Source organism: Paenibacillus sp. Z3-2 (genome assembly GCF_054161325.1).
In genome coordinates this window covers 5,246,522-5,477,207 of sequence record NZ_CP096397.1, presented here as the reverse complement: position 1 = coordinate 5,477,207, position 230,686 = coordinate 5,246,522, and the positions used below count along the sequence as shown (strand labels likewise).

Sequence of the window (230,686 nt, the reverse complement as noted above, 5' to 3'; positions counted from 1 at the left end):
GTGTTATCGCTACGTATCATTCACTTAAACAAGCCAAAAAGGTTACTCATGTAGGAGAAAGCGCATTATCTTTGCTTACACCCTATTATCTATTCTTGTTTATTGACATTGTCTTATTCCTAGTTTTAATTATCCAACCTAAGTATGGTTCAATCTGGAAGAAGCCTACTTTACGTATGAGTCACAAGGTGTTAACTTGTACGATCAGCGCATCATTCGCATTATGTTTATTCAATATCTGGCCGGTTCATGCTAGTATGAACGAAATCAATAAAGCGAAGAGTATGGGGATTCTTAACTATGAAGTCTATAAGGTTGTTGCCGATCGTTTAGAGAAGGAAGTACTTATAGCTCCTGGTGATATCTCGCAAGAGGCAATCAATGATACCAAAGGAACTTCTCCACTTAAAGATGAACCGAAGTTTCATGGAATCAATAAAGGCATGAATTTAATTCTCGTACAGATGGAATCCTTTCAAAATTTTTTGATTGACCTCAAAATGGATGGTCAAGAGATTACTCCTAATTTAAATCAGTTAATTAAGAACAATACGTATTTCCCTCATTTCTATTCTAATGCTGGACAGGGGACAACCTCGGATGCCGAGTTCGTCGTAAATACATCCTTTTACGTACCTAAGGATGAACCAGCAACTTCATCAAAATATATGGATAAACAACTGCCAAGTCTACCACATTTACTTAAGGAAAATGGATATTTTACAGCGACGTTCCATACCAATAGTGTGGATTTCTGGAATCGCAATAGATTGTATCGTGCAATTGGTTTTGAACGTTATTATGATCGAGCATTTTTCGGAGAAGATGATCCTATTGCTTTTGGCGCATCGGATGAAGTTTTGTACTCCAAAACATCTTCTGAAATGTCCATTTTGGATGACCGGAATCAACCTTTCTATGCAATGGTCATATCCATGAGTGCACATCATCCCTATCACTTGCCTGAAGAAAAGGTTGAAATGGAGCTGCCTGATCGTTTCAAGGATACATTGATCGGTGATTATATTCAGGCTCAACATTATGCAGATGTTGCGCTGGGTCAGTTTCTTGACGAAATGATAGAATCTGGACTATGGGATAACAGCTTGGTCGTTTTTTATGGAGATCACCAGGGGATTCCAATAACTGGACTTACAGGAGAAGAAAAAGAACTGATGAATCCCTTGTTAGGTCATGACTATGGGTACACAGATATGATGAACATCCCTTTCATTGTGCATTCGCCTTCAGGGCAACTTCCTCCTGTAATAAACACTACCGGTGGACAAATCGATATTCTGCCAACCGTAGCCAATCTGTTGGGAACTCCCTTGGGACATCAACTGGTTTTAGGTGAAGACCTGTTTAATCAAGAGAGTAATTTGATTCCGTTAAGACACTTTCTACCTGATGGTTCTTTTATAAATGATAAAATATTATATATGACAGGTAATAATTATGCCGACGGAGTACATTATGAATTAAGCAATAACAGCATCGTGGAAGGGGGATCTACTCCATCTCAATTCTCGACCGCCCAGTATTTACTAGACCTTTCCAATAGCTATTTATTACAGTTACCTGATATCTACAGTAATCAGGAGAATGAGAGTAAGAATGAAATGATTGAAGATTAATTATTTTGTCCTTAGGGATACAAGCAAAGGGAGACATCTTTAGTGGATGTCTCCCTTTGCTTGTTGTCTATAAGTGATGTTTCCCATCGTTTGTTCCTCAGATATGAACTAAGCCTTTTGTGTGGTTGATTAGATTGTATCAAATTTTAAATGGACATGAAATGGGATGTAATGAGATATTCAGCAATTGAAGTATATGCCCAAAGGTACAATGCTCTCTGCCCCAAGGTACATTACGCTAATTTCTAATTAAAGATAAAATGGGTACATACCATCTACTAAATTGTTTTAAAGGAGACGTTAAAAATTGATTATACATACAGATATAGGGAAGATAAATGTTTTAGATCAGGCGATTACAACAATTGTTTCAGTAATTGCAAGGTTAGAATCTGGAATTATACTGTTGTCAACAGGAGCCGTAGATAGCTTGATTAAACACGTGAGTGGGAAAAAAATGCATAAAGGAGTATCTGTTACATTCTCAAACTCAAAATTAATCATCGAGCTTAGAATTGTTGTACCTTACGGAGTGAAAATCCAATATGTCAGCCGTGAATTACAGTCCAGCATATTTGAAGCGGTGAATAATATGACGGGTATTTCTCCAGATCAAGTCCACATTCGTGTTGAGGGAATTAAACTGGCCGAAACGAGACAGTCATGATAACGCAGTTGGAATCTAGGGCGTGGCGTGTCTGTCCTAAAATCATGGTTATTTCGAGAACTACTCCGACAGCATGAGGAGCTGAATACAGTATAATGTTTAGTGATACGTTATTAGAACTTGTTACTCAGTATGGATATGTATTCTTTTTTCTAGCTTTTTCACTAGGTCCGTTTGGCATTCCTGTACCTAACGAAATTATTATTGTATCTGGATCGATATTAAGCCATACAGGTGTCGTCAATTATTGGGCAACTTACAGCTCCATTCTAACAGGCTTATTGACGGCAATCACATTTTCCTATACCATAGGAAGATTTTTTGGTCATAAATTCAAAAAAAGATGGTTAGACAATCGTTACTTCTTAAAAGCGGAATCTATGTTGAAGAGAAAGGGCGATTTAGCCATGTTCATTGGAATGTTCATTCCGGTGGTGCGCTATATCATGCCCTTACTGATAGGAATGAGCGAGATTCATTTCAAGAAATTTGCTATCTTTACGTATTCAAGTGCTGTGACCTGGACAATAACCTATTTTGCTTTAGGAATTTATTTTAAAGAACCTGTTTTATCAATGATGCAAATCTTGGGATATTGATATATGATAAAATTGTTATAATCCGAAAAGCTAGGCTTCCATTTAATTTCTGGAGTTAATGAGTGTATATGCTCTGCCGTATTCAATCAATTCTATGGCGGGGCTTTTGTTCAAAAAATCGTAAGTCCTTTCTTAATTAAAGAAAGACTTTGCTAACTTTAAAATGATAAAGAAGGAGATGATTTGTAATTAAAGAAACTTACATACAGATCCGAGAAAAATGCGCTCCATATGTTTGGGTTTAAACATCGAAACTATTTTCTTCGTCGATTGAAAGCACTTCTTCTGACCATTATGTTGGTCATTATTATCATATTTAGCTTGTTGGTATATAGCTATAGTAGTCTTATTTTGCATTTCGATTTACTTAAAGGCATTAATGAGATAACAAAGCTGTTGTTAGCTATTTTGAGATGGACTGTAGTTTTAATGTTTATATTTTTTACAATTAAAATTGTTTATATGGTTACTCCTAGATATCGAATTCCGGGAAAGTATACGAATTTTGGAGCGCTTTCTATAAACGCTTATCATTATCGGATCAAACAAGCAAGTTGATTATTGCAATATGAATGAAGTACACTATATTTGGAACAAATGAGCGTGGGATTTAACTGGAATAATTCATTATTTTAGTGATGATCAGAACTACATTCATAAAACATATACGGGAAGCGTCCATTGCTGGATACTTCCCGTAATGTGTTTTCTGCTTGCTGAACTGAACTTGTAGTCAGCAGTTTCTAATAAGTTTTATTGGTGTTCTCATAAACACCTGGGTCACTTGGTCCAGGATTCAATAACTTTTAAGCTGTTACCCTCCTCGGCAAAGTGTAAAAACTGCATTATGTCGCTAGCAGTTTTTTCCCCTGTCTTCGTGTCCTCATTGGTAATTCTATAGTGAATGGCTGCCCAGTCACCGCTGATAAGCATATTATCAAAACGAATACGCTTTACATCGGTCGATTCCGCATCTTTCTTCACGAAATCCTTATACTCCGGGAGAGTCATTGTCTTTGCATTTGTATGATATTGCAGGTCGCTGTCATAATACGTATCGGCCCAGTCACTCCAAGCATCAAAGCCCTGATTCCATTTATCAAAGTCGCTCAATATGGTGCTTTGAATTTTCTTAGCCTTATCGGTATTAATAGCCGTAGGATAAGTAACAGGATATTTGGTTTCGAGATCTGTGGTATCAGGGATCTTTGCATTGACGATTTCATCCAATGCAGCTTGCTGTGCCGCCTTCGCCTCATCGGTTTGGAAACTTGTCAACCCGTCAAAATCCATCCCCTTTGTACCAGCCCAGCCTTCAACAACCCGAGTTCCCAGCGGATCACCATAGTCCTTGAAATGGACGAACTCCATCACGCTTCCATCGGAAGATTGTTGGCTCCCTCTGGCAGTCGAAGAGATGTCATATCGAATAGCTGCCCAATCGTCATTAATGATCATATTGTTGAAGTTACCCATCTGAATATCGGTAGACTTCAGCTGCGCATTCATGGCAGCTTGATATTCTTTCAAAGTGAGTTTCACGCTGTGGACATTATAGAGGGAGTCCTCTGTATATAGAGTGTCGCCCCAGGCTTCCCAGGCTTCATAACCTCGATTCCAGTTCTCAAAGCCGTTTAGGAGTCTATTCTGTATATTCTTTTCCATCTCAGTCTCGATTGGTGTGGGGTTAATGATTGGGAAAGTAGCCGCAAGCTCTTCGGTATTATCGTAAGAGTCAGAAATACTGACCGTAGATTTGCCCGAATTCCAATTCTCCTCAACTTTGGAAGGGCTCGAATTTGTATTATTTGTACAACCCACAGCAACTGTCATAATGGCCAAAGCTGTCAGACTTGCCGTCAACATTCTTATCGTAGTATTCTTCATAATCATTCTCCTCTCAATAGTTGAATAAACATCATGCTTCGCTATACCCAAAACAAAATTAGTAGCTTATACATATACTACAACTGAAAAAAAATTGTAACATCGTTCAAAAAGGCAGATTTATTCTGCCCTTTCGGGCATTATGTATAACCTATCCCGAGCAAAGTAAATGAATTCAGGCATGAAAAATAAAATATGGTACTTAATACATAAGGAAAATTGATAAATTAAAAAATGAAGTATTCCATGAACGACGCGTCTTTAAACAAAGCGGTAGGTTTCGGAACAGACCCGAAAGGGAAGGAACATTCGCCCTTATGTACGATGTTGTACATTCGTAAAGAATATAGACTTGAAACATAAAGGAAAGGGAATCTATTGAGAGGGAGCATTCCAGTGATGAAACCAAAAATGATTGTAAACCCCGTTTCAGGGCAGCATACAGCATACAAAACGAAGGCCTCAGTTATAGAGTATATGAAAAAGAAATACGCTTTAAATGATAATGATATCTTCTACACAAGTAAGGAGAATAATGATTTAGGAACTTCATTTTTTGAAGATTGTGATTCACTGGTTATTGCAGGTGGTGACGGAACCCTGCATTACGCCATTAACACCATTAAAAATCTAGGTCTAGATTTACCTCTAGCTTACCTACCGACAGGTACAGTCAATGATTTTGGAAATGCTTTGAAATTACCACGATCATATGGAGGTTTCACTAGAATGCTCGAAAAAGGAATGACCAAGAAGATAGATATCGGATTGGCTGGAAATGAATATTTTCATTACGTTGTGGCTGGTGGTGCAATGAATTCAATCAGTTACACCACCAACCAAACCCTAAAAAAAGTTATAGGGGATAAGGCTTATTATTTGTCCGCTCTACCTAAACTTCCCAAAATATTATCGGGAACACATATTAAGATTGAATGTGAACATTTAGAACAAGAACATGATGCACTTCTTTACTTAGTTTCAAAATCAGCGATTATTGGCGGAATTGAGGGCATTATTCCGGATGCTAAGATGGATGACGGTCAACTTCATGTGCTTGTAATTCAAAAAAAATCATTGTTTAATACCTTTCAACTTCTTTTAGATATAAAAAATGGAACTCATCTTGACCGCTCAGATGTCTTGTATTTTAAGACAAAACGTTTAAGAATTACTCAATATGGTGATAACATAGCAAAAGTGGGGATTGACGGTGAGATGCACACTACTGGGCTAATGGACATTGAAGTTATCCCGCGCGGATTAACTATGATAGTCCCGTGCAGTTCGGATGTGGCGTAGATTGCTGTATCAACATTGAGAACCCGTTTGATTGGATTGTTTATATACTATTTAACTGTGACTGGGCAAGAAAATTTCTCTGGATCGGCTTATTATGTAAGAAGAATTGAAAGTATCTAACCGTTCCCATTATAATAACTGGAAACGGCTACTACTAAGGCTGGATGCTGGTTGACGATTCACTCAACCAATTCTCCAGTCTTTTTCTAATTAACACAACTTAAAATGAAATGTGCGCCAAAAATAATTCTTTACTGTTCGTTCTAGAAATGATATGCTACAGCAAGTTAGATCTAACTGCTTTTTTTTTACAAATTAAAGAATGATCGTTCTAGAAAACTGAAACTATACTAATCTAGAATTTGAGGGAGAGAATATGATGAAATACACGGTGATTACAGGAGCAAGTTCAGGTATTGGATATGAAACGGCATTGGCATTTGCAGCTCGTGGGGAAAACTTGATTTTGGTAGCTAGAAGATTGGATAAACTGGAAGAGCTTAAATCCATCATTCAGGGTATCGATCCTAAAGTAACTGTTGTCGTTCACACAAGTGACCTGTCTGTTACCGCAGAGGCGTACGCGCTGTATAACGATTTGAAAGAATATCAGATTGAGACTTGGATCAATAATGCGGGGCTTGGAGAAGGTTCGTTCATTGCTGAACAGAATTTGGATAAAGTGGAGACCATGCTACGTGTTAACATCGAATCTCTGACCATTCTCTCTACACTGTATGTGCGAGATTATGCAGATGTTGAAGACACACAGTTGATTAACGTCTCTTCCGCACTCGGATATGCCATTGCTGTAGGCAGTGTTGCTTATTCTGCATCAAAATACTACGTTAGTGCCTTCACAGAAGGTCTTGCCAAAGAACTGGAACTGAAAGGTGCAAAACTGAAGGCGAAAGTCCTGGCACCAGCGATCACGGAAACAGAGTTTGTACAAAAATCAATAGATGCTGAAGGATTTGATTACAAAGCAAATATGCCTAAGTACCACACGGCCAAAGAAATGGCTGGCTTTATGGTAGATCTCTATGATCATAACGACGTAGTCGTAGGGATTGTAGATCAGAACTATGATTTTCACTTAAGAGGCGCAATCTATCCGGTCATTTCAGAATTGAATTAATACATCTGTAAAATTATTAATGAAGGCCGGAAGAACTTTGGAAGATCTCAACGACTTCAACAAGGTGCGTCACTGAATGAAGCAGATCCGAAAACATTCTTTGGATTGGGAAGTAAGGGCTACACGGATTATCCTACGTTGGAAGAATTAAAGTCGCAAGAGGGGCTAAACTAGCACAAGCTGTAACGTGGCGTACAACTGAATTGTGCGCCATGTTCTCACATAAATTGAACTAATCATTTACACATTAACGGAGAGGACAGAAAGAACCTGAAAAAGCGAAGCGTTCGCCTTTATCAGCGGATTTTCCCTTTAGAAAGGGATCAAAAAAATAACAGCGATTGGAAGGTTGTTCTGTCATCGTAGTGTCAGTGTGAATAATCTTTAGTTCAACTTATATAGTCTATAAGCAAAGGAAGAGGATAAATGATGAGAGCAGCTCAAATACAGAAATACTCCAAAAAAATCCAAGTGGGAATTAATAATATTGAGACACCTCAGATTGATAGCCGTGAGGTCCTTGTTAAAGTGAAAGCTGCGGGTGTAAATCCGCTGGATATATTGAATATGAATGGCAGTGTTCGGATGATTGCCGACTATACGTTACCTTTAACGTTAGGGAATGAATTATCGGGTGTCATTGAAGCCGTTGGTAATGATGTTTTGAATTTTAAAGTTGGGGATTCGGTTTATACAAGGTTACCTCTGAATAAAATTGGTGCTTTTGCTGAATACGCCGCTGTGCATGAGGATGCTTTATCCATAATGCCTGAGAATCTGTCTTTTATCGAAGCTGCTGCAGTACCCCTTACTGCCCTGACCGCGTATCAAGCATTGCATGATGTACTCCAAGCTGAGCCGAATAAAAAGCTGTTTATTCCTGGCGGAACCGGGGGATTCGGTGCAATGGCCATCCCGATTGCCAAGTCCATGGGATTAACGGTTATCACAAGTGGCAGTGAGAGGGGCAGAGCACGTACTCTATCCATTGGAGCAGATCAATTCATTGATTATAAGACCGAGCAGTATGCTGACATTCTGTCCGATATGGATTATGTGATCGACACCTTGGGTGCGGATGAGATCAAAGCTGAACTGAGCATTTTGAAACCACATGGCAAATTAGTTTCTTTGAAGGCTGGACCCAATTATCGCTTTGCAGTGGACAGTCAATTCCCGTTGTGGAAAAGAGCACTGTTTGGTCTCGTAGGTGCGCGCTTGGATTCCATGGCACGTAAGACTCAAACTGAATATCGTTTTTTATTCGTTCACTCCAGTGGAGTTCAATTGCAAGAGATTACAGCTCTTGTAGAAAAAGAAGACATTAAGCCTTCGATCGATTCTACGTATACGTTTGATGACATTGAAAAGGCATTGATCAAAGTATCAACGGGTCACTCCCAGGGCAAAGTCATCGTTACCTTTTAATGACTCGTTAAGATCATGCTCATGCTATTCAATGTTCGTTTTCTGAACAGGAGGGAAGCCAATGGCGAGAAGCAAAGAGTTCGAAGAGTCTGTTGTACTGGATAAAGCGATGAGACTTTTTTGGGTACAAGGCTATGAGAATACATCCATGACGGATCTGGTTAATCATATGGGAATTCATCGTAAAAGCTTGTATGACACATTTGGCGATAAACACACCTTGTTTCTGAAGTCAGTAGATCTGTATGATCACAAAATCAGCTCCGCCCTTGCAGCAGGCGTAAAGCATTCCCAAACGGCAACGGAAGCACTTCAGTTTATATTTTTTTCTTTGATTCATGGAGAGGAGCATCCAGCATCAGGCTGCTTCATTGTTAATTCGACGGTAGAATTGGCGGCACGGGATGACGACATGAACAACCGATCGACGGAGATGTTTGCCAATGCAGAGAACCTCATCAAGGACATTATTGTGTGGGGACAGCAGGAAGGTGAATTCACAACGGAGTACAACGCCGAAGTATTGGCGGAATATCTGCATAATGTAGGCGTTGGGTTAGGGGTGATGGCCAAGACTTCGATGACCAAAGAAAAACTCTTACGTATAGCGACGCTATCGATGCACTTTATTTTAAGATGATCTATTTTTTTTACTATTATAGAACGTTCGTTCAAATATTGATGTTCCAGGTGAAACATATTTTATAGAAAAGAGAGGCAGGCAACAACATGAGAAAGACAGTTCTAATCACAGGGGTATCGGGTGGGATCGGTAAAGAGTTAGCAGATCGGTTTGCCAAAGGTGGGCATCATATTGTGCTGGTAGCACGAAGCGGGGGTAAAATACAGGATCTAGCTCAGGAGTATCAGAAAAAGTATGGCATTCAGGCGACGGTTATTGCCAAAGATGTAGCGGAACCTGGGGTACCACAGGAGATTTATCATGAGCTGAAGGAAAAGGGCATTGTTGTTGACTATCTTGTCAACAATGCGGGCTTCGGCCTGTTCGGGACATTTATGGAGACGGATCTGGAACAAGAAATTAATATGATTGACGTGAATATTAAGGCTTTAACGGTCATGACCAAGCTGTTCTTACCGGATATGATCCAACGTGGGCACGGCGGAGTGATGAATGTGGCTTCGTTGGTAGGCTTTTTCCCTGGACCAATGATGTCGGTATATTATGCGACGAAAGCGTATGTGCTATCGTTCACTGAAGCTTTGGAGAATGAAGTAAACGGTACTGGTGTTACGGTGACGGCACTGTGTCCAGGTCTGACATCTACCGGATTTGTTGATCGTTCGGGTATGGGTGTCTCGAAGATGCTGCAAGGCCCGATCATGGAAGCGGGACAGGTAGCGGAAGAAGGATATCAAGGCTTCTTGCGTGGCAAGACATTAATTATGCCAGGGGCTCGTAACCGCTTCATTGCATTTATCCCGCGCTTGTTACCGCGTAAGATGATGACTCGCATGATTAGATCCACACAGAACAAGACAGGACATTAAACATTTAAAAAGGAGATGCCGATATGATTTTTTATGATTCCCCTCAAGCAACCGTTACATGGAATAAGGAAGATAAGGTAGTTGTTTTGCAATGGAAGAGCTTTGCGCAAGGTGAACAATATCGTACACCACTAAATAAATTGTTGGAGTTAGGGTTGCACAAGAGTGGTATCCGAGATCACTCGAAGCAGGACTTAAGTATTCAGCACTGCTTGTTCCTCATAAAGCGATAGCTAAATCGAGTGCAAACCGAATGCTCTCAGGAATGGACATATCCAATCCATCTCAAGAATTCCATGACATAGATGAGGCATTTCATTGGCTGGCAACCGTAAAATGAGAAGGTAAAAACATGTTATGCATAAATCAATTCAGTTCGTTAGCGATACTAAAATCAGGTTTCTCCCAATTCTCTCGTATCACTGTGTCCTTCATCGTCCCTTTTACGACAAACATACACAAAAACAGGAGGGAAGCTGAGGGGCTCGAATTCCACAAGAACAGCAAACATAGAGCTCTTGGAATCAGTAAATACTCTGAGTACAATTTGGAGAAAAGCTTCATCACAGTAGTAACCACCCCTATAAAGTGCTCCTTACATCCGCTTTCGAAAGAAAAAGAAGTAAGTCGATGGAATAATTAAAATCCCAATAAATCTATATATCGTGGCGTAAGCCTCAAAGTCGATTCTGGCGATTACAAATCCGACAATTGAAATAAGTAAAAGTAAAAGTAAAAGTAAAAGTCCAAAGGTAATCTTATAACTCAGATGCAAAACCTCCATTTATATCAAAATTAGGTATATTATATCATGATAAACACCAGAGGACTTTTTTGTATCAGATTCAACTATACCTACTCATTCAATAAATAAATTCGAACGATATGATGCTGGCGTGCCAATATATAGTGTAAGGAGGAAGGGGATGGCTAATGAGTGAGCAGGATGAGTACATAGAACTCGTTACGTTAATACGTGCTGGGCGTGAAGAAGCATATGGAGAATTATATGAGAAAACAGTGACGAGGATATATCGAACTGTGCGTTTTCTCATCAAGGACAAATCTGACGCGGAGGATGTGGTACAGGAGATTTACATTCAGGCTTATCGGTCATTAGAGCGATATGATGCGGAGCGTGCTTTTCGTCCCTGGTTGATGGGGGTGACGATGCGACAGGTTCAGAGTTATCGACGCAAAAGGTTGATGCAGTTTCGGTTTAGCAAGCGGGTCGAGAAATCTGACGTAGGAATGGAATATGATTTTTCCACTGATCTGATCAACAAACTGGGGAATCATTCTCTGCTAGAACAGGTGCGCTGCTTACCGTACAAGCTGCGGCAGGTGGTCACACTTCATTATTTAAATGAATACACGCAAGAGGAGATTGCTGGCATATTGGAGATTCCGCTTGGAACCGTAAAATCGCGCATACATGCGGCGCTGGCGAAGTTGAGACAGAAAGAAAAGATGAATCCGAGGTTGCGGGGAAAGGTGGAGGATCTGCATGAAACTCGATGAACAGTTGCGAAAAGCTTATCAGGAAGAGACACAAGACTGGTCGATTTCTGCGAGAACAAAATATAAAATTATGGATGGTATTCGAAGTGATTCATACCGCAGAAAGAGTCGAAAAAAATGGCTGGTCACTGCGCTATTGGTTGCTGTTCTTATCATTCCCACCGGAGCCTATGCAGGGTACAGCTATCTTGCAGATGGAATATATGGTTCACAGGAAAATATCACAGCTATGGGGGGAACAGCTGAGGATTATATGAGGTTGGAAGCGAAGCTGCAGACGGCCAAGGCCCATTTCAGCGAAGACGAATTTGTTCAATACATGGACTTGTTAAAGCAAATGGGGCAAATGGCTTTGAAGTATGCCGATTCTCAGGGCAATATGCATCCAGAGCAGTGGAGTACAGTGGAGCAAGAACGGTACAGCCTTCTTGTAGCTGAGTTGGAACCGTTTTTTGAGAAGCTGGAAGCTGTGAGTGTAGGGTCCTCCAAAAAACTGATGGACGAGCAGCAATTTTGGACGGAACAGTTGGAACAGGCAGAAAAGACATTTACCAAGGAACAATATCGTGAGTTCAAGTCTGTCTATGAACAAATGAAAAAATACCAAGTTATGGTGATGGACAAGGATGGAAGTATCCATGAGGAACGCTTGTCAGCGGAACAGAAGGATGATTTAAGGCATCTAGAGAGACGCCTAATTCCCTATTTGAAACGGTTGGAGCTCAATGTGCGTTGAGTTGGGCGGAATTGTGAAAGAGGAGCAGAAGCGGAGAAGTGAATTCTTTCGCTTCTTTCTTTACGTTGTGATCCATTATTTCCTCCCCTGCACATTCAGTCGATACTGATGCGGTGTTGTACCTGTGGCAGTACGGAATACTTTGCAAAAGTAGGATGGGCTGGTCATACCGACACGGTGACCGATTTCGGGAACCGTAAGGGAGGAACGGGTGAGCAGTACGCACGCATGACGAATGCGGGTAGCTTGAGCATAAGCGACAATCGTGGTGCCGGTCGCTTTTTTGAATACATGAGACAGATGATAGGGAGATAGATGAAGTGTATCTGCGATATGCTCCAAACGGAAAGGCTGTGAATAATGCTGTTCGATCCACTGCATGGCAGCTTCGGCATGAGGATGAAGAATCCCTGAATTGAATGCGGTGCCCGCATGTGAAGGACGAGTTGCAACATCTTTCCATAAGTAGCGAAGTTGCGTAAGTGAATCGAGCACAAAGAGACAGGTGTCCTCCCCAGCTTCATGAGGTAGCAGATCTGGATAAGTCTTATCGAATTGTTCCATTCGTTGAATGAGTGGGGAAGTGGCAGCAAGTCGGATGGGCTGAATGGGGGATTGCTCTGCCAGCAGATCCTGTACGAAATGGTGAGTCGCAATAAAATGTGACCAGTGTGCCTTCAAAAGATCAAGTTCAACCATGAGTACATTTCGAATGAAAGGTTGTTGTCGGGATACTTGAATCTGGACGTGGTGCAATTGAAAAGGCCGAAAAATCATGAGCATACCGGGTTCAAGGGAGAACATCTGGCCTTCTGTTATCAACTGTCCGTATCCCTGATGTATGTACGTAATCTCCATCTGTGAATGAGCGTGGAACACCTCGCGAAACGTAGTGTTGGATATGCGACGACAGGCCAGATTAAATTGTTCTCCCAGGGTGATGGACATCATGAACCCCTCCCTTAACATGCGCAAGATAGTTTCATTTTATCACAAGATGAACGCATAAAAGCGCTTTATTATTGTGTATTGTGAAGGGACTAAGGGAGGTATGCAATGATGTTAAAAGTGGCGATTATCGGAGCAGGTGCAATTAGTGGAGCGCATATCTCAGCATATTTGGCATTTCCTGAGCGATGTCAGATTGTTGCTGTGGTCGATATGTACGTGGATAAAGCACAGAAGCGAATTAATGAATATGGACTGGAGGGAGCGCTGGCCGTTGCCGACTATAACGAATTATTAAGCGAGCATATTGATTTGGTATCTGTGTGTACGCCGCCGTATACGCATGCTCCAATTGCATGTGATTTCATGCATGCTGATGCACATGTACTGGTCGAAAAACCAATGGCATCTTCCTTGGAGGAAGCGGATCTGATGCTGAGAGCAGCGCAAGAAAGTGGAAAGCTGTTATCGGTAGTAGCTCAGAATCGGTTTACGACTCCAATGATGAAACTGAAAGGTGTGTTGGACAGCAAACGGATGGGCCCTATAGTACATGTGCAGGTTGATTCGTTCTGGTGGCGAGGTCACAATTATTATGACCTGTGGTGGCGTGGAACATGGGAAAAAGAAGGAGGGGGTTGTACTCTTAATCATGCGGTGCATCATATTGATGCCATGCTCTGGATGATGGGACCTCCAGTGGAATTACAGGCCATGATGGCAAATACGGCACATGACAATGCCGAAGTCGAGGATGTATCCATGGCGATGCTTCGCTTCCAGGAAGGGGCGCTTGGCATGATTACCAGTTCGGTGGTGCATCACGGAGAGGAGCAGCAGTTAATTTTTCAGGGCAAAGAGGCTCGGGTATCTTCACCTTGGAAAGTGGTTGCTTCTACAGCACGGAGTAACGGATTTCCGGAATCCAATCGGGAGTTGGAACAACAGATTCAGAAGCTCGCTGACGAATTGCCAGATGTTATTCATGTGGGCCATGCTGGGCAAGTTGAGAATGTGTTAAACGCGATTGAGACAGGATCCCCGTTACTGGTGGATGGGAAAAGTGGCCGCAATACGCTTGAACTGATTGTAGGCATTTACAAGTCGGCGTGTACAGGAGAAAAGGTTGTTTTTCCACTAGGGTCGGAAGACGCGTTTTACACAAGAGAAGGAATTATGCAACATGCCGTACACTTTTATGAAAAAAAGACGACGGTGGAGAACTTCGAGGATTCGAGTATTACACTCGGAAGCAAGTTGGATTCGTGATATTCGCATAAAAATCGCATAAAAAGATGCCAACTCACGTCTAGTGACTTTGGCATCTTTTTTCTTTTGAGTGATTAAGAATAACATTCCGCTCCAAAATATTCTATTTCGGAGTCAGTTAATCATCTATTAGAAACAATATTAAAGACATGAATAATATGACGTTTATACGTGTGTTTTGCATCTCCCGTTTGTAATCCCTATTTCGCCTTTAAATTAAGGAATGCTACAGCCACTTATCAGCCCAACGTTCCACGGCGCTTAGCGCTCTCCCCAGTTCCGTGCCTTTTCGTGACAACATATATTCAGTCCGAACTGGACGTTCCGTGACCACATGGCGAACCACAAGTCCTTCTTCCTCCAATTCCTTCATTCGCTCATTTAACACACGTTTGCTCAAGTCAGGGATATAAGCGTGAATCTCACTGAAGCGTTTGGGCTCCTCCATCAATGCATGGATAATGAGGGCTACCCATTTTCGGCCAATGATCTGATAAGATTGTTCCACTTTTGTGCATATTTGCTTGGCATTCTCATCATCGCTCATGATTGTACTCCTTTGATTTAGTATTGCTTGTATTATCATTAGTATACTTATTGTAACCTACTTGTCCACAGGCCATATGTGTAAAATGTCACATACCAATTGTTCTTAATGTTACCACATAAAGCGTTATCATCAAATAAAAACCCTATAAACACTGGAGTTCACAGGTTCGACACGATTGTTGACGAATTGTGACGACAGGTGTAATATGGGTAACGTTAATTCAAATGGTTACAATTTATAACCTAAACACAGGTTGTGGAGAGAAGGAATGTTCCATGGTTGAATTCAGGTGCGTTATATAAACGGAGGCAAGGCGGGGAACACACCCACTTATTCCGTCTTTTGTCATGCTTGGATTTGAACATTTTGTAACATCATATACTATACTGCACAGATCACAGGAGGCAATCCAATGGATGCAATGACATTTGTCCTGTTCGGGGCAACTGGCGATTTAGCCAAACGCAAGATTTACCCTGCATTATATAATTTGTACATGGATCAGAAAATGCCGAAATCCTTCTCCGTTATCGGTTTGGGACGACGTGAATTGTCGGATACGGAATTCCAGGCGAATGTTGAAAAGTCACTGAATGAATTTTCACGTCAGACGCCAGAAGAAGCATCTCAGGTTCGTGATTTCATTGGAGCTTTCCGTTATTGTTCTTTAAATAATACGAAGCTTGAAGATTACACCAAACTGTTGGAACTGGTTCAGGAGCGTGAACAAGAGCTTAACATTCCCGAAAATCGCATGTTCTACATGTCGGTGGCACCGGAATTCTTTGAGCCGATCGCATTGAACATTCAAGAGAGTGGCCTGGGTAACACCAAAGGCTGGAAGAAACTGATTATCGAAAAACCATTCGGACACGACCTGCAATCGGCTCGTGATTTGAACGAAAAACTGAGCAATACCTTTGCGGAAGAAGAAATCTATCGCATTGACCATTTCCTCGGTAAACCGATGGTTCAAAATATTGAGACACTCACTTACGCGAATCCGGTGATTCAAGCGTTGTGGTCTAGCCGTTATATCGCCAACGTACAGATTACGGCAAGCGAGACGGTAGGTGTTGAAGAACGTGCCGCATATTACGACCAAAGTGGGGCCCTTCGTGACATGTTCCAAAACCATATGCTTCAGTTGTTGATGATGATCGGTTTGCATCTGCCTAAACGTTGTACACCGGAAGAAATTCAATTCAAAAAGCAAAAAATTGCTGAAGCGCTTCGTCCTTTGACGAAAGAAAATATCGCCTCTGAAGTTGTTCGTGCGCAATATGCAGCAGGTGAGCTGCAAGGTACTTCGGTTGTTGGATATCTGGACGAGCCTGGCATTCCAGCTGGATCTCAGAACGAGACCTATGTTGCCGCAAGACTGTGGATCGATGATCCATTCTGGAGCGAGGTTCCATTTTATATCCGAACAGGTAAACGACTGGCTGAGAAATCCACCAGAATCGTTGTTGAATTCAAGGCACCACTGAAGACAGGTCATGAAGCCGAAAATACAACGGAACCGAACCTGCTCACAATAGAAATTGGTCCGGGAGAAAGCATCTCGCTTCAATTAAATGCGAAGAATCCATTGAACCATGGTGAAGTGGAGCCGATGCATATGACCTTCAACTCAGGTAAACGTAACATCCCTGAAGCTTATGAGAATCTGATCTTTGACGCAATGCGTGGCGATTCTACCTTCTTCGCTCACTGGAATGAAGTGGAGCTGGCATGGAAATGGGTGCAACCAATCCAGAAAGCATTCGAAGCGGGCAGCGTGCCACTGGATACGTACAGCGCAGGTTCGCACGGACCTGCGTCAGCAGATCGTCTGACAGCCGAAAACGGTTATCGTTGGTGGTAAGTGATATTTGCACAAATCCAAAGTACCTTCCAAGTCAGCAGGATATAGAACGTAATGCTTCTATTCGTCTATTGCTTGTACCCGAAAGCGAGTTTGGATTGAATGATGCAATTGCTGATATATAAAAACAGTATTAATTATGAAGCATACCGTTCCAATTTTGCGTAAGACCCTCCGGTTATGTTCGCCGGAAGGCCGTGAAAATTTTTAAATATAGATTAGCGGTTCAGTTTTGAAAAGGGTTGGCTTTGAACGCTGAGAATGTAGTGTATGGGACGAAATCGATTCTGAAGAAGTGTAGCGTTCGCCTTTATCCCCGGATTTTCTCCTATATAGGAGATTCAAAAAATCTGGGGATAACAGCGATCAAAAGAACGATTCGTGACCGGAACGGTTACTTCGCCAAACGTTAAGCACTTATTTTTAATTTTGAGCGCACATGAAATTTAAACATTGTTCATAACAGGAGGATTTTGAAATGAAACTTGGACTTATTGGATTAGGAAAAATGGGATTGAACCTGGGTAGAAACCTGATTGATCACAAACACGAAGTGGTTGCTTTTGACCTGAACGCTGAAGCGGTTAATGAAATGAAAGAATACGGCGCTGAAGGCGTATCTTCTTACGCAGAGATGGTCGCTTCGCTCGAATCCCCGCGTGTACTGTGGATCATGGTTCCTCACAACGTCGTTGACGCAGTACTGGCTGAAGTGAGCCCATTGTTGTCCAAAGGTGACATCATTATTGAAGCGGGTAACTCCCACTACAAAGAATCCATCCGTCGTTACGAAGAGATGAAACCTAAAGGCATTCACTACATGGATGCAGGTACATCTGGCGGTATGGAAGGCGCACGTAATGGAGCATGTTATATGATCGGTGGAGACCCGGAAGCTTGGGCAATTGTCGAACCGGCTTTCAAAGATACTTCCGTGGAAAACGGCTACCTGTATGCAGGTAAAGCGGGCAGCGGTCACTTCCTCAAGATGGTTCACAATGGTATCGAGTACGGTATGATGGCATCCATTGGTGAAGGTTTTGACGTATTGGAGAAAAGTGGATTTGACTTCGACTTCGAGCAAGTTGCGCGTGTATGGAACAATGGTTCCGTTATCCGCTCTTGGTTGATGGAGCTGACGGAACGTGCCTTCTCCAAAGATGCGAACCTTGATGAAATTAAAGGCGTAATGCATTCTTCCGGTGAAGGACGTTGGACGGTAGAAACGGCATTTGATCTTCAAACAGCTACACCGGTTATCGCTTTGTCCTTGCTGATGCGTTACCGTTCCCTGGAGACAGACACATTCACAGGTAAAGTGGTAGCAGCACTGCGTAATGAATTTGGCGGTCACGCTGTAGAGAAAAATTAATTTTATATATAACTGTTAACATATGATGAACATCGGGTAATGACTTATATCGTGTTTACAAATTCATCAAGTGGAGGGAACATATCATGAAATTTTTCTTGGATACAGGTAATGTGGAAGAAATCAAACGGATCGAGCGTCTAGGTCTGGTGGATGGAGTCACGACCAACCCGTCTTTGATTGCCAAAGAAGGTCGTGTATTTAAAGAAGTCATTCAGGAGATCTGTGGCATCGTTAAAGGCCCAGTCAGTGCTGAAGTTATCGGTCTCAAAGCCGAGGATATGTTGAAGGAAGCTTATGAAATTGCAGAATGGGCACCGAATGTAGTCATTAAATTACCGATGACCGAAGATGGGCTATATGCTTGTCATGAATTGTCGCAAAAAGGGATCAAAACCAATGTAACGCTGATCTTCTCCGCAGCACAGGGCCTGATGGCGGCGAAAGCCGGTGCGACATACATCAGTCCATTTGTTGGTCGTCTGGATGATATTGCGGTGGACGGTATGAAACTGATTCGTGATCTGCGTCTGATTCTGGATATGTATGATCTGCCTTCCGAGATTATTGCAGCAAGCATACGCAATATCAAACATGTCGAAGATGCAGCCCTTTCCGGTGCGCATATTGCCACCATTCCGGGTTCGCTTCTGCCAACACTTTGGAAACACCCACTGACGGACAGCGGTATTGAACGTTTCCTGAAAGACTGGGAATCTGTTCCGAAATAAAGTGGTAGACAACGCCAGATTCTTTGGGTGTCTAAACATAAAGCCTTTCGCATTGTGGAGTAATCTGCAAGCGGAAGGTTTTTTTATCTTTGTTTTCGTATGCTCCAATTAGTCAGTGGTGACTGCTTGTCTCTTTAATGTTGTTATTACTTTCTGTCCAGTGTCCACGTACTGTCCTTCTTTTTCGGGACAATGGTGCATAAGGTTAACATATAGCCTATAGCTCATCCCGCAGGGGAGGGACACTTCGATGATGAGAAGAAGATGGCGAAGCCGGAGACGTCGTAAGCCACCAAGCGGTAAACGCAAAATGTGGTTGATCATTTTATTGGTGACAGCGTTTTGTTTGATGCAGGGTTTTGCCTATGTGGATAAGAAAATGAAACCCCCTATCATGCATTTGGCCAAGATCAGAGTGAAGCAGATTGCAACCGAAGCGATCAACAAGGCGATTACAGCACAGGTGGCAGATGGCAAAACCAATGAAGGGCTGATTGACTGGAAGACGGATACCACCGGGAAAGTGTCCGGTTTCATGCTGAACTACAATGAGCATATGCGAATTACCGCAAGTACGATGAATATCGTGCAATCCACGCTTCAGAATGTACACATGTTAAAAGAAAAGATACCACTGGGGCAGGCGCTGGGCAGTCCGGTGTTGGCCTCATTTGGTCCGAGTATACCGGTTCGTATCGAGCCTCAGGGTGCTGTCAAAGTGGACCTGAACACCCGTCAGCAGAATGCAGGTATTAACATGATCTTAGTGGAAGTGTACATCCACATTATTGCTGAGGTTGCAGTAGTGGTTCCCTTCGATATGGAGCCTGAAACGGTCGATACGGAAATTCCGATCTCTTATCTTCTGGTTGTCGGCGATGTGCCAATGTATTATTACGATAATCAGGGCAAGCCGGTAGGGAGTAACGGTAGTCAGGCCCCAGCTATTGCATTGCCATCGGGGCATACGGGGGTATCAAGCGGTGGTGATGGAGTCACTACGAATCCCCCTAGCCAGAACCAGCAACAGGCGCCATCAGACAATGTACATGGGAACGAGCTTGAATTTGAGCCGGATCTGCCTGATATCAACGGAGGATTGCAACCTAATAAGGATGCGCAGCCATGATACACACAAATTTGAATTACAAAGCAAGGAAAGGGGCCTCTAATGAAGAGGTCCCTTTTTCGTATGCTTATCGTACGCTGAGCCGAAGAGAATCGACTTAATCCCGCCAATTTACAGGTCTGGGTCAAGACATGAGGTGTACACCAAATTGCTTCCACGTACTGAGCGTATCCTCGTCTCACTTGCTTTTCGTGTTCTTCTGTTTGCGTTCTTCCTGTTCCCAATGTTTCAGCTGTGGATAAGGATCGAACGACCATTCGTGCAGTCCGCTGTCCCGGTAGATCCCATAGTGAAGATGTGGAGGGAACTTTCCCTGTGTCCCAGGTTTACCGTAACCCGAACTGCCAACCCATCCTACGACTTGACCTGGCGTAACAATTTCACCAATGCGTGCATTTTTGTCAAAACCGGATAAATGGGCGTAGTAGTGATAATGGTTGTTTAAGTCGCGAATTCCGATGCGCCAGCCCCCAAACGGGTTCCAGCCTTTGATTTCCACGACACCGTAACAGGTACTGCGCACAGGTAGTCCATGCGGAGCGAAGATGTCGGTTCCTTCATGAATGCGATAGCCGCCCCAGCTTCGTTTCGTACCCCAGGTGCTGCGGTAGGAGTAGTTGGTTCCGAGCGGCACGGGAAAGGCATGACCAAATAGATTCAAGTTGTCAAAATGCTCATATAACTTCGCGAATTGCTGTATTCGTTGTACGGCTCGGGAGTTGTGATAATATTCCCACAAAGCAATATTGAAGTCCTCTTGTCTGTTTCCGTAACGCTGAATAACAGAAGCCATGCTGTACAGCACATCCTGATCATTGTTGGCATTTGCCAGGCCATCCCCGGAACCGTCACGTCCATATCCATTGAAAAAAAGAATGGAGTTCGGATGTTGATCCGTCTCATTGGGATTCAACCATCCTCTCCATGCTGGAGAGGTCATGAAGATGCCTGTGAGGCGCTCTTCATGCTTGCGATCCTTCGGGTGCGCACGAGTAATCGTTCGTTCATACTGATCAATTGCGGCCAGCCTGTACCAGGGAATCTGAGTCATCTGACCGATGCTCTCATATAAATGGCGACGTGCAGCGAAAATTTCTGCGGGCTTTAGCTCAGCTGCCTGTGGTTTGGGAGCGGCCCCGGCGGGTTCACTGTAAACGTCAACAGGCAAGAATGGGAGAAGCAGAGTACCTGCAAGTAATGTTTTGATCCAAAAGCGGTATGTGTGCCTGAAGGTCAAGCGTTGTTGCACTGGGAAGCAGCCCCTTTCCATTAGAATGATACAAGGTACCCGATGAACCAAGCTAAAGGTTAGCGTTCTTCAAAAGTTCTCATTTTATCCATGTGAGCTGTCGTTATGAATCGATTGAAACAAATTGTCCAGATCAGGCTTGAATGCACAAGATGTGACAAATGGGAGTTTTTCCAGAGCTTTCATGGTATAATATGTTCCGAGCAACAGCCTAACTTCAGTAGAAAGAAGGTTTATGCATTGGCAAAACGTGTTAAAGAACCGAAACCGGATTGGATTCGGATCAAATTGACAACCGGCGATAACTATCAGGAAATGAAAACGATGATGCGTTCCAAAACGCTGCATACGGTATGTGAGGAAGCACGGTGTCCGAATATTTATGAATGCTGGGCCAATCGAACGGCCACTTTTATGATTTTGGGCGACATTTGCACAAGGGCATGCCGTTTTTGCGCGGTGAATACAGGCTTGCCAACGGAGCTTGATTTGCAGGAACCAGAACGTGTGGCGGAAGCAGCAGAGCAGATGAATCTGCAACACTGCGTAATTACAAGTGTAGCCCGTGATGATTTGAAGGACGGGGGAGCTACGATTTTTGCAGAGACGGTAAAGGCCGTGCGGCGGCGTTTGCCATTGTGCAGCGTTGAAGTACTTATTCCAGACTTTCTGGGCGATCGGGAATCTTTGCAGATTGTAATGGATGCCAAACCAGACATTCTGAATCACAATATTGAGACAGTTGAGCGGTTGTCTGACAAAGTGCGTGCCAAGGCGAAGTATAAACGTTCACTAGAATTGCTTGCTCGTGCCAAAGAAATGCAACCTAACATCCCAACGAAATCAAGCATTATGCTTGGTGTAGGTGAGGAATATAATGAAATTTTATTAACGATGGATGATCTTCGTGCGGTGAACTGCGATATTATGACGATTGGTCAATATTTGCAACCATCGGAGAAACATCTGTATGTTGAAAAGTATTATCCGCCAGAGGAGTTCGCTGCATTGAAACAGGAAGGATTGAAACGTGGATTCAGCCATGTCGAATCCGGCCCGATGGTTCGCAGCTCCTATCATGCGCATGAACAGGTGAAATCTGCTAACAAACATGCTGAACAGGCGGCAACACACGCGTGATGGAGGATACCGGATTGGAAGAAGAGAAAATCACAGAACGGATTCAGGAACAACTTCAGGAACAAATCCAGGAGCCGGTTCAGGAGTCAGGTGTTGAATCGGTTGAAGAAAAACCCAAAGAACCGGTCATTGTACAGATCGGTGGCAAAAATTATGAAATCGTCCAGAACCATAAAGAGGGCTGGAATCCAGAAGTCTTCCGTGATCGTTACAGTGAAGTGCTGGAGCGTTATGATTATATTATCGGGGACTGGGGTTATAGCCAGTTACGGTTAAAAGGTTTTTACCGTGATAACCATCCCAAAGCTACGAAGGATTCCATGATCGCCAGTATGGTGGATTATATCAATGAATATTGTAACTTTGGCTGTGCGTACTTTGTGCTTCAGAAGAGCAAAGATCAACCCCAAGCCAAAGCAAAAAGCGGTTCCTGAGAAGGACCGCTTTTTTGGTGTGTATGTTAGTCCAGAAATGCTGTGCGGACCCGATTCCAGAATGGATAAGGACGGAAACGCGCGAAACTGACCTTGTGATTGGATACCTGACAGCGCACAGATATGAGATCCTCCACCATCACGTTCACATGATCAATCGTCATCAATAACCGCTGATCCTTGCGGGAGAAAATATCACAATGATGATGCTTGGGCAAAATAACCGGTGAACCGAGTGTCCGATAAACTCGGTTATTAATCGAAGCAATCTCCGCAATCTGAATGGCCTCAATGGTTGGATGCACCATGGCACCGCCAAGGGCTTTGTTGTATGCCGTACTGCCTGATGGCGTGGATACACAGATTCCATCCCCACGGAACATCTCAAAAGTCACATCGTTAATATCGACCTGGGCCACGACGGTACCGTCCACACCTTTTAACGTAAATTCATTAAGTGCAATGTAAGAAGAATTCCCCGACTTTTTACGAATCTCAAGCTCCAGGAGTGGATATTGTACAATACGTGGTTTGAGACGCTCCGGATCTCCTTTGCCACTCATCAATCTAACTAATTCACGTAATTCTTCCTTCTTCCAATCGGCGTAAAAGCCGAGATGGCCTGTATGAACCCCAACAAAAGCAATATCCGGAATGCGGTCGATGAAATTGTGAAATGCCTGCAACATCGTACCATCGCCCCCGATGGAGATGACGATCTCCGGCGATTCTGCATCCAGCTTGAACCCTTCTTCCTTCGCCAGCGCATGAAACTGCTGACTGAGATCAATCGATAATTGGTCTCCGCGGTCTTGAACATAGTATCTCAAGATGAAAGCTCCTTTGTGGTCATTATACTACCGATGATAATCAATTCCGCGGAAGAACACAACGTTTGGATGCATATTCAGTTAAATAGTGATGAATGGTAGGCTTATTTTTTGGCTTGTCGTCTAGGTTTGAGAATCGAACTTAAAATCGCTAAGAATAGCAACAACACGATGAGGCTTACAAAAACAATCATTCCGGACAAAAAGATCAGTCCCCAGTCCGGAGTATACGTCGATACTGATGGGATGAAACCGGAATCCATGAGAACAGGGGAAGAAGAACGCCCCATCATGGGTGTCCATAACAGCAGAACGAGCACAGGTGCGATTAGCGCATGAATCGCTCTGGCAAATAGAAAAGGACCGTATCTCATTGGTGTGTTACTGAGGACACTCATAATCTGCGCATGGACGGATAGTCCGCCCCAGGAGAGAACAAAGGCAGCTGCCGCTACTTTATATACGAGTGGAATAGAGGTACTGACACCTCCGGCTTCCTTGGCCCCCAGTGTTACTTCAAATAAACCCCCGACCAGGCTAGGAGATAAGGAAGGAGGTAAGCCGGTATGTCCCAGTAATTGCTCTGTTACCTTGTATAATCCGCCAAGCCAACCAGTCTGTACAAGCAACTCCATTATGACCGAGAAGAATACAACCAGCCCTCCTACGATAATAATAAGGCGAAGGGATGAGGAGACTGCCTGGCGCAACAGTTCACCAAATGCCCGTCCGTCAGCTTTTCTTGCTTCATGCATCGCATAGATGGCGCGGATCAGTCTGTTTTGATGCATCTCCTCCGATGAAGCTTTAGAAGAGATGTCTGGGTGTGAGCCTTTTGCTGTACCCCCGTGGAAACGCATGAGCACACCCACCAGAAAAGCAGCAGCATAATGGCTTGCAACCAATACTGGAGCGATGGCGACATTGTGAAAGAACCCAACGGATACAGCTCCGATCATGAAGATCGGATCGGATGATGTGGTGAAGGCAACGAGCCGTTCTCCTTCTTCCCGAGTAACCAATTTTTGTTCCCATAACTGGGCGGTCAGTTTAGCCCCTGTAGGATAACCAGATGCACAACTCACGGCAAATACAAAACCACCGCTTCCGGGAACACGGAACAATGGACGCATTAGTGGATTCAGCAACGTACCGAGAAAATGAACAATCCCGAATCCGAGCAGCAGCTCGGACAGCACTAAAAAAGGAAAAAGGGAGGGAAACAATACGTCCCACCAGATGGACAGTCCGCGTACACCTGCATGCCAGGTTTCCGCTGGGAACAAGACCATTAACACACAAAGGATCAGGAGAGCGAGTGTGATCAGGACATGGGTGAGTCGTTGTGGAGCAGCCATGAATTCTTCTCCTTTATTTTGGAATGGTCGGTGTGCAGCAGTCAGTGGCGCTTTTGCCATCAATATATGAAAAAAAGCGGACAAACAGTACAAAATTATATATAGAAAGCGCTTGCAAAAGTGGCTGTGTTTTTAAGTGATGTGTGCTAAAATGGGAAAAACGCCTGAACGTCACCTAATTGTCTCCAAGGTGGAATTCAATTCGGATGGAGTGATGATCATGAGTCTTGTCACCGGGATCCTGGTCTGTGCTTTTGTATATGTGATACGTGCCTCGCTGGTACGCTCTGAGGAAGAGGATTGGCGGAGTTATTAATGGATATCTAGTGCGCCAACCCATGCGGTTGGCGCTTTTTTTGTGTAATGTGCTGAAGAAGGTCCTATATACAGATAGCTGGTCATGCATTCTGATGATTTCATGTTATATAGGACTTTTTGGTTTTTTTTGATAGAATGGAGATAAAGGCTTTTGTAGCCTTAATATTGTTACTGTTTTCACAATGTTCACGGAACGTGTAATATATTGCAAAATTCGACATCAGAAAGGGGAATCAGACGAATGAATCCCAGTTTGAGTATTTATGACAATCTTGGCGGCGAGAAAGGTGTTCGCGCACTGGTCGAGGCTTTCTATCCGATCGTTCAGCAGAATGAGCAACTGGCTCCACTTTTTCCGGAAGATATTCAGCCGGTCATGGACAAACAGTATATGTTTTTGTCTCAGTTTTTCGGAGGACCAGGGCTGTTTTCCGAGGCTTTTGGACACCCGATGATGCGTGCCCGTCATATGCATTTTGAAGTGACGGTTGAGCGGGCTGAGGCTTGGCTTGCGTGTATGAATCAAGCCTTAACACAGATTGGTGTGGAGGAGCCCTTGCATTCGTTTATCCTGCAGCGTTTATCCGGGCCTGCACATCATTTTGTAAATACGCCATAGTTCCGAATACGAATATAAGCGTACGGGAGAGGAATGGGGAACCGAGTGGAATTAGAGCCGCTGTATAAGGTGAAAGTGACGTGTCATTATTGTGAAACCGAGTATGACACCTCACGGGTAAGACCGAGCTTGAAAAGGCCTTACCGGACAGATTCTGATTTTTGTGCATATTACAAGCTGGAGAATCCGGATTTTTATGTGGTTCGCATCTGTCCGCAATGCGGGTTTGCCTCCACAGAGAACGCAACGGAGCATTTGAATGATGCGCAACGCAAGGCTTTTAAGGAACAGATCGGTAATCGCTGGGTAAAACGTGATTATAGCGGAGCACGGACACTGGAACAGGCGCTGGCTACGTACAAGCTTGCTTTGCTGTGTGCACAGGTTATTCAGGAGAAGGACCGTGTCGTCGCTGGCCTTCTTCATCATATTGCCTGGCTGTATCGTTATATGGAGGATCATGCTCAGGAACATCGTTTTCTTGAATTTAGCCTTGAGGCTTATGTCAAGGTGTTCGAACGTGAAGGAACGGGTGGCAATGAAGCCAAACTGTTATATTTGCTCGGGGAATTGAACCGCAGGGTAGGACGGTTTAATGAAGCGGTGCAATGGTTCGGCAAGGTCATCCATGACAAGCGGATCACAGATGTGGCCATGATTCGTGCTTCAAGGGAACAGTGGGCCGTGCTGCGCGAACAGATGATTTCAGGTAAGCTGGAACTCCCTGAAGAGATGCTGGAAGCAGAGAAAGAGGCTACGAAACGTAGCCCCCTCTAGGGTTAATCTTGGATTAGTTACGGACAGGACGACTGGATAACAAATAGTCACTGTCGTTGTCGATTACGGTCATGCTGGCATTACAGCAGGGGAAGACCAGTAATTTCTTTTTGCCTTCGCGAATGAGCACAAGCTCTTTCGGTTTAAGGGGGAGCAGCACATTGCTTGCATGACAGTAAGGGCATTGCTGTACATAGATATCTCCCATGACAATATCGTAAGGCCAGCTGTTCTCAAACGGAATCATTCCTGTTCGCCTTCTGTTGCGGCAGGTTTGGATGCTTCTTGTTTGGCGAGTTCCGCAATCTTCTGCATCAGGATATGTTGGGGCATGTGCATCAAGTGTTCCAAAGGTACGCCTAAGGATTCTGCTAATTTGACGGCTGTATCAGCCGATACTTGTAAAGGTTTCATACGTTTACCTCCTGAAGGTTGCTATGAATACATGTTCAAAAAGTCTGGTTTTCAGTACCGAGAAGATGGAATGAAGCTAGAAATGGAGTAGCGGAGCGTAGGCAAACTACGTGAGCAACGGACATTTCGGCTGAATTTCATATTCGATGCTGATGATGCCGTTAGGCATGATTCGTAATCAAAAGTGGACTTTTTGAACAACCTCTGTAGCTATTTCTCTAGTATAGAGATACAGCATACAGAAAACCAGTTTTTAATTCAATCCTAACGATCCAATTTATAGAGAGAGGTGCCTGATTAAATGAAAACGCCATTACACCCCGTATGGGATCTGGAGTCCATTTTTAGTGGAGGTTCTTCCTCCGAATCATTCGCTGCATATCTGATCGAACTGGAAGAGGATGTACGTAAACTGCAACATTTGTTGAACGAAACACCTGCACCGACTTCATTAGAAGAGACGGCTGCATTTGATCCCATTTTGGAACTGCTGCAAAGCTGCTATGTCCGCATATCGGAAGGTTCTGCGTTTGTATCTTGTCTCTCATCACAAAACCAGAAGGACAAGAAAGCAACGCAGCTTCAGGGGGCAATCAGTTCCCTTAGTGCGATGTTGAACGGGAGTAAGTCGAAGTTCGATAATACACTTAGTCAGACATCGGATTCGGTGTGGGATGTGTGGATTGCTCGGGGAGATATCCAGCCGTTGGCATTTGCATTGAATGAGAGTCGCACGTTGGCTCGTGAGAAGCTGTCGCCGGAACTGGAAGGTCTTGCTCTGGATCTGGGTGTGGATGGTTACCATGGTTGGGGCAAATTCTATAACACGATTGTCAGCAAGGTAAACATTCCATTTGAGCAAGATGGGGAAACGGTGATGCTGTCCGCAGGACAGGCTGCCAACAAGCTGAGCGATAGTGATCGGAATGTACGCGAGACGGTATTCGCAAACTGGGAGCAGGCTTGGACCGATGTCGAAGATTTCTGCGCAGATACACTGAACCATCTCGCAGGATTCCGTCTGAAGTTATATGAGAAACGTGGCTGGGATGATATCCTCAAAGAACCTCTGGCCATCAACCGGATGTCACGTCAGACACTGGATACGATGTGGGATGTGATTAACGGGGCTAAACCTGCCCTTGTTCAGTATTTGGAGCGCAAGGCGGAACTGCTTGGGGTAGACAAGCTCAGCTGGAGCGATGTAGACGCTCCTGTAGGCCAATCGAGTGGCAAAATCAATTATGATGAGGCAGCGATCAATATTGTTGAACAGTTTGCCAAGTTCAGTCCTAGACTTTCCTCGTTTGCAGAGATGGCTTTTGAGAAACGCTGGATTGAAGCAGAAGACCGTCCTGGCAAACGCCCAGGAGGATTCTGTACGTCTCTGCCACTTAGCAAAGCAACCCGAATTTTCATGACCTTCTCGGGGACGCCATCCAATGTGTCGACTCTTGCGCATGAACTTGGTCATGGATATCATCAACACATTATGGAAGAGTTGCCTGCATTGAATCAGCGCTATGCGATGAATGTGGCTGAGACGGCTTCCACGTTCGCCGAACTGATTGTAGCAGATGCCCTGGTACAGGCGGCAACAGATGAGCAAGAGAAGCTGGCGTTGCTGGAAGACAAGATACAGCGTAGTGTGGCGTTCTTTATGAATATCCATGCCCGGTTCCTGTTTGAGAATCGTTTCTATGAGCAACGCAAAAAAGGCTTGGTGAATGCGGATGAGTTATCCAAAATAATGGTGGAGGCACAACAGGAGGCGTTCTGCGGTGCGCTTGCATCAGAGCATCCTCATTTCTGGGCATCCAAACTGCATTTCTATCTGACTGGTGTGCCATTCTATAATTTCCCATACACGTTCGGCTATATGTTCAGTGCGGGAATCTATGCAAGAGCACAGCAGGAAGGTACAGCATTTGCAGATAAATATGATGATTTATTACGTGATACAGGGCGTATGACGGTCGAAGAACTTGCTCAGAAACATCTGGGTACCGATCTGACGCAACCGGATTTCTGGCAAAATGCTGCGGACTTGGTTATTGCCGATATTGAGCAGTTTCTACAGATGACAGCAACCGATAAATAGGTTGAATATATATGAAATGGCTGCAATCCCGTGTTAACAGACACCGGATTGCAGCTTTTTTTGTTCGAGATCCCGATGTTCAGTTCTCGAATATTTTGTCGCAAATAAGTGAAAAAACTCGGTTTAAGGAAGTGGAATGGCAATTAATTGTGCAAATTATAGTTATAATTACCCAAGTTTATCATTCTTTGTTGAATGAGCATATTTATTGTCATATAATGAGTCGTAAGTCCTTGTTGTTTAGGACTATAAGCTTATAGGAGGAGTGTTATTATGAAAATCGAACAGCTTTCATTAGCAAGACAGTTAGATTTGGTATTCAAAGAGCTTGATCATGAATTATCAGGTTTAGATTCAGGAGTAGTTTTTGTGCAAATACGAAACAACGTAATTGGAAAATTTGGAATTCGACATAATCCGATAACCGGACGCGATGGGAAGATGGAAATCGAGGATGGAGGATTAAACGATACCCAAAGAACTTCTTTCCGAGCGATGGCTCTGGAAACGTTGAAATTCAAGCGTAATTGGACACATGGAGAAATAGCGTATGACTTCACGGTAAGACAAGGTATGATTTTGGTAGATGCAACGATGGAATCTAATTACAATATGGCCAGCCTTATGATTCGTTACCCTAGAACCAATACATACAACAAGGATTCAGGTATGGAGTCGACCTCATAATTCATTGCGCAAGAGAAAGCGGCACTTCCGAAGAAGGCCGCTTTTGCATTTTTACGCTACTTAAGCAAAAATTACGAGCTTACGAACGACCCGATAATTGCTGCTCAGCGATTTGCACCAGACGTTTAGTGATGTATCCACCCAGAGAACCTGTCTCACGGGAAGTATAGTTACCGTAGTAACCATCTTGTGGAATCGTCACACCCAGCTCTTGTGCAGCTTCCATTTTCAATTGTTGCAATGCTGCATTTGCTTGGGGAACGACCAGGTTGTTGGAGCGGCTACCGCTACCTTGGTTTTGACCTCCGTACATATGTGTCACCTCCTTATGGCTTGGTGATGTTAGTATGGTTAGAGAATACGGAAATATACATGATATGGCGTAAGGAAAAAAGTGGATGATTAATGGTAGATATGTCATATAAAAAAGCCGACCCAATGCGGGTCGGCAAGTTGTATAAGGGTATCAAAATATAGGTTCATATGCGCAAAAGCAACATAGAGGATGATAAGCTAAGCTCGCTTAGTCTGTAGGAGGTATAACCTCAATACGTGTAAATAGCTCAACAGGTTGTTCCGGTTCCAGGCGAATCAAGCCTGTCTCATCATCCGATAAAGCGAGATTGGGTGCATCCGGGAGCCAAGTATACGGTTCAATGCACAAGAATTGATCGGATTCGCCTTTGGTAAAGAGAACCCAGTGTTTGAAAAATGCTTCATCTGCTGAATATTTCAATGTATATCCATCTTGTCGGCGTAAGTAAGCCGTTGCTGGTTCACCTTCGGTAGCTTTCAACAAAGTATCCCAGTTACGTCCATGCAAGTTGATGCCTTCGTTCAGAGCAGACCATTCACCTAGAGATTCTATTTCACCTGTAGGGAGTTGTTCTTCATTCTGTCCGTATAGTCCGGAAACTGGCACTTGCAATGTCCAGTCGGCAGGTTTGCCGTCTAGCAAAAACCATGTATGATATCCCATTCCGAAAGGAGCAGGTGTTGAGCTCAGATTGGTAACTCGCAGACGCTGGCTAAATACAGCGTTTTGCAATCTGAACGTCATCTCAAGCTTCAGGGGAATCGGGAATTGAGCCATCCAGTGCTCTTCATTTTCAGTCAGTAATTCGGTCGTAATTGCACAGCCGTCTTCATCTTCCTCAATGTCACTGACACACCAGGATTGGGTACGGTGGAGACCGTGTATATGGTTGTCATTCGCCGTATTTTGATCGAACTGGTAACGAACACCTTCATATTCGAATTGTCCCCGATGAATGCGTCCAGGTGGAATCAGAAGAGGAACGCCAAAATGGTACGGCTTCTGCAGATAAAAGGCAAGATCGTCTTCATCCGGACGACGGACGACATCTCTGTCCTGCACTAAATCGCGAACAGAAATAATATTATTTCCAAGACGCGGCAGCAGGGTGATTTCCAATTCACGGCTATGTAGGATATACGTGTCGTAACCATTCCATTGGCCTTTGGTCACTTGTTTCATATCGATGCTCCTTTTCCCACTTGAAATCTTCTGCAAGCAGTTGTGATGACTATACTGCTGCAGGCGTGTCATTGTGTACATGCCAGCTATTTCCTGCTCTACTTCGAGTGAAGTAAACAATAGGATAAGCAATTCCATCATAACAGATTTTGGTGTGCGGGGTAAAAAAGTTCATCTCATTTTGACATTCGCGGCTGTGCGCATTAAGATGGAACTCTGAAAGCATTTAGTTAGAATTAAATGACATGAAATCGATGACAGGGATAAGTAGGCCAAGAGAACCCTCTTCAGAAAGCCGGTGGTTGATGTGAACCGGTGTGAACTCTTTACCGAATGGACCCTTGAGTGTGGATTTGAACAGGCGCAGCCAGCAACGGGCTTGCCCCACTAGAGTCTGCCGTATAATCCACGTTACGGAACAATGAAGGCAATTCTTCGGCTTGACTTGATTCAGGGTCAGGAGCAATGGAAGAAAAGCGAATAAGGGTGGCACCACGGTCTCACGTCCCTTGCGGATGTGGGGCCTTTTTGCGTTCGCAGAGAATGGCGGGAGCTTTTTATTTACAATCAGGGAGGCGTTATGTGCAATGAAAACAGTACTTTCAGGTATTCAACCGAGCGGCAAGCTCACATTGGGTAATTATATTGGTGCAATCAAAAATTTTGTAAAACTTCAGCATGACTATCAGTGTCATTTCATGGTGGTTGATCTTCATGCCATCACCGTGGCTCAGGAGCCAGCGGCATTGCGTGAACAGTCTGAAGCTGTAGCTGCGCTGTTTATTGCAGCAGGCATTGATCCGTCGAAATCCAACGTATTTCTGCAATCCCATTTACCGCAGCACGCGGAACTGGGCTGGTTGTTGACTACGCTGACCTCCATGGGTGAGCTTGAGCGTATGACTCAATTTAAGGATAAATCATCCGGTAAAGATTCCGTTGGTGCCGGACTTTTCGTTTATCCATCATTAATGGCAGCTGATATCTTGTTATACAATGCTGACCTTGTGCCAGTAGGCGAGGACCAGAAGCAGCATTTGGAGCTGACACGTGATCTGGCAGGACGTTTTAACCACCGTTATGGGGAGTACTTCACCATTCCAGATCCGTATATTCCACAGGTGGGTGCTCGGGTCATGTCACTTGATGATGCCTCTTCGAAAATGAGCAAAAGTAACCCTAACGCTGGCAGCTATATCGCTCTACTTGATCCACCAGATGTTATTCGCAAAAAAATCAGCCGTGCTACTACAGATTCTGGACGCGAAGTGGTATACGATCCGGCGAACAAACCCGAAGTTAGCAATCTAATGAGTATCTACGCTGAATGTGCCGGCATGACCCTTAAGGAAGTAGCAGAGCGTTATGAAGGCAAGATGTATGGTCCGTTCAAAAAGGAACTGGCTGAAGTAGTTGTATCTGTGATTGAACCGCTACAACAACGGTATAATGAGATTCGTGAGTCTGGAGAATTGGCCGAGGTCTTGGATACGTCAGCCCGCCGTGCAGAAGAAGTTGCTGCTCAAACGTTGGATGCAGTGAAAGAACGTATGGGGTTTGTACCTAAACGTAAACTGTAGTGCTGAACAAGAACTTCATATCTAACGGAATGAATAGTTAATATGAATAAAGAGGAGCCCTATTGAAGGACTCCTCTTTATTTTTTTGTACGTTCAGTGTTGAGAAATGATCTGCTCAAGAAGTAGGCTCTGAAGCAGTCGAGCGCACTTCCTGACGTTCTTTTTTGGCACGAATCACAAATCCCCAACCAATGTTGGCAATGGACAGCACAAACAGTAGTGCGGCTAACCAACCAGAGTAGGAGATTGTAACTGCTGTAACCGCTAACAAGATGATCGAAGAGAATGCGAACCATAAGGATAAGCCTTTGCTCATTGGGAAAAACCTCCACCTATAAATGTAGTAAAATTCCGTATAACCTGAAGCGTACGAGCCATAATAATCTTGCAAGCTTGCAATACATTACAGACACAGATTGAAAGGAGATTATAAATTATGGCTCAAGGATCTCGTTCTTCAAACAACTTGGTGGTACCTCAAGCGACTGCAGCACTGCAACAATTGAAAATGGAGGCTGCACAGGAACTGGGTGTAACTATTCCACAAGACGGTTACTATGGTAACTACACTTCCCGTGAAACAGGATCTCTGGGTGGATATATCACCAAACGTCTGGTACAAATCGCTGAGCAGTCTCTGGCTGGGTCTGGCAAATAATTTATCTTAACCAAACAGCAACAAAACAGGATAAACAGAAAGCCCGGGGCGGAAACGCTCCGGGCTTTCTCGCGTATCAGTTCCTATGTCTGATTGTGCCTTGCCATGCTCGCTTCGTCAAGGGCGTGCGGATAAAAGTTTTTTATCCATCTTCTCATCACTTAACCAGCCTACATACGTATCGATCGTTTCGAAATTCCGATCCATCACGACTACAGCGACAAATGGATATTGTTTCCGATGTCGATAACGTACATCTGCCCAGCGTACCTTGTAACCGGCAGGCAATTCTTCAACCTCAGCCACCGCATAGGAGGTGAAGTAGAGGAAGGCACTGACTTCCGGTGATTTGCGTGAAGCTTCAACGGCCGCATGAGTAGAAGACGAGGCGTGCAGGCTCCATGCCAGAGTAGAACCATCCATTTTACCAATCTCATAACTGCCATCTTTAACGCTTTTAACCACATGCCAGCGATTCCAGGATATCGTCGGAATGACGATGTATCTTGCTTGCTCCGGGCTGTTATCGAGACGCCTAACCTTTCTAACTGCTTGTTCACGAGCAATCGTCCGCCATACATAATATAAACCAGTCAAGCTATACAACGTAATGAAGAGTGGTGCAGGGGCGAACAGATCAAAGGCCCATAACAGGATAGCCACGACATGCGTGGTGAATAGAAATGGATCAAAAATATGAATGATATTCCAGGCAATCCAGCGTTCCGTAAAAGGCCGGGCAGCCTGGGTTCCATAGGTATTGAACAGATCAGTGAATACATGAAAGCCTACGGCTACAGCGGTCCAAGTGGCAACGTGGCCCATAGGTACACCAGGGAATATCAGTGCAATGACGCCGGTGATGAGCAGAACCCATAACAGGAGAAACGGCAGAGAGTGTGACAAGCCCCGATGATTCCGAATGTATAGCGAATTGCTTTTGAGACGTAACGCAGTATCGATGTCAGGGGCCTGGGAACCAGCGATCGTGCCAACCATTACTGCAGCTGCAAGCATGGGACTCGCCGCGACGACAGGATCGATATAAGCCAGACCGGCTAAACCAATCCCCATGACAAAATGTGTAGAGGTATCCATAAACGTCTCCTTTGTGTGGTGTATCGTTCTAAGGCATATTGCTTCTCTATCTAGGTGATACCCATATATAGTGTATAATATCCGCCTGTCAGGATGCAAAACACCCCAAATTTCAAAGAGATGACAATAAATGTATTATAACCAATAAATGTACGTGGTTTGTCAAACTATTTCGGTATTTCCTGTGATAAACTTTATATCGAATACAAAGGGGAATTTCGCCAGAGAATACACGATACAATTCGAATGATTTTTCAACGGTGAAATAATGTATGGGCATTGTTCCTTCAAACCGTTACAATAATATAGAATCTCATAAAAAGTAGGTTTCTTTGAATACATATGTCACAATGCATGGATTAAGCGTAACGAACGTGAGGACTTTTTGATTCACATATGTATGCGTATTCATTAGAGGAGATATAGAAGGGACGAGGAAGATGCTGAAAAAGTACAAATGGACATGGATGCTGCTGGGGCTCGCACTGATTATGGCTGTGTATCTGATGTGGGGCACCGTGTTTGCCGGTAAGGAAAAATTACCTGAGATCCGTGAAATCCAATCCTTTTCTATGGAAAATGTAGATGGGAGTACGGTATCGCTGGAGGATACTCAAGGGAAAGTCCGATTGTTCTACTTTTATTTCACCAGTTGTCCAGATGTCTGCCCTATTACGACGTTTACGTTATCCCAGGTGCAGGATCTGTTGAAAGAGGACGACACCTTCGGTAAAGATGTCTCGTTTGTATCCATTTCATTCGACCCGAAAGTCGATACAAGAGAGAAGATTAAGACTTTCGCGGACCGCTTCCATGCGGATTATTCGGGATGGTACTTCTTGAGAGGGGATATGGACAAAACAAAACAGTTCGCCAGGGATTCATTCCAGATCCTGATCGAAGGGGAGAATAAGGACGATTTTGCCCATATGAACATGATTGGGCTGGTGGATGAGAACAACCAGCTGCGCAAGGTATATAATGCCTTTAATACAGAGGACGTTGTGCCAGCTGTAATTGCCGAGGATATTCGCAATCTGATCAACGAATAATGATCTGATCATCATACTATAAAGGCTGCCTTCAGGTTGGATATCAACCCTAAGGCAGCATTTTTGTATTTCCATTTTAATAGAGAGGATGTTCAGGGTATTGGATGTATGTCTCTAACCCGGCCTTCTCCAGCTGGGCAATGATATACTCATCAGGCGTTCCTTCTACACCTGCATATCCTCGTCGTGTATACATCTGTACTGCATCTGGGAAAGCATCCCGAAGCACACCTCTAATTTTTTTGCCGGAACTATCATTATCCATAAATAAAAAAACTTCATCATATCCGACCTGTTTGCGCAGGGTCTCCAGCTTGAGTGAATTAAGCGTTCCAAACGTGCATAGAATGTTGATTTCGGGTCCAACCAAACGTTTTAATTTGCTTCGGTCATTCTTACCTTCCACAATGACATGAATAGGCATCTTATTCACCTCTTGTTCGAGAGCTTATGTCGACATTCCCCGGGAAATGTTGCAGCGAAAATCGACTGGATTATATAAAATGGACTGCTTTTCTTTACACGATGCTAAAAGGATAGAACAACCCCATCAAGTCACATTATTCGAAAGTATCTAAATCCTATTTCATGTTCATCATTAGGTAAGTAATAGCTAACAGTGGCCGTTCCGGTTACGGATCGTTCTTCCGATCGCTGTTGTCTCCAAATTTCCTGATTGATTTGTTATAGGTTGAAATATGGAGACAGCGTATGCTTTCGAAGCAGCTTTCTTACAGAAAGCTTTTAGGCGAACGCTACCGCTTCTTCAAAATCGATTCCGTCCCCTTCACTACTTTTGGCTAATCGTTCAACCTTACTGATGATCTTCAATAAGATAAAACCTTCGGTGATTGTGAAAGATAGATTTCCCAGTTAGCTTTATGAACGTGTAAAACGTCAGTCCGTTGTATATAGTTTAGCTGTAAATGGGGGAATGATGCAAAGCTTATGCAAATACAGGCCTAATTCAATATACTTTTAGGATCGGCGAGGGAGGCTTCACGTCTGGTTGTATAGTATGGAAGCAGCAGCATACCAATCATTAACAGAACAAAGGCGATGAAATAGGGCGATAAACCGACACGGAGTTGTCCGGCTGTGATGGGGCCGATGAAAGAACCAATGGAGGTGGCGATGGATTGCAGCGAGAAAATGCGCCCCAACTTGCTTCCTCCGCTTAGACGAATAAATAGGGTAGCCATAGCTGGAAAGATAATACCTTTGGACATCCCAAGTACAAACAATGCGGTAGACAACGGAATTTGCGGAATAGCTGCCATCACAAAAAAACATAAGGACATCAGGAGCACACCCGTAACCAGTCGCAGTTTCGGGGAATACCGATTGAGAAATAACATGCTGAGTGTGGAGAGGGCCCCGATACTGATTATGGAGAACAGTAGGCCGGTAGACATCATGGACGAATGTCCGCCTCCCCGCAGGGGTAATTCGAAGAAGAGAATCCCCTGAGCACAGGCGATAACCAGAGGCAAGGCAAAGTATCGCCAGGATACCGGCAGGAATGCACTTGTAGTATCTGCGGGTGCAACGTCAGGTTTCGCAGGTTCCGTTACTTTCTCATGCTGCTTGACAATACCGCGGGGCATGGTCAAGAATGCAATGACACCTGTGAGAATAAGCAGATAACCTAAGCCTGAGAATGTAGCGGAGAATCCCATAGAACCCACAATAATGGCACCAGCTGCTGGAGATACAACCGAAGCGAGCGTATGAACTACCCCGTGACCTGACATATACTTACCCTGTTTTACTGGATCGCTGGATAGCTGTGCTAGCAGGGCGAGACATGCTGGAGACAGGAAGGCCAGCACAAAACCGCTGATGGAACGCAGCGCCAGTAGTTGCCATGGGGTATGGACATGAGCTTGCAAAAGCAGGATAAATCCTGCCCCAAGCAGACTGAACACAATGTAGCGACGACTGCCGTGTTTATCAATTTGTGTTCCTGCAATCAGATTGCCAGGGAGATGCGTTAAGGAATAGATGCCCATCATCCAGCCAATGAAGGTAGGGGCGGCTCCAAGCGAGATGGCAAAAGGGGTCAGAATGGGATACTGAGCGTGCAAATCAAATACGGCAAGGAACAAAAATAGGTATAGCCAGATGGCTGTTTTCACATAAGCCCCTCCTTGTTAAGCGATGCATATTCACATTACAGGTTTTGAACGTGTTCCCCGTTCGCTAGCAGAACCTCATGGTACTACTTGTACGCCTGGCGGGACGAACTTAGACCGTTTATTTTTACGAGGGAGGGCTTAGCTGACAGCAGCTTCGGAAATCATGTATAATATTCGGGAAGTGTAACGAATGAATTCTAATACGGAAGGTGTAGTCATGAACATAGAAGTAATGAAAGAGTTTGTGATGCAGAACTGGCTGGTGATCGTGGTTGCGTTGATCATTTTGTTCTTTGTTCTGAATGTGGTCAAAACCGTATTGAAATGGGCGATTGCCATCATCATTATTGCGGCTCTACTGATATACAGCGGCATCTCCATTGATCAGCTCAAACAGACAGTGACAGACGTACAATCCAGTACGATGGACACATTGAAGAAAGAAGCGACCAGCATGATGCTCAAGGAAGCTTCCAAAGCAACATACGTCAAAGGACAGGATGGCGCATTTACCATCACAAGTCCCAATGTGGAGATTAAGGGCCGAACTCAATCGGATAAAGTCGATGTGACCTTCCGCGGAATTTCACTCGGCGAATGGAAACTCGACAATGAAACCATACGTACGTTTGTCGAACAGGCACAGGAGAACAAAACAGCACCAGCATCGTAGTAAAAGGGGGAATCAGTACGTGCTGCAGAATTGGCTGGACAGCCTGAAGGAGTTTAATGGCATCACCATTATGCTGCTGCTGATTGTGGCTGCTTCATTGTTTCAGGGATGGTCCAGAGGGGCTTCGCGTTCAGCAGGCAGACTCTTCGGGTTCCTGATGGATGGCATTATGGCCGTCATTGGTATTCTGTTGTCGATCGGTTTGACGATGTGGCTTGCGCCATATGTGCAGCAGTGGTTGTCTGCGTATGCTTCAGCCATGCCTAACCGCGAGTTGAACCGGTGGGAACAGATGTATTATACGTTGGTTACAGCGATTGCAGATTTTCCGCTGATGCGGTTCGCTGTATTATTTGTACTTAGCTACGGACTCATCCGATTGGTTCTTGGATTGCTGTCTTCATTTATGTTTAGAAGCAGGCAGGGGCTAGGCGAGGAAAGTGCTCCTAAAGGTATGTTTAGCAGGTTGACAGGTGCATTGATAGGCACGATTATAGGCTCTGTCCGCGGAATGATCGTCATTGCGGTGCTGTTCATGATTGTCAGTCTCTACCCTGGGAGCATGTTCAGCCGATATGTGGAGGCATCTCCCATCTATATGCAAGGGGCCAAATCGGTGATCGAACCGTTGTCTGGTACGTTCATCAAGGACAAGCTTCCCGTATTTACGCAGGCTGTGCAGAAGGAACTTGGCGGTATCTTGCAACGCAAATATGAAGTCATTGACCATAATATTCCGACAGACATTGAATCTGCGGCTCGTGAGGTTATCAAAGGCCAATCGACAGATGAAGCCAAAGCAAGAGCGCTATATGACTGGGTAGGTTCACGTATTCAGTATGACTATGGTAAAGTGGATGACTATGAGCAAAAGGGCATATGGCATGAACAGACTCCGCAGAATACATTTGATACACGCAAAGGCGTATGTATTGATTATGCCCGTCTCTATGCCGTGATGGCCCGTTCACAAGGACTTGAAGTCAAAGTCGTTACAGGACTTGGCTATAACGGCCAGGGAGGATACGGTCCACATGCGTGGAATGAAGTGTATTTGAGTGATTCCGAGAGCTGGGTTCCGCTTGATCCGACATGGGCGATCAGTGGAGATTGGTTTAATCCTCCGAATTTTGCCGACACCCATCTAAAGGATCAATCAGCTTGACAGTACAACGGACATGGGTCCTTCATATGACGACGTTGCCAGGTTATCATGCCGGGAAGAACCAGTTTGAGCGGTATGCATCAAGTCATGAAAGAGGTAGGATGGATGAAAAAGCATTCCAATGAGAAGGATGAACTTACAGACAAACGGCGATTTAGCTACCGAATGAACGTATTTTTCTTCGCTTCCTTTGTTATTTTTAGCGTTATTATTGTACGTTTGGCGTTTTTGCAATTCGTCGAAGGACCTGAGCTCAGTCAGGAAGAAGCAAGTAATATTACCAAGGATGTACCGCTTCCTCCTGTGAGAGGCACGATCTATGATTCCACAGGTGAGGTGAAGTTGGCTTACTCCAAGCCCATTCAATCTCTCTATCTTACGCTTTATAAAAACTATGGGGATGTTGATGGGAAACCGAGTCCTAACATAGGTGAAGTGCAGGATATTGCAACCCGGTTACATGATGTGTTTGAACAGTACAGGCTGAAAGATTCAGAGCCACTTACGGTGGAGAAAATTATTGAAGAGATGGATCTGAATTCCCGCAAATCGAATGGTTTTATGCCACGTCTGATCAAGAGTGATCTGTCCGAGGAAGAAGTCGCTTATTTCCTACAGCACAAGGACGAGTTCAAAGGTATTCAGATCGTAGAGGAGAGTGTACGATTCTACGATCCGGATACGGTAGCGGTTCAGACAATCGGTTATCTGAAGAAGTTCAGAAGTTCGAAGTCCTTGAACAAATACAAAGAGGTGGACGAGGCCAATAAAACGCAAACGGATCCGGGCCTTGTGTATACGGAAAATGAATTTGTAGGCTTTGATGGACTGGAACTGCAATATCAGGATGCTCTCCGCGGCAAAAGCGGATATACATCCGTTGATGTTGATTTGCGTAATTTGCCTGAAGGCGTAGCAGGTTCTACCCCGCCGGAGAAAGGGTATGACCTGATTTCCAGCATTAACAAGAACGTTCAGATGAAAACGGAACAGGCCATCCTGGACCAGTTGAGCTGGCTACACCGGAACCCGGTTTCCGGTCGATTGCATCCGAATGCCAAGACCGGGTTTGCGGTTGCGATGGAAGTGGATACCGGGAAAATCGTATCTGCTGCCAGTATGCCGGACTATGATACTAACGTATGGAGAACCGGTGGTATAAGCACGGAAGATTACGAAAAAATAAAATATATTTATCAGAATGGTACGATTAGAGGGTTCCCGCCAGATGATTCCAAGAAACGGGCGGAGTCCGTTGTATTGCTTGGTTCAACGATCAAACCGCTTAGTGTATTGATCGGTTTGAAGGAAGGTTTCTTCACTGCAAATACCGTATATTCAGATAGAGGCTCAACGACCTTTGGTGGAGACAATCGCAGGGTGCAGAACTCCTCAGGTCATGTGTACGGTGCGATGCGTCCGCGTGATGCGATTCGTCATTCCTCGAACGTGTTCATGATCGACGAGATCGGGAAGAAGCTGTACTCCAAGTATGGTGCAAAGGGTGTCGATGTGTGGGACGAATACATGGAGGAATTTGGGTTAGGTATCTCCACAGGTGTAGACCTGCCTAATGAATATCTTGGGCGCAAAGAATATGGTAAGGACAGCATCGAGAGTTCCTTGACCAAGCTGGTATATGCCTCCTTTGGACAGCAGGGAAAATATACAACGATGCAGCTTGCCCAGTATACAACGATGCTGGCGAACAAAGGTAAACGCATGGAGCCGCAATTGGTCAAAGAGTTCCGTGATTCTGAAGGCAATATCGTGCAAACAGTAAAACCGAAGGTACTCAGCACGGTGGAGTTTAACGATGCCTACTGGAATGAAGTACAACGAGGCATGGCAACCGAGGTATCCGCATTTAGCGGATTCCCTTACGATTTTGCCAGAAAGACAGGAACATCGACACAGGTAGTAGGCGGTAAACTGGTGGATAACGGGGTGTTTATCGCCTATGCACCACGTAATAATCCGAAGCTTGCTGTCGCTGTGGTTATCCCCGAAGGGGGCTTTGGATCGAGCAGTGCGGCTCCGATTGCACGTGCGATCTTCGATGCCTATGACGAGGAATTCGGTCTCGACGGTGTACCAAAAAAAGACAAGAATAAAGATTCAGAATCGGAATCAGGCACACAGTGATGTGAGGCATTGGTTACAGAGAGGACCCTTCGTGGGTCCTCTTTTTTGTTTCCAAGCGGAGAATGGATCGTGGGGTGAAGGAATTAATTACATTAATGTGTAACCAATTGAGCTATGTCACGTTTATATAAGGGAAGGGTGAACGCTTTCGGGAGAACGAGATAACGTTGATATGTCAGTGTTTACATTGGAATCGGTAGATTGGTTAATGTAACGGTTCTGTTTACGAAAATGTAACCAAAATTTGAAAGACGTGATAGCTAACCTTTGGTAGACTTGTATGAGATAGGATCAAAATTAAGAAATTGAACACGTACAGAACGGATTAAAGAATTTATTTTTATAGAGGAACGGGAGAGGCTTAAAAAGATGTTTAACCGATTAAAAAAGAAATCCATGACTGAGGAAGACACACCCGTTAACAAGCCTTCCACCGCAAGGTTGAATGTGTTTTTTTTCGCGGCATTTGTCATATTCAGTATCCTTATTTTCAGGTTGGCCTTTGTGCAATTTGTGGAAGGTCCTGAACTGACGTATATGGAAACGAGTCGTAATACCAAAGACATTCCGCTTGCACCTGTTCGTGGTCCCATCTATGATGCGACAGGGGAAGTCGCGCTCGCCTATTCCGAACCTGTACAGTCACTCTATGTACTGTTATATGAGGATTATCGGAATGATGAACGCAGGCAGGAAGCGGAGGAACTGGCTCATGATCTGGCCGCTGTGTTTAAGCAGTTTAATCCAGGGGACAAAGAGCAACCGGACGCGGAAGAGATCATTAAACGATTGGATCTGGATTACCAGAAAACGTTCGGGTATGTGCCGAGGCTTGTGAAGTCGGATCTATCGACCAAAGAAATTGCCTTTTTCATGGAGAAAAAGGCGGATTATCCAGGGGTTATGGTGCTGGAAGAAAACATAAGAAAATATGACCCGGATGGTGTAGCCGTTCAGGTTGTGGGTTACACAAGAGAGTTCAAACGGGCACCAGATTCCATTGTCAGATACAAAGCCATTCGTGAAGCTGCAAGTACCCAGCGTGATCCAGGGCTTGTCTATCATGAGGAAGAGAAGGTTGGCTTCGATGGGCTGGAGCTTCAATACCAGGAAGAACTCCGTGGACGAAGCGGTTATCAGTCCATTGATATTGACGCACGTAATCTGCCAGATGGAACGATGCTACAAACTCCACCGGAGAAAGGCTATAGTCTGGTCTCCACTATTAACAAGGAAATTCAGATGGCCGCACAAGAGGCGATAACGGACGAATTGCGCAGACTTCCGAAGGCGATTACCGGATACGCAGTAGCCATGGAAGTGGATACGGGAAATGTGGTGGCTATGGCGAGTATGCCGGATTATGATCCGAACGATTGGGATTATGACAAAATCAAATATGTGTTCCGGAATGGAACCACCGAGTCGTTCCCACCGAATGATGCCAAGCCTAGTCACGCAGAATCCGTAGTACTTCTTGGATCGGTAATCAAACCGCTAAGTGTGCTGATTGGATTGAAAGAGGGATTATTTACAGCAGGACAGACCTATCCCGATCAGGGATATGCGGTTTTGGGGAAAGACGGACGAAAAGTGAAGAACTCGCATTCTGCTTATAATGGTTCTATTAACGCGAGAAGGGCGATTGAGAAATCCTCCAATGCCTTCATGATTGATATGGTGGGGAAACGTTTGTTAAGTAAATATGGCTCAGAGAAAGGCATCGATGTCTGGCACAAACACATGCAGGAATTTGGCTTGGGTGTGTCCACTGGTGTAGATCTGCCTAATGAATTTCTGGGTAGGCTAGAATATACTAATAAAGACGAATCAGCTCTAACACGTTTGGCATTTGCCTCCTTTGGACAACAAGCCAAGTACACCACGATGCAACTCGCACAATACACGACGATGCTTGCCAATAAGGGTAAACGGATGGAACCGCATCTGGTGAAGGAAATCCGTGATGCGGATGGCAATGTAGTGAAGGAATTTAAACCTAAAGTACTCAATGAAGTTGATTTTGCGGATGCGCACTGGAATGAAGTTCATAAAGGAATGGTCACCAAAGTAAGTTCTTTTGACGGTTTCCCTTACGATTATGCTCGGAAAACAGGAACATCAGAACAGGGGACAGGGCCGAACAAGAAGGAGAACGGGGTGTTTATTGCCTTTGCACCACGGGACAATCCGAAGCTTGCTGTAGCTGTTGTTGTACCAGAAGGTGGATTCGGGTCAGTCAGTGCTTCGCCAATTGCACGGAAAATTTTCGATGCATATGATGAAGTATATGGTCTTGATGGAACGCCAAAAGGGAAGAAAGACGAAGGAAAAGACAACGAGTAATGTAAAAGAAACGCCGCAGGTGTAGCTCTTTTAACATCACATCTAACAGGTTAATGAAGTGAGCAACATATGAATCTGGACAGGCAGGGGAAATTATCCCTTGCCTTTTTTTTTGGCTTCGGATAAAATTTGCACAAGGGAAACATTATTAGTCTTGATTAAAACTTAATACCTTGTACAACAAAATTAGATGTGGACAATTATTTTAGGAGAGGGAAAGGGGACGATTGAATTGTTAATGGTGAAAATGAGGAGTATTCAGAGGGGATTCATTACACTTGCGGCTCTGGTGCTGGTTGTGGTGCTTACAGCATGTTCAAGCAATGCAGAGACAGGCAGTGGAGGAAAAGTACAGGTAACAGCGACAACGGGTATGATTGCGGATGTAGCACGTGAGGTAGGCGGGGCATATGTTGATGTTACCGGTCTGATGGGCCCAGGCGTTGACCCCCACCTGTACAAGGCATCCCAAGGTGATATTCGCAAGCTGGAGCAAGCGGAAGTCATTTTCTATAATGGACTGCATCTCGAAGGTAAAATGACAGACATTTTGGAGAAAATGTCCTCAAGCAAGCTGGTTACAGCCGTTACAGAGACCATTCCAGTCGAGGAATTGCACTCAGGCAAAGACACAGGCGGTACGGAATATGACCCACACGTCTGGTTTGACGTAAGTCACTGGATGCATGCGGCAGAATCTGTACGCGATACACTGGTGGAGGCTGACCCGGACCATGCTGAAGAATACAAGGCTCAGGCGGAGACGTATTTAGCGAAGCTCGATGCTTTGGATGCCGAGGTACGTGAGAAGATTCTGGAGATTCCGGAAGCAAGCCGGGTATTGGTTACAGCACATGATGCGTTTGGATATTTCGGTCAAGCCTATGGCATGAAAGTCATGGGGCTTCAGGGCATTAGTACAGCAGCTGAATATGGTGCAAAAGATGTTAGCGAACTGCGGGATTATCTCGTGGATAACCATATCAAAGCAGTATTTGTTGAATCGAGTGTGCCTGCAAAAGCGATGGAAGCCATCATTGCCGGAGCAGCTCAAAAAAGACATACGGTTAGCATTGGTGGAGAACTGTTCTCGGATGCCATGGGGGCTGAAGGAACGGAAGAAGGCACATACATCGGTATGATTCGCCACAATGTTGAGACGATTGTAGAAGCCCTGAAATAATGAATCACATGAAGAGAGGAGTTACAGGATTATGAATGATACAACTTTATCGGAACCAACTCCTACAAAACTGAACAACAGCCACTTGCAGGGAACGCAGCCAACATCGGCTCCTCTTAGTGTGAGGGATCTGGCTGTTGCGTATCATAAAAAACCAGTGCTTAGCAGCGTATCTTTTGATATCCCGGAAGGACAACTCATCGGAATTCTCGGACCTAATGGCGCAGGGAAATCCACCCTGATCAAAGCCGTTCTGGGACTGGTACCGAAGATGCATGGCGAGGTTCGGATATTCGGACAATCGTACCGGGAACAACGTCGTCGTATCGGATATGTGCCACAACGGGAATCGGTCGACTGGGATTTTCCAACGCATGCACTTGATGTAGTTATGATGGGAAGATATGGTCATCTAGGCTGGTTCCGTCGTCCGGGGAAAAAGGAGCGGGACCTGGCAGCACACTGCCTGGAGCAAGTCGGCATGGGCGATTACATGTACCGCCAGATCAGTCAGCTGTCCGGTGGACAACAGCAGCGTGTCTTTCTGGCGCGGGCACTCGTGCAAGACGCGGATCTGTATTTCATGGATGAGCCGTTTGCAGGTGTGGATGCCACCACGGAGAAAGCGATCATTTCGCTTTTGGAACAGTTGAAAAAACAAGGCAAGACAGTACTGGTCGTTCACCATGATCTGACGACAGTCGAGGAATATTTCGACCATGTGCTGCTGCTCAATGGACGACTGGTGGCAGGCGGACCGACAAGCGAAGTGTTTGTACCGGATACACTGCAAGAGACGTACGGAGGCCGGATTGCGATGATCGGAAGCCGGACGGAGAAAGGCCAGGTGTAGTGCATGTGGAACTGGATCATTGCCATCTTGTCCGACCCCAATACACGTTGGATATTGCTTGGCTGTCTGTTGCTGGGATTCAGTAGCGGAATTATTGGCACCTTCACCTTTCTTCGTAAGCAGAGCCTGATGGGGGACACCCTCGCTCATGCTGCTCTGCCCGGGATCTGTATTGCATTTATGTTGACGGAAACGAAGTCCGTAGGCTTATTCCTGTTCGGTGCTCTGGTGGCCGGTATTGTCGCAACCTTCGGAATCTCGTGGATTACACGCTACTCCCGGATCAAGCAGGATGCGGCGATGGGAATCGTGTTAACCGTATTTTTCGGGGTTGGCGTAGTGATGCTGACGCGCATCCAGCATGGGGCGAGCGGAAGCCAAAGCGGACTTGATAAATATTTGTTTGGACAGGCGGCGTCCATGGTCATGACGGATGTGTATGTCATGGGTGGCGTATGTCTCGTATTACTGATCGCCTGCCTTGCCTGGTTCAAGGAATTCAAACTGGTGAGTTTTGACCCGGGCTTTGCACGAGGCATGGGACTGCCAGTAGCCATGTTGGAGCAGCTCATTTTGCTCTTGACGGTGATTGCAGTAGTTGCCGGGATTCAGGCCGTTGGTGTCGTACTTGTTGCGGCCTTGCTGGTAACTCCGGCAGCAGCGGCACGTTGCTGGACGGACTCACTCGCACTGATGGTGTTGCTCGCAGGCATATTTGGTGCATTGAGCGGAGCAACAGGAACCATCTTCAGCACGCTCGTGCCTAACCTGCCGACAGGACCTGTAACGGTGCTTGCAGCTACGGTATTGTTTGCCGGATCAGCCTTGCTGGCTCCGCGTCGTGGACTTTTAGCTCGAAGGTTGCGAAGTATTCAGGCGAAGTCCGCCTATATGCGTGAAGAACGAGCCACACTCCAGACTCTCGCTGCACAGCGAAATCAGCAGGAACGGGGGGAGATGTAATGGCAACGTTTTGGATTATATTGACGGCTGTATTGGTTTCTTCTGCCTGCGCCATCCTCGGTTGTTTTCTGATTCTGAGGCGAATGGCTCTGGTCGGTGATGCGATCAGCCATGCGGTTCTCCCCGGTATTGCAATTGCTTTCCTGTGGAGCGGTTCCAGAGATTCGTTATGGATGCTACTCGGTGCCACCGTGTTTGGTCTACTGACGGTATTCTTCATACAGAGTTTGCAGGCGGGTGGTCTATCGTCTGATGCTTCCATCGGAATTGTGTTCACGGCACTCTTTGCAGTAGGTGTCATTCTCATTAGTCTAAACGCTCAGCACATTGATCTGGATCTGGACTGTGTCTTGTTCGGCGAGATTGCTTATGTTCAGTGGGATACGCTAACCCTTGGAGGTACGGATGTCGGGCCGAGAGCGGTCTGGATGCTAGGCATCACTTTGCTGGTTATCCTTGTCGTCATTGGACTGTTCTACAAACAGTTCAAGCTGTGTGCGTTCGATCCGGCGTTGGCTGCAGCCTGCGGCATTCCGGTGGTTTTGTTCCACTATCTGCTCATGGGACTCGTTTCCATGACATCCGTAGCTTCATTTGAAAGTGTTGGGTCGATCCTCGTTGTGGGTATGCTAATTGTACCTGCGGCGACGGCTTACCTGCTTACAGATCGTCTGGGTAAAATGATTCTGTATGCCGTCCTGATCGGGGCTTCTTCCTCGATTGGAGGTTATATCATGGCATACGCCCTGGATGCTTCCATCGCTGGCTGCATGGTGGCTGTTGCTGGAATTTTATTTGTTCTCGCACTGCTGCTGTCACCGAAACATGGCATTGTATTTCGTTATGCTCGTCGCAAATTTGCGGCACGTTAATTGGATTTTAAGTGAATTACACGAGGCCGTCTGCTTGCAGGCGGTTTTTTGGTAGGTCTATAATTTAATGACTAAAATTATGTGGAGGCGAAATAACAGGAGAATATACTTACTTTTTTTTGATAATTTTATCATTAACATTATGGGATATTTTACGTCTTAACTTATGAAGTGTTTTATTTTAATACTCTGATTGAAAGGAGGCCAAACTTTGAAGCAAGTATCCATCATCCTTATGATTTCTCTTATTCTGTTTGGGTGTTCCAATCCTTCAATGGACAATTCTAATGCTCCTGATCAAATGCAAAGAGATGGTAATCAAATGAGAGCGAGCAAACAAATTGGGGAATATGAGCTCCAATTGATCATTGAAGCAACAAAAGATCATACCTTCATTTTTCAACCAGGAATAAAGTATATAGGGATTGAAGCAGATAATGAAATTCTTCATTCCAAGCAAATCCTCGATGTAGATTTGCAAATGGGTGGCGAGACAATTCTTCCACCAAGGTCAATCACAAGTGAAGGGTTAACAACGAAATTAATGAAAGACCACTGGTATTCCGAAAAGTATGAGATCACACTAACATCAGAGCAAATTGAACAAATTAAAAATTCAGACGTGGATATTGTTCTAAATGCAGTATTTCAATCTGAACAGTCAAGCTTTGAAGACGAGAAAAAAATAATAATTAGTGCAGAAGAAGTTCTAATAAACTAAACACTTGTAGAAGGTAAGTAGGGGTCTCAAAAGAATCATTGCATTATTATTGCTGAGAACGTTGAGAAAGATATTCAAGCCCTTACCAATCCAAGTAATGTCATTTACAATACCTCGGGAATTAACCCTGGCAACCCTACTAGACTCACGGGAGTTCAAGCTATTTCCTCCAGTAAAATAGGTGAAACTGTCATTAAATCAGGAGCAACGACAGACACAACTACTGGAACATTACAGGGCAAAGATGTATATTTTACTAGTAGCACAGGTCCTGGCAGATATCTTTTTGAAACAAGCACAATTTCACAGCCGGGTGACAGTGGATCACCTGTATTTGCAGGATCCGGTTTTAAAGGAATTGTTCACGGAAGAATTTTAAGCAATGATAGCATGTTATATTCTCATGCAGAAAGAATTTTGAATGGATTGAATATGGACCTCTACGTTCCATAAATAATCGTTTTGAATAGACAAACATTTAAATCGAAAATCTAGAGTCGCTGATCAGCGACTCTAGATTTTTTTATATAGCGTTCAGGATTCACGAGGGGAAAGGCTTCAATCTCTGTAAGTGGAAATAAATTAAACAGTCAGTGTAAATAATCATTAGTTCAACTTATATAGTTGTATTCATTTTACAGGGCAATCTGATGTGTAGTGTGGAATATACATTTGTAACGAAGCGTCAGCCTTTAGATTCCGGGGTATTTTGTTGCAGGTCGACGATCTGTGGTAAAATGTCGTTAGCTGTGACGTCCGGAGCGTCCGTTTTGCGGATGCCGGGCGATCTTGTCGTGAGAGAATGTTTAAAATTAGATAAAGAGAATCTTTAAGTTGAACTGGAGATACATTGGGAAACGGAGAGGGCAGAAAGGACCTAGAGAAGGGAACTACAACTACTCGAAAGCTTGTCTGCCCGCGTAGTGCCTGAATGGATATCCATGAGTTCAACTTGGAGAGAGACAACCTAGGAGGAACTACTGTATGAGTGAACTGAAATACAAATTGCTAGCATTGGATATGGATGGAACATTACTTAACGATAATCATGAAATTACACAGGAGACCGCCAAGTGGATTCAAATTGCCATTCGTCGGGGTGTACATGTGTGCCTTTCCACGGGAAGAGCCGTATTCCACGCGATGCCTTATGCGGTTCAACTTGGACTGGAGACACCAATGGTTACCGTTAACGGGAGTGAGGTCTGGAAAGCTCCGCATGATCTGCACATGCGTCATCTGATGGACCCGGCATTAATTCGCAAAATGCAGGAAATTGGTGAGAAATATAACAGCTGGTACTGGGCATACTCGGTGGAAGAGCTGTTCAACCGTGATCGCTGGACGGACAATATTGAAGGTCTGGAATGGCTCAAATTCGGCTTCAATACCGAAGTGGACGAAGCTCGTCACCAGATTATGATGGAACTGCAACAAATGGGTGGTCTGCAGATGACGAATTCTTCACCTGTTAATATCGAGATCAACCCTGCTGGAATATCCAAAGCCAGTGGTGTAGCTGAGGTTTGCAAACTGCTGGGTATCGAGATGTCCGAAGTCGTTGCTGTCGGAGACAGTCTGAATGATCTGGCTGTCATTGAAGCCGTAGGTCTGGGTGTAGCGATGGGCAATGCGCAAGAGCAGGTGAAGGAAGCGGCTGATCTGATCGTAGCGAGTAATAATGAAGACGGCATCGTCGAAGTGATCCGTGAACATATTTTGAAGGGGGAGTAACTTTTGCTCGCAACCATTGCCTGGATTTTAATTGTGCTGCTGTTTGCAGTGGGGATGGCTGGAACGGTATATCCCATATTGCCTGGTGCTGTAGCGATTTTCTTCGCGTTTCTGGTCTACGGCTGGTTCTTCAGCTTTGATCCGTTCGGTGTGTGGTTCTGGATCATCCAGATTCTGATTGTTGTTGTGCTGTTCGTAGCGGATTATGTTGTCAGCGCATGGGGCGTGAAAAAGTTCGGTGGCTCCAAGCTTTCGACCACGCTCAGTACCATTGGTGTTATCATTGGCCCATTTGTCATTCCGGCATTCGGACTGGTGCTGGGACCATTTATCGGTGCTTTTATCGGGGAACTGATTGGAGGGTCTTCGCCTTCCAAAGCGTCAAAAGTTGGATTTGGTTCTGTGGTGGGGCTATTTACGAGCACCGTAATGAAAATTATTTTGCAGATCGTCATGATTGTTCTCTTTATTATCTGGGTGGTAAGATTCGCCTAAACGTTAGGGATTAGCTTCAACGGGATGCACGTCCGGTGTGGAGGAAAGAAGGGGAATTGGTTTGTCTAAGAAAGAAACATTCATTAAGGGTACGCTCATTCTGGCGGCAGCTGCGCTGATCGCGAGAGTGCTCGGATTGGTTCAACGGGTGCCGCTGGAGCATATCCTCGGGGATATCGGTAACGCATCGTTTACCATCTCCAATACGGTATATTTAATGTTGTTAACTGTAGCAACGGCGGGCATACCGAGTACGCTTAGCAAAATGGTGTCGGAACGCTATGCGCTCGGACGCGCGGGTGAAGCACAACAGATCTACCGTGCAGCCCTGATCTTTGCGGCTGTCGCCGGGGTAGTCATGTCTGCTTTATTGTGGTTCGCGGCGCCTTATTATGCTACGTATGTCTCCAAAGTACCGGAATCGGTCAGTGCCATTCGCGCCTTGGCCCCAGCCTTGTTACTTTTCCCAGCCATTGCGATGATGCGTGGATATTTCCAGGGGCGCGGCAACATGACAGCAGGCGGTATTTCACAGATTGTGGAACAGTTCGCCCGTGTAGGTACAGCCATTATCGTGGCATATGTCATGCTGCAATGGAATTATGATGATCAGACAATTGCCGCAGGTGCCTCATTTGGTGGGGTATTGGGAAGTGTTGGTGCCTTCGGTGTCATGCTGTACTTTACCTTGAAGCTGCGTCGTAGCGACCGTGCTGCGCAATTGAATTACGAGCGTGCTGAGCAACTGCCGATGCGCGGCATCTACAGTGATATCTTCAAATTGTCTATTCCAATTGTACTGTCCTCGCTTGCAGTTCCAGCCATTAACTTTATCGATTCATCCCTTGTGGTTCCACTGCTTAGTGGCCAGATCGGACTCGAAGAGGCGACAGGCGTACTTGCGATCCTCGGTGCCAAGGCCCAAAGTATTGCGGGTATTCCGCCAATTCTGGCTATCGCTTTAAGTCAATCGTTGGTGCCTGTCATTTCGGCAGCATTTGCCCGGAAGGATGAAGCCCATCTGAAGAATCAGGTTACACTTGCATTGCGCATTTCGATTCTGACAGGTATGCCGATTGTTATTGCACTTTGTGCGGCAGCGTATTCGGTTAATGGATTGCTGTTTACCAATCTGGATGGAACGCCGATTATTGCCTTGCTGACATTCGGTACCATTTTCCAGATTACGATGATGACTACGAACTCCATTTTACTCGGGGTAGGGAAACCGCGGATCACGATGATCAGTGTCGCAGCAGGTGTTGTGATCAAACTGATCGCAAGTCTGATTCTGGCGCCGATCTTTGGCATTTACGGCATCATTATTGCAACGGCCCTTTGTTTCTTGGTTATCACATACCTGAATCTGCGGGTCCTTCGCAAAATCGTTGATTTCTCCATCATGGGAGACCGCTGGAAAGGGTTTATCATTACAGTGGTGCTTGCAGCAGGTGTAGGATTTGCAGCGAACTGGATTGGAAATATGATCTTTGGACTCTTCCTGCCAGCACGCGTATCCTTCTTTCTTACCTGCCTTGTGGTTGGCGCGCTTGTTGTAGTGGTGTATCTGGTCCTCATGGTCGTGCTGCGTGTACTGCGCAAGGACGAGCTGGGCAGTTACCCCCGCATTCTACAAAAAATTCTCCGTCCACTCATGCGTCTCCAACGTGGAGTCGGGCAAAGAGGATAACCTTCACGAAAAATCTAGGCCTCATCATTCGGTCAAAATACCATACAAGCTCTGTCTGCTGTCGAAGCGGACAGGGATTTTTGTATATTTAACGGTCGTCAGCATTAATGTATGGTCGCTTTGGCATCATGAGCCAGTGCTGTCTTCAACATGCCATATCGGTGTTCATGACTCATCTCAAATAGCCATGGACGGCGCGGTGCCGTCAGATAACCGAGACAATCCCGAGTCTGAAGCCAGTCCTGTCGGGTGATCGGTTCATAAGGCGTGTCTCCCCATACGGCGAGCAGTTCCGGACTATACAATCGTTGCCCTTCGGGTAACCATTCTTCATGGAGCAGCTCCTGAGCGTAAAAAGTACGATCACCCGCCTTGTCTTCATGATGGGTAAAAAGGCCAGGCCAATACTCGGCTCGCGAACCTCGATGGGGAATTGAACGAGCGAATTCCAACACTTGTGTGTGTACTTGCTCTACCCCGAACAACAGGGCATATAGGCCTTTGCCAAACATAATTCGCTCATCCAGCTTGCCAAAATGTTCAATCACTCGCCCTGCGAGCCCTGCTTCCCGTCCAAGAGGGAAGACGATATGATTCAGACCGGCCAGATTATGCAGATGGAATGCGGGTTTGGAGAGTACTTCTTTTTGAAAATAAGGATGCTGCACCACCCGGCTTTCGATATAGTTCTGCTCATTAATAATTAATGCCACACTTAACAGTGAACTGCACCGTTCCAGCCAAAAGCGTTCCCAAAACGGCGTCATGAACGCCGATACGTGAAAGTGTGATAAGAGATGGAAACAGCTTCGTCCGATCCGGCGACTGTTCATATACAGCAGAAGCTGGGGATATGCATCCTGAAAAATGAGTGCATTGCACCGTTCTAACAGTCGATACATATGCCCACGATCGCTTGGATTCTGTAGATTATGCATCAAGTCACTCTGAAGATCGGTCATGTGATATCCGCCGTTGCGAGAAACCATATGAGCTAGCAGAGCCCAATGCAGTTCGGGATATTGCTCATAACATTCCAGATAGGCAGCCGTGCGAGTGATATTACTCCGATTATGCTCTTGGGTCAGTGTCTTAATCTCTTCCAGAATGATGCAATCTTCTTCGCATACGAGTGCACTTTGAACCTGATCAGTGCGTGCAAAAGACTTGCCGCTCGCAGGTAACAAACGCTCCACCTCAGCCTGTAGGGCAGCTGCCGTATCTGTATCCCATTCGATCTCACGCAATGGGTGGCGAAGCTGTGCTGAAGCTTGCCATGCCGCCTGTTTGCCACGCCAGATTTCCCGGGCAGCTCCCGGAATGGAACGGACTATCTGCAGGAAGGACCCGTTACGGTGTTCGCTGGAAGAATCGGTTCTGGTGGAAGTCATGATATGACATCCTTTCATGATGTTCTGGGTTTAATTTCACAGACCATGTGGTTTATTCTAAGTATGCGCTTATTATTTGACTTCCACTCCCCAATTTGCTTCACTTAGGGTAAGACAAGGTACAGAAAGGGAGATGAACCGAATGGAACAGATTACTTCCAAACCGGCTTTTGATGTAGCCATCCAATCCCCACGCCTGACGATTGCCGTATTCAAGGCAGACTGGTGTGGTGACTGCAAATACATCGATCCGTTTATGCCTGAAGTTGAAGAGAAATATGCACGTGAACTGACTTTGGTTGAGGTCGACGTGGATCAGGTTGGAACCGTTAGTGAAGAGCAGAATATTCTTGGCATTCCGAGCTTTGTGGCGTATGCCGATGGTCGGGAACTGGTGCGGTACGTGAACAAGCTACGCAAGTCGAGAGAAGAGATTGAGCAGTTCCTGGATCGCGCAGTTGAGGTGTACAACACGATCCATAAATAATATTATATAAGTTCGATAAATGAATATTTACACAGACACTCCGATGACAGAATAACCTTCCGATCGCTGTTATCTCCGGAGATTGTTCAAGTTGTAAAAGGGTAGACTAAAAAGAACGCCATTTCTCTTGAAATAGGGAAATGGCGTTTGTATGTCTACCGTTCATTGTTGGAAACGGTGAAGTACCTATTTATACATATCTTCCGATGACCTATCGGTCATTATTTCACCAGACGTTAACATTTTGTCACAAAGCGCGACGTCAATGAACATTTTATCCGGTATAATGAATTTAGTTGTGAAATAAGTGTCAAAGTACCGAAACAAGCGGAGAATATTCTTCGCCATCTTAAACCAACAGCGGGTGAGAAAAATTGAAGCACTTAACTTTGTTTAAATGGTTAACCGTATTAACCTGTCTTGTCATGTTTCTGGCCACATTTGGTGGAGGCATCGTAACCAAAACGGAATCGGGCCTTGGCTGCGGAACGGAATGGCCTTTATGTAACGGAAAACTCGTTCCCGCACATACTGTGGCTTCACTTATTGAATATTCCCACCGCGCTGTAAGCGCACTGGCTGGACTGTTGTCCATTGCCTCGTTTGTTGCTTTTCTGCGGTTCGGCAAGTCACGCCGTGACCTGCAATTGTTTTCTTTCTTAACCCTGATATTTGTTATTGTCCAAGGAATCATGGGGGCTTTTGCCGTCGTTTTCTCCCAATCTTCAGCAGTTATGGCACTTCATTTCGGCTTTGCGCTGATTGCCTTTGCCAGTTCGCTTATGATGGCATTGGGCATAAGGCAGGAAGCAAAAGATGGTGGATTGGAGCGTCTGAATAAATATCCTCGGGTCAGTAAAAAATTCAGAAATCTGGTCTGGTTCTCCACGATCTATACGTATCTCGTGGTATACACAGGCGCATTTGTGAGTCACACGGATTCTGCCGGTGGTTGTTCCGGATTTCCGCTCTGTAACGGGCAGATTATTCCTGAGCTTTCAGGCGGGGTAGCGGTTGCTTTTGCTCACCGTGCAGCAGCTGCGTCTTTAGTGATTGTTATTGCAATTCTGGGTCACTTCGCGTATCGTAATCATCCGGATAACAAGGAAATGCGTACTCTTGGCGTTGTATCTGTTGTTTTGATTCTGATGCAAGTGGTCATCGGTATTTTCATGATGGTGACGATGAGCCGTCCGGAAGTATACATGTTCGTAGCTCTTGCCCATATGCTGGACATCGCCATACTGTTCGGGATCTTAACGTATATGAGTTTCCTGGTGTACAAGCTGCATCGCCCGGTTAATCGTTTCTAGATCCATTTCTTGGTCTTTGGGCTCAATATTGAAAGTCCACCATCCAGTGATGTACATCATTGGACAGGTGGACTTTGTTTGATGTCAGGGGGATCAGGGCAACCTATGGCATGCAGCGTTTACATGTTTACTCGGAATGATTATGTTTATATGATGAACCTTTATGGATCAGCAGAGTGGAAAGAGGAGGTTATATATGCTGCGAACGTTGCTGGGAGAAAAGCCACGTGTAAACGAAGGTTTGCTGAAAGAAGCAATGGAGTCCATGGCGCATACACTTGAGCTGTTTCAGCGACAAATGCATGTGGACCATGATCCTACTCACGACTATCGGAAACTGTATGTGTGGACCCAGGGGCTTATCTCTTCCCTGGATGAACTGGAGCAAAGCTGCTTCGCTGCTGCTCATTTTCGACAAAAGGTCGTTGCAGGTTCGACGGACGATATGACGCTAGCCGAGAAAGCTGAGTATGCTCGGTATGTTTATTTTTACAAAGATGGCTTCATTCGCTGCTTTGCCATTCTGGATAAAGTCGGCACCGTATTGAATGAGATATTCCAGCTGAATACTTCAAATACAAAAGCGCATTTTTCTTATTTTACCGTGTTAAGACAGTTCGACTTTGCGAGGGAGCATCATGATCTTGCCCTGCGATTGATTCAGATCAAGGACTCTTATCGTGAGCCGATGAGCAAGCTGCGCAAACGACGTAATATGGAAATTCACTACATGAACTCCGAAATGCACGATGATCTGTGGCAGTTACATCAGACGTTGCAAGGTAAAGTGAAATTGGAGGATCTGAATCAACATGTGCAGGAAATGCGTCAGGGCGTGGATATGGTCTGTGAAACGTTAACAGCCTCTTATAGCTATATCAATAAAATATGGCTAAGAAATAATTGCCTTTGACAAATCGGAATACTTGGAATATACTGAGTTTCAATCGATGTTACACGGATATAACTGATATTTCAGAAGTTAGAAGTTACGTTCACATTATAATGCATAAACTACATGAACTTATAGAATCCTACAACATACAACAGCATATTTCTTATCGAGAGCGGCGGAGGGACAGGCCCGATGAAGCCCGGCAACCGATTTGTAACGACATGACACATGTGTCATTCGTTATAGATGTTAGGTGCTAATTCCTACAAAATGGTGCAAGACACGATTTTGGCAGATGAGAAGGTATATTCTTTCACGTAAAGAGCCCTCTTTGTATCTGCAAAGGGCTCTTTTTTTGTATGTATAGGGGAGTTTTCCTTTAGATCGGGTAAAGATACATGTAGGTGGTTGGAAAGGGGCAAGTGCGATTGATTGAATTAAAAGGTTTAACGAAAACGTACGGCAAAGGGGCAAAATCTACAACGGCACTATCCGAGCTGAATTTGAGCATCCAAAAGGGTGAAATCTACGGAGTGATCGGCCATTCTGGAGCGGGAAAAAGTACACTGATCCGTTGCATTAATTTGTTGGAGCGCCCTACGGAGGGTGAAGTATGGGTAGACGGGATCAACCTGACTGAACTGAACAAAACCGAATTGCAGCAACAGAGACGCAAGATCGGGATGATTTTTCAACACTTTAATCTGTTATCCTCGGCAACGGTGTATGATAATGTAGCTTTTCCGTTAAAGCTTGTGAATACGCCCAAGGAAGCAATTGATCGCAAAGTGAAGGAAATGCTCGCTCTGGTTGGTCTGGAGCACCATAGCAGCAAATATCCGGCTCAATTATCGGGTGGACAGAAACAGCGTGTAGGGATTGCAAGAGCACTCGCCAGTGATCCGAATGTACTCCTATGTGATGAGGCCACCTCGGCACTTGATCCGCAGACGACAAATTCGATTCTAAAGTTATTGCTCGACATTAATGAAAAGTACAACCTGACGATTGTGCTGATTACACATGAGATGCACGTCATCCAGAATATCTGTGACAAGGTGGCTGTCATTCATCAAGGCGGCATAGTGGAACAGGGACCTGTAACCGAAGTATTCCTGAAGCCGCAGCATGCCATTACGCGGGACTTTATGATGCGTGATCATGAAGTTGGACTTGCCCTTGAAGAGACTGCTTTGGCGAATGCAGGCTTGAAATTACAGGCAGGTGCTGCTTCCAAACTTGTGAAGATATCCTTTCTGGGTAACAAAACGTATGAAGCGATTTTGTCCAGAACGGTACGTAAAACGGGAGTGGATTTTGCGATCCTGCAGGGTACGATCTCTACGATCAAACAGGTTCCTTATGGGCAGCTGACCGTTCGGTTCGAAGGCGATACCCATGCGATTGACCGGACGATATCAGAATTAACCGCAGAGGGACTTGATGTGGAGGTGCTACGTTAACATGGATTTTTCTACAGTTCGCTGGGAAGAGGTTGGTAAAGCTTCCATTGAGACACTGCAAATTTTGGGTGTATCAGGCTTGTTTACCGTAATCTTTGGTTTACCACTCGGGGTGCTGCTGTTCATGACAGCCCGATCTGCTTCAACCAAATCACGGGTGGTATACATTATACTGTCCCTGATTGTTAATATTTTGCGATCGATCCCATTTATTATATTGATTGTCGCTCTTATTCCATTCACTCGTTCACTCGTCGGTACAGCTACAGGGGTGCTTGGTGTTATCCCACCTTTAGTTATTTCAGCAGCTCCTTACTTCGCTCGACTGGTAGAGACAACAATGCGTGAAGTGGATCGTGGTGTCATTGAAGCAGCACAGGCGATGGGTGCATCGACCGGACAGATTGTAAGACGGGTACTGTTGCCTGAGGCACTTCCTGGTCTGCTTGCTGGAATAACCATCACTATCGTTACGCTTGTCTCGTATACGGCGATGGCGGGTATGGTTGGTGGTGGAGGCCTGGGAACGCTGGCAATTAACTATGGGTATTATCGGTATCAAAATGAAATTATGATCATATCCGTAGTGTCGATGATTATTCTAGTGCAAATTCTCCAGATGGCTGGAGATCGCTTGGTTACATTTTTCACCAGGAAATAACACATAGATAACATGATGGATATGCATTCTTGCGGACGCCACATGAAAAAAATGATTAGAGAAGGGGTTTTACACATGAAAAAATGGTCTTTTGCTCTACTTAGTCTTATGCTGATTGCGGTTCTTGCCGCGTGCGGAAACAACAAGGACGCCGACAGCGGCGCAGACAATGAAGGAGGAGCTCCGCGTACAGTAGAATTGAAAGTGGGAGCTTCACCTACACCACACGCAGAGATTCTGGAAAGCATCAAGCCTGAGCTGGAAGCACAAGGTATTCGTTTACAAGTGGTTACGTTTAATGATTATGTTCAACCCAACCAGCAACTGGCTGACGAAAAGTTGGATGCAAACTTCTTCCAGCATCAGCCGTACCTGGACACCGAGAATAAAGAACGTGGTTTCAACCTCGTTACTGTAACTCCTGTTCATGTTGAACCTTTTGGTGGATACTCCAAAATGATTAAGTCTTTGGATGAATTGGCAGATGGCGCAAAAGTAGCAATTCCGAATGATCCATCCAATGGTGGACGTGCACTGTTGTTGCTTGCGAAGGAAGGCGTCATTACCCTGAAAGACAACACAAATATTACATCGACGATTCAGGATATTACAGCAAATCCAAAAAACTTGGATATTATCGAGCTGGATGCAGCCATGATGCCTCGTCAATTGGATGAAGCGGATCTGGTATTTATCAACGCTAACTATGCATTGGAAGCCAATCTTAACCCTGAAAAAGATGCTTTGCTTATTGAAGATCTGCAAGGTAACCCCTATGCAAACATCCTCGTTTCCCGTGAGGATAATAAAGATGCAGATGCAATCCAAAAACTGGCTGCTGCACTGCACTCCGAAGAAGTTAAAACATTTATCAAAGAACGTTACCAAGGTGCAGTTGAACCTGCAACTGAATAATATTACGGAATGTATGAAATGAAATATGTGAAGCTTGTGAGCAAAAGCCGTAAGTCTCTCTAGAAGAGACTTACGGCTTTTTATGTTTCATCATCTGTGATGACGTAGGAAATCAATAGGGATCTCGATTTGTAGTGTGAGAAATAATATCGATCTTCTGTTTTTCATGTTCATGTAGAGATCCTTTCAAGTTATATCATCGACAGTACCATAGGTGTTTGATTTCAATCAAGATATATTTGGGATTTCAGGTGGATACTTCCTAAGAGAGATGCGAGTTGTAGGGGGAGGATAAATCTTTTATACTGGATAAGTGACTGCTCTTTGAAGAGGGGGATGAACGTGAAGGGAAAGATTGCCCTCATAACGGGAAGTGCCAAAGGTCTTGGTAAAATGACGGCCCTCAGTCTGGCAGATCAGGGGTGTCATATTGCCCTTAACTATGTACACAGCAGAACAGAAGCTGAGGCTTTAAGGGCTCAGATTACAGCCAAGGGTGTGAGGTGCATTGCCATCCAGGCGGATATATCCAAGGTGGAAGATATTGCTTCATTGGTTGAAAAGGTGGAAGACAAGCTGGGCAGCATTGATATTCTGGTGAATAACGCGGGTCCATTTGTTCGTGAACGTCGATTATTTGCGGACTATTCCGAAGATGAGGTCCAGATGCTTGTACAGGGCAACCTGTTAGGACCCATGTTGCTGGATCAACGTGTGTTGCCGGAGATGAGACGCAAGCAGTGGGGTCGCATCATCCATTTTGGCTTCAGTCATGCTGGAGAAGCGAGATCCTGGCCTCATCGTGCAGTGTATGCGGCTGCCAAGGTAGGTCTGGTATCTTTTACGAAGACACTCGCGGTTGAAGAAGCCCCGTATGGAATTACGGTTAACATGGTATGTCCAGGTGACATTCGTGGGGCGAACAAAGAGAAAACGATTGATGAGATGGCAGGCATAACCGACGTAGAGACGCCAAGAGGGCGTCCTGGCAGTGGTGAAGATATTGCGCGAGTCATTACGTATCTGTGTCTGAATCATTCTGATTTTATAACAGGCAACATTATGGATGTATCTGGAGGACTCGATCCGATTCGTCCGACCATACAGCGCGAGGATGCTTAAGGTGAGTTGGAGGAATGTACGTCGAAACTGGTCAAGGTGACAGTGAAATGAAACTCTCTGCATCTGCACACAAAAAAAGAGCCCTCCGCTTCATGCGAAGCGAAAGGCTCTTGAGGTTTATTTCGTGAAGGATTGATTAGAATACTTGTACGACTTCTTGTACACCCTCAACTTCTTCGAGAAGGGCGCGTTCAATCCCGGCTTTTAAGGTAATGGTGGAGCTTGGGCAACTGCCGCAGGCACCGACCAGTTTCAGCTTAATGATGCCGTCCTCCACGTCGACCAGTTCCACGTCACCGCCATCGCGTTGCAGGAACGGACGAAGTTTGTCAAGCACATCAGATACCTCATCGTACATGGTGCTTTGTGCGTTTTCGCTCATTTTTTTCAACTCCTTTCCTTACTATATTATATTACAAATGGCCATAAATTAAAATGGTCAAACAAAGCAGGTGAACCTACATGAGACCGATTATTGAATTTTGTGCCAATAATATGCATTTTGGCACAGATGAAGTCATGGATCAACTGGAAGAAAATCCAGACTTTGATGTGATTGAATACGGCTGCCTCACCAACTGCGGCCAATGTTCTATGACTCCATTTGCACTGGTGAATGGCGAAGTTGTCATCACGGACAAAGTGGAAGATCTATATAACGCCATTTTGGCCAAAATTGCCGAAGCCGATGCCTGGGACGAGCTCGATCTCGACTAACCGAGATGGCGCTTGGACATCCAGAGCACACCACTTTTCAAAATCCGAGGTACACGTCCCATCATGGACGTTTTGCCCATCAGCCCAAACCCAGACTTCTTGCCGAGTGCACCGAGCGTGCCACGAAGCTTGAGTGGATGTGGATTGGGCTTTTCGCCTTTCCAGAGGGCATGCTGAATATGGGCGATCTGCTCACCCTGCACTTCGGCAGCTTGACCGCTAGGTGCATAAGGGACACTCGCACAGTCACCAACGACATATACATCGGTATATTCCGGGATTTGGTAGTATTCATTCAGGACGACACGACCTTGAGGGTCTTTGGTTACGTCCAGATCCTGTACCACTTTTACGGGCTGAATGCCTGCAGTCCACACGACAGCATCCGTTAGGATCTGTTCATCCCGGTTATATATGGCATTCGGTTCAACACGTGAAATAGCGATATGCCCGCGAGTCTCTACCTGATGTTCGTTGAACCATTCATGCACATACACGGACAGACGTTGCGGGAAGGCGGATAATACACGTTCACCACGATCCAGAATGCTGATGTTCAGATCCGGTCTGCTCTCACGAAGTTCGGCTGCCATCTCGACACCACTTAATCCGCCGCCAACGATGTGCACATTACCATAGGCTTTGATCTCATTAAGACGCAGGTAGGTCTCGCGTGTTTTGCTGAAGCTCTGAATGGTACAGCTATAATCTTCGGCACCTGGTGTGTTGTGGAAACGGTCCGTACAACCAAGTCCAATGACAAGCTTGTCGTAAACGAGCGGGTCTTGGCCTTCAAATTCAATCTGACGCTGTTCCAGGTCAATCGAAGTAACTTCTCCATAACGGTAAGTGACTTTATCGCTCACTGGAAATTGGATACGCAGGTCATAATCGGATACGGTTCCTGCTGCGAGTGCGTAATATTCTGTCTTTAATCCCTGAAAGGGGCTGCGGTCCACCAACACAATTTGTGTATCGGCTGGAATTTTACCTTCCAGAAGTTCCTTAATAATGGTGAGGCCGCCATAGCCGCCTCCAAGAATGACGAAATTTTTCATGACTCGGCTTCCTTTCTGCATCAGTCCCACTGAAATGGGGCTGTAACCTGTGGAGCAGCTATGCAATGACATAGCTGCTCCTTCTGTTGGGATTTGAATAATTGCAAAGTAGACATTGAAAATTGAAGATATCATTCAGCAGTTTGCATCACTCGGATTCAAACGTCTCCCTATCATGAAAGTAGCGTTCTGGAGTGATGCGGGTGCAATACTTAGATGTTGTTTTAAGATACTATTCGTACACTTGAATTTCATTGTAGAACGTATCACGTTCTACCGGAATGCGTCCTGCACCTTTAATGAGCCATATGAGCTCTTTGCGGGTGAGGCCTTCAGGTGTTAATGCACCTGCTGCATGACTAATCCGTTCGCGAACAATCGTGCCGTGTGCATCCGAAGCACCGAATCCGAGGGCAACTTGAGCCAGCTGTGGACCGATGTTGATGAAGTAGGCTTTGATATGATCAATGTTATCCAGCATCAAACGGCTGATCGCAATTGTTTTGAGATCCTCATACGCCGAGTTACGACGCATAATGCTCGCGTTTTTACTTTTTGGCTGCATGGAAAGCGGGATGAAGACCATGAATCCATTCGTCTCATCTTGCAATTCACGAATCTGCTCCATATGGTTAACGCGGTCCTCATAGGATTCGATCGATCCATACAACATCGTTGTATGTGTACGCATGCCCAGGTTATGAGCTGTACGGTGCACCTCAAGATAACGATCCACGTTCGCTTTGTCTACACGCATTTTTTTGCGATATTCATCCGAAAGAATCTCAGCGCCGCCGCCAGTCAGGGATTGCAGACCTGCTTTTTGCAGCTCCTGCAGAACTTCCTTAATACTGAGTCCACTGATTCGAGTGAAGAAGTCAATCTCGGCAGCCGTGTAGGCTTTCAGCGTAACATTCGGATATTTCTCGTTTAAAGCACGCAGGGAATCGACATAATACTGAAAAGGAACATGGTTGTTATGTCCGCCTACGATATGGAACTCACGTACACCTGGATGAATATGCTGTTCCACATAATCGATCATCTCCTGACCGGATAATGTGTATGAGCCATCTTCACCCTGGTCTTTGCGGAAATTACAAAAAGCGCAGTGAGCTTCGCATACGTTTGTAAAATAAAGACTCATGTTCTCGATGAAATATACTTTCTTACCATTCTTCCGCAAGTTGACCTCATTGGCCAGCTGGCCCAAAGTCAGCAGATCATCAGTTTCATACAGATATACGCCGTCTTCTACGCTCAGCCTTACGCCGTTCTGCACTTTCTCAACGATTTCAGCCATTCTTTTGTCTGTGAACGGTGTTACCAATGTAGACATATTGTTTCCTCCTGTTCTTAACCGGATTGGAGTTGTGTGTAGGATCTGCATACAGAACTACATAGCAAAGATGCGGTCATCTGCCGCTTCCTTATAAGGACTAAACTCTTATTTACCCGGTGCAGCGTGTGCTGCATATGAAAGCTAAATTTTTTCAAAAAAATGGAGTCGGTTGACTCATATATGCATTGGGGACTGCGTGGCAGTCTCGAAATGTGAAAAAAATTACAACTCCAATTATGACCATCGTCTGAATAAGTCATGACAAAATACCGACATTTCAGTGCGACCACCTATTCATTATAAACCTCGTATCCCGGGGGTTCAATACACTGGGAAGAAAAAGGAGTTCAAGGGGAGCGGGGAAAGAGGCAAACATGACTTGAGACCCTTGACGGGGTGGAGTATAATTTAAGAAGAGTTAATGAAAAGGAGAGTGACCTGGCATGATTAACATCAGCGAAACGGCTGCTGACAGATTGAAAGAGATGCTTGCACAGCAAGAGACACCTGGTATGTTCCTGCGTCTTGGCGTAGCACCGGGCGGTTGTACCGGATTTTCGTACGCCATGGGCTTTGACGATAAAGAGTCCGATGAGGACCTGTATATGGATATTCAGAACATGAAGGTTGTAGTCGAGAAGGAAAACCTGAAGTATCTGAATGGACTTGAAATTGATTTTGAAGAGTCCGGCATGACGGGTGGGTTCACCATTCATAACCCGAATGCAGTAGCGACCTGCGGCTGCGGATCATCCTTCCGTACGAAGGAAGATGCAGGGGTTCCGGATAAAGATTGCTAAGATTATAGAAATAAGAATAAATGAGGCGCAGTTTCGGCGGGTAAAACCGTTGAAGCTGCGCTTTTTTATGTGCTTCAAAGTCAGATGGTCTCGGACATTCAAGGTGTTACTACTTTCTGTTACTTGGCGTAATCATTTCAGTCCACATGTTTCTGTTGGTGGTGAATGTCCATAAGATGTTGTTTTCGAAAAGTTCCAGGCGAGATGCCGGTTGTCTTCTTGAATATTCGATTGAAGGAAGTAATGTTCTGGTATCCCACGCGGACACTAATTTCGTTAATCGTCCAGTTCGTCGTAGCCAGCAGTTCACATGCTTTGCGCATGCGGATTTTTTGCAGATGCTCGCTAAAATTGATGCCGGTTTTATCTTTGATATACACGGAGAGATATGTCGTCGACAGATTCAGTTTCTCGGACAGATACTCGAGTGAGATATCCTCCATGTAATGAGAGTTAATAATCTCGTAGAACACGACGATGGTAGGTTCCTCCAGTACTGGGAGTCCGCTATCCTGCATGATGGCAAGGGATGAGTTAATGATATGCTTAAAAACAGTCTCATAGTCTTCCTGCGAATGGCAATCCTGAAGCATACTTTTCCATTCGTGCAGAGATGTATCCGCTCTTTTGTATGACAGATGCTGATCCATAACTTCAATGATATGATTGGTTATGGCTAGAGCCAATTGCCTAAACTGAAGCACACTTGCCTCTTTTTTGACGAATTGGGCGAACGCCTGACGTATCCATTCCATGCAGGTGTCTTCTTCCAGCGAATGGAGTGCCTGATCGAACTCACGCCCCCGTTTTAACAGAGGTTGATCCAGATCGGGCAGGGGACGGGCCTCACTGATCAACTGCGTTTCCTCTAGCAGGCGGGCTTCGGAGGCAAGATCTCGTAATTGCTGGTAGGTTTCGCTGAATTTGGTCGGTTGATTCGTAGCCGGAAGGGTACAGATGGTCACGACGTAATAATGGCTTTCTTCATTCAGACTTGCTTTAAGTTGCTCCAGCAGAGTTTGAAGCTGGACGGTCGAAGCTCCTTTTAATATGGAGACGATCTCGTTTTTCTCCATTTGGAATGTATGATTGGCTTGAAACATCTCTTTGGTTTGCAAATGAATATAATCCAGCAAGTGACGTACTGCCCGCTCCCGGTCAAGGGGCATACTTCCAACTTCCGATATCCGGAAACGGATGTCGTAATACACAATCTGATAACTTCCTCCATCCGCCAGGAAATCATTCCATTCACTCAGGTCTGTATTAATATTCTTCAGTTGATTCATATAGGAGTAATTGGTTAGAATTGCGTTCTGACGGTTAAGCTTGTCCACAATCGTATCCTTTTCTTTCTTCAAATCCTCGATCCTGCTCTGAATCAGATCATATTCCCAGATACGACTATCTCTTGCTCTGACATCACCGGCTTCATAACGTGATGTACGGTCCAGCAGGGAGGATAACATATGCTTGACCGGTGTATGCAGGCGGCGGCTCAAATAAAGGGATACCAGCGTTGCTGCCAGAAGTGAGAATACAAAGATAAGAACCATATAACCGGTCAATCGCTGTAATTGATCCGCAATGCGAGTATCTGCCAAAGAGGTAATATAGGTGAGCCCATCCGCAGCCTCTGCCTTGAAATAATATCTTCCATTCTCTTTGAGTGCAGTTGCTCCATTCTGAAAAACAGGTGTTGCTTCTTCCTCTGCTGATAAGCCCGAGTGGTAAAGGATGTTGCTCTGATCATCCGTAATAGTCAAGGTATGTCCAGCTGTGGTGCCGAAAAAGGACTCCACTGCTTTCTCGATATCCACCATTGCTATGATCTGGTAAGCCGTGCCGGGTTTCTTGAACGTGTATGGCAGAAGCCGCCTGCTCTCGGGAGACCCTGCGTTCATATGAAAGGAGGTTGAAGGCGAGATCAGGAAAGTGTGAGGCTGATCCGCGAGTGTCTCCCAATGTTCCAATGGATAGGTATCGCTTTGATACGATGTGTTGAACATGTAATCCGAACTGCCGCTGCCTGATTTGCCAAACGCAAAGTGGTCCTTCGGAAAATGCACGATCACATCTTCCAGCAAAAACAAAGAATTGTACACATATCCCCGAATGTCCATCATCACATTTTTGGCCTTCAGATAGTCTGCCTGTTCCAATCCCACTCTTTGCAATTGCCGGTTGAAGGCGACCAGATCCTGATTGTTATACATATGGAACAGCATGATCTGAATTTGTTCCATATGATTGGAGAATCGTTCCGCTGTATTCTTCGTTTCATTGTGACTGTTTTGGACAATTTCCTCCTGCAGACTCGTTTTGAATACATAATAAATCAAAATATAGAATAGGCAGAACAATGAAATGATCGCCAAAAAGCTGACAAATAATTTAAAAAACAGGGTTCGTTTTTTGTTCAACATCCAATTCATAGGCCAACCCCTCATTTTATTCTTCTACAGAGAACAAGTTATTTGGCCCATTCTACGCGTGAACTATTAAGCCGCAGAAAGCAGAGTATGAACGTGGTGTAAAAAGGGGCTATACCTTTTTTGCGAAAATGGCTGTTTTTTCAGGAAAGATCACGAATGATGTAAATTTCATAAGGATCGGACAAGATCTCAAAAACGGTGTATACCCATTGCAGGTAGTAAGCTGTAACATTCAACTTGCAGCTGAGCCAATTGCAAATAGGCAGGCAGAAGGGGGAATTGCTGATTTTGGAACAGATGACATCCGTCAAGGAGCAGGCATACGGAATTCGGGGGAATGGAAGCAGAGCGAAGAAATCCCGATTACGTTCATTTCGTAGAAATTGGGATCTGTATCTGTTATTTTCGCCTGTCCTCATCTACTTCATTGTGTTTCATTATGTACCCATGTATGGCATGCAGATTGCCTTCAAGGACTTTATTGCCAATAAAGGCATAACCGGAAGCCCGTGGGTGGGATTTAAGCATTTTGAACGGTTTTTTGACAGCTTTTACTTTTGGCGAGTTATTAAAAACACGATGGGTATTGGTTTGTATGAATTAATGGTGGGTTTCCCTATTCCTATTCTTCTGGCATTGATGATCCACGAAGTCCGGTCTGGGAAATTCAGAAGATTTGTGCAGACGGTGACCTACATGCCTCATTTTTTATCTACCGTCGTTATGGTGGGTATGATCATGATGTTTTTGTCTCCTGTCAGTGGATTGATTAATTTGGCAATTACGGCTTTGGGTGGAGAAGCCATCTCGTTCATGACAGAACCGGGTTGGTTCAAGAGTATCTTTGTATGGTCAGGTGTCTGGCAGACAATGGGCTGGAGCTCGATCATCTATTTGGCGGCTCTTGCCGGAGTCGATCCACAGCTACATGATGCAGCCAAGGTGGATGGTGCGACCAGACTTCAACGAATCTGGCATGTGAACATCCCGGGGATTGCCCCGACCATGGTTGTGCTGTTAATTCTTAATGTGGGGTCCATTATGGGCGTGGGATTTGAGAAAGTATTCCTCCTGCAAAACGCGTTGAACATGGAAGCATCGGATGTGATCGCAACCAATGTATATCGTAGCGGAATTCTTGGGGCACAGTACAGCTATTCCGCAGCTGTCGGCCTGTTCAACTCGGTTATCAATTTTATATTGCTGCTGACCGTCAACCGGCTCGCCCGCAAAGTCAGCTCCAGCAGTTTATGGTAAGGAAGGTGAGGAGATGGCACAAAGTCGTGGTGACCGGGCAGTCGAATGGATAATCTATGCAGCTCTTGCGGTAGTCTCTGTAGTGGTGTTGTATCCCGTATTCTTTGTGGGTATTGCATCGATCAGTAATCCCGAAAACGTCATGCGCGGTGAGGTCTGGCTGTGGCCGAAGGAACTCTCGCTGATTGGTTATGAACGTCTGTTTGCGAATAGCGAGCTGATGAAAGGATATGGGAACACCTTGTTATACACGGTGGCCGGCACATTGCTCAACCTGGTGATGACCATTGCGGCAGCATATCCGTTATCCAGAGCCGATTTTAGCGGAAGAACTGTTTTTACGGTTTTGATTGTATTCACCATGTTTTTCAGTGGAGGCATGATTCCAACCTACTTGCTCATCAAGGACCTGGGTATGCTGGACACCTTTTGGGTCATGATTATTCCGTCGGCGTTATCCGTTTGGAATATGCTGATCATGAAGGCGTTTTTTCAGAACTCCATACCGAAGGAAATTCAGGAAGCGGCTTTTATGGATGGTTGTTCAAACATAAAGGTACTGATGCGGATTGTTCTGCCTCTTTCCGGGCCGGTATTGGCCGTCATGGTTCTATTTTACGCAGTGGGGCACTGGAACAGTTATTTTAACGCCCTAATCTATTTGTCAGACCGGGACAAGTATCCGTTGCAGTTGTTTTTACGTGAAATATTAGTTCAGGGTCAGATGCAGGAAATGGTCGATATCAGTGACGATTCCCTGGGTCGAAGCATGATGGATGCTGAAGCCATCAAATATGCTGCTGTAATTATTACTAACCTTCCTATGTTGATCCTGTATCCGTTTTTGCAGAAATACTTCATTAAAGGCGTCATGATTGGCGCAGTAAAAGGGTAAACCATAATCCATTTGATTATAAGGGAGTGCATGGAGATGTTTAAAAAGTGGGGCAACTTGACCTTATCCATCGTGATTACAGCGGGTTTAATGGCTGGATGCAGTTCAGGGGAGGCGCCTGCAGGGCAGAGTCAGGATAGTCAATCTAATCTGAATGCTACAGGCATGCCAGTAGTGAAGGAACCGATTGAACTGGACTTTTTCACAGGGAAGTCTACCACCAACGGAAGTAAATTCGAAGAAACACTAATCTGGAAAGCGTACAGTGAGATGTCGAACGTAAAGGTGAACTTCAATCTCGTTCCTTTTGAGACATTGACCGAGAAGCGGAACCTGGCTCTGGCAGGCGGGGATTACCCGGATGTGTTTTATTCTGCGCGTGTGACTTCGGATGAATTGACACGTTATGGTGCCCAGGGTGTGTTTCTTCCACTTAATGATCTGATTGATGACTATGCCCCGAATTTTAAAAGATTGATGGAGCAGTACCCGGATATTCGTAAAGGGTTGACGATGCCGGATGGCAACATCTATTCGATGCCGTCCTTCTATGATCCCGCTCTGTTATCCATGCTAATTGGTGCACCGCTGTGGATTAATGAAGATTGGTTGGAACAGCTGAACATGGAAGAACCGGATTCAACCGAGAGCTTCTATGAATATCTGAAAGCTGTCAAAACGACAGATCTTAACGGCAACGGCAAAAACGATGAAATTCCTTTTAGCGCTACAGGCATTACGGGCATTATTGATCATGTAAAAGGGGCATGGGGGCTTGGTAACCGTGGACTCGGACACAAGTTGGTTGATGTGGACCCCGGCACAGATGAGCTTCGCTTCACCAAAACATTGCCTCAGTACAAGGAAGTGCTCCAGTATGTGAACAAGCTACATCAGGAAGGATTGCTGGACCCCGAAATATTTACACTGGATGGCGGAGCACTGAATGCGAAAGGTCAGGCGGGAACGCTTGGTGCGACAACGGTGCCCAATCCGGAAACGGTCATGGGACAGAAAAATTTCATCGGTCTTGGTGCCCTGAAAGGTCCTGATGGGGAACAGCTGTATTCTCATGTAAAGGTACCTATGGTCCATGTAGGAGCGTTCGCGATTACGGACAAGAATGAGAACCCTGAAGCAACGATCCGCTGGATGGATCATTTCTATAGTGATGAAGGAGCCCTCCTCTACTTCATGGGGAAAGAAGGGGAGACTTATGAAAAGGATGCAGACGGAAATCTGCAGTACACGCAGGATATTACAGCGAATCCGGATGGTCTCACTCAAGACCAGGCATTGGCGAAATATTTCACCTGGCTCGGTGGAAGTTATCCGGGCTTAGTGAAGGAAGATTATTTCAAAGGCTCAGAGACACTCCCAAGCTCCCTTCAGGCAGCAGACAAAGCGAAGGACCAAGCCGTAGAGGACATCTGGTACAACTTTAACTTCACGCAGGATGAATCCGAATTTATGTCCTCAGTTGGAAAAGACATTCAGGATTACGTGACCGAGATGGAAGCAAAGTTTGTGAATGGCAGTGCAGGATTTGATCAGTGGGAAACGTATGTGAACACTCTGAATAAAATGGGGCTGGACGAGTATATGAAGGTATATCAGGCAGCCTATGACAGGTATAAGACAGAATAGCGATATGAATTGATGACTGGAACAAAGGCTTGATGAAGGAGGGATAAGCTGTGAGAGCTGCTGTACTCGGATGCGGAACGATGGGAGCCGTACATGCCAAAAGTTATGCCAAGTTGAAAAATGTTGAACTGGTTGGGGTTTGTGATGTGGAGAAGGATGAGGCTGACAGGCTGGCTGATGGTTACGGAACGACAGCGTACAGCCGTTTTGAGGATTTGTTGAGCGGGGGGCGCCCGGATGTGGTGAGCATCTGCCTCCCTACATCTTTGCACTGCACGTATACAGTCATGGCCGCTGAAGCGGGCGTGCATGTAATCTGTGAGAAACCGGTCAGTTCGACGGCCAAAGAAGCCGAAATGATGGATGTCGTCTGTCGTTCGAACAAGGTTCATTTGTTTATTGCACATGTGGGTCGCTTCTTCCCTGCCTATATCGATGTCGCCCGTCAGATCGCTGCCGGAGTTATAGGGAAGCCTGGTGTTGCCCATGCCAGTCGTATCGGACCCCATCCGGGGCTGATGAAGAACTGGTACAACGATGAGAGGCATAGCGGTGGTGTCATTATGGATCTGATGATCCATGACATCGATTATATGCGAAGTGTGCTTGGAGAGGTACGTTCCGTGTATGCCCAGCGACGAACCCTTCCTCATTTGGACTATGCTTGGGTAACCTTGAGATTCGAACAAGGAACTATCGCCAATCTGGAAGGGATGTGGGGATACCCGGGGCCGTTCCAGACAGCGATGGAATTCGCGGGAGATCGGGGAATCCTGCATGCAAATTCCGAGAAGGCCAAATCAGTGGTTATCCGTCAGGATGGAGGAGTAGGCCGTATGTCAACGACGGGAACGGACGACAGGACACACACACCTATCGTTTTAAGGAAAAGTCCTGAGTTTGAAACGGCCTATGAACGTGAACTGTCTCATTTCATTCAATGTATCCAATTCGGGGATCAGCCTAAGATCACGTTTCAGGATGCCTGTAATGCGTCCCGAATTGCCCGTGCTGCACTCCATTCTGCCTACAGCGGAGACTCTGTCAATATGAAAGGTTTTGAGGAGAAGGGGGGAGCATTCAGATGAAACGATTGCGTATTGGCATGATCAGCTTCGCTCATCCCCATGCGTTCAGTTATTTTCGGGAGCTCGCCGCGATAGAGAATGTAGAGGTCGTCGCCATCGCCGATGATAACATGGAGCGGGTTATGACTCTTCTTGATCAAGGCCATATCTCGTATTACGAAGATTACCGCATTATGCTGCAGCTTCCTGAGATTGATGCCGTAATTATATGTTCAGAGAATGTGAAGCATGCGAGCATGGTGATGGAAAGTGCCCGTGCGGGTAAGCATATTCTATGTGAAAAACCGCTTGGAGTTAGCGTGGATGAAATGAAAATCATGATCGAAATCTGCTCCAAATACAGGGTACAATTGATGACCGCATTTCCCTGCCGATATTTGCCTGCTGTATTGGAGACGAAAAGGGCGCTTGAGCGAGGAGACATTGGTCAAGTGGTTGCGGTTAAGGGGTACAATCGTGGTACAGCACCAGAGGGCTGGTTTCTGGATCCTTCCCAATCCGGGGGAGGAGCGATTCTGGATCATACAGTCCATGTAGCTGATCTGCTTCGATGGTTGTTTAACCTTGATCCGACCGCTGTATATGCAGAGCAAGGACATTTGTTTCATGATCTGGCGGTGGAAGATTCGGGCATGGTGCATATTGAATTGGATCAGGGAGTGATTGCGTTCATTGATACTAGCTGGTCGAGAAATCGGACATATCCCTTCTGGGGAGACGTAAAGCTAGATATCATCGGTACGGAAGGCGTCATACATATGGATGCTTTCGCACAGACAAATGAGGTATACAGCGATCTCGAGGAAAGAGCAAGGTGGAGCTATTGGGGTGAACGTATGAATTATTATATGATGCAAGATTTCGTGGACTCACTCCTGGCTGGAAGAAGTGTTTTAGTCTCGGGGGAAGATGGTTTACAGGCCACAGCAGTCGCTCTGGCAGCATATGAGTCGATTCAGGAGAAAGGCAGGGTGATACTCAGGAAAGTGGAGGAACATGAAACACTTTACGAACAATAATGTGTGTGGTAAACCCATAATTTAGACCCGAAGTGATGGGATTTGTCTGTAATAGATGATCTATCAGGGTCTTTTTTTGTTGTACTGAGGGGAATTCTATAATTTTGCAGAGAGGAATAGTTGACAAAACATGTTGTAACTACTATAGTTACAACATGAGTTTTTACTACAAAACAAATCAGAGGAGAGATCATGATGAACATTGCAATCATTGGTACAACAGGCAAAGCAGGAAGCGTGATTTTGAAAGAAGCGGCAGACAGAGGGCATGAAGTGACGGCGATTGTTCGTAATGCATCCAAATTGGAAGATAAAACTCTGAGTACGCTGGAGAAAGATGTATTCGATCTTACAGCTGAAGATCTTAAAGCGTTCGATGTAGTTGTAAATGCATTTGGTGCACCAGCGGGTAAAGAAAACCTGCATGTGGAAGTAGGACAAGCGTTGATCAACATCCTGAAGGATGCACCAAACACTCGTCTGATCGTCGTGGGTGGAGCAGGAAGCCTGTTCACGGACGAGTCCAAGACATTGCGTGTCTTTGAATCTCCAGGATTCCCTGATGCTTACAAAGCGACAGCAACGAATCAAGGCCAAAACTTGCAGGATCTGCAAGCATCCTCTGGTGTTCAATGGACGTTCCTGAGCCCAGCTGGATTCTTCAATCCGGAAGGCGTACGTACAGGCAAATACCAAGCGGGCAACGATGTTATCCTGGTTAATAGTCAAGGTAACAGCTACATCAGCTATGCTGACTATGCCATTGCTTTGGTTGATGAGATTGAAAATCCGCAACACAAAAACGAACGCTTTACTGTGGTTGGCGAAGCGAAGTAATTCATCTCGTATAACGTATAATGAACCTTACAAAACGGACGCTGATCACGACAGATCAGCGTCCGTTCTTTTTGGGTTAGGATAACGCAACGAACATAAGTTACCTGCGTCTAATAGCTTGTTGGGAAAATATGAGAGAGGTTGAATGATAAAGATGACAGTATCATTTTCACATAAGCCCGAAGAATACGAATGTCCATTTTGTTGTATTTGGGGTATCGAGCGACCTGATCAGGGAACAAAACAAAGGGATATCATTTATCAGAATGAAAAGGTGACGGCATTTATAGCGAGAAAATGGTGGGCTAACAATAAAGGACATGTTCTTGTTGTTCCTAACCAGCATTTCGAGAATATCTTTGAACTCCCTGCGGATTACGCTGCGGAGATTCACCGGGCGGCGCAGCTTACAGCATTTGCAATGAAAAGTACATATAAATGTGATGGGATTTCGACGAGGCAACATAATGAGCCTGCTGGCAATCAGGATGTGTGGCATTATCATCTCCATGTTTACCCTAGATATGTGAATGATCAACTTTATCTGTCACAGGGTTCTCCATCCGATCCAGATGAACGCTCTTTCTATGCTGATAAGTTGCGTTCTTGGATAAAGGAAAACATTTAAGGTCTAGGGGGCGAACAAGAAACGATAAATCTTGAGTGCATTGATCAATGGTTAACGGACAGAAAAGAGGTACCAATATGCTAGAAATGCAAACAAAGGATAACCGAAAGTTCACAAATCAACTCCCAAAATGGGCAATTGGTTTTCATACAGGTCTGATTTCATTTTTTTCTATCATCGGACTCGGGTTAATCGTCGTAGCGGTGTTAAGGATGATGAACAATGAAACTGGTGTCGCGATCACGATTTTTGGAATAGGCGTTTTGATTAGTTGGCTAGGTTGGTTTTGTTTTAAAAATCTTCAAAAATATCTTGATTATGTTTTCAAAATAGAATTAAGACAGACTGGATATTATACGTATTTTAAAGATAAAAGGAAAAATGAAGAAAGAGAAATTTTTTTAACTTATGAACGAATGGAGTATGTATTAATTGGGATGGATTATCAACTCATCCCTAGACAAAAGGTTCGAGCAGGCACGATAACTACTAAACTCGTTCCTTATAGGGCGGCAAAATTTATGTTCTATGGTAAGAATGCGGACGGACAACTCGAAGTTCTTTCTTTTACCCACTCGGACCTTGCGATAATTGATGCTTGGATTGACGTACTTCAGTCTAATAATGTGACGATACTCCATACTGACATGGCTTTAAAAGCAACACCTAACAATCCTGAAGGAATAAAAGCAGTGCCCAAGAATTCGTATGAGGGTTCACTTTTATTCACACCAGGATCTGAAGCCGAGGATATCGACAATATTTTTTATACCGATGAGCAGAAAAAGACTTTGGCACAAAAAACAAAAGCAAGACGAAAAAAGGGATTCTATTTGACTGTAACCTTAGCTTTGCTGCAAGTGATCATGATTTACTTCTATTTTCCTTCATGGGACATTGAAGAAGGTTTATTTAGTGAAGATTCGGATGAGATTTTTGCAGTACTGTTCACTGTTATGGCTGTATTCGCTATCTACATCTATAAGCACCAAGTTAGGTGGTATGATCCAATCAAAGATATGTTAATTCTCGGAATAGGAATCTGGGTAGGTACCATGATCTCACCTGCAACTCATCCTGACTTTCAATCAGCTGTAGGAGTGTACTCAACTATTATTTTCATGATCGTACTTGTTGTAGTTTATCTATTCAAATTATTTGGTTGGATCGGTAAGATAAAGAAAGAATGGAAGAATAATAGAGAGGAATCAGTCTATAAAAATATTGGAGATTAAATTAAATCCTTGTGACTAAAGATTATGGCAATGCTACGGACCTGATCATATGTCGGAGAGATTTAATGTCATTTATGTCCCGGGAGCCGCGTAAGCGGCTTTTTAGTTTATCAAAATCTCATTGATTGAAGATTACAGTTGAGAATAGCCAAGTTTATAACCTCTTATTAGAAGCAAACTAGAATTAATTGCTCTAATAGGAGGTTTTCCTATGATTTTAAGTGAACTTCGGCATCATTATGAGGCAGAAACGATGATAGATTGGGGGCAAAGCTACCTTTTTCATTGAGGGAAGTTCCATGACAACCCAAATTACAGCAAGATCTGAAAAGTAGGAGCAGGCCAAATTTGTTAAGTTATACTCGATAAGCCAAGCCATAATAAGGAAGGGGCTGTAACAAAAAGGTTTAAAACATATGGAGGTTTGGAGTCAAAAACGTGTGATGTTGAGAAAAGACTGGATCATTTTATATACCCTAGAAGTGGAGGAATCATTGTGAATATAGTGCACGATAAAAAGGTTAGTCAATCAATAATAACAGTACATGATCTCAACCGGTGGTCAGGATTTATGGCAATAATAGCAGGGATTCTATATATCGTTATTCAGTTTATCCACCCGACAGATCATATCTCTTCTGTAAATACAAACTCTTGGGTAGTGGTTGCATCCCTGACTATGGCTATGTCGTTCTTTAATCTGATCGGAATTACTGGATTCTATGTAAGCCAAGCGAAAGAAGCGGGGTGGCTTGGCTTGGTCGGTTTCCTTTTGTTCAATCTGTTCTGGTTAATCTCATTCATTTTTAGTTTCATCGAAGCATTCGTTTTGCCGTTGTTGACAAGTGATGCTGAAAAGTTTGTGGAAGGAATGGTTGGGCTCGTTGGAGGAACAGTTAGTGAGGTTAATCTCGGGATCTTCCCAATATTAGCCCCGCTCGCGGGAGTACTGTATATGCTAGGAGGTCTACTGCTAGGCATCGCTACAATACGTGCCAGAGTCTTGCCTCGCCTAGCAGCAATTCTGTTGGCCTTCGCTGCGGTAGTCACCATTACTGCTGCAATCATCCCCCATCCACTTGATCGGGGGTTGGCGATACCTATGGGAATTGCACTTATATGGATGGGGTATGTTATTTGGTCGAAACGTAAGTTAGCATCGAACTAGAGATACCTTCGGTCTGACCTATATGGATGTAATGAATAGTCCTCTGACGGTTTGGTTCCTTGGTACCATCAGATTTCCAGATCGTCAGGGAGTTTCTTGATTGGTGCGTAGATATGGTAAGTGGAGTCCAGGTTGTGGACGTCATTAAAAACTTGGATAAGTTCAATATCCGATTGATCAGCCTCTTGCTTGGAAATCTTTAAGAATCTGGCATAGTCTGATTTAAGCACTTCTCCAATATCAAGCAGGTCACCAAAATAGTTGAACCTCGCGCAAAAAATAGACGGTACATCAACCGTGAAATAAAAGGGTTTATCAATTTGAATGTCATGTGGGATTCCGAACAGAACTTTGAATCGGGTTGAATTTGGTTGACAGTTTGAATAAATGACAAAACAAGAACCGTGTATGCTTTCATCAATATGGTTCAACATCATTTTTGAATGGGAGTGAATCTTCTTCTTGTAATCATCAGTGGCTAGGTCTACTTCAAAGGCAATCCCGCTTATTCGGGTTTCTTTGAACTCTGTCAGTGTGAAATCCGTGACGATATCACCATTGATATTTTTAAATGGTCTTTTAACGACAGTAGGTATTTGAGTCGGAGAGATTTTTTGTAAGCCTGCTCTTAGTGAACTTGGAGCTACACCGTAATGTTGTTTGAATGCCCGGGTGAATGAGGCTTGCGTACCAAAGGCTAACTGATAAGCAATATTGGTTAGAGACAAGTTGTTGTCATAAATGAGTGATAGGGTGGCATTCAATCTTCTAGATAGGATGTACTGATTTAACGAACAGCCCATCATGGCTGAAAAGAGCCTATGAAAATAGTATTTAGACATATTGAAAGTAAGAGCAACGGATGACACAGTTAAAGGCTGTTCTAAATTCTCCTCGATATGAATTAATACTTGTTCTATTATCCTATGATGGTTCATACTAACTCCCTTCATCTCACTTTCTAATTTTAGTGCTGAAGCTCTTATTTGTCTAGAACTGGGTAAACTTTAGTCCAAAGAAAATGTCAGTTGAACGGGAGCATAGCAACTGGCCTGACCTATTAATCTCTTTACTTAAGCGTAGATAGAGGCGTATAATCCCTTGAGTATCAGAGCATTGAAGAGGGGAAATGGTTATGAACAATGGATTAATCAACGCGATCATTGCGTATATCATGTGGGGGGTTCTCCCGCTGTATTGGAAGTTTTTTGAAAATGTACCAGCAGGCGAGATTCTGTCCCATCGGGTTGTCTGGTCGTTCGTCTTCATGGGTATTCTCGTTGCCGTCCAGCGCCGTTGGGGTGACATGAAACGAATTGTGGCTGACCGTTCGCTCTTGTTATCGCTCACAGCTAGCGGACTTCTAATCGCTATTAATTGGCTGATCTTCATCTGGGCAGTTAACAACGGTCATGTCGTTGAGACAAGCTTGGGTTATTATTTGAACCCTTTGCTGAACGTGTTACTGGCAGTTGTCTTCCTTCATGAAAAGCCAAACCGTGGCCAATGGCTCGCGATTGCTATTGCTTGTGTCGCGGTGCTTATCATTGCTATCGACTACGGACGTTTCCCATGGGTAGCGATCTCGCTGGCCGTGTCATTTGGCTTGTACGGTCTAGCGAAGAAGAAGATTAAGCAAGACGCTTCTGTGGGCTTATTTTCGGAGACAGCTGTAGTTCTGCCCATCGCACTCGGCTACTGGATCTACTTGGCCATCGTGGGAAAAGCAACAGCATGGACGCTGCCTGCGCCTATGTTCTTCGAATTGCTTCTATCTGGCGTGGTGACGGCGCTGCCGCTGCTTTTCTTTGCACGGGCGGCTGCCCGGATGTCGTTGTCCACGCTTGGCTTCGTGCAATACATTGGGCCGACCATCATGCTGATCCTGAACGTGTTCGTGTTCAAGGAAACAGTCTCGCCAGTTCTGCTCGTTGGTTTCGCACTGATATGGACAGCGCTTATCGTATACGCAACCGCATCGATGCGTGCCACGAGACTGGCTAAAGTAAGCTGAACAGAGGTATCTTGGTATCGTTATAAATGCTCTGTCCGCCGATGAGGTGGACAGGGCCATTTTTACGTTTATGGGGAAAAGATAACTCAGCAAAATGAAGAAGGCATAAGATCAATAAAGTGGTAAAATACAGGAGTAGTCATCAAAAATAGGAATAAGAAAACGAGGAGGCAACAGATATATGATCGTTAGTACCCGTTACCGTAAACGTGATCCATTATTTGTGAATAATGCTGTAGTTCAGGTACTATTTCAGTTTGCTGTTTCAGCGATAATTGGGATCATATATGGATGTATGATGGTCAACGAGACGATAGGTAGATATATTAATGAACGATTACCGAGCACGGATGGTCCGGATCTTCATTTATATCTGCCCATTGTGGTGACAGTGTTCGTCTATTCATGCTTTATTCAGAAGAAACAACGGATTTTACTTGAAAAAATCTCATTTAGTTGTCTCCATATTTTTGTTGCCCTGCTAAGCTGTTTTTCTTCGGTTATCGTGTTATTGATGATCTAATCCGGATTCTGCCGTTTCTATACCTTCCGCCCCATCAACTGCATCAACCACACCGACAGCGAGTGTTGTTACGGCAGCAGCAGCCAGAAGGTGTTTGGCCCCAAGTTTGGCACGCTCCATATCATCTTCTTTCATACCCACGACAACATCTTTACCGCTGTTATACACATACTTGGCTGATATCGCTATACCTTTTGCAGTATTAGTCACGGCATCTCCAATATCGGCAAGGCCCGCGTCCAAGGCAGCATCATCTTTTCGGATCGCACCACTTGCCAGATCATATGTCCCGCTAGCCAGTTGTCCAACGGTTTTGCCAGTGTTAATCGTAGCTTTTTCTACGCCGTTCCCGATTTCTTTGATAAAGGGACTTCCCGCAATCTCACCGACAACCCTCACACTCCCGCCTAGTACTTTCCCGGTAACTTCTCCAGCCAATTGGCCCATCCCTTTTAAAAACCTCATCCATATTCCCCCGCTCTTGAAATAAGCTAACCCACGTTCTGCATGATTTTCTCTTTATTATATTCATATGTAAGCGAAAAAACCATTCTGCTTTCGGCCTAGCTCATAAGACGATCCGCCTTGGCACGGTCCCTTCAACACACTTCATCGCCAAAAGGCGCTACTCCCATCAGGAATAGCGCCTTATGCCCTTTATTACCCTAATAACTTGCCTACACACGGTTTTAGAAGTGTCTCATTGAGCAGCAACGTAGTGGAGGGGGCGGAATCGATTCTGAAGAAGCGAAGCGGTCGCCTTTGTATCCTAATTTCAACTTATGAAAGTTGTTCAAAAAATTAGGATACAACAGCGATCATAAGAACGATCCGACACCGGAACGGCCACCACTGCTCCCATCCACACTTCTACCCACCGTACCTAGTCAATAAATCCTTCCATGACTACCGTTGGCATCATATTCGATTGCCATGCACCTTTGCCATAGCCGCTGTTGTATCCTGGTGTAGCCTGAGGCTCCCAGTAGAATACGCCTTTGCCTTTGCCATTCGGCAGATTGCGGATTTGGTTTTTCATCGCCGCAACAAAACTTTTACCAGCCGCAGCCTGGTTATTGTCCATACCAATTTCGGAGATAATGATCTCTTTGCCATAACGGTTGATCATATCCTTGGCATTGTTTACTGTATTCGTCACAGCTGTGTTCCAGCCGGAAGCCGAAGGGTAGAGGGACATCGCAATCATGTCAAAGTTGGCTCCGTTACTGATCAGGCCTCCAATATTCCATACATAGAGGGCGTTATCATCTCCACCTGCCAGATGCACAATGGTTTTGGTGCCGCTGCTCAGGGATTTCACTGCATTATGGCCTGTGTTTACCAGCCACGCATAGTTTTTCATGTTGGTAGATGCTTTGCCATCTTCCCATAACATGCCGTTGCTTGTTTCATTCCCGATCTGTACCCAGTCCGGGGTAACGCCTTTGCTTTGCATTGTAGTCATGACATCACGTGTGTGATTCCACACCGCATCCATGAGCTGCTGGAACGTGTAGTTTTTCCAGGCAGCTGGTTTGGTCTGTTGACCAGGGTCTGCCCAGGAATCGCTGTAGTGCAGGGTGAGCATTACGCTCATGCCGGCATTCTTGGCACGTTGTGCGAGTGCAGCCGCACGATCCTTGTTCATGTAACCGTTCCCATAATCGTTCGTAGGATTAAGAAAGACCCGAATACGAACGGAATTGATTTGATAGTCATTTTTCAAAATATCAATGATGTCACGCTGTACCCCGTTTTTATCTTTCCATTTGTAGCCTTGAGCTTCCATTCCGGGAACCCAACTGATGTCGGCTCCTTTGGCGAAACTTGGTGCTGCGCTGGCATGCTGACCTGCGGGCAGCATGATGGAGGTGAATAACAAAACAAAAGCCAACATGATGGATATCCTGAAACCCCTTACATTTTTGAACATTACAAGATGCCTCCTCGGATTTAGGTTGAGTTGCATCCTAATTATAGCCATCCTGGTTTACTCTACTAAAGGGTCCATTTCCAATATTTTGGGTGTTTTCTCAACCTCTCTACAAAAAAGACAAAACAAAAAGCCGTCCGAAGACGGCTTTTCTACCCGGGGCGCTTTTTGAAACATTGATCCGTATCCCGCGCCTCCACCAGACTCATTTTATTTTGAGCTAGTGGATCGGGTAAGGGACACGTTCAACATGTGATTAGAAATGTTGACGCACCTCCTTTCCTTGTGGCAAGAGTATACAACACCTGGTTTCGGAAAGCTAGTCTTTTTTACGTATTTACGCAAAATTATTTTTCGGTCTGGAACATCGTTATATCTCGTGCATAGTGACTCTTCGTTCCGTCATTGTTTCGAATGCGTACGCTGTCTTCACTGATCCGTTCAACGATGCCACTACCCACCTCACAGTAGACGCCAGCCGGGTCTTCCTGCCAAGCGCTTACGATACATTGAGAGAGTGCAGCCGTGAAAAACTCTATATTTTTTTGTAACGTTCTAGGTTTGTTCGATTTCATTATATACTCCTTTAGACACTGTTATTTGGAAATGATAACAAGCAACCGGACCAAATCACACTGTACATCACTTTACTCTGTCTATTGCTCTTTGTAAAGGGATGGAAAAAGTTGCGTCCATGAGGTATCATTTACATAAATTTTACATAGCGTTTACACTGCGCTGACGCTTGATGTTGATTACGAATAGTACAATTATATGAGAACTTCTAACCAAGAATAGATATGCAACACATTCGGAGGCCATACATGCATAGAGACGTCAAAACAGGTAACTACGTTAATCGCGATTTGAGTTGGGTTGAATTTAATCGGCGCGTACTTCAAGAGGCCCAGGATCCAACGACGCCCCTGCTGGAACGCATGAGATTTCTCGGTATTGTCGCCAGTAATCTGGACGAGTTCGTCAGTGTAAGAGTGGCCGAGACGAAAGAGAAGATCAAGGCCGGATTTACACAAAAGGATTTTACAGGGTATACGCCTTCGGGATTGTACCGCAGATTGATCAAACGAATCGGGACCATGGTCGCCGAACAGTATAAAACGTATCGTGAACTTATTCGTATACTCGCCAAGAAAGGCATAAACATTCAGGAATATACCGATCTTAATGTGACACAGCAGCGCGCAATGGATCAGTACTTTCATGAGATTATTTTCCCGGTACTCACACCGATGGCGATAGACCAGAGTCGTCCGTTCCCACTGGTACACAACAAGTCTGTCTATCTGTCCGTGATGCTGCAGAAGGAAGGGGAGCAAGAGGGCGAACCATTTATGGCTATTGTTCAGGTACCTTCCAATCTGCCGCGTGTGGTTCAGGCTCCCATTCGGGCGAATAGCAAAAAGAAAACATTCATACTGATTGAAGACCTGATCAAACATCATATTCACACGCTCTTCAGCGGATATATCTCGCTTGCTGCACAGGAATTCCGGGTGACCCGCAATGCGGATCTGTTCATTAATGAAGAAGAAGCGGAAGATCTGCTTGAGGCGATTGAGAAAGAATTGCGACGCAGACGCCGAGGGGCTCCTGTACGACTGGAAGTCTGCAAGGACTTTCGTCCGGATGCCTTGCTCGAATTGCAGGATGAATTCGATATTCAAGACCCGGTGTACGAGATAGATGGACCACTTGATCTGAGTTTTCTGGCTGGATTCGTGGATAGTCTGGAGGGCTTCTCGCATCTGAAATACAGTCCGGTGAAACCCGTCTATCCACTGGAGTTCCTGCCCAGAGAAAGTCATTTCGAGCTGCTGCGCAGACGGGATGTATTGGTGCATCATCCGTATGAATCGTTTGAACCGGTCACCGATTTCATATTGGAGGCTTCGGAAGATCCAAGAGTGCTGGCCATCAAGATGACATTATATCGCGTCAATGGCGATTCACGCCTTATTCCGGCACTTGCACTGGCTGCTGAAAGTGGTAAGCAGGTCACGGTTGTGGTGGAACTGAAAGCCCGGTTCGATGAAGAGCGCAATATTGCGTGGGCCCGGAAGTTGGAGAAGGCCGGTTGTCACGTGGTATATGGACTGGTTGGACTGAAGACCCATGCCAAAATCATTCTTGTCGTCCGCAGGGAACAGCAAGGGTTGAGACGTTATGTTCATGTAGGAACAGGTAACTACAATGAGAGTACAGCCAAAGTGTATACGGACGTGGGACTGTTCACCTCCAATCCGATTATTGGAGAAGATGCATCCGAATTATTCAATGAAATTACCGGATATTCCGGTCCGAAGGCATTGCAGGCGTTCCACGTAGCTCCGGATGGTATGAAGGATGAACTGTTCGCATTGATTCGTCGTGAGACGGAGCATGCCCTTAAAGGCAAACCTTCCAGAATCATTGCCAAGATTAACTCCCTATCCCATCAGGATATAATTGATGAATTGTACGAGGCTTCTCAGGCTGGAGTGCAGATCGATCTGATCGTGCGCGGCGTATGCTGTCTGCGTCCAGGGGTGGAAGGACTCAGTGAGAACATTCGGGTCATTAGCATTGTGGATCGCTTCCTGGAGCATTCCCGGTTGTTTTATTTTGAAAATAGCGGCAACCCCGATGTATTCATCTCCAGTGCAGATTGGATGACACGTAACCTGAATCGAAGAATTGAACTGATGTGTCCCGTGTTCGATCCAGAGCTGAAGAAGATGCTGGTGGATATTCTTAATCTGTCCCTTATGGACAATGTCAAAGCCAGAGAACTTATGCCTGGTGGCAATTATGTATTTGTAGAAAATGAAAAGCCCCCGCTGAGAAGTCAGACGGAGGCCATGGGTATTATCCCTTGGAAGCCTGTTGAATGGAGTGCGTTAACGTAACGTCCCAGGCTTCCTTTAAATCCTTGACGGCCTCTTCCAGGCCTTCAAGTTCCAGTAACGGCTCGGCTGTACAGGTGAATTGCACCTGCAGCGAGTCGTTTTCTTTTGTTGCTTCGATCGAAGCGATGCTCTCGGATCGATTGATGGCTTCGGCTACGCGCAGTAGAGAGCCTATACGATGAGCATGCCGCTCATCCGAGTTTTTCAGAATGTCCCGGTGCTTATTCAGCAGCTGGGGCGTTCTTTTTTTGGGATGATAATCGGCTGCACTGGCACTGAGAATGGTCTCCCGGTGAGAGAGCCCATAGATGCTGGCATTCATGATCCAGTAGGCCGAGTGTTGAGTATATCGGAAATAGTTAATCTGCTTACCAGCCATATGCAGCATGGAGGACGCATACAGGATTCTGGCATCTGCTTGATCAGGCGCAGACCCTTGTAGTGCCGTATACAGGGTAATCGTATCCTGATGAATCCGTTGCAGACGTTTCTCTGGAATAGGCGGACCAAAATGGATAAAGTTACGGATACTGTCCTTCAGCGCGTCTGGAACGACCGGCTGACCTCCAGCCATGTAATCCCGCAACAACCCGTCCCGTAGACCCGCACCACTAACCACATAACGATCTCCCTGTATTAACCGGAAGACTGTTCGCAGGATCAATACGCCCGGCACAATGATATCTGCGCGGTCTTTGGCGAGCCCGGGTACCTTTTTGCGCTGTGCCGAGGTGAGATGTGGCAAGGAGCGCGCGATGTTCTCCATCGCTTCCTCACCGATCTCATAATGATGGGTGACAGGCAGAGAATACTGGATTCGCTTCTGTTCCACTTTGGCGAGTGTACGCATTGTGCCGCCAAGTCCGATGAGTGGCAGGCCAGGATGCTCACGAATCCAATCCTGTCCGCGGAGAGCTTGAATGACTTCGTTGCACAGTGCATTCGCATTCTCCTCGGTCCACTGATCTTCGCCCCCATAACGGGCATGTGAATTCACGGCACCAATGGGGAGGGATATGCTATGTAACCTTTTCCGATCCCGAAAGACCGTAATCTCCGTGCTACCGCCTCCAATATCGACGACGTAACCGTCTGCCAGATCAATGGATTGAGTAACTCCCAGGAAACCATAGTAGGCCTCACGATCTCCGGATACACATTCGATGATAAGCCCCGTCTCTGTCTCCAGCCACTCGATAATCTGCAGGACATTGCTTGCATTACGAATAGCTGCCGTAGCTGCTGCACGGATCAGTGTGGTCTGATACGCCTCACAGGTCGCTTTGAATTGACGCAAGATGGTGATGGCTTTATCCAGAGAATGGCGCAGGATGGTTCCATCCGGCTCAACAACGCTGCTCAGACGAGCGGCGAATTTGTCTTCATGAATGATGCGATAGGCTTCATCCTGATCCAGTTCATATATAACTAGACGAATGGAGTTCGAACCGATATCAATAATTCCTAAAGTTTCATTATGTGTCATAAGCATCTCCTTCTACAGAGGTTCAACTACCCGAAGTGAAGCAGGGAAGCAATGGCTTCCGGTGAACCCGGCGGTGTGGCAGAGAAGGGCGTAGTGAGCATAACAACAATGATAAAGACGATGAAACAGGCAAATATAAGACAACTCACGGCAAAGCCGCGATTTCGCTTTTGAATAAACAGTCGGATACCTGTAACAAAGAGAAGTACCGTGACGGCTACCAGAACGATCGACATTGCAAAATAGGCTACGCCATACAGTGATTTAAAAAATGCTTCCATTTCTTCTGAACGCTCCTTAGATCCTCATATTTAAGCCCTTCCAAGCCATTCCTTAGTAGCATACGACAGATTGACTTGTTTGAAAAGCAAACCGGGCGCTTGTTCCCGTTTCCGCCATGATCATGGGACAAGTTTCATGGAAAAGGGGCCCCTGCCGTGGACAGACATCCAAGAAAGCAAGGCTTCTGTTGAGTATGTATAAGGAAGGACTATTGTTTCAAGGAAGGAGATCAACCCATGTCGAGACAGCTTGCAAGCAAATGGCGGAAGACAGCGGCTCTGATGAAATACCCGGTAGCTGCTGTCCATATCCCACAGACCAAGGCATTTAACTCGGGGAATCTGCTGCATATGCTCAGTCGTTATGGAATGGTGTATATCAAACCGATTGTAGGTGGCGGAGGTTACGGTGTCATGCGGGTATCGGTGAGCGGTGGGGCTTATCGATACACGCATATGAAAACGACCCGTTCTTTCGCAAGTTTTAGCCAAATGTATCGCTCTCTGGTACGTGTGAAGGCAAGACGCAGGTACTTGATCCAGCAAGGCATTCATTTGGCAACGATTCAAGGGAGACCTGTCGATTACAGAGTCAAAGTCGTCAAGACCGAAAGAGGCTGGGTATTCCGTTCCCTGGTAGGACGACTCGCTCGCCCAGGACTTTGTGTGACGAATCTGAGCAAGGGAGGCACCATGCTATCGGGAAGGAGAGCACTTGGTTTGTCCCTGCCACATATATCCGGTCGGCACAAACGCCGGGAGATGCGCTCACTTACACTGACATGCACGTACATTATGGAGAGCCAGTTCCCGGGTGTAGGACAGCTTGGATTTGATTATGGACTGGATTATTCAGGCAAGATTTGGATTCTGGAAGTGAATACCAGACCTCAATAGAAAATCGATGAAAAACCTCAAGAAAATTCAAGAAAAACCGATAATATATAGAAGAAAACAGTTTGAAAAACGTTTGAAATTTTACATTGCCGGGTAATTTACTCGCAACAAGTCTTGAAACTATGAATTTATTCTAAAAAAAATACGCTGATAAACGTTCTGATGGTAGTACATCTTACCTGTGCATAAATATTGTCCACACTATACACGTTGATTACTCAACATTTTTACCATTTATCAACAAACTATGCACAGGATTTCCACATATCGTTGTGGATAACAAGAACGCTTGTTCTCTATATGAATCTCTGATATGATAGTTTTGAGGAAAAAAAAGGAAAGGTTGTGGCGGGAAATGGCTATGTTATCCGATGAGATGTTGTTGGATTCCTACCATAAAGCGATTGAGTTGAATCTCGAACGAGATTTCATCGCACTGCTGTTGGCAGAAATCCATAAGCGCAAACTGGGTACCGACGTATCTGCCATTCTTCACTAGAGATCCTCATTGCAGGCAATGTTACAGGTTTCCGGACAAGTCCCATAGTGAGACAGGCCATGGCGTGCTCGTCTGACAATGGTGACAGTACATCACATGATTGCAAACGTTTTCGGCTTCGTCTGCCGTGTCAGAGGAAGTTTGGAAGACGTAGGGGCTGTATGGTCCGGTGTAATCGTCCAATTTGCCGCATTCTAACAGTCCCTGAAGGCAGTGGGGGCAAGCCTGCTCCGGTACAACCAGACCGTTACACAGCGGGCATATATAAGACAAGGGTATCCCTCCTGATATGGATTCACTCAGGAGTAAGATACCCTTTTTTGTATCAATTATGTTATTTCATAAAAAAATTAGCGTTTCATGTTGCTGCTGTGTCCTGGGGACAACTTGGCATCCGGATCGAAGTATACTTTCGCATTGTTGACTGCTGTTGGAGCTTCACCGAATCCGACAGCGATCAGCTTCAGTTTACCTGGGTATGTTGTGATATCTCCGGCAGCGAATATTCCTGGAATAGACGTTTCCATGCGGGAATCAACGACGATGGAGTTGCTGTCAATTTCGATTCCCCATTCGGCAATAGGTCCGAGAGAAGAGACGAATCCAAAGTTAACAATCACGTCATCCACTTCGATTTCCTGTGTTTCTTTGGTTTTCACATGGGAGAGGGTTACTTTGGTAATCGTGTCATCTCCGTGAAGTTCCGTGATTTCGGTCGGTGTAACGACATTAACTTTGGAATTCATCAGGTTTTCGACACTATGCTCATGTGCACGGAACTTGTCCCGGCGATGGATCAGCGTTACTTGCTCAGCGATTGGCTCCAGCATGAGTGCCCAGTCTACAGCGGAGTCACCACCGCCACTGATCAGTACCTTTTTGCCAGCAAAGGCATTCAGATCACTGATGAAGTAGTGCAGGTTGCTCTTCTCGAACTTGGCAGCACCTTCAAGCTCAAGGCGACGTGGTTCGAATGCACCTACACCCGCTGTAATAATAACAGCTTTGGCATGATATTCATTCTCATCGGTCTTCACGACGAAGTGTTGTTCATCCTTTTTCTCAACCGATACAACCTTTTCTTCAAGGCGGATGTTCGGGTTAAAATGACTCATTTGCTCAACCAGGTTATTCACCAGTTCCTGAGCCGTTACTTTTGGGAATCCAGCTACATCATAGATGTATTTCTCCGGATACAGAGCGGCAAGCTGTCCGCCAAGCTGTGGCATACTTTCAACCAGGGTAACGGATGCCTGACGCATCCCACCGTAAAATGCGGCGAACAGACCCGCAGGGCCTCCACCGATAATAAGCAAATCAGTCATATCGTGACTGGAATTCTGTGCAGTCAAGAATCAACAACACCTTTCATATTTTAATAGGTAGTTAACAGGAAGAATGTGCAGGCTACATATCGTAACCGACGTTGGGGCTGAACTGTCTTTCCTATTATAAACGGTGTATTCAGGGTTGCAAAGTTAGCGGCGTCACTAAACTGAGAACAATTGATGAAGATCAGATGATAATAGGATGAAATTGGAAATGAAAGGTTATGAAAAATAACAAAAAAAACCTTGATATTTACCAGAAATAAAGATATCCTTGACCTGTACTATGTGTTTTTTTTGTCTAATTTAGAGTCAATATGTAATGTGAAGACAACTCCCGTATTTTGTGGAAACTTGTGGTTAATTTCACAACTTGAAACGATAACTTGCGTGCAAACGAATCAATTTCATAAACCCTTTAGCTACTTCAATCAAGTCTAGATATAGTTTCACAGAATCCATTTTTAGTGAGTTATGAAATTGATGCAAACGTTTAAATAAATTCGCGAAGTTAACATTTGTCGTCATAATGGGCAAGACCTCATCAATATTTGTAAGTATGTGCATTTTGCATCTCACCCAAGATCGGGATGATGCAAGTGAAACCGGAAGGGGTATAGACATGAGCAGTATTCCCAAAATCGTCATCCTCGGCGCGGGCTATGGCGGGATTCTGACAGCCCAGCGGCTGCAGAAGGAATTGAACTATAACGAGGCCGACGTCACATTGGTGAACCGGCATGATTATCATTATATTACTACACATCTACATATGCCGGCAGCTGGCACGGATACCATTGAGCATGCAAGAGTTCCCATTTCCAAGCTGATTGATGAGTTCAAGATTGACCTGGTTAAATCTTCCGTGAAGGAGATTCGTCTGCAGGATCGGAAGATTATTCTGGAGGACGGCACGTTATCGTATGATTATCTGATTATTGGACTAGGCGGGGAACCCGAGACTTTCGGTATTCCGGGTATGCTCGACCACGCCATGACAATCCGCAGCATTAACTCGGTTAGACTGATTCGGGAACACATCGAATATCAATTTGCGATGTACAAAAACGACAACAAACGAAATCGTATTCGGTTTGTCGTAGGTGGAGCCGGTTTTAGTGGTGTTGAATTCGTAGCTGAGCTTGCAGATCGCATTCCACAGCTGTGCAAGGAGTTCGACGTGAATCCGAAACATGTGCACATCTACAATGTAGAGGCAGCGCCTTCAGCTTTGCCTGGATTTGATCCGGAACTGGTAGAGCATGCGATGAACGTGCTGAAGAAGAAGGGCGTTACTTTCAAAATTGGTGTTCCAATCAAGCAATGTCTCCCGGACGGGGTTATTGTGGGTGAGGGAGAAAAACTCGATGCTGCTACAGTCGTATGGACCGGCGGTATTCGCGGCAACTCACTGCTTGAACAGGCAGGCCTTGAAGTGATGCGGGGGCGTGTGAAGGTTGATGAGTATCTACGTGCGCCTGGACATGAGCATGTTTATGTCATCGGTGACAATTCACTGGTCTTCAACCAGGAAGGGCGTCCATATCCGCCAACAGCACAGATTGCGATGCAGCAGGGCGTGAACTGTGCCAAGAACGTCGTGGCATCCATTCGCAAGAAACAGCCACAACCTTTTGTATTTACGAGCAAGGGTACGGTTGCTTCATTGGGTAAAGGTGAAGCCATTGCTGTTGTAGGTGGCAAGAAATACAAGGGCTGGAAAGCGGCTCAGTTGAAGAAGCTGGTTGATCTGCGTTATCTGTTCATCATTGGTGGGATTCCGTTAGTCCTGAAGAAAGGGCGGTTTTTTGGATGAGACATTGCAGTGTTCAGGTCCGGGGACTATTAACGCGTGAGGAACTGGATCGATACAACGCCCTGATGCAGGTCGGTGGTTATCTGGAGGAACAGGATCAGTATGATCTGGCCTACATTGTGCAGAAAGAAGTGGATATTCTCATTTTGCCCGCGATTGAGCGACTTAAAGAGAAGGGTCGTGACCGTGATCGGGCCACAGCAGAGTTTCTCGAATCGCTGAAAGCGGTTGATGAGGAGCAGGATTAGAGACTATATCAGTTGAACTAAAGATGTTTACACATACACTTCAATGACAGAATAACAACCTTCCAATTGCTGTTATTCCCAGATTTTTTGATTCCCTTTTGTTAAAGGGAAAATCCGGTGATAGCGTATGCTTTCGATGCAGCTTTCTTTCAGAAAGCTTTTAGGCGAACGCTTCGCTTTTTCAGGTGGTAGAATATTGATACATAATAAAGCACCACGGCTGTATCCTTTGCAGGAGATGTCGCGGTGCTTTATTGTGCTTTGCGCTATTTTTACAGCTTAAGCATGTCTTCCAGTGTTCCTTCGTTCAACAAACTTCCGACATAGAACGAACCGAATTCGCCATAACGGGCGCTAACTTCATCGAAACGCATCTCATAGACGAGTTTCTTGAACTGAAGTGCATCGTCCGCAAACAGTGTAACGCCCCATTCCCAATCGTCGAAACCGACAGAGCCAGTAATGATCTGTTTCACTTTACCTGCATAGCTACGGCCAATCATGCCGTGACTGCGCATCATGGTGCGACGCTCGTCCATGGACAGCATGTACCAGTTGTCATTCAGCTCACGTTTTTTGTTCATCGGATAGAAGCAGATGTATTGTCGTTGCGGCAGAACAGGCTTCAGACGGGCGATAATCTCCGGATTTTGCATCGGGTCTTCGCCTTCTTTGCTAAGGTAGTTGCTCAGTTCCACTACGCTGACGTAGGAATACGATTTGGTTGTGTATTGAGCAAACATTGTTTTGTTAAACGCGTTCTCAACAGCCTTCAGATCTTCCAGCGTTTCACGCAGGTGCATCATGACGAGGTCTGCTTTTTGACCTACAACCGTATACACGACTGTACTTCCTTTGGAAGAATCCTCGACTTCTTTCCATTCTTTCCAGAATTCCTGAAGCTCGTCCAGTGCTACAGCACGTTCTTCATCATCTGCTGCTTTCCAGGCGGCCCAGTTAATCGAGCGAAAATCATGCAGGGCGTACCAGCCCTCCAGTGTTGATGCGGCTTCGTTCATTGGTTATGTTCCTCCTGCAAGGTATATTTCCAAATCCCTATAAGGGACGGGTGAGTACTTTATCGTTTACATTGTATCCCAACATGAAGCAGAAGGGCAAATGAACAGAGCGTGAATATAGGGAAATTTGTCCAGAAAGTTCGTTGCTTCGTCACATTTTTTGCGGTACACTAACTACTATCCAGAAGTGAAACCCGAATGTGTGAAAGAAGAGGTGAACGTCGTCCGATGCAATTTATACCTGTGTTGGTATTAATGGTATTATTTTTCGTTATGATGTTTGGTATCGGTTTCATTCTGAACATGTTGATGAAGACCACCTGGTTTCCTTCCTATCTGTTCATCATTGTAATTTTGCCTATCGTCGTGTACTCTCTATGGGATCATTCGTCGTCTCTGATGTCACACCTGGGTTCTTTCCAGATTGTAGACTATATGACGGGGATCGCTGGGCTGGCTGGCGCGGTAATCAGTGGCTGGACGATCCAGAAGTTGCGTCTGGGTGGGTACAGAATGTTTTAGTTTGCTGGAAGAGGTAACACGTGCATGACTGTAATCGCGTGAAAGTCTTGTCTTTGTCGTAAACGCTTACGAGTACAAAGGGAAGGCTTTTTTGCTGTTCACTGATATAAGATGAATGATTGTACAGTTGTACTTCATATACATCTGGAGAACATTCTCTTCAGATCTTCACTTGTATTCTGCTGCTACAGCTTTTATAGTAATCTAGCGACTCTCGACATGTTTTTTTCGGAAGTTGCTTAATTCGGCGAAAACGTGAATGATGTCGACCTAGGACGAAACGGAGCGAGAACAGGCCATCTTTTTACCTGTTTTTGAGCATTTGAGGATCAGACATTTATGATAGAATAGATAAACATACTTTTGGGGAGAAGGAGATCAGGCTATGCGCATGAAGAATCTGCACCATTATACTGAACATCATCGCTACTGCGTATACAGGGAGTTTGGACTTAGCGCCCTGGATGACCGTATGCTTACAGGAGCATATCAGCCCATGGTAGGTGCTTTTGCGGTTGGCTTGTATCGGCTGTTGTTTCAGCATCTTCCCGGTGAACAGGTCGGTTATTCGCCACTTGAACAGCAACGGAGGCTGTTCATGACACTTGGGCTTGAGCCAAGTGAGAAAGGGCGTAAATATCTGGTAGAGCAGGCGTCCAAGCTTGAAGCGGTGGGGCTACTTCAGACTTCACGGTTATATATTCCGGAAAATGATGATTACATTTACGAGTATGAGCTGCAACCGCCGCTCTCTCCGGCAGAATTTTTCCGGACACAGCATTTGACACTGTTGCTTCGTGACAAGATAGGCAAATTCGCTGTCCTTTCCCTGCGTTCCGGTTTCTCGGCAGTGGAAAATGGGGACGCGCCTTATCCGGCAGCCAATAAAGAGAATATCTCCGTTCCCTTTTACGATATATTTGAATTGAATACCCATGTGATTGATTACGAATTGGAGCAAGCATTGTCGGAAGTATCAACTACGGCCCAGCGGACAGGCACGAATGATGCAGCAGAAGAAAACAGTTTGAACTACGCCGACATTATTTTGCGTTTTCCGCGGGAGTCCGTCAATCGCCGTCATGTAGAACAGCTGCGGTTCGATCACGAACAACTGGGCATTGTAAATTATGTAGTGAACAAGTTTAATCTCAGTGTGCAGGATGTATGCCGACTGCTGGACGAAGATGATATCTTCAGTCCGCAGGGCCAGCTGATTCTGGATGATCTCCAGCATAAGGCGAGCATGCAGTTCAGGCAGACGAAGAAGCGTCATGAGCAACAGACTGTACAGGCAGCCAAGGTCGTGGCTCTAAGACAGCATATGGAGGAGCCTGAACGGAAAGAGGACTCTGGTGAACCACCTGTTGAGCATGGGGTACAGATGGAATACTACGTCGAAGTGCCTCCGCAATTTATGACCAAGTGTGATATTCATCAATACAACATGATGCTGCGTAATGAGCCTTATACGCGTCTGTTGCAGACGTTCTTCCCAGGTGCAGTGCCGGACAATCTGATCGATATATTTGAGAAAATTGATCTGAGTTACAAGTTGCCTGGTGAAGTCATCAATGTATTGATTCATTATTTGATGGCGTTGCTTGTATCCGGCGGAGAACAGCGGATTAACCGTAACTTCGTTGAGGCCATCGCCTCCAACATGTTGCTTAAGCAGGTAAACTCATATGAGAAAGCTGTTCAATATATTCGCGACCAGGCCAAGGTCAAAGGCAAGCAGGCTGCTGGTGCAGCTGGAACCCGTACCCGTACATACGGCAAAGGAACCAAAGCCAAGCCCGAAATTCCGATTGTACAAGACATAAGCACCGATGGGGATGCCGTATCCGAGGAAGAGTTCGAAGAGATGATGCGATTCGCCCAGCAGATGCAGGCGAGTAAGCAAAAAGGAACTTCTTAAATATTGTAATAAAGCCAAAAAGGCGAGTCCCCTGATTAATGGAGACTCGCCTTTTTGCTATATAAGTTGAACTAAAGCAACGTAAGTTACGTTCAATCAACTCTTTTCATTATTCTGCAGGAGATTTATCTAATTTAAACCACTGCTGAAAATCTTTCTGAGTAATCTTTTTTACAGGCTTAACTTTTTTGTTTTCTGTATCGTATCTGAAAAGAATCCATTGATCTGAAGGATACTCACTAATGTAATCAATACTTTTTCCGTTCTTATGCCATAAAATTAAACCTGTGCTAATATAGTTGGTTGCCCGAGGGAGATCAACAAAACTATCTTTCTTAGTATCGTATATTGCCAAAGTGCTTTTCTCCGTATTTCCGTAAGAAAATGCAATGATATCTTCTTTTGGTGACCAATTATATGAGGCTATTGTTTCTACACCTTGCTTACCTGCTTTTTCAAGACGATCGTTTAAAATCGGGTGCTTTCCTGTTTTAAGGTTTACGAGAATGAGGTTGCTGCCGGCACTTTTTTCTGCTTGGATAGCAATCCATTCATTAGATGGAGATTCAACAACAGTTGGGGAGGAGGTTACGTGATGTTATTCCCTCCAGATCGTTTTGATAATCCAGAAAAAACTACCTAACTTAAGAGCATTGCTTCTCTCTGCATGCGGAAAATCAGACGACACTGATACGCTTTCCCACCAATCAACAATACACCAACAAACATAGAAAGACTTATTGAACCAGCAGAGAAAGAAAAAATTATCTTCAAGAGTTCCCAAATAAAGCTATACTCTCCTGCAAATTTTCCACAACCTCTATCGGCATGTCCCTGACCTTAATATCTCGACCTAGGAAAAGCAGCCAATTTGTTATTTCGGCCAACTCATCCGGATGATGAACATTGATGAAAGTTTTTAAAATAGCCGTAGTCTGAAAAGGGTTTGTGTATGAAATTGAGATTTTTAAGGGATGGTATTTTTTGAACTGGGCAATCGATTTTGGACCAAGTTCTAGGACAAGGTTGATGCCTTCTTCCTGCTTACTTAGTTGTTCTACAATCTTCTTCTTATTTATTCTTTTTTTCTTAGGGTATGGTTTGACATCTGTGAGATTGTCGACAGGAATAATCCGTCTCTGTTCCTCCTCGAGATCAAAGCCTTCAATATGCCAAGAGCTTTTTTCGCGGTAAAGGTGCAACAAATAGATGGGATAAGACTTTATTTTCCTCGATTCCTCGACGGAAACCATTAAATATCTGTCCATAAGAATGGTTTGGATCAATTGTTCTAACATAGGATGGGGCAGATCTGACAGATCAAGCAGGTCGGGATTGTGGGGGTTGGTTCCTTCGAACAACAGGGTTTGATTTAACAGAACGAGATCATCTTGCTGGCTTTCCGAGATAAGACCGAGTAATTTTTCCGCTAAAGATTGGCGACTCTTGAGATATGGGAGCTGTTGATTTTTTGTGGCCATGAAGGCAATAAATAGAGCTTTAATCTCATTATCGGTAAAGCGGACAGTCGGCAGGACAGAGTTGTTCATAACAAAATAACCCCCGTCCCTCCCGACCTCGGCGACAAGAGGCATCCCCATTGCTTCAATTTCTCTGATATCTCTAATGGCTGTTGAACGAGAGATGTTAAATTCTCGCATGATTTCAGAAATGGTAAATTGAGCGCGGTTATTGATGTACCGCATGATGATGTTAATCCGTTCAATTTTTTTCATTTGGCCCTCTAAACAGTATCATATTTTGACATGATTTATAGCTATTATAAACGTATCAAGTGAAATAACAAATCATTTGATCCATTTCAGAAAAAGGAGTGTTAATCATGGCAGTGTATACCCTTGAAAAAAAAGACAGCTTTATCGTTCTAGGTATTGGCACGGAGCTGAAGAGCGAGTACACGGATTATGCAGGTACGAACAAGGAGAAGCAAAACTTTTGGCAAACCGTGGCGCAGGATGGAAGGCTTGACGCTTTAAAGGCCGTCGCTGCGAATGACTACATTTTTGCCGTGAACGAAGCGATAAATCACAAGATGATGTATTATGCCGGCGTCATGACCGAAGCATCGGTACCAGAAGAACACCGAGTGATCCAATTCCCTGAAGGACAATACCTCGTCGTCAAAGGGGAAGGGAAGACGGCTGATGAGTTGAGTAATAGGCTGACAGGTATTGCCTTTGGTCAAGTCTTGCCAGCAGCCGACGATTTTGCTTATGTTGGCGGGCCCAATGCAACGGTTGAGATGGGGCAGCGAGACGGCCTAATATATGGGGAAATGTGGATTCCGGTTGTGGAGAAGTAAATGAAATCAGAGGAGGAACGAGGATGCCCCCTATCGGGTTTTAAAAATGTGTCCACAGTTGGTCTAGAACGGTCGTACCAGCCGGCGAGAGCCAGGAGACGCATGCGTATGTGAGCCGAATATTGAAAAAAGAACGTGGTATTGAGTTTGCGGCCAAACCATTGGAAACATCTCACTTTCAAGTGGATAATATTAGATGGGCCTACGTCTTTTATGAAGATGGTCTGGCGGTCAACGTCATGTATACATTGGATAACCCCAAAAAGCGGTTGCATACGTATCGACGCCTTCTCTTCATTGTGTTGGCTCCGTCCCATCGCTGTTAGGTTAATCCCCATGCCCGGAACGTTGTCAGCCCGTTGGGAGGACATGATGAACTAATCTACCAAGAGTACCTGCCTGCTATTAAGGTACCCTTTTCGCTGATAGACCCGTTAAGCTGAACCCTAATACAATGCTAACGGGAAACGATAGCTAAACAAAAAAGAAGGCAGCCGGTCATTGATCGGCTCCTTTTGGTCAACTAACGGGCAGGATAGTTTGTCAAAATACATCAAGATACATCAATATGATCTGTATATCATTTAAATGATGTGACAATAATGTCACACTGAAATGAATATTGTTATGTTAATCGATGGGAATATATAGTCATTCAACCTTATACTTGAACTTGTTAAGCGAGTTTATTTCTGTAAAGGGGATATCTTCTAATGACTGATGTAATAAAAGCAATAATACTTGGCATAGTAGAAGGGTTAACTGAATTCTTACCAGTATCGTCTACTGGACATCTTATTTTAGCAGGCCATTTACTTAACTTTGAGGGAGACGCGGCAATAACCTTTAAAATTGTTATACAGTTGGGTGCAGTGATGGCAGTTCTAATTCTTTACTGGAAAAGGTACATGGAGATGGGGTCAAACTTAACTAAAATGGATTTTTCAAAAAGTAAGGGTTTAAACGTAATACATATGATTTTGGCTATGTTACCAGCATTAATCGTATATCTTCTACTAAAGGACACTATAAAAAGCCAATTATTCGGCCCTACACCTGTCTTATTTGGTTTAGTTGCTGGTGGTTTACTAATGATCATCGCAGCACGGAGTAAGAGAACTACCAGCGTTGATACAATTGATATGATTAGTTACAAACAAGCCTTTGGAATTGGCTTATTCCAATGTCTGGCTTTGTGGCCGGGTTTTTCGAGATCGGGTTCGACGATTTCAGGTGGACTTTTGCTAGGTACTAGCCAAAAAGCTGCCGCAGATTTTACGTTCATTATTTCTGTACCTGTTATGTTTGGTGCTACCTTGTTGGACTTATACGATAGCCGCGATTTACTTCGTTTAGACGATTTGTATCTAATGTTAATTGGCTTTATGACTTCCTTCCTTGTGGCTATGATTGCGGTAGTAACGTTTATTAGACTGATCAAGCGACTTCGCTTGGAGTGGTTTGCTCTATACCGTTTTGTATTAGCAGCCCTTTTCTATTTAATCGTCATACTGTAACTGTATTCAATAATTTATAACTCTCATTTCAAACTAACGGGAAACGTTAGCTCACGGGCGGCCAAGGTGGGTTGTAACATTTTTTACAGATGATATCGAATCATTACACATGAGACTAACATCGGATGGAGTTACAACTAGACCAATTAGCAATGAAGGCATTTACGGCAAGTTTTTTGTTTTTGAAGATCTAGATGGAAACTTATTTGATGTATGGGAGCATAAAGATTGTGAGTTAATCTTTTAAGACAGCTGTCTAAGCTAACGGGAAACGTTAGCTCAATAAAACAAAGAAAGCAGCCGATCATTGTGATTGGCTACTTATATTCAACTAACGGGCAGGATAGTTCAAATACGTGGTACCATGTGGTGAGTAATTAATGGAGCCTTTTTTAAACACTTTTTTTCAGAAATGGAGGTACAAAATTGATGAGAAAAATATTATTCATCCTCTCATTAATTTCATTATTTTTAACTGTATCTTGTAGTCAGGATACAAGCATTAACATTAACGATGCAGTTGGTAACCGAGGCCTATTTTAGGAAAGTCGAGGGGATAGCTGCTACAGCATATTCTTTTGACGGTAATAAAGATGTTAACTTCAGACTTATGGTTGAAGGGAATCTTACAGAAGCGGAAGCAACTATATTATTCAAACGGCATTTTGGATGCTACTGCTAAGTTTTCAAATCATTCAGATGTTGGTTATTTTGATATCATGAATATGACCATGGTGTCATTTATGAAGGTACGAAGAGGATTGGTGAAGATTTAAAGGTACAATCGAAGTGAGATTTCTATTCCACTAGCACTCACACGCAAATCAAACGCTTGAAGCAGTCTGGGCTATATAATTTTTTCGAGGTTATCTTTGATTCGCAAAGCATTGGTTATCAAAAACCGAAGGAAGAATTTTTCAATTACGTCATAAGTCATATTTCAGAATTTAATAGAAAGGATGCGCTTGTCATTGGAGATTCATTAAATACGGATATCAAAGGTGGTCTTCAGTCGGGCATTGACACCTGTTGGGTCAACAGAACCGGACAAATAAGTCCGGCAGAAATTAAAAGCACATATACAATCTCAAACTTAATGGAGCTCACTTCCATCTGTTAGGCTGTAAAAACAAACGCTTGTGCCGCCTCATTTATCACTTTTTGGTGACTATATCACAAAAAAGTGGGTACTGTTTTTCTAGTAACTTTTCCCCCATACTATCGTTCATAGGAGGTTCATGAGGCAGACAGAGCATCCTATACCATATAAATCATTATAAAAGGAGTCTAATAGAATGGGGAAATTTGACGGGAAGGTAGCAGTTGTAACCGGAGGTACAAGCGGCATCGGTCTCGCGTCGGCACAACAGTTCGTAAAAGAAGGGGCTTACGTTTTTATCACAGGACGCAGACAACGTGAACTGGATGAAGCAGTAGAGCAGATCGGAAAGAATGTTACAGGTGTCCGAGGTGACATATCTAAATCGGAAGATCTAGATATATTATTCGAAACAGTTAAGCGAGAAAAGGGACACTTGGACATTCTCTTTGCAAATGCCGGACTAGGGTCATTCCTTCCATTAGGAGAAATTACAGAAGCACAATACTACAAGACTTTCGATGTCAACGTGAAAGGAACCATCTTTACAGTACAAAAGGCATTAGCTTTGTTTCCAAATAAAAGAGGTTCGATTATTCTAACGGGATCCACTGCTGGCTCGACGGGGATGCCAGCGTTTAGTATCTATGGTGCATCCAAGGCAGCGATCAGACAGCTCGTCCGCAGCTGGATTCTTGATATGAGAGGGACCGAAATTCGTATAAACATCCTTAGTCCGGGAACAATCGTAACACCGGCGTACGATGAGTTATTTGGCTCTGAACTAGATCATATCCTGGAACAGGCAAAAAATGATATTCCGCTCGGCAGAGTGGGGCAGGTTGAAGAGATCTCCAATGCTGTCATGTTCCTAGCCTCTAATGAAAGCAGCTATATGAACGGCGTTGAATTATTCGTAGATGGCGGAGTAGCTCAAGTTTAACCAAGACATAATAATGTTCAAACGACAAAGATTTTTAAATCAACTTAAATGCGATTGTATTATCCCCTCCCTGTAACGTTCAATTTTTCCTTCAGTGATCCTTGAAGGATCAAGCGATACATGAAGGGGATATTCTTAGGTAGGGAGATGGTGCATTGATATGAAAACATTTTTCTGTGAACTGGAAGTTACACTAGAGGTTATCGGAGGAAAGTGGAAGGGGCTTGTTCTGTACTATTTAATAAAAGGACCTAAACGGACGGGAGAGCTTAAGCGACTTGTTCATAATATATCGCAAAAGATGCTGATTCAAACTCTTCGGGAACTGGAAACAGACGGATTAATTCGCAGAAAGATGTACAATCAGGTACCACCTAAGGTGGAATATTCAACGACGGAACTGGGTCAATCACTTGAACCCATTTTGAGATCGCTTTGTGATTGGGGGGGGAATTACGCAGAGCAATCCTTCGCTCCGGGCGAGATTGAGATTTTGTATCTGGATTAACTGTCGGGGGACAAGAGCATAGTCCCATTTGTAGTCGCTATTTTAGCGGCTTTTTTGTTTTATCGGTACAAGTTCTTGTCCCGAACCAAAGACAAGAACATAATCCGATTACCGATTAGATAAGCTTCAAACTATATTTCACTGCACTAGTTCATTAAGCTGACGGGCAGGATGGTTGAATAAATACATGTTATAATCTGGATATTCAAATGTTAAAGACTGCTCATTTACATACTTGTTTGAACTTAAGATAATATTGAGCATCTATGCTTACGGGAGATACTGTTAAGGTATTTCTAACCATTGGTTCATCCTGAATAAGACAGACCGCTTTTATAAGAACCTTGGATATAATGGAGAATACAATAATGCATTTGTAAATCCCTAGGGAAAGGGAATGGAAGCAACGAAATGAAAGATAAAAAATATCCTGTTCAAGATTTTCGATTTATTTTAACCTTTCTAGTGGTTACGTTATGTTGTTTAGGTGTTGCGATGTATTTACGTATCAAATCAGATACGAATATGTATCAATTCTTAACCTGGAATATGTTCCTGGCATGGATACCATATATCATCTCATCATGCATTAGATACACATTCAATAAGAAATTAACGAAAAGGAGTCTGATCTGGATGGTGCCGATGAGTGCGGGTTGGCTATTTTTTTTGCCTAATACGGCATACCTTTTTACTGAAATCCTGCATTCATTCAGATATTTCAATGCTCAAGAAGAAACACAATTTTGGCTTAATATTGATTTTTGGTATAACCTCACTCTGACGTTTGCTGTAGCCATACTAGGCTTACTTCTCTCCACGTGCTCGATCATTCAAATACATGGTGCGTTAAACAAGTTATTCAGTAAATACATTAACATGATGGTTATAGGCTTTATTTTAATGTTGAGTAGTTTGGGCGTATACATTGGGAGATTTAATCGGTGGAATTCATGGGATGTATTGTCCAGGCCTTGGCAAATTGTTATGGATTTAATGCATGATCTTGTTGCAAGGAACAACATTGTTATTCAATTTGTGGCCATTGTATTTTTAATACAAATATTTGCATACGTTATTGTATCCTTGTTGATCTAAAGTAAATATTTATTGATATCTATTACATCCTTTGTTATTATTTGTCTGTTTGTTTGCAGTTGCTGGATTGATGTACTTATTAAGCTAACGAGTAAGATAGTTCCTGCTGGCGACAAGCGTGTGGTCTGAAAATTATAAGTTATTATACATATAAATAAAAAAGGAGCCTGTTTAAGGACTCCAGAAGTCTTGTACCGCGTTGGTTCTATTAAGAATAAACCCAGTCAGGAATTTCCGTTTTGGTGTAATTGTAGGAGACGACTTTCCAACCAGAGCTATACTTGCTTACGTTAACTTTGTATGAGCATATGAAAATGTACCTTCCGTACTCGTCTTTCTGTCCAGTGCTAACGGTTACTACTGCTTTATCAGTTCCAGAGTAAGAGATTGAAAGACCGTAGTATGAGTTGTCTTTATCTTCAAAATATTCCTTAGAGTCTTCGTGTTTGCTGAATAAAGGTTTCACCAATTTGAAGGCTTGGGCATTATCCAGTGTTCCAATATCGACAGTGATGTGTTCTGAACTAGCAACCAAATCAGTTGGATGCCAGACGATATGGTCTTGCTCAAAGAATGTTTCATTAAACTCTCGAAACTGGACGTACACTCGATTGTCAAACATTTTAACGTATTCCCCTAGCTTTACTTCCAACACTTTTCCATCTTTTTTAACAGTTGCAGCTTTAGTTTTCTGGTTCCAAGTTGTTACTGCGCCGATCTGATCACCCGCTGCTCTCAAAGGCATAAATACTCGACCATCAACCAATTTCCCATTGAGATGAACTGCCTCATCTGCATGAGCAGCTAATGGGTTAAGTAGTAAAGCAGTTGATAGGAGTCCGGCAATAATTTTGTTCTTCATGTTGATTCTTCCTTTCGAAAATCGGTATCTGTGATACCTACACTATCTTTAAATTCGATAATTATTATAGAGGTATTTGGTGAAGACAACAAGGGCACTTCTTTTCACCGTTCTGCGAGGCTGCCTGTGTTGGACCGGCAGCTTCATTACGCTAACGGGCAGGTTAGTTGAACAATGATATATTGAGAATGAAATTAATTACTCAAGTTAGGAGAAGCGCTTATTTTGAAAATAGCCCTCACAGTATGAGGAGGACGGAGTAAGGCCAGATTTCGTAATTCATATTGATACTGACAACCCCAGATATCAAATTGATCTGGAAGAATCACAACAGGGGGAGAACATCATGACAAAAAACGTAATTGAACAATATTGGAAGTTGTATGCTCAAAAAGAAAACCTGAATTTAGAAGTTCCTGCGGCTGGGATGTTTGGAGATGGTTCTAAGGAGATGGGCGATGCGTTAGCGAAGCTTGTTGTTGACGGCATAAAAACAGCAACATGTGCTGCATATTGTGTATATGAGTTTGAAAACGAGGAGCCACCTAAACAGGGGCAATACAATATTGTATTAGACGGAAGCAATCAACCTGCAGCCACTATTCAATACACCAATGTTGAACTACTCAAAATGAATGAAGTGAATGCTGAATTTGCGAAAAATGAAGGTGAAGGTGATTTGAGTTATACATACTGGTATGAAGAGCACGTCAAATTTTTTACGTGGGAGCTTAGTTTATACAATCTTACTTTTAGTGATGATTTAATGTTGGTATGTCAAACTTTTCGAGTCGTTGATACTTTTGTACCAAGATATTAAACTAACGGGCAGGTTAGTTCAATCATTAAGCCCACAGAATGCAACCAAGGAAATTGACTAAATAGATTGTTAAATTTAAATATGGTATTATTATTTTCGGACTTTTGAGATCGTGTAATCTTATTATATCGGAGGGAAACATGGATATAATTGAATTTCAACAATGGGTGAAGGAGTATTACAAGTACCGTAACTGGTCAGACTTGGATATCTTTGTCCGTATCGGATTTCTTGCTGAGGAAACCGGAGAAGTAGCTCGTGCAATTCGTGCACTAGAGATTGGTAGAGATCGTCCAGATGAGATTGCAGGCACTTTTCAAGAAAATAAATCTGAATTAACAGAAGAACTTGGAGATGTTTTAGGGAATCTCATTGTGATCGCAAATAAATATGATATATCACTTGAAGATATCCTGATATCGCATAAACAAAAGCTTCAGGCGCGTTACTCAGAAAATTTAAAGTAAACGGGGGATGGGTTATGAAATCAATCGCTGTATTTTGTGGTTCTAGTGAAGGAGCTTCTTCAATTTATAAAGATAGCGCAGTTAAATTAGGCCAACAGCTTGCCAAACACCAAATCACTCTAATTTACGGTGGAGCTAATGTCGGACTTATGGGAATTGTTGCTGATACTGTACTGGAATATGGAGGTTCTGTTATTGGAGTACTCCCTGAATTTCTCCAAAATCGTGAGATAGCGCATACAGGCTTAACAGAGCTGATAATGGTGGATTCCATGCATGAGCGTAAAGCAAAGATGGCTGAATTGGCAGACGGATTTATTGCTCTTCCTGGTGGACCTGGAACATTAGAAGAATATCTTGAGATCTTTACATGGGGCCAGTTAGGATTACATCAAAAACCATGTGGATTGCTGAATATCAATCAATATTTTGATCCACTTGTATCCATGTTTGATACTATGGAACGCGACCATTTCATGCAGTCGAAATATCGTGCTATGGTCATTACAGATGATACTCCGGAAGGGATTCTTAAGCAGTTCTCGAGATATAAAGCTCCTTCAGTCAAAACGTATCTCACCGAACAGCACACTTGAAAAAAAAATGGAACAGCCCATTTAAGTAAAGGCAGCCTGAACTGCACCCCATTTGTTAGACACACTAACAATGGAGGTGCAGTTTTTTTGCCTAAATTCAGTTTAAATGAGAAATTGAAAGCCATTCATAGATATCAGAATGGTGCTGAAGGAGTCAAAAGTATTGCAAAATCATTACGGATAAATCATGAAACTTTACGTATGTGGATTAGGCAATACGAATATCACGGCGTCAAAGCTTTTGAAAAGAGCTATACAGCTTACACTAAGACATTTAAACTAGACGTACTCACCTATATGAACGAGAATGGGACGTCTCCAAATGAAGCTGCGGTCATATTCAATATACCCTCTCCTGGGATTATTAGAAAATGGCGTATTCAATTCAATGAGGATGGAATGGACGGCCTGAAATCAAAGAAAAAGGGGCGTCCACTCATGAAAAATACGAACAAAAATATGACGAAGAAGCTAGAACCTGCCGATGAATCAGTCGAAGTTCTACAAGCTGAATTAGAACGTTTACGTATGGAAAACGCTTATTTAAAAAAGTTGAATGCCTTAGTTCAAAACAAGGAAAAATCACCAAACAAGACAAAGCGCAAGTAGTCTACGAATTAAGGCTTGAATTCCCGGTGGTTGCATTGCTAGCGTTCGCTGAAGTCCCACGTAGCACCTTCTATTACTGGGTGAAACAGTTTGACAAGCCCGATCTAGACGCAGACCTGAAACTCCTTATTCAATCCATTTACGAGGAACATCAGGGGCGTTATGGCTATCGTCGTATCCGTGATGAACTAGTTAATCGTGAACACCGAGTTAACCATAAAAAAGTACAGCGTATCATGAAAGAATTAGGCCTGAAATCAGTAGTGCGTATAAAAAAATATCGTTCCTATAAAGGAACAGTGGGTAAAATTGCACCAAACGTACTGGATCGTAACTTTCAGGCAGAAAAACCAAATGAGAAATGGGTTACCGATATTACGGAATTTAAGTTGTTTGGAGAAAAACTTTATCTATCACCTGTTCTAGATTTATTTAACGGTGAAATTATCACTTACACAGTAGGATCTCGCCCTACTTATTCATTAGTCTCCGACATGCTAAATAAAGCTTTTAAACGCTTATCCAATGAGGATAAGCTCCTCCTGCATTCGGATCAGGGCTGGCACTACCAGATGAAGCAGTATCAACATGCTTTGAAGGAACGGGCGATAATCCAGAGCATGTCACGCAAAGGAAATTGCTACGATAATGCAGTAATGGAGAACTTCTTTGGCATTATGAAGTCAGAATTTCTCTATCATAATGAGTTTGAAAGTGTAGATGACTTCAAGCAAGAACTAGCACGATACATCGATTACTACAATCACAAACGCATCAAGTCAAAATTAAAAGGCATGAGCCCGGTACAATACCGAGTTCATGCCAAACAGGTTGCATAATAATATTTGTCTAACTTTAAGGGGTCACTTCACCTAACTACGGCTGCCTTTTTCATTAAGCTAACGGATAATTGTGCTAACGGGATACCTTAGTTCAATAATATAAAGAAATCAGCTGGTCAATGTGATTAGCTGATTTTGATCATAACGGAGTTCAGGTTCAACAAGGAAACGTATGTGGAAGTCTAGAATATTTAAATTCAATATGTTATATCGGTTTTAAGCCCAACCCAATATGTTAGGAGTGATTACGAATGCTTATCGAAAATGAGAAATACCCCAATTGTGAAATGATTAAGAGGACAGTACAGGTTGGCGGACTTACAAAAACACAACTTAACCAGAAATTGCAGCAGAACTCTATCTTGATGAATGAATTAGGAGAGGCACTAATAGCCGATGATAAATTTACAACTTCTGATACGAAGTGCAGTCTGCAGGCCGTAGAATTAACCGTTAAAAAACTCGGTTTTCCTGATGGAGCTACTACGAGTCAGATCTTTGAAAGAGCAAGTGAATTAGATTTGGAATTGTGCCCGCTAGAGCTAGGGCCTCATCTAAGACTAGTGTATCTTGATCAGCCTGAAGGTTATTCGGGAAATCCTATTCAGCCACATAGAGCTCCAGTGGGCTCCATCACAATTGCATCGGAGATACTAACTGAAGACGAAGATTTCCCAAAAGGGTTTTATCTTAGACGAATTAACGGTGTTTTATGGTTACGTGGATACCGTGCTGATCATCTGCACGTTTGGAATCCTGATGATCAATTTATCTTTAGTGAAACGTGAAGTTCTCAAATATCGACACAGTTATATTTATTCAACAAACGGGAAACGATAGCTCAATAACATAGAAAGCAGCTGATCAACGTGATCGGCTGCTTTTGTTCAAGTAACGGGCAGGTTAGTATAATAAGCGGTGTTTGCTTATGATCAAAGAAAACAAAAGTATCTGTTAAGAATACATGGAACTTCCCGTCAGGGAGAATCGAATATGGTGAAAATATTCTAGAGGCGGCACGTGGAAAAGCAAAAGAAGAGACCAGCTAACGACGTTAAACTTAAAGCCACTACAGGTATTTATAACTTCATTAGTAGTACAAATCACCAGGTTATTTTATTTCATTTTATTGCTGAAATCATCGGTCGTTCTCCAGTTAGATACAATGGAGATCATTGATTCGAAATGGATAGCGCCTGCATGGAGAATATGGTTTAAACTAACGGCAGATCAGTTAGATGAGGTCTGACGATGTGGCGGTGGATCTTAAAGATTACTCGTAGACAGGAAGTGTCACTATTCGGGATTTTTGCTAAGGGCGTTTTCGGAAATTACCGGTAAGTATCCCGAATATTGACCGCCGATTTTGAACATGAATGGAACTAGCGTTACTTGATCACTTACTGATCTCATAACAAAGTCTCATAGAACCGCTCGATTCATAAAGCTGTGTTCTAATGAGCTTCATGTCATATCTTACTGAAATACAATCAAGGTATCGCTTACCGCTCACGAGAATAATAGGGTGGATAATCATATTAATTTCATCAACAAGACCTGCGTTTAGTAAACTCTGTACCAGGCCAGCACTACCCGGAACAATGATCGTACCTTCAATATCGTTCTTAAGCGCAGCTACAAGTTCGTTTAAGTCACCGGCTAGAAGTGAAATTGTGTCGCTGTAGTCCCCCCATTGTAATTCCGTTACCTCGCGATTACTCGTGGCGACATACTTGAGAGTCTTGTTCATTGCTTCGGCAAACTCTCCATCCTGGAATGGCCAAAAGCTCGCAAGACCTTCGTAATTAACCCGCCCCATCAAGATTGCATCAGCTTTCTGGAACATCATTAGATTGTCGGTGGTGGAGTCAATAATTCCGGGCATTGCCCAGCTCACCATGTTGTTCTCGTCACCTTGCGGTCCTGTATAGATTCCATCCAAAGTACAGCTAACCGATGCAATAATTTTACCCATCTAATTCGCCTCGATTCTTTTTTGATAATGTTACCTTTTTTAGATTATAAAAGCACTGCAGAAACACAAACTTCATTGATCTCGGCCGCTTGAGATCCCTCATGACTTGCGAGTGAGACCAATGAATTTTTGATTAGAATTCATTCAAATTTTCCGCAAGCTTATCTAAAGACTGATTCATCCCTATGATGGCGTTTTTCAGCATCTCTCCGGCCGTCCAACCGTACTCCATAATGTTAAACTCAGTTCGTTCACCCTTAGCGATGAATTCAATAACGAACTCGATAATCCGTGGAAAATCCGACGGGACGCCCGTTTGAACTGGATCGAGGGCGTTTCCGTCTCGGTTGGATAAGTATGAAGTGAATTCAAGCCGTTCCATCTGCATGATTTTCTTATACACGCTGCCGTGTACGACTCCATGCCGCCGTATGTATCCGGAGCGCGCATACAGAACACGTATTTCCCGCCTTCACGAAAATCAATCTCGCATCGAGGCGAAATATAGTTCTTTGGCCCCCACCATTTCATGACAAGCGTCGGATCCGTCTAAGCCTTCCAAAATAGTTCCACCGGATAATCATACTCGCGCGTAATGACCATATCGTGCTTGTTAGGATTTGCATTCACCGGACAATTCTCCTATTCTTTATGGTTGATTTTCAGCTTTTTCGATTTCAGCCTTCAACACATCATCGAGTGTGTCCAGTCGGCTGCTCCAACGCTGTTTCATGTTATGGACCCATTCTTCTAATTCAACCATTACATGAGTATTTAAGCGATATATGCGCTGTTGCGCTTTTTTCTCCACGTGCACCAACCCGGCTTCGCGAAGAATTTTTAAATGCTGAGAAATAGGCTGCGGGCTGAACTGGAATTGATTGTGAATGTCCGATGCTGGGTATCCGTCGTGGCTCGCCAACATTTCCAAAATTTTACGTCTTGTAGGATCAGCTAAAGCCGAGAATATATCTGCCGGAATATATCGTTTCACTCTCCTTTCAAAATCTTTATTCGTATTGTTTATTTTTTCATCAAAATTTGGTTTAAACCATTCGCTTAATAAAGTGAATATTTAATTAATTGAACGGTTGATAAGTATTAAAATTATCGACTTTGTTACTTGGAATACTGCTCTATTAAGCGGTGACTGTTCATTTACGTTAACGGAAAACGTTAAGTCAATATAAAAGAGGTCTATTGATCAACTCGTTGTTACGTGGTTCATTATTTCACTTGTTAACCCTGATTGATTTCTGGGACCGAAGATTCAATCAGAAAAAAATGTATAGTTGTAACAAATCCCTTTCCTCAAACGTTAACTTGATCAGAATGACTTGAAATTTTTCGGAAAGGGGATGGTTTTGTGTCTTACATGAGAACACATAGGTGTGTAAAATCCACATTAATAAGTTTGTTGATCACAATGACTATTTTCTTCATGCCCAATGTCTTGCACGCTACTGAATACTCTAGTCAGAATCAGAAGCTTCTATCTGATATTACTGCGATCGCCGCAGGAGAATGGGCCGTTTATGCAGTTAAAAAGGACGGTTCAGTTTGGGTATGGGGTGGTACGCGAAATAGTGGTTTAATTGGTAATGGTTACACGGTTCCGTCTGAGTCTCCAGTGCAAATGAAGATTGATGGTGTAGTCGATGTCGCAAGTGGAACAAAACATGCACTTATCTTAAAAAAAGATGGCACTGTTTGGGCAACTGGCTCAAATGTTGATGGGCAACTTGGACTTGATATTGCATCAGATGAAACAGTACTGGAACCTGTAGAGGTAGAAGGTTTGAGTAATATAAAAGCCATCGTAGCCGAAGGTAATCAGAGCCTTGCGCTTCAAGCAGACGGTACAGTATGGCAATGGGGGAGGACAGACCGAATTAATACTCCTTCCTTTAAACCTATAAAGATAGAAGAGTTTCCTTTAGGTATGTCAATTGCAACGGGTTATGGTTCAGCGATGATGCTTGATATCGAAGGAAATGTACATGTTTGGGGGACTATGCTTTACGAAACAAACCCAGACAAACTAAGGAAGCCGACAATAATAAGTGGGTTGATGAAGTCTACAGAGATTGTAACATTAGGACAGAGAGCTGCTGCTCTAACAGAAGACGGTACTTTGTGGACGTGGAACAACTCGAAGCTATATCCTACTCCTGGAAAACTGCTGAGTCCATCCAAAGTACTCGGTGCGGATGGAGTCCAGCAAGTGGCTGGCGGTACCGGGACTTTTTTTAGCCTAATTAAAGATGATGGCACAGTATGGATGTGGGACAGTTACTTGGATAAGCCTAGATACACGGCAGTACAAGTACCGGGAATTAATAATGCTGTGGACATTGCAAACAGTCAGTTTCAGGGTCAGTATGCATTACTTGAAAACGGAACTGTATTGAAATGGACCGTAGATCCGCTTGGCAAAACATCCGAACCTGAGCCTATTAAAGCACCCATCAACGTGCAGTTAAATGATGAGACACTAAGTTTGGTTGTACCACCGATCATAGTAAATAATATTAGCTATGTACCACTGCGCGGAGTTTTTGAACACATTGGAGCTACAATTGAATGGGATCAAGGTAGCTTCACTAGTGTAATTAAGAAAGATGATATTATCATTGAAATTCATGCTCCGTCAGAGGGAATTCAAGTGAATGGTAATCCTCTACGGGATGAGTTAAGACCGAAGATCATCAATTATGTTACGATGGTGCCAATTCGCTTCATCTCTGAAACATTAGGGGCGGAAGTTAAATGGATATCCGATAATAATACGATTCATATCAGTATCCCGTAGGAAGCTTATTAACTCTGAATTAGACTGCTAACTAAAACAGGCTGCCTTAGTCATAGACGTTGAGCGGGCTGCTTTTTTCATTCAGCTAACGGGCAGGTTAGTATAAAAGACTATCTCTCAACGTACCGAAAAACTTACTTTAATAAGTTCATCTTTGCGCTATATAATTAATTATTAGAAAACGACTTGAATTCTCCAATGAAACTTGATTGTGCACAAATAGTTGCGATATGAAAACGTAGTAAAGCTATACTTCTGTTAAGAGGAGGGATCAGATGGATTGGCTTATGAGGATGAATCGAGCATTGGATTACATCGAATTGAATCTAACTGGAAAGATCGAATTGAAGGAAGTTGCTCAATGTGCTTGTTGTTCTTCACATCAGTTCCAGAGAATGTTCTCATTCATTACAGATGTGTCTCTTGCGGAATATATAAGGAGAAGAAGGCTTACTCTCGCTGCAATTGAATTGCAGAATAGTGATCTGAGAGTTGTTGACATTGCTATAAAGTATGGTTATGAATCTCCAGTTTCATTCGCAAGGGCTTTTCAATTGTTGCATGGTGTTAATCCAGCAATGGCTCGAGAAGAAGGGACTTCCCTCAAAGCCTTTCCTCGGCTTTCCTTCTTTATTTCAATTAAAGGGGAAAAGGCTATGAACTATCGTATTGAGACAAAAGAATCCTTTCAAGTATTCGGAATCGAAAAAATATTTCAATTAAAAGGAGTAGATACTCCAGCAGAATTATGGAAGCAAAGCCATGCTAACGGCGAGGTTGAAAGACTTGCGGACAATGCAGGAGACCTACCAACGTTTTTAAATCAGGACTATCATAAAATACATGCTGTTTGTAGCTACAAAAAAACAGATGAGGATAGTTTTCCTTATATGCTGTCCGCATTTAAAGGGGATTCAAGTAAAACTGAGGGGTACACAAATATAACAATACCAGCTCAAACATGGGCGATTTTTTCCTCTGATCCGTTCACATGGGACAAATTTGATGAAACAATTGAGACATTATATAAACGGTTCTTCTCCGAATGGCTTCCTACTGCTGGATACGAACAGGTCGATGGGATGGAATTTGAAATTACAGGAGGTAAAGACGGGCTTAATTTCGTTGAACTATGGTTTGCAGTAAGGAAAATAAATGAGTTGTGATTGTTTCATAACATCTTCTTCTTTGAATATACTTAAAACGGATAGAGTAGTTTGCAATTGGCAACTGCTCTATTTTTCGTTAAGCTAACGTAGAAACGATAGCACAATTACAAACAGGTTGCCAGCACCTGTGAGATCGCGAAATAGATCCATTACTCGATAATTAATGAAGAACCTAGATATAATGAAGAGACCATAGCTCGTCGCTATGGTCTCTTTATGCTTTCAGTAACATTGCTAATTACGAAATTCGCCTCACTGACTTCAACTGTCCGTCAACGCCTACCGCTGAACCGTTTGATTGCTTCCTCGGTCACCGGCGCGAAGAGGTTAACAAGGTTACCGTCGGGATCGCGAAACAGAACGGCACGGTTCCCCCACGGCATCGTAGTAGGTTCCTTTACCCACTCGTCGATAAACGGCTTCAAACGCTCGTATTCGGCATCGACATCATGGACGCGGAACTCGATAATGACAGTGTGATTGTCGGCCGCCACTGCGGAACCATCACCGAACAGTTGCGCCGTCTGGGAGTGGCCGATCGCCAGAGTGCACGATGGCATAACGAATTCGGCAAAGACGGGCGCGGGGCGTTCCGCCGAAACACCCGTGATTTTCTCATAGAACTCGATGAGACGATCTACGTCGTCGGTAATAATGGTACAGAAGAAAAATTCACGAGATACCATCCTTCCCATAATAAGTGATATAACGTATCGTATCATTTTGAACCAAAATACTTCGCATTTATCTCCTACTCCTTTACGATTACTTACTCCGACTATACAAAAACACTACTGACAACAGTATGTCAGTAGCGTTTTATGAAGAAACCCGGCTTTTATTTATGAATGGGGGGATACCAGAAGAGAATCCTGACTGGGAACGCTTCCAACCCCGAGGACAGGAACATGTACTGAATGTCGAATAGACATATACTTTGATCGCTTTAAGCTAACGGGCGGTTAACGTAGCATAATCGAAAAAATTAGCATTATGGGAGAAGGAGTAGCAGTATATTTCTGGAATATACTATTATTGGGAATTACTGAGATGGGATGTGTATAAGATGGACAAACATTACGAAAACCTTTTGTTAGCTTTTGAAGAAGCAGAAAAGGCTAGAGATGAAGGTACTTTTCCTATCGGTGCAATTATTGTTGATGCAAATGGTTCAGTTGTAAGCCGGGGTAGGAACAGAGTTTTTTCAAGCTGTGATTCTACAGCTCACGCCGAAGTGGACGCTATAAGAAAAGCTGGAAATTGTGATACTTCATCTTGAGAGCAAGAAATTTATTCCTAAGAACGAACTTACCTTATATACTACCTGTGAGCCTTGTCCCATGTGCACAGGTACAATCGTGTTGTCTTTGATTAAAAAAGTGGTTTGGGCTGCAAATGATAAGGATATAGGTGCATTTAAAAAATTCAAGGAATCAAATAGCGAATTACCTATTTATAATGATCTGTTATACGACATCGAGTTTGTTGCACCCCTTACAGAGATTTAGAATTGAGACAAAGAAAAATGTTAGCAGAATGGAACAACAGCCGTGGGTATACCGATAATCATTGGAATGATGAATTAGTAAATGAAACTGTAAATAAATGAAACTTTGCACCTGATGTATTAAGCTAAGGGGGAACGTTTGTTCAATCAACATCATCTTGGAGCAGTTTGCTGTGTTGGCTCTGCTCCATTTTTACATTCTTTTTTTGTTTGCTTAGAGTTTATATCTGCCTAGTTCTGTAAGTAAGTAGTTGAGCAAACCATAATCCTGAAAAAGGTTGAATACATAATTATTTTACATTTACGTGGCCTTCTGACTGTCTCTGGTGTCTAATTCAATGTAAATCAAGAGGAGGTTCTTACCATGTCAGGAGCTCATGACACAAATCCTGTTTATCCGGATAAACAGGAACGTATCACCAACTTTGAAATGACTTATGAGCTGTATCGTCAAAGAATCTGTAAGTACTTTTCGTTGAAGTTGAATCCGATGGTTGCAGATGATTTGACTCAACAGGTTTTTTTAAAAGCTGTCGAGAATCTTCACCGATTTCAAGGTAAATCAAATTTATTCACGTGGATATTCAACATTGCTCAGAATACAGTGAAAAACGAATATCGAAGGTTATCGGAAAAAAAGAATCTCCGTTTGATTTTACGGGACATGAATCACAGTCGATCTCCCTTGAATTTACGAAGTATGTTGATTTTCGAATTGATATTGGAGTTGCGCTAAAAAAGCTAGATGAAAGGACCAAGAAATCATTGCATTACGCTTTTTTGTGGACTGCACATTGCTTGAAATTTCTAAGATCGTAGGGATGCGTGAAAGTGCAGTGAAAAACAGACTTTACAGGGCTTTGGAAAAACTTGAAAAGGAACTGAAAGAATGGGGAGGCGTTACGATCATGTATATTCAAGATTTGATTTCAATTGTTAATAAGGGTGAAAACGAGGGTTTAAATAACCGGCTAAATAAGGGACACCATGATCTGTTCAATGAACTAAGTGTGATCATATTGAACGAATCTCGTTAAAGTACAATTATCATCCATCACGAAAAGTAACTATTGAAGTATATCCTGATCTGCCATCGTTTCACCAAGCGGTCGGAGAAGCAGATGCTCCGAATTGGTTCATGGGTACCTATGAAGGAAGTATTCTTAAGATTGTATCTCCATTAAATCCAGGACCGGAGCATACCTATCAATCAATTCTCAAAGGAACAGTTCATTTGTTCACCATGTGGCTAATAAGTGAAATCAATCCGAAGGCTCCAAAATGGATAAAGCAGGGGATTGGTGGATATGAAGCCAAACTGATGACTCAGGACTATATTGAAGGTACTACGAAAGAGGCTATTCAACATTTAGCAATCCCAACGTTCGAACAATTAGATAATGATACGTGGGATTTCGATACGATGAAGGGTTTTCAGTTCTCATACCTATTCGTGGAGTTTGTTGTTCAACAGTATGGAATAGATCCGTTAAATCAATTGATCCGTAATCCTCAGGATTTTAATGGCATTTTTCAATGTTCTGAGAAGGAATTGCATCAGAAGATGGTTGAATCTATAAGTAAGTAAGTGTATGTTGCCCGGGGGATGAACCGGGCTTTTTTTTAACGTGATTACAGCTATGGTAAATGTACTCTATTAATAAATTGGATTATTTTTTATATTTTATGTAAAAAAGTGTTGTATACGGATCTTATCATGATTTATTTTCGAGGCGGTTTTGTTATGGTCAAATACTAGTATCAAAATTTAACATAGCCTAGATTTTAAATAATGCACCCACATCCCTTGCAGCTTCAGCTTCCGATACTTGAAATGCTCCTTGAAAATCAGTGGCATCGCGCATGAATTTGTTGAGCGCATATAAACTGTATGAATGGGTGAGATATTATACTTTCAAGTGCGAGAATCCATATCCCCTATCTTCTCGAAATCCCAGGTAACATTAGTTAATGCTTGAAAGCTAGGGACAGTGTTATTTGGTATTGATTCGGGAATCATCAAATCGAGTATGTCTAGATTCGTAGGTACAGTTTCAAGTATAGAACCTCACTAAAAATCCTCCTAAATTACACATGGATCACACAACTGTTTATTATTATTATGGGGAAATATGATAATTAATTTTATTGAATTTCTTGAAAAGTGAGAGAATGCTTTATTAATTGTGAAATCTACTTCATTGTATCAATATTAATCAGTTAATTAGTAAATTAAATGTAAAATTATTACTTTACATATTTTTGAAAATAGTACATAATAAAAATTGTTATAAATAATAAATTTGGAGGTTTTTAGATGAAAAAGAAAATTATAGCTGTTTCTATGATTCTAGCTTTAGCTGTGCCATTTTCAACTGCACAAGCATCCAGTGGAGAGAACAATTGGGATAACGTACTTAAGGAGACTTCTAGCGGACAATATGTCGCTGCTAAAGAGGACGTGACATTCCAAGAGGCACTAACAGCAATACAAGAAATACAAGCTCAGAATCATGCAGAGCGTCTTGAAAAAGACCAAGAAAGATTAATGGAATTGGGACTTGAAGGTTCTGAACCAATTAAAAGTGGCGAACTTCAACGACCGGGTACACCTGAAGGGTCAATTAGTATTATGTCAGGAGAAATTCAGGGTACAACCCGAACCTACATAAACCAATATGGTTTCCAAGGAATTAGCATTCAAGCAAGTACCAATTGGAGCAATTATGCAACTTATTCTTCGTGGGACTACTCCACTGTCGGCTGGGCCAGACCAGGCTTTTCAAGCGCTAAAGTGAGCACAACAATGGGACTTTACGGCTTAACTACTGCTTGGCCACCCGTATACAAAGAATATCCACATGAAAGTAATTGGGTACAAAACGGAACGATTGCTTCAATATCTGGAGATGATTGGGGTTTTGGTATATGGGGAGCAGCTTCGGCCTCTTCATCTATGACAGCGGCTCCACAGGGTAGCGGTAGTTTTCATACTTTTGACTATTAATATTTGAAAATAAGCTAGTGGTTTTTATTACCGCTAGCTTTTATTACTTAAGGAGATTGAAGTGAATGCGAAAATTACTGATATTACTGGTTTGTATATTAATAGTATCTGGATGTAGTTATGAAAAATCAGAAAATGAAGTAGTTGATCTGGAGGATGAAACTTCTAATAAAACTGTTGCTTGGTTAAATCAAACCAAGAGCTTCCTAAATAAATCTTATACTCAGGTAGACAAGGTTGGTGGATATAATGATATTTCTAAATTATATAGAATAAAAGAAAAAGAGAAAATTGATCTGAGCAACTCGGCATGGAATATAAAATCCTTGTCGTTCTTAGAGTTTAAACCGGAACTTGATATAGCTCAAAAAGAAAATCTTGAAAAGTTATTGAAATTAGAATTTAAAGAAAATAGTGATCAGTCACTTAAACTATACAATTATTGGACGATGTCTGTGATTTACAATGGACTAAGTCTAGATTTTCCGAACGATTTTAAAGAAGAAATATTGCAATATGTAGATGGTAAAACAGATAACAATGGCTTCTTTCTTCCTGATGAAGGACCATTTGATTCAGCTGACTCAACACTAATTTCCATACGTTTACGAAAAGAATTATCTGAGCCTTTTGACCTTAATTTTAATTTTCTTTCTAAACAGATAGATCAAACAATTAAACTCAATGATCAGCACAATAAATTGATATCCTATGCTATGATACTTTTTGAATCTAATGGTAAAGATAAAATTGATAAAACAGTATATCGTGATTTAGTCAATCATTACACCAAAAAAATAAAAAAATGGAATTTCAATACTAACGGAAATATAGATGAACTATACTTACATCTCATTGTTGCAAAACAATTCAACATTAATTTTGACATACCTTTAGAGGTGACTAATCGGTTTAAAACAATAATTGAACAGCAGATAAATTACAATCAACATCCTGATGGATCCTTAACATATGAGTTACTTTCAATTCTTCCTGAGGAGTCCCTGATTGCTAATCGAGATAAGTTTACTGAGTTTATTCTTCAAATGAGGTCTGAAAATTTGTTGTGGAATCGATCATTATTGCGTGATCCGAATCTTAAGGATACTCAATATGCTAGCGTTATTTCTTCCATTGTTTCTCCGCAACAGTCAGTAGAAGAAATGAAATCTATCTTAAATCTGTATCTTCAAGAGAGTAATAGTGATTTTATGGAAGTGAGTAAATTACCATCACTACTATCTATTTTTTATACACTTAAAGATTTTGGTATTATCCTTGAAAATGATAAAATTAACATTTATGATTATTTTAATGAAATTTCAGTCCTTCCTGTTGAGCAAGAAGCGCAATTGCTTGTTGATTTGTATGAAGTCTACAAGATAAATAATATCTCGGTAAACGGTGAATTAACTAAAATAAATAATGATATTCTTTTAAAGATAGATGATTTAGAGAAAGTAACTGTAGACATGAAGACAATGTCAGGATTTATGTTAGCTTATTTCCTTGAAGGCAAAGACAATCCTTCATTATTTCAAAAAATAATGGATAAGTATAAAAACAAGGACGGGTACTCTTTTAACTTGAATTCAGATCATTCAGATCTATTAGGAAACTATTATGCAAATTTTATTTTGGGTGACTTGGGTATCACAGAGGTGAATTACAACATATTAAACTTTAGAACTGATTATGGATATAGTCTGTATAATTCTTATGAAGATATCTCTAACCTTCAACTAACGTACTATGGGCTGTTGCTGGAAAATAAACTAAGCAAATAGGATTATGATGATAAGACTCCTGTTGAGAGGAAGTGTAAGTTTAGTGAGAAGAAAGTCAATTGTTATTATCGTTGTTATCTTATTTGTAGTTTTAGCTGTTTTCTATGTAACAGAAAGGTTTGATGCAGTTGTGAATAATAGCCAAATCGTACAAAACTATGATGAAGAAAGTGAGATATATAAAGCAACGGTAACCTTTCAATTGTTTAATCTTAAAGAGGTTAGCAATTTAAAAGTTATGGTTTTATATCCAGACAACACGATTGAATACCATGATGTTTCTTCATCTGGCAACAATTATACTCTAAATGTAACAAAAGATTTAGCGGGCATGTCAATGGCACAAAGTAAATATACTGCACCTGAGTTCCTTATATCATGGATTGTAGGTAATAAGAAAAATATTAAGTATGTCTATTCTGGAGTAGAAGAAACTGAGTTACTACTGAACAATTAAACGATTAATAACCTCCGGCACTGGTGTAACAGTACCGGAGGTTATTTGATTTATACGAGTAGCCCATTCGAAAAACGAGTAAAAGAACACCAAAATATTTAGGTTTTGCGGTATCGATCCTGATTCATAGCGTGCTTCCAACGTCCCCGACCATCCAGTAGTCCCAATTCACCTATGCTCCCTCATCCACTCTGCATCCTGAATCTCTAAGTGCTCTGTAATCCGGCGATACGTCCAGTTCTCTTCTCTTCGACGTGAAGACGAATAGCTAAAATAGCTCTAAGTGGCTAATAGGTTATACAGGGGTGCACGAAAAATACTTTGCAATGTTACTTCAAAATCGTAGTGGCTTGATTGCCTGCATAATCCTCAATGACCAGCTTCAAAGAGCTGTTGCTGGAGACTGGTGTGAAGGTCAGTTCACTCAACTTTGTTCTTCCCCGAATGATATACGGGAATTTCTGCGAAACATAAGTGACTCCGAACTCGCGTGGCACCCCATTTTCATAAACATAGATTTTGTACCAGTCCTCCAGATCAGGCAGGGCAAGTGTGTACTTTCCATCTTTTACCGTCACCTTTTCCTTGGCGTATGGTGTAATCTGAAGATCTGCGAGCTGCCCGGTATGGGTCACCGGGTTCTGATCGGCAATGGCGATGTTCAGCACGTAATGCTCACCGTTGGTCGGAAGTCCGGTCAGGACGGCAGACTGTTTTCCTTTTTTGACCTGAAGCGACTTAGTGAAAGGTTCTTTCGTGTATTCGGTTTGTAGTGTGAGTTGAATCGACTCATTGCCTTTACCTTTGTCTTTATCTTTGTCTTTGCCCGAGTCTTTCGCTTTCTTTGGGTTTTTCCAGCTTACAATAGCATCGCCATTCTTTTTGAATTTCACATCAATATTCTGAACGGATGCATTCAGGTCGTAAGGCAGGACGGTTGCTTCACTCTCGGTACCATCTGCACCAACAGCACGTATAGACAGTTCACCAGACGGCTGTTTTAGCGATTTGATATAAAAAGTGGAATCATACACGCCACCTACATAGGCGCCATTTTCATATAAATTGTATTGCTTGACCTCTGAATAGTCCTTCATGTCCCATGCGACAACCAGTTCGTCGGTGTTGGTCAGTGCTTTGGCAATATGGAATCCGGTAGGTGCCTCCGGTACAGCCGTTGAACCGTCGAACATACGGATCTCACCAATATTCATCTGATAATTCTCAATTGCGTTACCGTTCGGATCAAAGGAGAGTCCCAAAGCAGCAATGGTTTTGCCTTGATAGGCGCTCAAATCCAGTGAAACGGTTTTCCAGCCTTCCGTATGCTGGCCTGAATTAGGCACATTTACGTTGACCACGTTGGATGGATCATCTTCGAAGATCAACCCAACATGCAGGGAGGAAGCGTCACTAGTCGACGGTTTGTTATACGTCAGTTCCAGTTTCGATTGTCCGTTGACGGACAGATCGGTCTTGTACAAGCGCAGGAAGTTGTCCGCGTTCAGTGTACCGTTCACCACGAGAGAGCTGCCGCCATTGAATGCGCCAATGGAGTCATAGTTGTACCTTGCGCCTTTCTCATAAGATGGACCGTAGTCAAAATCAACACTGAGCTTGTCACCTTTACTATCCATCCACCATTGCCAAGTGACAGGGATATCCTGAATGTTGATATTCGACCATTCTTTATCATTCGAGACGGCGCCGTCTTCATAATATTTCAGACCGTGGCCCGTATTGAAGCTGGTCGCAAAATTGGATCCGTTGATGACGGAGCGTTCGGTCAGATACGCAGCGATTCCATCCCAATTCGTACCGGAAGCATACACATCTGACAGATCGGCAGACGCATTACGACGTGCATCTGTCGGGTCCTGATTTGGACCAGACCACCAGGCGCGATCACGTACAAAGGTCATCCACTGGTACTCATCCTCCGCACGATGATTCGTGCTCCCATCGCCCATCTCTTCATCCAGAGCGTTGTGGGTGAAATCGGCACCCAGTGTCGCGATGCTGTTCATGGGCTGACCGTTCTCATCCAGATTATGGCGCAGGTCATAGGACTGCTTCCAGCGGCCGAATTTGTCATGTCCACCTTCGACACCAGCAAATACGGTTTCCAGTGGATCCAGTCCCAGGCTAAGGGCATGATCACGGGAATCGCGGAGCATCTTGTGGTTCCATACATAGTTCAGGAAAATGGAATCCGAGACTCTGCCGAGAACGGAATCTTGTACAAAGGGGCTGTTGAGCCCATTGAATTGGTTCTGGTATTGAATCTTGCCCGTTGTATTGATGGTGGAGTCATACCACTGAACGTACAGGCCTTCATCTCTTAGATATTTCATGAATTTCTTGTAGGAAGCGATATCCTCAGGGGCTACACCCCGGGCAACCTCTTCCTGATTGAAAAAGTATCCATCGAAGTTGTAGTACTTCGCCATCTCGGCCAATTTCTCGGCCACAGGGAAATTACCGTTTTCATCCTGGATCAGCATTTGTTTGTACGTCTGTGGTCCACGGTCATTATCCGAGAAAAAGATATTGGCAATGGACTTAACGCCATTCTTGTGGGCTGCATTGGTGTAGGCCGGATTCGGAATGTTCAAAATGCCGAATTCGAAGTATTTCTCCGTCCACTCCTTACTCGGGTCGTACAGCTCCTCCGGTACTCCTGCAGAGGCCATACCGTGCCAATAGCTGTAGTAGTCTGTATACTGCCAATAATTAAACAGATACTGACTGAATTCATTGGTATAAGGTGTGCTATCAAAGAATGCATTGCCGTAATCACCACTCATTGTGAACAGTTGGGTGTCTGGACTAAGCTCAGGATAAGCTTGGGTGGCAGCGAACGCTTCATTACGGGGCTGCAAGGGAACATGGGCACGAAGCAGATCACCATGGATATCACTTTCCGGTGTCCAGTTCAGAATCTGGGTCGAAGTATATCCGTGCTGATAGGGCTGATTCACCCCTTTGGCACTTTCACCAGTGTAAGGGAGCGTGTCTCCTGCGTATACGGATGATGCAACAACTTGTCCAAGCAGAGCCGTGGTCAGGACCATGGCAGTGACCTTGGGAATGAGGCCTTTTGGTTTGAGTTTGCGTGTCATGCTGTTCCTCCTTCAAGTGGAATGAATGTAAGGTATTCTTTTACACAAAGCTAAACTTATGGTTAACGATAGTGGATGAAAGCGTTTTTAAATAGGGTGAAATTAAAGAAACACAGATATAAACTAAAGAAAAGTTGTAGGTGACAAGTTAATGTCAGAAGCCTAATGATATAATTCTATATAAGTTAAACTAATCATTTACACGAAAACGGAGAGGACAGAAAAAACCTGAAGAAGCGAAGCGTTCGCCTGAAAGCTTTCTGAAAGAAAGCTGCATCGGAAGCATACGCTATCACCGGATATTCCCTTAAGAAAAGGGAATCGAAAAAATCTGGGGATAACAGCGATTGGAAGGTTATTCTGTCATCGTAGTGTCAGTGTAAATAATCTTTAGTTCAACTTATATAGTCAGGAAAACAGCATTGGAGGGAACATGCATCTTGAAAATTGTTAGCGTTTACAATAATTTCTTCAAAAATAATATGTTTATGAAAATGCTCCTGATCTTCTCGATGATATCAATTATCACGATCATTACGTTGTCTTATATCACCTTCCTGTCGGTGTCCGACTCCACGATTCGCCGGGAACTGGCGATCCAAAAAGCAGCGATGGAACATGTGGATCGCTATATTCATCAGCAGTATGAATCGGTGCAAAACATGGTGAGGGACATGCATCAGAATGAGGCACTCTCCGCCAACATTACGTATCTGATGAATCACTCGTACGCTGAATATGTTCAACACATGACGAATGGATATTACGCTAATCAGGACGACTATTCGGCCGATGTATTGAAACATTTTCAGAACATTATGGATCGCAATTCGCAGATTAACCAACTCATGTTATATAGCGCTGAGCAGCAGGATCTGTCTACCTTCAATCAACACAAGCAGTTCCGCAAGCTGGACACCAATGTGGCTCATTCCTATATTCCGGACGTGATGGCGATGGAAACACCCAATATCAGTGCACCCAACTACTGGATACGCAAAGAGATCAATCAATGGGACCCAGCGCTCTACTCCATCCGCGTACCGATTAACAATACACAGACTCTTCGGAATCTGGGCCAGTTTCTCGTCTTCTTTGACTCGGAGGGAATCGGTAACGCGCTGGATAACTACGAGAGTAATCTCAAGGGAGAAATCGTGGTGTTATCAGCGAAAGGGACAGTGTTATTTGACTCCAACAATCATTATTACGGGAAGAAGTATCCCTACGTGAATGTGGCCGATTCCCTGTTTGATCAGACCAATATGGATTCGATGAAAAAGGAGCAGAACATGTACGTGAACAAGTTCGTCTCCGCAGATCAGGGTTATGTGGTCATTGGGACCGTTCCGGTAGAAGAGATGGCTGAAACCTATGCGGGTATTCGCAATACCATCATCTCCATTAGTATTGTATGTATATTGTTTGCCGTGCTGGTTCCGGCGTTTTTCATTATTAACTTTGCCAAACGAACCCGTCGAATTATTCGCTTCACCCAAAAAGTAAAGTACGGCAACTTAACGGCTCGCATCGACGATCCGCGTGATGATGAACTGGGGCAGATCTCCCATAGCTTCAACGATATGCTGGACGAGCTGAATCTGTATATTGAACGGGTCTACAAAGCCGAGATCAAACAGAAGGAGACCGAACTGGTTGCATTACAGGCGCGCATCAACCCGCACTTTCTCTATAATACGCTTGAAGTTATTCGGATGAGGGCGATATCTCAGGGGGCCAGGGATGTCGGCGAGATGATCTACAGCCTATCTGTTTTGTTCAAGAGCCTGGTACAGCAGAAGAAAAACTATACACTGAAGGATGAGATGGAAGCATGCCGTTTGTATCTGGAGTTATTCCGAATACGCTACAAGGACATTTTCATCTATACGATCCAGATCGATGCTGCCTATTACCAACACCCTGTGGTGAAACTTTCGCTGCAACCCATCATTGAGAATTATGTCGTACACGGCATTCAGACAGAACGTTCGGATAACCGATTATCCATTGTTGTGGAAGAGACAGATGATGTGGTACAGGTGGAGGTCAGAGATAATGGTAAAGGCATTGAACCGGCACGCCTGACGGAAATTCTTGAAGAACTGGAACGTCCCGAAGAGTCCGGTCAGATGTTCGGGCTGCGCAGTGTTCATAGTCGATTACGTTTCCTGTACGGACCAGAGTTCGGCATTACCATAGAGAGCACCCTCGGAGAAGGAACACGGATCAGGGTGCGTTATCCACATACAGAAGGGACAGGTGTTTAACATGTATAAGGTGTTTATTGTGGACGATGAGCCATTCATCATTGAGGGCTTATACGATATTGTGGACTGGTCTTCGTTTGGAATGGAAATTGTGAGTCATGCGGGCAATGGGCAGGCGGCTTTACATACGCTCTCTTCTCAGCCTGTAGACATTCTGATTACGGATATATCCATGCCACTCATGAATGGTCTCGATCTGATTCGGGAAGCAAGGCGAGTGCAACCTGAGATTAAGGTCATTATCCTGAGTGGTTTCAATGAGTTCGAATATCTGAAGGAAGGCATGCAGCTGGGGATCGAAAATTATCTCCTCAAACCGATTAATGTGGGGGAACTGGAATCCACGCTGAGCAACACGGCGTCCAAGCTGGATCATACGGTATCACCTCAAACCGATGATGCTTATGGCATCCAGATTCTGAAAGATAACATTCTTCACCGATGGCTTACGGGACAGATTGCAGCTACTGAATTTGAAGAACGCGCCCAGTTTATGAACCTTTCGCTGGATGCACCCGACGTTGCTGTGGCCGTCTTGCGGGACAAAGGGCAGACAGCTGGCATGTTTGAACGCGTCGAGGGGATGCTGAGAGACAGACCCCATCTGAACGTATTTCATGATATCGATGGAGATATTGTCATTATTGCCAACATTCATGGTACTCGCGACGAAGAACAGAAGTTAATGGATGGCCTTCAGGCATTATCTGATGCGATAACAGTAACCCATCCTGCGGTACGCATTGGAGCAGGCAGGTTGATGAAGGGGCTGTACCAGGCGCCAACCAGTTATGCTGAGGCCAAAAAAGCACTCCAGTATGTGATGATTTATCCCGAACTTAAAGTAATCGACCATGCCATACTGGAAAGGCGCGGAAGTTCAACGGCGACCTTCTTTATTGATTGGAGGGAGTACGCCAAACTCATTCTGTCCCGTAATACAGAACAACTTGCCGACCAGATTCGCATGGATTTTGAACAGCATCGGGATGGGCTTACGCCTGGGGAGCTGCAGAATACCGCATTGGAAGTTGTGATTCGCTTCAAAATGGAACTGGAGGGCATCAAACATTCGGATGAGTCTGCCATATACCAACAAGGACTTCAACTTGTCCTGGACAGTGGAACTTTTGATGAACTCGTGCTGGCGCTTCAACAGGTTGGGGCGCAGACCATTCAATCCCTATTGCAGGATTTGAAGAATCCGATTGTGAACCAAGTGCTTCAACATATCGACAAACATTACGCAGAAGAGCTCTCTCTGAAGCTGCTGGGAGCCCACTATCATCTGCATCCGGTGTATTTGGGACAATTGTTCCATAAGGAGACCGGGGAGACGTTTGCCGAATACATCAACAAATACCGGATTGAACGTGCAAAGGAGCAATTGCGTAATTCCAATCTAAAGGTACATGAGATCGCCCGAAATGTGGGGTATTGGGAGACGGGGTATTTCTATAAGCAGTTCCGTAAGTATGTGGGGATTTCACCGACTGATTTCAAGGTGTTTGGTTGATGTTGTGGCTGGAGAGTTAGTTCTGCGGACTAAAATACAAGAGACATACTGGGAACAAGAGTGGCATGTAATGAGATTGTGTGCCATAGGTTACCCGGCATGTCTCTTTCATGTAAGCGATTTATCGAAACAGGGATAAAATTAATCCTCAAGGACGATTTCCCTTTAATTTGTACCTCGAAAACTTAAGTTTATCTTCTTTTTGTAAATGCTTTCATTCGATAAGGTTAAAGCAGTTAGTTTGTAGAGACTAAGGGAACACGAAAAGGGAGGATCAAAGAAATGAGTAAACAAAGAAAACGCTTCTCGCTCGTTCTTGCATTGTTAATGGCCGTTACACTTGTTCTTAGTGCCTGTGGAGGAAGCAAAAATGCTTCAGAGTCCGGGGGAGCGGGAGATGACGCGGTCGAGTTGATCTGGTATACCATCGGTACCCCTCAGAAAGACGTCAATAAAGTGATGGAAGAAGTCAGCAAGTATACCAAAGAGAAAATTAATGCCACGGTGACGATGAAAATGGTTGACTGGGGTGACTACCCACAGAAGATGCAGGTTAACGTAGCTTCCGGTGAGCCAATGGATATTCTATTCACTTCATCTGGTGGATTCGACTATGTACAAAATGCCAGAAAAGGCGCATTCCTCGAACTGGATGACTTGCTTGCTGAATACGGTCAGGATCTCACCAAGACCATTGATCCTGCGTTCCTCAGCGGTTCGAAGGTAGACGGACACAATTACGGAATTCCAGCCAACAAAGAGTTACCTCAACAAGAGGTATGGCGGTTTAACCAAATGCTGGTTGATAAATACAAGTTGGACATCTCTGGCGTCCGTACGTTAGACAGTCTGGAGCCTTTGCTCAAAACGATCAAGGAAAACGAGGCGAGTGTAACGCCATTTGCCATGGATAAGAACTATGTTCCTTACGTGCCTTATGACTATGTCATCCAGAACCTGCCGATGGCAATCAAACTGGATACGACAGACTATAAACTCGTGAACATACTGGAAACGCCTGAGATGAAAGAAGCACTCACCACGATGCACAAATATTACAAAGCCGGTTATGTATCGGCAGAAGCGGCAACAACAGGTTCCACGAACGACCTGACAACATCGGGCAACTGGTTCCTGGATCGTGCACAGACCCAGCCGCTCGCGGATAATCAATGGTCTGCAAGTTACGGTTATGAGGTCGTTTCGACCCCAGCCAGTGATGCGATCATCACAAATACTTCTGTACAAGGCTCCATCATGGCGATCTCGGCCAACTCGGAATATCCGGAGAAAGCGATGGAATTCCTGAACCTGCTGAATACAGATCCTGTGCTGCGTAATATGGTGGATTCCGGTATCGAGGGTACACACTACAAAAAAGTGGATGACACGCATATGGAAAATCTGCCTGAATCGAAGAACTACGATATGCCTTCATACTCCCTGGGGAACAACATGCTGCTCTTCCTGAACAGCAATGACCCGGACAACAAATGGGATGAGTTCAAGAAGTTTAACGCTGAAGGTGTCAATTCTCCAATCCTCAGCTTCAACTTCGATGCAAGCAATGTATCTTCCGAACTGACGGCGGTACAGAACGTGAAAGAGCAATATTGGGCAGCACTGATGACAGGTACACTGGACCCGGCGACCAATCTGGATCAAGTGATTGAGAAGTTCAATCAAGCCGGACTGGAGAAAGTAATGGCTGAAGCCCAAAGCCAACTGGATGCCTGGAGAGCGGAAAACAAGTAACGATACATCGTAAGGATCGGGCGGCTGCTTATCGCGTCCGGTCCTTTTTCATTCAAGCCTGAAGGAGGATCTCCACAATGACTACATTTTTGAAAAACCTGATTAGAAACCGAGTCATGCTGCTCATGGTGCTGCCAGGCGCCATCTGGTTCTTCTTCTTCTCCTACTTGCCGCTCGTGGGCACCGTGGCTGCCTTTAAGGAATATCGATTCAGCCGCGAAGGGTTCTGGGCAAGTCTGATGAAGAGTGAATGGGTAGGCTGGGACAATTTCAAATTCCTGTTCAGCACAAGTGATGCATGGCTAATTACGCGCAATACCCTTTTTTATAACATCGCCATTATCTTCCTGGGACTCGTATTCGCTGTAGCATTGGCGATTCTGCTCTCGGAACTGATCAATAAACGACTCGCCAAAATATATCAAACGGGTATGTTTCTGCCATACTTCTTATCCTGGGTTATCGTTGGATACTTCGCTTTCAGCTTCCTGAGCATGGACCGCGGTATGTTGAATCAGATCATTGGCTGGTTCGGGATGGAACCAATTCAGTGGTACTCTGAGGCGAAATATTGGCCGTATATTCTGATTTTTGTTGCACTATGGAAAACAATTGGTTACAACAGCATCGTCTATCTGGCTTCCATTCTGGGGATTGATAAATCGCTGTATGAAGCAGCCATGATCGATGGAGCAAGCAAATGGCAGCAGATTCGCAACATTACGATTCCGTTATTGTCGCCCATCATTACAATCATGACCTTGCTGGCTGTAGGCCGCATTTTCTATGCCGACTTTGGACTGTTCTATCAGGTGCCAAGGGATTCGGGTACGCTCTATTCCGTTACGAATGTTATTGATACGTATGTATATCGTGGTTTGAAAACAAGCGGTGAGATTGGCATGAGTACAGCTGCGGGATTATATCAATCCGTGGTGGGCTTTGTACTCGTCATTATCTCCAATTATGTTGTGCGCAAAGTCGATAAAGACAGCAGCCTATTCTAGGACAAGGGAAAGGAGTGAACCACTATGGCTCAAGCAGGGCTCGTTAAAAAACGCGACTTCCACCACGTATCCAGCGGCTGGAACGTGATTATGAACATCATCGCCGGTCTATTCGCTCTGATCTGTGTATTTCCTTTTATATTTGTAGTCATCATCTCGTTTACGGACGAGAAAGCACTGGCCCGTGATGGATATCGTCTGATTCCGGCAGAATGGAGTCTCGCGGCATATCAGTTTGTCTGGCAGAGTGGGGACACGCTGCTGCGGGCGTATGGGGTTACCATTCTGGTGACGGTACTCGGTACTATTATCAGTCTGATTCTCATGTCGCTGTACGCGTACGCGATTTCCCGTAAGAGCTTCAGATATCGGAGATTTTTCTCCATCTTTGCCATTCTGACCATGTTATTCAACGGCGGGATGATTCCAACTTATATGGTTGTATCCCAGCTGCTTGGATTGAAAGATACCGTATGGGCACTGATTTTGCCGCTGGCAATGAATGCCTTCTACATTATGATTCTGCGTACGTTCTACTCGACCAGTGTACCGGATGCGGTCATTGAGTCGGCAAGAATTGATGGCGCGGGAGAATTCTATACCTTTATGAAAATAGTGATTCCACTCTCCTTGCCGGGACTTGCAACCATCGGGTTGTTCAGTACACTCGGTTACTGGAATGACTGGTTCAACGCACTCTTATATATTGATAATCCCAATCTGGTGCCCCTGCAATCTATGCTGATGCGGATTGAGTCGAGCATCCAGTTTATTCAACAGAACTCTGCTAACAGTTCGATGAGTCTAGCAGCCATGCAGTCCATTCCGCAGGATACGTCCCGAATGGCGATGGTTGTGCTTGCCACGTTGCCGATTATATTCGCTTATCCGTTCTTCCAGCGCTATTTCGTACAGGGTCTGACGGTGGGAGCGGTCAAAGAATAACCGGATCACGCTATAGGATTGGAGAGATGCAGATTGATGACTTACAAGGACAAGAGCAAATCCGTAGAGGAACGGGTACAGCATCTGCTGAGCCTGATGACTACGGAAGAAAAGGTAGGCCAACTTACTCAGCCCTTTGGTTGGCAAACATATACGAATGATCAAGGGAACATTACGCTTAATGATTCTTTCAAAGAGCAAGTCGAGAACGGAGGCATCGGCTCCCTCTATGGTGCGCTTCGTGCAGATCCTTGGACTGGCGTTACGCTGGAAAATGGATTATCTGCCAGAGAAGGCGCAGAGGCGGTCAATCTGATTCAACGCTATGCGGTGGAGCATTCCAGACTTGGGATTCCCATCTTAATCGGAGAAGAGTGCTCGCATGGTCATATGGCCATTGACGGAACGGTCTATCCTGTCCCCCTTTTACTGGGGAGCACCTGGAATGTGGATCTGTACCGGGAGATGTGCCAGGCAGTGGCACGGGAGACACGTGCCCAAGGTGGTGCGGTCACCTATTCTCCGGTACTGGATGTTGTGCGTGATCCGCGCTGGGGACGTACGGAGGAATGTTTTGGTGAAGATCCGTATCTCATTGGGGAACTGGCAGTTGCCTCCGTGGAAGGACTTCAGGGTGAAAGTCTTGACCGTGGAGATGCAGTAGCGGCAACGTTGAAACATTTTGTTGGTTACGGCAGCTCGGAAGGTGGACGCAATGCAGGACCTGTGCATATGGGCTGGCGTGAACTGCTGGAGGTGGATCTGTATCCATTCCGCAAAGCGGTGGAAGCTGGCGCGGCATCGATCATGCCGGCATATAACGAAATTGATGGCACGCCCTGCACCGTGAATACGGAATTGCTGGAAGATGTTTTGCGTAAGGATTGGGGCTTTGACGGTTTGGTCATTACGGATTGCGGTGCGATCAACATGCTAGCCAGTGGGCATGATGTCGCGGCAGATGGAATGGAAGCTTCCGTACAGGCGATTCAGGCAGGTATTGATATGGAAATGTCCGGTGAGATGTTCGGGCAATATCTGGTACAGGCAGTGGCAGAAAGCCAGCTTGATGTGCAGGTTCTGGATCAGGCGGTCTCTCGCGTACTGGTCTTGAAGTTCAGATTGGGCTTATTCGAACAGCCTTATGTGGATGCGGATCGTGCAGCAGAAGTGATTGGCAGTGAAGCACATGTTCAGTTGGCGCGCCAGTTGGCGGCGGAAGGGGTTGTTCTTCTCAAAAATGAGGCTGAAACGCTACCTCTATCCCCAGCAACAGCTGGGCGAATTGCCGTAATCGGCCCAAATGCGGATCAAGCGTACAATCAGCTCGGCGATTACACATCACCACAACCTAAATCCAAAGTGGCAACCGTGCTGGATGGCATTCGCAGTAAACTGGCTGACCAAGTGGAGCAGGTGCTCTATGCACCAGGTTGCCGGATTAAAGGGGATTCAAAAGAAGGATTCGAGCGTGCAATCGAAGTTGCCAGCCAGGCAGATACAGTCATTATGGTGGTTGGCGGCTCCAGTGCACGTGACTTTGGAGAAGGAACGATCGATCTGAAGACGGGTGCTTCCAATGTGTCGGATAACTCCTGGAATGATATGGAGTGCGGCGAAGGGATCGACCGTATGACATTGGGGCTTGCCGGCGTACAGTTGGAACTCATTCAGGAGATTCACAAGCTTGGCAAGAAGCTTGTCGTTGTCTACATCAATGGTCGTCCCATCACTGAACCTTGGGTAGATGAACATGCCGATGCGATTTTGGAGGCGTGGTACCCGGGCCAAGAGGGCGGGCATGCCATTGCAGATATTCTGTTCGGTGACGTCAACCCATCGGGCAAATTGACGATCTCCATTCCGAAGCATGTCGGTCAATTACCGATCTACTACAACGGCAAACGTTCCCGGGGCAAGCGATACCTCGAAGAGGATCTGGAGCCTCGTTATCCGTTCGGATATGGACAGAGTTATACCACATATGAGTACAGTGAACCCAAGCTAAGTGCTGCATCCATGACAACTGTTGATTCAGTTACCGTATCAGTGAATGTCACCAACACTGGCCGTTATGCAGGTGCAGAAGTTGTACAAATGTATATCTCTGACGTGGTCAGCTCGCTGACTCGTCCCGCCAAGGAGCTGAAGGGGTTTGCGAAAGTGAGCCTGGAGCCTGGAGAAACACGGACCGTGGAGTTCCACATCGGGGCAGAGCAGCTGCAGTATATCGGACGGAACTTGAAACCTGTCGTTGAACCAGGACAATTCCATATTCATATCGGCAGCAGCGTAAACGATACGCAAATGGCCGAACTGACCGTAAGGGAGGCGTAAGACGTTGGAACGTATCAGACGATTTATTCGCGAGTTGTCCGAACATCAGTGGCTGGAGCAATTGCAGCTGAGCAGCTGGGACATTACCCGCGCTTATTATAACGTGCCAGGACAGTATGAGGATCAGGGTGAATACCCGGAAGGTCAGAATTTTGAGCGTTTTCCGAGCAAACAGGGAACGACCTACTTCTTTCGAACGCGTTTGGAGATCCCTGCTACATGGCAGCAAGCGCCTTATGGGCTTGTATTTGAAACAGGGGGAGAAGGCTTGCTGCGGGTGAATGGACACTCTTATCAGGGTCTGGACCGCAATCACACCTACGTCACGCTTGATCCGTCCAAAGTTGGAACCCATCCGGAACTGGAGATTGAGATGTTCGATCCGGTACCTGAACCTGTAGACCCGTTGAATCAACAGGCCGTTATTCAGCCGCCGATCACATCAATTACGAGCCTGCTGGTAAGACCAAATGAAGCGGTTCGCAGTCTCATGTATACGGTCATCATTGTACGTGATTCGGCTGTGCTGCTGCCGGAAAGTGATTTCAGACGGGTTCGCCTGTTAGAACTGGTGTATCGTGCGATGGATCAATTTGTAGGCATGTCAGCAGAAGAGATTAAGCAGGGAGAAGGTATTCGCCAGATTGAAAATAATCTGAAGCATCATGTGCGTGAGATTGGCGGCAACGCAGAAGGTCTGGAGCATATGGTGGGACAGTCCCATATCGATATTGCCTGGCTGTGGCCTGTGCGCGAGACCGTACGTAAGACGAGCCGTACCTTCTCCACCGTAGATGCACTCATGAATGAATATCCCGATTATGTCTATTCCCAGAGTCAGCCCTTATTATATGCATTTTTGAAGGAACATGATCCCGAACTGTATGCACGAGTGAAGCAGCGGATTGCAGAAGGCCGCTGGGAACTGGTTGGCGGCATGTGGGTTGAGCCGGATCTGAACATCCCGAGCGGGGAGTCCCTGATTCGCCAGATGTTGTATGGTCAGCGTTTCTATATGGAGGAGTTCGGCAAGACATCACAGATTGAATGGTTGCCGGATACATTCGGGTACTGTGCTTCCCTGCCACAGATTTTGAAGCATGGCAATGTGGAATATTTCATGACGACGAAGCTTGGATGGAACGACACGAATGTGTTTCCATATGATCTGTTTCACTGGGTGGGGATTGACGGCACACCTATCCTGTCCTACCTCAATCATGGTGTCAACGAGCATACCTTGCCGAAGGACATTCATGATCACTGGCAGTCCTATCGTGAAAAGGCGGCTCATCCGGAGCACATGCTTCTGTACGGACACGGAGATGGCGGCGGTGGAGTAACACGCGAGATGCTGGAGTATGTGGATCGCGCAGACCTGATGGTAGGACAGCCTGCGAGTCGTTATAGTACGGCGGGAGCTTTCTTTGCCGGAATTGAAAAGGAGCAACCTGTGCTTCCGAAGTGGCATGGTGATCTGTACCTGGAGTTACATCGGGGAACCTACACGACACATGCACGCAACAAACGTAACAATCGGAAAGCGGAGGTTCTATATCGTGAAGCTGAGTTGTGGAATACACTCGCTCTGCCTGAGATGGGGACGGATGCAGAAGCTGGCGTGCGTTCGAATCTGCATGACGGCTGGAAACTAATTTTGCTGAATCAATTCCATGATATTATTCCGGGCTCGGCAATTACGGAGTCGTACGTGACGTCGGATGCGGAATATGTACAAGTATTTGAGTTGGGTAGAACCGGACTGGAGCAAGGTATAGCAACACTGACAACGGGCATCAACACGCAAGGCCCAGAAGGTTCAGTGGCCTATGTTGTGTTCAACAGCCTGGGCTGGAAACGCAGTGCAGTCGTTCAGCTTCCTGTGCATGATGGCTTGGATCGCTACGGCATTGATGAAGAAGGTCAGCGCCTGCGGATGGATCGGGAGGATGGTAGCATGTCTATTCTCGTGACGGACATTCCGGCATTTGGATATCAGACGATTTGGCTGGTACCGGAAAATACAAGGGAAACGAATGTACGGGAAACGGCCAACCTTGCCGCGAAACCAACCTTCAATGATACATGGGACACCGCCTTTTATCATGTGCAGTTTAACGAACGGGGAGAGATCACTCGTCTGTGGGATAAGAGCGCGGAGCGTGAGATGCTGAAGCCGGGTGAACGGGGCAATCAGCTCCACTTCTTCCACGACCGTCCGACGCTCTGGGATGCATGGGATATCGACAGTCGTTATGAAGAACAGATTGCTGGTGAAGTGGAACTATTGGAGAAAAAGTTGGTGCTGGCGGGCACAACAAAGGATGTCCTGCGCTTCCGCTGGAAGCTTAATCAATCGGTGATCACGCAAGATATCATCTTTTACCATGATTCACGGCGAATTGATTTTAAGACACAGGTGAACTGGAATGAAGATCACAAGCTTCTGAAAGTCGGTTTCCCCATCGATGTGGTGACCTCCAAGGCCACATTCGAGATTCCATTCGGTGCACTGGAACGCCCAACGCATCGCAACACAAGCTGGGAACAAGCCCAGTATGAAGTCTGTGGACATCGCTTCGCGGATGTATCCGAATATGGATACGGTGTGAGCCTGCTCAATGATTGCAAATACGGGTACGACGTACAGGGAAGCACCATTCGTTTGTCCTTATTGCGTGCACCCAAATGGCCTGATCGCACCGCTGATCTGGGAGAACATGAATTCACATATTCTCTGTACCCACACGACGGTGACTGGCGAACTGCACACACTGTACGTCAGGCCGCCGAACTGAATCATGAAGTGACGGTACAGCAGGTGAAACAAGTGCAACAAAAGGGTCAGATGCAACAGAGGGATCAAGTACAACATGGCGCAGGAGCTGGTGACGATCCAACCGCAGATTCAACTGCTAATGTGGCACCTGTACGCCCGGCAACCGGAGCATGGATTGATTTTGATAGTAACCATGTCATTCTGGATACAGTCAAAATGGCAGAGGATGGGCACGGCACCGTACTTCGGTTCTATGAATCGTCAGGCAAACGCGAAAACATTACGTTGCAATGGCCGCATGCCTTTGAGCAGGCATATCACTCTAATGCACTGGAAGAACCGATCAAACCACTGGCCGACACGAATGGCCAAATTACATTGTCTTTTAAACCTTACGAAATACAAACCGTGCTACTGCGGTAAACCTGTTTGAAATATTTCGAACTATATAAGATGAACTTAAACATGTACACATAACGGAGAGTGCAGAACCAGATGGAGAAGCGAAGCGTTCGCCTTTATCACCGGATTTTCCCTTTAGAGAAGGGAATCAAAAAAATCTGGGGATAACAGCGATCGGAAGATGGTACTGCAATCGTAGAGTCCCAGTGTACAGTTAATGGGTTTATCTTTTATAGCTACACCATTCAATTTGTTTAAGGAGTTGCACTCATCCATGGAACAATTCAGATTACCCAAAATACCCATGCCGCCTGTTGCCTTGCCGCAATCCATTCAGGCCGTGCTCGAAGAAGCAGAACAGAAGCTGGCTCACCGGCCGAAACTGCTTCAATTATTCAAAAACTGTTTCCCCAATACCATCGAAACAACAACGAAGTTGATGGAGGATGGTACGACTTTTGTCATCACAGGAGATATTCCAGCTTCCTGGCTGCGTGATTCCGTGGAGCAGGTAGTACACTACATTCCGTTTGCTAAGGAAGATGAGGACCTGCAGCGCATTATTGGCGGGCTGATCAAACGTCATATCCAGTATGTTCATATCGATCCATATGCCAATGCCTTCAATGAGACAGCGAATGACTGGCACTGGAATACCACGGACGAGACTGAGATGTCGCCTTGGGTATGGGAACGCAAGTTTGAGATCGACTCATTATGTTTCGTTGTACGGTTGGCCTATTTATATTGGAAGGAAACCGAGCTAACCGATATTTTCGATTCAAGCTTCAAGGCAGCGATGCGTAAAATCGTGGACCTGTTCAAAGTCGAACAGCATCACATGGAACAATCTCCGTATCGCTTTACTCGCAATAACGGTATCCCAACAGATTCCCTCCGCAATCACGGAAAGGGCATGCCAGTAAATTATACAGGCATGATCTGGTCCGGTTTCCGTTCCAGTGATGATGCGTGTGATTTCCACTACAACATTCCAGGCAACATGTTCGCGGTTGTAGCTCTGCGCCAAATGCAGGAGTTTGCCGAGTGGGTGTTCCGGGATATGGAACTTTTGCAGGAATTAAAGGATCTGGAGCAGGACGTGGATCACGGTATTCAGTTGTACGGGATTTATCGTCATCCGGAATTTGGACCGATCTATGCGTACGAGACGGACGGTTATGGCAATCACTGTCTCATGGACGATGCGGGTACACCAGGACTGATGTCCATTCCATATCTGGGTTACGTCACAGCGGATGATCCGATCTACCAGAATACCCGCCGCTTCGCTCTGAGCAAAGAGAACCCGTTCTATTATGAGGGCAAGGTTGCCAAAGGAATCGGTAGCCCGCACACACCACCAGATTATATCTGGCATATGGGCTTATCCATGCAGGGACTGACTGCGCAGTCTGCCGAGGAGAAACTGGAGATTATTCGCATGCTCGAAGCGACAGATGCGGATACAGGTTATATGCATGAAGGTTTCCACGCCGATGATCCGACGATTTTTACACGAAAATGGTTTGCATGGTCCAACAGCTTGTTCTCCCAGTTGGTCTACAGATCGATGAAGGATGGCCTGTTATGAGTACTCAACCTCGTGTAAAAAAGCTGATTATCTTCGCTGATCCTGCGTTTCCGATGGAAGGCTCTTTGCCAACTCCAATGGCTCTGAATGCATGGAAAGCAGTCGAAGAGATCACCGTTGTAAACGCCGAAGAACTCGCAGAGACTTTGAATGCCACGGCAGGTGAAGGATGTCTTGTAAATCTGCACGCACCTTATTTCCCCAAATCCGCTTGGACGGAGATTGCAGCTTATCTGCATCAGGGAGGGAGCCTGATCAGTGTTGGTGGTGCGCCTTTCAAACGTCCGGTTCGATATGAAAATGGGGCATGGCTTGTTGAGTCGGAGCAGACCGCTTACCATCAGGAACTATATATTCATGAGGCGTTGAACGTATCTTCTGCTGGCGTGCAATCCTACACTTCATCTGAATATATCCCGCTCCTTGCTGGTAAAGAGGGACTTTTCGAGATTTCAGATACATGGAATCTGGTCCCACATACGACCAAAACAAGTGATCTGCCTCACCAGATGGGTTCATCGGGCCCGATGAGTACGCAGATTTACCCATTACTTCATGGCATGAGTAAGGACGGACGCAGTGTCGCCGCTCCGGTTGTTCTGTGGGAAAACTCCCGCGGGACTTTCGTAGGTTCACGCTGGATGTTCGTGCATCTGCCGTTGACCACCACATTCTGGGAGCAGGATGGCGCTGCCGAGATTGTGAAGTGGGCGCAATTCTGTGCGCAAGGTGTAACCGAGTTATCCCTGAAAACGAATTATGCTTCGTATGAGCCAGATGAACGGGCTGTACTCACACTTCAAGGCCAGATTTTACAGCGAGCAGGCAACAGACTTACAGAGTCCGAACTGTGGACGTTTGATCTGAGCGTTGAGCGAGAGAACCGTACTAGCGGCATGACGGAGAAGGTATGGAACCATCGGCTGGAGATGGAACTTTCCGGTGAGCAGCAGTTCAAACGTATACTTCTCCCAATCTCCATTGAAAGTGGGCTATATCGGATCGTATGCCGTGCGCAGGCACCTGACGGGGAAGTTCGAATCTTGCGTCAAGGCTTCTGGGGACAGGATGCCGCATTGCTGGCAGAAGGGAAAGTGATTAGCCGCAGCAGGGACTATTTTGTAAAAGACGGACGTCCTCTCCCTGTTGTGGGCATGACCTACATGACCTCCGATGTGGCACGGAAATTTCTGTTTTTGCCGAACGCGGATGTCTGGGATCGGGACATGGCTCAGATGGCGAAAGCAGGAATCAACTGGATTCGGACGGGAATCTGGACCGCCTATCGCAATATGATGCAGGTGGATGGTCATATGGCGGAGGATGTGCTCCGTGCCATTGATGCATTTATATTAACGGCGAAACGGCACGGCTTACAGGTCACGTTCACCTTCTTCTCCTTTACACCGGAGACATGGGAAGGAACGAATCCGTATTTGGACCCGCAGAGTGTCGAAGCTCAGAAGCGTTTCATCCGCAGCATCGTCAGTCGTCACACGCAGACAACCCATGTGGACTGGGATCTAATTAATGAGCCATCGATGTTCGATCCGGTACGTATCTTCTCAGCTGGCCCACGCTCGGCGAGGGATTCGCATGAACAGCAGGCCTTTATCGATTGGCTTCAGCAGCGTCATGAGACGATTGAAGCGTTGCAGGAGGCATGGAACATGTCACCGAAGCAGCTCCCCAACTTTGCAGCCGCGGTCATCCCGGAGCCCGAAGAGATTAATTTTGATGTACAGGACATGCACAAGGCCAAAAAAGGAACGCGCTGGCTCGATTACTGTCTTTTCTCTATGGAGATGCACAATGTATGGGCTAGAGAGCTTGTAGGTACGATCAAGGATCTGGTTCCCGATCATCTGGTTACCGTGGGACAGGACGAAGCCCTTGGTGCACAGCGTCCTTCGCCGTTCTTCTATGAACGTGAAGTGGATTATACAACCGTGCATTCCTGGTGGTTGAACGATGATCTGATCTGGGACGGCATTTTCGCCAAAACCCCACACAAACCGAATCTCATTCAGGAGACGGGCATCATGTATGTGGAAACCCCGGATGGACGAGCCAAACGTACGGAAGAAGAGCTTCGTGGCATTCTCGAACGTAAGTATGCCTATGCTTTCTCGACAGGCGGCGCAGGAGCGGTGCAATGGATCTGGAATACCAACTTCTATATGGATAATGCCAATGAGTCTCATATCGGAGCCCTTCGTGCAGATGGTACGGAGAAACCAGAGGCGGATGTATCTTATGATTTTGGCCGATTCATGCATGGCATTCGTGATCTCTTTGAAGACCGTGAGCTGGAGGATATTGCAGTGGTGTTCCCGTATTCCAATGACTTCTCCAACCGTTCCCTGGCCTATGATGCCACAACGAAGCTTACTCGTGTGATGTCCTATGATCTAAAACTGCCATTCCGTGCGTTATCCGAATATCATCTGGAAGCACTGGAGCAGCAGCCACCGAAGCTGATTATCGTGCCGAGTCCACATAATATGGACAGCGATGCACTGCAACAATTGCTCAAGTTCGCGGAGAACGAAGGCACGAGCCTGCTCATTACCGGGCCACTGGCGCTAGATGCTTATTGGAAGACAACTTACCGGGCAGATCATATCGTAGGCAAACGCAGTCTGGGTAACGTGCAGCGGGAAGAATTGCTGAAGATTAATGGCGTGAATCACCGGGTGACCTATGGACGGCGTCGTATCGCAGAGGTCGCGAAGGAGACGTTGCTTCATGGGGATAATGGTTCACCAGATGAAGTAACCGTTTCGCCTTTGGGCAAAGGGAAATTAATCTGGACTCCGCTGCCGCTCGAGTTAAATGGACGGGACGAGCCACTTGCTGAATTATATCGTTATGCAACCAAAATTTCGGGTATCGAACAGGAGTTCGAATGGATTTCTGGAGGGGATATCGCAGGGATCTACGGGCGGAAGCTGAGTTTTCCAAAAGGGAATCTGTATGTATTTGTATCGGAGTTTGCCTTGAACCATGAGGTTCACGTAAGAGATCAACGTACAGGTGTATCGTATGCGTTCCAACTGGAGAAAAATCGTTCGGTGTTATTTGCCACAGATGCTTCCGGAAAGTTGGATGGCGTGTATCGCCCGGATGAGGTTGAGATTATACAACAAGATGAAAGAGGTGGGATAACACGATGACGAAGACGAAGAGAGCACACATCATTTCACATACCCACTGGGATCGGGAATGGTATTTGCCTTATGAGAAGCATCATATGCGGCTCATTCAGCTCGTCGATTCACTGTTGGATCAGCTTGATGAGGGATCGGACTACAAAAGCTTTTATTTGGATGGACAAACGATTATCATCGATGATTATCTTCAGGTTCGACCAGAGCAGAAGGAACGGCTGGAGAAACATATCCGCAATGGGCGGATTGTGATTGGGCCATGGTACATTTTGCAGGATGCTTTTCTGACGAGCGGAGAAGCCAATGTGCGCAACATGCAGGTTGGACATAAGGATGCCAAACGTTACGGCACACCTTCGAAAATTGGTTACTTTCCAGATACATTCGGATTGGTCGGACAGACCCCGCAGCTGATGCAGCAATCGGGCATTGATAATGTGTTCTTTGGTCGTGGTGTGAAGCCGACAGGCTTCAATAATACGGTCTCGGATGCCGGATATGAATCAAGCTTCTCGGAACTGATGTGGGAAGGACCAGACGGTTCGAAAGTGCTCGGCGTATTGTTCGCCAACTGGTACTCCAACGGGAATGAAGTTCCGGTAGACGAGGCTTCGGCTCGCAAGTTCTGGGAGACCAAGCTTGCAGACGCGGAGAAATATGCATCAACGAATGAGCTGCTCTACATGAACGGATGTGACCACCAACCCATTCAGCGGGATCTGCCAGAAGCCATCCGTATGGCTGAGCAATTACATCCCGATATCGAGTTCATTCATTCTAACTTTCCCGATTATCTGGAAGCTTTGAGAGCATCGGCTGAACATGAGCTGTCCACGGTCAAAGGCGAACTGCGCAGCCAGCGTACCGATGGCTGGGGAACTCTGGTGAACACGGCCTCGGCTCGTGTGTATCTGAAACAGATGAACCAGCTAGGCCAGACCATGCTGGAAAAAGTGGCTGAACCACTGGCATCCTATGCCTATCTGCTTGGTCATGCTTATCCACATGATCAACTGACATATGCCTGGAAAACGCTGATGCAAAATCACCCGCATGACAGCATCTGTGGATGCAGTGTGGATGAGGTGCACCGCGAGATGGTGACACGGTTTGATAAGAGCCGTCATGTGGCAGAGGCACTGATTGGAGAGAGCACCAGCCAGATTGCTACAGCCGTCGATACCTCCATATTTGAGCGTTACGGCGAAGGTGCCCGGCCTGTTGTGGTCTTTAATACAACGGGTTGGGAACGAAGCGGTGTGGTTCAGATGGAACTGGACGCGGCTCGGTTGTATTTCCGGGATGGATATACATTGGAAGAGATGGCGGCGCAGATGAAAGCCGTTGACCTGTCAGATCGCATACTTGTAGATGAAGAGGGTAACCACATTCCATGTACGGTGGAAGATCTGGGTCTGCAATTTGGCTATGATCTGCCGGATGACCGTTTCCGCCAGCCGTATAGTTGTCGGCGAGTACGTATTCGTTTTGAAACAGAGCACGTAGCTGCATTGGGCCTGAAGACGTATGCTTTGGTGAACTCAGTGGATCATGCCAAGAGTGGCTCTCAACCGAAAACGACTACGCTGTTGCGTGGTGAGCGCGGCATGGAGAATCAACATTTGATCGTCACGATTGCAGACAACGGTTCATTCACACTCACAGACAAACGAACAGGCAGGACTTACAAAAACCTAGGCGTGTACGAAAATGTGGGCGATATCGGCAATGAATACATGTTCAAACAGCCAGAGAATGAAGTAGCATTGACAACACAAGCGCTTCAGGCTGAAATTCGGGTCCTTGAGAATACACCATACTTGGCCTCGTTCGAGGTGATTCATCATTGGGAAATACCGGAGTCAGCGGATGAGATGCTGGATCAGGAACAGCGGGAACTGATATATTATCCACACCGTAAAGCCCAACGTTCAACTAAAATGATTCCGCTCCAGATCCGCACGATTGTATCCCTTAGTCGTAGTGGAAAAGGAGTGCAAATGAAAACAACCTTCAACAATCAGGCGAAGGATCATCGGGTGCGCGCCCTTTTCCCAACCGATCTTGTATCTGCTGTTCATCATGTGGATTCCATGTTTGAAATTGCAACGCGTGATAACAAGCCTGCACCAGAGTGGCAAAATCCAAGCAATACACAGCATCAACAGAGTTTTGTAGATGTGAGTGAAAAGGACGCAGGATTGGTCGTTGCCAATCTGGGCCTGAATGAATATGAAGTCCTTCAAGATGGGCGTAACACCATCGCCGTAACGCTGCTTCGTGCTGTGGGCGAACTCGGAGATTGGGGCTTGTTCCCGACACCGGAAGCACAATGTCTTGGTGAACATTCGTTTCAGATCGAGATCATTCCACATGATGGAAATGGTGCATCGTCAGGTGCATATATCGAGGCCTATCAGTTCCAGGTTCCGTGGACGTTGGTACAAACTGAAGTACACACGGGTTATCTGACACCTAGTAACACACCATTTGCATGGCAAGGGGACGGATTGGCGTTTTCTTCACTCAAGGTGAATGAAGATTCCGGTGATGTGATGCTTCGCTGGTACAATATGAACACCGAATCCGCCACGTTGAAGCTTGCTGCATCGCAAGCGAATCCACATCCATTTGAAACGGCATATAAGAGCAACATCCTGGAGGAAAAGGGAGAAAATTTTCATTCCCACAGTATAGAAGAGGCGTCGACATTATCATTTGCCAGCAAGGAATGGAACATACAGACTGGTTCATGCGAAATCGTAACAATTGGATTACGGCGCTAATAGAGGTTGTTCAAAAAGTCCGTTTTTGATTACGAATCATGCCTAGTGGCATCATTAGCATCGAAGTTGAAATTCAGCCGAAATAAGTAGACGCTTTCGAAGAATGTTTCCATCGGAAACATTTTAGTTGCTCATGTAGTGCGCCTCGTGGTAGAAGAGTTACGCTATTTACCAGATGTATCGGTTGAGTTATTGGTTGTTTTTCTATAGAATGAACAGTAGAATTGCAAGTGATCGAAAGTTACCATCCCATCCTTGATGGTCACAGGTCGACTTCAATTGTTCATTCTATATTGAAACATTAAGGGGGCTTGAAGCCATGGAATCCTTGGGAGGACTGCTTCAGCAGCTGAACCCTGCCTTTCGTGAGCAATCGCGGCGGATTGCGGCGGATTTGATGGAAGATCCGTACGTACGCGAATTCCGCGCAGGTCATCCTGAACTGAAAGATGCACAGCTCATGACCGATCTGAGCAAGCTGTTTCAGTACGCCAAAGACTCAAAGAACTGTGCGAATTGTCCGGGACTCGACAACTGCCCTAACGATTTTCAGGGCCACTTTTGTAAACTGGAAGTAGAACATTTTAACGGTAAACCCGAAATCATAGATATAAAAGCACCTTGTTCCAAACATACTGCCCGGCAAAATGAACATGTGATCAAGCAACGAATTCGCAGTTTCTATGTGGACGAGCGTGCACTCAGTGCCGGATATAATGATGTGGAGATTATGGGCAAGGATCGTATGCGTGCTCCGGCAGTGAATCAGGTGCTTCGGTATATTAGGGAGACCAAGGAGAACGGATTGTCTCCACAAGGACTGTTTCTCGAAGGAACTTTCGGGACAGGCAAGACGTTCCTGATGTGTTATCTGCTGCATGAACTGGCGGTTGCAGGCCATACGGGTGTCATTATCTATATGCCTGACTTTGTGGAGGATCTGAAATCCATGATTAGTGAAGGGCAGAAGCTGAAGGAAATGACGGATATTCTGAAAAGTTGTGATCTGCTCATCTTTGACGATATCGGTGCAGAGAACTTGAACCCATGGGTTCGGGACCATGTAATGGGGTCCATTCTGAACTATCGGATGAATCGCAAACCCACATTCTATACCTCCAATTACAATCTGGATGGGCTGGAAAAACACCTTAGCTTTACCAACCGGGACGGCGAGGAAATGAACAAAGGCCAGCGTCTAATGGACCGTATTCGTCCATTCGTGGATGTTATCTCCGTTCGAGGTGAGAATCAGCGCGGCAAACGTTAATGTTCATTTTATATGAATTTTGACTAAAAGTAGTCCCAAAAAAAGCCTGGTTTTCGCATGGTTGCGAAAACCGGGCTTTTCTGGCCCTGCGTGAGCCTGAGCAATCCTATTCGGTGATGAATTTGAAAATCACCATACCGAAAAAGATCACTGTCATCAGGCCAGCCATGCCGGCAACACCCACGATCAGATCAAAAAGATCGTTGCGGGGTTCCTCGTTCACATGTTCACGCGGGTCGCTGATTCGCACATTTGCGTCCATGTTTATTGCCTCCTTATAGGGAATGACAGCTTGCCCGTGTGGGGGCTGAAACCCGGAGTAATTTTAGTATACTTGGAAAAGAAAGCGTTTGTAAAGATTTTGCAGTTGGCATGCCACATCCTTTAATTGTGAAGATTTGATGTTGGGAAGATGAACATTGTAGCGTTGAATTCACAAGTTTGACGTACCTGTGTTATACTGGAAGTGTCGTTCACGACGTTACAGGTTAAAATAAACCGTAAGTATATATAAGGAGGACAATTTCATGGCTATTGTTAACGTATCCGATCAATCCTTCAACGCTGAAGTAGAAGGCGAAGGAACGGTTCTTGTTGATTTCTGGGCGCCTTGGTGTGGTCCTTGTAAAATGCTCGCTCCAATCCTGGAAGAGCTGTCCACAGAAGTTGGCGATGCAGTGAAAATTGCTAAAGTTAACGTGGATGAAAATCCGGAATCTGCTTCCCGCTTTGGCGTAATGAGCATTCCAACATTGATCTTTTTCAAAGACGGTCAACCGGTAGATAAAGTGGTTGGTCTGAATTCGAAAGATGCGCTCAAAGGAATTATCGCAAAACACCAATAATTTACAGGCTTACACATACGCCTCCGGTTTACATGCCGGGGGCGTTTTGCGTCGAATACCTTTATATAGGACAATATAAAGTATATATTTTTTATAAAATGAAACTGGAAATTTACATGTTAACGGAGAGGACAGAAATGAGCTGTAGAAGCATAGCCGTTGCAATTTTTATCCGAGTTTCACTTTTAATATGTATTGCACTAATTACTCACACAATAGCGGAGAGAACAGAAAAAAACTGAAAAAGCGAAGCGTTCGCCTTTATCACCGGATTTTCCCCTTGTAAAAGGGAATCAAAAAATCTGGGGATAACAGCGATTGGAAGGTTGTTCTGTTATCGTAGTGTTCGTGTGAATTACGGCGATCGAAAGATCATTCTGTCGTCGGAGTATCTCATGTAAGGTGAGGATTTCAGCTTTTTCGGGAAGGAGGATTCACCGAATTATGGATCAATTCATTAATGATTTGCAGGATCAGGAGAAGGCATTGGAGCAGATTCGCCACAAGCTCGCTTTGTTGCCAGACATGTCTGGTTGTTACCTGATGAAGAACAGTGAAGGCACCATTATCTATGTAGGTAAGGCTAAAGTTCTGAAGAACCGCGTACGCTCTTATTTTATCGGCACTCATAACGGAAAGACCCAGCGTCTGGTGTCCGAAATTCGTGATTTCGAATATATCGTGACGGGCAGTAACATGGAAGCACTCATTCTGGAGTGTAACCTGATCAAAAAACATATGCCGCGTTATAACGTATTGCTTAAGGATGACAAGACATTCCCGTATCTTAAAATTACGAATGAAAAGCACCCCCGGCTGGAAGTAACCCGGCGTGTGCTGAAAGATAAAGCCAAATACTTCGGACCTTATCCGAACTCGTATGCGGCACACCAAACGAAAAAATTGCTCGACCGCATGTATCCACTGCGCAAATGTGGTGTAATGCCCAAAGAAGTGTGCCTGTATTATCACATGGGACAATGTCTTGCCCCTTGTGTGAAGGAAGTGGAGAAGGAACAGTACGACCAGATTTCACAAGAGATTGGTTCATTTCTGAGCGGTGGTCACGAAGAGATTAAGAAGGATTTGCAGCGAAAGATGCAAGAGGCTGCGGAGGACCTTTATTTTGAACGTGCCAAGGAATTGCGCGATCAGGTGATCGCCATCGATGCGATGATGGAAAAACAGAAAATTACGATGGCTGATGCCAGAGACCGCGATGTGTTTGGTTTTGCCATTGATAAAGGCTGGATGTGTGTCCAGATTCTATATATGCGTCAGGGGAAAATGATCGAACGCCACGTCTCTACTTTCCCGTTTTACGGTGAAGCGTACAGTGACTTCATGTCCTACGTGACGCAGTATTACAGCGATAATCCGGCATTGCCTCAAGAGATTTTGTTGCCGGAAATGCCTAAAGACCTCGCAACAGATCGTGACAGTGAGGATTTGGGATCTGTTGCTGACGGAACAGTACCTGCCGCTGTTACAGCGGAGCTCGAACAGACGGGACAAGTGGAGCAAAGTACTGCTTCCCAGCCACTGGTTGCTGAGACTCGTGCAGCTTACGGAAGTTCCGTTGAGACAGAAGCTGAACAAAATGAGGGTGCGCTAGAGGATGCTTCCATAACGGATCCATCTGTATCAGCTGAGAAACTCTCTGCAGGGCTGGAAGACCCAACTCAGGTTGCTGCTGCATTACAGGAGTGGTTGGAGATCAAAGTGCTTATTCCGCAACGTGGATTGAAACGTCAGATGATCACCATGGCCGTGGATAACGCACGTGTGGCACTGGAAGAGAAGTTCCGCCTGATTGAGCGAAATGAAGAACGGACATCCAAAGCTGCGGAAGGACTGGGACGCTTTATTGGACTGGATCAGCTTCGCCGTATTGAAGCGTTTGATAACTCAAATATCCAGGGAACCAACCCGGTATCTGCCATGATCGTATTTACGGATGGTAAACCGGATAAGAAGGAATATCGGAAGTACAAGGTCCGTTCGGTCGAAGGACCGGATGATTATGAAACGATGAGAGAGGTCATCCGTCGCCGTTACGAGCGGGTATTGAAAGAAAACCTGACCCAGCCTGACCTGATTGTGGTCGACGGCGGTAAAGGACAGATTTCGGCTGCGGTTGATATTCTTGAAAATGAGTTGGGGCTGTTTATTCCGGTATGTGGTCTGGTGAAGGATGCGAAGCATAAGACTTCACAGTTGATGATTGGTAATCCACCGGAAGTCATCTCCCTGCCTCGGGATAGTCAGGAATTCTACCTGTTGCAGCGGATACAGGAAGAGGTCCACCGTTTTGCCATCTCGTTCCACCGTGAACAGCGTGGCAAATCGATGGTCACGTCACGTTTGGATGCCATTCCGGGTATTGGAGAAAAGCGGCGTAAGCTGCTGTTGAAGCATTTTGGCTCTTTGCGCAAAATAAAAGAGGCCAGCGTCGAAGACTTCCGGCCTCTATCTATTGGTGACAAACTGGCAAATCAGATTATTGCAGCACTTCGGGATGAGGAGTCGTAACATACGGCTTCTCTTTTTGTTTTGGATTGAATCTGTAGACTACATATCCAACGATGGCCGGGAGTACAATCCAGAAGAGTCCGGCAGCCATATTCAGGGCATCGCCCATAAAGATCAGGCTAAGTCCCATCAGCAAGCTATCGAAGATCACATGCGCGAATACAACGGCAATGAAGCCGTGACGCAGCATGATCAGGCTGAACAGTAATCCAATCACCACCAGCTCAATCGGACGGGTGATTACCGGGTAGATCGGATACAATGTGTGCCCAAGTGCCCAAATGATGGTTGGGATCAGACAGGCAATAAACGTGTTACGAACCATCTTCTGCATCATGCGAATGCCGAACAGCCGATAGACGGTTTCTTCACCAATACCGGCCATCCAGGCCATAATCGGGAAAAGCCAGGCATAGGTCATATTAAATGTAGATTGATCTGCTGACGTTGTTGACCATGTGCCGATGCTCCGCTCCAGTATGAAGAACAGGATGGATTGCACACCCAGCAGAATGAAGGCCCACAGGTAACCAGCAACCATGCTGTGAAGTACATATTTCCCGTATCCCGGTTCTTTGGCACGAGGCCATGGGTTCAGACCAATCTTCCGCCACATGCCGTCTCCGGCAACCAGGGATAGATAGATGGTTGCACTCATGACCAGTGTAATTCCCATCTGCATTAACATCAGGAACGCTAGCATGAAGCTCGAGAGTCCCTGTGCCTGAAAGAGTGGAATCATGTTCAACGTACCAATTACCGAAGCTGCGAAATACACCAGCGAGAGAATAATCCCGCGTTTGAAAGACGTATGTGCTCGAGTCAGAATGCTATAGATGATAGCGAGTACACCCAGAACAAAGGTCAGGAATGCATAGCCGCCATAAGTCATCCAGTTGGCTTGGCGCGTTTGAGCCTTCACATAATCGGTATGGGATTCAGGGACCGAGAAGCCAGGATCGAATGATCGTACCGCACCCTCTTCAAAAGTAAAGTTCAGTTCAAGCTTGGAGTCCCCAATGGCTTTTGCAGAATCCGTATACTTCAGTCCAGCTTCACCATCGCGAGTTTCCAGTTGAAGGGCCGGTACTTCATAACCGAATTCGGTCAGAACGCCAGCCGCGAGCTGTTGTTTCTCGTCCAGAGATATATTACCTTCAGCAAGTACTTGCGATGTGGTCACTCGTCCACTGACCTGCTCCGCTTCAATGGCGGTATAGAGCGAAGAAGGCAGTTCTCGTTTGAAACCGACGACTTTTCCTGTTTTCATATGTACGTCAACATTAAGATAACCGCCTTTGTGCTGATCGGGCAAACGAACGCGGTATACATCGTAAGGATAAGTTGTTTCCCACTTCTGATTATACGTATCGAGTTGTTTGGTCTTGGCCATATACCCGTAGATATCGGAATGTGTCTGGTAGGTCACCAGGGTGTTTCCGGCATCATTTGGCAGTGTATAGTCATCCACAGAAGCTGCGAAAGATCGTGCGGATTGCGTCGCCTGCTCCTTGGTTATGAAAGATGTGGACGAAATTTCAGTTGTTTGCGAAGAGGTAGCAGGAAAGATCTGAAATACAAAAAATAGAATCAGGCCGATCGCCGCAAGCAACCCCAGACGCTTGAAGTTAGCCTTGAGTAGCAAAGGCTGCCCTAAGGGATTCATGTAATGGTGTTCCTCCTTTATTAATATGGATATTAAAGTAAACATAGCACAGGCCAAGCACCGAATGCCAATCATGTAACGAAAACAGGTGTAAATCCTTGAAAATGAATGAAAAGGACCGAAAGAATCTGATCCATCCGTCGCCATATCTGAGTTTTTCCCTTTTTGGCTGAATTCGATCCGATTTACACAAAAAACGTTTTGTCTGTAATCGCCGCAGCGCTTATAATTTTGAAGCAAATGTGCAACGATTCGCATGTCTTTCACCCAACAAGGGAACGAATAGAATATTCCAACTTCATTATATATGTCGTTTTAACCTGAATCATACATGTTTAACGTTTGGAAACAGCATTTCAAGTAAGGAAGGCTCCATGGGGTGTGGAGTTATTTTCATTTATGCAGAGGTGGATGATACTCAAGTGAGACTGAATGTTCAATGGATGCGACTATCGCCACCCCGTATTCTTGTGTTAGGGTTTGCCGGCATTATATTCGTAGGCACACTGCTGTTAATGCTTCCGGCATCCAGTCGAAACGGTGACAGCCTTGCATTTATTGATGCGCTTTTTACCGCAACTTCGGCGGTCTGTGTCACGGGTTTGGTTGTGGTGGATACAGGGACTCACTTTTCGATGCTGGGTCAGGTAGTGATCGCAATTCTGATTCAGATTGGCGGACTGGGCTTCATGACGATGTCCACATTGGTTGCGATTGCGTTCAAACGGCGGATCTCGCTTAGGGAACGGTTGATTCTACAGGAAGCGATGAACCAGAGTACGATGGAGGGCATTGTCCGGCTGATCCGCAAAGTTGTGATCTACTCACTGATTCTCGAAGGGATATGTGGCACACTGTTTGCCATTCGCTGGTCGTTCGACATGCCAGTCGGACAGGCGATTTATTATGGATACTGGCATGCGATCTCCATGTTCAACAATGCAGGTTTTGATATGTTTGGTGATTTCCGCAGTCTGACCGGATATGTATATGACCCGCTGGTGAATTTTACAGCCATGTTCCTGATTGTCTCTGGGGGAATCGGGTTTGTAGTGTTGTCAGATCTTGTGGATTATCGCAAAACGCGAAAGTTGTCCCTGCACTCCAAAGTGGTGTTGCTGACAACCGGACTACTAATTATATTTGGTGCACTTGTTATTTTCGTATTCGAATTCAGCAATCCCCGGACGCTCGGTGGTCTGAACTGGGGCGGTAAAGTACTTGGATCATTCTTCCAGTCAGTTACACCGCGAACAGCAGGGGCCAATACGGTAGACATAGCCGGGCTCAGGCAGGCAACGCAGTTCTTCATCATCATTCTAATGTTCATCGGTGCTTCACCAGGTTCAACCGGAGGCGGGATCAAAACGACGACATTTATGATTATGGCTGGGGCAGTCATCGCCATGATGCGTGGGCGGGAGGACATCGTATTTTTCCGCTACAGGCTCGTACAGGAACGGATATTCAAGGCGCTTACGATTACATTACTGGCGCTCTTGTTCATCATAGTCGTAACGATGGCACTAAGTACCACAGAAGACGCCAGTTTTATGATGATCTTATTTGAAACGACATCGGCCTTTGGCACCGTGGGGTTATCACTCGGACTAACGCTGAAGCTGACCACATTGGGTAAGCTCCTGATCTGTTTTACGATGTTTGCAGGAAGGCTTGGGCCGATCACATTAGCGTATGCACTTGGGCAGAAGAAGGGTAAAGAGTTATACAGGTATCCGGAAGGCAAAATGATTATTGGATAAGGGGTTCGTGAAGAACAATGAAAACACAGCAGTTTGCGGTGATTGGGCTTGGACGGTTTGGCTCTAGTCTGGCACAGGAATTAATGGAACTCGGCTACGAGGTGCTCGGGATCGATAAAAATGAAGAAGTCGTCGAAGACATGAGTGAGCTGGTTACCCATGCCGTTGTAGCCGATGCCACAGATGAGGAAGTGCTGCGCTCCCTGGGTATTCGAAATTTCGATTGTGGTATCGTAGCCATCGGGGATGATATACAGACAAGTATTCTCACTGCGATCCTGTTAAAAGAGTTGGGAGTCAAGACCGTTGTGGCCAAGGCCATATCCGTCCTTCACGGTCGAGCGCTGGATAAGCTGGGCATCGATCGTGTCGTCTATCCCGAGCGGGATATGGGTATTCGGGTTGCACATCAACTGGTTACCCCGAATTTGCTGGACTACATTGAACTTTCCAATGATTACAGTATTGTCGAGATGAAGGTTCCTGGCTGTTTGCACAACAAAACCCTTTCGAGCCTGAATGCACGCGTCCGTTTTGGTTGCAGCATTGTAGCGTTACAGAAGGAAGCCGGGGTTATTATCGCTCCGACGGCACTGGATTCGCTTCAAATGGGGGATATTATGGTCATTATCGGTAATAATGCAGACATCGACCGGTTTGAGGAAGAGGTTATCAGCCAGGAAAGCTGATAAATAAAATGGAAGCCAGGCGAAGTAACCTGGCGGATTAAGATATAGACTAAGGCGTCGTGGTCCTCCGTGAGGGCAACGGCGCCTTTGCTGTAAAGAGCGCAGCCGTCTCCTTGACCCACTGTCTGGAGGTCTCGCTGAGGTCTTCTTTGTCCCCATAGATCATGCAGGTTGTTCTTCGGGTCTCCTGTAGTTGCGGCAAATAGACCGAAACCAGATCATTGTCCGCGAGCAATTGTGGACGGAGATACGACTTGGGCAATAGAGCAGCGGCTTTGGCAGAAGGCAAGAGTCGGATAATCGCTTCAAACGAATCAATCTCCATGCGAATGTCAGGCATCACGGCACAGCGTTGAAAGAGGTCGTCCGTTAATTTACGGTACCAGGTGCCTTTGGAGAACGTGATCATCGGCAGATCCTGCATATGCTCCATCCCGGCTTCCTTGCCGGATAAGGGGTGCGTGAGCGGTACAACCAGCTCCAGATGATCGTCAAAGAGCGGTACGCAGTTCAGACCCACTTCGGTGATGGAGGAGGCGACAATGCCCACATCGGCTTTTTTATCACGCACAAAAGAGACAATCTCATGCGTTTTCCCCGTCAATAGTTTCAGTTCGGCATTTGGATGTTTCTCCATAAAGGCATTAACCAGAGGTGGTAAGGTGGTTTGAAGTGTCGTCAGGCTGGCGCCAAGTGTAATGGTGCTCTGTTCTTCGTCTTTATACTGGGCCAGCATGGTCAGGAATTTCTGTTGCTGCTGCTTCTGTTCCACAGCGAACGTATAGGCGAGCTGGCCCACACTGGTTAACTCGAGCCGTTTGCCCCGGCGGTGGAACAAGGCAACCCCGAGTTCATCCTCCAACTTGGCAATTTTGCGTGAGAGTGCGGGCTGGGACAAGTTCAGTAACTTGGATGCGCGGTTCAGGCTGGACTGCTCCACGACCGCCGCAAATGCGTTTAACTCCTCGAACATGAACAACAACCTCTTTTCTACGAGTGTGATTCTTGCCCTTGATTAATCGTTTTCCATGTTGTATGGCCTGTAAACCCAATGTTTCACTGCTTATACCTATAGGTTATAACATTTAATAATTATATTGCAATTCCCTTATAAGAAAAAAAGGAGTAACATGAATCGTGACACAAGTTGTTCACACCTGGCGAAAACGGAACAATTTGTCGAACCTTTTCATGGAAAAGGATTCGTGTCATGATAAGTGAAATCATTTATGAAAACGTTGTATTTAGCGAAAGGGGATCGACATTTTATGAAAGGGTTTTACTCCAGAAAGCTGCACTCCTTGCTTGGCGTCATTCCGCTCAGTCTGTTTTTTATCGAGCACTTGGTGACGAACTTCACGGCAGTTGAAGGCGGCAAAGAAGCTTTTTACGGTGCCGTTGCATTTCTGAACGGTTTGCCTCTTGTTATTGTGATCGAGGCGACACTCATTTGGCTGCCGTTGTTCTATCATGGCGTTTACGGTCTTTACATTGCCTATCAGGCCAAGCCTAACGTGGGCCGTTACGGCAATGAGCGCAACTGGCGCTACACGTTACAGAGGGTAAGCGGTATCATTACATTTGTATTCGTCATCTGGCACGTATGGGAGACGCGTGTGCAGATTGCGCTGGGTAATGTATCACATGAAGAGATTGGCGGCGTCATACATGATGCGGTGACGAATCCGATAACCTTTGCGATATATATGATCAGTGTGGTTGCGGCGTCATATCACTTTGCCAATGGTCTGTGGTCGTTCCTCGTTAGTTGGGGGATTACAGTTGGTCCGCGTGCGCAGCGTGTATCCTCTTACGTATGTATGAGCTTGTTCGCAATTGTTTCCATCATGTTTATTGCTTCACTATTTGCTTTCCGGAGCATTGATTTCCAGACAGCTACTTCGATGATTGACGCAGTAAAAACAGTTCTAATTTAAGCATTTAGCGTATAAATGCTGACTTATAAGGGAGTGAACAGCAATGGCATCAACGAATGTAATTATTGTGGGCGGCGGTCTCGCAGGCTTGATGGCGGCGATCAAATCGGCTGAAGCCGGAGTCCATGTTCATTTATTTTCACTGGTTCCTGTTAAACGATCCCACTCTGTATGCGCACAAGGCGGAATTAACGGAGCGGTAAACACCAAGGGTGAGGGTGACTCACCATGGGTACACTTTGACGATACGGTATACGGCGGTGACTTCCTCGCGAACCAACCTCCGGTTAAAGCGATGTGCGAAGCAGCACCTGGCATTATTCACCTGATGGACCGGATGGGCGTCATGTTCAATCGGACACCAGAAGGATTGCTTGATTTCCGTCGTTTCGGGGGCACGAAGCATCACCGTACGGCGTTTGCCGGAGCGACAACAGGGCAACAATTGCTCTATGCATTAGACGAACAGGTACGTCGCTGGGAAGCAGCTGGTCTGGTTACGAAATATGAGAACTGGGAATTCCTGCAGGCAGTTTTGGATGATGAAGGCGTATGTCGCGGGATCGTAGCTCAGGATCTGAAAACGATGAAAGTACAGACCTTCCCGGCAGAAGCGGTTATTCTGGCGAGTGGTGGTCCGGGTATCATCTTTGGTAAAACGACCAACTCGGTTATCAACACAGGTACAGCGGCAAGTGCCGTGTATCAGCAAGGTGTAAATTACGCCAACGGGGAGTTCATTCAGATTCACCCGACAGCCATTCCAGGGGATGACAAGCTGCGTCTCATGTCCGAATCCGCGCGTGGTGAAGGTGGACGGATCTGGACTTACAAAGACGGCAAGCCTTGGTACTTCCTTGAAGAAAAATATCCGTCTTACGGTAACCTGGTTCCGCGTGATATCGCGACACGTGAAATCTTCAGCGTCTGCGTGGACATGGGTCTGGGTGTGAACGGTGAGAACATGGTTTATCTCGACCTGTCGCACAAAGATCCGAAGGAACTGGATGTTAAACTCGGCGGAATCATTGAGATCTATGAGAAGTTCATGGGTGATGACCCGCGTAAAATCCCGATGAAAATCTTCCCGGCAGTCCATTATTCCATGGGCGGCATGTGGGTAGATTACAATCAAATGACCAACATTCCGGGGCTGTTTGCAGCTGGTGAATGTGAATATCAATACCATGGTGCGAACCGTCTGGGTGCAAACTCACTGGTATCCGCGATCTATGGTGGTATGGTGGCTGGACCGAAAGCGGCTGAATATATCAAAGGACTCAAAAAATCGTCCGCTGATATCCCATCTTCCGTATTCGAGAAACACACCAAACAACAAAGCGACAAATACGAAGGTATCTTGAAAATGCAGGGCACGGAAAATGCCTATGTTATTCATAAAGAGCTTGGCGAGTGGATGACAGCCAACATGACGGTTGTACGCTACAACGACAAGCTTGAAGCCACGATTGGTAAGATCAAGGAATTGAAAGAGCGTTATGGCAAAATCAACATGTATGACAGCTCAGGTTGGAACAACCCGGGCGCAGCGTTCACTCGCCAACTGTGGAACATGATTGAATTGGCAGAAGCGATGACTCTTGGAGCACTGCTGCGTAACGAAAGCCGCGGCGCGCATTACAAACCGGAATTCACAGAACGTAATGACGAAGAGTTCCTGAAAACGACCATCGCAAGCTGGTCGAAGGAAGGCCCGAAAATCTCGTACGAGCCAGTAGACGTATCCTTGATCCCACCACGTATCCGGGACTACTCCAAGGATTAAGTCTTCAGCATTTCAATACTGCTATCCAGCAAGAATGGAGTGCAGTTTCCAGCAAAGTGACCCACGTGCACGACGTAGCGAAGGAAGTGGAAATGACCTGAAGAAGCGAAGCGTCCGCCTTTGATACCCCATTTTATTCAATAGAAATCCATTCCGTAAAATGGGGGAGCAACAGCGGTCAGAAGGTCAATCCACTGACGAAGCGTCACCCGTGCACCAAACCAGTAACTTTGCGCATCAGCAACACCAATCATCGTCACTCAAAGGAGGGGACAACGATATGGCGGAACAAGCTACAGCCAACAAAACCGTCAAGTTTATCATCACCCGTCAGGACAGCCCGGAGTCATCTTCGTATAACGAAGAATTTGAGCTTCCGTACCGTCCCAACATGAATGTAATCAGCGCCCTGATGGAGATACAGCGGAACCCGGTCAATACAGATGGCAAATCCATTGCTCCTGTGTGCTGGGATTCCAACTGTCTCGAAGAAGTCTGTGGAGCTTGCTCCATGGTCATCAATGGCAAGCCGCGTCAAGCGTGTGCAGCCCTGATCGACAAGCTCGAACAGCCCGTTCGCATCGAACCGATGAAGACATTCCCGGTGGTACGTGACCTGGTCATCGACCGTACCCGTATGTTCAGCGCCCTGAAACGCGTAAAAGCATGGATTCCGATCGATGGTACCTATGACCTCGGTCCAGGTCCACGGATGCCTGAGAAGAAGCGTCAGTGGGCATATGAGCTGTCCAAGTGCATGACATGTGGTGTATGTCTGGAGGCATGCCCGAACGTCAATGAGAAAACAGACTTTATCGGTCCAGCAGCACTGTCCCAAGTGCGTCTGTTCAACGCTCACCCAACAGGGGAGATGAACGCCGACGATCGTCTGGAAGCATTGATGGAAGATGGAGGCATTGAGGGCTGTGGTAACTCGCAAAACTGTGTGCAATCCTGTCCAAAAGGTATTCCACTGACAACCTCCATTGCCGAAATGAACAAACAAACGACCAAGCATATGTTTAAACGCTGGTTGGGCGTATAATCTCGTCATAGCATGTGCAGAAGTGTAATCTGCAACTTAGAAGAAGTCGTGATCCCGTGCAGCAACATGCCGGAGATCCCGGCTTCTTTTTACGAAGAAGCAGAGGAACCGGGCTGCCCATGCAGAATATGGTATACTAAGGGGATGGATATAGAGCGTAGAAGGAGGGGGAGATATGGCAGAGACACCGCGTCAGGGCAGCAACAACTCACCGTCCCAGCGCTCTCACAAGGCACCAGGTGCAGAAGAGTCTGTGTTTCCTGGAGAAGAAAAGGATCATGATCCCTCTCGCCGAAGTTTCTTATTGCGCATGGTTTTGATGACCGCGGGTGCCAGTTTGCTTACAGGAGGTTATGCCTGGCTTTGGGAGCCGCGTCGTCTGGAAATCAAGCAAGTGGAGCTGAAACTTCCGAAGTTTCCAAAGGCATTTGACGGATTGCGAGTAGTTCAGTTCAGTGATGCCCATCTTGGTTTTCATACCGGAGTGAAAGAGATGAAGAAGCTGGCAGCAACGATTGAGGAGCAGCAACCGGACTTGATTTGTTTTACCGGAGACATAGTCGAGAGGGAATCAGAGCCGATGCGTGAATGTATTCCGGTATTGGCCTCGATGCAAGCCAAGTATGGCAAATTTGCTGTTTTGGGGAATCATGATTATCGGGGCGGGCAGCAGAATGAAGTGGCAACCATGTTTCATGAAGCAGGATTCACCTTGTTAAGGAACGAACATGTGGTGATTGAACAAGGGGGCGAACGTCTGGCCATCGTTGGTCTGGATGACGCACTGACAGGCAGACCTGATCCCGCCCAAGCCATCAAGGAACTGGATCATGATGCGTGGAAATTACTGCTCATGCATGAACCGGATTATGCCGACATTGCCACTCCCTATGGTTTCGGATTGCAGCTTTCCGGTCATAGCCATGGCGGACAGGTGCGTTTCCCCTGGATCGGGGCAGTGACGACTCCGCGAGGTTCACACAAGTATGTTCAGGGGTTGTATTACACGGATGTACAGGGGGTATATTACTCCACCCAGACACAGATGCCGGTGTATGTGAATCGTGGTTTTGGCATGACTCAACTGCCCATTCGTTTTCTGTGCAGACCAGAATTAACGGTGTTTGAGCTTAAAGGGTTAACCACATAAAAGGAATAGAAAATGAGTGCGAAACATAAAGGATTCACATGAATGGAGGTTATCCAGATGGAACGAATTGCGATTGTATCCGACATTCATGGCAACATGACTGCCTGGGAAGCAGTGCTAAAAGATATCCGAAGTCGTGGCGTGGAGCGAATCTTTTGTCTTGGTGACCTCGTGGGCAAGGGACCAGAACCGGTGCAGGTTGTCGATCGGGTGCAAGAGACGTGCGAACTTGTCATCCGCGGCAATTGGGATGAACTGGTCGCAGTTAACCATGACAATGAGAACTTCACCTGGCAAGCAGAACGGTTGGGTGAGGAACGATTGGCGTACTTGGGGAGTCTACCCTTCAGTCATCAGTTTCAGCTGAGTGGTCGTACCATCCGCCTTGTCCATGCTTCGCCTCAAAGTGTATACCATCGTGTACAGCCTTGGGACGCTATGGAAAAGAGGTTAGCGATGTTCGATCCCCCGGCTGATGAGCCAGAGCAAGGTATTGCGGATGTCGTGGGATATGGGGATGTGCATAACGCATACTTGCAGTACATGAATGGCAAGTTGCTGTTTAATGCAGGCAGTGTCGGTAATCCGCTCGATCTTCCGCAGGCTTCCTACTGTATCTTGGAAGGCGAAGACAGCAACGATAATAATACCCCGTTCAATGTTCAATTTGTGCGGGTGCCTTATGATATTGAGCGAGAAGTTCAGGTTGCACAGTCGGCGAATGTTCCTGCACTGGATTACTATATTCGTGAGATACGTACCGGGATTTATCGCGGGTTGCAGGAGTAGCCAGCACCTTCCGCTCTAGCGATAGGAATCGAATGATGCAAATTGCGAATACTAAAGTTCGTGGATCAGTTCAAATGATATTATGCCGGATCATCTTCAGAGCATGCTTGTCTTACCGGACTAGAGCCCGTTTAGGCAAAAGGAGCGATTGTCATGCTTACCCGAAAAATGCTGGTTCAAGGCCTGCCGGCTTTGTGGACAGAGCGTCTTGTCCTGCGATCATTGCGTCAAAGTGATTACAGCACATTATCGGAACTCTTTTCCGATCCTCAGGTCATTCGATATGTGAATAGGGGAAGCCAGCCCACACCGATCAGGGCGAGACGGTTATTGAACCAGATACGGAGCAGCAGCGCCAAGCTGGATTCGTTACATTATGGGATCTGCTGGAGAGGTAAAGAACAGGTCATCGGGATTACGTCATTCCAGCACTGGAACGATCAGAATGGTACCGCACAGATTGGTTATATCCTGAACAGATCCTGTTGGGGCATGGGTGTGGCTACCGAGGCAGTAGAGCGGCTGCTGCAGTTTGGATTTGCCGAACTTCATCTATGGAGGGTGGAGGCACGTTGTTATGAGGCGAATGTATCTTCAGAACGGGTGTTAAGCAAAATAGGGATGTCCTACGAGCGGAGTCTTCCCTCATTCGGACTGCATGATGAGGATGATGAGGCATCTGAATCCTTAATGGATGTCAAAGTGTACAGTATGTACCGGGAACAATACGTCAGTGAAAAAGACCTGGAAACCCTGGTATCTGACAAGCCGCAATAACATAGAGTAAGAGTAGTAAAACATAAATGAATCGAACTTCAATCATTTGTTACACAAATGAAATATAGCTGCAATTGAACTCTAACAGACAGGGGGTAAACTTATCTCATGACCCCCTTTTTGATAATAGATAATGCTGTTGGGACCCGCGCGAGCGGGTTCTTTTTTTTGTCCATATAAGTTAACTATGGAATTTTTACATATACACTCCGATGACAGAAGAACCTTCCGACCGCTGTTATCCCCAGAGTTTGATTCCCATTTTGAAATGGGAAAATCTGATAATAACGTATGCTTTCGATGCAGCTTTCTTTCAGAAAGCTTTTAGGCGACCGCTTCGCTTCTTCAAGTTATTTCTGTCCTCTTCGTTTTATAGTGTAGATGTTCATTTGAACTTATATCATATTTTTAATTTAGAATTAAACCTAAAACCCCCACAGCGCGCTTGTCCACGCTGTGGGGGTTTCTCTATGGTCCATATATTTTATAGTGATACAACCTGCATCTGTTTCTGCTTGAAGTACACCCAGTCGGTGAATCCGATCTCCAGCAAACGTGTACGAACGTCATCCAGCTCGTCTGCAACCCGCTGGGGTTTATGAGCGTCCGATCCGAATGTCACCTTCACTCCGTAATGATGGGCCCGTTCCAGAATGGCATCTGAGGGATACCAGCCGCCGCTGATTTTGGTTTTGCCTGAAGTGTTAATTTCGATGGCTACGTTGGATGCTGCAATAACCTGCAACGTTTCATCAATGGCCTGATCAGCGATAATTTCCGAGAAGGGTGGATAGTTTCCTTTCATCGCATCAATATGTCCTAGGATCTGGAACATACCGCTGCGAGCCGATTGCCGGATCAATGAATAATAGCTCTCTTTCACTTCAACTTTGCGAGCATCGCTCAGTCCTTTCCACCGGGTTTTGTTGAAGATGCTCACATCCTCGGTATGATGAACTGAACCAATAATATAGTCAAACGGATACTGTCCCAGCGTGGTACGGTACAATTCTGCATGAGGAGGGAAGTAGTCGGATTCAATGCCGAGCAGCACATCAATTTTACCGGCGTACTCTTCTTTTAGAGCAAGGACTTCTTCCACATAATGTTGCAATTCCGACTTACCCATTGCGATCCGGGGAAACGCCTGCTCAAGCTCACTGCCAAAGTATGGCGTATGATCCGAGATGCCGATGGCTTGAAGTCCTGCCTCAATACCTGCCTCTATATAGTCGCGGATGTTGCCGTCAGCGTGACCACAACGAAAATGATGTGTATGAAGATCGAATTTCATATGGAATCCTTCCTTTCTCATGGCTCATTGTCATTCTGAACTGATGAATTGGGTTTCCGGCATGCCTTTGAGGTCACTTATGAATTGCTGCATTGCCGAGTTAAGGTATCTGCTGGACTTATAGATAACACCAACAGGATGGCTGACCTCCAACTCACTTAAAGGTATCATACGCAGAGTACCTTGTCGCAACTCATGCGCAACAGATTGTTTGGATATAACAGCTGCTCCAAGATCAATTTCGACCATTCGTTTAACTTCCTCGCTGCTTGATAACTCCATCACAATATTGGGTTCAATATTGTGTTTTTTGAAGATGGTTTCCGTAAAACGTCGTCCTACAGTATCAGGAGACAGCAGAATCAATGGGGTACTCCGGAGCACATCCACAGCAGCATGTTTTTTCTTCGCCAGCGGATGGGAAGGAGATACCACGAGTTCGAATGTGTCATAGTACAGCACAGATGTATTGAGGTTGGGATTGCGCTCCGTGAGATAACCGATACCGATATCAACCAGACCATTTTCGACCTGGGTATAGATCTGTGATGAAGGAAGGGATTGGATACTGGTTTTGATGAGCGGGAATTGATCCTGGAAATAAGATAACACCCTGGGCAGTATCTGAATAGCAATGGAAGTCGTTGTACCCAGCACAATATGTCCTTGAGGCGTTTCGTCAAGATCGGACAATTTCTGTTTCAATTCATCAACGATGTCGAGCATCCGTTCAGCATGCTCCAGAAATACCTGTCCACGGTCTGTCAGGGTAACGGGTTGATTGCGATCCACAAGAACGGTGCTGAATTCATCCTCCAGACTTTTGATCTGGGCCGAGACGGCAGGCTGGGTCAAGTTCAGAAGTTCCCCCGCTTTACGGAAGCTCATCGTTTTGGAAATGGTAATTAGTGTCTCCAGTTGGCTTATGTTCATAGGTGACCTCCTTGCAGGCAAAGTATCTTCGGTATGTAGTGTTTGATGCGATGAAATCCCGTAACTGGTTATTGTTCCGTTATCTTAAATTATAGGTGATTCAGGACAGCAGAGCAATGAAGGTAATTGTCGGCTATAAAAGTAGTTCAAGAGACTGTGAAAAAAACGCGAATGCAAGAATTTTATTTTTTTACAGTTGTGAGAAAACAGTAATAAAGTCCTAAATCCCTTTTGCCACGCACAATGATCAAAAAGCTTTCTTCAAAAGAAGAGAAAAGCTCTGTTTATTCGCTAGAATCAGCTATAAACATTTGCCCCACGGATGACGATAAATTATAGTACACATGGTTTAACGAATTCTTAATGAATTCTTGTACGTGATAAAGTATAATAAATTTATTGAATATGGGACTTTTGGTGTGTGACCAATAACCCAGTGTGAGGGGGACATAGACAGTGAAAGCGGAAGTGATTAATCCTTTCCTGGAATCGGCACGGAACGTATTCGAACAGCTCATCCAGGTTTCGCCTTCCACCGGGAGTCTTGGCGTGAAGAATGTAGAGTACATCGCAGACCATGTCTGGATCGTGATCGGAATGACCGGACAACTTAGCGGAAATATTGTATTTGGAATCAACGAACAAGTTGCACTGAAAATTGTATCTGCGATGATGGGCGGATTCGTCATTACTGAAATGGATGAAATGAGCAAAAGTGCTATTTCGGAACTCGGTAATATGATCAGTGGTAATGCCAGCACCATCCTGTCGAACCAGGGTGTTGTGGTCGATATTACACCTCCACAAGTGATGAAGTCCGAACATCTGACTACATTTAGTGCAACGAAAGCACTGAGCATTCCTTTGCTGATGGAAGGCATTGGTGAGATGGATATTCAGGTCATGATCTCGTAGAATAGAACCATACGCCTCAATAGGCAATATGTGTTTAATACGGGAGGACGTCGGGTATGCTGAAAGATCAGGTAGTGTTTATCACAGGTGCATCGAGTGGTATCGGTGCGCTTTGTGCCCAGATACTGATAGAAGAAGGAGCCATCCCGATTCTGGCTGCCCGTTCACGGGACAAGCTGGAAGAGATTGGTGCCTCGCTGAAAGGGCGGCATGAATTGCTTACGCTGGATGTTACGAATAGTGAGCAAGTTCAGGCAGCTGTGGATGCAATATTGCATAAATACGGACGAATCGACATTTTGCTGAACAACGCAGGTTACGGGAAGTTCGCAGCGATGACGGATATGTCTGTGCAGGAATTCGATGAGATGATGGACGTCAATTACATGGGCATTGTCCGCTGTACCAAAGCCGTACTGCCGCAGATGCTGGAACGGGGCAGAGGACAGATCGTGAACGTGGCCTCCATGGCTGGCAAAATTGGTACGGCCAAATCCGCTTCCTATACGGCTACCAAACATGCCGTACTCGGATTCAGTAATGCCCTCCGTCAGGAGCTGCGTAAGACCGGAGTTACGGTGACAACAATTAATCCAGGTCCGATTGATACGCCATTTTTCCATCGGGCTGATCCATCCGGTAATTATGTGAACAATGTACGCTGGATGATGCTGAAACCTGAAGACGTTGCCGGTCATATGATTCGAGCGATGAAGAAACGCAAGGAAGAAGTGAACCTGCCAAGACTTGCTTCTGCTGGCGTGTGGCTGTACCAGCTGTTTCCACGTCTTGCAGATCGATTGTCGCACGGTGTAATGAATCAGAAGTAAAAATGCAATAATGGGCATCATATACGGAAAGAAAGGCTCCGCCGAGGGGCTTTTCTTTTTTTTGGCGTGTATACATATGATTCTGGAATAAGATTTGGTACACGGGCTTTTTTCGCATATAATGAAAGGTAATGTGATGACAGGCTTCGGTTATACCGTACAAGCAGGGCTAGCATCAAAATGAATAAATTAAAAGGATGGACATACATGACGAATCAAACATTTGCTTCAATTGGCGTGGAACAGGATCTGGAGGCACTTTTGGCTAAACATGGCATTAACGAACCTTCACCTGTACAGGCTCAGACGATACCGGTGATTCTGGAAGGCCGGGATGTCGTATCCAAATCCCAGACGGGAACAGGGAAAACGCTGGCGTATCTGCTACCACTGTTACAATCCATCAAAATGGATATCAAAGGTACGCAGAAGCTAATCATTGCACCTACGCAAGAGTTGGCGATGCAAATTGTACGTGAAGCGCAGCGTTATGCGGAAGAACGTAAAATTGGCGTATTGGGGCTGATTGGTGGTGCGGCGGCTAAACGTCAGATCGAGAAGTTGCGTGAGCATCCGCAATTGGTTGTGGGTACACCAGGACGACTGAAAGAATTGATTACACTCAAAAAACTGAAAATGCACAACGTTTCCACCATTGTCATTGATGAAGCGGATCAGGTATTCCAGCTTGGCGGCGTAAGTGATGTGAACTTTGTACTCAAGAGCGCATTGCGGGACCGTCAGCTGATTTTCCTCTCAGCAACCATTGATGAGCATACGGCTGAACTCGCGAAGCGTGAGATGAAGGAGCCTGTTCAGATCGGGATTGAACCGGACCGCGCCACGGCTGCGGGACTGGAGCATTATTATTTTGTAGAAGAGAACCGCAACAAAATTGACATGCTGCGTCGTCTGGTTAGACAGTACAACCCGGATCGGGCAATCGTATTTGTGAATGCAACTGAGGATATTGGTGAAGTGGAAGCAAAAATGAATCATCTGGGCTTGTCCGCTGCTGCATTGTACGGGGATGCTGACAAAGTGACCCGCAGCAACGTATTGTCTGCCTTCCGTAATGGCAAACTCCAATTGCTGATCGCCAGCGAAGTCGCTGCCAGAGGACTGGATATCGAAGGCTTGCCAATGGTCATTAACTATGACCCTGCCTTTGACTCGGAGCACTATGTTCACCGTGCAGGCCGTACAGGCCGGATGGGACGCTCGGGTATCGTTTTGTCCATTGTGGACGAAACACAGATCTTTATTATGCGTAAATTCGCACGCGAACTCGGAATTGAACTGTCAGAACGTGTACTCTTTGGCGGTAAAGTACTGGAGGCTGACCCGCGTCCGGACACGCGGCCTGAGGGACATTCGTTCTCCAGAAAACCAGGACAGTCCAGAGAACGCAAACCAGGTCAGGGCAATCGTAATGGGGGAACCAGAGCTACAATCTCCAATTCGCGTCCAGCAGGTAGCAAACCAACTGGCAATTCAGGCCGTACGGAGCGCGACCAGGATCGTAAAAACAAAGGAGCACCCAAGTGGAGTAAAGACAAAACGCCACGCTCCGAAGAATAGAATCTGACGAAAGGGGTGCAGGGATAGATGGAAAACGTTCAATCGCCTGTTCTGCAAATAAGCGGGTTAAGCGGAGGTTATAGTGCCAAACGGCCGGTCCTTCACGGTATCGATCTGGAAGTCGGACGTGGTGAGATGGTCGGACTGATCGGATTAAACGGTGCTGGCAAAAGTACTACCATGAAACATATCCTCGGCTTGATGACCCCTCAACAGGGTGAAGTGCGAGTGATGGGCAAGAAGCGGGACGAGGATGCGCAGATCTACCAATCGGCGATGGCATTTGTACCGGAATCACCCGAACTGTATGACGAGATGACGGTGATGGAGCATCTGGAGTTTACGGCAAGAGCGTATAATGTGTCGGAGGCTGATTTCAAACAACGGACGGAGAAATTGCTGGCATTGTTCCGCATGAATGAGAAAAGTACAAGTCTGTCGACGCACCTGTCCAAGGGGATGAGACAGAAGGTCATGATCATGTGTGCTTTTGTGGCCGGACCGCCACTGTACATCATCGATGAGCCTTTTCTGGGGTTGGACCCATTGGGTATTCGCTCCTTGCTTGATTTTATGCTGGAGATGAAAGCTTCGGGATCATCCATCCTGCTGAGTTCACATATTCTGTCCACGATTGAAAACTACTGTGACCGTTTTATCGTTCTGCACCGTGGGCAGGTTATTGCTCAAGGGACGCTGAATGAATTGCGCTCTCAATTCGGGGAATCGGATGCCACGCTGGAGCACATGTTCTATTCCCTCGTACAAGGCAGGGATTGAGCATGGATCTCAAGCTGCTATGGAAGCAAAGACGCACAGGATTCTGGAACGGAATTCTTCCTTATCTGGGTTATGTGATCCAGAGCGGTGTAGCTATGGTCTTTTTATTTCTCGTCATTGCGTTCTCCGCCTGGTATACATCGTTTGTCCAGAACATTCCGGCGGGATTCCCGATTCGCTGGATTGCATTGTTGCTGCTGGCACCACTGGTGCTGTTTAGCAGTTATCGTACATATCTGCTTTCGGCAGATATCGTGTTCCTGCGACCACAGGAATACCGGATGCAGGAATATTTGAAGAACAGCTTTGCTCGGGGTGTCATCTATAAAAGTCTGGGCTTGCTGCTGGTGTTTGTTACACTGTGGCCCCTCTATGTCAGAGCAGATCTGGATGCACGGCCATTTGGCTGGTTCATCGTATTCCTGCTGTTGTGGAAAGGGTTGTCCAGTTATGGAGCATGGCAAGAGCTAAGAATGGTTCAGGTCGGGGCTTCAAGAGGGTATCGTCTCTTGCGATGGGCTCTGGCAGTGCTAGCTGTTGGCGCATGGCTATGGCAGCCACCGCAGCGCAGCGTATGGTTCCTGCTGTTGCTGGCTGTTGTCTATATTGTCGCCTTGCGTATACCGGTGAAACATCGGGTAGCGTGGGAACGGCTGATTCAGGTGGAGCAGGGTCAGGCTGGCAGGGTCATGCGGACGTTAGGCTGGTTCGTGGATGTACCATCATCCGGACAGAAGGTAAGTTCGCGTCGCTGGCTTAGCAAGTTGGGGAGCGGTCTTCCCTGGAATGCGGGGAAAGCTTACCGTTATCTCATTACCAAAACGTTTATTCGAACCGAAGTGTTCTCAATCGTGTTACGCCTAGTTGTACTGGGCATGTTACTATCCTGGTGGACGGCAGGCAGCTACTTCGGTGTAGGTGTGTATCTGTTTTTCCTGTTGCTTGCAGGGGTACAGCTGGGTGCGCTGCGTCGCAGTCATAGTGAATCGTTCTGGATTATGATCTATCCGATCTCGGGAGAAAGCCGTCGTTCACAGGTGCTGGGATTCATATTCCATCTGCATGCACTGGCTGCGTTGCTCATGTGGCTGCCTATGCTGGCTGCAGGAGTGAGTGGACTAAGCATCACCGGAGTGGCACTTATTCTGGGTATACTGGTGATTGTAATCATGCGGCGTTCGCAAGGGAACAAGTGGTTGAAGGAAGAAGAGGACGAGTAAATCATCGTACCCTCGTACGTCTCGTCAGCCAAGATGGTGGTTCGAGGTGGACGGTGACTTCCAATCAAACTAACAAAGAAGGGTATTCCGGGCTGTGTCCCGGAATACCCTTCTTAATTTTGCAATCAGATCACGTGTTTCTCGCAGATGTTTCTGTATTGGGTACTAACAGAGGAACGATTTAGTGATAATCACGAGCAAGATGAACAGAACAAGAATGGCACCTGTATTTGTAAATCCTCCGTAACCGCCGCATCCATAACCGCCTCTTGTATCTTCAACTCCAGACATGGTCATTCCCCTTTCAAGTGGTTGTTTGGCACGCCCTTGCGTACATCGTATATTATGTGCGTGGGGGTTAGGCTGATTGGGCCGATGCCTGGTAAAGCCAGAAATTGAAGCTTTTGGGCAGCTAAAACACGAAAGAACCCTCGGTATACCCGAAGACATGTCATGTCCCCGGTATACAAAGGGTTCTTATATGATTCAGGTTTCAGACATGATCCTGTTCCCCTGATCTATTTAGATTTGTACCTTCGCTATTGCTGGTTATCTAGGTCGCTTGCAGATCCTGAACTCCACGATAGATGGTTTCATACAGGTCTTCCAGCCCGGACTCTTCAATACAGGAGAAGGCGATTCGCAGATCCGATTCACCCAACGCGATCGTACCCACACCATATTTGTGCAGCAAATGGCTTCGAAGTTCTTCAGCGCCAACTTCTTTTAGCTTCAGACACATGAAGTAACCGGAATTGAACGGATAATAATCCCATGCATCCCCATACTTGCCGCTATCGAGAATGGCCTTCACCTTGTTGGCACGGCCTTTCATAATCTCGAATTTCTCCTGTTTTTGCCCTTCAAACTCCGGTGCTTTCAGCGCATCCAATACAAATGTCTGGGAAGGATGCGGGCCACTGGAGATCGTTGCCCGGATGATGCCGAGTGTCTTCTGTTCCAATGCGTGCAGAACGGCTGCATCTTCATGGGCATACGTAATGAATCCAACCCGGAAGCCCCATACGAATTCTTCCTTGGTAGCACCATCCACTTTTACAGTCAATACACGTGGATGAATGTTGGCAAGTTTGCCAAACAGAGATTCATGAATCGAATCTTCGAAGAACAGTCCGAAGTAAGCATCATCTGTTACGGCAACCACGTTCACACCGGCTTCAGCTGCCTGAAGAATGGTGTTCACAATCGCATTTGCTTCTTCGGCTCCTGGCGTATAACCTGTAGGGTTATTCGGGAAGTTGAGCAGCACGATCGCTTTACCTTTGTCCTTCTGATTAAGGAGGGCCTGAAGCAAGCCTTCACTATTGAAGTTCAATTGATCATCGAACAGGGGATAATGAACCAACTGGCCATGACGACGAATTCCGAAGGTCAGCTCATAATTTTCCCAGTTTTTATCCGGATATATGACAGCGTCCCCTTCATCGGCGAACAGGTCGGCTACGATACTCAGTCCATGGGTTAATGCATTGGTTACAATCGGGTTACCGAACGTTTTACCTTCAAGCGAAGGCGTTTCCTTCAGCATCTTGTCTCTCCAGACGGTCCGCAGTTCAGGCTTGCCTGCAGGCGGAGCGTAAGGGTACAGGTCTTTCGGCTGGAATGCAGAGAGCTTCTCCTGAATAACCGGAAGATGCATCGGCACACCGCCCTCCAGAGCGATACCAATCGTTGCATTATAGGTTTTGGCCAAGCTTGCTGCTTCAGCAGATTGACTCAAGATACCTTCTTTAGGAAAATAAATTTCTTTGCCGAGCTGTGACAGCATGGAGTAGACGTGACTGCTGCCTGCCTGAATACTTTCGTTCAACTGTTCAGCCAGTGGATTCATTCTTTTCATCCTTCCAAGTCTTTGAGATTCAACTGCCTAACATTATAACACCTTGACATCCCCCCGTCACGGAAATTACGTAACATGACAGTTATATCGCTTTACCGCGTTGTTGCAGAGGGTTTTGAGGTGGAAATTAGCTGAAATTATCCTTGGATGAATCCTCCGAAGATGAGAACTATTGCTGATGAAATGGACAATATTTCTGCATCATTGCTGCAGTTTCGGCATCTCGCCCCTCATTGCGCTGTTCCAGTTCACCACGGACATGCTCCAAGTGTTCAATAGTCCAATTTTGTCCGAATTTAAACTTGGCGCTGATTCGTTCTGGTACGATTCTCACAACGGCTACAGCTTTAAGGTTCACTGTGTAGCGCGAGTCAGTAGCATCAATGGGCACATATCCGCCTTGCGGCTGGAGTTTCTCCATAAATCGTTGCAGCACCTTGCCTTTGATATCCAGTTCCTTAACCGGCTCTGCCTGACCGAAAGCCATGACACTTTTGAAGAACGAAGTCGCCGGACAAGCAAGGTCGGGATCATTGAAGTAGGATGGAATCAGGGAGAACTCTTCCGCCACCGTGAAACTGACCGACGAATCCTGTTTGATCTGTTTCATTTTCTCGCCAGCCAGACTGCCGTGGAAATAAAAGCAACCGTCCATATAAACGAAATTCAGTGGTGTAACACGTGGTTGTCCATCCGGACTGACCGTTCCCAGAAACCCGAAGGAGCACTGATCCAGAAACTCGGTAATCTCCTGTTCTTCATCTACTGTGAATTCTTTCCTTCTCATGTGTATTCCCCCATCATTGAAATGTATAATAGAACGCCATATCTTATGGATAACAATAGTTCATACATTGACAATGAAATAGATCCAATTTACATTCACTTTAGTAGGCCAATTGCTTAGGAATCACGAATGAAGAAGGATGGAGAGAGGTGCACGATGGAATTGTGGCTGCCGATGGATACCTATGAACTTCAGCATCGATACAAGTATGAGGCATTGTACCATGCGTTACGTGATGCCATTCATGCAGGCACATTGGTGGGAGGTACGAGACTTCCTTCCACCCGTGAACTGGCAAGGCAATATGAGATGTCACGTGGTTCGGTAGCTCAGGTATATGACATGCTGCTTGCGGATGGTTATGTCCATGCACATCGGGGAAGAGGTACATTTGTAACGGAAACATTATCCACACAGGAAAATGAACAACAAGAAGCCGTTCTCAGGCTGTCTCCTTGGGGCGAACGAGTACAAATGTTGAATACGCAACATGAAGTCCTGCGGACTCAGATGTCTTCACCGAAGCCGTCCGTCATTAATTTTCAAATGCAGCGCATGCCTGCAGAACATTTCCCGCAAGGGGAGTGGAAGAGTGCACTCGCTGCGGTTCATCGCAGTGGTTGGCGAGAACCTAGTGGTGTAGCCGGTGATCCGGAACTGCGTGAGGCTATCGCCTCCCATCTCAGATGGACACGTGGCATCCAGGCTGAATCATCTCAGATTGTATTGTTCAGCGGTTCAATGCAAGGCATCACCCTGTTATCTCAACTGCTGATTACGGAGAATACAGCAGTTGTATTGGAGAACCCGGGGTATCCGGGCATTGCCCAAGCCGTCAAATCCTGTGGTGGGCATATCATCCCGGCAGATGTGGATGCCGCAGGCATTATTCCTCAGCCTTGGGAGGCACAGACGTTATTTGTCACCCCTACCCGTCAGTTTCCAACAGGGGCCGTACTGGGGTTGGACAGAAGACGTACCTTGCTTGCCTGGGCCTCGAAGCGGAATGCGGTCATTATTGAAGATGATTATGACAGTGAATTCCGATGGGGTGGAAGACCCATTGAACCCCTCAAAGTGCTTGATCGTGAACAGCGTGTCATCTACGTCGGTTCATTCTCACAAACGATGGTTGCTTCGTTCCGACTGGGCTACGCTGTTCTGCCGCCTGGTCTGGTGGAACCTCTGCTTTCGGCCAAGGCTCTGTATGAACCGGTGCCTCCGGCACTGCTGGAGCAACGCGCATTGGCAAAGTTTATGACCAGAGGAGGTTACCTGCGGCACTTACGGAGGTTAACCCGTTTATACGGGGAACGGCATGATTTTTTTGTCCGAGAGATGCAGCTACAGTTGCCGGAGGCATTCACGATGCAGCTTGGTGATGCTGGATTGCATATCTATGCTACCTGGAATGGCGACATGGACAGTTATCAGCGGTTCAAAATACTGGCTCAGGAGGATGGCATATTGTTCCGGGATGCAGAGCGATACCGGTTGACTTCAGGACATCCTGCGGTCTGTTTTGCTTTTGCACATCTGGAGAAAGAAGAGATGGCGGAGGGAATTCGGCGAATGCGGTTAGCCTGGGAGAAGTGCACATTTTCGTTTCGGTGAATTCCGCTGTATAATGGGATAAGTCGTTTCGCTCCTGTAGGGGCAGATATCATATATAAAGCAAGTTGGTTTGAATGATGCAACATGCTGAAATACATATGGCTGGATATTGAAGAAGTGAGATTCAGATCAGCAAGATGCCATATGCAGAGAGATTAACTATCAAGGGGGAGTGGCGACATGCTGCAGGCATCGCCGTCATCATTTGTTATTTTGCCCGCTGTCGCCAAAATTGTCTGTGAACCGGGCTGGAAGTGGCAGAAACGGGAAAAACCGATGCAAAACTATGATCTATTTTATGTATGGAGTGGTGAAGGGACGCTTGTACTGAATGACCAGTCGTATGAAGTCGGCAAGGGGAGTTGTTTTCTGTTCAGGCCAGGCGATCATCCTACTGCAACACATAATAAGCAGAAACCATTGGTTCTGACGTATATTCATTTTGATGTGGACATGCCTGTTACTGATGTTCCTCAGTCTTATCGTGAAGTACAGGAGACCGTGGAATTTGAACACTTGCTGGCGCGTTATGTAAGACTGTTCTTATCGGATGTGTATGGACGTGATGAAGAGAGTCGATTGATTCTGAAACAGCTGATGATTCATTTGCTTCGCGCCGATACGGAAGAACCTGTGGAGAAAAAGGTAAGCAACCAGCTGTCCGATGTGATCCAGGAGGTCGCCAATTATGTGCGTCAGCATCCGGGGATTACGCATCGGGTGGAAGATCTGGCTGCCCGGGCAGGCTTATCGCCCCGATACTTCTCGATCAAGTTCAAGGAACTGGTCGGATCATCGGTGCAATCTTATATTATCCGCATGCGTATTGAACGGGCAGAACATCTGCTGGTGCATACCGGCATGAATGTGACCGAAGTGGCTGATGCTCTGGGATACCGGGATATTTTCTTCTTCAGTCGTCAATTCAAACAGTATACAGGCAAAAGCCCGTCCGAGATTCGTTAGCATTCTGGTTGAAAGAACATGATAACGTTTCAAGTCTGGGAAGCAAGGGTAATGATCTAGCATTCCAGATGACCAAAAGGGGGAACTTGTGATGAACGGAAAACGTCGGGTCCGCAACCGGGGATGCTCAACGAAGGGATGCAATATTTTCCGGAACCGTCTGCGCCGATTCAAACCGGCAGAGGACTTGCAAGATGTATGGTTTTGAGGAGAACTCAGCAGACCAATAACGACGGAGCGAAGCTTCGTACTGCATGTATACATGGATGAAAATGAATGCATAAAGAGGATGGCGCAATACCTGGTTACAGGTGCTGCGCCATCCTCTTTATTGGTGTATGATCCATCATTGCTTCGGTTTCAAACGACCAAGCAATGCGCCCATTTTAACGGAATCACCTGGCTGTAAGCCCGGTTTCGGTTCAAATGTGCCACTCTGCGTCAGCAGAACGACAGTGGAACCGAATTCAAAATAGGCCAGATCATCCCCTTGTGCCCAGGTACTTGTGTCCGTGTTCGCATATTGTATGCTACTTACGTTCATTGCGCCCACTTTGACAACCGCCACTTCACCGTAATCGTGTGCGATATACGTAATGAGCCGTTCGTTTCGACTAAGCACGGATCTCATATGGGTCAGGCCAAAATCGTTCACGGGATAAACTTTGCCCTTGATGTGTTCGCTCTCTATTTTGCGGCCGCTGACAGGTGCATGAATGCGGTGATAGTCGCGAGGGCTGAGATATAGAACGAACCCGTACCCGTGCTTGTACTTCTCCAGATGGGGAGAATGGTTTAATAATTCAGCAAGTGTATAATTTTGTCCCTTAACATTCAGGAGTGTCCCTGCAGATATCGGACCGGCTGCCGTAATCTTGGCATCTACCGGGCTGATCAGTGCATGCTCTGAAAGTTCCAACGGGCGCATGCCCGGTTTTAATTTGCGGGTAAAGAAATCGTTCAGTGAACGGTATTCCTTCCAGTCCTTCTCGGCCTCCTGAACAGGGATGTCGTAGGTCCGGACAAAATAAGGGATAAATGCCTTACTTCCCCGGCTTTTGGAGAAGGCTCCCACAGTCCGGGAGATCCATTTGCGCGAAGAAAGCTCGGTCATTAATCGCAACAGCGTTTTTGCCATGAATATCCCCCTTAGGGTTAATGCGAACTTCAAGGCCGGCAAGACCGGCCGTTCTGCATAATATTGACACAGAATGCACACGAAATCAATATAATCCCCTATCGTATGTCTGCGGTTGTCTCGGAATCCTCGAATTCTGTTCCAGCAGAAGGCGGCCATAGGCCATCGGTTTGCTGTAGGTTCTCTTCCAGTGTTCCGACATTCCTGCCTTACGAAAACCGTAGCGCTGATCTCGTCCATTGCATTCAATGAAATAAATCTGACCGCTGCGCGTTATACCGAGATCAAGACCCAGGTCAGCCAGATGTGGCAAACTGGAAGCCAGCGTCTGGGCAATTCGGAGTGCAACGAATCCGATTCTGTGTTCCAGTCGAGCCAGATCGAATGTGGATTCTGTTGCTCCAAGCGCCTCCGCGAGCGTCATGACTCTACCGCCCTGGGCGATGTTGGTAACAAACGTGTGGGCAGGAGCTGCTTTGGCAAACATGCCTGTAATTCCCCACAGACCATCGCTACCCCGCTGCACGGATACCCTCAGATCAACCGGCCTGCCCTCATAACGAACCAACTTAATACGCTCTTCGATGAGGTAGGCATGGCGAAAGATCCGCCGCAGGGTGGAGGAAGGAAGCTGTCCTTTGCTCAATCGGAAGGTCGCCCATCCTTTTCGTGCAGCCTTCGTCTCACAGGTTAGCTTCCACTGTCCATCTCGCTGAAAGACCCGCATAATGCCATGACCGATACTACCGCTGCACGGTTTGATGACAAGGTCATCATAATGTTCCATCATATAGGCCAGAGACTCCGGCGTAGCTTTAACTGCGTGGGGCAGGTGTTCTCTCAATGCGAGGTCTTGATGAAGCATGTCATGAATGTGATCTTTGCGGTACCGGTTGCGAACGTTGAATACCTGAATACCCTGCAACATCAGCTTGGTGATCTGGTGCTGTTCCGACCGACGAAGCTGGAGTGATCGGTTATGAATGACAGAGGGCAATGGCATACGCTCACGAACATATCTGCCTTCCTTTTTTACATAAGCAAGACATGTTTTCCGATTCGAATCAATATCTTCCAGTCGCAAAAAGCAGGGAGTTAATCCGTAACTGGCTGCTGCCTGTTCATAATTCGCGAGTGATTCCTGACCGGTCCTTCCGGCCGGTATCCCCCGGTACATGCGTGAATTGAACATAATGCCGATCGTTTCTTGGAGCATGACCGTTCCTCCTTCGATGTTATCGCGACTTGGATCGTCCATTCATGGAATGCCGGCCTGTCACCGCATGGTTGGACATCACGATAACGCAGACCGGTGTGTAGATGCATTGCCATGCACCAGCGTTTGCTTAGACACAATATCCTATGACATGACTGGGACGGGGGCGTGGACAGCCGCCTTTCCTCTATCATCCTGACACGCCTATTTCCACGAAGATCATAGGACATTCTTGCCCTGAGGTCTGTACATCCGTGCTCTGGAATCTGCAAAAGTCATGATTAAAGTGGCAGATGCCCATATGGGAGCATATGATGCCGGAGACGAACGTTAGAGGAAGGAGCAAGCTGCATGAGTAAAAAAGGCAAAAAGAAGGTTCTAACGCCGAAACTGCGGCATGTGAGCCCGAAATTCAAAGAATTGGAACTGACTAATCGCCGGTCAGACACAATGAACTCAGGTTTCACTCTGAATAGGGAAGAACGCTTGAATACAAATAAACGGGATTCGGGGGCCATTCAGGCATCGGAAGAATCCCTATCCGAATCAACGGAACTACCTGCTACAACGAACGAGCTGGGAGAGCTGGAGATCGTAGCCAAAATCAGTAAGCCGGAACTCGTTGAGTCTGATAGCAAGGCAGTCGAGACGCAAGATAGCCTGGAAAAGCAGATTCAGGTCAGCAGCGTGGCCTCGCTTGCTCTGGAAGAAGAGCAGAGCACCAACAAGGAGGAGACAACAGGCAAGGACCGGTTGGAGGTCCTGAACCAGAACCAGATGCCGGGTCATACCGGACACTATATCTATACAGATGATCTGAGTGATTTTGCGGTAACGGAGAGCAAATTGGCTCCGTTCTCTGTGGATGATTCCAAGCTGAAACCGGGTGCAGTCGGCAGTGAAGCATTGCAGGATTATGCAGTGACCAGCATTCACATTGCAGATGGGGCGATTGTTTCCGCCAAACTGGCAGAAGCGTCTGTATCCGATGAGCATCTCATTGACGGCTCGGTGTCCGGCCATAAATTACGCAATGCATCAATTGCTGGCGAGAAAATCAGAGATGGCAGCATTACCTCGCAGAAGCTGGGCAACCAGGTAATCGATTCAGCAAAAATTGCCGACGGTTCCATCGGCACAAGGCATCTCAGCCGCATGCTGGTCACGGAAGATTTAATTCAGAATCATGCCGTAACCGGAGACAAGATCGCGATTAGCGGTGTGGATACGCGGCATCTCTCGGGAGGGGCTGTGCACACGTCCAAATTGGCCGACGATGCGGTGACTACATCCAAAATTCGTGAAGCTGCTGTCACAGGCAGCAAAATCCATGAACATTCCATTGAGTCTCATCATATTCAGGCAGGTGCAGTTCAACAGGAGCATCTGGCAGAAGGGGCTGTCGGTCGTTCACAACTGTCTTTGGGCAGTATTGGTAGTGATCAGATTGAGGATGGATCCATACAAACCAGACATTTGGCTGAGGGTTCACTCAGTGGAAAACACTTGTTGGACGGTTCCATCGGTTCGAACCAGATTCGCGCTCAGGCCGTGGGGAAAGAGCAACTAGGCAAAGGTGAAGTGGGCAGTGAGCATTTGGCCGAGGGAGCGGTAACCAGCAGTAAACTCGCAGACCAGTCGGTTGGAACAGCAAAATTGTTGGAACAGTCGATTACGGCTTCCAAGATTTCAGACCAAAGTGTCATTGCTTCCAAAATTGCAGATGAAGCTGTGCAGGGCAAACATCTTGCCAAAGGATCCATTCGTGCGGAACATATTGTCAATCGCGGAATTACGCCGGTACATGTAGACAATGCTGCAATTCACTCCATTCACATTGCAAGTGGAAGCATCGAGGCTACACATCTGTCAACCGGTAGTGTATCCGGAGAAACGCTTGCAGATGGCGTAGTATCTGAGCGGCATCTGGCTGAGGCGGCGGTGGGTACGTTTGAGTTACAGGATGCTGCAGTGACAGACGTCAAGCTCGCAGACGGAAGTGTGACAGAAGAAAAACTTGGAACGGCTTCGGTTAGCAGCAGAGCACTCGCTCCGGGAAGCGTCGTATCCTCGCATCTTGCGGGTGGTGGTGTCACGGGTACACATCTGGCTCCAGGCAGCGTGGGGTCCGAGGCCCTGAGACCTTATGCCGTGAAATCGGAGCATCTGACAGAACATGCCGTGGGTGTCCCTCACCTTCAACCGGGCAGTGTTGAAACAGATGCCATTGCAAGGGCAGCGGTCACAACGGACAAATTAGCTCCCGGTAGTATAACTTCGGCTCAGCTGGCCGGAGGGTCCATTTTTCCGCCTCATCTGACAGATCATTCGGTTACCTCTCCTAAGCTCTCACCAGAAAGTGTTGCTACGGATAAACTGGCGGATTTTGCTGTCACGTCAGCCAAACTGGCCGACGGCAGCGTGACTTCTTCTAAGATCATGGCTGAAAGCATTAATGCCAAACATATTCCAGCAGGAACCATACGCGGCTACCACCTGAAACAGCATGCCGTATCCCTGGAACATTTGTCGGAGGAGATACGTTCACCGGAATTATTCGCCGATGGCAGTATTACAGGCAACAAACTGCGGCATGGGTCGGTCACTGCGGACCATTTGACAGCAGACTCCGTATCAGGGACAGAGTTGCAAAAGGCAGCCATAAGCAGTGAGCACCTTCAGCCATCCGTTGTGCAATCCGAGCATCTGGCCGACGGAAGTGTGAAGTCTAACCATCTGGGTGATCACGTTGTGAACTCACAGCATCTGAAGCCAGACATTATTCATGAGGAGCATATTGCCGAACAGGTCATTACATCCCATCACCTGGCTCCTGGATCTGTCGAAACAGACCATCTGGCACCTTTATCCATCACTGCAGCCCATCTTCAGCCTGGTTTGATCAGTGGTTTGCATCTTCAGGCAGAGTCGACGAGTGCTGTTCACCTGCAGCAAGGAGCTGTACATTCCCGTCATATTCAAGATGGTGAGATTCTTCCTCATCATATCCATGAACGCAGCATCGGAACGTTACATCTGGAAGAAGAAGCGGTAAGTACGATTATATTGCAGGATGAATCTGTAACACGCTCCAAACTGGCCGATGGTAGTGTTGATGGCAGCAAATTAGCTACAGGAACGGTGGATGCGATCCACATTGCAGACGAAAGTGTGCAGTCCCGTCATATCCAGGAGGGAGCCATCCATGCTGATCATATTCAAGAGAGCAGTATTGGCACAACTCATCTTGAAGAGGAGTCGGTATGTGAGTTCCATTTGCAAAATGGATCTGTAACAAATGCCAAACTGGCGGACGGTAGTATAAACGGCAGCAAATTGCTCGAAGGTACGGTATCAGGGAGCCATATTGCATCCGCAAGTGTGCAATCCGGGCATATTCAGGAAGGTGCCGTCCATGCTGATCATATTCAGGAGCGCAGCATCGGCACATTCCATTTGGAAGAGGACGCGGTAAGTGCAATTCATCTGCAAAATGGGTCCGTAACAAGTGCCAAATTGGCTGATGGCAGCGTAAATGGAAGTAAGCTGCTCGAAGATGCGGTATCGGGAATTCATATTGCATCCGAAAGTGTGCAGTCCCGCCATATTCAAGAAGGAGCGATCCTTGCTGACCATATTCAGGAGCGGAGCATCGGCACACCTCATCTGGAAGAGGAAGCAGTAAGTGCAATTCATCTGCAAAATGGGTCCGTAACAAGTGCCAAATTGGCTGACGACAGCGTGAATGGAAGCAAGTTGCTTGAAGGTGCGGTATCGGATATCCACATTGCAGAGGTTAGTGTGCAATCCCGTCATATTCAGGAGGGAGCCATCCTTGCTAATCATATTCAAGAGCGCAGCATTGGCACTGCACATCTGGAAGAAGAGTCGGTAAGTGCAATCCATTTACAAAATGGGGCTGTAACGAGTGCCAAACTGGCCGACGGCAGCATAAATGGCAGCAAGTTGCTCGAAGGTACGATATCCGGGATTCATATCGCAGCGGAAAGTGTGCAATCCGGGCATATTCAGACAAATGCCATCCATGCTGATCATATTCAGGAGCGCAGCATTGGCACAATCCATCTGGAAGAAGAGTCGGTGAGTGCAATCCATTTGCAAAATGGGGCTATAACGAGTGCCAAACTGGCCAATGGAAGCATAAACGGCAGCAAGTTGCTTGAAGATACCGTATCGGGAATTCATATCGCAACAGAAAGTGTGCAAAGCCGGCACATCCAGGAAGGCGCGATCCTTGCCGAACATATTCAGGAGAACAGTATCGGCACGTCACATCTGGAAGAGGAAGCAATAAGTGCGGTTCATCTCCAAAATGGATCTGTAACGAGTGCCAAATTGGCAGATGGCAGCGTAAACGGCAGCAAATTGCTTGAAAATGCGGTGTCAGAACTTCATATCGCAAATGGAAGTGTGCAATCCCGCCATATCCAAGAGAAAGCCATTCATGCGGACCATATTCAAGAGCGCAGCATCGGGATCTCTCACCTGAAAGCGGAATCGGTAAGTGCGATTCACCTGCACAATGGTTCGATAACGAGCGCGAAACTGGCTGATGGCAGTGTAAACGGCAATAAATTGCTTGAAGGTACGGTATCGGCAATCCACTTGGCAGACAAAAGTGTACATTCCGGACACATTCAGGATGGAACGATCCTTGCTGATCATATTCAGGAACGCAGTATTCGCACCGTCCATCTGGAAGAGGAATTGGTAAGCGGAATTCATCTGCAGAATGGATCCGTAACGAGCGCCAAACTAGCTGACGGCAGTGTAACTGGCAGCAAACTGGGTGACCAAAGCATTACCTCCAATCACTTGAATGCGGGAATTGTTGGTCCTGCCCATTTAAGTGTAGAGATATGGAATGCGATTCGTCAGTTCAGTGGAGAAACGCTGGAACAGCTGGCAGCGATCAAAAGGAAAGAAGCATTTCTTCAAGCAAAAAGTGAGGCTGTACAGCCATCACAGCAGGCAATTGTCGAGGCGTTGCCGAGTGCCAGTCTGGAGAAACAACAAGAGTTGCTATCCCCAACAGACCAGCATGGAGTACCATTGGCAGCTTCATACACGACAGAGGAGGTTGTTCAGGCTCAGCAACCCCAGCTTGAACTGTCACAGGAGATCGGTGGAACTACGGAATTTATGGTTAGTGAACAATCCATTACACAGGAGCATCTGTGTGATAATGCCGTGGGCAGCAGCCAGCTGCAATCAGGTGCAGTTCAGGCCAAACATCTGGCTTTCCAGCCTGTTCGCAGTGTAAGCAAGCAACCCGTTGTACAACAATTCGGGATGGAGGCTTTTGTACTGCCAGAGAGTGAAGAATGCACAGAGGTAACCGTTGTTTTTGAAGAACCATTTGCTTCAGAGCATTATGTGATTGTGGCCATGAGCAATGATCGGGGATTTCAGGTATCCCTTCTCTCGCAGAGTGAAGATGAAGCAGTACTTGAAGTGTCGCGTAATCCAGACTGCAAGCATACGTACGGCTTGTTATCATGGATTGCGGCAGGACCTTCGGAAGGATAATGAAGAATTGCATTTTCAATAATAGACAGAAAGACAAGAGCGGTGCCCAGAGTTGTCCGGGACACCGCTTTTGGTTGAACTAAGCTTGATCCGTTCGGACGGTGAGGGGTGTCTGAACGTTTCGTTACCATTTAAAATGAGTTCATTAGAAGTTCAACCACATTAAAGTTAGATTTACAGGCCTACTGCTTGATAAGCTTTGGTAATGGCAGTAGCTTCAGCGGAATTTGCGCCATACAGATCTTTGGCTGCTTGAATGGTTGCTGTCTTGGCAGCGGCAAATTTGGACGTTGGCGTCAGGTAATTCACCAGAGTGCTGTAGAAAATCTGTACAGCTTTATCACGTCCAATACCAGTTACAGTCACACCGTTGTGCGTCCCGCCTTGAGCTGCAAGGTAGTAAGCTTTGTTGATAATACCGCTGTTGATATGAACGCCACCGTTGTCCTGTGTACCTGTATAACGATCGCTGTATTTGTCAGGTTGACCATACAGTGTAGGATTGGACAGGGAGCGCAGTGCATCACCTGGAATGTTAGGTGTGTAAAAATCATCACCAAGCAACCAGTTTTTGCTTTGGATGGTATTGCCCATAATATCGGCAAAGGCTTCGTTGAGTGCACCAGGTTCATTGCGATATTCCAGATTGGCTGTGTACTCAATAACACCATGCGTCAATTCGTGACCCACAACATCGAGGTCACCAGACAGGGATCGGAACGTTGTTCCGTCTCCATCACCAAATACAATCTGTGCCCCGTTCCAGAAGGCGTTATTGTAATTGGAGCCGTAGTGCACGGTGGATCTGATCAGCAATCCGTTACCATTAATCCCGTTACGGTTGAATTTGTTTTTGTAGAAATCATACGTGGCAGCAGCATAAGCGTGAGCATCTACAGCTGCGCGATCGGTCCATACATTATCCGAATCTGTAAGCAGGGTACCTGGCAGTGTGGAGCGATTGTTCGCTGTGTACGTTTGGATGCCATTGCCGCGAGTGGTATCTTTCAGTTGGAAGGTGCTGCCGGATTGAGTGGTTGTCAGGGTTTTGGTATCACCAAGCACACCTGTACCTGTTCCGGTGGCGAAGTTAATGAGGTCAAACTGGGATACGATACTGCCATCCACTGCGTTCACGAAATACTTGGTTCGCAGGGGGGCAGGTTCAAGCACGTTAACTTCTGTAATATAAACCAGATAAGTCTGGCCGTCTTCTTCATGATGATAGATGTTCAATTCAGCTTGAGGTGTTATTTCCGCTGCACCAAGCTCTCCAATGCGGGAGGTTGCTTCTTCGGTTGCAATCCGGATTGCGTCTTCTCCGCTGATCTCGGCTGCACCATCATTCGGAATGGCCTGTTCTTCAATCGGTGGAAGATCACCAAGTGCGGAACTCACGGCCCCGGTTTTGTCCAAGTGGATCGTCTGTTCTGCACCATAGACCGGGATACCTTTAATATATTGTTTCAAGCGAAAATGTCTTACGCCAGAAGTATCTGTGTTTCTTTTGACAATTTTGAGCTGGGATCTAACATCGGAATTCAGGAATTGTTCCTGTTGTCCAAGGTAATTGAAGATGGTGTCATCCGTTCCACTGGTCAATGGGATACCCTCCTCAGAGGCATAAGGGGCCTGAAGTGGAATGGATTGATCAGATAATGGAGCTGCAGTAGCAGAAGTTACGGAAGCGAGCAAAAGAGCTCCTCCAAGAATTGTTGGCATAACTTTGGCAAATTTCATCGTAAACTCTCCCATTCTTAAACTTATTTTTTTGGACAAATATCATGCCAATCTCGGTGGGATTCCGTCTGCAACTTGGGCAGCGCGGAGCGTGGGGCTGAACCTGAAGCTGGAATTAGACAAGAAACGATGGGAACAAAATCGGCTTCGCCCGGACAGGGAAGTGTTAAACACACCCCAAAGGATTACCGTTTATTCAGTTCAGCCCGAAGGCTTAATCGTCCATTGTGTTCCTCTTTCAGAAGCCGGGGGTTGTCCAATTGCGCAGGTAGAAGGTGTGTTTTACGAAAAACTGGGTTGTTCACTCCGGGTTTGCGTAAGTGGTGACAATGACGGTGTGTTCTGAACAGCATCACTCCTCTCAAGATCAGAATGCAACCATCAAAATTAACCTAAGGTCAATAAATAGTAATAAGAAGGTCGTTAGGAACTTGTGTTCCTCATAAGGTTATTTTTGTAAATAAATGGCTTGGAACGTATATTATCACAGTGTAAAACTTTGGAAAAGATGCAAATTTGGTTTTTTTCTAAAATTGTGTCTGAAGTAGGGGACAGGTAGCGTTTTTCATATATTTTGACGTATTTTGTCTGAAAGGAAGGCTTGTACCCGCGTATTCACAGAGAGAACCTGCCTGGTGCAAGGACATACGCCGTTTCCACTGCTCCACGAATACATAGAATAACGTGTACTCCCTTGGCATGCCGATGATTGAATGCGGGAGGTGAAAGTGTTGCGCAAAACCCGTACCACAGCACGTTATGCAACCCAATCGAAAATGACACGCAGAAAAGCAGTGCTGAAGAAAAGAAGATGGAAGTCTGGACACAAAAAGGGTACAAAGGCCTATACGTTCATTATTCCATCCACACAGCAGATGCCAGAGGAAAAGGATGGGGCCAAGAATGGAACCGAAAATGGGGCTGAACATGGCGTGAGATATCCTTCTCCACATGGGGAAGATGCTCAGCGGCCGATGCTCTCGGTGATTATCCCTGCCATGAATGAGGAGAAAACGATTGGTGCCGTTGTTCGAGAAGCGCTGCGTATAAGTCGTGATGCTGAAGTACTTGTTATTGTAAATGGTTCAACAGATGGCACGGCTAACGCAGCCCAAAGGGCAGGAGCACGCGTGCTCACTTTTGCTGAAGCACTGGGGCATGATGGAGGGCGAAAAGTAGGCGCAGCCGCGGCCCGTGGTCAGGTATTGCTGTTCACCGATGCAGATATCGCCATTCCTGCCGAGCACCTTGCCCCTTATGTGCAGGCTGTGCTGAAGGGGACAGATGTAGCGCTTAACGATTACCATGGTCCGATCACTCGCAGTCCCGTTCATCCAGTGGTGGAGGCCAAACATATGCTGAACAGCATACTTGCAAGATCCGATCTCCGGGGGGCCTCGATGACAGCTATTCCGCATGCATTAAGCCGCCATGGACTTGATGTCATTGGGATATCCTCACTGGAAGTTCCGCCACTCGCACAAGCGAAGGCAGTGATTGGCGGACTCCAGGTGCGCGCTGTTCATCACGTACCTGTGGGCAGAATGAATGCAATTCGCATCAAGAAACGAACCGGACCTGATCCGCTAAGTCAAGTGGTGCTGAATGATCATCTGGCAGCGATCAGATGGATTACGGATACGCTCGGTCCCCGCGGAGGCTATTCCGATCTGCATCGTGTTCGCAGCCTGGCGAGGTAAGCATGTTGCATCGGATGATGCAGCATGCTGGAGGTGAGGAAATGAAGGGACGTTCAGGGGTTGTCCACCGCAGGCGGGCAACAAATAGACGAACGACAACAGGAAGCACACGTATCAACAAGCGTCATGGGAACAAGAAGCAATCAGTCACCCCAAAAAAGAGAAGAAGTCGATCGAAAGCTGACCTGCTGGATCTGCGCTTGATGTGGAAAGCTGGGCAACGTGCAGGAAGCCAGGCGAAGGTTAACAATACAGCGTCAGAAGAACACGCACGTCTCGCGTGGAATACACACGCGGCGAACGTTGCGGAGCTAGGCAACTTTGAGGTAGCCATGAACGCAGGCAAGGCATTTATGCAGGGATATGCCCATACCTCAGGACATTCATTTCAGATCGTACCGCTGCCCCTTCGTCATTCGGCTGCTGCCGTTGTCTGTGCCTGCAATGAGGAACGTACGTTGGGGCAGGTGTTGTCGCAACTAAAGCGTTTGCCTCTGACAGATATCATTGTCGTACTGAATGGAACGACGGATGACAGTTTGAAGCAGGTGCTAAGGCAATCAGGAATTACGCTCGTATATGAACCGGATCGGGTAGGACATGATGTGGGCCGGTCAATTGGAGCCAAGATGACGGATGCGGAGACGGTTCTCTTTGTGGACGGAGATATGGTCGTATCGGCGGAACAGCTTGCACCATTTCTGTTCGCGGTGGATCGGGGACAGGATGTGGCGTTGAATAATCTGACGTCCTTGCTTCCTCCGTTTGCGGGGCAGGATGAGGTGAGCCGGATCAAGGCATATCTGAACCGGACATTAGGCAGGGCAGATCTCGGTTCCAATTCCATGACAGCCGTGCCCCACGCATTGTCTCGTCGTATGATCCAGACCGTGAAGCCGGCATCACTGGCCGTTCCGCCCAAGGCGCAAAGTCTCGCCATTCAGCATGGGATGAGCGTATCGGCACCAAGCCAGGTGGATGTTATTCGTTCCAATCGGTTGCGTCCCGGTAACACGGGGAGTGGGAATGATGTCGCCAGATTGATCATCGGAGATCATCTGGAGGCACTGGCTACCTGGCTGGATGCGGGGTGGAATACGGCTCAGGCACGTACGCCATCCCGTGTAGAAGTGGCTTACAGGAGGAACGCCAGATGACACTGACGAGCATAATTATTCCAACATACAACGGACTGGATCTGATCAGGCCCTGCATTGATGCCATAAGACAATACTCGGGTGAGCCTGCGTCATACGAAATTATCGTTGTGGATAATGGTTCGACGGATGGAACGGCTGAATATTGCGCGCTGGAGCGAATTCGTTTTGTCAGGTTCCCGGATAATCGGGGATTTCCGGCAGCGTGTAACGCTGGAATTCGTGCAGCCTGCGGGGATGAGCTGTTACTTCTAAATAATGATGTCACGGTCACGCCCCGTTGGCTGGAGAACCTGCGAACCGCTCTGTACAGTGATGCGAGTATTGGGATTACGGGTCCTGTCACCAATTATGCCAGCGGCATCCAGCAGATTGAACTGGCGTTTCGAAACATGGAACATTTTCAGGAGCTGGCCGCTTCCAACAATGTTGCGGATTCTTCAAGGTGGAGGGAAGTGCGCCGGATTGTCGGTCTGTGCATGCTGATAAAACGAAGTGTAGTGGAGTCGGTCGGACTGCTTGACGAGGCGTACTCTCCGGGACACTATGAGGACGACGATTATTGTTATAGAGCAAGATTACAGGGATATCGCTTGTTGGTATGCAGGGATGTCCTCGTGCATCATCAGGGAAGTGCAAGCTTCCAGAAGACAGATAAGTTGGCGTGGAAACAGCTGCTTGAGCGTAATCGTTCGATTTTTATGAGCAAATGGCATGTCGATCCGCTTGAATATATGGACACATCCGATGAAGGAGGGAACGTGGAATGAAAGGTGTAATTCTTGCCGGCGGAACAGGAACTAGACTGTATCCTCTGACCCGGCTCATTAACAAACATCTGCTTCCAGTCGGTAAACATCCGATGATTATGTATGGTATCGACAGGCTCCGCCAGGCAGGCATTGATGAACTATTGATTGTTATCAACAAACATTCCGCCGGGCTGTACACAGAGTATCTTGGTGGCGGAGCGGATCATGGGGTCAAGCTGACGTATCGCATTCAGGAAAAGGCGGGCGGGATTGCGGAAGCATTGGATCTGGCGACCACTTTTATCCTTCCTGGAGAAAAATTCGTTGTGCTTCTGGGGGATAATCTCTTCAGTGACGATCTGAAGCCTTATGTGGACCGTTACATGCAGCAACCTGCTGGTACAGCAAGGGTTCTGCTCAAAAAGGTGGATGATGCGCGTCGTTATGGGGTGCCTGTTTTTGATCCACAGCATCCGGAACGAATCTCGTACATTGAGGAAAAGCCAAGCCAGCCGAAAACCTCTTATTGTGTTACGGGCATATATATGTATGACGATCATGTATTTAACCTCATTCGAAACATTGCGCCGTCTGCGCGCGGAGAGCTTGAAATTACCGATGTGAACAATCACTACGCATCTGCTGGTGGATTGGAATACGATATTTTGCAGGAATACTGGAGTGATGCGGGTACGTTTGATTCGCTCGAGGAAGCAGCTGTCCGCATGAAAGGACAATTGCCTTAACATTAATGCGCCTGATGCTGCCGCTGTGCGGTGCCCCATGGGAGCAGAATGCCCTGCGCCGGAGCTGAAAGGATGCTCCGGCGCTTTGCGCAGCGACAATCCACGTGCATGCCAAAGGAGGGAATGGCGTGAGAGTAGCGACACGCACCGGGTCCACTGGGGCTATGGTGACAGGTAAACCCCGGGGCACGCACCCGTCCATGTTCACGGGCAGTGGTATAGCAGCGGGAGCAGGGGTAGGGTCCGTTGGAGTCAGAGGTGTTGAGTCGGGGAAACGCAGTACCCAGGCAAAAGCGGGTACGTCTGCAGGCGCAGCGCACAAGGTCCGTGCAGGCAAAGCAGGCCACACGGGCAGTGCTGTGGGCAGAGCGAGCTATGTGCGTAGGGCAGGTAATACGGGCAAACCCAGCCGTACCAGCAGGGCGAGCACCGCCGGCAAAGGCAAAGCCGGTCTGCGCCAGGCCACTGCTGGGCGCAGGCATGCACCAGCGCGGGGCGGGCGTGCCACTGCCCGCGCCAAGCAGCGCACGGCGATGCGCCGTGCGCTCATGCCAGCACCGCAAGCCAGCACGCCACAGGCGATGCCTGCCAGCGGTGCTGGCCCCGCCCCGCGCCAGGCGACACTCCCGAAGGGTGTCGCCCCCGCGGGGCGGGAAGGCGCTGCCGCCGCGCATGCGGGCAGCGCGAAGGGCCGGCCTGCTGCGCCTGCGGAGCAGGCAGCGCAGGCGCAGGCCGTGCCCGGCGGCTACGCCGAGGGCTACCGCGACGGCGTATTCGCCGGCGGGGAGGCGCTGGTGGCGCAGCACATCCCGCCGGATCATATTCTGCCTGCCGTGGCGGCAGATCTGATCGCGGCGGGTTTCCGCCAATACGCGCCCAGCCTGACCCGGCTTGCCAGCCCTCACGAGATGGCTGGCCACATCATGGCGGCGCTGGATGCGCAGCGCCCCTTGTCTATCGTTCGCCTCGGAGATGGCGAACTGCTCACCCTGGCAGCCGATACGGTGCTGCCCGGCCATGAAGTGCAGGAGATGGCACCGTTTCTGCCCTATGCAGGGGTGCCATGCTCAACGCCAGACATCCGCGCGGTGCTCGCGGAAGCGATTCAGGCCGCCGACTGGGTTGGCGTGCCGATCTCGCGGGCGCCTACGTTTCAGGGACTGCTCTTCCCCGTATTGCGCCACTTCGGAATCGACTGGTCTGGGCTGAAATTGACCAGCTCCACGATCAATTACAGTCTGCATCAGTCTGGTCTAGTGCTGCCCGTGCTGCAGGGGCGCCGGGTTCTGCTCATCGGTAGCCAGGCTGCAGAGCTTGGAGCACTGCTGCACAGCCGGGGGGTTCATGTCACAGGCAGCATTGGTTTTGTAGCAGGGGTCATGGATGTTCCGAGGGTGATGCAACAAACGGCTGAACATGCTTTTGATATCGCGCTGGTGGCGGCAGGGATTCCGGCGGTCATCCTATGTAGACGAATCGCAGGTGAACTCGGTAAGGTCGCTCTGGATTTTGGACATTTGGCAGACAAACTGGTAACCGGAGAGCTTCAACTCTAGTGGACCGTCCGGGGGCAAGTACAGTGCGACACTGGCCTCACGGACGAGTGGAAATGGAGGAAGCAACATGAGTACATCCGATCAACAACGTGGGGAAGGACGTCACAGGCATAGTAACAAAGATAATGCTCGAAACGTCAACCGTCGTAAGGGGAACAGTCCCCATAACAACACTTCAAACATCAGCAAGCGCAGTGAGAACAAACGAAATGGCAGCATGAGCAACGACAAAAAAGTGGGCCGCCATGCCACACAGCAAGATGTCTCGCAACCTGCCATGGCAGTCCTGCATGCAGCGGGTAGTCGCTCAACACGCAAATCCAGACGCAAAGGTAAAAGCAACCGCACAGCCAAAGGCGCCAGACTCTACAAACAGGGTTATCGCAGAGGCTACGACGAAGGTGTCCGCCAAGGACAGAGTTCGTTTGGTCTTGTCTTTGAAGGGGTCAGCATCATTATTCCCACGTACAATCAGCGGGAGTATGTGCTGAAATGTGTGTCCAGTATCGAAAAGCATACGCCTGCTCCCTACGAAATCATTGTCGTGGATAATGCCTCCAAGGATGGAACTGCCGAGGCCATGCTCCGCAAAGGCGGCATGGTGAGGGTAGCTGCCCTGGATCAGAATCGGGGGTTTGCCGGAGGTGTCAATCATGGACTGATGATGGCGAGAGGACGACATATCGTCGTACTGAACAATGATACGCTGGTTACCCCGGGCTGGCTGGATAATATGATGACTTGTCTTGCCAGTGATCCGAAGATTGGTGTGGTGGGTCCGGTGACCAACTATATTGGCGGGGATCAGCAGATTCAGGTTCCGTACCGTGAGGTAGAAGAAATGTGGTCTTTTGCCAGCACACATAATCGTCCGGATGCCGGAAAACATCGATTGACCGATCGCCTGGTCGGATTCTGCTGGCTGTTCTCACGGGAGTTGCTGGAGCGGGTAGGCTATCTGGACGAAGGTTACGCGGTGGGCAATTTTGAAGATGACGACTGGATCATCCGGGTGAAGCTGGCAGGATACCAGCTTGCGGTTGCTGGGGATGCCTTCATTCATCACTTCGGAAGTGTCAGCATGAAAGCACTGGGGGAGCAGGACTTTGCTGTAGTGAACAAGGATAACGAGCAGTTTTATAGCCAAAAGTGGGGAGATCCCCATACGCTGGTTGCCGAAACCTCCCGCTTGGCAAGACAACAAACCTCTCTTAACCGATCTGGTCAACAAGAGGATAGGGATACGAACCCGACCGATCCGCGTCAGCGAATCTCAACGCAAGGTAGCCAAGATCCAGCACTACAGTTCAGACGCAGCAGTGAATTCTACCCCGAAGGCTCGTTCCTGTCTGATGCCAAAGGCGATGTCTATACATTGACTAGTGGGCGGCGGCGTAAGCTGAACATCCCTGTACCGCGTGGAATATCTCCTGTTCAGGTAGCGAAACCGGATCTGCTTGGCATTCCTGCCGGAGAAGCACTGATATCAGCGGGGAACATGCAAGGATGGCCGATGGAGTCACATCAGGTGCATACGACAGCGATTCAGGGTTCTCCGAATGCCTTGGCAGAAGGAAGTATTGTTGCTGCAGTGGATGCACCTGAGATTCGATATCAGATCAGCGGAGGCAAGCGCAGACGATTTGTATCCGTTTATGCCGCAGAACGTTGGGGTGTGCATTCCGGGCATATTGTCAGCGTGTCTGCGGACCAACTGAATTCGATGGAAGAAGGATGGCCGATTATCGCCCCACCTCAGCTCTTGAACCCAGATCTGTAATGTCAGGCGATCTGTTTATGCGAATCAGCAGCATGATGCGGAATGAAAGAAGCAGCGGTATCCTGTGGAATCGCTCTGCCTCATTCCGCATCCAAACGTTACATACGAGTTGGGAGTTATATCACTAGAGCGTAGCGATTGAAAGATCATCGAGTTCCTTTTACACTATGACCAACACAATGATCACTAAGCGTAACTTGGGGTCATCAGATACAGGGATAGGGAGGAAGCACGGTGAATAATTCTGTAGTCAACCAAGCTGAGCAGATCGCCAGTGATTTTTTGCTGGAAAAAGTAAAGTTCTCACATCATATCGTGGGTAGAGGATTTGTCAATCAGGTGTGCCTGGTCGAGACGGCAAGTTATAAAGTTATTGTTCGCTTGAACAATAGAGATGAATACCCTACCTTTGTGAAAGAAAAATGGTGCATCGAAGAAGCGGCAAGTGTCGGTATTCCAGGGCCACAGACATTGTCCGTGGGGCTTACCGCTGAACATGCCTATATGATTCAAACGTATATCGAAGGGGATAACGGATTGGACACGACAGTCCCTACGTCCATAATCTGGAGGAAACTCGGTGAGTTCACAAAACAGTTTCAATCCATCCCGGTGAATGGTTTTGGAAGGGAGATGCACGATGAGTTACAAAACCAATTTTATTCTCCTCCTCATGCAGGATCAGATGGCAGTTGGCAAGGATATGTGCAATACAATATCAATAGTCTCACGGAGCAAGATCCATTGATTGTTCTCGGTGTCATTACGATGAAGGAATCACAGGTCGTAAGGCAATGGTTCGAACAATTGAAAATGCAAAAGTTCCGTTTTGGCTTATGCCATGGTGATCTCTCCTTGAAGAATACAATCGTAAGTCCTACAGGTGAGATTACCCTTCTGGACTGGGGCAATGCGGAGGCCACTGTCGTGCCGTACGGCGATATTATTCAACTCATGCAATGCCAGCTACGAGGTGAGGGTCCTGACAAGGAGGAATTGAAAGCGTTCTTAGAAGGCTATGGGACAAGTAAACAAGAGCAGGAGCGTGAACTGAACCAAGCGAGGCATGTGTTGCTATTGAAAGCTTTTGACACCCTGAGGTGGGCCATAGATCGAAGTCCGGATCAGATCGAGTCCTTCACTGTATTAGCGAAACAAGCTTTTGACCAGGTTTGCAGGCATCGATAGGGAGTAAAATAAGCCATCTTTCAAATTTAAAATTTAATCTTTCTATTTGGTTATAGGTTTATTCTATTAGCAGATCCATTGACGAAGGAAGGGCACAGGAGTACATTTAGAGCCATAATTCTTATTTAACAGATGGGAATTGAAGGTAACCAATCAGGAGGTATGTCGATGTCTTCATCAACCAAAAAAGTCGTGCTGTGGAGCAAAACAGGCTGTCATTTCTGCGGAGAAGTGAAAGCATTTCTGACAGAGCGAAACCAGCCTTTCGAGAACATTGAAGTGCAGGGTCATGACGTTCTGCGAGATGTGCTTGAAGCAAAATATGGAATTCGGCATGTACCCGTCATTGAAGTAGGAAGGGACGGCAAGTTTGAAGCCTTGCTGGAACCTGATCTGGAGAAGCTGGCTGAACTTCTGGCACGAGCGGACGAAGCGGCAGCGGTCTAACGGGAGTCGATATATACCTTTGGAGCAAGCCGTTCCGGCTGCTGCATGATGCAAGATCGCATTTGTGCAGCAGCCGGAACGTTCATAAGCTATAGCTCTCTTGGGATGTAGATTGTCATATTTACATCTTCAATACTCATATAGAAAAAATCTATTAGTCGCGATGTTGACCCTTTTACGGGGCAGTGATAAGATTTGTGAAATTAAAACAAACCAAACTCATAGGAATAGTTAACTTTTAAGTTATTTCGCATACGTAATCAGTTCAGTTGGCCCTTGATATTTCTTTTGAAGATTCTAATCCAAGGAAGGCGGAGTGCATATGACAGCGAAACGCAGTTTGAAATTTGGAGCCATTATTCATGGGGTTGGTGGAAGCAACACCACATGGAGACACCCGGAGGTTCTATCAGATGCCAGCGTTAACTTTGGATTCTACAAACGTCAGGCACTGAAAGCGGAGGAAGGCAAGTTCGATCTGGTCTTTATCGCAGACGGTCTGTATATTACCGAGAAATCCATTCCCCATTTCCTGAATCGCTTCGAACCAATCAGTATCCTCTCCGCTTTGGCTGCCGTTACTTCACGCATTGGACTGGTGGGTACCCTCTCGACATCCTATAGCGACCCTTTCACCGTAGCCAGACAGTTCGGTTCCCTCGATCAGATCAGTGATGGCCGTGCAGGCTGGAACGTCGTGACTTCTCCGCTCGAAGGTACAGCCAAGAACTATAGCAAGAGCAGCCACCCTACGCATCCGGAACGTTATCGCATTGCCGCGGAATATTTACAGGTAACCAAAGGGTTGTGGGACTCCTGGGAAGATGATGCCTTTGTAAGAGACAAAGAGAGCGGTGTATTCTTCGACCCATCCAAACTGCACACGCTTAATCATGAAGGAGAGTTTTTCTCCGTACAGGGGCCCCTCAACATTGCGCGTTCACGGCAAGGACAGCCGGTGATTTTCCAGGCAGGTTCATCGGAAGATGGCAAAAACCTGGCGGCGCAAGAAGCGGATGCTGTTTTTACCGGCCACGATACAATTGAAGATGCACAGGCATTTTATAAAGATGTGAAAACACGGGCGGCTTCCTATGGACGTTCTGCACAGGATATTGTTATTCTGCCAGGCATCAATCCCATTGTTGGACAGACCGAAGAGGAAGCGGAACAGAAATATCAGGAGATTGCGAGCCTGGTGACCATTGATAAAGCGCTGGATTACCTGGGACGTTTCTTCGAACATCATGATTTCTCCCAATATCCGCTGGATGAACCTTTCCCGGAGCTGAATGGCATTGGAAGCAACAGTTTCCGCAGTGGAACCGACAAGATCAAGAAGGATGCCAAGGAGCAGGGATTGTCCTTGCGTGAAGTGGCTCTGCGGGCAGCAACACCGCGCAGCAAATTCCTGGGCACACCGGAGCAGGTTGCTGACAAGATTCAGGAATGGTTCGAGACGGAAGCAGCGGATGGTTTCATTATTGCTTCTGAGCTGCCAAGTGGATTGTCTGATTTTGTGGAACTCGTTGTACCGATTCTACAAGAACGCGGCCTCTATCGTACGGACTATGAACACGATACATTGCGAGGTAACCTTGGGGTGCAAATTCCAGTTAACCGTTATACGGCTGCCAAGGAACAAGTCGTATCTGATTTGGCATAACTGGTAGGGAGCGAACGACATCTGATTTTGTCTGGCTGTTTTCTCCAACCGGTAATGAAATCAATGACTACGTTTCGTACTACTTTAAAACCGACTTAACTCATAGGATATATCGAGTATTGGGTATAAACATCAATTAAATGACACCTGTATACACAGAGGGGGAAGCGATATGAACAGGTCTATCTCATGGATGAAATATATGGCATTGGCAGCAGTATTGGTGATGGTATTATCCGGTTGCGGAGCAGCGGGAGGCAGCACGAACGGTTCGGCACAGGCGTCAGGCGGGGATCAGACGGGGCAAGCCGAAGGAGGCAACCTGACTTTTGCACTTGCAACTTCACCCGATACGCTGGACCCTCATCGCAGTGGGCTTGCCGTAACGGTGCGTGCCATCCGGACGATTTACGACAATCTGGTCGTGCAGCTGCCTGATGGTTCCATCAAACCTTGGCTTGCCACGGAATGGAGCGTATCTGAGGACGGCAAGAGTTATACGTTCAAGCTGCGTGAAGGTGTGAAGTTCCATGATGGTACACCGTTTAATGCGGAAGCCGTGAGATACAATCTGGACCGGGTGATCGACCCAGCCACCAAAGCTGCCAATTCTCTGGCCCTGATTAGACCCTATAGCTCCTCCGAAGTCATTGATGAATATACCATCAAGGTAAATCTGGAATCACCATCGCAAGCCTTCCTCGGCAACTTGAGCCAGGCGCTGCTGGGGATCGTATCCCCTACAGCTGCCCAAAAATATGGCGACCAGCTGGGCAAAAATCCCGTGGGTACAGGTCCGTATACCTTTGTGAAATGGGATGAAAATGCGGATATCGTCGTTGCCAAAAACAAGGATTACAACTGGGGACCTGAGACAGTTGAAAATAAAGCCGCGCCCCATGTGGATACGATCACCTTCAAGATTGTACCGGAAGAAGCGACGCGCATCGGAAGTGTTCAGAGTAGTCAGGTACTCGCTGCCGAGACGGTTCCACCGCAAAATATCGCTGCATTGAAAAACGATCCGAATCAGCAACTGTTGCAGGCCAACACAGTTGGGTTGCCATACACACTCTTTTTCAATCTGCGTAAAGCGCCTTGGGATGATGTGAAAGTAAGGCAGGCGGTACAATCCGCCGTAGATGTGGAATCGATTGTCAAAACATTGTATCTGGGCAACTACGACCGAGCATGGTCTGCACTGTCTCCTGGAATTCTGGGTTATCATGCATCGCTGGAAGGAAGCATCAACCCGGACATCAACAAAGCCAATCAGCTGCTGGACGAACAAGGCTGGGTGAAAGGTGCTGACGGTATTCGCGCTAAAGACGGGCAGAAGCTGACCCTGCGGTATGTTGATGGTTCGCCCAATCGGGAGAAACGCAATGACATTGCTGCCATTATCCAGCAACAGTTGAAACAGGTGGGCATTGCCGTTGAAGTCGAGATTACAAAAGATATCGCAACAGTCATTTATCAGAACTGGGATTATGATCTCTATGGCAACAGTCAGGTCAATTCCGATCCGAATGCCTTGTACGCTTTCTACCATACGAGTGCAGAGGGCGAGCGTCCGACATTGTCCGGTTTGTCTGATTCGAAGATCGATAAACTGTTAGAGCAGGGAGCCGTCGAGACGGACCCCGATAAACGTGTGGAGATCTATAATCAGATTCAACAATATCTGATTGAGCAAGCGGTAATCTTGCCAATCTATGTATTCCCGTATACCGTCGCAGCATCCAAAAAGGTCGAAGGCATCAAGTTCGATGCGCTGGGGTATCCACTCTTTAACGATGTTCGCATTCAGCCTTAACATGAATGGCCAATCCCGATTCAGGAAGGAGATATCCCGGTATGGTTCACACGATACTGTCACGACTTGCAACATCGCTTCTGGTTATATTCGGAGCTTCGGTGCTGGTGTACTGCATCATGTATCTTCTGCCGGGTGATCCGGTTCTGCTCATGCTGGACCCGTCCTCGGCTACCCCGGAGATGATCGAGAATCTGCGGGTCCAGCTTGGATTGGATCAGCCGTTTTACATCCAGTTTGCGAACTATTTCGGTGATATGCTGCGTGGCGATTTCGGCAAATCGATGATTAATTCCGATCCGGTTCTGCCCAAAATCCTGGAACATTTTCCGGCTACGCTGGCTTTGACCGCACTCAGCTCGATCATTGCCATTACGATTGGAATTACACTCGGTGTATTGTCTGCGATTCATCGCAATGGCGTGATTGATTTCGTCGCCCGGCTCGTTGGACTGTTCGGCATTTCCATGCCAACCTTCTGGACGGGGATACTGCTCATCCTGTTATTCTCGGTGCAGCTTGGCTGGTTCCCTGCGATGGGTTCCGACGGATTCAGCTCACTGGTTCTTCCGGCAGCTACGCTGGGCCTCGTGGGTGCAGGGTTTATCGTACGAATGGTGCGGAACAGCATGCTGGAAGTCATCAATGAACCGTTTATTGTGGCATTACGGGCCAAAGGACTTTCGGAACGCGCCATCATGTATGGTCATGCACTGCGTAATGCACTTATTCCTGCCGTAACGGTAATCGGCATGCTGATCGGTGATCTGCTTGCGGGAACCGTTGTGGTAGAGACCGTCTTCTCCAGACAGGGGATCGGCCGAATTATTGCGGATGCGCTAATGGCCAAGGATCTGCCAGTGGTGCAAGGGGTTGTCTTCTTTACATCAATTATCTATGTGGTCTTGAACCTGCTGGTGGATATCTCGTATTCGTACATTGATCCCCGGGTTCGGCGTGCAGTCCGCACATGATCATGGATGGAACAGTCAGAAGTGTCCTGACCCGGAGTATGGAAGGAGGAGTTGTTGCTCATGAGCATGAAACCTTTGGCTGGTGACAAAAAAGCGTGGGGAGGCAGTGTAGGACGTATCCGTCTGTGGAATCGCCGTCCTTGGCGCTATCGCGTCTCATTCGCGGTATCCCGATTATTCTTTTATGCAGCAGTGCTGGTGGTGGTGTTTACCGTGGCATGTGCGATTGTACCGGGCTGGATTGCGCCCTATGATCCAACTCAGATGATGACGGATGCCATTCTGCAAGCTCCCTCTGCCGAGCACCTGTTCGGAACGGACTATTTTGGCAGGGATATCTTCAGTGTGGTTGTGCATGGAAGCAGGGATTCGCTGCTCATTGGATTTGCTTCGGTTCTGGTGGGCGGTATTGTCGGTAGTGCTCTTGGTATTATCTCCGGTTATGCGGGAGGAGTTGTCGATACCATGACCATGCGGGCTGTCGATATTCTGATGGCTGTACCCGGTGTGCTCCTGGCATTGTCTGTTGCAGCTGCTCTCGGGCCAGGACTGATGAATATTGCACTGGCTGTTGCCGTTTCCTCCATTCCGGGGTACGCACGGGTCATGCGCGGGCAGGTCATATCGGTTAAAGGTCTGCCTTTCATTACAGCGACACGTTCACTGGGCGGTTCCAATACACGTATTTTCTGGAAACATGTACTGCCGCATTCGTTGTCACCATTGCTGGTCATGGCTACGCTGGGCGTAGGGACATCGATCCTTACAGGCTCCGGACTCAGCTTTCTGGGACTTGGGGTGTTGAAGGAAATTCCGGATTGGGGCACATTGCTCTCACAAGGTAGAGGTTATCTGACGGTTGCCTGGTGGATCTGTACGTTCCCGGGGCTGGCGATCACTTTGTTTGTACTGGCGGTTAATCTGATTGGAGACGATATTCGCGACCTTTTGGACCCGAAAGTAAAAGGAGCGGCTTGACCGCTATTCCAAGGAGGAGATATTCATGTCACATGTTGTCATTATTGCCGGATCACCTTCCAAGCGTTCGCGTTTGACAGGTCTGACGGATTACAGCAGCCAAAAATTAACGGAGGCAGGCATTACCGTTGAAGTCATTCATGTTGTGGATCTGCCTGCTGAGGATCTGGTGCAAGCCCGGTTCGACAGCTCCTTCATTCGTGATGCACTTGCTGTCGTTGAAGCCGCGGATGCAGTCATTGTAGCTACGCCGGTATATAAGGCATCGTACTCGGGAGTACTCAAGCTGTTCCTAGATCTGATTCCGCAAGAAGGGTTACGGGGTAAGTTGATACTCCCACTCGTCATCGGTGGCTCCATTGCTCATCTGCTCGCAATTGATTATGCATTGAAACCTGTTCTGACAGCCCTTGGTGGAAGACATATTCTGGGTGGCGTATATGCTGTGGATCAGGGAATCGAACGACTGGATGATGGGAAATTTGTGCTCTCTGCGGATATTACTACACGTCTGGACCGCTCACTGGATGAATTGATATTGACACTGGAAAAGGATGGGATTACGATATCGTAAAACCAAGTAAGTATATTGGATAAATCAGTATAAGATCAAACGTCTGCGGACGTGGATACGGAGGCGCTCATGAATATCGAGAATATTGAAGCATTTGTATATATCAATCATTATGGAAGCTTCAATAAGGCTGCCGAAGTACTCTTCTTGTCCCAACCTTCGGTCACAGCTCGCATTCAGTCACTGGAAAGGGAGCTGGGCTGCAAGTTGTTTGATCGGCTTGGCAAGCAAATCGTGCTGACAGAAGAAGGTCGGAAATTCCTGCCGTATGCGCAGCAAGTTCTGCAAGTGATTCAGAAGGGCAAGCAGAAGATTCAGCAGCGCCGGACAACACCGGATGCTCTGCGGCTTGGCAGCACAGTATCGGTATCGAATTATGTCATTCCCGATTTTCTACCCAAGATCAAGGATGCTTACCCCGAAATTAATATCAAATTGACGACAGCAACGACGGATCAGCTGATTGCCAAACTGCTTGGTCAGGAGATCGATCTTGCTTTTGTGCGCAAGGTCATGCACCCTGCTATCCGTACGGTTGCTTTTTATGAAGATCCAATCCAGCTCTATGTGTACAAAGGGCATCCATTCATTGAGAGCGGGCATGTCAGCATGGAAGCCATCCGGAATGAGCAACTGGTCTTTTTCGAATGTGGTTCACTGGACTGGCTTCGCATTCACCGGGCTTTCGACTCGCTGGAACATCCGCCGAATATTACATACCATGTCGATAATTCGGAGACGGCGAAGAAACTGGTTATGCAAGGGGCAGGCATTGCCTTTCTCCCGGGACTCACGGTGAAGAAGGAAGTGCAGAATCAGGAGTTGTTCCCCATTCAGGTACATGAGGTGGCTGGTGTATCGTTGCAGATCAGCGTCGTCACGTTAAAGGAAGAATATTCGCCATTGGCAGAGCCCTTCGGGGAACTGCTGCGGAAGTTATAGAGCGTCTAACGTTGAATCTGACTTTTACACCAAAACGGAAAGTGCAGAACCAATCTGAAGAAGCGAAGCGTGCGCATTATCAACAGATTTTTCCCTTGAACCAAGGGAGTAAAGAAAATCTGGGGATAAGAGTGATCGGAAGATGGTACTGCAATCGGAGTGATAAAGTGTAACATCTCCAGTTCAATTTAATAGTGATTCAAGAACAGTGGTTCAGCACAATCAAGGAGGAGAAGGATATGAGTATTCGTGTTGGCATTTTGGATCAGACCCCGATCTATGAAGGGGAAACGGCAGTGGATGCTTTTCGACATACGATCGAGCTGGCACAGCGGGCAGAGCAGCTGGGATTCCATCGGTTCTGGGTATCGGAGCACCATGATTCAGGGCATGTTGCAGGTTCCTCCCCAGAGGTACTCATCTCCCACTTGCTTGCGCATACGAAGCGGATTCGTCTGGGGTCCGGCGGAGTAATGCTTCAGCATTATAGTCCATACAAAGTCGCCGAGAATTTCAATATACTCGCAGCGCTCGGACCAGGAAGAGTTGACCTGGGAATCGGTCGTGCACCAGGCGGGTTACCACGTTCGACACAGGCGTTGCAGGAAGGTATTCAGGAAGCTGCATCTCTTCAAGAGAAAATTGTTCAGGTGAAACGATACATCCACAATGAACCGCTTGAAGATCAATCGCATCCACTTGCAGGTCTCAGCGCTTCGCCTGTGTCCGACATTCCAGCGGAACTGTACGTACTTGGAGCAAGTGTCGATAGTGCGGGCATGGCTGCGGAACTGGGACTTCCATATGTCTTTTCACTGTTCATTAACAGTAATATAGAGGTAGCGCTGCAAGCCATCCGTGTATATCGTGAACAATTCGATCGTTCCCAGGGACGAGAGCCTTACGCCGCACTAGCCATATCGTTGATTGTGGCCGAGAGTGAGGAAGAAGCGGAAGGACTTGCGAGCGAGCATATGCTGGTGAAGATCCATCTGGAGAGTGGGAAGGTGCTGACTGTCGGTTCTGTGGAACAGGCGGAAGAATTCGGACGTCAATCGAACGAAACCTATCGGATCGAGATTCTGGAGCCAAGTGTGACCCGGGGTACGAAGGAAAGCGTAGGTCAGGCGCTGCTGAAGTTCCAGCAGGATTTTGCTGTGGAAGAGTTCATTGTGACAACAGCTACACGAGACTTTGCCAAGCGGATTCGTTCATTCGAATTATTGCGTGAGATTCTGGCAGAGCAGGGACTAAGTGAAATCACACTGGAATCCAAGGAAGAAGCAGCAATCGGATAGAAGTGACACAGTGAATATATACGAATGGGAGGCCATGTGATGAAAAGTGATCTGGAACAGCCCAAGCAGCATTTTGAGCAACAAGTACAGGGCCCCGAGCATGAGCTCCAGGGTGAACGGGCGGAAGAATTCGCGGAACGTTTAATCACTATTCGGCGACACCTGCATCGTAACCCGGAATTGTCCGGCGAGGAAAGGGAGACGACGGCAGCCATCCGCAGTTGGCTGGAAGAGGAAGGCGTTCGTATTGCAGACGAATATGCTCTGCGGACAGGGATTGTCGCTGAAGTGGGTCAAGGGGACGGCCCTGTTGTTGCCCTAAGAGCCGATATTGATGCGCTGCCCATTCAGGAAGAGACGAAGCTGGAATTTGCCTCCCAGGTGGCTGGGAAAATGCATGCCTGTGGACATGACGCACACACCGCTATTCTGATTGGTGCTGCACGATTGTTGAAACAGCGTGAGTCCAGTCTGCCGGGAAAAGTACGGTTGATATTCCAGCCGTCGGAGGAAAAAGCAACAGGTGCACGCCAAGTGATCGAGAGTGGTGCATTGTCCGATGTTCGGGCGGTATTCGGGTTGCATAACAAGCCTGATCTCCAAGTAGGTACAGTGGGCATTCGGGAAGGCGCATTGATGGCAGCAGCAGACGGTTTTGTTGTCAAAGTGGAAGGTGTAGGCACCCATGCAGCCGTGCCTGAAGCAGGCATTGATCCGATTGTGGTTGCCGCACATATCGTTACGGCTATACAGGCAATTGTGAGTCGTAATGTTGGAGCGCAGGAGAGTGCCGTAATCAGTGTCACCAAGCTCCACAGCGGTACAGCCTGGAACGTCATTCCCGATGAAGCGATACTCGATGGCACGGTACGTACATTTGATGAGAAAGTGCGCGCACGGATTCGCGAGCGTTTCAATCAGGTAGTCGCAGGTGTGGCGGCAGCTTATGACACACGGGCTACGGTTCGCTGGATTCAGGGACCACCTGCCGTGGTCAACGATGAGTCTCTCGCATCTACGGCGGAACAAGTTGCAAGTGAGATTGGATTGAACAGCATCAGGCCGCTGCCTTCTCCAGCAGGTGAGGACTTTTCTTTTTATCAAAAAGAAGTTCCCGGCCTGTTCCTCTTCCTGGGCACCTCTGGCCCGCATGAGTGGCATCACCCTGGCTTTGATGTGGATGAACGGGCCCTGCCGCTGGGAGCACATCTTCTGGCTGCTCTTGCTGAACAGGCACTACACAATGTGAAAGCACATCAAGAGTGAGGGATGCATTGAATCCCTGGATCATATCCAGATCGAAACGGTTCCGTTCTGCGGCAACCGTTTTTCGTATTTGTTGAATCAGATCAAACGTGTGATATTGGCTAGGGCTGGCGCATAAGCGTCAGCTCTGTATGGGTTTTCTTACAGGAGGAGAAGTGAAGGGCCGAATGAGGTGCAGTCTGATTTAAATGGAAATATTTGTTGACGATCCCCAAAAGGATGTGCTATATTTTTCTCGGTTGATAATCGTAATCATTACTATTAGTATTCATAAGGGAAAGTATACCATCGTAATCCTAATAATAAGGACAGGAGCAGCCGCTGCGATGAAACAGGAGATTGATTTTATCAAGTTCAGTCCCACCCAAAACATGACGATTCTGGTTAAAACGGATCATGCAGCCGAGCAATACAGTCATATTGCTACACGCTTAATGTCGTATGATAACGTTTACGCTGAGCAAGTGGGATTCATTGAACGAACGAGGAGACCAGAAGCCGCTGCCCATCTGGAAATGGCCGGAGGCGAGTTCTGTGGCAATGCTTGCATGGCACTTGCAGCACAACTCGCATCTGAAGCAGGGCTGAATCAACAGGAGTCTATGGACATCATGCTGGAGGTTTCCGGAACCGATCAATTGATCATGTGCCACGTGAAGAAGCAGCAGAACGAGTACGACTGCCAGGTAACCATGCCGGTTCCGAAGCAGATCGAACAACGAACAATCCGATACGAAGGCATAGAGCTCGATATGGTGATCATCCGGTACGCCGAGTTCATCCATATCGTGATTGAAGTCGATGACTTCGACGATACGATGAAGAAGAGGGCACAGACCCTTGCAAGATTACTGGGATTAACCCTGGGAGATAAGCTGATCGGTATCTTGTTATATCAATCGCACTTGGAAGAAATGGCCCCACTCATCTATGTTCCGGAGCTGGATAGTCTGATCTGGGAGAGAGGGTGCGGTTCGGGTACGGCCTCCGTGGGGGCCTATCTCGCATGGAGCCAGCAGAGAGGAATTACTCAGTACATCAAGCAGCCTGGTGGTGCGATTAAAGTGGTGGCCGAGTGGGATGGTACAGAACTTGGGAGCATTACGATTGAAGGATCGGTTGGCATCGTGGCTCAGGGCAAAGCCTTCATAGACGCTCCAATGGAATGGAGTGGTGTGAATGCATGAGATTCATGGCCATGACAACAACAACAAATAGGGGGAAAAGAAATGATCACATTGGTCCATTTTCAGACATGTTTGAGTGAGTTTGCAGAGAAATTCGATAAGCTCGCAAGCAGGTATGATCATACAATTCAGCATAGTTCGGAGCTGGAGGCTGTGATCAATGACTACTCCCGCTTTGTGACCGATCAGGAGAATAAGGCAGCCTGGGAACAGTTAGAGCAGTCGGAGCTCGAAGAGCTGGATACGCTTGTATGGGAATTAAGAAATAAATCAGCCCTGTGTGTGGCGATCATGGAGAAATATCGTGCATTGAAGTTAGAGAACGGGGATGTGCAGATTGCCGATTATTTCAAAAACATAGAAGAGTGCATCGATAAAGAATTTGGCAGCTTCCATGTTACCTCCGATTCCAAAGTATTACTGGTAGGCTCCGGTTCATTCCCTATGACCCCATTACTTATCGCCAAGCGAACAGGTGCACAGGTTGTCGGGATCGATATTGATGAAGAATCCATCACACTTGGGCAAAAAGTGGTGGAGACGCTGGGCGCAGGCTTGAAGATTCGTTTGGAGTCAACATTGCTGGAGGATTTGGATTATACCAGGGAAGCAACCCATATCATTTTCAGCTCTACGGTGGCCCCTAAATATGAGTTACTTGATCAACTCTATGCCCTGACGAATGCGCAAGTGGTTGTAGCCATGAGATACGGTGATCAGTTGAAGTCCTTGTTCAATTATCCCATGAGAGAGACGGACAGCAGCAAGTGGAAGCTGGTGGATAAGATCCTGCGCCCGGATGATGTGTTCGATATAGCGTTGTACCAAAAAGCATAGCCATGCAAGTCAATCCCAAATGGAGTCCAGGTTGAACTTTGAATTAAGGAGGCTTATATGAGCAATCTTCAGCGAATTCTAATACTCGGAACCGGACCTGCATCCATTCAGCTTGCGGTAACGCTCAAAGATCATCTCAATTGCTGCATAGGCATTGCGGGGAGACAATCGGTTCGTTCAGCATCGATATTTGCAGCCCTTGAAGAGAGCAATCAACGTATTCAGGTCAGCATTCAAAATGAGAAGCATCAGCCACTCGCAGGTGAGTGTTATGTTGATCATGTGTTCAAGGGATATGACACCATTGATGGTGAGTGGGACACACTCATTTTGGCTGTAACAACGGATGCTTATATCAATGTATTGGAACAAATGAAAAATGAATTCATTAAACAACTGAAATGTATCATTTTGGTTTCTCCAACGTTCGGGTCGAATCGACTCGTGACCCATTACATGAGAGAGCGGAATGCAGAGCCGGAAGTGATCAGTTTCTCTACCTACCTTGGGGATACCCGTTGGATGAACGAACATCCGTCGAATCATGTGATTACTACTGGGGTCAAGAAAAAGGTCTTTATCGGTTCCACTTGTTATCCGTCTGAACAGGTGAGCAAGCTACGCCAAGTTTATGAGCGTTTGGGTGTTGCGCTGGAAGTGATGCGATCCCCACTGGAGGCGGAAACGAGAAATATCTCGTTGTACGTGCATCCGCCCTTGTTCATGAATGACTTCTCATTAGAAGCCATCTTTGGAGCTTCGGATATTCAGCAATACGTATACAAGATGTATCCTGAAGGTCCGATTACACAGGTTTTGATACGGGAAATGAGGGCACAGTGGCAGGAGATTATGAATATTACGGACCGACTTGATATTCAGGGAGTCAACCTGCTTCAATTCATGACGGATGACAACTATCCGGTTCGATTAGAGAGTTTATCACGTCAGGATATCGAGAGTTTCAATCAGCTGCAGGTCATTCATCAAGAGTATTTATTATACATACGGTACACCTCATTATTGATTGATCCATTCTCGGAACCCGACTCGGCAGGGAAATATTTCGACTTTTCAGCAGTCCCATTCCGTAAAACGTTCATGAACCGCGAAGGGGAACTGGACATTCCCCGCATGCCCAAGGAAGATTACTACCGCATCAAAATCATTCAGGGCATTGCCAGACATCTCGATGTGAGCTGTCCAACTATTGATCAATTCATCGCCAGGTATGAGGCGAAGATTCAGGAAGTAGCTGACGCACACCCGGATCAGCGCTTGTCCGATGCCTTTGTGATCCAATCCTTTGACGAGGATATCCGCATGATCTGCACCGGACTTTGAGTAATAGGGTTAATTACATCTCAAATTAATCAAGTTGAATCTGATGTTTACATCATAACGGAGAGTGCAGAACCAATCTGAAGAAGCGGAGCGGTCGCCTAAAAGCTTTCTGAAAGAAAGCTACTTCGGAAGCATATGCTATCCCCGGATTTTCTCTTTGGAAAAGAGAATAAAAAAAATCTGGGGATAACAGCGATCGGAAGATGGTACTGCAATCGGAGTTGCCCGATGTAACCTACAAGGTCTGCTTGTAACTTCATCATCAGGAGGAAATGTTGTGAAAAAGGGTCTTACTTTTACATCCATACTATTGCTGGTGTCTGCCATTGCGCTGCTCGCCGGATGCGGACAGAGCCCAAAAGGGGACGCAAAAACGGAGCCTGCCAATAGCCAGGTACAAACTGAACTTATCTATGCTTCTGCCAAAGATATTAATGATATGAACCCCCATCTGTACACTGGTTCCATGCCTGCACAAGGGATGGTATATGAGTCTCTGGTGGAAAACACGCCTGACGGGATCAAGCCATTACTGGCTGAATCATGGGACATCTCGGAGGATGGCAAGACCTATACCTTTCATCTGCGACAAGATGTGAAATTCCATGATGGAGAGCCCTTCAACGCAGAGGCGGTTAAACAAAATATCGATGCAGTCCAGGCCAATGCCGAAAAACACGCTTGGATCAAGCTGTCTACCAAGATCACGAGTGTAAAAGTTATCGATGAGCATACCGTGGAGTTGACGCTGTCTGAAGCCTATTATCCGGCACTGGTGGAATTGTCCATGACAAGACCTTACGTCTTTATATCACCCAAGGATTTCAAGGATGGCGGAACCAAAGACGGGGTAAGTGGTTTCCACGGCACAGGACCTTACAAGCTTACTGCTCATAAAGTCGAAGAGAACGCCACGTTTGAAGCCAATGAAGACTATTGGGGTGGTGCACCTGCAATCAAGAAAATCACATCCAAGATTCTTCCGGCTGGCGAAACGACATTCCTGGCATTGCAAAAGGGAGAGATCAACTTCGTGTTCACCGATGACCGGGGAGCAGACAGTATCGATGTCGAAGCCATGGACCAATTGGCTGAATCCGGTGGTTATCAAGTGGTTCGAAGTGAAGCGATGAATACGAATATGATCGTAGCCAATAGCAGTCGCCAGAATAGTCCGGTTCAGGAAACGGCAGTCCGGGAAGCGCTATGGGTTGGCATTGATCGGGAAACGATCAGTAAAGATATTTTCAACGGAACGCAGACTGTAGCGGACACGTTATTTTCTGCCAATGTCAATTACGCCAAGGTGGACCTTAAGAAACGGGAGTATGATCCGGAATTGGCTAAAAATCTTCTGGACCAAGCTGGCTGGACATTGGCAGACGGTGAAGTGGTGAGAACGAAGAACGGTCAGCCTTTAGCCATGAAATTATACTATGACAGCAACTCTTCTTCACAGAAAATACAGGCCGAATTGATCCAGTATTCCATGAAAGAATTGGGGATTCAGCTTGAAATCTTGGGCGAAGAGTCCACTTCCATTGCGAATCGGAGAGCTACCGGGGAATATGATCTGCTCTTTAATCAAACCTGGGGACTGGCCTATGATCCACAGAGTACCATTGCGGCATTTACGTCAGATTCGGCATACAAACATACGACAAGCGGAATTGCCGAAGCAGATGAACTGTACCAGAAAATCGATGCGGTCATGGTTTCCACGGATGAGACATCACGCCAATCCCTGTATGCCGACATTATGAAGATCGTCCATGATGAAGCGTTGTTCATTCCGATTACCAACGGGCGTGTCACCGTAGTCGCTCCTGAGAATCTCGATGGAATCTCATTCAAGCAGACCCAATATGAACTGCCATTTGATCAAATGAATTTTAAATAGAGCGGAGATGGATATGGGAAGTTATATCGTCAAAAGGATTCTGTTAGCCATCCCTTTACTGATTATTATTTCATTTATAACGTTCGTTCTGATTAATCTTTCTCCCTTGGACCCGGCGGTTGTTGTGTTACAGGCACAGGAAGTTCCACAGATCACGGAGGAATTAATTGCCCAGACCAACAAGGCATTGGGGTTCGATCAGCCGTTCATGATCCAGTATGTGAACTGGATCATGGCTGTTGTGCAGTTGGATTTCGGCAACTCTTATGTATCTGGTGAACCCGTATGGTCATTGATGGGGCCAGCTTTTATGAACACATTGAAGTTAACGCTGGTTTCGTCGGTATTCATTATTGCGCTGTCCATTCTGCTGGGTGTGATCTGTGCCATGAGAGAAGGCAAGCTGTTGGATCGATCGGTCAGAGGCATTTCCTTTTTTCTTACGGCCATGCCGTCCTACTGGCTTGCAGCCCTTATGATCTGGTATTTTTCCGTCAAGCTGGACCTGTTACCTACCAGTGGCATGGACTCGTATCGAAGCTACATTCTACCGGTGATCGTAATCACGGTGAGTTATACAGGCATTTACTTCCGAACGGTTCGAAGTTCCATGCTGAGCAATATGAATGAGGACTATGTATTATATGCAAGGGCAAGCGGTCTGAGCGAAAAGAAAGTTACCCTGCATATTCTAAGAAATTCATTACAGGTGGCCGTGTCCATCTTTTGCATGGCGATTCCGATTGTGCTAGGCAGTACGGTGGTCATCGAAAATGTATTTGCCTGGCCGGGGCTCGGAAGGCTCAGCGTGAAATCCATTTTAAGCAGGGATTTTCCGATTATTCAGGCGTATGTTTTGATGTTGGCTGTAACCTTTGTATTGTTTAACACGTTATCCGACATCATTAATGCGGCGATGAATCCCCGTCTGAGAAAGGAATTCTGATGCGAATATTGAAAAATCTGAGCAAAGACAAGCTTGCCATGACCTCCTTGGTGGTGATTATCGTCACAATTATGACGGGCATTCTGGCCCCTTTAATTGCACCACATGACCCTGGGCAAGTGAATATGAAGCTTCGTTATGCCTCCTCATCCTGGGATTATCTATTAGGCAATGATCATCTGGGCAGATGTGTATTATCCCGGCTTATCTATGGTATCCGTCCAAGTGTGTTATGGGTTCTGGTTGCGCTGAGCCTTTCTGTTCTGATCGGGGCTATAGTTGGATTCGTCGCGGGTTACTTCAAGGGAAAAGTGGATGCATGGATCATGAGAGTTTGTGACATTATGCTGTCTTTCCCCGGATACGTGATGACACTTGCGGTGGTTGGCATTTTGGGTGCAGGACTGGAGAATATTTTGATTGCCTTTGTGTGGATGAAATGGGCCTGGTTTGCCCGCGTTATTCGAACATCTGTAATGCAATTCTCCGATATGGATTATGTGAAATTCGCCAAAGCCTCCGGCACGCCCAATCTGAGAATCATAACCAAACATATTGTTCCCGTTACCTTTGCCGATATTGCCGTCATAGCCAGTGGCTCCATGTGTTCGATGATGTTGCAGATCTCCGGTCTTTCCTTTCTGGGGCTTGGTATTCAGGCTCCGCATGCGGAGTGGGGGATGATGTTAAATGAGGCGAGGGAAGTCATGTTCTCCAGACCTGAATTGATGTTGGCACCAGGCCTGGCCATTGTGGTGGTGGTGTCTGCTTTTAATTTTCTATCGGATGCCCTTCAAGTGGCTCTGGACCCCAAATTGATGACCTCTCAAGGTAAGTCTGACAAGTCTTACGAAAGTGAGGTGAGAAAGACCGCTTATGAATATAGTCGAGGTTGAAAATTTGAAAGTATGGGACACCAATACAGGCAAAGTGATCATTCATAACAGTTCATTCGAAGTCAAGCAGGGAAGCTGTATGGCCATCGTGGGGGAAAGTGGAAGTGGCAAGTCCGTCACGTGCAGGGCCATCATGCGACTGAACAAGCCATGGATTCGCCAATCGGGCACGATGTTATTTCAGGGAGAAGACCTGAACCAGCTTTCGGAACCGGAGATGCGGCGTAAGCGGGGCAAGCATCTGTGTATGATTTTGCAGAATGGCATGAGTGCATTTGATCCTTCCTGTGTCATTGGTGTCCATATTAGGGAGACGCTTCAGCAGCATTTTGGCTGGAACACCCGCGAGATTGAGCGGAAAATCATCAATGCCATGGAAAGCGTCATGCTCAGACATCCGCGCGAGATTCTGAATCAATATCCACATCAGCTGTCCGGTGGGATGCTGCAACGAATCATGATTGCCCTGGCATTGGTGCTTGAGCCCGATCTGATTATTGCGGATGAGCCGACAACGGCGCTGGATACGATCTCCCAATATGAAGTGGTGGAGCAATTGATTCAATTACGCGAACGCATGGGCTGTTCCATGATGTTCATCTCCCATGATCTCGGCGTCGTTCAGAAGATTGCAGATGACGTGATGGTCATGAAAGACGGCAAGATCGTCGAGCGCGGTAGTATGCATTCTGTTTTGACCAATCCGGGGCATGCCTATACGCAGTATCTGGTCTCTACCCGATTGGAGCTGAGCAATCATTTTAAGGCGTTGATGCAGGAGGACTTATAGATGCTAAAGGTGGAAGGTATTGACAAATCATATAACCAAGGCGGACTGTTCTCCAAGCACAGACAACAGGTTTTGAATCAGGTTACCTTTGAATGCCAGCATGGTGAATGTCTGGGCATCATCGGTGAAAGCGGAAGCGGCAAATCGACGTTGGGCCGTCTGATTCTGGGTATTGAACGGCCGGATCATGGGAGGATCTCGCTGGATGGTAAAGACGTACAGGATCGACGTGTACGGATGGGTAACCTCAGCGCCGTTTTTCAAAATTATACGTCCTCCATCAATCCGTTTCTTACCGTGGAAGCTGCCATTATGGAACCTATGCAAGCGCAGCAAAAGCTGCGAAAGGGTCAGGGCAACTCAGATAAGGTGGATCTGTTGCTGAACCAAGTTGGACTGGACCCTTCCTATAGATCCAAATATCCGCATGAACTATCCGGCGGGGAGGCCCAGAGAGTGTGCATTGCCAGGGCCATCTCCACCGCCCCCAAATGCATCGTGTTCGATGAAGCGATTAGCTCACTGGACGTGTCTGTTCAGATTCAGGTGCTGCAATTGTTGAAAGAGCTTAAGGAAATCTACCAGCTGAGCTACGTCTTTATCACGCATGATATACAGGCGGCAGCCTATATCTGTGACAGGGTTATCATTTTCAGAGAGGGTCAGATTGAAGAGATCGTTCCTATTGAGCAGCTGAAGGATGTTCAGTCAGACTATGCGAAGAAATTATTGAAGCATTTAATTACATTTTAGGGGGAACACCCATTGTGAGTGGAGCGATGTCTTGGCCTTTTCTGCGCTTGTACATACTGGTTCTTCTTTATTTCAGTGCTAATGCTATTCTTAACGTGATGATCCCATTGCAAGGGGAGTCTTTGGGTGCGAGCGGTACAACAATTGGACTGATCATGGGCGCTTATATGTTCACAACCATGTTTTTCAGACCATGGGCAGGTCGGATTATTCAAAAGCACGGTCCGATCAAAATATTGCGTCTGATTCTGATCATCAATGGATTTGCGCTGATTTTATATACCTTTACGGGACTCGGAGGTTATTTGGTTGCTCGTATTTTGCAGGGGGTATCGACAGCGTTCTTCTCCATGGCCTTGCAGATTGGCATTATTGATGCACTTCCGGAGAAAGATCGGTCACAGGGAATTTCGTATTATTCGCTGTTCAGTTATATACCAGGGATCGTGGGGCCTGTTATCGCGTTAGGAATCTGGCAGACGGGTGGCATGGATTATTTTACAGTGGTTCTGATCGGCATTGCCGTCTGTACGGGCGTCTTCGGATATACCGCCAAAATGGAACCAAGCAAGGAGCAACCTGCTGAGAATCTTTCGGAGCAGAACGTGAGTATGTGGGAATCCTTTGCTCAGTTGGTGAAAAATCCGTTTCTGTTTCGATGCAGTGTATTGATGCTTGCTGCTTCCGTTGTATTTGGTGCAATTACAACCTTTATTCCGCTGTATGCGAGCCAAGTACCGAATGGGAATGCGGGTGTGTATCTGATGCTTCAGGCCGGGACGGTTGTACTGGCTCGAATCATGCTCCGGAAAAGGATTCCTTCCGATGGGAGATGGCATTCTCCTTTTATCATGGGTACCATGTTTCTTCTGGCCGTTGCTGCTCAATGTGTGAGTTTTTCGGTGACAGGGGGCGTAGTCTTTTTCTATGTCGGGGCTATATTCATGGGCATTGCTCAAGCCATCCTATATCCGACGCTCACGACCTATTTGTCTTTTGTGTTGCCTAAGCTGAACCGGAACGTCCTGATCGGGTTATTTATCGCGATGGCTGATCTGGGTATTTCTCTGGGTGGTGTGATTATGGGACCCGTCGCTGACTTCTCTTCCTATTCATTTATGTACATGATGTGTGCTATCCTAGGAGCGGTAATGATCTTTTTTGCCTATGAACGGCGAAGACCCGTGACAGGTACATCTGTGAGTTGACTGCCAGAAGAGAAAGTGGTGACGAACGTTTGAAGTCTTCAATGACGGCAACATCCAATGGAAAATTAAATCCGGTATCCTTTTCGTTTATCCGGTTTTATATGCTGGCCTTTTTATTTTTTGCGGCAAATTCAGCTTTGACGATTATTCTGCCGCTGAGAAGTGAGGCCGCTGGATTAAATCAGGCTGAGATTGGTCTGATGATGGGGGCATATATGTTCACCTGTATGCTCTTGAGACCATTTGCAGCGCAGCTGCTGGGTAAGCATGGGCCGCTTCGTGTAATGCAATGGCTATTACTTTTGCATGCGGGCACGCTGCTGCTGTTTGTTGTTTTTGGTGTGGAGACGTATCTGTGGTTGCGGGCCCTGCAAGGGGTAGCTACCGCCTTTTTCTCCATGACCATGCAGGCAGGCATTGTGGAAAAGCTGGAGGACAAGGACCGGGCACAAGGGTTGTCCATGTACACCCTGTTTACGATGGTTCCTTCTCTGGTTATTCCGATCCTTGCCATACAAATCTGGGAAAATGCCAGTGATCTGGCGTTTACGCTGCTGATGATCGGACTGGCGGCTCTGCCACTTCTAATTGGGTATAATGTGGATCTGCCCCGGAGTACCGTGCAGAACAAATCGTATACACTAGGCGACATGTTGCGTTCATTCGGCGGCATCTGGCGCAGTACGCCACTGCTGATTAGCAGTGTGGTGATGCTGTTTGCGTCCTGCGTCTTTGGGGCAACAGCGACCTTTCTTCCCCTGTATATGGTATCGACCGGAATGGCGAGTGCTGGGGTATTTCTGACGATACAGGGATTAGTTGTGATCCTGTGCAGGTTTATTTTGCGTAAAAAAATTCCGTCCGACGGTAGCTGGAATACCTGGCTGATGGCAGGGTTAATGCTGTGTGCAGCACTGGGAACCCAGTTGCTCAGCCTGATGGAGATCATCGGGCCATTGGTGTATCTCTCCGCGGTGTTCAGCGGTTTTGCCCTGGCATTGTTGTACCCGACATTAACCACATATCTGTCTTTTGTGCTGCCTGCGGATTCCAGATATGTACTCATGGGGATCTTCATGTCCTCGTATGACCTTGGATTCTCTCTGGGTGGACTGGCGATGGGGCTTATTGTGCAGGTGAGTTCTTATTCGACCATGTTTATGATCTGCACGTTGCTCTCTATTGCGGCGATGATTCTAGTGGTCGTTTTCAGGCAACGCATGGAAGCGGGCAATAAGGCCAGCTCATTTTTTTGATTCCTTTTTTGTTCAGTTCAATCTATATAGCTGTGTTGAATCTGTCGCGGTACAGGCGTACTTCGAGTTTATATTGGTATAGTCCGCTGTCCAGCCCATCCAGCATGTATTACGATATTTACAGAGGAGGTTTATGACTTACTTCTTGCCAAAACGTATCCTCAGGATGCGAAAGTGCGAGGGTAGTCATCAGCCTTTTTTTGTTTTTTGCAGGTAGAAAATCAAAAAAATAGTTTGACAACGACCGTCTAACAGGATTATAGTCATTGTTGTTAATCGTAATAATTACTATTAAGGTCTGGGTTACACAGACTGCAAATATAAGGAGTAGAGATCTATGACACAAAAGCAAGTTCCGGTAACCGTACTGAGTGGTTACCTCGGTTCAGGGAAAACGACGGTTTTGAATCATGTATTGAACAACAGACAGGGGCTCAAAGTTGCGGTGATCGTCAACGACATGAGTGAGGTGAACATTGATGCTGCGCTGGTTAAGGGGGAGGCAACCTTGTCTCGAACCGAAGAGAAGCTGGTGGAGTTGTCGAACGGCTGTATCTGCTGCACGTTGCGGGATGATCTGATGCAGGAGATTGAAAAGCTAGTGAACGAAGGCAAGTATGACTATATTTTGATCGAATCCACCGGCATCAGTGAACCTGTTCCAGTTGCACAGACCTTTACATACGCCGATGAGGAGTCGGGTATTGATCTGACTCGCCTGGCCCGATTGGATTGTCTGGTAACGGTGGTGGATGCCAATCGATTCTGGCATGATTTTGGATCAGGACAGAGTCTTCTGGATCGTAATCAGGCTACCGGAGATGAGGACACCCGTGACGTCGTAGACTTGTTGATCGATCAGATCGAAACCTGTGATGTACTGCTGCTGAACAAATGTGATCTGATCGATGACACCGAGCTGAACAAGCTCGAAGGCATCATCCGCAAGTTACAGCCAAACGCCAAGATCATTCGGACCGAGAATGGACAGGTGAATCCGTCTGAGATTCTGAATACGAATCGCTTTGATTTTGAGAAAGTGAGCATGTCCGCTGGATGGATTCAGGAGCTGGAGAAGGAGTCGCATACACCGGAAACCGAGGAATATGGCATTGGTTCCTTCGTCTATCGCCGCAGAAAGCCATTCCATCCTTCTCGTCTGGCTGAGTTCATGAGTTACTGGCCGGAAGAAGTAGTACGTGCCAAAGGATTGGTATGGCTCGCGGCTGAAGGGGATGTTGCTGCAAGCCTCAGTCAGGCAGGGCCATCCATTCAGTTCGGTCCTGCGGGACATTGGGTCGCGGCGTTGCCGGAAGCGGACAAAGAAGAGATTTTACGTAACGAACCGGATGTTCTGGAGAAATGGGATGCCCAGTGGGGAGATCGTCAGACGGAGCTTGTCATGATCGGGATCGAAATGGAACGTGCGAGCATTGAAGATGAGCTGGACCAGTGCCTGCTTAGTGATGAAGAAATGCTGGCTGACTGGGGCCATTTCGACAATCCACTGCCATGGCCTGTGGAAGCCGTTTAACTCGGAAATTGATGGTTCTGAATTTGGAGTAACGCTATATAAGCACATCTATATAAATTGAAATAAACATCTACACAAAACGGAGAGGACAGAAAGGACCTGAAGAAGCGGAGCGTTCGCCTTTATCCCCGGATTTACCCTTTATAAAAGGAATCAAAAAATCTGGGGATAACAGTGATCGGAAGGTTGTTCTGTCATCGGAGTGTGCAGTGTAAATATTCTTTAGTTCAATTTATATAGATAAATAAAATAAATTCAATGGATAAAGGAGCTGTCATTCATGGCTAAAAAATCTAAAGTGGTACGTGAGAAGCAACGTCAGGCGATCGTGGCAAAATATGCGGACCTGCGCCGGGAGCTGAAGGAAAAAGGGGATTATGAAGCATTACAGAAATTGCCCCGGAATGCATCTCCAACTCGTTTGAAGAACCGTTGTGAAGTGACAGGTCGCCCGCGGGGCTATCTACGCAAGTTCAAGGTATCTCGAATTAAGTTCAGAGAACTGGCTCATCAAGGTCAGATTCCTGGCGTAACAAAATCCAGTTGGTAAAATGATCAAGGGATGGTATTTTGCTGAAAGGATGTGCATCTTCATGCTGGACTCGTTTACGTTACGAAGAATTCAGTCGGTGATGAATGGCTATATTCATGAGAAGGTTCCTGCGCCACTGCGTACGATGGTGAAGTTGACGTATGAGATGAATGACAATGAACTGATCCTGACCGAAGAAAGACCTGCCGAGGAACGGTATCAATGGGACAAGGTGCACATAGCCCGATTTTACTGGGAAGAAAATCAGTGGAAAGTGTATGCCAGAGATGAACAGAGCAGCTGGAATCCGGTAGATGTAATTACACCTTGTTCCGATTTTGAGAATGTGCTCGAGCAGGTTGAACGGGATGAGGCCGGGCTGTTCTGGCGTACGTGAGCGAGTTCAAAGATAGCCATTCGATGACTATCTTTGGGCTTTTTTTGTGTTCAAGCAGAACTGAAGCAAAGAGGGGGGGATTTTTACGTTATCTGTTCTTAATGGGTAAAAGAATAAAAAAATCTGTTTTGCAATAAAAAATTATTGTAAAACGATAAATAATATGATAAATTCATATCACTTAAAACAAGTGAGGTGCTTTTTGTGAAGCGAGGTACAACTATCTTTTTAAAATTGGCTGTGTTGCTTATTGGTGTTCCCATTCTTGCCTTATGCATATTCGGCATTCCCTGGTTAGCGAACAATCCGGTAAATCCGAATTATGCAGGTGCACTATACCCCATAGTGATTATTATGTATGTGTCAGTTATTCCGTTTATCGTTGCACTGTACCAGGCATTCCGTCTGCTGAGCTATATCGACAAGAATGAAGCGTTCTCTCTAATGTCAGTGAAATCCTTAAAAACAATAAAATATTGTGCTATTGTAATCAGTAGTCTTTATTTTGTGATGCTGCCATTTGTTTATGTTGTAGCAGAGAAAGATGATGCCCCAGGCCTCATTCTTATGGGAATGGTTCCTATTTTTGCTTCATTGGTCATTGCAGTGTTTTCCGCGGTGCTCCAAAGATTGTTACAGGAAGCGATTGATATCAAATCAGAAAATGACCTAGTGGTCTGAGGTGAATATATGGCCATTATAATCAATATTGATGTGATGTTGGCAAAGCGAAAAATGACGGTTACCGAGCTTGCAGAGAGAGTTGAGATCACGATCGCCAATATTTCCATATTAAAAACAGGAAAAGCGAAAGCGATCCGTTTATCCACTCTGGATGCCATCTGTAAAGCACTGGAATGTCAGCCTGGAGATATATTGGAATATAAGGCTGACGAGGACGAAGACACGAATAAGCATGTATGAAAAATGAGCGAAGAAGACTCTGCATGTTATGTGCAGAGTCTTCTTTTGCGTCAGCTTGATCAAGGAATACGTGCCGTGCCTATAACGAATGATTGTGTATCATCCGGAATTGCATAGGCGTTACGTTTTCCTGGGTTTTGAAACATCGGATGAAGTAGCTTGACTGTGAAAATCCCGTTTCCAACGTAATTTGCTTAATGGAAAGGTTGGTTGTCGCGAGCAGCTGTTTCGCATGTAATAACCTGGATTCCATCAGGAATTCCGGGAAGGAGATTCCGAACGTTTGACTGAACTTTCGGCTAAAGTAGGTTGTACTGTATCCGGATATCCCGGCAGCGTGGTCAAGTGTGATGTGTTCGTTACTATGGGATCGAATATAATTCGCTGCTTCACGAATTCGCTCTGAAGTGTGATTGAGCGAAACATTAATCCGGCTCGCTGCGGATTGCAATCGGGTCAGAAGCTCATATAGTGTTGCTGCCATGCTGTGCTCGTCCTCCACTTGATAGCCTCTGCCTAGCTCCAGTAATCGATCCATCAGCTTGGTAATCACCGGGAAGTTGGAACATTGAAACAGCCATGGCTCGTCAACCCCTTTTCCATTTAAAAGCTCTTCGAGACGAACGCCGTAAAAGTGAATCCAACGAATATTCCAAGGCTCATCCAAATCTGAATAGTAGGTTTGTCTAAGACCGGGACCATAGAGGAATCCCTGTCCACGCGTTAGCTCATAACAAGTGGTTCCAGTGTCCAGGAATCCTTTACCGTCAAGTACAAGGTGCAGGTTATAGCAATGATCCAAGTTGATATCTTTCGTTCGATATTCCCGATTCACACGATGCTTCGGAAAATCACTGTACCCTCCAATAAAATCGGGAAAGCATACATGTCTGGGGAAAACCGGCTTGGGAAGAAAGAGGTGTTCTTTCACGTGCATCCTCCATTTGAACGCAATATTTTGATGTAGTGAACTCAAATAGATTCAGCCCACTGTTATTTGAATCTCAGACAATGACAATATTTTATTATAAGTCGCATAATCTTGTCATTTATTATCTGTGAAGGTTCCAATAGAATGGAGGCAATATCGCAGGTTAAGGAGGCAATTGAAAGTGGCAAAATCAATCCAAATGGATGAATTGAAACTGGGGGTCTGTTATTACCCGGAGCATTGGTCGGAACAGTTGTGGGAGGACGATTTCCGTAGAATGAAAGAGATGAATATCACAGTTATTCGGATGGCTGAATTCGCCTGGTCTATCTTTGAACCGGAAGAAGACCAGTTTGATTTTAGTTTTTTTCAGAAGGCACTGGATCTGGCGCATCAATATGGTTTGAGTGTTATTTTGGGAACACCTACTGCAACTCCACCAGCATGGTTAACATCAAAATATCCCGAAGTATTGAATGCGAATAAGGACGGGGTATTGTATCAACACGGCATGCGACGCCATACCAACTACAGCAGTCCAATCTATAGACAGCAATGTGAAAAGATCGTGCGCAATATGGTGATTGCCTATAAAGACCATCCGGCTGTCATTGGCTGGCAGATCGATAACGAATTCAATTGTCATATGGATGTTTTCTACGCTGAGGCAGATCATGTCGCCTTCCGTGAATGGCTTAAGAATCGTTATGAATCGTTGGAGAATCTGAACAAGGCATGGGGAACCGTTTTTTGGAGTCAGACCTATACCGACTGGGAGCAAGTTCACCTTACCCGAAATATGGTTAGTCCATCCCCCAATCCTCATCTGGCATTGGATGAAAAGAGATTCATATCAGCCAATACGATTTCATTTGCGAAGCTTCAGGTGGACATCATTCGGGAACTGGATCCGGAACATTGGATCACGACTAATGGTACGTTCGGACACTTGGATAATCATGAAATGACAGAAGACCTGTTGGATTTCTTCTCTTATGATTCATATCCGCAGTTTGCCACGATCTTTCCAGGGACAGACGACAATTCATTGCAAGATCGGGCATGGAGCATGAAGTTATCGAACGTACGCAATATGTCACCGAATTTTTGTGTCATGGAACAACAGTCTGGACCAGGAGGTTGGGTAGATAGTATCGGCATGGGTACGCCAAGACCTGGACAGATCCGATTATGGTCATATCAATCCGTTCTTCATGGTACGGATCTGCTTGTATACTTCCGCTGGCGGACAGCAACGTTCGGAACCGAGATGTATTGGCATGGGATTAATGACTACCATAATCAACCTAACAGAAGAGTTCGCGAGGTTGCACAAGTGGGTGAAGAGTTTGCCAGAATAGGGCGCGTTATTGCGGGTACTACATATCAAGCTGATGTTGCGATCCTACAGGATTACGATAACATCTGTCATGGAGAGTTGGACGAGTGGCACGGTCCGCTTCATCAACAGAGCGTACGCTCCTGGTATAAGCAGCTCCAGTATCGTCATATTCCGACGGATCTGGTTACATTGCAACCAACGACAACACTTGAGGCGTTATCCGAATATAAGGTGATCATCTATGCTCACCCGGCCATCATGACAGACGAGACAGCAGAACTTCTGCAAGCCTATGTCAGTCAAGGGGGGACTCTGTTTTTTGGTGCTCGCACCGGTTATAAGGATCTCAAGGGGCATTGTTATATGAGATCATTCCCAGGGGCTGTCGCTGAGTTGTGTGGTGTAACCGTAGAGGACTTTACATTAATCAAAGGAACCGTTTCTGCAGCCGAGCTGCAATGGAATGGGGCGAGTGAGCGACTTCAGGAGGGAACGTTGACGGCCGGATTTAACGAAGTACTTCATGTGGAGCATCCCGACGTGCAGGTAATGGCCGAGTATGCATCAGAATACTATGCAGGGAGTCCTGCTTTGACCAAACGTGCGGTAGGTCAGGGGCAGGTATGGTATTATGGAGCGGCTTATAATGAACCGGTCGTAGATGCTCTCCTGGATGAAATAGGGTTATCTTCGCCAGTGGATGACCTGATAGAGGTACCTTCCGAAGTTGAACTTGGTATCCGTTCTGGTAAGGATAAAGCTTATGTATTTTTACTCAACTACTCGGATCAACAAGTACCCATTAAGCTTAAGAGGCAAACAAAAGAGTTACTATCGGGTACAACAGTTCAGGATAAAATTAACATGTCGGCGTATGGTGTATTCATCCTGGAGATCGATTTACCGCAATGAGGAGCCTATTCTTCAATATAATGAGTTATATATAGAATGAACCACCAAAAACGCCTTGCAGCCATTGCAAGGCGTTTTGTATTATGCATCGTATGCAACATACGTTTAGCGTGAATTGACATGGCTGTATTTTGTATGACTATGCTTCGTACAAAATGTGGCCTGTTCGGGATACGTCATATCCCTCGAATGACTGCAGTTCCTGCCTGAACTCCGGCGATTGTAGAATCCGCAGGACCGATTCGGTCCAGACTTCATTGCCTTGCTTCCTCAGCATGACCAGATCATAGCGTTCCTGAACGAGCGGGATAAAATCAACCTGTCCCACAAGTTTAGCAGCCTTTTCAATGCCAACCCCGACATCGGCTTCACCCGAACTGACTTTGGCGGCCACGCCCATGTGACTGGTTTCTTCCGCTTCATATCCGATCAGACCTGCAGCAGGAATTCCATTAAGCCGAAGTTGTTCATCCAGCAATACTCGCGCGCCAGAACCTTTCTCCCGGTTAGCCAATCGCAGCTCAGGCTTGTTGAGATCGTTCCAATTTTGCAAATGAAGCGGATTGCCGCGCCCAACATACAATCCTGCAGGTCGTGACAGCAGATTCACCACAACATAAGACCGTCCCGTCAAAATTTTGCGAATGTACGGCAGATTATATTCACCGGTATCTCCATCGAGCAGATGGGTACTGACCAAGTCGGACTCCCCGCGATACATCGAGATAAGCCCGTCCAGACTACCCATGAACGAGCGGAGCGGGCGAATGTCCCGTGTATGTTTCTCCATATGTCGCATCAGAATATCCAGACTGATATCCTGCCCAGTAATGACCAGATGCCGTGGCGTACCTGTCATTACATGGCTAGACATTGCTGGCGCAGATCCAGGGGGGGTTGCTGATTGTAGGGAAGTCCCCTGGGAATCACTATGACCGGGTTGAGTCCCGGATGCTAAGGTCTGATCTGGAGTCGGGATGCGTTGACCTGGGGATTGGAGTTGCTTGGAGCGGCGTTTATATGCCTCCAGATCGGCTCTATCAATTCGCATTTGTTTACCCACACGGTATGCGACGAGGTCTCCCTTCTTGATCAGGTCATAGACCGTCAGTTTCGATATTTTGAGCAGCTTGGATATTTCTTCCGTTGTGTAGGATTGCTCCTCCGTCATAAGTGAAGATCCTCCTTCAAAGGTATAGAGCAATTATGGTTTTGTTATGAATGTTTCTTGTACTATACCATTAATTTAGGGATGCCATAAACTTGAGAACAGGGAAGAAACGCATAGGACAGGTAACAAAAATTAAATGTGATTGAAATCACCTTCCCATTTTAATCGTCTTGTGTATAATTAGTTATAATCAATTATATCTAGTTATAACCAAACATAATATTGGGGGATAAATGTATGAGCAAGAGGATCGGATATGTTTTGGGAAGTCTGTCACTCGGACTGGCTCTTATATTGGCTGGTTGTGGCGCAAACACGGGGACTACGGATACATCCACGGGTGCAGAACAAACGACTTCAGCGCCAGCGGCATCAGGTGAGAGTACATCAGCAGGAAATACCGATCCACAGGAAACGGTAGATCTGACGATCTCTGCGGCTGCCAGTCTCACGGATGCCATGAAGGAAATAGAAATGAACTTTGAAACAGCGAATCCCAATATAGAACTGAATTTCAACTTTGGCGCATCAGGTGCCTTGCAACAGCAGATTGAACAGGGGGCACCGGCTGATATCTTTGTGTCGGCGGCAACGAAGAACATGAGTGCGCTGGTGGATGAGAACTTGATTGCATCGGGCGATCAGAAGAATTTGCTACAGAATTCACTGGTGGCTATAGTGCCAGCAGATGGAACCCATACTGTAACCAGCGAAGCGGATCTCACCAGCGATTCCATCAAGACGGTAGCGATTGGAATTCCGGAAAGTGTGCCTGCGGGAACCTATGCCAAGGAAGCTCTGACGAATGCCAAGCTGTGGGATGAACTGGAAAGCAAGCTTGTGCAGGGAAAAGACGTTAGGCAGGTTCTTCAATATGTAGAGACAGGCAATGCAGATGCAGGATTCGTATACAAAACAGATGCTCTTACTTCGGATCAGGTGAACATTGCGTTTGAGGTAGACAAGAATAACTACACACCCGCCAATTATCCGGTAGGTATTATTGAAGGAACGAAACATCGTACGGAAGCCGATCAATTCTATGCGTATTTGCAAACCCCTGAAGTACTTGATATCTTCACAAAATACGGATTCTCCATTCCGGAATGAATGTGAACGCAATAGACTGGTCCGTATTCTGGTCACCGGTGCGTTTGTCACTTCAAGTTGCGCTGTTATCCAGTGTGGTGGCTGCCATACTTGGCATCGCTATAGCCTGGAAGATGTCACGCAGTTCATTTCGGGGAAAGATTCTGCTGGAAACAGCATTTATGCTGCCACTAGTTCTTCCCCCGACGGTGGTCGGATTTCTGTTGCTTGTCATACTGGGACGTAAAAGTCTGTTAGGACAATGGATTGAAGCGATATTCTCTGCACCGGTTATTTTCTCCTGGTGGGCTGCAGTGATTGCTTCGGTGGTGGTTGCTTTCCCGTTGGTGTATCAGACGATGAAATCGGGATTCAGTGCTGTGGATCGTGATCTGGAAGATGCGGGGCGTTCGATTGGGGCGAATGAATGGCAGGTATTTCGTTATATTTCCCTGCCGCTCGCAGGCAGAGCATTGATGACCGCCTTCATTCTGGGCTTCGCCCGTGCACTCGGGGAATTCGGAGCGACATTGATGATTGCAGGTAATATTCCAGGCAAAACGCAAACGGTACCGACGGCGATCTATGTCGCTGTGGATTCGGGCAATCAGACCATGGCCTGGGCGTGGACCATTTCCATTATCCTCATCTCGTTTATCATGTTACTGATGACCAGACAGCAGCGAGATGGAAAAAATGACTGATTTTATATGCGTCCATATTATATAAAACATGACGAAAAACCCGTGTTAAGGAAAGTGTTTCTTCCTTCACTCGGGTTTTTATTACCAATTTCATATGCATCAATATCAAACCGTTAACCGAATTGGCCCTAATGGAAATGTAAAGCTAATTTAACATAAAAAAATAAATTTTTTTCCGAAATTTAACCGTTCTCCACTCGCTTTCAGGGGGCTTGTTCCTGTAAGATAGAAGTAACTGATTCCAGCCAAGTACTGAAATAAGGAGAGACGACGATGAACACTAAACCTGATTGCGGCGTTTCGTTGCAAATCGATGACTATCTGGATCTTTTGCATTTTGCCATCCAAGTTCAAGATCAGGAATGGCAGCAATCCCTTATCCACCAACTCAAAATATTTCAGACGGCGACGGAGCAGCAGCGCACACCTGAAGAAGAATTATGGACACGGTTTGATTATATCAACAGCAAACTGACAGGTCTTTGCCATCAGATTCATGCCGCTCATTCCATGGATGAACGCAAGAAATTCGAGGAACGCATCGGGCTCTTGCAATTACAGCGATTGGAAGTCGCACGTAAAATTAAATGGGCGAGTCGCAGATAGATGAATCGTGTAAAACATCAAAATGGTGTAACACCAAAATAGTATGATCCAAGAGATTCGCACCTGAAAAAGTCATCCATCAATTCAATATTGGGGATGGCTTTTTTGTGTACTATAGAGAAGTTCTATAATCTTATCAGGATGTCCTATTAGTTTAGATATTGCCCAAGTATGACTGGTGATGATATTCTTTTTTCAACCTAATTCCGAGTATACAAGTAAGAATGGTTTGTTAAGAAATTAGAGGATAGGGAGCACACATCATATTCGCTGTGATAACAGCCTGTGGAGGAGATTGGGAATGGTTAAAAAACGGGGGATTCAAAAATTCCGGACAGCACTGCTGTTCGTCACAATGTTAGCGGTACTGGCTGGATGCAGTACAGGAACTGCAAGCAATGAGTCAGAATCTGCTTCGGCAGCAGGCGACACCAGAGTGAAAAAGATCATTGTAGGAACAGGTACACAGTTTCCGAATGTCTGCTTCATTGATGAGAATGGCAAGTTAACAGGTTATGATGTGGAACTGATCCGTGAGATTGACAAACGCTTGCCGGAGTACGAATTTGAATTCAGCACCATGGATTTCAAAAACCTGTTGCTGAGTCTGGAAACAAAAAAAATTGACCTGATCGCTCACCAGATGGAAGTGAATGAAGAGAGACAGGCCAAATTCCTGTTTAATGATGAAGCCTATAATATTTTTCCTAATAAAATTGTCGTAAGTCAGAAAAATGAGGCAGTACAATCGATTGAGGATCTGAAGGGTAAAAAACTGATTGTTGGCGCGACGAGTAATGCAGCTGTACTTGCTGAGAAATGGAATGCAGCGAACGGTAACGGGATTGATATCGTCTATTCCGGAGCAGGTGAGGATACCATTACCCAGATCAAAACAGGCCGGGTGGATGCAACGATCAGCACCCCATTTGCCATTGATTATCAGAATAAGGCGGTGGATGCTCAGTTGAAAACGGTAGGAGATGCCCTCTCCAACTCCAAAGTCTACTTCATTCTGAACAAAGATGAGCAGGAACTCATAACCAAAGTGGACGAAGCGCTCAAAGCGATCAAAGAAGATGGAACATTAGGCAAACTGAGCACAGAGTGGCTTGGAGCTGACTATACGATTGAAGAATAGTCTGAGAAAGGTGTGCAGCGGTAATGGGAAAATCATTTGATCTGTCATTGGTTCTGGATTTCATCCCGGAACTGCTACGGTATTTGCATATAACACTGATTGTACTGGGTGGTTCCATTGTGCTCGGACTGGTGGGCGGCGTGCTTCTGGCCGTTCCCCGGCTGTACCGGATTCCGGTACTAAGCCAGCTGGCTACCCTTAGACTTCAGCGTCATGAACGCAAGAGAGTCGTACACAAGCCGGCAGTTCGAGCCGAACGCCTGAAACGAATAGCGGGGTGAGCATATGTCGATTGATCTCCAGTTTATCTATACATCCTTTTTTCAAATCCTGAAGGCATTGCCACTGACACTCGTCATTACGATTGTTCCGTTGATTGCAGGCTTCGGGATCGGTCTGGCTACGGCTCTAATCCGTATCTATCGCGTGCGGTGGATACACCGCATTGCTGAATTCTACGTTTCTTTCCTGCGTGGGACGCCGATGCTGATGCATTTGTTCCTCATCTATTACGGGATTCCGATGATTATCGATCAATTGGCTGAACGTTATGGCTGGGCTTTCCAATCATCTTCGATCCCGATTCTCGTATTTGTGCTGATTGCCTTCTCGCTCACTGCGGGCGCCTATATGTCCGAGATTATCCGTTCGGGCATCCTTGCGGTAGATATCGGACAGATGGAAGCCGCTCACGCTGTAGGCATGAGTACATTCCAAGCTTTAAGGCGCATCATTATACCTCAAGCGCTTGGGGCGGTGTTACCCAATCTGTGCAGCATGTTTGTCGGGTTCCTGCATGGATCAACACTCGCTTTTACTGTGTCGCAGATGGACATACTCGGTAAAGCAGACGTGGTGGCATCCGTCAGTCTGAAATTTCTGGAGGCCTTTATCGCCGCAGCGTTCATCTACTGGGGGCTGACCATCATAGCCGAGCGGATCACGGCTTTGCTTGAGCGTCGGGTTGCCGTGTACAGCAAAGGAGGCGTGTCATGATTACATTAACGAACATACACAAAACATTTGGCAAACAGGAAGTATTGAAGGGGATTGATCTGACCGTGGAGCAAGGCGATGTTGTAGCGATCCTTGGACCGAGCGGTTCAGGCAAAACGACATTGCTCCGCTGTGTTAATTTTCTGGAACGTGCCGATGAGGGCGAGGTTCAGATCAGTGGATTGACCGTCGATTGCAAGCATGCGCGCAAACATGACATTGTACAGTTGAGACGTAAAACGGCGATGGTCTTCCAGCATTATAATCTGTTCAAACACAAGACTGTGCTGGATAACGTCACCGAGGGATTGATTATTGCCCAGAAAATGTCCAAACCCGACGCTCGCGCTCGTGCCTTGCGTGTGCTTGAACAAGTTGGACTATCTGCCAAAATCAATGAGTATCCGAGTATGTTGTCCGGTGGACAACAGCAACGGGTGGGTATTGCCAGAGCACTGGCACTGAATCCCGAAGTCATTCTGTTTGATGAACCGACCTCGGCGCTGGACCCCGAGCTTGTGGGTGAGGTATTGTCTGTCATCCGCTCCATTGCTCAGGAGGGGATTACCATGATTGTGGTGACCCATGAAATGGGGTTTGCCCGTGAAGTGGCGAATCGTGTTGTTTTCATGGACGGAGGTTCCGTTGTAGAGGAAGGAACACCGGAAGAAGTATTTGTGCGTCCCAAGCAGGAGCGTACTCGCCAATTCCTCAGTCGATATTCTTCCGACTGGAGTTACGTCATTTGACGATATAGGCGCAAGCTGTAGTAACTGACGATCCCGGCCCGGCATATGCTGTAACAGGCAAATGCTGATAGGCCGGGTTTTTCTTTGGGTGAAGCAGGCCGTGACGGTAAGGAGGAGGACCATGCAGAGCAAAATTGATGAAATCATCACACATATTGCACATTCTCACCAGCAGATCGCACGAGTGCTGGATGCCAAACGCCAAGTCGCTGTACGCATGTCTGAAATCATTAATCATTTGCCAGATATCGAACCGGAGCTGGATGGCGTTGACGGTCTGCTGGATAGCTCGGGGCAAATCAACAAAAGCATTATTTCTTACTTGGGAGGCCTTGCAGATCTGGAAGAGGCTGTCGCCGAAACGCTGACCCAGGTCATGCGGGAGATCGCGGTTCAAGAAGAAGAATAAGCCCGGAAGGCGGGTGAAGGAGCATGAGCAGAGAACAGAGCCTCATTCTGATGCTGGATGCAGCAGCCAAGATGCAGTGGAATATTGCCCTGATTCTGGAGGCAAAAGCGGTTGAGGCCGAGAAGGTACGGAACTGGACGCTGAATCATCTGAATGGGGATACCTTTCTGACGCATGGGGATCAGGTAGGTGAGCCACTCAAAATGCATGATCAGCTGGTGGAATTGCTGGAAGGACTGACCCGGATGGAAACCGGACTGTGTAACAATCTCAAAGCGGTGATGGTGCAGAGCGATAGCGAAGATGGCGGCGGTATGGACGGTGGCATGTTTGGCGGCATGGATCTGGGAGACTTGGGAAAATGAGTCTGATGCGGCGCGAGCAGGAAGCGAAACTGGCTCTCATTGAATCCATAGCACACAGTCAGGAGGCGTTGGCACGCATTCTGGACAGTGTAGCCAGCGTGACCGCTCATTCGGAAGTATCCGCCCGCAGTCTGGCCGAGAACATTCGTCTGCTGAGTCGCTATCAGGAAGAGATGTCTCGTATGGTTACGGGCATCAGGCTGGCCCGAATTCAGCATGGGGAGCCTGGCTTGCCTTGGCTCAAAGACCCCGGGTGTGCGATTCGTATCGTTCGGGACATACAGGAGGAATGTTGACATGTTAAAGAAGAAGAAAATACGACTGAGAACCAAAAGAGCTTTGGTAGCCCGTGGAGCCCGTCTGCGCAAAATCCGCAAGCTGCGTGCGCTCAAAGCGAAACGTGTACTTCACAAACGCCCGATTAAAGGACGCAGTGCGTGGCTCAAAAAAAAGAAACGTACGGTGCGGCGGCACCGGAGTCCGAAGCCCGTGCAACCATTCGTCCCGGCTACCCCTACCGATCCGAACCCGGACACTGCGTACAGCCAGGGCTACAACGAGGCGTACAACGAGGGATTCAACGCGGGTTTCGCCAAGGGATTCGAGGACGGACATCAGCTGGCGTACAAAGCACAGTAACCGAGTAGACACGATTATTCCTGCATGGAATGATATCTGTAACAGTGCCAGTTCAAAAAGACCGGTTTTCAGTACCGAGAAGATGGGATGAAGCTAGAAATGGAGTAGCGGAGCGTAGGGAAAACTACGTGAGCAACGGACATTTCGGCTGAATTCCATATTCGATGCTGATGATGCCGCTAGGCATCCTCCGTAATCAAAAGCGGACTTTTTGAACAACCTCTAACAGTAGACGATAGCCCGGGGGGACAGATCCCTCCGGGTTATTTGCATCGCCGCAGAAGCGGACATGCCCGTACAGGCGGATGTGGAGGGCAAGCGCCAATTTTGCGCCTTGCAGGACACCCGTCCATGATGCATCTGACCCCGAGGCATATCCTTTAGAGGGAAGACCAATCACGGGGAGAGTCTGGAAGTGAGATCTCCTGAAGGAAGACAGGGTGAAGAATGTGGCAAAACGAAGACACCGTCCGCTGACCGAGGCGAAAACAGCTTACCGCGGAGGATACGCAGAAGGCCGCAGATTTGGCGGCTGTCAGGCCATGATGGAGCGGGTGCAGATGTTTGAACCGACCCTGCGGGACATGAAGGTACTGTATATTCCGCAAGGATTCGATGCCATCGATGAAGGTGTCATCCTGGCCCTGCAGCAGTCTGTACGTGAATGCGTTGTTGGATCGCCAGCAGCGATGTTGCAGGAAGCCAGTCAGCATCGGCCAGATGTAGTGCTCGTCATGAATGGTCTGCATGTATTCCCCGCAGATCATCTGGAGCAGGTGAAAGGCATACGTGCACTCGGTATTCGAACAGCCGTGTGGTTTGTGGATGATCCGTATTTCACCGAAGATACAGCGACCCTCTGTCAGCACTATGATGTTGTGTTCACACATGAAGAGGCCGCTGTGCCATTCTATCTGGGACATGGAGCAGGCCGGGTCGTCTATATGCCACTGGCTGTGAATCCGGGCATGTTTCAACCGCGGCGCACGGCACCGCAGCATCAGTACGACATTTGTTTTATCGGTACAGGGTTCTGGAACCGGATTGCCTTGTTCGATGAGCTGGCCCCTTTTCTCGCAGACAAAAAAGTGTTCATCGCGGGTAGCCAGTGGAACCGGCTGGCACGCTTTGATATCCTTGGCCGATTCATCCACGAAGGATGGATTGATCCCGGAGCGACAGTGGATTATTACAATGGCGCCAAGATTGTCATTAACATTCACCGGACTTGCGAGAATGGGGAAGACAACCGCAATACGCATCATCTGGAAGGCCGATCCATTAATCCACGGACGTATGAGATCAGTGCCTGCGGCACGATGCAGATTACGGATGCACGCGGAGACCTGCCCCGTTATTATCAGCCGGGCTATGACATCGAGACGTTCAGCAATGCGGCAGAGCTTCAGCACAAGATCCACTATTATCTGAAACATGAAGAGGAGCGTCAGGCGATGGCATGGCGTGGACTTCTCACTACGATGAATCAGCACACGTTCACGCGTCGCATTGCTCAGTTGCTGGAACATCTGTAATCCCCATATGAAGTACAGCACCAACGAGAACCCTATCCCAAAAATAAAGGAGTGGCGGTATGTCTCTCAAACACCGTAAAACCAAAAAGGTTCATGCACCCGTACTCAGCCTGGCAGATCAAGCACGCAAAAATGGGCAACATGCCGGATATGATGCGGGTAAGGAAGAAGGATATTTGCGCGGTCGCGCCAACTATATTGTGAATTGTGCACAGGAACCATTGCCTTTCCGGCAGCTGCATGTGCTGTATGTATCTTCGGGTAAAGGATTCCCGTACTCCCCGCTGGATGAGGCTATTATGGCCACACTTCAGGGTATGGTAGCTCAGGTAACCCTCTCTGATCCGCGTCAACCGGTTTCCGAAATTGCACTGCAGACGCGCCCTGATCTGGTGCTTGTGCTGGACGGAATGGATATTCCCATCGAGCATATCGATGCAATTCGCCAAGCGGGCATTCAGACAGCGATCTGGCTCACGGATGATCCGTACTATACGGATATGACACTGGAGATCGTGACCCATTTTGACCATATCTTCACACTGGAATTGAACTGTATCGATCTGTATCGACAGACCGGCTGCGCGTCGGTTCACTACCTCCCATTTGCCGCTTTCACCAATCATTACTTCCCGATTACAACTCCTTCCCCGCTGAAACGGGATGTCAGCTTTATCGGCTCCGCCTACTGGAACCGGGTGTACTTCTTCAACCCGATCATGGCTCAGCTTATGTCACATAATACGGTATTTAACGGCATCTGGTGGGACCGTCTGCCCGACTATACCGCCTATGGCGAGAAGATTGAACTCGGCCGCTGGATGAGTCCGCAGGAGACCAATGATGTGTACAATGGCACCAAAATTGTCATTAACCTGCATCGATCCCACGAAGATGATTCCGTCAATAACAATCACCTCAAAATCCCGCCAGCCTCACCGAACCCGAGAACGTTTGAAATTGCCGCGTCCACGACGCTACAGCTGACCGATACACGGGATGACATTGCGCGTTTCTACAAACCGGGAGTGGAGATCGAGACATATTCCTCCCCGCAGGAGCTGCTCGACAAGGTGGAATATTATCTTACTCATGAGAAGGAACGCCGTGAGATTGCCCTTCGTGGACTCGAGCGTACACTGAAAGACCACACGTATGGCAAACGGATTAATGAAATGTTAACCATTATATTCCCTTAATTTTGGCCGGGAGGAGGTGTGCACAGTACCCTGTATCGGGATGTCCGCATACAGGGTCCGTGCGGCCATGGCAACGAAACCAAAGCTGATGTTGTTTTCCCATGTGTGCAACACCCGCAGCATTACGGGCGCAGAGAAGCTGCTGCTTCATTTTATGAGGGAGATTGATTCGATCTTTGATTGTGTGCTCGTAGCTCCGCAGGAGGGAAAGCTTGCGGGGCTTGCACGAAGATTCGGCATTCAGGTCAAAATATGCAATCTGCCGATGCTTCACGGTGTGTACACACCTTACCGGGGCATTGCAGACGATGCGGAGCATCTTCGCCATACACCCGCGTTTCAGGAGGCGGTCTCCCTGATTCGGGAAACCGCTCCTGATATGGTGTTAACGAACACCTGCGTCAATGTGATGCCGGCTGTAGCGGCTAAGTCGCTTCAGATTCCGGTCGTCTGGAAGATAACCGAGATCATTCACTCAAATGAGCATACAACCGAGGCGATCCAGATGATTGGCCGTTACGCAGACTGGATTATCGGTATATCCGAGACAGCGGTAGCCCCATTTCAAGAAGCTGGCATGGGTGACAAACTGACCATCATTTCTCCTACCTGGGAACCCGCGCTGCCAGCCCCGGACCGCTGGGTCCATCTGCGTGAGCGCAAGCGCAAGGAACTCGGCTTCAAGTCATCGCAGACCTGTATCGGTTATATTTCTTCCTTTATATATGATGCCAAAGGGTTGAAACCTTTTGTGGATATGGCCTTGAAGATCTGTGAGACGCATTCGCGTTGTCGTTTCTGGATCATCGGTGCACCCTCGGATAAAAAGTATTACGACGAGTGTTTATCACGGGTGAAGAAATCCGGCTATTCGCGCCGATTTACTTTCACCACGTTCGAAGAGAACGTATCTCTGGCGTATACCGCCATGGATATTGTGGTTATTCCGAGCATGGTCAAAGAAGGATTTGGGATGACCGCTCTGGAGGGGCTCTACTTTGCCAAACCGGTCATTGCCTTTGCCCAAGGTGGGCTGAAGGAATTGATGGAATCCGTAGGAAGTGATGCATTTCTGGCCCCGCCGGGGGATACCGAAGCGCTTGTTGCACTGGCAACAACCTTGCTGAATGATTCAGAGCTGGCCTCCGATACGGGGTGGCGCAATCGGACAGAAGCGGAAAGGCTCTACGGGATTGAAACCTACCGAAAGAAATTGCATACGATGGTGACACAGTGGTTGTTACGTTTTCCCGGATGGTTTGCTTATATCCAGCCTCCGATTGGACCTGTGTACACATGGGGGGAGGGCGGATTACGCACGGTACTGGTTCTGGAGCCGGCTACGGTTCGGACACTGTTATTCCCACTGACCGTCATCCAGGCGTTGCCACTTTCCTCATTACCTCCGATCGCATTGGGTCATGATGCTCAGAGTGCCTCAGCTGCTCGCTCCGCTGCAAAGGTCATTCAACAGGGTGGCAGAGCGGGAAAACGTCGTCGCAAGTCACTTGCACCTCATTCTCGCCGAGATCGTGAGGGGCTGAGACGAACTTCGGGAACTGGCAAACGCAAGGGCAAACCCCGGAAAACGAAGGGACTGCGTCCGCATACTGGAAAATCGGCTAGTCGCAGACGCAAATCTGCCAAGGCGGGACGTAGCCGAGTAGGGCGCAAAGGTTCCAATACAAGATGAAGGCAGGGATTACGATGAAGATCATGACGGTGCTGGGTACGAGACCTGAGATCATACGACTCAGCCTGATCATTTCCAAGCTGGACCAGTACGCGTCCAACCATATTCTGGTACACACGGGACAGAACTTCACGGAAAGTCTCAGCGGTCTTTTTTTCAAGGAAATGGGCCTGCGTGCACCGGATTACGTTCTCCAGGATGAAGCGGCCTCCCTGGGACGGCAGCTGTCCTCGATGTTTACACAGATGGAAGATCT

At 46.2% G+C, this 230,686-nt stretch carries 212 protein-coding genes, 2 pseudogenes, 1 riboswitch and 1 other annotated feature (2 of these 216 cut by a window edge); of the genes and pseudogenes, 165 read left to right on the top strand and 49 right to left on the bottom strand.

Features of this window, described 5'->3' with window-relative positions; genetic code table 11:
• The 4 genes from M1D71_RS24535 to M1D71_RS24520 all read left to right on the top strand — a co-directional run.
• Positions 1–1,637 carry the 3' portion of an LTA synthase family protein gene (locus M1D71_RS24535; protein WP_458124058.1) on the top strand. It extends 283 nt beyond the left edge of the window, so only the last 1,637 of its 1,920 coding nucleotides appear in the window; its start codon lies beyond the left edge, outside the window; its stop codon occupies positions 1,635–1,637.
• 307 nt (positions 1,638–1,944) lie between these two features.
• The gene (locus tag M1D71_RS24530; RefSeq protein ID WP_458124057.1) at positions 1,945–2,304 is read left to right on the top strand and encodes an Asp23/Gls24 family envelope stress response protein; all 360 of its coding nucleotides are present in this window, start codon (positions 1,945–1,947) and stop codon (positions 2,302–2,304) included.
• 95 nt (positions 2,305–2,399) lie between these two features.
• The gene (locus tag M1D71_RS24525; protein ID WP_458124056.1) at positions 2,400–2,903 is read left to right on the top strand and encodes a DedA family protein; all 504 of its coding nucleotides are present in this window, start codon (positions 2,400–2,402) and stop codon (positions 2,901–2,903) included.
• Positions 2,904–3,134: 231 nt separating this feature from the next.
• Positions 3,135–3,461 (top strand): YhjD/YihY/BrkB family envelope integrity protein, encoded by a 327-nt coding sequence (locus M1D71_RS24520; RefSeq protein ID WP_458124055.1) that lies wholly within the window; start codon positions 3,135–3,137, stop codon positions 3,459–3,461.
• Positions 3,462–3,683: 222 nt separating this feature from the next.
• On the opposite strand, the gene M1D71_RS24515 is transcribed toward M1D71_RS24520, so the two are convergent.
• Positions 3,684–4,790 (bottom strand): nuclear transport factor 2 family protein, encoded by a 1,107-nt coding sequence (locus M1D71_RS24515; protein WP_458124054.1) that lies wholly within the window; start codon positions 4,788–4,790, stop codon positions 3,684–3,686.
• Positions 4,791–5,189: 399 nt separating this feature from the next.
• Between M1D71_RS24515 and M1D71_RS24510 the strand changes: the two genes are divergently transcribed.
• From M1D71_RS24510 to M1D71_RS24480, 7 genes are all read left to right on the top strand, one after another.
• Positions 5,190–6,092: a diacylglycerol/lipid kinase family protein gene (locus tag M1D71_RS24510; RefSeq protein ID WP_458124053.1), complete on the top strand. Its 903-nt coding sequence runs from the start codon at positions 5,190–5,192 to the stop codon at positions 6,090–6,092.
• A gap of 379 nt (positions 6,093–6,471) precedes the next feature.
• Positions 6,472–7,230: an SDR family NAD(P)-dependent oxidoreductase gene (locus tag M1D71_RS24505; protein ID WP_458127348.1), complete on the top strand. Its 759-nt coding sequence runs from the start codon at positions 6,472–6,474 to the stop codon at positions 7,228–7,230.
• Positions 7,231–7,659: 429 nt separating this feature from the next.
• Entirely contained in the window at positions 7,660–8,658 is a 999-nt protein-coding gene (locus M1D71_RS24500; RefSeq protein ID WP_458127347.1) for an NADP-dependent oxidoreductase, read from the top strand.
• A 61-nt stretch (positions 8,659–8,719) separates the two neighbouring features.
• Positions 8,720–9,298, top strand: coding sequence for a TetR/AcrR family transcriptional regulator (locus M1D71_RS24495; RefSeq protein ID WP_458124052.1), 579 nt, complete (start codon positions 8,720–8,722; stop codon positions 9,296–9,298).
• Positions 9,299–9,387: 89 nt separating this feature from the next.
• Positions 9,388–10,170, top strand: coding sequence for an SDR family NAD(P)-dependent oxidoreductase (locus M1D71_RS24490; RefSeq protein WP_458124051.1), 783 nt, complete (start codon positions 9,388–9,390; stop codon positions 10,168–10,170).
• 933 nt (positions 10,171–11,103) lie between these two features.
• A complete protein-coding gene (locus M1D71_RS24485; protein WP_458124050.1) occupies positions 11,104–11,691 on the top strand; it encodes a sigma-70 family RNA polymerase sigma factor in 588 nt (195 codons plus the stop codon).
• Positions 11,678–12,427: a DUF3600 domain-containing protein gene (locus tag M1D71_RS24480; protein WP_458124049.1), complete on the top strand. Its 750-nt coding sequence runs from the start codon at positions 11,678–11,680 to the stop codon at positions 12,425–12,427. The genes M1D71_RS24485 and M1D71_RS24480 overlap by 14 nt, the downstream gene beginning before the upstream one ends.
• 75 nt (positions 12,428–12,502) lie before the next feature.
• Here M1D71_RS24480 and M1D71_RS24475 read toward each other — a convergent pair whose 3' ends face one another.
• The gene (locus tag M1D71_RS24475) at positions 12,503–13,378 is read right to left on the bottom strand and encodes an AraC family transcriptional regulator (protein WP_458124048.1); all 876 of its coding nucleotides are present in this window, start codon (positions 13,376–13,378) and stop codon (positions 12,503–12,505) included.
• Between the two features lie 108 nt (positions 13,379–13,486).
• Here M1D71_RS24475 and M1D71_RS24470 point away from each other — a divergent pair, with 108 nt between their 5' ends.
• A complete protein-coding gene (locus tag M1D71_RS24470) occupies positions 13,487–14,644 on the top strand; it encodes a Gfo/Idh/MocA family protein (protein WP_458127346.1) in 1,158 nt (385 codons plus the stop codon).
• Positions 14,645–14,870: 226 nt separating this feature from the next.
• Here M1D71_RS24470 and M1D71_RS24465 read toward each other — a convergent pair whose 3' ends face one another.
• The gene (locus tag M1D71_RS24465; protein WP_036605715.1) at positions 14,871–15,191 is read right to left on the bottom strand and encodes a winged helix-turn-helix transcriptional regulator; all 321 of its coding nucleotides are present in this window, start codon (positions 15,189–15,191) and stop codon (positions 14,871–14,873) included.
• A 415-nt stretch (positions 15,192–15,606) separates the two neighbouring features.
• On the opposite strand from M1D71_RS24465, the gene zwf reads away from it, so the two are divergent.
• From zwf to yunB, 4 genes are all read left to right on the top strand, one after another.
• A complete protein-coding gene (zwf, locus tag M1D71_RS24460) occupies positions 15,607–17,061 on the top strand; it encodes a glucose-6-phosphate dehydrogenase (RefSeq protein ID WP_458124047.1) in 1,455 nt (484 codons plus the stop codon).
• A gap of 478 nt (positions 17,062–17,539) precedes the next feature.
• A complete protein-coding gene (gene gnd / locus M1D71_RS24455) occupies positions 17,540–18,433 on the top strand; it encodes a phosphogluconate dehydrogenase (NAD(+)-dependent, decarboxylating) (protein ID WP_145325054.1) in 894 nt (297 codons plus the stop codon).
• A gap of 86 nt (positions 18,434–18,519) precedes the next feature.
• Positions 18,520–19,164 (top strand): fructose-6-phosphate aldolase, encoded by a 645-nt coding sequence (gene fsa, locus M1D71_RS24450; RefSeq protein ID WP_145325055.1) that lies wholly within the window; start codon positions 18,520–18,522, stop codon positions 19,162–19,164.
• Between the two features lie 250 nt (positions 19,165–19,414).
• Positions 19,415–20,293 (top strand): sporulation protein YunB, encoded by an 879-nt coding sequence (yunB, locus tag M1D71_RS24445; RefSeq protein WP_458124046.1) that lies wholly within the window; start codon positions 19,415–19,417, stop codon positions 20,291–20,293.
• A gap of 178 nt (positions 20,294–20,471) precedes the next feature.
• Here the strand turns inward: yunB and M1D71_RS24440 are convergent, their stop codons facing one another.
• Positions 20,472–21,542 carry a M23 family metallopeptidase gene (locus M1D71_RS24440; RefSeq protein ID WP_458124045.1) on the bottom strand — a complete coding sequence of 357 codons (1,071 nt, stop codon included), beginning with the start codon at positions 21,540–21,542 and terminating at the stop codon, positions 20,472–20,474.
• Between the two features lie 240 nt (positions 21,543–21,782).
• On the opposite strand from M1D71_RS24440, the gene lipA reads away from it, so the two are divergent.
• Together lipA and M1D71_RS24430 are read left to right on the top strand one after the other, a co-directional pair.
• A complete protein-coding gene (lipA, locus tag M1D71_RS24435; RefSeq protein ID WP_458124044.1) occupies positions 21,783–22,682 on the top strand; it encodes a lipoyl synthase in 900 nt (299 codons plus the stop codon).
• Positions 22,682–23,116, top strand: coding sequence for a YutD family protein (locus tag M1D71_RS24430; protein WP_458127345.1), 435 nt, complete (start codon positions 22,682–22,684; stop codon positions 23,114–23,116). The genes lipA and M1D71_RS24430 overlap by 1 nt, the downstream gene beginning before the upstream one ends.
• 26 nt (positions 23,117–23,142) lie before the next feature.
• Here the strand turns inward: M1D71_RS24430 and M1D71_RS24425 are convergent, their stop codons facing one another.
• On the bottom strand, positions 23,143–23,946 hold the full coding sequence (locus M1D71_RS24425; protein ID WP_145325059.1) for an NAD kinase: 804 nt from the start codon (positions 23,944–23,946) through the stop codon (positions 23,143–23,145).
• Positions 23,947–24,050: 104 nt separating this feature from the next.
• Complete coding sequence (gene ylbJ / locus M1D71_RS24420) at positions 24,051–25,304, bottom strand: sporulation integral membrane protein YlbJ (protein ID WP_458124043.1); 1,254 nt, start codon at positions 25,302–25,304, stop codon at positions 24,051–24,053.
• Positions 25,305–25,455: 151 nt separating this feature from the next.
• On the opposite strand from ylbJ, the gene M1D71_RS24415 reads away from it, so the two are divergent.
• The 3 genes from M1D71_RS24415 to M1D71_RS24405 all read left to right on the top strand — a co-directional run bounded on the left by M1D71_RS24415 (position 25,456) and on the right by M1D71_RS24405 (position 27,018).
• Entirely contained in the window at positions 25,456–25,620 is a 165-nt protein-coding gene (locus tag M1D71_RS24415; RefSeq protein ID WP_222125274.1) for a hypothetical protein, read from the top strand.
• Between the two features lie 243 nt (positions 25,621–25,863).
• Entirely contained in the window at positions 25,864–26,241 is a 378-nt protein-coding gene (locus tag M1D71_RS24410) for a globin domain-containing protein (protein WP_458124042.1), read from the top strand.
• A gap of 45 nt (positions 26,242–26,286) precedes the next feature.
• The gene (locus M1D71_RS24405; RefSeq protein WP_458124041.1) at positions 26,287–27,018 is read left to right on the top strand and encodes a DUF2225 domain-containing protein; all 732 of its coding nucleotides are present in this window, start codon (positions 26,287–26,289) and stop codon (positions 27,016–27,018) included.
• Between the two features lie 13 nt (positions 27,019–27,031).
• Here the strand turns inward: M1D71_RS24405 and M1D71_RS24400 are convergent, their stop codons facing one another.
• Positions 27,032–27,265 (bottom strand): hypothetical protein, encoded by a 234-nt coding sequence (locus tag M1D71_RS24400; RefSeq protein ID WP_062837999.1) that lies wholly within the window; start codon positions 27,263–27,265, stop codon positions 27,032–27,034.
• On the bottom strand, positions 27,262–27,432 hold the full coding sequence (locus M1D71_RS24395; RefSeq protein WP_105409906.1) for a YycC family protein: 171 nt from the start codon (positions 27,430–27,432) through the stop codon (positions 27,262–27,264). Before M1D71_RS24395 ends, M1D71_RS24400 begins: the two co-directional genes overlap by 4 nt.
• Before the next feature lie 301 nt (positions 27,433–27,733).
• Here M1D71_RS24395 and M1D71_RS24390 point away from each other — a divergent pair, with 301 nt between their 5' ends.
• Together M1D71_RS24390 and M1D71_RS24385 are read left to right on the top strand one after the other, a co-directional pair.
• Positions 27,734–29,533: a M3 family oligoendopeptidase gene (locus M1D71_RS24390; protein WP_458124040.1), complete on the top strand. Its 1,800-nt coding sequence runs from the start codon at positions 27,734–27,736 to the stop codon at positions 29,531–29,533.
• 270 nt (positions 29,534–29,803) lie between these two features.
• Complete coding sequence (locus M1D71_RS24385) at positions 29,804–30,220, top strand: O-methyltransferase (RefSeq protein ID WP_458127344.1); 417 nt, start codon at positions 29,804–29,806, stop codon at positions 30,218–30,220.
• 79 nt (positions 30,221–30,299) lie between these two features.
• Here M1D71_RS24385 and M1D71_RS24380 read toward each other — a convergent pair whose 3' ends face one another.
• Together M1D71_RS24380 and M1D71_RS24375 are read right to left on the bottom strand one after the other, a co-directional pair.
• On the bottom strand, positions 30,300–30,533 hold the full coding sequence (locus tag M1D71_RS24380) for an alpha/beta-type small acid-soluble spore protein (protein WP_062324063.1): 234 nt from the start codon (positions 30,531–30,533) through the stop codon (positions 30,300–30,302).
• 210 nt (positions 30,534–30,743) lie between these two features.
• Positions 30,744–31,718, bottom strand: coding sequence for an aldose epimerase family protein (locus tag M1D71_RS24375; protein ID WP_458124039.1), 975 nt, complete (start codon positions 31,716–31,718; stop codon positions 30,744–30,746).
• A 245-nt stretch (positions 31,719–31,963) separates the two neighbouring features.
• Positions 31,964–32,231 (top strand) — a binding site (T-box leader).
• A 74-nt stretch (positions 32,232–32,305) separates the two neighbouring features.
• Here M1D71_RS24375 and trpS point away from each other — a divergent pair.
• Positions 32,306–33,298: a tryptophan--tRNA ligase gene (gene trpS / locus M1D71_RS24370; RefSeq protein WP_458124038.1), complete on the top strand. Its 993-nt coding sequence runs from the start codon at positions 32,306–32,308 to the stop codon at positions 33,296–33,298.
• A 115-nt stretch (positions 33,299–33,413) separates the two neighbouring features.
• Here the strand turns inward: trpS and M1D71_RS24365 are convergent, their stop codons facing one another.
• Complete coding sequence (locus M1D71_RS24365) at positions 33,414–33,614, bottom strand: hypothetical protein (protein WP_458124037.1); 201 nt, start codon at positions 33,612–33,614, stop codon at positions 33,414–33,416.
• A gap of 120 nt (positions 33,615–33,734) precedes the next feature.
• Between M1D71_RS24365 and M1D71_RS24360 the strand changes: the two genes are divergently transcribed.
• Complete coding sequence (locus tag M1D71_RS24360; RefSeq protein ID WP_056702318.1) at positions 33,735–33,956, top strand: alpha/beta-type small acid-soluble spore protein; 222 nt, start codon at positions 33,735–33,737, stop codon at positions 33,954–33,956.
• A 117-nt stretch (positions 33,957–34,073) separates the two neighbouring features.
• Here M1D71_RS24360 and M1D71_RS24355 read toward each other — a convergent pair whose 3' ends face one another.
• Entirely contained in the window at positions 34,074–35,054 is a 981-nt protein-coding gene (locus M1D71_RS24355; protein ID WP_458124036.1) for a metal-dependent hydrolase, read from the bottom strand.
• Between the two features lie 440 nt (positions 35,055–35,494).
• On the opposite strand from M1D71_RS24355, the gene M1D71_RS24350 reads away from it, so the two are divergent.
• Positions 35,495–36,106, top strand: a complete 612-nt coding sequence (locus M1D71_RS24350; protein ID WP_458124035.1) for an SCO family protein — start codon at positions 35,495–35,497, stop codon at positions 36,104–36,106.
• Between the two features lie 76 nt (positions 36,107–36,182).
• Here the strand turns inward: M1D71_RS24350 and M1D71_RS24345 are convergent, their stop codons facing one another.
• Both M1D71_RS24345 and M1D71_RS24340 read right to left on the bottom strand, forming a co-directional pair.
• Positions 36,183–36,530: a toprim domain-containing protein gene (locus tag M1D71_RS24345; protein WP_458124034.1), complete on the bottom strand. Its 348-nt coding sequence runs from the start codon at positions 36,528–36,530 to the stop codon at positions 36,183–36,185.
• Between the two features lie 538 nt (positions 36,531–37,068).
• Entirely contained in the window at positions 37,069–38,244 is a 1,176-nt protein-coding gene (locus M1D71_RS24340; RefSeq protein ID WP_458124033.1) for an MFS transporter, read from the bottom strand.
• 190 nt (positions 38,245–38,434) lie between these two features.
• Between M1D71_RS24340 and M1D71_RS24335 the strand changes: the two genes are divergently transcribed.
• The 12 genes from M1D71_RS24335 (at position 38,435) to M1D71_RS24280 (ending at position 53,084) form a co-directional block, all read left to right on the top strand.
• Entirely contained in the window at positions 38,435–38,917 is a 483-nt protein-coding gene (locus tag M1D71_RS24335; protein ID WP_458124032.1) for an ATPase, read from the top strand.
• A gap of 70 nt (positions 38,918–38,987) precedes the next feature.
• Complete coding sequence (locus M1D71_RS24330; RefSeq protein ID WP_458127343.1) at positions 38,988–40,082, top strand: transglutaminase domain-containing protein; 1,095 nt, start codon at positions 38,988–38,990, stop codon at positions 40,080–40,082.
• 105 nt (positions 40,083–40,187) lie between these two features.
• Positions 40,188–42,227 (top strand): peptidoglycan D,D-transpeptidase FtsI family protein, encoded by a 2,040-nt coding sequence (locus M1D71_RS24325; protein WP_458127342.1) that lies wholly within the window; start codon positions 40,188–40,190, stop codon positions 42,225–42,227.
• Positions 42,228–42,596: 369 nt separating this feature from the next.
• On the top strand, positions 42,597–44,573 hold the full coding sequence (locus tag M1D71_RS24320; protein ID WP_458124031.1) for a peptidoglycan D,D-transpeptidase FtsI family protein: 1,977 nt from the start codon (positions 42,597–42,599) through the stop codon (positions 44,571–44,573).
• A 238-nt stretch (positions 44,574–44,811) separates the two neighbouring features.
• Entirely contained in the window at positions 44,812–45,756 is a 945-nt protein-coding gene (locus M1D71_RS24315) for a metal ABC transporter solute-binding protein, Zn/Mn family (protein ID WP_458127341.1), read from the top strand.
• A gap of 31 nt (positions 45,757–45,787) precedes the next feature.
• The gene (locus M1D71_RS24310; protein ID WP_458124030.1) at positions 45,788–46,609 is read left to right on the top strand and encodes a metal ABC transporter ATP-binding protein; all 822 of its coding nucleotides are present in this window, start codon (positions 45,788–45,790) and stop codon (positions 46,607–46,609) included.
• Between the two features lie 3 nt (positions 46,610–46,612).
• Entirely contained in the window at positions 46,613–47,572 is a 960-nt protein-coding gene (locus tag M1D71_RS24305) for a metal ABC transporter permease (RefSeq protein ID WP_145325075.1), read from the top strand.
• On the top strand, positions 47,572–48,444 hold the full coding sequence (locus M1D71_RS24300) for a metal ABC transporter permease (protein ID WP_458124029.1): 873 nt from the start codon (positions 47,572–47,574) through the stop codon (positions 48,442–48,444). The genes M1D71_RS24305 and M1D71_RS24300 overlap by 1 nt, the downstream gene beginning before the upstream one ends.
• 211 nt (positions 48,445–48,655) lie before the next feature.
• The gene (locus M1D71_RS24295) at positions 48,656–49,165 is read left to right on the top strand and encodes a hypothetical protein (protein WP_458124028.1); all 510 of its coding nucleotides are present in this window, start codon (positions 48,656–48,658) and stop codon (positions 49,163–49,165) included.
• Between the two features lie 984 nt (positions 49,166–50,149).
• Complete coding sequence (locus tag M1D71_RS24290) at positions 50,150–50,899, top strand: Cof-type HAD-IIB family hydrolase (RefSeq protein ID WP_076211034.1); 750 nt, start codon at positions 50,150–50,152, stop codon at positions 50,897–50,899.
• 54 nt (positions 50,900–50,953) lie between these two features.
• On the top strand, positions 50,954–51,394 hold the full coding sequence (locus tag M1D71_RS24285; protein WP_047841365.1) for a DUF456 domain-containing protein: 441 nt from the start codon (positions 50,954–50,956) through the stop codon (positions 51,392–51,394).
• A 61-nt stretch (positions 51,395–51,455) separates the two neighbouring features.
• A complete protein-coding gene (locus M1D71_RS24280; RefSeq protein WP_458124027.1) occupies positions 51,456–53,084 on the top strand; it encodes a putative polysaccharide biosynthesis protein in 1,629 nt (542 codons plus the stop codon).
• A gap of 104 nt (positions 53,085–53,188) precedes the next feature.
• Here M1D71_RS24280 and M1D71_RS24275 read toward each other — a convergent pair whose 3' ends face one another.
• On the bottom strand, positions 53,189–54,475 hold the full coding sequence (locus tag M1D71_RS24275; RefSeq protein ID WP_458124026.1) for a DUF2515 family protein: 1,287 nt from the start codon (positions 54,473–54,475) through the stop codon (positions 53,189–53,191).
• 142 nt (positions 54,476–54,617) lie between these two features.
• On the opposite strand from M1D71_RS24275, the gene M1D71_RS24270 reads away from it, so the two are divergent.
• The 7 genes from M1D71_RS24270 (at position 54,618) to M1D71_RS24240 (ending at position 61,331) form a co-directional block, all read left to right on the top strand.
• Entirely contained in the window at positions 54,618–54,962 is a 345-nt protein-coding gene (locus tag M1D71_RS24270) for a thioredoxin family protein (protein ID WP_458124025.1), read from the top strand.
• A 425-nt stretch (positions 54,963–55,387) separates the two neighbouring features.
• The gene (locus M1D71_RS24265; protein ID WP_458127340.1) at positions 55,388–56,275 is read left to right on the top strand and encodes a COX15/CtaA family protein; all 888 of its coding nucleotides are present in this window, start codon (positions 55,388–55,390) and stop codon (positions 56,273–56,275) included.
• Between the two features lie 196 nt (positions 56,276–56,471).
• Positions 56,472–57,188: a Cthe_2314 family HEPN domain-containing protein gene (locus tag M1D71_RS24260; RefSeq protein ID WP_458124024.1), complete on the top strand. Its 717-nt coding sequence runs from the start codon at positions 56,472–56,474 to the stop codon at positions 57,186–57,188.
• Positions 57,189–57,330: 142 nt separating this feature from the next.
• A riboswitch (SAM riboswitch) is annotated at positions 57,331–57,472 on the top strand.
• Between the two features lie 126 nt (positions 57,473–57,598).
• Positions 57,599–58,633: a methionine ABC transporter ATP-binding protein gene (locus tag M1D71_RS24255; protein WP_458124023.1), complete on the top strand. Its 1,035-nt coding sequence runs from the start codon at positions 57,599–57,601 to the stop codon at positions 58,631–58,633.
• Between the two features lies 1 nt (position 58,634).
• Positions 58,635–59,294 carry a methionine ABC transporter permease gene (locus M1D71_RS24250; protein ID WP_145325084.1) on the top strand — a complete coding sequence of 220 codons (660 nt, stop codon included), beginning with the start codon at positions 58,635–58,637 and terminating at the stop codon, positions 59,292–59,294.
• A gap of 75 nt (positions 59,295–59,369) precedes the next feature.
• Positions 59,370–60,209 carry a MetQ/NlpA family ABC transporter substrate-binding protein gene (locus tag M1D71_RS24245; RefSeq protein WP_458124022.1) on the top strand — a complete coding sequence of 280 codons (840 nt, stop codon included), beginning with the start codon at positions 59,370–59,372 and terminating at the stop codon, positions 60,207–60,209.
• Between the two features lie 342 nt (positions 60,210–60,551).
• Positions 60,552–61,331 carry an SDR family oxidoreductase gene (locus M1D71_RS24240; protein ID WP_458124021.1) on the top strand — a complete coding sequence of 260 codons (780 nt, stop codon included), beginning with the start codon at positions 60,552–60,554 and terminating at the stop codon, positions 61,329–61,331.
• A gap of 136 nt (positions 61,332–61,467) precedes the next feature.
• On the opposite strand, the gene M1D71_RS24235 is transcribed toward M1D71_RS24240, so the two are convergent.
• A complete protein-coding gene (locus M1D71_RS24235) occupies positions 61,468–61,713 on the bottom strand; it encodes a NifU family protein (RefSeq protein WP_053783253.1) in 246 nt (81 codons plus the stop codon).
• Positions 61,714–61,793: 80 nt separating this feature from the next.
• On the opposite strand from M1D71_RS24235, the gene M1D71_RS24230 reads away from it, so the two are divergent.
• Positions 61,794–62,048, top strand: a complete 255-nt coding sequence (locus M1D71_RS24230) for a YuzB family protein (protein WP_458124020.1) — start codon at positions 61,794–61,796, stop codon at positions 62,046–62,048.
• On the opposite strand, the gene M1D71_RS24225 is transcribed toward M1D71_RS24230, so the two are convergent.
• A complete protein-coding gene (locus M1D71_RS24225) occupies positions 62,045–63,106 on the bottom strand; it encodes an NAD(P)/FAD-dependent oxidoreductase (protein WP_145325089.1) in 1,062 nt (353 codons plus the stop codon). The two genes, M1D71_RS24230 and M1D71_RS24225, sit on opposite strands and share 4 nt — an antisense overlap.
• 232 nt (positions 63,107–63,338) lie before the next feature.
• On the bottom strand, positions 63,339–64,445 hold the full coding sequence (mqnE, locus tag M1D71_RS24220) for an aminofutalosine synthase MqnE (protein WP_458124019.1): 1,107 nt from the start codon (positions 64,443–64,445) through the stop codon (positions 63,339–63,341).
• A 446-nt stretch (positions 64,446–64,891) separates the two neighbouring features.
• Between mqnE and M1D71_RS24215 the strand changes: the two genes are divergently transcribed.
• Positions 64,892–65,248, top strand: a complete 357-nt coding sequence (locus tag M1D71_RS24215) for a HesB/IscA family protein (protein WP_062837974.1) — start codon at positions 64,892–64,894, stop codon at positions 65,246–65,248.
• 137 nt (positions 65,249–65,385) lie between these two features.
• On the opposite strand, the gene M1D71_RS24210 is transcribed toward M1D71_RS24215, so the two are convergent.
• Positions 65,386–67,683, bottom strand: coding sequence for a helix-turn-helix domain-containing protein (locus tag M1D71_RS24210; protein WP_458124018.1), 2,298 nt, complete (start codon positions 67,681–67,683; stop codon positions 65,386–65,388).
• A gap of 297 nt (positions 67,684–67,980) precedes the next feature.
• Here M1D71_RS24210 and M1D71_RS24205 point away from each other — a divergent pair, with 297 nt between their 5' ends.
• From M1D71_RS24205 to M1D71_RS24165, 9 genes are all read left to right on the top strand, one after another.
• Positions 67,981–68,940: an ABC transporter permease gene (locus M1D71_RS24205; protein ID WP_458127339.1), complete on the top strand. Its 960-nt coding sequence runs from the start codon at positions 67,981–67,983 to the stop codon at positions 68,938–68,940.
• 13 nt (positions 68,941–68,953) lie between these two features.
• A complete protein-coding gene (locus M1D71_RS24200) occupies positions 68,954–69,835 on the top strand; it encodes a carbohydrate ABC transporter permease (RefSeq protein WP_458124017.1) in 882 nt (293 codons plus the stop codon).
• A 36-nt stretch (positions 69,836–69,871) separates the two neighbouring features.
• The gene (locus tag M1D71_RS24195) at positions 69,872–71,482 is read left to right on the top strand and encodes an extracellular solute-binding protein (RefSeq protein ID WP_458124016.1); all 1,611 of its coding nucleotides are present in this window, start codon (positions 69,872–69,874) and stop codon (positions 71,480–71,482) included.
• Positions 71,483–71,532: 50 nt separating this feature from the next.
• Positions 71,533–72,570, top strand: coding sequence for a Gfo/Idh/MocA family protein (locus M1D71_RS24190; protein ID WP_458124015.1), 1,038 nt, complete (start codon positions 71,533–71,535; stop codon positions 72,568–72,570).
• Positions 72,567–73,589, top strand: coding sequence for a Gfo/Idh/MocA family protein (locus M1D71_RS24185; protein WP_458124014.1), 1,023 nt, complete (start codon positions 72,567–72,569; stop codon positions 73,587–73,589). Before M1D71_RS24190 ends, M1D71_RS24185 begins: the two co-directional genes overlap by 4 nt.
• Before the next feature lie 195 nt (positions 73,590–73,784).
• Positions 73,785–74,426 (top strand): NAD(P)-dependent oxidoreductase, encoded by a 642-nt coding sequence (locus tag M1D71_RS24180; RefSeq protein WP_458127338.1) that lies wholly within the window; start codon positions 73,785–73,787, stop codon positions 74,424–74,426.
• A 154-nt stretch (positions 74,427–74,580) separates the two neighbouring features.
• A complete protein-coding gene (locus tag M1D71_RS24175) occupies positions 74,581–75,054 on the top strand; it encodes an HIT family protein (protein ID WP_458124013.1) in 474 nt (157 codons plus the stop codon).
• 77 nt (positions 75,055–75,131) lie between these two features.
• On the top strand, positions 75,132–76,289 hold the full coding sequence (locus M1D71_RS24170; RefSeq protein ID WP_458124012.1) for a hypothetical protein: 1,158 nt from the start codon (positions 75,132–75,134) through the stop codon (positions 76,287–76,289).
• Positions 76,290–76,860: 571 nt separating this feature from the next.
• Positions 76,861–77,457: a hypothetical protein gene (locus M1D71_RS24165; RefSeq protein WP_458124011.1), complete on the top strand. Its 597-nt coding sequence runs from the start codon at positions 76,861–76,863 to the stop codon at positions 77,455–77,457.
• Positions 77,458–77,525: 68 nt separating this feature from the next.
• Here M1D71_RS24165 and M1D71_RS24160 read toward each other — a convergent pair whose 3' ends face one another.
• On the bottom strand, positions 77,526–78,395 hold the full coding sequence (locus M1D71_RS24160) for a helix-turn-helix transcriptional regulator (RefSeq protein WP_458124010.1): 870 nt from the start codon (positions 78,393–78,395) through the stop codon (positions 77,526–77,528).
• A 197-nt stretch (positions 78,396–78,592) separates the two neighbouring features.
• Here M1D71_RS24160 and rarD point away from each other — a divergent pair, with 197 nt between their 5' ends.
• Positions 78,593–79,471, top strand: a complete 879-nt coding sequence (rarD, locus tag M1D71_RS24155; RefSeq protein WP_458124009.1) for an EamA family transporter RarD — start codon at positions 78,593–78,595, stop codon at positions 79,469–79,471.
• 181 nt (positions 79,472–79,652) lie between these two features.
• Positions 79,653–79,994 carry a hypothetical protein gene (locus M1D71_RS24150; protein ID WP_458124008.1) on the top strand — a complete coding sequence of 114 codons (342 nt, stop codon included), beginning with the start codon at positions 79,653–79,655 and terminating at the stop codon, positions 79,992–79,994.
• Here the strand turns inward: M1D71_RS24150 and M1D71_RS24145 are convergent.
• The 3 genes from M1D71_RS24145 to M1D71_RS24135 form a co-directional block, all read right to left on the bottom strand.
• The gene (locus tag M1D71_RS24145; protein WP_458124007.1) at positions 79,980–80,459 is read right to left on the bottom strand and encodes a hypothetical protein; all 480 of its coding nucleotides are present in this window, start codon (positions 80,457–80,459) and stop codon (positions 79,980–79,982) included. The two genes, M1D71_RS24150 and M1D71_RS24145, sit on opposite strands and share 15 nt — an antisense overlap.
• A 418-nt stretch (positions 80,460–80,877) precedes the next feature.
• The gene (locus tag M1D71_RS24140) at positions 80,878–81,927 is read right to left on the bottom strand and encodes a glycoside hydrolase family 53 protein (RefSeq protein ID WP_458124006.1); all 1,050 of its coding nucleotides are present in this window, start codon (positions 81,925–81,927) and stop codon (positions 80,878–80,880) included.
• A 347-nt stretch (positions 81,928–82,274) separates the two neighbouring features.
• On the bottom strand, positions 82,275–82,502 hold the full coding sequence (locus M1D71_RS24135) for a hypothetical protein (protein ID WP_145325104.1): 228 nt from the start codon (positions 82,500–82,502) through the stop codon (positions 82,275–82,277).
• 249 nt (positions 82,503–82,751) lie between these two features.
• Here M1D71_RS24135 and ppk1 point away from each other — a divergent pair, with 249 nt between their 5' ends.
• Complete coding sequence (gene ppk1, locus M1D71_RS24130) at positions 82,752–84,833, top strand: polyphosphate kinase 1 (protein ID WP_458124005.1); 2,082 nt, start codon at positions 82,752–82,754, stop codon at positions 84,831–84,833.
• On the opposite strand, the gene M1D71_RS24125 is transcribed toward ppk1, so the two are convergent.
• Positions 84,793–86,319 (bottom strand): Ppx/GppA phosphatase family protein, encoded by a 1,527-nt coding sequence (locus tag M1D71_RS24125; protein ID WP_458124004.1) that lies wholly within the window; start codon positions 86,317–86,319, stop codon positions 84,793–84,795. The two genes, ppk1 and M1D71_RS24125, sit on opposite strands and share 41 nt — an antisense overlap.
• 26 nt (positions 86,320–86,345) lie before the next feature.
• Positions 86,346–86,600, bottom strand: coding sequence for a hypothetical protein (locus M1D71_RS24120; RefSeq protein ID WP_458124003.1), 255 nt, complete (start codon positions 86,598–86,600; stop codon positions 86,346–86,348).
• A gap of 237 nt (positions 86,601–86,837) precedes the next feature.
• Here M1D71_RS24120 and M1D71_RS24115 point away from each other — a divergent pair, with 237 nt between their 5' ends.
• A complete protein-coding gene (locus M1D71_RS24115) occupies positions 86,838–87,497 on the top strand; it encodes a YheC/YheD family protein (protein WP_458124002.1) in 660 nt (219 codons plus the stop codon).
• A 355-nt stretch (positions 87,498–87,852) separates the two neighbouring features.
• A complete protein-coding gene (gene sda / locus M1D71_RS24110; protein ID WP_017692430.1) occupies positions 87,853–87,996 on the top strand; it encodes a sporulation histidine kinase inhibitor Sda in 144 nt (47 codons plus the stop codon).
• A 21-nt stretch (positions 87,997–88,017) separates the two neighbouring features.
• Here sda and M1D71_RS24105 read toward each other — a convergent pair whose 3' ends face one another.
• On the bottom strand, positions 88,018–88,269 hold the full coding sequence (locus M1D71_RS24105) for a hypothetical protein (protein ID WP_458124001.1): 252 nt from the start codon (positions 88,267–88,269) through the stop codon (positions 88,018–88,020).
• A 77-nt stretch (positions 88,270–88,346) separates the two neighbouring features.
• Entirely contained in the window at positions 88,347–89,321 is a 975-nt protein-coding gene (locus tag M1D71_RS24100; RefSeq protein WP_210437008.1) for an NAD(P)/FAD-dependent oxidoreductase, read from the bottom strand.
• A gap of 625 nt (positions 89,322–89,946) precedes the next feature.
• On the opposite strand from M1D71_RS24100, the gene M1D71_RS24095 reads away from it, so the two are divergent.
• Entirely contained in the window at positions 89,947–91,140 is a 1,194-nt protein-coding gene (locus M1D71_RS24095) for an NAD(P)/FAD-dependent oxidoreductase (protein WP_145325110.1), read from the top strand.
• Complete coding sequence (locus M1D71_RS24090) at positions 91,137–91,388, top strand: hypothetical protein (protein ID WP_145325111.1); 252 nt, start codon at positions 91,137–91,139, stop codon at positions 91,386–91,388. Before M1D71_RS24095 ends, M1D71_RS24090 begins: the two co-directional genes overlap by 4 nt.
• A gap of 272 nt (positions 91,389–91,660) precedes the next feature.
• Here M1D71_RS24090 and hemQ read toward each other — a convergent pair whose 3' ends face one another.
• Positions 91,661–92,407 carry a hydrogen peroxide-dependent heme synthase gene (gene hemQ / locus M1D71_RS24085; protein WP_347386165.1) on the bottom strand — a complete coding sequence of 249 codons (747 nt, stop codon included), beginning with the start codon at positions 92,405–92,407 and terminating at the stop codon, positions 91,661–91,663.
• Between the two features lie 228 nt (positions 92,408–92,635).
• Between hemQ and M1D71_RS24080 the strand changes: the two genes are divergently transcribed.
• On the top strand, positions 92,636–92,929 hold the full coding sequence (locus M1D71_RS24080; protein ID WP_076211070.1) for a YuiB family protein: 294 nt from the start codon (positions 92,636–92,638) through the stop codon (positions 92,927–92,929).
• Positions 92,930–93,314: 385 nt separating this feature from the next.
• Positions 93,315–94,850 carry a replication initiation and membrane attachment family protein gene (locus M1D71_RS24075; protein ID WP_091037865.1) on the top strand — a complete coding sequence of 512 codons (1,536 nt, stop codon included), beginning with the start codon at positions 93,315–93,317 and terminating at the stop codon, positions 94,848–94,850.
• A gap of 109 nt (positions 94,851–94,959) precedes the next feature.
• Here the strand turns inward: M1D71_RS24075 and M1D71_RS24070 are convergent, their stop codons facing one another.
• Together M1D71_RS24070 and M1D71_RS24065 are read right to left on the bottom strand one after the other, a co-directional pair.
• Positions 94,960–95,205: a hypothetical protein gene (locus tag M1D71_RS24070; protein ID WP_458124000.1), complete on the bottom strand. Its 246-nt coding sequence runs from the start codon at positions 95,203–95,205 to the stop codon at positions 94,960–94,962.
• Positions 95,206–95,620: 415 nt separating this feature from the next.
• On the bottom strand, positions 95,621–96,586 hold the full coding sequence (locus tag M1D71_RS24065) for a helix-turn-helix transcriptional regulator (protein ID WP_458123999.1): 966 nt from the start codon (positions 96,584–96,586) through the stop codon (positions 95,621–95,623).
• Between the two features lie 107 nt (positions 96,587–96,693).
• Here M1D71_RS24065 and M1D71_RS24060 point away from each other — a divergent pair, with 107 nt between their 5' ends.
• The 8 genes and pseudogenes from M1D71_RS24060 (at position 96,694) to M1D71_RS24025 (ending at position 102,338) form a co-directional block, all read left to right on the top strand.
• On the top strand, positions 96,694–97,173 hold the full coding sequence (locus tag M1D71_RS24060) for a GyrI-like domain-containing protein (RefSeq protein WP_458123998.1): 480 nt from the start codon (positions 96,694–96,696) through the stop codon (positions 97,171–97,173).
• Between the two features lie 68 nt (positions 97,174–97,241).
• Positions 97,242–97,442, top strand: a pseudogene (locus tag M1D71_RS24055) (phage tail protein); the annotation flags it as partial.
• A gap of 444 nt (positions 97,443–97,886) precedes the next feature.
• Complete coding sequence (locus M1D71_RS24050; protein ID WP_458123997.1) at positions 97,887–98,690, top strand: undecaprenyl-diphosphate phosphatase; 804 nt, start codon at positions 97,887–97,889, stop codon at positions 98,688–98,690.
• A 109-nt stretch (positions 98,691–98,799) separates the two neighbouring features.
• Positions 98,800–98,937, top strand: coding sequence for a hypothetical protein (locus M1D71_RS24045; protein WP_458123996.1), 138 nt, complete (start codon positions 98,800–98,802; stop codon positions 98,935–98,937).
• A 585-nt stretch (positions 98,938–99,522) separates the two neighbouring features.
• Positions 99,523–99,810, top strand: a complete 288-nt coding sequence (locus tag M1D71_RS24040) for an HAD-IA family hydrolase (RefSeq protein ID WP_458123995.1) — start codon at positions 99,523–99,525, stop codon at positions 99,808–99,810.
• 175 nt (positions 99,811–99,985) lie between these two features.
• Positions 99,986–100,732, top strand: coding sequence for an SDR family NAD(P)-dependent oxidoreductase (locus tag M1D71_RS24035; RefSeq protein ID WP_458123994.1), 747 nt, complete (start codon positions 99,986–99,988; stop codon positions 100,730–100,732).
• Positions 100,733–100,892: 160 nt separating this feature from the next.
• Positions 100,893–101,240, top strand: coding sequence for a winged helix-turn-helix transcriptional regulator (locus M1D71_RS24030; RefSeq protein ID WP_019685981.1), 348 nt, complete (start codon positions 100,893–100,895; stop codon positions 101,238–101,240).
• A gap of 411 nt (positions 101,241–101,651) precedes the next feature.
• The gene (locus M1D71_RS24025) at positions 101,652–102,338 is read left to right on the top strand and encodes a DUF1361 domain-containing protein (protein WP_458123993.1); all 687 of its coding nucleotides are present in this window, start codon (positions 101,652–101,654) and stop codon (positions 102,336–102,338) included.
• Positions 102,339–102,546: 208 nt separating this feature from the next.
• Here the strand turns inward: M1D71_RS24025 and M1D71_RS24020 are convergent, their stop codons facing one another.
• Entirely contained in the window at positions 102,547–103,200 is a 654-nt protein-coding gene (locus tag M1D71_RS24020; protein ID WP_458123992.1) for a stalk domain-containing protein, read from the bottom strand.
• Positions 103,201–103,546: 346 nt separating this feature from the next.
• Here M1D71_RS24020 and M1D71_RS24015 point away from each other — a divergent pair, with 346 nt between their 5' ends.
• From M1D71_RS24015 to M1D71_RS23990, 6 genes are all read left to right on the top strand, one after another.
• Positions 103,547–104,020 carry an ASCH domain-containing protein gene (locus M1D71_RS24015; RefSeq protein WP_458123991.1) on the top strand — a complete coding sequence of 158 codons (474 nt, stop codon included), beginning with the start codon at positions 103,547–103,549 and terminating at the stop codon, positions 104,018–104,020.
• Between the two features lie 140 nt (positions 104,021–104,160).
• Positions 104,161–104,487: a MazG nucleotide pyrophosphohydrolase domain-containing protein gene (locus M1D71_RS24010; protein ID WP_458123990.1), complete on the top strand. Its 327-nt coding sequence runs from the start codon at positions 104,161–104,163 to the stop codon at positions 104,485–104,487.
• A gap of 14 nt (positions 104,488–104,501) precedes the next feature.
• A complete protein-coding gene (locus M1D71_RS24005; RefSeq protein WP_458123989.1) occupies positions 104,502–105,083 on the top strand; it encodes an LOG family protein in 582 nt (193 codons plus the stop codon).
• Between the two features lie 87 nt (positions 105,084–105,170).
• A protein-coding gene (locus M1D71_RS24000; RefSeq protein WP_458123988.1) for an IS3 family transposase occupies positions 105,171–106,531 on the top strand; the annotation gives its coding sequence in 2 pieces (ribosomal slippage) (positions 105,171–105,627 and positions 105,627–106,531; 1,362 coding nt in all).
• Positions 106,532–106,785: 254 nt separating this feature from the next.
• Positions 106,786–107,322 carry a helicase gene (locus M1D71_RS23995; RefSeq protein ID WP_458123987.1) on the top strand — a complete coding sequence of 179 codons (537 nt, stop codon included), beginning with the start codon at positions 106,786–106,788 and terminating at the stop codon, positions 107,320–107,322.
• Positions 107,323–107,520: 198 nt separating this feature from the next.
• The gene (locus tag M1D71_RS23990) at positions 107,521–107,583 is read left to right on the top strand and encodes a hypothetical protein (protein ID WP_458127337.1); all 63 of its coding nucleotides are present in this window, start codon (positions 107,521–107,523) and stop codon (positions 107,581–107,583) included.
• A gap of 347 nt (positions 107,584–107,930) precedes the next feature.
• Here M1D71_RS23990 and M1D71_RS23985 read toward each other — a convergent pair whose 3' ends face one another.
• The 3 genes from M1D71_RS23985 to M1D71_RS23975 all read right to left on the bottom strand — a co-directional run bounded on the left by M1D71_RS23985 (position 107,931) and on the right by M1D71_RS23975 (position 109,503).
• A complete protein-coding gene (locus M1D71_RS23985; RefSeq protein ID WP_458123986.1) occupies positions 107,931–108,509 on the bottom strand; it encodes a dihydrofolate reductase family protein in 579 nt (192 codons plus the stop codon).
• 133 nt (positions 108,510–108,642) lie between these two features.
• Positions 108,643–108,912: a hypothetical protein gene (locus tag M1D71_RS23980; protein ID WP_458123985.1), complete on the bottom strand. Its 270-nt coding sequence runs from the start codon at positions 108,910–108,912 to the stop codon at positions 108,643–108,645.
• 246 nt (positions 108,913–109,158) lie between these two features.
• A complete protein-coding gene (locus tag M1D71_RS23975; RefSeq protein WP_458123984.1) occupies positions 109,159–109,503 on the bottom strand; it encodes a metalloregulator ArsR/SmtB family transcription factor in 345 nt (114 codons plus the stop codon).
• 381 nt (positions 109,504–109,884) lie between these two features.
• Here M1D71_RS23975 and M1D71_RS23970 point away from each other — a divergent pair, with 381 nt between their 5' ends.
• Both M1D71_RS23970 and M1D71_RS23965 read left to right on the top strand, forming a co-directional pair.
• Positions 109,885–111,321, top strand: coding sequence for a stalk domain-containing protein (locus M1D71_RS23970; protein ID WP_458127336.1), 1,437 nt, complete (start codon positions 109,885–109,887; stop codon positions 111,319–111,321).
• 275 nt (positions 111,322–111,596) lie between these two features.
• Complete coding sequence (locus M1D71_RS23965; protein ID WP_458123983.1) at positions 111,597–112,487, top strand: AraC family transcriptional regulator; 891 nt, start codon at positions 111,597–111,599, stop codon at positions 112,485–112,487.
• A gap of 275 nt (positions 112,488–112,762) precedes the next feature.
• Here M1D71_RS23965 and M1D71_RS23960 read toward each other — a convergent pair.
• Positions 112,763–113,166: pseudogene (locus tag M1D71_RS23960) on the bottom strand (VOC family protein).
• 390 nt (positions 113,167–113,556) lie between these two features.
• Here M1D71_RS23960 and M1D71_RS23955 point away from each other — a divergent pair.
• From M1D71_RS23955 to M1D71_RS23920, 8 genes are all read left to right on the top strand, one after another.
• Positions 113,557–113,769, top strand: a complete 213-nt coding sequence (locus tag M1D71_RS23955) for a nucleoside deaminase (RefSeq protein WP_458123982.1) — start codon at positions 113,557–113,559, stop codon at positions 113,767–113,769.
• Positions 113,770–113,830: 61 nt separating this feature from the next.
• On the top strand, positions 113,831–113,998 hold the full coding sequence (locus M1D71_RS23950) for a hypothetical protein (RefSeq protein WP_458123981.1): 168 nt from the start codon (positions 113,831–113,833) through the stop codon (positions 113,996–113,998).
• 363 nt (positions 113,999–114,361) lie between these two features.
• Positions 114,362–114,733, top strand: a complete 372-nt coding sequence (locus tag M1D71_RS23945; protein WP_458123980.1) for an RNA polymerase sigma factor — start codon at positions 114,362–114,364, stop codon at positions 114,731–114,733.
• Between the two features lie 46 nt (positions 114,734–114,779).
• Positions 114,780–115,034, top strand: coding sequence for a hypothetical protein (locus M1D71_RS23940; protein ID WP_458123979.1), 255 nt, complete (start codon positions 114,780–114,782; stop codon positions 115,032–115,034).
• Positions 115,035–115,135: 101 nt separating this feature from the next.
• Positions 115,136–115,585 (top strand): hypothetical protein, encoded by a 450-nt coding sequence (locus M1D71_RS23935; RefSeq protein WP_458123978.1) that lies wholly within the window; start codon positions 115,136–115,138, stop codon positions 115,583–115,585.
• Positions 115,586–116,314: 729 nt separating this feature from the next.
• A complete protein-coding gene (locus M1D71_RS23930; protein ID WP_458123977.1) occupies positions 116,315–117,004 on the top strand; it encodes a hypothetical protein in 690 nt (229 codons plus the stop codon).
• Positions 117,005–117,069: 65 nt separating this feature from the next.
• The gene (locus M1D71_RS23925) at positions 117,070–118,791 is read left to right on the top strand and encodes a hypothetical protein (RefSeq protein ID WP_458123976.1); all 1,722 of its coding nucleotides are present in this window, start codon (positions 117,070–117,072) and stop codon (positions 118,789–118,791) included.
• Between the two features lie 43 nt (positions 118,792–118,834).
• Positions 118,835–119,248: a hypothetical protein gene (locus M1D71_RS23920; protein WP_458123975.1), complete on the top strand. Its 414-nt coding sequence runs from the start codon at positions 118,835–118,837 to the stop codon at positions 119,246–119,248.
• Positions 119,249–119,577: 329 nt separating this feature from the next.
• Here M1D71_RS23920 and M1D71_RS23915 read toward each other — a convergent pair whose 3' ends face one another.
• The gene (locus M1D71_RS23915; protein ID WP_458123974.1) at positions 119,578–122,370 is read right to left on the bottom strand and encodes an endo-beta-N-acetylglucosaminidase; all 2,793 of its coding nucleotides are present in this window, start codon (positions 122,368–122,370) and stop codon (positions 119,578–119,580) included.
• Positions 122,371–122,810: 440 nt separating this feature from the next.
• Between M1D71_RS23915 and M1D71_RS23910 the strand changes: the two genes are divergently transcribed.
• The 11 genes from M1D71_RS23910 (at position 122,811) to dnaI (ending at position 144,201) form a co-directional block, all read left to right on the top strand.
• A complete protein-coding gene (locus M1D71_RS23910) occupies positions 122,811–124,640 on the top strand; it encodes a sensor histidine kinase (protein WP_458123973.1) in 1,830 nt (609 codons plus the stop codon).
• A gap of 1 nt (position 124,641) precedes the next feature.
• Positions 124,642–126,156, top strand: coding sequence for a response regulator (locus M1D71_RS23905; protein ID WP_458123972.1), 1,515 nt, complete (start codon positions 124,642–124,644; stop codon positions 126,154–126,156).
• Positions 126,157–126,438: 282 nt separating this feature from the next.
• Positions 126,439–127,911, top strand: coding sequence for an ABC transporter substrate-binding protein (locus M1D71_RS23900; protein ID WP_458123971.1), 1,473 nt, complete (start codon positions 126,439–126,441; stop codon positions 127,909–127,911).
• Between the two features lie 77 nt (positions 127,912–127,988).
• Complete coding sequence (locus M1D71_RS23895) at positions 127,989–128,918, top strand: ABC transporter permease (protein WP_145325134.1); 930 nt, start codon at positions 127,989–127,991, stop codon at positions 128,916–128,918.
• Between the two features lie 24 nt (positions 128,919–128,942).
• Entirely contained in the window at positions 128,943–129,863 is a 921-nt protein-coding gene (locus M1D71_RS23890; protein ID WP_458123970.1) for a carbohydrate ABC transporter permease, read from the top strand.
• A gap of 36 nt (positions 129,864–129,899) precedes the next feature.
• A complete protein-coding gene (locus tag M1D71_RS23885; RefSeq protein WP_458127335.1) occupies positions 129,900–132,200 on the top strand; it encodes a glycoside hydrolase family 3 N-terminal domain-containing protein in 2,301 nt (766 codons plus the stop codon).
• A gap of 4 nt (positions 132,201–132,204) precedes the next feature.
• Entirely contained in the window at positions 132,205–135,402 is a 3,198-nt protein-coding gene (locus M1D71_RS23880; RefSeq protein ID WP_458123969.1) for an alpha-mannosidase, read from the top strand.
• Positions 135,403–135,655: 253 nt separating this feature from the next.
• Positions 135,656–136,975, top strand: a complete 1,320-nt coding sequence (locus M1D71_RS23875; RefSeq protein ID WP_076329001.1) for a glycoside hydrolase family 125 protein — start codon at positions 135,656–135,658, stop codon at positions 136,973–136,975.
• Complete coding sequence (locus M1D71_RS23870; RefSeq protein WP_458123968.1) at positions 136,972–140,151, top strand: beta-galactosidase; 3,180 nt, start codon at positions 136,972–136,974, stop codon at positions 140,149–140,151. The genes M1D71_RS23875 and M1D71_RS23870 overlap by 4 nt, the downstream gene beginning before the upstream one ends.
• The gene (locus M1D71_RS23865) at positions 140,148–142,931 is read left to right on the top strand and encodes an alpha-mannosidase (protein WP_458123967.1); all 2,784 of its coding nucleotides are present in this window, start codon (positions 140,148–140,150) and stop codon (positions 142,929–142,931) included. Before M1D71_RS23870 ends, M1D71_RS23865 begins: the two co-directional genes overlap by 4 nt.
• A gap of 319 nt (positions 142,932–143,250) precedes the next feature.
• Positions 143,251–144,201, top strand: a complete 951-nt coding sequence (gene dnaI / locus M1D71_RS23860) for a primosomal protein DnaI (RefSeq protein WP_336764650.1) — start codon at positions 143,251–143,253, stop codon at positions 144,199–144,201.
• Between the two features lie 106 nt (positions 144,202–144,307).
• On the opposite strand, the gene M1D71_RS23855 is transcribed toward dnaI, so the two are convergent.
• Positions 144,308–144,463: a YqzM family protein gene (locus M1D71_RS23855; RefSeq protein WP_091037832.1), complete on the bottom strand. Its 156-nt coding sequence runs from the start codon at positions 144,461–144,463 to the stop codon at positions 144,308–144,310.
• A 265-nt stretch (positions 144,464–144,728) separates the two neighbouring features.
• Between M1D71_RS23855 and trxA the strand changes: the two genes are divergently transcribed.
• Positions 144,729–145,046, top strand: a complete 318-nt coding sequence (trxA, locus tag M1D71_RS23850; protein ID WP_017692451.1) for a thioredoxin — start codon at positions 144,729–144,731, stop codon at positions 145,044–145,046.
• Between the two features lie 444 nt (positions 145,047–145,490).
• The gene (gene uvrC / locus M1D71_RS23845; protein WP_458123966.1) at positions 145,491–147,578 is read left to right on the top strand and encodes an excinuclease ABC subunit UvrC; all 2,088 of its coding nucleotides are present in this window, start codon (positions 145,491–145,493) and stop codon (positions 147,576–147,578) included.
• On the opposite strand, the gene M1D71_RS23840 is transcribed toward uvrC, so the two are convergent.
• The gene (locus tag M1D71_RS23840; protein WP_458123965.1) at positions 147,547–149,244 is read right to left on the bottom strand and encodes a CPBP family intramembrane glutamic endopeptidase; all 1,698 of its coding nucleotides are present in this window, start codon (positions 149,242–149,244) and stop codon (positions 147,547–147,549) included. The two genes, uvrC and M1D71_RS23840, sit on opposite strands and share 32 nt — an antisense overlap.
• Before the next feature lie 443 nt (positions 149,245–149,687).
• On the opposite strand from M1D71_RS23840, the gene M1D71_RS23835 reads away from it, so the two are divergent.
• Together M1D71_RS23835 and M1D71_RS23830 are read left to right on the top strand one after the other, a co-directional pair.
• The gene (locus tag M1D71_RS23835) at positions 149,688–151,007 is read left to right on the top strand and encodes a TrkH family potassium uptake protein (protein WP_458127334.1); all 1,320 of its coding nucleotides are present in this window, start codon (positions 149,688–149,690) and stop codon (positions 151,005–151,007) included.
• Between the two features lie 17 nt (positions 151,008–151,024).
• The gene (locus M1D71_RS23830) at positions 151,025–151,696 is read left to right on the top strand and encodes a potassium channel family protein (protein WP_458123964.1); all 672 of its coding nucleotides are present in this window, start codon (positions 151,025–151,027) and stop codon (positions 151,694–151,696) included.
• Positions 151,697–151,745: 49 nt separating this feature from the next.
• Here M1D71_RS23830 and M1D71_RS23825 read toward each other — a convergent pair whose 3' ends face one another.
• Positions 151,746–152,669, bottom strand: coding sequence for a LysR family transcriptional regulator (locus M1D71_RS23825; RefSeq protein WP_458123963.1), 924 nt, complete (start codon positions 152,667–152,669; stop codon positions 151,746–151,748).
• Between the two features lie 295 nt (positions 152,670–152,964).
• On the opposite strand from M1D71_RS23825, the gene M1D71_RS23820 reads away from it, so the two are divergent.
• The 6 genes from M1D71_RS23820 to M1D71_RS23795 all read left to right on the top strand — a co-directional run bounded on the left by M1D71_RS23820 (position 152,965) and on the right by M1D71_RS23795 (position 159,180).
• Complete coding sequence (locus tag M1D71_RS23820) at positions 152,965–153,633, top strand: succinate dehydrogenase cytochrome b558 subunit (RefSeq protein WP_062837920.1); 669 nt, start codon at positions 152,965–152,967, stop codon at positions 153,631–153,633.
• A 43-nt stretch (positions 153,634–153,676) separates the two neighbouring features.
• Positions 153,677–155,419, top strand: coding sequence for a succinate dehydrogenase flavoprotein subunit (gene sdhA, locus M1D71_RS23815; RefSeq protein WP_215075709.1), 1,743 nt, complete (start codon positions 153,677–153,679; stop codon positions 155,417–155,419).
• A gap of 280 nt (positions 155,420–155,699) precedes the next feature.
• A complete protein-coding gene (gene sdhB, locus M1D71_RS23810) occupies positions 155,700–156,464 on the top strand; it encodes a succinate dehydrogenase iron-sulfur subunit (protein WP_062837919.1) in 765 nt (254 codons plus the stop codon).
• A gap of 175 nt (positions 156,465–156,639) precedes the next feature.
• The gene (locus M1D71_RS23805; RefSeq protein ID WP_458123962.1) at positions 156,640–157,614 is read left to right on the top strand and encodes a metallophosphoesterase; all 975 of its coding nucleotides are present in this window, start codon (positions 156,640–156,642) and stop codon (positions 157,612–157,614) included.
• 57 nt (positions 157,615–157,671) lie between these two features.
• Positions 157,672–158,403 carry a metallophosphoesterase family protein gene (locus M1D71_RS23800; protein ID WP_458123961.1) on the top strand — a complete coding sequence of 244 codons (732 nt, stop codon included), beginning with the start codon at positions 157,672–157,674 and terminating at the stop codon, positions 158,401–158,403.
• A gap of 153 nt (positions 158,404–158,556) precedes the next feature.
• Positions 158,557–159,180, top strand: coding sequence for a GNAT family N-acetyltransferase (locus tag M1D71_RS23795; RefSeq protein ID WP_458123960.1), 624 nt, complete (start codon positions 158,557–158,559; stop codon positions 159,178–159,180).
• A 484-nt stretch (positions 159,181–159,664) separates the two neighbouring features.
• On the opposite strand, the gene M1D71_RS23790 is transcribed toward M1D71_RS23795, so the two are convergent.
• Positions 159,665–160,474, bottom strand: coding sequence for a histidinol-phosphatase (locus M1D71_RS23790; RefSeq protein ID WP_458123959.1), 810 nt, complete (start codon positions 160,472–160,474; stop codon positions 159,665–159,667).
• A gap of 30 nt (positions 160,475–160,504) precedes the next feature.
• Complete coding sequence (locus M1D71_RS23785; RefSeq protein WP_145325149.1) at positions 160,505–161,407, bottom strand: LysR family transcriptional regulator; 903 nt, start codon at positions 161,405–161,407, stop codon at positions 160,505–160,507.
• A 456-nt stretch (positions 161,408–161,863) separates the two neighbouring features.
• Here M1D71_RS23785 and M1D71_RS23780 point away from each other — a divergent pair, with 456 nt between their 5' ends.
• The 5 genes from M1D71_RS23780 to M1D71_RS23760 all read left to right on the top strand — a co-directional run bounded on the left by M1D71_RS23780 (position 161,864) and on the right by M1D71_RS23760 (position 166,733).
• On the top strand, positions 161,864–162,322 hold the full coding sequence (locus M1D71_RS23780) for a chemotaxis protein CheX (protein WP_458123958.1): 459 nt from the start codon (positions 161,864–161,866) through the stop codon (positions 162,320–162,322).
• A gap of 56 nt (positions 162,323–162,378) precedes the next feature.
• Entirely contained in the window at positions 162,379–163,152 is a 774-nt protein-coding gene (locus tag M1D71_RS23775; RefSeq protein WP_458123957.1) for an SDR family NAD(P)-dependent oxidoreductase, read from the top strand.
• A 207-nt stretch (positions 163,153–163,359) separates the two neighbouring features.
• Entirely contained in the window at positions 163,360–164,733 is a 1,374-nt protein-coding gene (locus M1D71_RS23770) for a DEAD/DEAH box helicase (protein ID WP_458123956.1), read from the top strand.
• Positions 164,734–164,760: 27 nt separating this feature from the next.
• Positions 164,761–165,513 carry an ABC transporter ATP-binding protein gene (locus M1D71_RS23765; protein WP_062837910.1) on the top strand — a complete coding sequence of 251 codons (753 nt, stop codon included), beginning with the start codon at positions 164,761–164,763 and terminating at the stop codon, positions 165,511–165,513.
• A gap of 2 nt (positions 165,514–165,515) precedes the next feature.
• Complete coding sequence (locus M1D71_RS23760) at positions 165,516–166,733, top strand: ABC transporter permease (RefSeq protein WP_458123955.1); 1,218 nt, start codon at positions 165,516–165,518, stop codon at positions 166,731–166,733.
• Between the two features lie 165 nt (positions 166,734–166,898).
• Here the strand turns inward: M1D71_RS23760 and M1D71_RS23755 are convergent, their stop codons facing one another.
• From M1D71_RS23755 to M1D71_RS23745, 3 genes are all read right to left on the bottom strand, one after another.
• Positions 166,899–167,024 carry a YjcZ family sporulation protein gene (locus M1D71_RS23755; RefSeq protein ID WP_206759599.1) on the bottom strand — a complete coding sequence of 42 codons (126 nt, stop codon included), beginning with the start codon at positions 167,022–167,024 and terminating at the stop codon, positions 166,899–166,901.
• A gap of 262 nt (positions 167,025–167,286) precedes the next feature.
• Entirely contained in the window at positions 167,287–168,585 is a 1,299-nt protein-coding gene (locus M1D71_RS23750; RefSeq protein WP_458123954.1) for an aminotransferase class I/II-fold pyridoxal phosphate-dependent enzyme, read from the bottom strand.
• A gap of 178 nt (positions 168,586–168,763) precedes the next feature.
• On the bottom strand, positions 168,764–169,381 hold the full coding sequence (locus M1D71_RS23745; RefSeq protein WP_458123953.1) for a pyridoxamine 5'-phosphate oxidase family protein: 618 nt from the start codon (positions 169,379–169,381) through the stop codon (positions 168,764–168,766).
• A 156-nt stretch (positions 169,382–169,537) separates the two neighbouring features.
• Here M1D71_RS23745 and pdxR point away from each other — a divergent pair, with 156 nt between their 5' ends.
• Positions 169,538–170,995, top strand: a complete 1,458-nt coding sequence (gene pdxR / locus M1D71_RS23740) for a MocR-like pyridoxine biosynthesis transcription factor PdxR (protein WP_458123952.1) — start codon at positions 169,538–169,540, stop codon at positions 170,993–170,995.
• 180 nt (positions 170,996–171,175) lie between these two features.
• Positions 171,176–171,961, top strand: a complete 786-nt coding sequence (locus tag M1D71_RS23735) for an AraC family transcriptional regulator (protein ID WP_458123951.1) — start codon at positions 171,176–171,178, stop codon at positions 171,959–171,961.
• Between the two features lie 346 nt (positions 171,962–172,307).
• Here the strand turns inward: M1D71_RS23735 and asd are convergent, their stop codons facing one another.
• Complete coding sequence (asd, locus tag M1D71_RS23730; protein ID WP_336764666.1) at positions 172,308–173,099, bottom strand: archaetidylserine decarboxylase; 792 nt, start codon at positions 173,097–173,099, stop codon at positions 172,308–172,310.
• 85 nt (positions 173,100–173,184) lie between these two features.
• A complete protein-coding gene (locus tag M1D71_RS23725) occupies positions 173,185–174,315 on the bottom strand; it encodes a YheC/YheD family endospore coat-associated protein (protein ID WP_458123950.1) in 1,131 nt (376 codons plus the stop codon).
• Positions 174,316–174,666: 351 nt separating this feature from the next.
• Between M1D71_RS23725 and M1D71_RS23720 the strand changes: the two genes are divergently transcribed.
• Entirely contained in the window at positions 174,667–179,865 is a 5,199-nt protein-coding gene (locus M1D71_RS23720; RefSeq protein ID WP_458123949.1) for a WIAG-tail domain, read from the top strand.
• A 174-nt stretch (positions 179,866–180,039) separates the two neighbouring features.
• Here M1D71_RS23720 and M1D71_RS23715 read toward each other — a convergent pair whose 3' ends face one another.
• Positions 180,040–181,605, bottom strand: a complete 1,566-nt coding sequence (locus M1D71_RS23715; protein WP_458123948.1) for a M4 family metallopeptidase — start codon at positions 181,603–181,605, stop codon at positions 180,040–180,042.
• A gap of 728 nt (positions 181,606–182,333) precedes the next feature.
• Between M1D71_RS23715 and M1D71_RS23710 the strand changes: the two genes are divergently transcribed.
• From M1D71_RS23710 to M1D71_RS23560, 31 genes are all read left to right on the top strand, one after another.
• The gene (locus M1D71_RS23710) at positions 182,334–183,305 is read left to right on the top strand and encodes a glycosyltransferase family 2 protein (protein WP_458123947.1); all 972 of its coding nucleotides are present in this window, start codon (positions 182,334–182,336) and stop codon (positions 183,303–183,305) included.
• A gap of 41 nt (positions 183,306–183,346) precedes the next feature.
• Entirely contained in the window at positions 183,347–184,462 is a 1,116-nt protein-coding gene (locus tag M1D71_RS23705; RefSeq protein WP_458123946.1) for a glycosyltransferase family A protein, read from the top strand.
• On the top strand, positions 184,459–185,232 hold the full coding sequence (locus M1D71_RS23700) for a glycosyltransferase family 2 protein (RefSeq protein ID WP_458123945.1): 774 nt from the start codon (positions 184,459–184,461) through the stop codon (positions 185,230–185,232). The genes M1D71_RS23705 and M1D71_RS23700 overlap by 4 nt, the downstream gene beginning before the upstream one ends.
• Positions 185,229–185,960, top strand: a complete 732-nt coding sequence (locus M1D71_RS23695) for a sugar phosphate nucleotidyltransferase (RefSeq protein WP_458123944.1) — start codon at positions 185,229–185,231, stop codon at positions 185,958–185,960. The genes M1D71_RS23700 and M1D71_RS23695 overlap by 4 nt, the downstream gene beginning before the upstream one ends.
• Positions 185,961–186,910: 950 nt before the next feature.
• On the top strand, positions 186,911–187,516 hold the full coding sequence (locus M1D71_RS23690) for a GT-D fold domain-containing protein (protein ID WP_458123943.1): 606 nt from the start codon (positions 186,911–186,913) through the stop codon (positions 187,514–187,516).
• A 67-nt stretch (positions 187,517–187,583) separates the two neighbouring features.
• Positions 187,584–189,296, top strand: coding sequence for a glycosyltransferase family 2 protein (locus M1D71_RS23685; RefSeq protein WP_458123942.1), 1,713 nt, complete (start codon positions 187,584–187,586; stop codon positions 189,294–189,296).
• 234 nt (positions 189,297–189,530) lie between these two features.
• On the top strand, positions 189,531–190,484 hold the full coding sequence (locus tag M1D71_RS23680; RefSeq protein ID WP_458123941.1) for an aminoglycoside phosphotransferase family protein: 954 nt from the start codon (positions 189,531–189,533) through the stop codon (positions 190,482–190,484).
• Positions 190,485–190,652: 168 nt separating this feature from the next.
• Positions 190,653–190,931: a glutaredoxin family protein gene (locus tag M1D71_RS23675; protein ID WP_458123940.1), complete on the top strand. Its 279-nt coding sequence runs from the start codon at positions 190,653–190,655 to the stop codon at positions 190,929–190,931.
• A gap of 322 nt (positions 190,932–191,253) precedes the next feature.
• On the top strand, positions 191,254–192,597 hold the full coding sequence (locus tag M1D71_RS23670; RefSeq protein ID WP_458123939.1) for an LLM class flavin-dependent oxidoreductase: 1,344 nt from the start codon (positions 191,254–191,256) through the stop codon (positions 192,595–192,597).
• 172 nt (positions 192,598–192,769) lie between these two features.
• Positions 192,770–194,413, top strand: coding sequence for an ABC transporter substrate-binding protein (locus M1D71_RS23665; protein WP_458123938.1), 1,644 nt, complete (start codon positions 192,770–192,772; stop codon positions 194,411–194,413).
• A gap of 41 nt (positions 194,414–194,454) precedes the next feature.
• Positions 194,455–195,387: an ABC transporter permease gene (locus M1D71_RS23660; RefSeq protein WP_169480572.1), complete on the top strand. Its 933-nt coding sequence runs from the start codon at positions 194,455–194,457 to the stop codon at positions 195,385–195,387.
• A 60-nt stretch (positions 195,388–195,447) separates the two neighbouring features.
• Positions 195,448–196,365, top strand: coding sequence for an ABC transporter permease (locus M1D71_RS23655; protein ID WP_458123937.1), 918 nt, complete (start codon positions 195,448–195,450; stop codon positions 196,363–196,365).
• A 25-nt stretch (positions 196,366–196,390) separates the two neighbouring features.
• Positions 196,391–196,939, top strand: coding sequence for an NADPH-dependent FMN reductase (gene ssuE / locus M1D71_RS23650; RefSeq protein ID WP_458123936.1), 549 nt, complete (start codon positions 196,391–196,393; stop codon positions 196,937–196,939).
• 69 nt (positions 196,940–197,008) lie between these two features.
• Positions 197,009–197,881: a LysR family transcriptional regulator gene (locus M1D71_RS23645; RefSeq protein WP_458123935.1), complete on the top strand. Its 873-nt coding sequence runs from the start codon at positions 197,009–197,011 to the stop codon at positions 197,879–197,881.
• A gap of 239 nt (positions 197,882–198,120) precedes the next feature.
• Complete coding sequence (locus M1D71_RS23640; protein WP_458123934.1) at positions 198,121–199,179, top strand: LLM class flavin-dependent oxidoreductase; 1,059 nt, start codon at positions 198,121–198,123, stop codon at positions 199,177–199,179.
• Between the two features lie 39 nt (positions 199,180–199,218).
• Positions 199,219–200,445: an amidohydrolase gene (locus M1D71_RS23635; protein WP_458123933.1), complete on the top strand. Its 1,227-nt coding sequence runs from the start codon at positions 199,219–199,221 to the stop codon at positions 200,443–200,445.
• A 326-nt stretch (positions 200,446–200,771) separates the two neighbouring features.
• Complete coding sequence (locus M1D71_RS23630; RefSeq protein ID WP_458123932.1) at positions 200,772–201,632, top strand: diaminopimelate epimerase; 861 nt, start codon at positions 200,772–200,774, stop codon at positions 201,630–201,632.
• A gap of 42 nt (positions 201,633–201,674) precedes the next feature.
• The gene (locus M1D71_RS23625) at positions 201,675–202,469 is read left to right on the top strand and encodes an SAM-dependent methyltransferase (protein ID WP_458123931.1); all 795 of its coding nucleotides are present in this window, start codon (positions 201,675–201,677) and stop codon (positions 202,467–202,469) included.
• A gap of 57 nt (positions 202,470–202,526) precedes the next feature.
• Positions 202,527–203,813 carry an opine metallophore biosynthesis dehydrogenase gene (locus M1D71_RS23620; RefSeq protein ID WP_458123930.1) on the top strand — a complete coding sequence of 429 codons (1,287 nt, stop codon included), beginning with the start codon at positions 202,527–202,529 and terminating at the stop codon, positions 203,811–203,813.
• A 277-nt stretch (positions 203,814–204,090) separates the two neighbouring features.
• Positions 204,091–205,713 (top strand): staphylopine-dependent metal ABC transporter substrate-binding lipoprotein, encoded by a 1,623-nt coding sequence (gene cntA / locus M1D71_RS23615; protein ID WP_458123929.1) that lies wholly within the window; start codon positions 204,091–204,093, stop codon positions 205,711–205,713.
• 13 nt (positions 205,714–205,726) lie between these two features.
• A complete protein-coding gene (gene opp1B / locus M1D71_RS23610) occupies positions 205,727–206,659 on the top strand; it encodes a nickel/cobalt ABC transporter permease (protein ID WP_458123928.1) in 933 nt (310 codons plus the stop codon).
• Positions 206,659–207,555: a staphylopine uptake ABC transporter permease subunit CntC gene (gene cntC / locus M1D71_RS23605; RefSeq protein WP_458123927.1), complete on the top strand. Its 897-nt coding sequence runs from the start codon at positions 206,659–206,661 to the stop codon at positions 207,553–207,555. Before opp1B ends, cntC begins: the two co-directional genes overlap by 1 nt.
• Positions 207,536–208,345 carry a staphylopine uptake ABC transporter ATP-binding protein CntD gene (gene cntD / locus M1D71_RS23600; protein ID WP_458123926.1) on the top strand — a complete coding sequence of 270 codons (810 nt, stop codon included), beginning with the start codon at positions 207,536–207,538 and terminating at the stop codon, positions 208,343–208,345. Before cntC ends, cntD begins: the two co-directional genes overlap by 20 nt.
• On the top strand, positions 208,346–209,098 hold the full coding sequence (locus tag M1D71_RS23595; RefSeq protein ID WP_458123925.1) for an ABC transporter ATP-binding protein: 753 nt from the start codon (positions 208,346–208,348) through the stop codon (positions 209,096–209,098).
• Positions 209,099–209,112: 14 nt separating this feature from the next.
• Positions 209,113–210,306, top strand: coding sequence for a staphylopine family metallophore export MFS transporter CntE (gene cntE / locus M1D71_RS23590; RefSeq protein ID WP_458123924.1), 1,194 nt, complete (start codon positions 209,113–209,115; stop codon positions 210,304–210,306).
• On the top strand, positions 210,303–211,562 hold the full coding sequence (gene cntE / locus M1D71_RS23585; RefSeq protein ID WP_458123923.1) for a staphylopine family metallophore export MFS transporter CntE: 1,260 nt from the start codon (positions 210,303–210,305) through the stop codon (positions 211,560–211,562). The genes cntE (M1D71_RS23590) and cntE (M1D71_RS23585) overlap by 4 nt, the downstream gene beginning before the upstream one ends.
• 337 nt (positions 211,563–211,899) lie before the next feature.
• On the top strand, positions 211,900–213,096 hold the full coding sequence (locus tag M1D71_RS23580; protein ID WP_458123922.1) for a GTP-binding protein: 1,197 nt from the start codon (positions 211,900–211,902) through the stop codon (positions 213,094–213,096).
• A gap of 280 nt (positions 213,097–213,376) precedes the next feature.
• On the top strand, positions 213,377–213,646 hold the full coding sequence (gene rpsN / locus M1D71_RS23575; RefSeq protein WP_036605831.1) for a 30S ribosomal protein S14: 270 nt from the start codon (positions 213,377–213,379) through the stop codon (positions 213,644–213,646).
• Between the two features lie 43 nt (positions 213,647–213,689).
• Positions 213,690–214,025 (top strand): DUF3024 domain-containing protein, encoded by a 336-nt coding sequence (locus M1D71_RS23570; protein ID WP_458123921.1) that lies wholly within the window; start codon positions 213,690–213,692, stop codon positions 214,023–214,025.
• A 204-nt stretch (positions 214,026–214,229) separates the two neighbouring features.
• Positions 214,230–214,706, top strand: coding sequence for a DUF2975 domain-containing protein (locus M1D71_RS23565; protein ID WP_047841240.1), 477 nt, complete (start codon positions 214,230–214,232; stop codon positions 214,704–214,706).
• A gap of 9 nt (positions 214,707–214,715) precedes the next feature.
• On the top strand, positions 214,716–214,949 hold the full coding sequence (locus M1D71_RS23560) for a helix-turn-helix domain-containing protein (RefSeq protein WP_458123920.1): 234 nt from the start codon (positions 214,716–214,718) through the stop codon (positions 214,947–214,949).
• 79 nt (positions 214,950–215,028) lie between these two features.
• Here the strand turns inward: M1D71_RS23560 and M1D71_RS23555 are convergent, their stop codons facing one another.
• Positions 215,029–215,886 (bottom strand): AraC family transcriptional regulator, encoded by an 858-nt coding sequence (locus M1D71_RS23555; protein WP_458123919.1) that lies wholly within the window; start codon positions 215,884–215,886, stop codon positions 215,029–215,031.
• A gap of 175 nt (positions 215,887–216,061) precedes the next feature.
• Between M1D71_RS23555 and M1D71_RS23550 the strand changes: the two genes are divergently transcribed.
• Positions 216,062–218,134 carry a beta-galactosidase gene (locus tag M1D71_RS23550; protein ID WP_458123918.1) on the top strand — a complete coding sequence of 691 codons (2,073 nt, stop codon included), beginning with the start codon at positions 216,062–216,064 and terminating at the stop codon, positions 218,132–218,134.
• A 139-nt stretch (positions 218,135–218,273) separates the two neighbouring features.
• Here the strand turns inward: M1D71_RS23550 and M1D71_RS23545 are convergent, their stop codons facing one another.
• Positions 218,274–219,305, bottom strand: coding sequence for a substrate-binding domain-containing protein (locus tag M1D71_RS23545; RefSeq protein ID WP_458123917.1), 1,032 nt, complete (start codon positions 219,303–219,305; stop codon positions 218,274–218,276).
• A 237-nt stretch (positions 219,306–219,542) separates the two neighbouring features.
• Between M1D71_RS23545 and modA the strand changes: the two genes are divergently transcribed.
• The 15 genes from modA to wecB form a co-directional block, all read left to right on the top strand.
• Positions 219,543–220,415 (top strand): molybdate ABC transporter substrate-binding protein, encoded by an 873-nt coding sequence (gene modA, locus M1D71_RS23540; RefSeq protein ID WP_458123916.1) that lies wholly within the window; start codon positions 219,543–219,545, stop codon positions 220,413–220,415.
• Positions 220,412–221,098: a molybdate ABC transporter permease subunit gene (gene modB, locus M1D71_RS23535; protein WP_458123915.1), complete on the top strand. Its 687-nt coding sequence runs from the start codon at positions 220,412–220,414 to the stop codon at positions 221,096–221,098. Before modA ends, modB begins: the two co-directional genes overlap by 4 nt.
• Positions 221,099–221,371: 273 nt before the next feature.
• On the top strand, positions 221,372–221,704 hold the full coding sequence (locus M1D71_RS23530; RefSeq protein ID WP_145325187.1) for a hypothetical protein: 333 nt from the start codon (positions 221,372–221,374) through the stop codon (positions 221,702–221,704).
• 301 nt (positions 221,705–222,005) lie between these two features.
• Entirely contained in the window at positions 222,006–222,845 is an 840-nt protein-coding gene (locus M1D71_RS23525; RefSeq protein WP_458123914.1) for a transporter substrate-binding domain-containing protein, read from the top strand.
• Between the two features lie 23 nt (positions 222,846–222,868).
• Positions 222,869–223,126 (top strand): hypothetical protein, encoded by a 258-nt coding sequence (locus tag M1D71_RS23520; RefSeq protein ID WP_458123913.1) that lies wholly within the window; start codon positions 222,869–222,871, stop codon positions 223,124–223,126.
• Positions 223,127–223,130: 4 nt separating this feature from the next.
• Positions 223,131–223,841 carry an amino acid ABC transporter permease gene (locus M1D71_RS23515; protein ID WP_458123912.1) on the top strand — a complete coding sequence of 237 codons (711 nt, stop codon included), beginning with the start codon at positions 223,131–223,133 and terminating at the stop codon, positions 223,839–223,841.
• A complete protein-coding gene (locus M1D71_RS23510) occupies positions 223,838–224,590 on the top strand; it encodes an amino acid ABC transporter ATP-binding protein (RefSeq protein WP_145325191.1) in 753 nt (250 codons plus the stop codon). Before M1D71_RS23515 ends, M1D71_RS23510 begins: the two co-directional genes overlap by 4 nt.
• A 121-nt stretch (positions 224,591–224,711) precedes the next feature.
• Entirely contained in the window at positions 224,712–224,999 is a 288-nt protein-coding gene (locus M1D71_RS23505) for a hypothetical protein (protein WP_017692509.1), read from the top strand.
• 23 nt (positions 225,000–225,022) lie between these two features.
• On the top strand, positions 225,023–225,364 hold the full coding sequence (locus tag M1D71_RS23500; protein WP_458123911.1) for a restriction endonuclease subunit S: 342 nt from the start codon (positions 225,023–225,025) through the stop codon (positions 225,362–225,364).
• Positions 225,361–225,660, top strand: coding sequence for a hypothetical protein (locus M1D71_RS23495; RefSeq protein ID WP_458123910.1), 300 nt, complete (start codon positions 225,361–225,363; stop codon positions 225,658–225,660). The genes M1D71_RS23500 and M1D71_RS23495 overlap by 4 nt, the downstream gene beginning before the upstream one ends.
• 1 nt (position 225,661) lies before the next feature.
• The gene (locus tag M1D71_RS23490; RefSeq protein WP_458123909.1) at positions 225,662–226,003 is read left to right on the top strand and encodes a hypothetical protein; all 342 of its coding nucleotides are present in this window, start codon (positions 225,662–225,664) and stop codon (positions 226,001–226,003) included.
• 440 nt (positions 226,004–226,443) lie between these two features.
• On the top strand, positions 226,444–227,538 hold the full coding sequence (locus M1D71_RS23485; RefSeq protein ID WP_458123908.1) for a CgeB family protein: 1,095 nt from the start codon (positions 226,444–226,446) through the stop codon (positions 227,536–227,538).
• 59 nt (positions 227,539–227,597) lie between these two features.
• Positions 227,598–228,737, top strand: a complete 1,140-nt coding sequence (locus tag M1D71_RS23480) for a CgeB family protein (protein WP_458123907.1) — start codon at positions 227,598–227,600, stop codon at positions 228,735–228,737.
• 67 nt (positions 228,738–228,804) lie between these two features.
• Positions 228,805–230,430 (top strand): glycosyltransferase family 4 protein, encoded by a 1,626-nt coding sequence (locus tag M1D71_RS23475; RefSeq protein WP_458123906.1) that lies wholly within the window; start codon positions 228,805–228,807, stop codon positions 230,428–230,430.
• Positions 230,431–230,444: 14 nt separating this feature from the next.
• Positions 230,445–230,686, top strand: partial view of a non-hydrolyzing UDP-N-acetylglucosamine 2-epimerase gene (wecB, locus tag M1D71_RS23470; protein ID WP_458123905.1) — the beginning only. The gene runs 850 nt beyond the window's last position; 242 of the gene's 1,092 nt are visible here — the first part of the coding sequence; it begins with the start codon at positions 230,445–230,447; its stop codon lies off the right edge, out of view.

Excerpts from the sequence above, each read along its gene's own strand:
- M1D71_RS23705 (WP_458123946.1), top strand. The coding sequence starts at position 183,347 with ATGAAGGGACGTTCAGGGGTTGTCCACCGCAGGCGGGCAACAAATAGA.
- M1D71_RS23955 (WP_458123982.1), top strand. The coding sequence starts at position 113,557 with ATGGACAAACATTACGAAAACCTTTTGTTAGCTTTTGAAGAAGCAGAA.
- zwf (WP_458124047.1), top strand. The coding sequence starts at position 15,607 with ATGGATGCAATGACATTTGTCCTGTTCGGGGCAACTGGCGATTTAGCC.
- M1D71_RS23830 (WP_458123964.1), top strand. The coding sequence starts at position 151,025 with ATGAAAACACAGCAGTTTGCGGTGATTGGGCTTGGACGGTTTGGCTCT.
- M1D71_RS23905 (WP_458123972.1), top strand. The coding sequence starts at position 124,642 with ATGTATAAGGTGTTTATTGTGGACGATGAGCCATTCATCATTGAGGGC.
- M1D71_RS23870 (WP_458123968.1), top strand. The coding sequence starts at position 136,972 with ATGAGTACTCAACCTCGTGTAAAAAAGCTGATTATCTTCGCTGATCCT.
- M1D71_RS24355 (WP_458124036.1), bottom strand. The coding sequence starts at position 35,054 with ATGGATACCTCTACACATTTTGTCATGGGGATTGGTTTAGCCGGTCTG.
- M1D71_RS23825 (WP_458123963.1), bottom strand. The coding sequence starts at position 152,669 with ATGTTCGAGGAGTTAAACGCATTTGCGGCGGTCGTGGAGCAGTCCAGC.
- M1D71_RS24030 (WP_019685981.1), top strand. The coding sequence starts at position 100,893 with ATGAAAACATTTTTCTGTGAACTGGAAGTTACACTAGAGGTTATCGGA.
- M1D71_RS24410 (WP_458124042.1), top strand. The coding sequence starts at position 25,864 with ATGAATCCCAGTTTGAGTATTTATGACAATCTTGGCGGCGAGAAAGGT.
- M1D71_RS23695 (WP_458123944.1), top strand. The coding sequence starts at position 185,229 with ATGAAAGGTGTAATTCTTGCCGGCGGAACAGGAACTAGACTGTATCCT.
- cntD (WP_458123926.1), top strand. The coding sequence starts at position 207,536 with ATGAATATAGTCGAGGTTGAAAATTTGAAAGTATGGGACACCAATACA.
- M1D71_RS24325 (WP_458127342.1), top strand. The coding sequence starts at position 40,188 with ATGAAAAAGCATTCCAATGAGAAGGATGAACTTACAGACAAACGGCGA.
- M1D71_RS23480 (WP_458123907.1), top strand. The coding sequence starts at position 227,598 with ATGTCTCTCAAACACCGTAAAACCAAAAAGGTTCATGCACCCGTACTC.
- M1D71_RS24120 (WP_458124003.1), bottom strand. The coding sequence starts at position 86,600 with ATGGAAGCATTTTTTAAATCACTGTATGGCGTAGCCTATTTTGCAATG.
- M1D71_RS24180 (WP_458127338.1), top strand. The coding sequence starts at position 73,785 with ATGAACATTGCAATCATTGGTACAACAGGCAAAGCAGGAAGCGTGATT.
- M1D71_RS23670 (WP_458123939.1), top strand. The coding sequence starts at position 191,254 with ATGACAGCGAAACGCAGTTTGAAATTTGGAGCCATTATTCATGGGGTT.
- M1D71_RS24165 (WP_458124011.1), top strand. The coding sequence starts at position 76,861 with ATGGCAATAATAGCAGGGATTCTATATATCGTTATTCAGTTTATCCAC.
- opp1B (WP_458123928.1), top strand. The coding sequence starts at position 205,727 with ATGGGAAGTTATATCGTCAAAAGGATTCTGTTAGCCATCCCTTTACTG.
- M1D71_RS24345 (WP_458124034.1), bottom strand. The coding sequence starts at position 36,530 with ATGCCTATTCATGTCATTGTGGAAGGTAAGAATGACCGAAGCAAATTA.
- M1D71_RS23530 (WP_145325187.1), top strand. The coding sequence starts at position 221,372 with ATGAACACTAAACCTGATTGCGGCGTTTCGTTGCAAATCGATGACTAT.
- M1D71_RS24395 (WP_105409906.1), bottom strand. The coding sequence starts at position 27,432 with ATGAAACCTTTACAAGTATCGGCTGATACAGCCGTCAAATTAGCAGAA.
- M1D71_RS24020 (WP_458123992.1), bottom strand. The coding sequence starts at position 103,200 with ATGAAGAACAAAATTATTGCCGGACTCCTATCAACTGCTTTACTACTT.
- M1D71_RS23995 (WP_458123987.1), top strand. The coding sequence starts at position 106,786 with ATGCTTATCGAAAATGAGAAATACCCCAATTGTGAAATGATTAAGAGG.
- M1D71_RS23765 (WP_062837910.1), top strand. The coding sequence starts at position 164,761 with ATGGAAAACGTTCAATCGCCTGTTCTGCAAATAAGCGGGTTAAGCGGA.
- M1D71_RS24080 (WP_076211070.1), top strand. The coding sequence starts at position 92,636 with ATGCAATTTATACCTGTGTTGGTATTAATGGTATTATTTTTCGTTATG.
- M1D71_RS23570 (WP_458123921.1), top strand. The coding sequence starts at position 213,690 with ATGCTGGACTCGTTTACGTTACGAAGAATTCAGTCGGTGATGAATGGC.
- M1D71_RS23795 (WP_458123960.1), top strand. The coding sequence starts at position 158,557 with ATGCTTACCCGAAAAATGCTGGTTCAAGGCCTGCCGGCTTTGTGGACA.
- hemQ (WP_347386165.1), bottom strand. The coding sequence starts at position 92,407 with ATGAACGAAGCCGCATCAACACTGGAGGGCTGGTACGCCCTGCATGAT.
- trxA (WP_017692451.1), top strand. The coding sequence starts at position 144,729 with ATGGCTATTGTTAACGTATCCGATCAATCCTTCAACGCTGAAGTAGAA.
- M1D71_RS23640 (WP_458123934.1), top strand. The coding sequence starts at position 198,121 with ATGAGTATTCGTGTTGGCATTTTGGATCAGACCCCGATCTATGAAGGG.
- M1D71_RS24175 (WP_458124013.1), top strand. The coding sequence starts at position 74,581 with ATGACAGTATCATTTTCACATAAGCCCGAAGAATACGAATGTCCATTT.
- M1D71_RS23655 (WP_458123937.1), top strand. The coding sequence starts at position 195,448 with ATGAGCATGAAACCTTTGGCTGGTGACAAAAAAGCGTGGGGAGGCAGT.
- M1D71_RS23755 (WP_206759599.1), bottom strand. The coding sequence starts at position 167,024 with ATGTCTGGAGTTGAAGATACAAGAGGCGGTTATGGATGCGGCGGTTAC.
- M1D71_RS24050 (WP_458123997.1), top strand. The coding sequence starts at position 97,887 with ATGACTGATGTAATAAAAGCAATAATACTTGGCATAGTAGAAGGGTTA.
- M1D71_RS23930 (WP_458123977.1), top strand. The coding sequence starts at position 116,315 with ATGAAAAAGAAAATTATAGCTGTTTCTATGATTCTAGCTTTAGCTGTG.
- M1D71_RS24230 (WP_458124020.1), top strand. The coding sequence starts at position 61,794 with ATGAGACCGATTATTGAATTTTGTGCCAATAATATGCATTTTGGCACA.
- M1D71_RS23520 (WP_458123913.1), top strand. The coding sequence starts at position 222,869 with ATGGGAAAATCATTTGATCTGTCATTGGTTCTGGATTTCATCCCGGAA.
- M1D71_RS23675 (WP_458123940.1), top strand. The coding sequence starts at position 190,653 with ATGTCTTCATCAACCAAAAAAGTCGTGCTGTGGAGCAAAACAGGCTGT.
- M1D71_RS24350 (WP_458124035.1), top strand. The coding sequence starts at position 35,495 with ATGCTGAAAAAGTACAAATGGACATGGATGCTGCTGGGGCTCGCACTG.
- M1D71_RS23950 (WP_458123981.1), top strand. The coding sequence starts at position 113,831 with ATGTGCACAGGTACAATCGTGTTGTCTTTGATTAAAAAAGTGGTTTGG.
- M1D71_RS24195 (WP_458124016.1), top strand. The coding sequence starts at position 69,872 with ATGTTTAAAAAGTGGGGCAACTTGACCTTATCCATCGTGATTACAGCG.
- M1D71_RS23515 (WP_458123912.1), top strand. The coding sequence starts at position 223,131 with ATGTCGATTGATCTCCAGTTTATCTATACATCCTTTTTTCAAATCCTG.
- M1D71_RS23840 (WP_458123965.1), bottom strand. The coding sequence starts at position 149,244 with ATGAATCCCTTAGGGCAGCCTTTGCTACTCAAGGCTAACTTCAAGCGT.
- M1D71_RS23775 (WP_458123957.1), top strand. The coding sequence starts at position 162,379 with ATGCTGAAAGATCAGGTAGTGTTTATCACAGGTGCATCGAGTGGTATC.
- M1D71_RS24260 (WP_458124024.1), top strand. The coding sequence starts at position 56,472 with ATGCTGCGAACGTTGCTGGGAGAAAAGCCACGTGTAAACGAAGGTTTG.
- trpS (WP_458124038.1), top strand. The coding sequence starts at position 32,306 with ATGAAAACAGTACTTTCAGGTATTCAACCGAGCGGCAAGCTCACATTG.
- M1D71_RS23800 (WP_458123961.1), top strand. The coding sequence starts at position 157,672 with ATGGAACGAATTGCGATTGTATCCGACATTCATGGCAACATGACTGCC.
- M1D71_RS23490 (WP_458123909.1), top strand. The coding sequence starts at position 225,662 with ATGTTAAAGAAGAAGAAAATACGACTGAGAACCAAAAGAGCTTTGGTA.
- M1D71_RS23925 (WP_458123976.1), top strand. The coding sequence starts at position 117,070 with ATGCGAAAATTACTGATATTACTGGTTTGTATATTAATAGTATCTGGA.
- M1D71_RS23900 (WP_458123971.1), top strand. The coding sequence starts at position 126,439 with ATGAGTAAACAAAGAAAACGCTTCTCGCTCGTTCTTGCATTGTTAATG.
- M1D71_RS23625 (WP_458123931.1), top strand. The coding sequence starts at position 201,675 with ATGATCACATTGGTCCATTTTCAGACATGTTTGAGTGAGTTTGCAGAG.
- M1D71_RS24375 (WP_458124039.1), bottom strand. The coding sequence starts at position 31,718 with ATGAAACAAGTGACCAAAGGCCAATGGAATGGTTACGACACGTATATC.
- M1D71_RS24010 (WP_458123990.1), top strand. The coding sequence starts at position 104,161 with ATGGATATAATTGAATTTCAACAATGGGTGAAGGAGTATTACAAGTAC.
- dnaI (WP_336764650.1), top strand. The coding sequence starts at position 143,251 with ATGGAATCCTTGGGAGGACTGCTTCAGCAGCTGAACCCTGCCTTTCGT.
- M1D71_RS24145 (WP_458124007.1), bottom strand. The coding sequence starts at position 80,459 with ATGAGGTTTTTAAAAGGGATGGGCCAATTGGCTGGAGAAGTTACCGGG.
- M1D71_RS23785 (WP_145325149.1), bottom strand. The coding sequence starts at position 161,407 with ATGAACATAAGCCAACTGGAGACACTAATTACCATTTCCAAAACGATG.
- sdhB (WP_062837919.1), top strand. The coding sequence starts at position 155,700 with ATGGCGGAACAAGCTACAGCCAACAAAACCGTCAAGTTTATCATCACC.
- M1D71_RS23700 (WP_458123945.1), top strand. The coding sequence starts at position 184,459 with ATGACACTGACGAGCATAATTATTCCAACATACAACGGACTGGATCTG.
- M1D71_RS24490 (WP_458124051.1), top strand. The coding sequence starts at position 9,388 with ATGAGAAAGACAGTTCTAATCACAGGGGTATCGGGTGGGATCGGTAAA.
- M1D71_RS24140 (WP_458124006.1), bottom strand. The coding sequence starts at position 81,927 with ATGTTCAAAAATGTAAGGGGTTTCAGGATATCCATCATGTTGGCTTTT.
- M1D71_RS23525 (WP_458123914.1), top strand. The coding sequence starts at position 222,006 with ATGGTTAAAAAACGGGGGATTCAAAAATTCCGGACAGCACTGCTGTTC.
- M1D71_RS24270 (WP_458124025.1), top strand. The coding sequence starts at position 54,618 with ATGGAACAGATTACTTCCAAACCGGCTTTTGATGTAGCCATCCAATCC.
- M1D71_RS24275 (WP_458124026.1), bottom strand. The coding sequence starts at position 54,475 with ATGACTTCCACCAGAACCGATTCTTCCAGCGAACACCGTAACGGGTCC.
- yunB (WP_458124046.1), top strand. The coding sequence starts at position 19,415 with ATGATGAGAAGAAGATGGCGAAGCCGGAGACGTCGTAAGCCACCAAGC.
- M1D71_RS24160 (WP_458124010.1), bottom strand. The coding sequence starts at position 78,395 with ATGAACCATCATAGGATAATAGAACAAGTATTAATTCATATCGAGGAG.
- M1D71_RS23635 (WP_458123933.1), top strand. The coding sequence starts at position 199,219 with ATGAAAAGTGATCTGGAACAGCCCAAGCAGCATTTTGAGCAACAAGTA.
- M1D71_RS24515 (WP_458124054.1), bottom strand. The coding sequence starts at position 4,790 with ATGAAGAATACTACGATAAGAATGTTGACGGCAAGTCTGACAGCTTTG.
- M1D71_RS24035 (WP_458123994.1), top strand. The coding sequence starts at position 99,986 with ATGGGGAAATTTGACGGGAAGGTAGCAGTTGTAACCGGAGGTACAAGC.
- M1D71_RS23970 (WP_458127336.1), top strand. The coding sequence starts at position 109,885 with ATGAGAACACATAGGTGTGTAAAATCCACATTAATAAGTTTGTTGATC.
- M1D71_RS24265 (WP_458127340.1), top strand. The coding sequence starts at position 55,388 with ATGTTTCTGGCCACATTTGGTGGAGGCATCGTAACCAAAACGGAATCG.
- uvrC (WP_458123966.1), top strand. The coding sequence starts at position 145,491 with ATGGATCAATTCATTAATGATTTGCAGGATCAGGAGAAGGCATTGGAG.
- M1D71_RS23885 (WP_458127335.1), top strand. The coding sequence starts at position 129,900 with ATGACTTACAAGGACAAGAGCAAATCCGTAGAGGAACGGGTACAGCAT.
- mqnE (WP_458124019.1), bottom strand. The coding sequence starts at position 64,445 with ATGTCTACATTGGTAACACCGTTCACAGACAAAAGAATGGCTGAAATC.
- M1D71_RS24310 (WP_458124030.1), top strand. The coding sequence starts at position 45,788 with ATGAATGATACAACTTTATCGGAACCAACTCCTACAAAACTGAACAAC.
- M1D71_RS23660 (WP_169480572.1), top strand. The coding sequence starts at position 194,455 with ATGGTTCACACGATACTGTCACGACTTGCAACATCGCTTCTGGTTATA.
- M1D71_RS24075 (WP_091037865.1), top strand. The coding sequence starts at position 93,315 with ATGCGCATGAAGAATCTGCACCATTATACTGAACATCATCGCTACTGC.
- ppk1 (WP_458124005.1), top strand. The coding sequence starts at position 82,752 with ATGCATAGAGACGTCAAAACAGGTAACTACGTTAATCGCGATTTGAGT.
- M1D71_RS24065 (WP_458123999.1), bottom strand. The coding sequence starts at position 96,586 with ATGAAAAAAATTGAACGGATTAACATCATCATGCGGTACATCAATAAC.
- ssuE (WP_458123936.1), top strand. The coding sequence starts at position 196,391 with ATGTCACATGTTGTCATTATTGCCGGATCACCTTCCAAGCGTTCGCGT.
- M1D71_RS23985 (WP_458123986.1), bottom strand. The coding sequence starts at position 108,509 with ATGGGTAAAATTATTGCATCGGTTAGCTGTACTTTGGATGGAATCTAT.
- M1D71_RS24300 (WP_458124029.1), top strand. The coding sequence starts at position 47,572 with ATGGCAACGTTTTGGATTATATTGACGGCTGTATTGGTTTCTTCTGCC.
- M1D71_RS24495 (WP_458124052.1), top strand. The coding sequence starts at position 8,720 with ATGGCGAGAAGCAAAGAGTTCGAAGAGTCTGTTGTACTGGATAAAGCG.
- M1D71_RS23820 (WP_062837920.1), top strand. The coding sequence starts at position 152,965 with ATGAAAGGGTTTTACTCCAGAAAGCTGCACTCCTTGCTTGGCGTCATT.
- M1D71_RS23665 (WP_458123938.1), top strand. The coding sequence starts at position 192,770 with ATGAACAGGTCTATCTCATGGATGAAATATATGGCATTGGCAGCAGTA.
- M1D71_RS24320 (WP_458124031.1), top strand. The coding sequence starts at position 42,597 with ATGTTTAACCGATTAAAAAAGAAATCCATGACTGAGGAAGACACACCC.
- sda (WP_017692430.1), top strand. The coding sequence starts at position 87,853 with ATGGCTATGTTATCCGATGAGATGTTGTTGGATTCCTACCATAAAGCG.
- M1D71_RS24330 (WP_458127343.1), top strand. The coding sequence starts at position 38,988 with ATGCTGCTGCTGATTGTGGCTGCTTCATTGTTTCAGGGATGGTCCAGA.
- M1D71_RS24470 (WP_458127346.1), top strand. The coding sequence starts at position 13,487 with ATGTTAAAAGTGGCGATTATCGGAGCAGGTGCAATTAGTGGAGCGCAT.
- M1D71_RS23560 (WP_458123920.1), top strand. The coding sequence starts at position 214,716 with ATGGCCATTATAATCAATATTGATGTGATGTTGGCAAAGCGAAAAATG.
- asd (WP_336764666.1), bottom strand. The coding sequence starts at position 173,099 with ATGGCAAAAACGCTGTTGCGATTAATGACCGAGCTTTCTTCGCGCAAA.
- M1D71_RS23555 (WP_458123919.1), bottom strand. The coding sequence starts at position 215,886 with ATGCACGTGAAAGAACACCTCTTTCTTCCCAAGCCGGTTTTCCCCAGA.
- M1D71_RS23725 (WP_458123950.1), bottom strand. The coding sequence starts at position 174,315 with ATGCTCCAAGAAACGATCGGCATTATGTTCAATTCACGCATGTACCGG.
- M1D71_RS23595 (WP_458123925.1), top strand. The coding sequence starts at position 208,346 with ATGCTAAAGGTGGAAGGTATTGACAAATCATATAACCAAGGCGGACTG.
- M1D71_RS23770 (WP_458123956.1), top strand. The coding sequence starts at position 163,360 with ATGACGAATCAAACATTTGCTTCAATTGGCGTGGAACAGGATCTGGAG.
- M1D71_RS24475 (WP_458124048.1), bottom strand. The coding sequence starts at position 13,378 with ATGATGTCCATCACCCTGGGAGAACAATTTAATCTGGCCTGTCGTCGC.
- sdhA (WP_215075709.1), top strand. The coding sequence starts at position 153,677 with ATGGCATCAACGAATGTAATTATTGTGGGCGGCGGTCTCGCAGGCTTG.
- M1D71_RS24290 (WP_076211034.1), top strand. The coding sequence starts at position 50,150 with ATGAGTGAACTGAAATACAAATTGCTAGCATTGGATATGGATGGAACA.
- M1D71_RS24380 (WP_062324063.1), bottom strand. The coding sequence starts at position 30,533 with ATGTACGGAGGTCAAAACCAAGGTAGCGGTAGCCGCTCCAACAACCTG.
- M1D71_RS24025 (WP_458123993.1), top strand. The coding sequence starts at position 101,652 with ATGAAAGATAAAAAATATCCTGTTCAAGATTTTCGATTTATTTTAACC.
- M1D71_RS24505 (WP_458127348.1), top strand. The coding sequence starts at position 6,472 with ATGAAATACACGGTGATTACAGGAGCAAGTTCAGGTATTGGATATGAA.
- M1D71_RS24305 (WP_145325075.1), top strand. The coding sequence starts at position 46,613 with ATGTGGAACTGGATCATTGCCATCTTGTCCGACCCCAATACACGTTGG.
- M1D71_RS24500 (WP_458127347.1), top strand. The coding sequence starts at position 7,660 with ATGAGAGCAGCTCAAATACAGAAATACTCCAAAAAAATCCAAGTGGGA.
- ylbJ (WP_458124043.1), bottom strand. The coding sequence starts at position 25,304 with ATGGCTGCTCCACAACGACTCACCCATGTCCTGATCACACTCGCTCTC.
- M1D71_RS23915 (WP_458123974.1), bottom strand. The coding sequence starts at position 122,370 with ATGACACGCAAACTCAAACCAAAAGGCCTCATTCCCAAGGTCACTGCC.
- modB (WP_458123915.1), top strand. The coding sequence starts at position 220,412 with ATGAATGTGAACGCAATAGACTGGTCCGTATTCTGGTCACCGGTGCGT.
- M1D71_RS24135 (WP_145325104.1), bottom strand. The coding sequence starts at position 82,502 with ATGAAATCGAACAAACCTAGAACGTTACAAAAAAATATAGAGTTTTTC.
- M1D71_RS23805 (WP_458123962.1), top strand. The coding sequence starts at position 156,640 with ATGGCAGAGACACCGCGTCAGGGCAGCAACAACTCACCGTCCCAGCGC.
- M1D71_RS24465 (WP_036605715.1), bottom strand. The coding sequence starts at position 15,191 with ATGAGCGATGATGAGAATGCCAAGCAAATATGCACAAAAGTGGAACAA.
- M1D71_RS23750 (WP_458123954.1), bottom strand. The coding sequence starts at position 168,585 with ATGAATCCACTGGCTGAACAGTTGAACGAAAGTATTCAGGCAGGCAGC.
- M1D71_RS24170 (WP_458124012.1), top strand. The coding sequence starts at position 75,132 with ATGCTAGAAATGCAAACAAAGGATAACCGAAAGTTCACAAATCAACTC.
- gnd (WP_145325054.1), top strand. The coding sequence starts at position 17,540 with ATGAAACTTGGACTTATTGGATTAGGAAAAATGGGATTGAACCTGGGT.
- M1D71_RS24335 (WP_458124032.1), top strand. The coding sequence starts at position 38,435 with ATGAATTCTAATACGGAAGGTGTAGTCATGAACATAGAAGTAATGAAA.
- M1D71_RS23945 (WP_458123980.1), top strand. The coding sequence starts at position 114,362 with ATGTCAGGAGCTCATGACACAAATCCTGTTTATCCGGATAAACAGGAA.
- M1D71_RS24215 (WP_062837974.1), top strand. The coding sequence starts at position 64,892 with ATGATTAACATCAGCGAAACGGCTGCTGACAGATTGAAAGAGATGCTT.
- M1D71_RS23715 (WP_458123948.1), bottom strand. The coding sequence starts at position 181,605 with ATGAAATTTGCCAAAGTTATGCCAACAATTCTTGGAGGAGCTCTTTTG.
- M1D71_RS24285 (WP_047841365.1), top strand. The coding sequence starts at position 50,954 with ATGGCTGGAACGGTATATCCCATATTGCCTGGTGCTGTAGCGATTTTC.
- M1D71_RS24360 (WP_056702318.1), top strand. The coding sequence starts at position 33,735 with ATGGCTCAAGGATCTCGTTCTTCAAACAACTTGGTGGTACCTCAAGCG.
- rarD (WP_458124009.1), top strand. The coding sequence starts at position 78,593 with ATGAACAATGGATTAATCAACGCGATCATTGCGTATATCATGTGGGGG.
- M1D71_RS23720 (WP_458123949.1), top strand. The coding sequence starts at position 174,667 with ATGAGTAAAAAAGGCAAAAAGAAGGTTCTAACGCCGAAACTGCGGCAT.
- M1D71_RS24210 (WP_458124018.1), bottom strand. The coding sequence starts at position 67,683 with ATGAATTGGATGTTGAACAAAAAACGAACCCTGTTTTTTAAATTATTT.
- M1D71_RS24415 (WP_222125274.1), top strand. The coding sequence starts at position 25,456 with ATGGGAAAAACGCCTGAACGTCACCTAATTGTCTCCAAGGTGGAATTC.
- M1D71_RS24365 (WP_458124037.1), bottom strand. The coding sequence starts at position 33,614 with ATGAGCAAAGGCTTATCCTTATGGTTCGCATTCTCTTCGATCATCTTG.
- M1D71_RS24390 (WP_458124040.1), top strand. The coding sequence starts at position 27,734 with ATGAAAACGCCATTACACCCCGTATGGGATCTGGAGTCCATTTTTAGT.
- M1D71_RS23620 (WP_458123930.1), top strand. The coding sequence starts at position 202,527 with ATGAGCAATCTTCAGCGAATTCTAATACTCGGAACCGGACCTGCATCC.
- pdxR (WP_458123952.1), top strand. The coding sequence starts at position 169,538 with ATGGAATTGTGGCTGCCGATGGATACCTATGAACTTCAGCATCGATAC.
- M1D71_RS23475 (WP_458123906.1), top strand. The coding sequence starts at position 228,805 with ATGGCAACGAAACCAAAGCTGATGTTGTTTTCCCATGTGTGCAACACC.
- M1D71_RS23505 (WP_017692509.1), top strand. The coding sequence starts at position 224,712 with ATGCAGAGCAAAATTGATGAAATCATCACACATATTGCACATTCTCAC.
- M1D71_RS23495 (WP_458123910.1), top strand. The coding sequence starts at position 225,361 with ATGAGTCTGATGCGGCGCGAGCAGGAAGCGAAACTGGCTCTCATTGAA.
- M1D71_RS24015 (WP_458123991.1), top strand. The coding sequence starts at position 103,547 with ATGACAAAAAACGTAATTGAACAATATTGGAAGTTGTATGCTCAAAAA.
- M1D71_RS23865 (WP_458123967.1), top strand. The coding sequence starts at position 140,148 with ATGACGAAGACGAAGAGAGCACACATCATTTCACATACCCACTGGGAT.
- M1D71_RS23835 (WP_458127334.1), top strand. The coding sequence starts at position 149,688 with ATGCGACTATCGCCACCCCGTATTCTTGTGTTAGGGTTTGCCGGCATT.
- M1D71_RS24245 (WP_458124022.1), top strand. The coding sequence starts at position 59,370 with ATGAAAAAATGGTCTTTTGCTCTACTTAGTCTTATGCTGATTGCGGTT.
- M1D71_RS24200 (WP_458124017.1), top strand. The coding sequence starts at position 68,954 with ATGGCACAAAGTCGTGGTGACCGGGCAGTCGAATGGATAATCTATGCA.
- M1D71_RS23760 (WP_458123955.1), top strand. The coding sequence starts at position 165,516 with ATGGATCTCAAGCTGCTATGGAAGCAAAGACGCACAGGATTCTGGAAC.
- M1D71_RS24115 (WP_458124002.1), top strand. The coding sequence starts at position 86,838 with ATGTCGAGACAGCTTGCAAGCAAATGGCGGAAGACAGCGGCTCTGATG.
- M1D71_RS23875 (WP_076329001.1), top strand. The coding sequence starts at position 135,656 with ATGGAACAATTCAGATTACCCAAAATACCCATGCCGCCTGTTGCCTTG.
- M1D71_RS24525 (WP_458124056.1), top strand. The coding sequence starts at position 2,400 with ATGTTTAGTGATACGTTATTAGAACTTGTTACTCAGTATGGATATGTA.
- M1D71_RS23745 (WP_458123953.1), bottom strand. The coding sequence starts at position 169,381 with ATGAGAAGGAAAGAATTCACAGTAGATGAAGAACAGGAGATTACCGAG.
- M1D71_RS24510 (WP_458124053.1), top strand. The coding sequence starts at position 5,190 with ATGAAACCAAAAATGATTGTAAACCCCGTTTCAGGGCAGCATACAGCA.
- M1D71_RS24485 (WP_458124050.1), top strand. The coding sequence starts at position 11,104 with ATGAGTGAGCAGGATGAGTACATAGAACTCGTTACGTTAATACGTGCT.
- M1D71_RS24400 (WP_062837999.1), bottom strand. The coding sequence starts at position 27,265 with ATGATTCCGTTTGAGAACAGCTGGCCTTACGATATTGTCATGGGAGAT.
- M1D71_RS24125 (WP_458124004.1), bottom strand. The coding sequence starts at position 86,319 with ATGACACATAATGAAACTTTAGGAATTATTGATATCGGTTCGAACTCC.
- rpsN (WP_036605831.1), top strand. The coding sequence starts at position 213,377 with ATGGCTAAAAAATCTAAAGTGGTACGTGAGAAGCAACGTCAGGCGATC.
- M1D71_RS24225 (WP_145325089.1), bottom strand. The coding sequence starts at position 63,106 with ATGAAAAATTTCGTCATTCTTGGAGGCGGCTATGGCGGCCTCACCATT.
- M1D71_RS23545 (WP_458123917.1), bottom strand. The coding sequence starts at position 219,305 with ATGACGGAGGAGCAATCCTACACAACGGAAGAAATATCCAAGCTGCTC.
- M1D71_RS24315 (WP_458127341.1), top strand. The coding sequence starts at position 44,812 with ATGGTGAAAATGAGGAGTATTCAGAGGGGATTCATTACACTTGCGGCT.
- M1D71_RS23895 (WP_145325134.1), top strand. The coding sequence starts at position 127,989 with ATGACTACATTTTTGAAAAACCTGATTAGAAACCGAGTCATGCTGCTC.
- M1D71_RS24250 (WP_145325084.1), top strand. The coding sequence starts at position 58,635 with ATGGATTTTTCTACAGTTCGCTGGGAAGAGGTTGGTAAAGCTTCCATT.
- M1D71_RS24480 (WP_458124049.1), top strand. The coding sequence starts at position 11,678 with ATGAAACTCGATGAACAGTTGCGAAAAGCTTATCAGGAAGAGACACAA.
- M1D71_RS23790 (WP_458123959.1), bottom strand. The coding sequence starts at position 160,474 with ATGAAATTCGATCTTCATACACATCATTTTCGTTGTGGTCACGCTGAC.
- M1D71_RS23935 (WP_458123978.1), top strand. The coding sequence starts at position 115,136 with ATGGGTACCTATGAAGGAAGTATTCTTAAGATTGTATCTCCATTAAAT.
- M1D71_RS23510 (WP_145325191.1), top strand. The coding sequence starts at position 223,838 with ATGATTACATTAACGAACATACACAAAACATTTGGCAAACAGGAAGTA.
- M1D71_RS24205 (WP_458127339.1), top strand. The coding sequence starts at position 67,981 with ATGACATCCGTCAAGGAGCAGGCATACGGAATTCGGGGGAATGGAAGC.
- M1D71_RS24090 (WP_145325111.1), top strand. The coding sequence starts at position 91,137 with ATGAGACATTGCAGTGTTCAGGTCCGGGGACTATTAACGCGTGAGGAA.
- M1D71_RS24095 (WP_145325110.1), top strand. The coding sequence starts at position 89,947 with ATGAGCAGTATTCCCAAAATCGTCATCCTCGGCGCGGGCTATGGCGGG.
- M1D71_RS24150 (WP_458124008.1), top strand. The coding sequence starts at position 79,653 with ATGATCGTTAGTACCCGTTACCGTAAACGTGATCCATTATTTGTGAAT.
- M1D71_RS24430 (WP_458127345.1), top strand. The coding sequence starts at position 22,682 with ATGGAGGATACCGGATTGGAAGAAGAGAAAATCACAGAACGGATTCAG.
- M1D71_RS24235 (WP_053783253.1), bottom strand. The coding sequence starts at position 61,713 with ATGAGCGAAAACGCACAAAGCACCATGTACGATGAGGTATCTGATGTG.
- M1D71_RS24100 (WP_210437008.1), bottom strand. The coding sequence starts at position 89,321 with ATGACTGATTTGCTTATTATCGGTGGAGGCCCTGCGGGTCTGTTCGCC.
- M1D71_RS23580 (WP_458123922.1), top strand. The coding sequence starts at position 211,900 with ATGACACAAAAGCAAGTTCCGGTAACCGTACTGAGTGGTTACCTCGGT.
- M1D71_RS23645 (WP_458123935.1), top strand. The coding sequence starts at position 197,009 with ATGAATATCGAGAATATTGAAGCATTTGTATATATCAATCATTATGGA.
- M1D71_RS24185 (WP_458124014.1), top strand. The coding sequence starts at position 72,567 with ATGAAACGATTGCGTATTGGCATGATCAGCTTCGCTCATCCCCATGCG.
- M1D71_RS24520 (WP_458124055.1), top strand. The coding sequence starts at position 3,135 with ATGTTTGGGTTTAAACATCGAAACTATTTTCTTCGTCGATTGAAAGCA.
- M1D71_RS23735 (WP_458123951.1), top strand. The coding sequence starts at position 171,176 with ATGCTGCAGGCATCGCCGTCATCATTTGTTATTTTGCCCGCTGTCGCC.
- M1D71_RS24045 (WP_458123996.1), top strand. The coding sequence starts at position 98,800 with ATGAGACTAACATCGGATGGAGTTACAACTAGACCAATTAGCAATGAA.
- M1D71_RS23855 (WP_091037832.1), bottom strand. The coding sequence starts at position 144,463 with ATGGACGCAAATGTGCGAATCAGCGACCCGCGTGAACATGTGAACGAG.
- modA (WP_458123916.1), top strand. The coding sequence starts at position 219,543 with ATGAGCAAGAGGATCGGATATGTTTTGGGAAGTCTGTCACTCGGACTG.
- M1D71_RS23685 (WP_458123942.1), top strand. The coding sequence starts at position 187,584 with ATGAGTACATCCGATCAACAACGTGGGGAAGGACGTCACAGGCATAGT.
- M1D71_RS24060 (WP_458123998.1), top strand. The coding sequence starts at position 96,694 with ATGGCAGTGTATACCCTTGAAAAAAAAGACAGCTTTATCGTTCTAGGT.
- M1D71_RS23890 (WP_458123970.1), top strand. The coding sequence starts at position 128,943 with ATGGCTCAAGCAGGGCTCGTTAAAAAACGCGACTTCCACCACGTATCC.
- M1D71_RS24005 (WP_458123989.1), top strand. The coding sequence starts at position 104,502 with ATGAAATCAATCGCTGTATTTTGTGGTTCTAGTGAAGGAGCTTCTTCA.
- M1D71_RS23500 (WP_458123911.1), top strand. The coding sequence starts at position 225,023 with ATGAGCAGAGAACAGAGCCTCATTCTGATGCTGGATGCAGCAGCCAAG.
- M1D71_RS23630 (WP_458123932.1), top strand. The coding sequence starts at position 200,772 with ATGAAACAGGAGATTGATTTTATCAAGTTCAGTCCCACCCAAAACATG.
- cntC (WP_458123927.1), top strand. The coding sequence starts at position 206,659 with ATGCGAATATTGAAAAATCTGAGCAAAGACAAGCTTGCCATGACCTCC.
- M1D71_RS23965 (WP_458123983.1), top strand. The coding sequence starts at position 111,597 with ATGGATTGGCTTATGAGGATGAATCGAGCATTGGATTACATCGAATTG.
- fsa (WP_145325055.1), top strand. The coding sequence starts at position 18,520 with ATGAAATTTTTCTTGGATACAGGTAATGTGGAAGAAATCAAACGGATC.